General features: G+C 67.7%; 187 protein-coding genes, 1 tRNA gene, 1 pseudogene and 1 riboswitch (1 of these 190 running past the window's edge). Of the genes and pseudogenes, 103 read left to right on the forward strand and 86 right to left on the reverse strand.

Going from position 1 to position 187,749, the window contains the following annotated elements; genetic code table 11:
- The 3 genes from BIX52_RS08275 to BIX52_RS08285 form a co-directional block, all read left to right on the forward strand.
- Positions 1-212: the 3' portion of a YggT family protein gene (locus BIX52_RS08275; RefSeq protein WP_075220553.1), read on the forward strand. It extends 79 nt beyond the left edge of the window; only the last 212 of its 291 coding nucleotides appear in the window; its start codon lies beyond the left edge, outside the window; the stop codon is at positions 210-212.
- Positions 213-358: 146 nt separating this feature from the next.
- Positions 359-1,984, forward strand: a complete 1,626-nt coding sequence (locus tag BIX52_RS08280) for a GMC family oxidoreductase (protein WP_075220554.1) — start codon at positions 359-361, stop codon at positions 1,982-1,984.
- A 73-nt stretch (positions 1,985-2,057) separates the two neighbouring features.
- On the forward strand, positions 2,058-2,564 hold the full coding sequence (locus tag BIX52_RS08285) for a hypothetical protein (RefSeq protein WP_075220555.1): 507 nt from the start codon (positions 2,058-2,060) through the stop codon (positions 2,562-2,564).
- Here BIX52_RS08285 and pdxR read toward each other — a convergent pair.
- Positions 2,525-4,054 (reverse strand): MocR-like pyridoxine biosynthesis transcription factor PdxR, encoded by a 1,530-nt coding sequence (pdxR, locus tag BIX52_RS08290; protein ID WP_075220556.1) that lies wholly within the window; start codon positions 4,052-4,054, stop codon positions 2,525-2,527. The two genes, BIX52_RS08285 and pdxR, sit on opposite strands and share 40 nt — an antisense overlap.
- Before the next feature lie 102 nt (positions 4,055-4,156).
- Here pdxR and BIX52_RS08295 point away from each other — a divergent pair, with 102 nt between their 5' ends.
- The 7 genes from BIX52_RS08295 to BIX52_RS08325 all read left to right on the forward strand — a co-directional run bounded on the left by BIX52_RS08295 (position 4,157) and on the right by BIX52_RS08325 (position 12,061).
- Complete coding sequence (locus tag BIX52_RS08295) at positions 4,157-5,272, forward strand: mandelate racemase/muconate lactonizing enzyme family protein (protein WP_075220557.1); 1,116 nt, start codon at positions 4,157-4,159, stop codon at positions 5,270-5,272.
- Positions 5,269-6,756 carry an aldehyde dehydrogenase family protein gene (locus BIX52_RS08300; protein WP_075220558.1) on the forward strand — a complete coding sequence of 496 codons (1,488 nt, stop codon included), beginning with the start codon at positions 5,269-5,271 and terminating at the stop codon, positions 6,754-6,756. Before BIX52_RS08295 ends, BIX52_RS08300 begins: the two co-directional genes overlap by 4 nt.
- Positions 6,757-6,759: 3 nt before the next feature.
- Positions 6,760-8,031, forward strand: coding sequence for an NAD(P)/FAD-dependent oxidoreductase (locus BIX52_RS08305; protein WP_211098163.1), 1,272 nt, complete (start codon positions 6,760-6,762; stop codon positions 8,029-8,031).
- 112 nt (positions 8,032-8,143) lie between these two features.
- Complete coding sequence (locus tag BIX52_RS08310; RefSeq protein ID WP_075220559.1) at positions 8,144-9,214, forward strand: extracellular solute-binding protein; 1,071 nt, start codon at positions 8,144-8,146, stop codon at positions 9,212-9,214.
- Between the two features lie 58 nt (positions 9,215-9,272).
- Positions 9,273-10,340 carry an ABC transporter ATP-binding protein gene (locus tag BIX52_RS08315; RefSeq protein ID WP_075220560.1) on the forward strand — a complete coding sequence of 356 codons (1,068 nt, stop codon included), beginning with the start codon at positions 9,273-9,275 and terminating at the stop codon, positions 10,338-10,340.
- Positions 10,337-11,206 carry an ABC transporter permease gene (locus BIX52_RS08320; RefSeq protein WP_342743819.1) on the forward strand — a complete coding sequence of 290 codons (870 nt, stop codon included), beginning with the start codon at positions 10,337-10,339 and terminating at the stop codon, positions 11,204-11,206. The genes BIX52_RS08315 and BIX52_RS08320 overlap by 4 nt, the downstream gene beginning before the upstream one ends.
- Before the next feature lie 3 nt (positions 11,207-11,209).
- Complete coding sequence (locus BIX52_RS08325; protein ID WP_075220562.1) at positions 11,210-12,061, forward strand: ABC transporter permease; 852 nt, start codon at positions 11,210-11,212, stop codon at positions 12,059-12,061.
- 73 nt (positions 12,062-12,134) lie between these two features.
- Here the strand turns inward: BIX52_RS08325 and BIX52_RS08330 are convergent, their stop codons facing one another.
- The gene (locus BIX52_RS08330) at positions 12,135-13,325 is read right to left on the reverse strand and encodes a mandelate racemase/muconate lactonizing enzyme family protein (RefSeq protein ID WP_083660122.1); all 1,191 of its coding nucleotides are present in this window, start codon (positions 13,323-13,325) and stop codon (positions 12,135-12,137) included.
- Positions 13,326-13,467: 142 nt separating this feature from the next.
- Complete coding sequence (locus BIX52_RS08335) at positions 13,468-14,301, reverse strand: alpha/beta hydrolase fold domain-containing protein (RefSeq protein ID WP_075220564.1); 834 nt, start codon at positions 14,299-14,301, stop codon at positions 13,468-13,470.
- A 228-nt stretch (positions 14,302-14,529) separates the two neighbouring features.
- Here BIX52_RS08335 and BIX52_RS08340 point away from each other — a divergent pair, with 228 nt between their 5' ends.
- From BIX52_RS08340 to BIX52_RS08355, 4 genes are all read left to right on the forward strand, one after another.
- The gene (locus BIX52_RS08340) at positions 14,530-15,471 is read left to right on the forward strand and encodes a DMT family transporter (protein WP_075220781.1); all 942 of its coding nucleotides are present in this window, start codon (positions 14,530-14,532) and stop codon (positions 15,469-15,471) included.
- 31 nt (positions 15,472-15,502) lie between these two features.
- A complete protein-coding gene (locus tag BIX52_RS08345) occupies positions 15,503-16,057 on the forward strand; it encodes a 5-formyltetrahydrofolate cyclo-ligase (RefSeq protein ID WP_075220565.1) in 555 nt (184 codons plus the stop codon).
- Between the two features lie 136 nt (positions 16,058-16,193).
- Positions 16,194-17,015, forward strand: coding sequence for a TIGR00282 family metallophosphoesterase (locus tag BIX52_RS08350; RefSeq protein WP_075220566.1), 822 nt, complete (start codon positions 16,194-16,196; stop codon positions 17,013-17,015).
- Between the two features lie 439 nt (positions 17,016-17,454).
- On the forward strand, positions 17,455-18,102 hold the full coding sequence (locus BIX52_RS08355; protein ID WP_075220567.1) for an acyl-homoserine-lactone synthase: 648 nt from the start codon (positions 17,455-17,457) through the stop codon (positions 18,100-18,102).
- Positions 18,103-18,285: 183 nt separating this feature from the next.
- Here the strand turns inward: BIX52_RS08355 and BIX52_RS08360 are convergent, their stop codons facing one another.
- The 8 genes from BIX52_RS08360 to BIX52_RS08395 form a co-directional block, all read right to left on the reverse strand.
- Positions 18,286-18,825, reverse strand: a complete 540-nt coding sequence (locus BIX52_RS08360; protein ID WP_075220568.1) for a peroxiredoxin — start codon at positions 18,823-18,825, stop codon at positions 18,286-18,288.
- A gap of 221 nt (positions 18,826-19,046) precedes the next feature.
- A complete protein-coding gene (locus BIX52_RS08365; protein WP_075220569.1) occupies positions 19,047-19,229 on the reverse strand; it encodes a Trm112 family protein in 183 nt (60 codons plus the stop codon).
- Positions 19,230-19,308: 79 nt separating this feature from the next.
- The gene (locus BIX52_RS08370) at positions 19,309-19,989 is read right to left on the reverse strand and encodes an LON peptidase substrate-binding domain-containing protein (protein ID WP_075220570.1); all 681 of its coding nucleotides are present in this window, start codon (positions 19,987-19,989) and stop codon (positions 19,309-19,311) included.
- A gap of 29 nt (positions 19,990-20,018) precedes the next feature.
- Entirely contained in the window at positions 20,019-20,957 is a 939-nt protein-coding gene (gene trxA / locus BIX52_RS08375; protein WP_075220571.1) for a thioredoxin, read from the reverse strand.
- A gap of 124 nt (positions 20,958-21,081) precedes the next feature.
- Entirely contained in the window at positions 21,082-21,696 is a 615-nt protein-coding gene (locus tag BIX52_RS08380; protein WP_108676462.1) for a prolyl-tRNA synthetase associated domain-containing protein, read from the reverse strand.
- A gap of 4 nt (positions 21,697-21,700) precedes the next feature.
- Complete coding sequence (locus BIX52_RS08385) at positions 21,701-22,498, reverse strand: FAD binding domain-containing protein (protein WP_075220573.1); 798 nt, start codon at positions 22,496-22,498, stop codon at positions 21,701-21,703.
- A gap of 4 nt (positions 22,499-22,502) precedes the next feature.
- Positions 22,503-22,991 (reverse strand): (2Fe-2S)-binding protein, encoded by a 489-nt coding sequence (locus tag BIX52_RS08390; protein ID WP_075220574.1) that lies wholly within the window; start codon positions 22,989-22,991, stop codon positions 22,503-22,505.
- Between the two features lie 44 nt (positions 22,992-23,035).
- Positions 23,036-23,764, reverse strand: a complete 729-nt coding sequence (locus BIX52_RS08395; protein ID WP_075220782.1) for an SRPBCC family protein — start codon at positions 23,762-23,764, stop codon at positions 23,036-23,038.
- 185 nt (positions 23,765-23,949) lie between these two features.
- On the opposite strand from BIX52_RS08395, the gene BIX52_RS08400 reads away from it, so the two are divergent.
- Positions 23,950-24,834, forward strand: coding sequence for a class I SAM-dependent methyltransferase (locus tag BIX52_RS08400; RefSeq protein WP_108676463.1), 885 nt, complete (start codon positions 23,950-23,952; stop codon positions 24,832-24,834).
- Positions 24,831-25,643 carry a TrmH family RNA methyltransferase gene (locus BIX52_RS08405; protein WP_075220575.1) on the forward strand — a complete coding sequence of 271 codons (813 nt, stop codon included), beginning with the start codon at positions 24,831-24,833 and terminating at the stop codon, positions 25,641-25,643. Before BIX52_RS08400 ends, BIX52_RS08405 begins: the two co-directional genes overlap by 4 nt.
- A gap of 6 nt (positions 25,644-25,649) precedes the next feature.
- On the opposite strand, the gene BIX52_RS08410 is transcribed toward BIX52_RS08405, so the two are convergent.
- The 3 genes from BIX52_RS08410 to rsmI form a co-directional block, all read right to left on the reverse strand.
- Entirely contained in the window at positions 25,650-26,408 is a 759-nt protein-coding gene (locus tag BIX52_RS08410; RefSeq protein ID WP_075220576.1) for an FkbM family methyltransferase, read from the reverse strand.
- Between the two features lie 17 nt (positions 26,409-26,425).
- Entirely contained in the window at positions 26,426-27,355 is a 930-nt protein-coding gene (gshB, locus tag BIX52_RS08415) for a glutathione synthase (RefSeq protein WP_075220577.1), read from the reverse strand.
- Between the two features lie 99 nt (positions 27,356-27,454).
- Positions 27,455-28,258, reverse strand: coding sequence for a 16S rRNA (cytidine(1402)-2'-O)-methyltransferase (gene rsmI, locus BIX52_RS08420; RefSeq protein ID WP_245803153.1), 804 nt, complete (start codon positions 28,256-28,258; stop codon positions 27,455-27,457).
- A gap of 103 nt (positions 28,259-28,361) precedes the next feature.
- Here rsmI and BIX52_RS08425 point away from each other — a divergent pair, with 103 nt between their 5' ends.
- Genes BIX52_RS08425 through BIX52_RS08440 form a run of 4 tightly spaced genes read left to right on the forward strand, consistent with a single transcriptional unit; the run spans position 28,362 to position 32,042 of the window.
- Positions 28,362-29,558, forward strand: a complete 1,197-nt coding sequence (locus BIX52_RS08425; protein ID WP_075220579.1) for a penicillin-binding protein activator — start codon at positions 28,362-28,364, stop codon at positions 29,556-29,558.
- Positions 29,559-29,603: 45 nt separating this feature from the next.
- Positions 29,604-30,791, forward strand: coding sequence for a bifunctional phosphopantothenoylcysteine decarboxylase/phosphopantothenate--cysteine ligase CoaBC (gene coaBC, locus BIX52_RS08430; RefSeq protein WP_075220580.1), 1,188 nt, complete (start codon positions 29,604-29,606; stop codon positions 30,789-30,791).
- A 31-nt stretch (positions 30,792-30,822) separates the two neighbouring features.
- Positions 30,823-31,269: a dUTP diphosphatase gene (dut, locus tag BIX52_RS08435; RefSeq protein ID WP_075220581.1), complete on the forward strand. Its 447-nt coding sequence runs from the start codon at positions 30,823-30,825 to the stop codon at positions 31,267-31,269.
- Between the two features lie 2 nt (positions 31,270-31,271).
- Positions 31,272-32,042: a HesA/MoeB/ThiF family protein gene (locus BIX52_RS08440; protein ID WP_075220582.1), complete on the forward strand. Its 771-nt coding sequence runs from the start codon at positions 31,272-31,274 to the stop codon at positions 32,040-32,042.
- 6 nt (positions 32,043-32,048) lie between these two features.
- Here BIX52_RS08440 and BIX52_RS08445 read toward each other — a convergent pair whose 3' ends face one another.
- The 7 genes from BIX52_RS08445 to hemH all read right to left on the reverse strand — a co-directional run bounded on the left by BIX52_RS08445 (position 32,049) and on the right by hemH (position 39,599).
- Positions 32,049-32,987, reverse strand: a complete 939-nt coding sequence (locus BIX52_RS08445) for a bile acid:sodium symporter family protein (protein WP_075220583.1) — start codon at positions 32,985-32,987, stop codon at positions 32,049-32,051.
- Between the two features lie 270 nt (positions 32,988-33,257).
- Complete coding sequence (locus BIX52_RS08450; RefSeq protein WP_075220584.1) at positions 33,258-34,796, reverse strand: malonate--CoA ligase; 1,539 nt, start codon at positions 34,794-34,796, stop codon at positions 33,258-33,260.
- Positions 34,786-35,433, reverse strand: a complete 648-nt coding sequence (locus BIX52_RS22805) for a hypothetical protein (RefSeq protein ID WP_139312740.1) — start codon at positions 35,431-35,433, stop codon at positions 34,786-34,788. Before BIX52_RS22805 ends, BIX52_RS08450 begins: the two co-directional genes overlap by 11 nt.
- Positions 35,430-36,749 (reverse strand): TRAP transporter large permease, encoded by a 1,320-nt coding sequence (locus BIX52_RS08455; RefSeq protein ID WP_075220585.1) that lies wholly within the window; start codon positions 36,747-36,749, stop codon positions 35,430-35,432. The genes BIX52_RS22805 and BIX52_RS08455 overlap by 4 nt, the downstream gene beginning before the upstream one ends.
- Before the next feature lie 4 nt (positions 36,750-36,753).
- Entirely contained in the window at positions 36,754-37,308 is a 555-nt protein-coding gene (locus tag BIX52_RS08460; RefSeq protein ID WP_208990469.1) for a TRAP transporter small permease, read from the reverse strand.
- Positions 37,309-37,401: 93 nt separating this feature from the next.
- Entirely contained in the window at positions 37,402-38,394 is a 993-nt protein-coding gene (dctP, locus tag BIX52_RS08465; protein WP_075220587.1) for a TRAP transporter substrate-binding protein DctP, read from the reverse strand.
- 119 nt (positions 38,395-38,513) lie between these two features.
- Positions 38,514-39,599: a ferrochelatase gene (gene hemH, locus BIX52_RS08470; protein ID WP_083660123.1), complete on the reverse strand. Its 1,086-nt coding sequence runs from the start codon at positions 39,597-39,599 to the stop codon at positions 38,514-38,516.
- Between the two features lie 258 nt (positions 39,600-39,857).
- Between hemH and BIX52_RS08475 the strand changes: the two genes are divergently transcribed.
- Positions 39,858-40,226, forward strand: coding sequence for a hypothetical protein (locus BIX52_RS08475; RefSeq protein ID WP_075220588.1), 369 nt, complete (start codon positions 39,858-39,860; stop codon positions 40,224-40,226).
- Between the two features lie 106 nt (positions 40,227-40,332).
- Here BIX52_RS08475 and BIX52_RS08480 read toward each other — a convergent pair whose 3' ends face one another.
- Positions 40,333-41,022, reverse strand: a complete 690-nt coding sequence (locus BIX52_RS08480) for a YggS family pyridoxal phosphate-dependent enzyme (RefSeq protein ID WP_075220589.1) — start codon at positions 41,020-41,022, stop codon at positions 40,333-40,335.
- A gap of 69 nt (positions 41,023-41,091) precedes the next feature.
- Between BIX52_RS08480 and leuS the strand changes: the two genes are divergently transcribed.
- From leuS to holA, 3 genes are read left to right on the forward strand one after another with little or no spacing between them, the layout of a single operon-like run.
- Positions 41,092-43,905 (forward strand): leucine--tRNA ligase, encoded by a 2,814-nt coding sequence (gene leuS / locus BIX52_RS08485; RefSeq protein ID WP_075220590.1) that lies wholly within the window; start codon positions 41,092-41,094, stop codon positions 43,903-43,905.
- On the forward strand, positions 43,892-44,416 hold the full coding sequence (gene lptE / locus BIX52_RS08490) for an LPS assembly lipoprotein LptE (protein WP_075220591.1): 525 nt from the start codon (positions 43,892-43,894) through the stop codon (positions 44,414-44,416). The genes leuS and lptE overlap by 14 nt, the downstream gene beginning before the upstream one ends.
- Entirely contained in the window at positions 44,413-45,450 is a 1,038-nt protein-coding gene (gene holA / locus BIX52_RS08495) for a DNA polymerase III subunit delta (protein ID WP_075220592.1), read from the forward strand. Before lptE ends, holA begins: the two co-directional genes overlap by 4 nt.
- A 28-nt stretch (positions 45,451-45,478) precedes the next feature.
- Here holA and BIX52_RS08500 read toward each other — a convergent pair whose 3' ends face one another.
- The 6 genes from BIX52_RS08500 to BIX52_RS08525 all read right to left on the reverse strand — a co-directional run bounded on the left by BIX52_RS08500 (position 45,479) and on the right by BIX52_RS08525 (position 52,032).
- Positions 45,479-45,877, reverse strand: coding sequence for a MerR family transcriptional regulator (locus BIX52_RS08500; RefSeq protein WP_075220593.1), 399 nt, complete (start codon positions 45,875-45,877; stop codon positions 45,479-45,481).
- Between the two features lie 670 nt (positions 45,878-46,547).
- Positions 46,548-47,228: a cysteine hydrolase family protein gene (locus BIX52_RS08505; RefSeq protein ID WP_075220594.1), complete on the reverse strand. Its 681-nt coding sequence runs from the start codon at positions 47,226-47,228 to the stop codon at positions 46,548-46,550.
- 108 nt (positions 47,229-47,336) lie between these two features.
- Positions 47,337-48,224, reverse strand: coding sequence for a branched-chain amino acid ABC transporter permease (locus tag BIX52_RS08510; protein ID WP_075220595.1), 888 nt, complete (start codon positions 48,222-48,224; stop codon positions 47,337-47,339).
- A 66-nt stretch (positions 48,225-48,290) separates the two neighbouring features.
- Complete coding sequence (locus BIX52_RS08515) at positions 48,291-48,995, reverse strand: ABC transporter ATP-binding protein (protein WP_075220596.1); 705 nt, start codon at positions 48,993-48,995, stop codon at positions 48,291-48,293.
- Positions 48,995-50,158 carry an ABC transporter substrate-binding protein gene (locus tag BIX52_RS08520; RefSeq protein WP_075220597.1) on the reverse strand — a complete coding sequence of 388 codons (1,164 nt, stop codon included), beginning with the start codon at positions 50,156-50,158 and terminating at the stop codon, positions 48,995-48,997. Before BIX52_RS08520 ends, BIX52_RS08515 begins: the two co-directional genes overlap by 1 nt.
- Positions 50,155-52,032: a branched-chain amino acid ABC transporter ATP-binding protein/permease gene (locus BIX52_RS08525; protein WP_075220598.1), complete on the reverse strand. Its 1,878-nt coding sequence runs from the start codon at positions 52,030-52,032 to the stop codon at positions 50,155-50,157. The genes BIX52_RS08520 and BIX52_RS08525 overlap by 4 nt, the downstream gene beginning before the upstream one ends.
- A 151-nt stretch (positions 52,033-52,183) precedes the next feature.
- On the opposite strand from BIX52_RS08525, the gene BIX52_RS08530 reads away from it, so the two are divergent.
- Positions 52,184-53,092 (forward strand): N-formylglutamate amidohydrolase, encoded by a 909-nt coding sequence (locus BIX52_RS08530; protein ID WP_205647734.1) that lies wholly within the window; start codon positions 52,184-52,186, stop codon positions 53,090-53,092.
- Positions 53,089-54,378 (forward strand): type I glutamate--ammonia ligase, encoded by a 1,290-nt coding sequence (locus BIX52_RS08535; protein WP_075220599.1) that lies wholly within the window; start codon positions 53,089-53,091, stop codon positions 54,376-54,378. Before BIX52_RS08530 ends, BIX52_RS08535 begins: the two co-directional genes overlap by 4 nt.
- A 4-nt stretch (positions 54,379-54,382) precedes the next feature.
- Here the strand turns inward: BIX52_RS08535 and BIX52_RS08540 are convergent, their stop codons facing one another.
- A complete protein-coding gene (locus tag BIX52_RS08540; protein WP_075220786.1) occupies positions 54,383-55,615 on the reverse strand; it encodes a urate hydroxylase PuuD in 1,233 nt (410 codons plus the stop codon).
- A gap of 152 nt (positions 55,616-55,767) precedes the next feature.
- On the opposite strand from BIX52_RS08540, the gene BIX52_RS08545 reads away from it, so the two are divergent.
- On the forward strand, positions 55,768-57,180 hold the full coding sequence (locus tag BIX52_RS08545; RefSeq protein WP_075220600.1) for a uracil-xanthine permease family protein: 1,413 nt from the start codon (positions 55,768-55,770) through the stop codon (positions 57,178-57,180).
- A 42-nt stretch (positions 57,181-57,222) separates the two neighbouring features.
- Here BIX52_RS08545 and BIX52_RS08550 read toward each other — a convergent pair whose 3' ends face one another.
- Positions 57,223-57,708, reverse strand: a complete 486-nt coding sequence (locus BIX52_RS08550; protein ID WP_075220601.1) for a hypothetical protein — start codon at positions 57,706-57,708, stop codon at positions 57,223-57,225.
- 251 nt (positions 57,709-57,959) lie between these two features.
- On the opposite strand from BIX52_RS08550, the gene BIX52_RS08555 reads away from it, so the two are divergent.
- Entirely contained in the window at positions 57,960-58,784 is an 825-nt protein-coding gene (locus BIX52_RS08555; RefSeq protein ID WP_075220602.1) for a metallophosphoesterase family protein, read from the forward strand.
- 112 nt (positions 58,785-58,896) lie between these two features.
- Here BIX52_RS08555 and BIX52_RS08560 read toward each other — a convergent pair whose 3' ends face one another.
- Positions 58,897-60,147 carry a D-amino acid dehydrogenase gene (locus BIX52_RS08560; protein WP_075220603.1) on the reverse strand — a complete coding sequence of 417 codons (1,251 nt, stop codon included), beginning with the start codon at positions 60,145-60,147 and terminating at the stop codon, positions 58,897-58,899.
- A 127-nt stretch (positions 60,148-60,274) separates the two neighbouring features.
- Positions 60,275-60,362, reverse strand: a riboswitch (glycine riboswitch).
- A 484-nt stretch (positions 60,363-60,846) separates the two neighbouring features.
- Between BIX52_RS08560 and BIX52_RS22810 the strand changes: the two genes are divergently transcribed.
- From BIX52_RS22810 to BIX52_RS08580, 4 genes are all read left to right on the forward strand, one after another.
- A complete protein-coding gene (locus BIX52_RS22810) occupies positions 60,847-61,224 on the forward strand; it encodes a glucose dehydrogenase (protein ID WP_075220604.1) in 378 nt (125 codons plus the stop codon).
- Positions 61,224-63,407, forward strand: coding sequence for a pyrroloquinoline quinone-dependent dehydrogenase (locus BIX52_RS08570; RefSeq protein ID WP_075220605.1), 2,184 nt, complete (start codon positions 61,224-61,226; stop codon positions 63,405-63,407). The genes BIX52_RS22810 and BIX52_RS08570 overlap by 1 nt, the downstream gene beginning before the upstream one ends.
- Positions 63,408-63,550: 143 nt before the next feature.
- Positions 63,551-64,585: a tryptophan--tRNA ligase gene (trpS, locus tag BIX52_RS08575; protein ID WP_075220606.1), complete on the forward strand. Its 1,035-nt coding sequence runs from the start codon at positions 63,551-63,553 to the stop codon at positions 64,583-64,585.
- The gene (locus BIX52_RS08580; RefSeq protein WP_075220607.1) at positions 64,585-65,160 is read left to right on the forward strand and encodes a hemerythrin domain-containing protein; all 576 of its coding nucleotides are present in this window, start codon (positions 64,585-64,587) and stop codon (positions 65,158-65,160) included. The genes trpS and BIX52_RS08580 overlap by 1 nt, the downstream gene beginning before the upstream one ends.
- Positions 65,161-65,241: 81 nt before the next feature.
- On the opposite strand, the gene BIX52_RS08585 is transcribed toward BIX52_RS08580, so the two are convergent.
- From BIX52_RS08585 to BIX52_RS08595, 3 genes are read right to left on the reverse strand one after another with little or no spacing between them, the layout of a single operon-like run.
- Complete coding sequence (locus BIX52_RS08585; protein ID WP_075220608.1) at positions 65,242-65,805, reverse strand: Smr/MutS family protein; 564 nt, start codon at positions 65,803-65,805, stop codon at positions 65,242-65,244.
- A complete protein-coding gene (mltA, locus tag BIX52_RS08590) occupies positions 65,802-66,977 on the reverse strand; it encodes a murein transglycosylase A (protein ID WP_075220609.1) in 1,176 nt (391 codons plus the stop codon). The genes BIX52_RS08585 and mltA overlap by 4 nt, the downstream gene beginning before the upstream one ends.
- A 15-nt stretch (positions 66,978-66,992) precedes the next feature.
- On the reverse strand, positions 66,993-67,703 hold the full coding sequence (locus BIX52_RS08595; protein ID WP_075220610.1) for a Tim44/TimA family putative adaptor protein: 711 nt from the start codon (positions 67,701-67,703) through the stop codon (positions 66,993-66,995).
- A 220-nt stretch (positions 67,704-67,923) separates the two neighbouring features.
- Between BIX52_RS08595 and BIX52_RS08600 the strand changes: the two genes are divergently transcribed.
- The gene (locus BIX52_RS08600; RefSeq protein ID WP_157956219.1) at positions 67,924-68,511 is read left to right on the forward strand and encodes an FxsA family protein; all 588 of its coding nucleotides are present in this window, start codon (positions 67,924-67,926) and stop codon (positions 68,509-68,511) included.
- 136 nt (positions 68,512-68,647) lie between these two features.
- Complete coding sequence (gene secB / locus BIX52_RS08605; RefSeq protein ID WP_075220611.1) at positions 68,648-69,136, forward strand: protein-export chaperone SecB; 489 nt, start codon at positions 68,648-68,650, stop codon at positions 69,134-69,136.
- A gap of 18 nt (positions 69,137-69,154) precedes the next feature.
- On the opposite strand, the gene dnaQ is transcribed toward secB, so the two are convergent.
- The 4 genes from dnaQ to BIX52_RS08625 all read right to left on the reverse strand — a co-directional run bounded on the left by dnaQ (position 69,155) and on the right by BIX52_RS08625 (position 72,239).
- Entirely contained in the window at positions 69,155-69,874 is a 720-nt protein-coding gene (gene dnaQ / locus BIX52_RS08610; protein WP_083550572.1) for a DNA polymerase III subunit epsilon, read from the reverse strand.
- 97 nt (positions 69,875-69,971) lie between these two features.
- On the reverse strand, positions 69,972-70,565 hold the full coding sequence (gene coaE / locus BIX52_RS08615) for a dephospho-CoA kinase (protein ID WP_075220612.1): 594 nt from the start codon (positions 70,563-70,565) through the stop codon (positions 69,972-69,974).
- 13 nt (positions 70,566-70,578) lie between these two features.
- Positions 70,579-71,388 (reverse strand): shikimate dehydrogenase, encoded by an 810-nt coding sequence (locus BIX52_RS08620; RefSeq protein WP_075220613.1) that lies wholly within the window; start codon positions 71,386-71,388, stop codon positions 70,579-70,581.
- Positions 71,388-72,239, reverse strand: coding sequence for a pyruvate, water dikinase regulatory protein (locus BIX52_RS08625; RefSeq protein ID WP_075220614.1), 852 nt, complete (start codon positions 72,237-72,239; stop codon positions 71,388-71,390). Before BIX52_RS08625 ends, BIX52_RS08620 begins: the two co-directional genes overlap by 1 nt.
- A 424-nt stretch (positions 72,240-72,663) precedes the next feature.
- On the opposite strand from BIX52_RS08625, the gene hemE reads away from it, so the two are divergent.
- The 3 genes from hemE to rho all read left to right on the forward strand — a co-directional run bounded on the left by hemE (position 72,664) and on the right by rho (position 75,559).
- Entirely contained in the window at positions 72,664-73,677 is a 1,014-nt protein-coding gene (gene hemE, locus BIX52_RS08630; RefSeq protein ID WP_342743820.1) for a uroporphyrinogen decarboxylase, read from the forward strand.
- Entirely contained in the window at positions 73,674-74,105 is a 432-nt protein-coding gene (gene hemJ, locus BIX52_RS08635; protein ID WP_075220616.1) for a protoporphyrinogen oxidase HemJ, read from the forward strand. Before hemE ends, hemJ begins: the two co-directional genes overlap by 4 nt.
- A gap of 197 nt (positions 74,106-74,302) precedes the next feature.
- Complete coding sequence (gene rho / locus BIX52_RS08640; RefSeq protein ID WP_075220789.1) at positions 74,303-75,559, forward strand: transcription termination factor Rho; 1,257 nt, start codon at positions 74,303-74,305, stop codon at positions 75,557-75,559.
- A 93-nt stretch (positions 75,560-75,652) separates the two neighbouring features.
- Here the strand turns inward: rho and BIX52_RS08645 are convergent, their stop codons facing one another.
- A complete protein-coding gene (locus BIX52_RS08645) occupies positions 75,653-77,614 on the reverse strand; it encodes a thioredoxin domain-containing protein (protein ID WP_075220617.1) in 1,962 nt (653 codons plus the stop codon).
- Positions 77,615-77,625: 11 nt separating this feature from the next.
- Between BIX52_RS08645 and mnmE the strand changes: the two genes are divergently transcribed.
- The 5 genes from mnmE to BIX52_RS08670 are packed head-to-tail and all read left to right on the forward strand — an operon-like array spanning position 77,626 to position 83,080.
- A complete protein-coding gene (mnmE, locus tag BIX52_RS08650; protein WP_075220618.1) occupies positions 77,626-78,912 on the forward strand; it encodes a tRNA uridine-5-carboxymethylaminomethyl(34) synthesis GTPase MnmE in 1,287 nt (428 codons plus the stop codon).
- Between the two features lie 5 nt (positions 78,913-78,917).
- On the forward strand, positions 78,918-80,774 hold the full coding sequence (gene mnmG, locus BIX52_RS08655; protein WP_075220619.1) for a tRNA uridine-5-carboxymethylaminomethyl(34) synthesis enzyme MnmG: 1,857 nt from the start codon (positions 78,918-78,920) through the stop codon (positions 80,772-80,774).
- Positions 80,775-80,814: 40 nt separating this feature from the next.
- On the forward strand, positions 80,815-81,390 hold the full coding sequence (gene rsmG / locus BIX52_RS08660) for a 16S rRNA (guanine(527)-N(7))-methyltransferase RsmG (protein ID WP_075220620.1): 576 nt from the start codon (positions 80,815-80,817) through the stop codon (positions 81,388-81,390).
- Positions 81,387-82,193 carry a ParA family protein gene (locus tag BIX52_RS08665; RefSeq protein WP_075220621.1) on the forward strand — a complete coding sequence of 269 codons (807 nt, stop codon included), beginning with the start codon at positions 81,387-81,389 and terminating at the stop codon, positions 82,191-82,193. Before rsmG ends, BIX52_RS08665 begins: the two co-directional genes overlap by 4 nt.
- Positions 82,193-83,080 carry a ParB/RepB/Spo0J family partition protein gene (locus BIX52_RS08670; protein ID WP_075220622.1) on the forward strand — a complete coding sequence of 296 codons (888 nt, stop codon included), beginning with the start codon at positions 82,193-82,195 and terminating at the stop codon, positions 83,078-83,080. The genes BIX52_RS08665 and BIX52_RS08670 overlap by 1 nt, the downstream gene beginning before the upstream one ends.
- A gap of 30 nt (positions 83,081-83,110) precedes the next feature.
- Here BIX52_RS08670 and pyrB read toward each other — a convergent pair whose 3' ends face one another.
- The 3 genes and pseudogenes from pyrB to BIX52_RS23635 all read right to left on the reverse strand — a co-directional run.
- On the reverse strand, positions 83,111-84,124 hold the full coding sequence (gene pyrB / locus BIX52_RS08675; protein WP_075220623.1) for an aspartate carbamoyltransferase: 1,014 nt from the start codon (positions 84,122-84,124) through the stop codon (positions 83,111-83,113).
- A gap of 77 nt (positions 84,125-84,201) precedes the next feature.
- Positions 84,202-85,116, reverse strand: a complete 915-nt coding sequence (locus tag BIX52_RS08680; protein ID WP_075220624.1) for a histone deacetylase family protein — start codon at positions 85,114-85,116, stop codon at positions 84,202-84,204.
- Between the two features lie 165 nt (positions 85,117-85,281).
- Positions 85,282-85,455, reverse strand: a pseudogene (locus BIX52_RS23635) (DUF1328 domain-containing protein); the annotation flags it as partial.
- A 169-nt stretch (positions 85,456-85,624) separates the two neighbouring features.
- Here BIX52_RS23635 and BIX52_RS08690 point away from each other — a divergent pair.
- Positions 85,625-85,894 carry a hypothetical protein gene (locus BIX52_RS08690; RefSeq protein ID WP_075220625.1) on the forward strand — a complete coding sequence of 90 codons (270 nt, stop codon included), beginning with the start codon at positions 85,625-85,627 and terminating at the stop codon, positions 85,892-85,894.
- A 42-nt stretch (positions 85,895-85,936) separates the two neighbouring features.
- Here BIX52_RS08690 and BIX52_RS08695 read toward each other — a convergent pair whose 3' ends face one another.
- Positions 85,937-87,553 carry an AMP-binding protein gene (locus tag BIX52_RS08695; RefSeq protein ID WP_075220626.1) on the reverse strand — a complete coding sequence of 539 codons (1,617 nt, stop codon included), beginning with the start codon at positions 87,551-87,553 and terminating at the stop codon, positions 85,937-85,939.
- A gap of 173 nt (positions 87,554-87,726) precedes the next feature.
- Between BIX52_RS08695 and BIX52_RS08700 the strand changes: the two genes are divergently transcribed.
- Positions 87,727-89,457, forward strand: coding sequence for a methyl-accepting chemotaxis protein (locus BIX52_RS08700; protein WP_075220627.1), 1,731 nt, complete (start codon positions 87,727-87,729; stop codon positions 89,455-89,457).
- Positions 89,458-89,509: 52 nt separating this feature from the next.
- Here BIX52_RS08700 and BIX52_RS08705 read toward each other — a convergent pair whose 3' ends face one another.
- From BIX52_RS08705 to BIX52_RS08720, 4 genes are read right to left on the reverse strand one after another with little or no spacing between them, the layout of a single operon-like run.
- Positions 89,510-90,253 carry an aspartate/glutamate racemase family protein gene (locus BIX52_RS08705; protein ID WP_075220628.1) on the reverse strand — a complete coding sequence of 248 codons (744 nt, stop codon included), beginning with the start codon at positions 90,251-90,253 and terminating at the stop codon, positions 89,510-89,512.
- 7 nt (positions 90,254-90,260) lie between these two features.
- Positions 90,261-91,562, reverse strand: a complete 1,302-nt coding sequence (locus BIX52_RS08710; protein WP_075220629.1) for a TRAP transporter large permease — start codon at positions 91,560-91,562, stop codon at positions 90,261-90,263.
- On the reverse strand, positions 91,562-92,125 hold the full coding sequence (locus tag BIX52_RS08715; protein WP_075220630.1) for a TRAP transporter small permease: 564 nt from the start codon (positions 92,123-92,125) through the stop codon (positions 91,562-91,564). Before BIX52_RS08715 ends, BIX52_RS08710 begins: the two co-directional genes overlap by 1 nt.
- 27 nt (positions 92,126-92,152) lie before the next feature.
- Positions 92,153-93,151 (reverse strand): TRAP transporter substrate-binding protein, encoded by a 999-nt coding sequence (locus BIX52_RS08720; protein ID WP_075220631.1) that lies wholly within the window; start codon positions 93,149-93,151, stop codon positions 92,153-92,155.
- A gap of 703 nt (positions 93,152-93,854) precedes the next feature.
- Here BIX52_RS08720 and BIX52_RS08725 point away from each other — a divergent pair.
- The 6 genes from BIX52_RS08725 (at position 93,855) to BIX52_RS08750 (ending at position 100,592) form a co-directional block, all read left to right on the forward strand.
- Entirely contained in the window at positions 93,855-95,450 is a 1,596-nt protein-coding gene (locus tag BIX52_RS08725; protein ID WP_075220632.1) for an ABC transporter substrate-binding protein, read from the forward strand.
- Between the two features lie 82 nt (positions 95,451-95,532).
- Positions 95,533-96,510 (forward strand): ABC transporter permease, encoded by a 978-nt coding sequence (locus BIX52_RS08730; RefSeq protein WP_075220633.1) that lies wholly within the window; start codon positions 95,533-95,535, stop codon positions 96,508-96,510.
- The gene (locus tag BIX52_RS08735; RefSeq protein ID WP_083660127.1) at positions 96,510-97,385 is read left to right on the forward strand and encodes an ABC transporter permease; all 876 of its coding nucleotides are present in this window, start codon (positions 96,510-96,512) and stop codon (positions 97,383-97,385) included. Before BIX52_RS08730 ends, BIX52_RS08735 begins: the two co-directional genes overlap by 1 nt.
- The gene (locus tag BIX52_RS08740; RefSeq protein WP_075220634.1) at positions 97,385-99,007 is read left to right on the forward strand and encodes an ABC transporter ATP-binding protein; all 1,623 of its coding nucleotides are present in this window, start codon (positions 97,385-97,387) and stop codon (positions 99,005-99,007) included. Before BIX52_RS08735 ends, BIX52_RS08740 begins: the two co-directional genes overlap by 1 nt.
- Positions 99,004-99,189 carry a hypothetical protein gene (locus tag BIX52_RS08745; RefSeq protein WP_075220635.1) on the forward strand — a complete coding sequence of 62 codons (186 nt, stop codon included), beginning with the start codon at positions 99,004-99,006 and terminating at the stop codon, positions 99,187-99,189. The genes BIX52_RS08740 and BIX52_RS08745 overlap by 4 nt, the downstream gene beginning before the upstream one ends.
- Positions 99,186-100,592: an amidase gene (locus BIX52_RS08750; RefSeq protein ID WP_075220636.1), complete on the forward strand. Its 1,407-nt coding sequence runs from the start codon at positions 99,186-99,188 to the stop codon at positions 100,590-100,592. Before BIX52_RS08745 ends, BIX52_RS08750 begins: the two co-directional genes overlap by 4 nt.
- A gap of 332 nt (positions 100,593-100,924) precedes the next feature.
- Here BIX52_RS08750 and BIX52_RS08755 read toward each other — a convergent pair whose 3' ends face one another.
- The 5 genes from BIX52_RS08755 to BIX52_RS08775 all read right to left on the reverse strand — a co-directional run bounded on the left by BIX52_RS08755 (position 100,925) and on the right by BIX52_RS08775 (position 110,181).
- On the reverse strand, positions 100,925-103,084 hold the full coding sequence (locus BIX52_RS08755) for a N,N-dimethylformamidase beta subunit family domain-containing protein (RefSeq protein ID WP_075220637.1): 2,160 nt from the start codon (positions 103,082-103,084) through the stop codon (positions 100,925-100,927).
- 102 nt (positions 103,085-103,186) lie between these two features.
- On the reverse strand, positions 103,187-105,295 hold the full coding sequence (locus BIX52_RS08760; RefSeq protein ID WP_075220638.1) for a putative bifunctional diguanylate cyclase/phosphodiesterase: 2,109 nt from the start codon (positions 105,293-105,295) through the stop codon (positions 103,187-103,189).
- Positions 105,296-105,432: 137 nt separating this feature from the next.
- Positions 105,433-106,197 carry a ligase-associated DNA damage response endonuclease PdeM gene (gene pdeM / locus BIX52_RS08765; RefSeq protein WP_205647735.1) on the reverse strand — a complete coding sequence of 255 codons (765 nt, stop codon included), beginning with the start codon at positions 106,195-106,197 and terminating at the stop codon, positions 105,433-105,435.
- Positions 106,198-106,331: 134 nt separating this feature from the next.
- Entirely contained in the window at positions 106,332-108,920 is a 2,589-nt protein-coding gene (locus BIX52_RS08770) for a ligase-associated DNA damage response DEXH box helicase (protein WP_075220792.1), read from the reverse strand.
- A gap of 148 nt (positions 108,921-109,068) precedes the next feature.
- Positions 109,069-110,181: a zinc-binding metallopeptidase family protein gene (locus BIX52_RS08775; protein WP_075220639.1), complete on the reverse strand. Its 1,113-nt coding sequence runs from the start codon at positions 110,179-110,181 to the stop codon at positions 109,069-109,071.
- Between the two features lie 306 nt (positions 110,182-110,487).
- Here BIX52_RS08775 and BIX52_RS08780 point away from each other — a divergent pair, with 306 nt between their 5' ends.
- The gene (locus BIX52_RS08780; RefSeq protein WP_075220640.1) at positions 110,488-111,522 is read left to right on the forward strand and encodes an aspartate-semialdehyde dehydrogenase; all 1,035 of its coding nucleotides are present in this window, start codon (positions 110,488-110,490) and stop codon (positions 111,520-111,522) included.
- A gap of 49 nt (positions 111,523-111,571) precedes the next feature.
- Here BIX52_RS08780 and BIX52_RS23220 read toward each other — a convergent pair whose 3' ends face one another.
- Positions 111,572-111,895 carry a DUF952 domain-containing protein gene (locus BIX52_RS23220; protein WP_075220641.1) on the reverse strand — a complete coding sequence of 108 codons (324 nt, stop codon included), beginning with the start codon at positions 111,893-111,895 and terminating at the stop codon, positions 111,572-111,574.
- A gap of 198 nt (positions 111,896-112,093) precedes the next feature.
- Here BIX52_RS23220 and BIX52_RS08790 point away from each other — a divergent pair, with 198 nt between their 5' ends.
- Positions 112,094-112,726 carry a S24 family peptidase gene (locus BIX52_RS08790; RefSeq protein WP_075220642.1) on the forward strand — a complete coding sequence of 211 codons (633 nt, stop codon included), beginning with the start codon at positions 112,094-112,096 and terminating at the stop codon, positions 112,724-112,726.
- 15 nt (positions 112,727-112,741) lie between these two features.
- On the opposite strand, the gene BIX52_RS08795 is transcribed toward BIX52_RS08790, so the two are convergent.
- Positions 112,742-113,818 carry a ligase-associated DNA damage response exonuclease gene (locus BIX52_RS08795; protein WP_075220643.1) on the reverse strand — a complete coding sequence of 359 codons (1,077 nt, stop codon included), beginning with the start codon at positions 113,816-113,818 and terminating at the stop codon, positions 112,742-112,744.
- Between the two features lie 156 nt (positions 113,819-113,974).
- On the opposite strand from BIX52_RS08795, the gene BIX52_RS08800 reads away from it, so the two are divergent.
- On the forward strand, positions 113,975-115,519 hold the full coding sequence (locus tag BIX52_RS08800) for an aldolase/citrate lyase/malate synthase family protein (RefSeq protein WP_075220644.1): 1,545 nt from the start codon (positions 113,975-113,977) through the stop codon (positions 115,517-115,519).
- Positions 115,520-115,576: 57 nt separating this feature from the next.
- Here BIX52_RS08800 and BIX52_RS08805 read toward each other — a convergent pair whose 3' ends face one another.
- The 15 genes from BIX52_RS08805 to hisB form a co-directional block, all read right to left on the reverse strand.
- Complete coding sequence (locus tag BIX52_RS08805) at positions 115,577-116,491, reverse strand: DMT family transporter (protein ID WP_075220645.1); 915 nt, start codon at positions 116,489-116,491, stop codon at positions 115,577-115,579.
- A 180-nt stretch (positions 116,492-116,671) separates the two neighbouring features.
- Positions 116,672-117,772, reverse strand: coding sequence for a 3-isopropylmalate dehydrogenase (gene leuB / locus BIX52_RS08810; protein WP_075220646.1), 1,101 nt, complete (start codon positions 117,770-117,772; stop codon positions 116,672-116,674).
- Between the two features lie 63 nt (positions 117,773-117,835).
- Complete coding sequence (locus BIX52_RS08815; RefSeq protein WP_075220647.1) at positions 117,836-118,249, reverse strand: VOC family protein; 414 nt, start codon at positions 118,247-118,249, stop codon at positions 117,836-117,838.
- A 30-nt stretch (positions 118,250-118,279) separates the two neighbouring features.
- The gene (locus BIX52_RS08820) at positions 118,280-119,221 is read right to left on the reverse strand and encodes a threonine/serine dehydratase (RefSeq protein WP_075220648.1); all 942 of its coding nucleotides are present in this window, start codon (positions 119,219-119,221) and stop codon (positions 118,280-118,282) included.
- 30 nt (positions 119,222-119,251) lie between these two features.
- The gene (locus tag BIX52_RS08825; RefSeq protein ID WP_075220649.1) at positions 119,252-120,007 is read right to left on the reverse strand and encodes a sulfite exporter TauE/SafE family protein; all 756 of its coding nucleotides are present in this window, start codon (positions 120,005-120,007) and stop codon (positions 119,252-119,254) included.
- 49 nt (positions 120,008-120,056) lie between these two features.
- Positions 120,057-121,109, reverse strand: coding sequence for an aldo/keto reductase (locus BIX52_RS08830; protein WP_075220650.1), 1,053 nt, complete (start codon positions 121,107-121,109; stop codon positions 120,057-120,059).
- A gap of 85 nt (positions 121,110-121,194) precedes the next feature.
- On the reverse strand, positions 121,195-121,845 hold the full coding sequence (locus BIX52_RS08835; protein WP_075220651.1) for a Pr6Pr family membrane protein: 651 nt from the start codon (positions 121,843-121,845) through the stop codon (positions 121,195-121,197).
- A gap of 1 nt (position 121,846) precedes the next feature.
- Complete coding sequence (locus BIX52_RS08840; RefSeq protein ID WP_075220652.1) at positions 121,847-122,512, reverse strand: arylesterase; 666 nt, start codon at positions 122,510-122,512, stop codon at positions 121,847-121,849.
- Positions 122,513-122,657: 145 nt separating this feature from the next.
- Positions 122,658-123,641 carry a type I pantothenate kinase gene (gene coaA / locus BIX52_RS08845; protein ID WP_075220653.1) on the reverse strand — a complete coding sequence of 328 codons (984 nt, stop codon included), beginning with the start codon at positions 123,639-123,641 and terminating at the stop codon, positions 122,658-122,660.
- Between the two features lie 82 nt (positions 123,642-123,723).
- Positions 123,724-124,050 carry a phosphoribosyl-ATP diphosphatase gene (locus BIX52_RS08850; protein WP_075220654.1) on the reverse strand — a complete coding sequence of 109 codons (327 nt, stop codon included), beginning with the start codon at positions 124,048-124,050 and terminating at the stop codon, positions 123,724-123,726.
- Positions 124,043-124,837 carry an imidazole glycerol phosphate synthase subunit HisF gene (hisF, locus tag BIX52_RS08855; protein ID WP_075220655.1) on the reverse strand — a complete coding sequence of 265 codons (795 nt, stop codon included), beginning with the start codon at positions 124,835-124,837 and terminating at the stop codon, positions 124,043-124,045. Before hisF ends, BIX52_RS08850 begins: the two co-directional genes overlap by 8 nt.
- A gap of 1 nt (position 124,838) precedes the next feature.
- Positions 124,839-125,570 (reverse strand): 1-(5-phosphoribosyl)-5-[(5-phosphoribosylamino)methylideneamino]imidazole-4-carboxamide isomerase, encoded by a 732-nt coding sequence (gene hisA, locus BIX52_RS08860; RefSeq protein ID WP_075220656.1) that lies wholly within the window; start codon positions 125,568-125,570, stop codon positions 124,839-124,841.
- A 22-nt stretch (positions 125,571-125,592) separates the two neighbouring features.
- Positions 125,593-126,243 (reverse strand): imidazole glycerol phosphate synthase subunit HisH, encoded by a 651-nt coding sequence (gene hisH / locus BIX52_RS08865; RefSeq protein WP_075220657.1) that lies wholly within the window; start codon positions 126,241-126,243, stop codon positions 125,593-125,595.
- Positions 126,240-126,734 (reverse strand): DUF2628 domain-containing protein, encoded by a 495-nt coding sequence (locus BIX52_RS08870; RefSeq protein ID WP_075220658.1) that lies wholly within the window; start codon positions 126,732-126,734, stop codon positions 126,240-126,242. Before BIX52_RS08870 ends, hisH begins: the two co-directional genes overlap by 4 nt.
- An 11-nt stretch (positions 126,735-126,745) precedes the next feature.
- Entirely contained in the window at positions 126,746-127,348 is a 603-nt protein-coding gene (hisB, locus tag BIX52_RS08875) for an imidazoleglycerol-phosphate dehydratase HisB (protein ID WP_075220659.1), read from the reverse strand.
- Positions 127,349-127,482: 134 nt separating this feature from the next.
- On the opposite strand from hisB, the gene BIX52_RS08880 reads away from it, so the two are divergent.
- The 4 genes from BIX52_RS08880 (at position 127,483) to BIX52_RS08895 (ending at position 130,432) form a co-directional block, all read left to right on the forward strand.
- A complete protein-coding gene (locus tag BIX52_RS08880) occupies positions 127,483-128,667 on the forward strand; it encodes a hypothetical protein (protein WP_075220660.1) in 1,185 nt (394 codons plus the stop codon).
- 50 nt (positions 128,668-128,717) lie between these two features.
- Complete coding sequence (gene pyrF / locus BIX52_RS08885) at positions 128,718-129,416, forward strand: orotidine-5'-phosphate decarboxylase (protein WP_075220661.1); 699 nt, start codon at positions 128,718-128,720, stop codon at positions 129,414-129,416.
- Between the two features lie 75 nt (positions 129,417-129,491).
- The gene (locus BIX52_RS08890) at positions 129,492-129,887 is read left to right on the forward strand and encodes an ArsR/SmtB family transcription factor (protein ID WP_075220662.1); all 396 of its coding nucleotides are present in this window, start codon (positions 129,492-129,494) and stop codon (positions 129,885-129,887) included.
- A complete protein-coding gene (locus tag BIX52_RS08895) occupies positions 129,884-130,432 on the forward strand; it encodes an SRPBCC family protein (protein ID WP_075220663.1) in 549 nt (182 codons plus the stop codon). The genes BIX52_RS08890 and BIX52_RS08895 overlap by 4 nt, the downstream gene beginning before the upstream one ends.
- Before the next feature lie 10 nt (positions 130,433-130,442).
- Here the strand turns inward: BIX52_RS08895 and murJ are convergent, their stop codons facing one another.
- From murJ to rph, 5 genes are all read right to left on the reverse strand, one after another.
- On the reverse strand, positions 130,443-132,008 hold the full coding sequence (gene murJ / locus BIX52_RS08900; protein ID WP_075220664.1) for a murein biosynthesis integral membrane protein MurJ: 1,566 nt from the start codon (positions 132,006-132,008) through the stop codon (positions 130,443-130,445).
- Between the two features lie 17 nt (positions 132,009-132,025).
- The gene (locus tag BIX52_RS08905) at positions 132,026-134,779 is read right to left on the reverse strand and encodes a [protein-PII] uridylyltransferase (RefSeq protein WP_075220665.1); all 2,754 of its coding nucleotides are present in this window, start codon (positions 134,777-134,779) and stop codon (positions 132,026-132,028) included.
- A complete protein-coding gene (hemW, locus tag BIX52_RS08910; RefSeq protein ID WP_075220666.1) occupies positions 134,776-135,960 on the reverse strand; it encodes a radical SAM family heme chaperone HemW in 1,185 nt (394 codons plus the stop codon). The genes BIX52_RS08905 and hemW overlap by 4 nt, the downstream gene beginning before the upstream one ends.
- Positions 135,961-136,145: 185 nt before the next feature.
- A complete protein-coding gene (gene rdgB, locus BIX52_RS08915; protein ID WP_075220667.1) occupies positions 136,146-136,814 on the reverse strand; it encodes an RdgB/HAM1 family non-canonical purine NTP pyrophosphatase in 669 nt (222 codons plus the stop codon).
- Positions 136,811-137,524 carry a ribonuclease PH gene (gene rph, locus BIX52_RS08920; protein ID WP_075220668.1) on the reverse strand — a complete coding sequence of 238 codons (714 nt, stop codon included), beginning with the start codon at positions 137,522-137,524 and terminating at the stop codon, positions 136,811-136,813. Before rph ends, rdgB begins: the two co-directional genes overlap by 4 nt.
- An 84-nt stretch (positions 137,525-137,608) precedes the next feature.
- On the opposite strand from rph, the gene hrcA reads away from it, so the two are divergent.
- Together hrcA and BIX52_RS08930 are read left to right on the forward strand one after the other, a co-directional pair.
- Positions 137,609-138,670: a heat-inducible transcriptional repressor HrcA gene (gene hrcA, locus BIX52_RS08925; RefSeq protein WP_075220669.1), complete on the forward strand. Its 1,062-nt coding sequence runs from the start codon at positions 137,609-137,611 to the stop codon at positions 138,668-138,670.
- A gap of 170 nt (positions 138,671-138,840) precedes the next feature.
- The gene (locus tag BIX52_RS08930) at positions 138,841-139,155 is read left to right on the forward strand and encodes a hypothetical protein (protein WP_075220670.1); all 315 of its coding nucleotides are present in this window, start codon (positions 138,841-138,843) and stop codon (positions 139,153-139,155) included.
- A gap of 128 nt (positions 139,156-139,283) precedes the next feature.
- Here BIX52_RS08930 and BIX52_RS08935 read toward each other — a convergent pair whose 3' ends face one another.
- Positions 139,284-139,961 carry a formyltransferase family protein gene (locus tag BIX52_RS08935; protein WP_075220671.1) on the reverse strand — a complete coding sequence of 226 codons (678 nt, stop codon included), beginning with the start codon at positions 139,959-139,961 and terminating at the stop codon, positions 139,284-139,286.
- Between the two features lie 185 nt (positions 139,962-140,146).
- Here BIX52_RS08935 and BIX52_RS08940 point away from each other — a divergent pair, with 185 nt between their 5' ends.
- Entirely contained in the window at positions 140,147-141,349 is a 1,203-nt protein-coding gene (locus BIX52_RS08940; protein WP_075220672.1) for a pyridoxal phosphate-dependent aminotransferase, read from the forward strand.
- A 40-nt stretch (positions 141,350-141,389) separates the two neighbouring features.
- Positions 141,390-141,887 (forward strand): DUF992 domain-containing protein, encoded by a 498-nt coding sequence (locus BIX52_RS08945; protein WP_075220673.1) that lies wholly within the window; start codon positions 141,390-141,392, stop codon positions 141,885-141,887.
- Positions 141,888-141,947: 60 nt separating this feature from the next.
- Here the strand turns inward: BIX52_RS08945 and BIX52_RS08950 are convergent, their stop codons facing one another.
- From BIX52_RS08950 to BIX52_RS08960, 3 genes are all read right to left on the reverse strand, one after another.
- Positions 141,948-142,895: a WecB/TagA/CpsF family glycosyltransferase gene (locus BIX52_RS08950; protein WP_075220674.1), complete on the reverse strand. Its 948-nt coding sequence runs from the start codon at positions 142,893-142,895 to the stop codon at positions 141,948-141,950.
- 230 nt (positions 142,896-143,125) lie between these two features.
- Entirely contained in the window at positions 143,126-144,685 is a 1,560-nt protein-coding gene (locus BIX52_RS08955) for an ammonium transporter family protein (protein WP_083550674.1), read from the reverse strand.
- Positions 144,686-144,727: 42 nt separating this feature from the next.
- Positions 144,728-145,066: a P-II family nitrogen regulator gene (locus BIX52_RS08960; RefSeq protein ID WP_075220675.1), complete on the reverse strand. Its 339-nt coding sequence runs from the start codon at positions 145,064-145,066 to the stop codon at positions 144,728-144,730.
- 192 nt (positions 145,067-145,258) lie between these two features.
- On the opposite strand from BIX52_RS08960, the gene BIX52_RS08965 reads away from it, so the two are divergent.
- The 4 genes from BIX52_RS08965 (at position 145,259) to mepA (ending at position 148,589) form a co-directional block, all read left to right on the forward strand.
- Entirely contained in the window at positions 145,259-145,672 is a 414-nt protein-coding gene (locus tag BIX52_RS08965; protein ID WP_075220676.1) for an EVE domain-containing protein, read from the forward strand.
- 193 nt (positions 145,673-145,865) lie between these two features.
- Positions 145,866-146,519 carry a class I SAM-dependent methyltransferase gene (locus BIX52_RS08970; protein WP_075220794.1) on the forward strand — a complete coding sequence of 218 codons (654 nt, stop codon included), beginning with the start codon at positions 145,866-145,868 and terminating at the stop codon, positions 146,517-146,519.
- Positions 146,520-146,581: 62 nt separating this feature from the next.
- Complete coding sequence (locus tag BIX52_RS08975; protein WP_075220677.1) at positions 146,582-147,397, forward strand: CE1 family esterase; 816 nt, start codon at positions 146,582-146,584, stop codon at positions 147,395-147,397.
- Between the two features lie 124 nt (positions 147,398-147,521).
- A complete protein-coding gene (gene mepA / locus BIX52_RS08980; protein ID WP_157956221.1) occupies positions 147,522-148,589 on the forward strand; it encodes a penicillin-insensitive murein endopeptidase in 1,068 nt (355 codons plus the stop codon).
- On the opposite strand, the gene msrA is transcribed toward mepA, so the two are convergent.
- Positions 148,529-149,179 carry a peptide-methionine (S)-S-oxide reductase MsrA gene (gene msrA / locus BIX52_RS08985; RefSeq protein WP_075220795.1) on the reverse strand — a complete coding sequence of 217 codons (651 nt, stop codon included), beginning with the start codon at positions 149,177-149,179 and terminating at the stop codon, positions 148,529-148,531. The two genes, mepA and msrA, sit on opposite strands and share 61 nt — an antisense overlap.
- 20 nt (positions 149,180-149,199) lie before the next feature.
- The gene (locus BIX52_RS08990; RefSeq protein ID WP_075220679.1) at positions 149,200-149,544 is read right to left on the reverse strand and encodes a hypothetical protein; all 345 of its coding nucleotides are present in this window, start codon (positions 149,542-149,544) and stop codon (positions 149,200-149,202) included.
- A gap of 92 nt (positions 149,545-149,636) precedes the next feature.
- Here BIX52_RS08990 and BIX52_RS08995 point away from each other — a divergent pair.
- The 5 genes from BIX52_RS08995 (at position 149,637) to arfB (ending at position 155,471) form a co-directional block, all read left to right on the forward strand.
- A tRNA-Ser gene (locus BIX52_RS08995) sits at positions 149,637-149,726 on the forward strand.
- 574 nt (positions 149,727-150,300) lie between these two features.
- Complete coding sequence (locus tag BIX52_RS09000; RefSeq protein ID WP_075220680.1) at positions 150,301-151,323, forward strand: AAA family ATPase; 1,023 nt, start codon at positions 150,301-150,303, stop codon at positions 151,321-151,323.
- On the forward strand, positions 151,289-153,955 hold the full coding sequence (locus BIX52_RS09010) for a S8 family peptidase (RefSeq protein ID WP_083660131.1): 2,667 nt from the start codon (positions 151,289-151,291) through the stop codon (positions 153,953-153,955). Before BIX52_RS09000 ends, BIX52_RS09010 begins: the two co-directional genes overlap by 35 nt.
- On the forward strand, positions 153,952-154,899 hold the full coding sequence (locus BIX52_RS09015) for a hypothetical protein (RefSeq protein WP_075220683.1): 948 nt from the start codon (positions 153,952-153,954) through the stop codon (positions 154,897-154,899). The genes BIX52_RS09010 and BIX52_RS09015 overlap by 4 nt, the downstream gene beginning before the upstream one ends.
- 149 nt (positions 154,900-155,048) lie before the next feature.
- Entirely contained in the window at positions 155,049-155,471 is a 423-nt protein-coding gene (arfB, locus tag BIX52_RS09020) for an alternative ribosome rescue aminoacyl-tRNA hydrolase ArfB (RefSeq protein WP_075220796.1), read from the forward strand.
- 136 nt (positions 155,472-155,607) lie between these two features.
- Here arfB and BIX52_RS23640 read toward each other — a convergent pair whose 3' ends face one another.
- Genes BIX52_RS23640 through BIX52_RS09035 form a run of 3 tightly spaced genes read right to left on the reverse strand, consistent with a single transcriptional unit; the run spans position 155,608 to position 157,756 of the window.
- Positions 155,608-155,997, reverse strand: coding sequence for a hypothetical protein (locus tag BIX52_RS23640; protein ID WP_075220684.1), 390 nt, complete (start codon positions 155,995-155,997; stop codon positions 155,608-155,610).
- Entirely contained in the window at positions 155,994-157,301 is a 1,308-nt protein-coding gene (locus BIX52_RS09030) for a recombinase family protein (protein WP_075220685.1), read from the reverse strand. The genes BIX52_RS23640 and BIX52_RS09030 overlap by 4 nt, the downstream gene beginning before the upstream one ends.
- Positions 157,298-157,756 carry a DUF2924 domain-containing protein gene (locus BIX52_RS09035; RefSeq protein ID WP_075220686.1) on the reverse strand — a complete coding sequence of 153 codons (459 nt, stop codon included), beginning with the start codon at positions 157,754-157,756 and terminating at the stop codon, positions 157,298-157,300. The genes BIX52_RS09030 and BIX52_RS09035 overlap by 4 nt, the downstream gene beginning before the upstream one ends.
- 26 nt (positions 157,757-157,782) lie before the next feature.
- Between BIX52_RS09035 and BIX52_RS22430 the strand changes: the two genes are divergently transcribed.
- The 21 genes from BIX52_RS22430 to BIX52_RS09145 all read left to right on the forward strand — a co-directional run bounded on the left by BIX52_RS22430 (position 157,783) and on the right by BIX52_RS09145 (position 175,769).
- Complete coding sequence (locus BIX52_RS22430; protein WP_083660132.1) at positions 157,783-158,034, forward strand: hypothetical protein; 252 nt, start codon at positions 157,783-157,785, stop codon at positions 158,032-158,034.
- Between the two features lie 105 nt (positions 158,035-158,139).
- A complete protein-coding gene (locus tag BIX52_RS09045) occupies positions 158,140-160,395 on the forward strand; it encodes a hypothetical protein (RefSeq protein ID WP_075220687.1) in 2,256 nt (751 codons plus the stop codon).
- A gap of 423 nt (positions 160,396-160,818) precedes the next feature.
- Positions 160,819-161,541: an RNA polymerase sigma factor gene (locus tag BIX52_RS09055; RefSeq protein WP_075220689.1), complete on the forward strand. Its 723-nt coding sequence runs from the start codon at positions 160,819-160,821 to the stop codon at positions 161,539-161,541.
- A 117-nt stretch (positions 161,542-161,658) separates the two neighbouring features.
- A complete protein-coding gene (locus BIX52_RS09060) occupies positions 161,659-161,847 on the forward strand; it encodes a hypothetical protein (protein WP_075220690.1) in 189 nt (62 codons plus the stop codon).
- Between the two features lie 9 nt (positions 161,848-161,856).
- A complete protein-coding gene (locus BIX52_RS09065) occupies positions 161,857-162,201 on the forward strand; it encodes a hypothetical protein (RefSeq protein ID WP_075220691.1) in 345 nt (114 codons plus the stop codon).
- Positions 162,201-162,719: a hypothetical protein gene (locus tag BIX52_RS09070; protein WP_075220692.1), complete on the forward strand. Its 519-nt coding sequence runs from the start codon at positions 162,201-162,203 to the stop codon at positions 162,717-162,719. Before BIX52_RS09065 ends, BIX52_RS09070 begins: the two co-directional genes overlap by 1 nt.
- On the forward strand, positions 162,716-162,997 hold the full coding sequence (locus tag BIX52_RS09075) for a hypothetical protein (protein WP_075220693.1): 282 nt from the start codon (positions 162,716-162,718) through the stop codon (positions 162,995-162,997). Before BIX52_RS09070 ends, BIX52_RS09075 begins: the two co-directional genes overlap by 4 nt.
- Positions 162,997-163,773 carry an ATP-binding protein gene (locus BIX52_RS09080; RefSeq protein ID WP_075220694.1) on the forward strand — a complete coding sequence of 259 codons (777 nt, stop codon included), beginning with the start codon at positions 162,997-162,999 and terminating at the stop codon, positions 163,771-163,773. The genes BIX52_RS09075 and BIX52_RS09080 overlap by 1 nt, the downstream gene beginning before the upstream one ends.
- An 11-nt stretch (positions 163,774-163,784) precedes the next feature.
- Entirely contained in the window at positions 163,785-164,294 is a 510-nt protein-coding gene (locus BIX52_RS09085) for a DUF669 domain-containing protein (protein ID WP_075220695.1), read from the forward strand.
- A 56-nt stretch (positions 164,295-164,350) separates the two neighbouring features.
- The gene (locus tag BIX52_RS22435; RefSeq protein WP_083660133.1) at positions 164,351-164,728 is read left to right on the forward strand and encodes a hypothetical protein; all 378 of its coding nucleotides are present in this window, start codon (positions 164,351-164,353) and stop codon (positions 164,726-164,728) included.
- Positions 164,728-165,666 (forward strand): PD-(D/E)XK nuclease family protein, encoded by a 939-nt coding sequence (locus BIX52_RS09095; RefSeq protein ID WP_075220696.1) that lies wholly within the window; start codon positions 164,728-164,730, stop codon positions 165,664-165,666. Before BIX52_RS22435 ends, BIX52_RS09095 begins: the two co-directional genes overlap by 1 nt.
- Complete coding sequence (locus BIX52_RS09100) at positions 165,660-167,390, forward strand: DEAD/DEAH box helicase (RefSeq protein WP_083660134.1); 1,731 nt, start codon at positions 165,660-165,662, stop codon at positions 167,388-167,390. Before BIX52_RS09095 ends, BIX52_RS09100 begins: the two co-directional genes overlap by 7 nt.
- Complete coding sequence (locus tag BIX52_RS23225; RefSeq protein WP_075220697.1) at positions 167,387-167,611, forward strand: DUF6511 domain-containing protein; 225 nt, start codon at positions 167,387-167,389, stop codon at positions 167,609-167,611. The genes BIX52_RS09100 and BIX52_RS23225 overlap by 4 nt, the downstream gene beginning before the upstream one ends.
- The gene (locus BIX52_RS09110) at positions 167,611-169,872 is read left to right on the forward strand and encodes a bifunctional DNA primase/polymerase (protein ID WP_075220698.1); all 2,262 of its coding nucleotides are present in this window, start codon (positions 167,611-167,613) and stop codon (positions 169,870-169,872) included. The genes BIX52_RS23225 and BIX52_RS09110 overlap by 1 nt, the downstream gene beginning before the upstream one ends.
- 351 nt (positions 169,873-170,223) lie before the next feature.
- Complete coding sequence (locus BIX52_RS09115) at positions 170,224-170,742, forward strand: hypothetical protein (protein WP_075220699.1); 519 nt, start codon at positions 170,224-170,226, stop codon at positions 170,740-170,742.
- A 183-nt stretch (positions 170,743-170,925) separates the two neighbouring features.
- Positions 170,926-171,348, forward strand: coding sequence for a DUF6362 family protein (locus BIX52_RS09125; protein ID WP_075220701.1), 423 nt, complete (start codon positions 170,926-170,928; stop codon positions 171,346-171,348).
- Between the two features lie 102 nt (positions 171,349-171,450).
- Complete coding sequence (locus tag BIX52_RS22815; RefSeq protein ID WP_139312743.1) at positions 171,451-172,638, forward strand: putative sensor domain DACNV-containing protein; 1,188 nt, start codon at positions 171,451-171,453, stop codon at positions 172,636-172,638.
- A 502-nt stretch (positions 172,639-173,140) separates the two neighbouring features.
- Entirely contained in the window at positions 173,141-173,386 is a 246-nt protein-coding gene (locus BIX52_RS09130) for a spike base protein, RCAP_Rcc01079 family (protein ID WP_075220702.1), read from the forward strand.
- A 181-nt stretch (positions 173,387-173,567) separates the two neighbouring features.
- Positions 173,568-174,194: an HNH endonuclease gene (locus BIX52_RS23930; RefSeq protein WP_281249193.1), complete on the forward strand. Its 627-nt coding sequence runs from the start codon at positions 173,568-173,570 to the stop codon at positions 174,192-174,194.
- Entirely contained in the window at positions 174,169-175,533 is a 1,365-nt protein-coding gene (locus BIX52_RS09140; RefSeq protein WP_075220704.1) for a DNA modification methylase, read from the forward strand. The genes BIX52_RS23930 and BIX52_RS09140 overlap by 26 nt, the downstream gene beginning before the upstream one ends.
- Complete coding sequence (locus tag BIX52_RS09145; RefSeq protein WP_075220705.1) at positions 175,530-175,769, forward strand: DUF7220 family protein; 240 nt, start codon at positions 175,530-175,532, stop codon at positions 175,767-175,769. The genes BIX52_RS09140 and BIX52_RS09145 overlap by 4 nt, the downstream gene beginning before the upstream one ends.
- A gap of 33 nt (positions 175,770-175,802) precedes the next feature.
- On the opposite strand, the gene BIX52_RS09150 is transcribed toward BIX52_RS09145, so the two are convergent.
- The gene (locus tag BIX52_RS09150) at positions 175,803-176,330 is read right to left on the reverse strand and encodes a DUF3489 domain-containing protein (RefSeq protein ID WP_075220706.1); all 528 of its coding nucleotides are present in this window, start codon (positions 176,328-176,330) and stop codon (positions 175,803-175,805) included.
- A 97-nt stretch (positions 176,331-176,427) separates the two neighbouring features.
- Positions 176,428-176,805: a hypothetical protein gene (locus tag BIX52_RS09155; protein WP_075220707.1), complete on the reverse strand. Its 378-nt coding sequence runs from the start codon at positions 176,803-176,805 to the stop codon at positions 176,428-176,430.
- 99 nt (positions 176,806-176,904) lie between these two features.
- Here BIX52_RS09155 and BIX52_RS09160 point away from each other — a divergent pair, with 99 nt between their 5' ends.
- Positions 176,905-177,483: a hypothetical protein gene (locus BIX52_RS09160; protein WP_075220708.1), complete on the forward strand. Its 579-nt coding sequence runs from the start codon at positions 176,905-176,907 to the stop codon at positions 177,481-177,483.
- Entirely contained in the window at positions 177,431-179,410 is a 1,980-nt protein-coding gene (locus BIX52_RS09165) for a phage terminase large subunit family protein (protein WP_075220709.1), read from the forward strand. Before BIX52_RS09160 ends, BIX52_RS09165 begins: the two co-directional genes overlap by 53 nt.
- A 19-nt stretch (positions 179,411-179,429) precedes the next feature.
- Here BIX52_RS09165 and BIX52_RS09170 read toward each other — a convergent pair whose 3' ends face one another.
- Complete coding sequence (locus BIX52_RS09170; protein WP_075220710.1) at positions 179,430-180,035, reverse strand: plasmid pRiA4b ORF-3 family protein; 606 nt, start codon at positions 180,033-180,035, stop codon at positions 179,430-179,432.
- A gap of 50 nt (positions 180,036-180,085) precedes the next feature.
- Here BIX52_RS09170 and BIX52_RS09175 point away from each other — a divergent pair, with 50 nt between their 5' ends.
- The 10 genes from BIX52_RS09175 to BIX52_RS09220 all read left to right on the forward strand — a co-directional run.
- The gene (locus BIX52_RS09175; protein ID WP_075220711.1) at positions 180,086-180,301 is read left to right on the forward strand and encodes a phage head-tail joining protein; all 216 of its coding nucleotides are present in this window, start codon (positions 180,086-180,088) and stop codon (positions 180,299-180,301) included.
- Positions 180,302-180,303: 2 nt separating this feature from the next.
- Positions 180,304-181,770 carry a phage portal protein gene (locus tag BIX52_RS09180; protein WP_211098164.1) on the forward strand — a complete coding sequence of 489 codons (1,467 nt, stop codon included), beginning with the start codon at positions 180,304-180,306 and terminating at the stop codon, positions 181,768-181,770.
- Positions 181,771-181,774: 4 nt separating this feature from the next.
- Entirely contained in the window at positions 181,775-182,773 is a 999-nt protein-coding gene (locus BIX52_RS09185; RefSeq protein ID WP_075220712.1) for a head maturation protease, ClpP-related, read from the forward strand.
- Positions 182,774-182,777: 4 nt separating this feature from the next.
- Positions 182,778-183,143, forward strand: coding sequence for a head decoration protein (locus BIX52_RS09190; protein ID WP_075220713.1), 366 nt, complete (start codon positions 182,778-182,780; stop codon positions 183,141-183,143).
- 11 nt (positions 183,144-183,154) lie between these two features.
- A complete protein-coding gene (locus tag BIX52_RS09195; protein ID WP_075220714.1) occupies positions 183,155-184,168 on the forward strand; it encodes a major capsid protein in 1,014 nt (337 codons plus the stop codon).
- A complete protein-coding gene (locus BIX52_RS09200; protein ID WP_075220715.1) occupies positions 184,168-184,479 on the forward strand; it encodes a head-tail joining protein in 312 nt (103 codons plus the stop codon). The genes BIX52_RS09195 and BIX52_RS09200 overlap by 1 nt, the downstream gene beginning before the upstream one ends.
- Complete coding sequence (locus BIX52_RS09205; RefSeq protein ID WP_075220716.1) at positions 184,476-185,132, forward strand: DUF6441 family protein; 657 nt, start codon at positions 184,476-184,478, stop codon at positions 185,130-185,132. The genes BIX52_RS09200 and BIX52_RS09205 overlap by 4 nt, the downstream gene beginning before the upstream one ends.
- Positions 185,133-185,240: 108 nt before the next feature.
- The gene (locus tag BIX52_RS09210) at positions 185,241-186,755 is read left to right on the forward strand and encodes a protein adenylyltransferase SelO (RefSeq protein WP_075220717.1); all 1,515 of its coding nucleotides are present in this window, start codon (positions 185,241-185,243) and stop codon (positions 186,753-186,755) included.
- 40 nt (positions 186,756-186,795) lie between these two features.
- Positions 186,796-187,224, forward strand: coding sequence for an acyl-CoA transferase (locus BIX52_RS09215; RefSeq protein WP_075220718.1), 429 nt, complete (start codon positions 186,796-186,798; stop codon positions 187,222-187,224).
- Between the two features lie 26 nt (positions 187,225-187,250).
- On the forward strand, positions 187,251-187,749 hold a 499-nt coding region (locus BIX52_RS09220; RefSeq protein WP_245803156.1), incomplete at its 3' end, for a phage tail tube protein.

Raw genomic sequence — 187,749 nt, forward strand, 5'->3', positions numbered from 1 at the left:
GGCTCTACGCGTTCAACGTGGTGAACCCGCGCAATCAGATCGTCGATACCATCGGGCGCACGCTCTACAAGCTGACCGAGCCGGCCCTGGCGCCGATCCGCCGCATCCTGCCGGACCTCGGCGGCATCGACCTTTCCCCGATCGTGCTGCTGCTCGGCCTGTTCTTCCTGGAGCGCATCCTCGTCAACAACTTCGCCTCGCTGGCCTACTGAGCCTTCCCTCCCCCGCGAAGACGACCAAACCCGCCGCACCCCGGCGGGTTTTTTCATGCCCCGATTGGCCCTCTGATCGGCCGCAAATGGCAGGCGACAGGAGGCCGCTTCGTCCCTACATCGGGGCAGTGAAGCGGAGGGCCATCATGGCGGTTGCCGAAGAGTGCGACGTGGTCGTCGTCGGTGCGGGGTCGGCGGGGTGCGTCGTCGCGGCGCGCCTGTCGGAGACGCCGGGGCTATCCGTGACGCTGCTGGAGGCGGGCGGGTCGGACCGCAGCGTGTGGGTGCGCATGCCGATCGGCTATGGCGGCGCCTTCTACCACCCCACCTTGAACTGGCGCTATTATACCGAGCCTGACGAGGGGCTGGGCGGGCGCGCCGCCTACTGGCCGCGCGGTAAGGTGCTGGGCGGCTCCTCCTCCATCAACGCCATGGTCTATATTCGCGGGCAGGCCGCCGATTATGACGGCTGGGCCGCCGCGGGAAATCCCGGCTGGGCCTACCGCGACGTGCTGCCCTTCTTCCGCCGCCTGGAGAGCAACCTCGCGGGCGCCGACGAATGGCGCGGAGGCGATGGGCCGATCACCGTGCGCGACGTGGCGGCGGCGGCGCATCCGTTGACGCACGCCTTCGTGGCCGCGTCCGAGGCGGCGGGGCACAGGCGCAATGCCGACTTCAACGGCGCCGACCAGGAGGGCGTCGGCTTCTACCAGATCACCACGCGCGGCGGGCTGCGGGCGTCGGCCGCCACCGGCTACCTCTACCCGGCCCTGAAGCGGCGCAATCTCAGGCTCGTCACCCACGCGGCGGTGACGCGCATCCTGGTCGACGGCGGCCGCGCGGTCGGCGTGGAGTACCAGCGCGGCGGCGACGTCCACCGCGTCATGGCGCGGCGCGAGGTGGTGCTGTCGGCGGGGGCGATCGGCTCGCCGCAGATCCTGCAGCTCTCCGGCATCGGCGACCCGGAGCGGCTGGCGGCGCTCGGCATCGCCCCCGTGGTGGTGGCGCCCGGCGTCGGCGGCAACCTGATGGACCATGTCGGCTTCGACCTCGTCTATGAAGCCACGGTGCCGACGTTGAACCAGACGCTGGGGCCGCTTTGGGCTCGCGGCCTCGCGGGGCTGCGCTATCTCGCGACGCGGGACGGGCCGCTGTCGCTGAGCGTCAACCAGGGCGGCGGCTTCGTGCGCGGCGATCCGGGCAGGGCGCGGCCGAACCTGCAACTCTATTTCTCGCCGCTGTCCTACACCCGCGCGGTGCCGGGGAAGCGACGGCTGACGCAGCCGGACAGCTTTCCGGGCTTCATGCTCGGCATTTCCAACTGTCACCCCAAGAGCCGGGGCTGGCTGCACATCCGCTCCGCCGACCCCGCCGCGCCGCCGGAAATCCACCCACGCTATTTCTCGGCGCCGGAGGACATGGACGAGCTGATCGACTCGGTGCCGCTGATGCGGGCGATCGCGGCCGAGGCGCCGCTCGCCCGCGTGATCGCGCGCGAGCTCGCGCCGGGGCCGGACGTCACCTCGCGCGAGGCGCTGACGGAGTTCATCCGCGGGCGCACCACCTCGGTCTTCCACCCGTGCGGGACGTGCCGCATGGGGCCGGACGCGGCAGCGGGCGCGGTGGTGGATCCGGCGCTGCGGGTCCACGGCGTGGCGGGGCTGCGCGTGGCCGATGCGTCGATCATGCCGGCGATCACGGCCGGCAATCTCAACGCGCCGTCGCTGATGATCGGCGAGAAGGCGGCGGAGCTGATCCGCGCCGCGCTGTAGCGCCCGCCCGTAGCGCGAGGCGGTCGGCGCGCCTAACAATGCGCCGTCCCTCCGCGCAACGACAGGACGGTGCATGATCGCATTTCCGGAACCCGGCACGCCGCGGGAGGCCGAGCCCGGCGCGCCGCCCCAGTCCGGCCCCCGCATATCGGCCGAGAATGACGCGATCTACCGCACCCTCCGCGGCGAATTGCAGTTCGAGCTGTCGCTGCTGAATGCGCGGGTGAACTGGCTCGTCGCCTCGCAGGCCTTCCTCTTCACGCCGCTCACGATCGGCATCCGCGGCCCCTCGATGCGTGACAGCATGTTCTTCCCGCTGATCCCGCTGGTGGGCGTGGCGCTGTGCCTGTTGGTGATGGTGTCGATCGTCGCGGCGGCGTGGCGCAGCGTGCAGTGGCGGCGCAAGATGCGACAGGGCGAGTATCACGGCGTCGGCGAGGAGGCGCGCTATTCCATCATCGTGCCGCACACGCCGGTGATCCCGCTGCTCGGCCTCATCGGCAGCATCGGCGTGCCGGTGGTGATCGCCGCGACGTGGATCTATCTCCTGATCGCCCCGCCCGCCACCGGCTTGCCCTGACCCGCCCCCGTCCCCGCCCCCGCCCGGAGCGCGGCGGCGAGTCGCTCCACCCCGCGCTCGATCTCGTGCGGCGCAACCGCGCTGAAGCCGAGCGTCAGCCCCGTCTGCGGGATCGGCTGCAGGGTGAAGCGGGACAGCGGCGCGGTGGCGATGCCGGCCGCGGCGGCGGCATCGGCGGCGCCGCCCTCGTCCCGCCCGTCCGCCAACAGGCCAACGGTGTGGAAGCCCGTGTCCGTCGGCGTCACCGTGAGCGTGCCGGCGAGGTGGCGCTCGGCGGCGTCCATCAACGCATCGCGGCGTTCGCGGTAGAGGTCGCGCATGCGGCGCAGGTGAGCGGAAAAGTGCCCTTCGGTCATGAAGTCGGCGACGATGGATTGCATGGCGTGTGACACGCCGTGCGCGGCGGCCGACAGGGTGCGCTCGAACATCTCCACCAGCGCGCCCGGCACCACCGCGTAGCCGAGCCGGATCGCCGGGAAGAGCGCCTTGGAGAAGGTGCCGACGTAGACGACGCGCCCCGCCCCGTCGAGCGCCTTCAAGGGCGGCAGAGGCGAGCGGCCATAGTGGAACTCGCCGACATAGTCGTCCTCGACGATCCAGGCGCCCATCGCCTCGGCGGCGGCGAGAAGCTCGAACCGCCGGTCGCGGCTCATGGTGGTGCCGAGCGGGTGCTGATGGGCGGGGGTGACGAAGGCGAGGCGCGCGTCCGGCGCGGCGCGCTGGCCGACGGCGACGTCGATCCCCTCGCCGTCGACCGGGACCGGTATCAGCGCCGCGCCCTGCGCCAGGAAGGCGTTGCGCGCGCCGATCGCGCCGGGATTTTCCATCCACACCCGGTCGCCGGGGTCGATGAGGATCTGCGCGATCTGCAGGAAGGCATCCTGCGCCCCGGCGAAGACGAACACCTCTTCCGGCTGGCAGACGAGACCGCGATTGGCGCGCAGGTGACGGCAGATCGCGGCCCGCAGTTCCGGCAGGCCCGTCGCCTCGGGATAGGACATCAGCTGCGCCCGGTTGCCGCGCCAATAGCGGGCGGAAAGCCGCGCCCACTGCGCCATGGGGAACGCATCGAAGGCCGGCATGCCGGTCACGAAGGGGCGCGGCGAACGCGGATGACTGAGGCGCGGGAAGAACTGCTCGCTGATTTCACGGCTGAAGAATGCGAGGCGGGGAAGACGCTCGGGCGGGGCCGGGGGCTCCGGTCGCGGCGCCATCGGCCGCACCTCGTCGCTGATATAGGTCCCCGCGCCCACGCGGCTGACGAGTAGCCCCTCGGACGTCAACTGCTCGTAGGCGGCCACCGCGGTGGTGCGCGACACGCCCTGCTCGCCCGCCAGCACCCGGCTCGCCGGCAGCCGCGTTCCGGGCGGCAGATCGCCCGACAGGATGAGTTCGCGCAGGTGGGTGGCGAGCTGCATGGAGAGGTTCGCCGCATCCCCCCGCTCGACCCGAAGCGTGGGGATCAACGCGCCGCCGGCATATTTGGTCAACCGCCCTCTCCCCGGATTGGTCCGCCAGGTTTGTGGAAGTGGACCTTATCGGCAGACCGATTTGCAAGTGACATAATCGCACGGACAAGAAACGGGACTATCATGCGGCTCACACGCATCGAGACCTTCGCCACCCCCGACATCGGCTTCGTGCGGGTGACGGACGACACCGGGGCGACCGGCTGGGGCCAGGTCTCGACCTATCATTCCGACATCACCGCCACCGTGCTGCACCGGCAGATGGCCCCTTGGGTGCTGGGCGTGGAGTTCGACCCCGCGGACCAGCAGGACCTGTTCGACCGCGCCACGGAGAAGGAGCACAAGTTTCCCGGCTCCTACATCTGCCGCGCGATGGCGGGGGTGGAGACCGCGCTATGGGACCTGCGCGGCAAGGCGGCGGGCGTTCCGGTGGCGACGCTGCTCGGCGGTTCGCCGGGCAAGCTGCGCGCCTACGCCTCGTCGATGAAGCGGGACCTCACGCCCGAAGACGAGGTGGAGCGGTTTAAGCGGCTGCGCGGCGAATACGGGTTCGACGCCTTCAAGTTCCGCGTCGGCGCCGAGTGCGGGCGCGGGATGGACGAGTGGGAGGGCCGCACGGAGGCGATCATCCCGGCGGTCGGCAACGCCTTCAAGGGCGAAGGTGTTGCGCTGCTGGCGGACGCCAACTCCTGCTACGCGCCCGCCGCGGCGATCCATTATGGCCGCATGCTGGCGGATAACGGCATCAGCCATTTCGAGGAGCCGTGCCCTTACTGGGAGCTGGAGCAGACCGCCGAGGTGGCCGCCGCGCTCGATATCGACGTGACGGGAGGCGAGCAGGACTGCTGGGTGCCGACCTTCAAGCGCATGTTCGAGCTGAAGGCGGTGGACGTCGCACAGCCGGACATCCTCTACGCGGGCGGCATGGGGCGGACGATGCGCATCGCCGCGCTGGCGGCGGAGTTCGGCCTGCCGGTGACGCCGCACTGCGCCAACCTCGGCCTTGTCACGCTGTTCACGATGCACCTGTTGCGGGCGCTGCCGAACGCGGGCAAGTACCTGGAATTCTCCATCGAGGAGGCGGACTATTATCCCTGGCAATACGGCCTCTACGTGAACGATCCCTACACGATCGAAGACGGGCAGGCCGTGGTGACGGACGCGCCCGGCTGGGGCGTGGAGATCGCGCCGGAATGGCTGGCGAAATCCGCCTACACCCTCAGCGAGGCGCCGCGATGAGCGGCTCGTCGCACGCCGCCGCCTACCTTGAGACCGGCGCGCTTCCGGAGCTGCCGGACCGGCACTTCATCGCCGGTGAATGGACCACCCCCGCCGCGGGCGGGCGCATGGAGACGTTCGACGCCGGGTTCGGCCGCGCCTTCCACAGCGTCGCGGCGGGCACGGCGGAGGACGTGGACCGCGCGGTGATGGCGGCACACGCGGCGCAGAACGGCTGGGGCCGCACCAAGGCGTCGGCCCGCGGCGCGGCGCTGATGCGGGCCGCCACGCTGCTGCGCGAGGAGGCGGCGCGGTTCGCCTTCGTCGAGGCGCTGGACAGCGGCAAGCCGTTGCAGGAGGCGGAGGGCGACGTCGCCGGGGCCGCCCGCGCGTTCGAATATTATGCCGGCGCGGCCGACAAGATCGAGGGCGAGACCTTCCCCATCGGTGACGATTATCTCGGCTACTCGCGCCCCGAGCCGGTGGGGGTGACGGCGCACATCATCCCCTGGAACTACCCGCTCTCCACCGCGGCGCGCGGCCTCGCCCCGGCGCTGGCCGCCGGCTGCACCGTCGTCGCCAAACCCGCCGAGACCACGCCGCTGACGATGCTGATGCTGGCCGACCTCCTCACGCGGGCGGGGCTTCCGGCGGGCGTGGTCAACGTCGTCACCGGAACGGGGCCGGAGGCTGGCGCGCCGCTGGTCGGCCACCCGAAGGTGCGCCACGTGACCTTCACCGGCTCGGTGCCGACGGGGCAGGGTGTCATGCAGGCCGCCGCGCGCAACGTGGCGAGCGTGGTCCTGGAGCTCGGCGGCAAGTCGCCGCTCATCGTCTTGACGGACGCCGACCTCGACGCCGCCGCCGATGGTGTGGTCGGCGCCATCTACGAGAATGCCGGGCAGATCTGCTCGGCCGGGTCGCGCCTCATCGTCGAGCGTCCAGTGCACGATGCGCTGCTGGAGCGGGTTCTCGCCCGCGTCCACGCGCTGAAGATGGGCCATGGCCTCCGCCGCAGCACCTTGGGTCCGCTCAATTCCGCGCCGCACCGCGCCGGCGTCGCCCAGCGGGTCGACGAGGCGATCGCCCGTGGCCTGCCCCCACTCACCGGCGGCTCGGCCACGGTGGATCCCGAGACCGGCGAAGGCTGGTTCTTCGAGGCGACGATCTTCGACGACGTGCCCGCCGATGACCCGCTGGTGACGGACGAGATCTTCGGCCCCGTGCTTGCGGTGCAGATCGCGGACGGTGCCGACGATGCCGCAGCGCTCGCAAACGGCACGGACTATGCACTGGTCGCGGGGATCTACACCGCCGACTTCGGCCTCGCCCACCGCCTCGCGCGGGACATTGACGCGGGGCAGGTCTTCATCAACGAGTACTTCGCCGGGGGCATCGAGGTGCCCTTCGGCGGCAACCGGCAATCGGGCTTCGGCCGCGAAAAGGGGCTGGCCGCGGTGCAGAACTATCTCAGAATCAAAAGCGTAGCGGCAAAGATCGGCTAGGACATGATGGCGCCCGGCGAGTTCAAGACGACACCTTATTGGTGGGACTATGCCCCGCCGGCTCAGCTCCCGCCGGCCGACCTTCCCGCCGCGGCGGACGCTGTCGTCATCGGCTCGGGCTACACTGGGCTCCATGCGGCGCTGAAGATCGCCCGCGCCGGACGCAGCGTCGTCATTCTGGAGAAGGGCGTTCCGGGCGAGGGCTGCTCCACCCGCAACGGCGGCCAGGTGTCGACGTCGATCAAGCCGAAGCTCGCCAAGCTGACCGCCCGCCACGGGGCGGAGACGGCGGCGGGCATCATCGCCGAGGGCATCGCGTCGCGCGCCTTCGTTGAGGATTTCGTCCGCGACGAGGGGATCGCCTGCGACTTCCGCACCTGCGGCCGCTTCCACGCCGCGGCGACGCCCAAGGCCTACGCCGAGCTCGAGAAGCTGGCGGACGGCGAAACTGTGACGATGGTCCCGCGCGACCGCCAGCGCGAGGAGCTGGGCACCGACGCCTATCACGGCGGCGCGGTCTTCCACCGTCACGCCGCGCTGGACCCCGGCCTCTACCACGCCGGACTTCTGGCCCGCGTCCAGGCCGCCGGCGCAGTGGTGCTGCCGCAGACCCCGGCGACGGCGATCGACGAGGCGGCGGACGGCGTCACCGTCACCACCCCGCGCGGGACGATCCGCGCGCGCGACCTGGTCCTGGCGACGAACGGCTATACCGGTGAGGTGACGCCGTGGCACCGGCGCCGCACGATCCCCATCGGCAGCTACATCATCGCCACCGAGGAGCTGGACCCGGCGCTGGTCAAGCGGCTCTTCCCCACCGGGCGCGTGGCGTCCGATTCCCGGCGCGTCGTCTATTATTACCGCACCTCGCCGGACGGGCGGCGGATCCTGTTCGGCGGCCGCACCAGCGCGGGCGAGATGGGCGCCGAGGTCGCCGGCGCGCGGCTGAAGGCGTCGATGTGCGCGCTGTTCCCGGAGCTGAAGGACGCCGCCATCACCCATTCGTGGATGGGTTTCGTCGCCTACACCTTCGACGAGCTGGCCCACACCGGCCGCCGCGGGCGTGTGCACCACGCCATGGGTTACTGCGGCTCCGGCGTCGGCATGGCGTCCTATCTCGGCATGAAGATGGGGCTGCGCGTCCTCGGCGACCCCGCCGGAGAGACGGCGATGTCGCGGCCCGACTTCCTCACCCGGCCGCTCTACACGGGCGATCCCTGGTTCCTGCCCGCCGCGGTGAGCGCCTACCGCGTGTTGGACCGGATGGGCGTTTGACGATCGGAATGCAAAACCGCGCACAATGGACCTTTGACGGCCCCCCTCTGTGCGGTCCATTTTCATGAACGACGGTGAAATGAACATTTGCCGTCCAAGATGGGAGAAGACCATGACGTCGATACTGCGGACCCTGTTGGCCGGTACAGCTGTCGCGCTGATGGCCGGCGGTGCTCAGGCCGAGACGCTTCGGCTTTTGACCTGGGGCAGCTATGCCCCGGACGAACTCGTCCAGAAGTTCGAGGAAGAATATCCCGACATCGACGTCGAGGTGACCTTCTCCAACAATGAAGAGATGATCGCCAAACTGCGCGCGACCGGCGGCACGGGCTTTGACCTCGCCCAGCCGAGCCATGATCGCATTTATGCCGCGCAGCTCGAATACAACATCTACAAGCCGCTGGATCTGTCCAAGATCGACGTCGACAAGATGACGCCGAACCTGGTCGAAGGCGTGAAGGCCAACACCACGATCGACGGTGAAGTCTATTCCGTGCCGCATCAGTGGGGCACGTCGGGCATCATGGCCAACGTGAAGGAGGCGCCGGACGCCAAGGGCTGGGGCGATCTGTGCAGCGAGACCTACAAGGGCCGCACGTCGATGCGCCTGCGCCGCACGATCCTGCTCGGCATGGGCTTCGCCATGGGCAAGAACCCGTTCGAGCTCTACGCGGACCCCGAAGCCTACCAGGCGATGCTGGACGAGGTGACCGACAAGCTGATCGCCTGCAAGGACATCATCAAGACCTACTGGACCGGCGGTGACGACCTGTCGGCGCTGATGCTGTCGGGCGAAGTGGTGCTGTCGGAGACCTGGGACTCCACCGCCTACAAGATCTACAGCGAAAACAAAGACATCGTCTTCATTCCGCCCGAGACCGGGGCGCTCGCCTGGATCGACACCTTCACCATCCCCCGCGGTGGTCAGGCCGACGATGCCGCCTACAAGTGGATCAACTTCGTCCTGCGGCCCGAGAACGTGACCATCATGTCGGCCTCCACCGGCGCCATCGCCGCGGTGCCGAACGGCATCCAGCTTCTGCCGGACGACAAGCGCGCCGCCGTGGAAGCGGCCTTCGACCAGGCCGATCTCGACAACCTGAAGTTCTTCGCCAACATCCCGCCGGGGCTGGAGGACATGGAAGGCATCGCGCTGGAGCGCATCAAGGCCGCCTCGAACTGAGCGACTGATCGGACGGGCCGCGCTGGCCCGTCCCCCCTCTCTGCCGAAAGACCCCTTGATGTATGACCTGAGCTGTTCCGGCCTCACCAAGAGGTTCGGCCCCTTCACGGCGGTGTCGGACGTCTCGCTGGACATTCCGTCCGGCTCGTTCTTTTCGATCCTCGGCCCGTCCGGCTGCGGCAAGACCACCTTGATGCGCATGATCGCCGGCTTCGAGAGCCCCAGCGAAGGCGACATCAAGATCAAGGGCGAGAGTGTCGTCGCCACGCCCCCCAACAAGCGCAACGTGAAGATGGTGTTTCAGCACCTGGCGCTGTTCCCGATGATGAGCGTCGGCGAGAACATCGCCTACGGCCTGCGCTGCCGGGGCGAGAAACGCGGCGCGATCGGCGCCAAAGTGGCCGGGATCCTGGACCGCGTGGGTCTGCCGGGCACCGAAGACAAACGCATCGACCAACTGTCCGGCGGGCAGAAGCAGCGCATCGCCATCGCCCGGTGCATGGTGCTGGAGCCGGACGTTCTGCTCCTCGACGAACCGCTCGGCGCGCTGGACCTGAAGCTGCGCGAGCACATGAAGATCGAGCTGAAGCTGCTGCAGAACCAGTTCGAGACGACCTTCCTCTACATCACCCACGACCAGTCGGAAGCGCTGGTGATGTCGGACCAGGTGGCGGTGATGAACGCCGGCCGGTTCGAGCAGATCGGCAGCCCGAAGGAACTCTACGACGCGCCCGTGTCCGGCTTCGTCGCCGGCTTCGTGGGCGATTCCAATTGCCTCACCGGCACCATCGCCACCGTCGACGGGGCCGACGCGCGGGTGAGGCTGGACGACGGCGGCGAGCTGATCGGCCGCGTGGCGGACCGCAGCGGCCCCGGCGACGCGGTGGAGGTGTTCCTGCGCCCCGAAGCGCTGAGCCTTGGCGCAGGCGGCGCCACCACCCTTCCCGGCACCGTCGACAGCCTGCTCTTCAACGGCGCCAATTCGCGCGTTCTGGTGAAGCTCGCCACCGGGCAGATGCTGGAGGTCGCCGACCCCGCACAGTCCGGCGGCGGGGCCGTGGGCGACACCGTCACCGTGTCCTTCCAGCCGGAGCGCGCGCGGGTCTTCGCGCGGCGGGGCGCATGATGGGGCGCGACGCGGGGCGCCTCTCCCTCATCCTCCTCTTCATGCCGTTCGCGCTGTGGATCGGCCTTCTCATCGTGCTGCCGCAACTCGGCATCGGCTACGTGTCCCTGCGGGAGAAGGTGGGAATCAACCAGTACGAATTCGGCTTCAAGAACTACGCCGACTTCATCAGCGAGCCGATCTACCGCAACACGCTTCTGCGCACGGCGTGGATGTCGATCCTCGTCACCGCGCTGGCGCTGATCGCCGGTTTTCCGGTCGCCTACTACATCGCCAAGATCGCCAAGACGCGCAGCCGCGCGGCGCTGTTCCTGATGTGCCTCATCCCGCTCTGGGTGTCGGACCTGGTGCGGGCCTATGGGTGGATCGTGCTCCTGCGCGAAACCGGCGTCATCTCCACCGCGCTGGTCTCCATCGGCCTCATCAGCCAGCCGATCGAGATGCTCTACACCGACATGACCGTCATCATCGGCCTCGTCTACACGGTGATTTTGTTCATGATCGTGCCGCTCGTCTCCACCCTGCAGGGAATGGACGATGCGCTTTTGGAGGCGGGATACAACCTCGGCGGATCGCGCTTCACCGTGTTCCGGCGGATCATCGTGCCTTACGCCATGCCGGGCATCGTCGCCGGGTCGATCATCACCTTCATGCTGACGGCGGGCAGCTATCTGACCCCCGTCCTTCTGGGCGGCAAGAATTCGAGCTGGTTCACAGAGCAGATCTACAATCAGTTCATCACCCGCTACAATTGGGAGGCCGGGGCGACCTTCGGCGTCCTCCTCCTCCTGTTCACGTCGCTGGTGGTGTGGCTCGGTCTGTTGCTGACCGGCCAGAGCCTCGCGACCACGGTGGCGAAGGACTGAGCCATGCCCTCATCACCGCATTTCAAATGGATCTACCGCGCCTATGTCGTGGTGTTCTTCGTCTTCCTGATCTCGCCTCTGGTGGCGGCGGGCGCCTTCGCGTTCAACGACTCGCTGTTCCCGTCCCTCCCCTGGCGCGGCTTCACGCTGGACTGGTTCTTCGGTCCGGCGGAGCCCAAGCTCGGCCTCATCCATGACGACCGGCTGCTGCGGGGTATGGGCAACTCGCTCTATATCGGCCTCGTCGTCTCGGCGCTGGCCGTCGCCGCGGGGACGACGAACGCCTTCCTGTTCGAGCGCAAGTCCTTCCCGCTGAAGGGCGTTCTCTACATCCTCATGATCGTGCCGCTGGTCATCCCCGGCGTGATCCTCGGCATCGCCATCCTGCTCTTCGCGTCGATGGTGGCGAACTTCGCGGACCGGCAGCTCGGCCTCTTCATCACCTGGCTGAGGCCGGGGATCCCGCTCATCGTTCTCGGCCAGGTGTCGTTTCTGACGACGATCACCACGCTCGTCATCGCCGCGCGGCTGAAGAAGTTCGATATCGCGCTGGAGGAGGCGGCGCTGAACCTCGGCGCATCGCGGCTGCGGGTGCTCCTCACGGTGACGCTGCCTTACCTCTTCCCGGCGCTGTTCTCGGCCTTCATCGTCGCCTTTCTGGTGTCGTTCGAGAACTTCAACACCACGATGATCCTGGTCGGCTCCGACGCACCGCTGACGGTGACGATGTACGACCGCATGGTGAAGGTCGGCTCCACGCCCGTGCTGAACGCGGTGTCGGTGGTGCTGATGCTGGGGTCGGGGCTTCTGGCGCTGGCGTCCGTGCTGATCCAGCGGCCCAGCAAGACGGCCTGAACGTCTTTCGGGCGCCCGTCCCTGAACCGGCGCCCCTTCTCTCGATTCAGGCCAAGACGTCCGGCGGCTCGATTCAGCCGAGGACGCTCGGCGTCCATGACACCTCGCGGCGGCTGGCGGCGAAGAAGCGGCGGCCATAGCGGGCGAGCGCGGCCTCGTCGACCGTCACACCGAGGCCGGGGCCGGTCGGCATCGCAAAGGTGCCGTTCTCGTGGACCATCGGCGCGGTGAAGATCGCGTCACGCGCTTCCGGCAGCCAGCCGGGCTCGGCGATCGGGTATTCGTAAAGCTCCTCGCCCGCGAAGCCGCTGGCCGCGAACACGTGGGCGTTGACGATGAAGCCGAAGCCGGTGGACCAGCAGTGCGGCGTGAACCGCAGCCCCAAGGTGCGGCACACGTCCGCCACCTCGAGGCATTGGGCGACCCCGCCCGCCCACATCGCATCGGGCTGAAAGATCGAGTAGCAGCCCATCCGCGCCATGCGGGCAAGCTCGCGGAAGCCGGCGATGTGGAGTTCGCCGCCCGCGATCGGAACGCGGGCGTGCGCCGTCAGCTCGGCCATCTCCTCATGCCAGTCGCCGAACAGCGGCTCCTCGACCCAGGCGAGGCCCGCGTCGGCGGCCGCGTCCGCGAACCGCTTGGCGCGGTCCAGCGACCACAGCGGCGCCGGCCCGTTGGCGGTGAGGCGGAAGGCCTGGTTGCAGTCGACGGCGATCTTCATGCGGCCCTCCATGTGCCGCGCGACGCCGGTGACGTGGGCGATGTCGACCGCCTCGTCGAAATCGTGAACGCGCACCTTCATCGTGCCGAACCCCTCGGCGAGGCGCTTCTCGGCCTCCTCGCAGCGGGCCTCGACGCTCTTCAGCTCGCCGCCGGACGCGTAGAGCGTCAGCCGGTCGTGTGTGCCGCCGAGCAGCCGGAACAGCGGCACACCGGCGCGTTTGGCCTTGATGTCCCAGAAGGCCGGCTCCAGCCACCAGTTCACGTTGCCGCCAACGGCCATGATGTGCAGCCGCTCGGCCATCAGGTCGATGTCTTCGGGGTCCTGGCCGAGGAAGAGGGAGGCGAGGAGGTCGCCCATGCCCGCCCGCTCGCGCCCGGCGGCCGGGAAGGCGCTCCACCCGTCGATGCCGTCTTCCGTCACGAAACGGGCGAGGCAGATGGTGTGCGCGGTGCGAATGGTGCCGGGGATCCACGACGGTGCGAACGGTGCCGGAAGCGGCAAGGCGACATGGTAAAGCTCGACGCGGTCCAATACCGGCATGTGGCGGCCCTTTCGTGGTCCCTGCGCGCCCGTGCGGCACGCTATCTGGGGCCGAGCTTATGGGCCGATTGGATCGGGCATCAGGTCCAATCCGCAGCATCGAAAGGGCCAATCTAAGACGACCGGCGACCGCCCCGCCAGGTCAGCCGCCCGCCGTCTCGCGCACGAAGGCGCCGATGCGGGTGAGCTGCACCCGCGCCTCGGGGATCGCGTGCGGCCACAGCGCCGCCATATGAAAGAGGCCGGGCGTGACGTGTAGCGCGGCAACGGCGCCGTCAATGGCGGCCTTGCGCTCCAGCGCCAGGGCGTCGCCGAGCAGCACCTCGTCGGAGCCGACCTCGATGTGCAGAGGCGGCAGGCCGGAGAGGTCGGCGAAGGCGGGCGACACCAGCGGATCCTTGCGGTTGGCCCCGCCCAGCGCGATGTCGGCGAGCATCGTGTCGGTGGCGTCGTCGTTCATCGCGTCGCGGGTGACGGCGCAGCGGGTGGGGCCGGTGCCGGTGCGGTCCGTGTTGGGCGACAGGACGGCGAGGCCCGACACGAGGTCCGGCCGCGACAGGGCCAATGCCAAGGCCAAGTGCCCGCCCGCGCTGACGCCGCCCGCCACCACAGGCCCGGCCGCGCGCACGGCCTCGGCCGCGGCCACCGCATCGTCCAGCATCGCCGGCCACTGGACCTCGGGCGCCAGCCGGTAGCGCGGCAGGATCACCCGGATGCCGGTCGCGGCGATCGCCATGGCCATCATGGCGTGGCTTTCGGGCGAGCCGAACACCAGCCCGCCGCCGTGGAACCACAACAGCGCCGGCCCCGCTCCGATGGCCAGCCCGTCCACGCGGCCGAGGTCCACGGTCTCTGCAAGAGGTTGCGGTCCGGCGAGGCGCACGAACGCAGCGCGGCGCTCGGCCGGTGTGCCGGCGACGGGCGTCGCCTCGATCAGCCGGCGGACGTCATCGATGGTCTCAGGACGGGGCTGCATGGTTTGATCTCCTTCGCAGGAGCCAACGGAGCCACGGCCCCCGCGTTCCCGCGCCCGATCCGCACGGCGCCGGCCACCCGCGCGGCGAAGCCTCGCCGTTTCGCCTCAAGCGCGACCCATCCGGCCCGCGGATGGCACGGACAGCCTGCCATAACGGCTTCGTATGGCTTGGCGGCGAGCCCGGCCCGCGGCCTTGCCAAACCGGGCAGCGCGGACGAAGAAGGCGCCATGACCGCCGCCGCCAGCCTGAACACGAACCCCGCCTTCGGGGTGACGTTGAAAATCCTGTCCGTCATCAGCTTCACGATCATGCTCACCTTGGTGAAGATGATGGGGGATCGGATTCCGGTCGGCGAATTGTTGTTCGCACGCAATATTTTCGGCCTCATCCCGGTCGTTGCGGTGATCGCCTGGACCGGCCATCTTCACGATGCGCTGAAGACCACGTCCATCGTCGGCCATGTGCGGCGGGCCATCGCCGGGATGCTGGCCATGGGGCTGTGGTTCGCCGCGCTGCAGCACCTGCCGCTGCCTGAGGCGACGGCCATCGTCTATGCCGCACCGCTGCTGGTGGTGGTCTTCGCGGTCTTCCTGCTGGGCGAAAGGGTGCGCGTCTACCGCTGGTCGGCCGTCGGCGTCGGCCTTCTGGGCGTCATCGTCATCCTGGTGCCGCAGATCAGCTCCGGGTTCGACGTGGCGGACAATGCCCGCTCCCTCGGCGCCGTGCTGGCGCTGTCGGCGGCGGTGTTCATGGCGCTCGCCTCGGTGTTCGTGCGGCAGCTGGCGGGGAAGGATTCCACCAGCACCATCGTGCTCTACTTTCTGATGGCGGGCTCGGTGATGACGCTGCTCACCGCCCCCACCTGGGTCATGCCGACCATGCCGGAATTCCTGGCGCTGGTCGCGATCGGCGTGGCGGGCGGCATCGGCCAGCTTCTCCTCACCCAGGCCTATCAGCACGCCGAGGCCTCGCTGATCGCCCCGTTCGAATATACGTCGATGATCTGGGTGGTGCTGCTCGGCTATTTCGTGTTCGGCGAGGTGCCGAGCGTCTACGTCATCCTCGGCGGGGCGATCGTGATCGCGTCCGGCATCTTCGTCATCTTCCGCGAGCGGCAGCTGGGCCTGCAGCGGGCGGAGCGCAAGGTGGGCGCGCCGCTGCGGCCGTGACGCCCGCGGCACGAACGAACGGAGGGGCCCGATGACCGACACCGCCGCCGACGAGAAGGCGAAGCTGCGCACCACCGCGATGCTGCGCCGGGCCGAGGCCGCCCGCACGGTGCGCGGCGCCGCCGACGCCATCGCCGCGCACGCCCGCTCGCTACCCGCGGCGGCCGTCGTCTCGGGCTATCTGCCGATCCGCGACGAGATCGACCCGCGGCCGTTGATGGCGTCGCTCGCCCCCGGCACGCGCATCGCCCTCCCGCGGATCGACCCGGACGGCATGCGCTTCCTCGTCATGGGGCCCGGCGACACGATGCGGGCGGGGCGCTTCGGCCTCACCGAGCCGGCGAGCGGGGAAGAGGTGGTGCCTGACCTCCTCTTGGTTCCGCTGCTGGGCTTTACGCGCGAGGGCGCGCGGCTCGGCTACGGCAAGGGCCATTATGACCGTTATCTGGCCGCGCACCCCGGCCGCGCCACGGTGGGCCTCGCCTACGCCGCGCAGGAATTCGCCGCCCTGCCGGTGGAGCCGCACGATCAGCCGCTCGCCGCGATCCTGACCGAGGCGGAGCTGATCGAGATCCCCCCGCGCTGAGGGCGCCTGCGTCCCGCCTCGGTGCCGCAGGCGGATCGCTGCCGCCATTTTCGTGTTGACGCGGGAGAGGCCCGCGCGCACGACGCGGCACCATGAAACAGATCCATCTCGACCAGCCTCGCCGGCGGAGCCGCGCATGAGGATTCTCGTCCTGGGGGACGTCGTCGGCCGCGTCGGTCGGCAGGCCGTCACGACCCACCTGCCCCGCCTCGTCGACCGCTGGAAGCTCGACTTCGTCGTCGTCAACGGCGAGAATGCGGCCGGCGGCTTCGGCATCTCCGAGGAGATCGCCCAGTCGTTGATCGACGCGGGGGCCGACGCCATCACCACCGGCAACCACGTGTGGGACCAGCGCGAGGCGCTCGTCTTCATCGAGCGACAGCCGCGCATGTTGCGGCCGCTGAACTTCCCCCCCGGCACGCCGGGCCACGGGGCGGCGATGTTCACCGCACGCAGCGGCCAGCGCGTGCTCGTCGCCAACATCATGGGCCGCACCTTCATGGACCCGCTGGACGATCCTGTGCGCCCGCTGGAGGCCGCGCTCGACGTCCACACGCTGGGCTCGGAGGTGGACGCGGCGATCGTCGACATCCACGCCGAGGCGACGAGCGAGAAGCAGGCGCTGGGGCACCTGCTGGACGGGCGCGTGTCGCTGGTGGTGGGCACCCACACCCATTGCCCGACCGCCGACCACCGCGTGCTGCCGGGCGGCACCGGCTACATCACCGACCTCGGCATGTGCGGCGCCTATGACGGCGTAATCGGCATGGACAAGGACGAGCCGATGCGCCGGTTCGTCGAGCGCACGCCCGGCCAGCGCATCACCCCGGCGACGGGTCCGGCCACCCTGTGCGGCGTCGCGATCGAGACGGACGACCGCACCGGACTGGCGCTGTGGATCTCGGCGGTGCGTCTCGGCGGCGATCTCCACGAGGCCACCCCTTCGGCGTGGGCGTAAGCACCCTCGTCTGACTGCGCGCAAGGCGGCTCGCCCGGCGCCTTCGCACCGGCCGACCGGGCCGGACGCACCTTCCGGCGGGACCGATGCGCCTGCCGCGTCCCTGGGTCGCGCCCCCGCCGGGGCGTCGACCGGGGCGGCACCGATCCGCGCGGCGCCACGGATGGATGACGGGCGTCGCCGCGGGACTTTTTCTTCCCCTTCACCTCCCTAATTTCTTGGCAGACGGCGCAGTTTTGGCGGCGGCGACGGGCCCCGTCTACTGAACGCGAAACTCGCGCATTAGGCGGCACGCCTGCCATCACTACATGCGCACTGCACGGCTGCTTTGAGAACTGCCACCCTTCGCGTGTATTGGATATACTTTTAGGCGTTTACCTTAACAAACCCCTTCAATAACTGTTGATCTTATCAGCACTCCCGCTGATGGAGATCAAACATGTACTTCACCCTTGAATCCCACCAATTTGGCGCCTTTTCTCATCTGGTTGAGCAGATGTATGCGCTGCGTCATCGCGTGTTCTGCGAGCAGCTTCAGTGGGTTGATGCCGAAGGCAACCGCGAGCGGGACCAGTATGACGACTACAACCCCGTCTATCTCCTTCATACGGACGAGAATGCAGAGTTTCTGTACGCTTCTGCCCGATTGATGCCGACTTCTGGTCCGACGCTGCTCACAGATGTTTTCGCGCAGAGCATTCCCGACGCGGGAATGATTCAATCTCCATTTGTATGGGAGATCACCCGGTTGTGCCTGGATGACACGCTGTTACGCCAGCATCAGCCGGGCCAACGCGCGATCAACGTGCTGCGGATGATGCTTTTGGCAGGGATGGAATTCGGTGCCCGGAACGGCGTCGAAACCTTCTTGTCGAACTTCGACGATGTCCGGTTGCGCATCTGGCGGCGCGCCGGGGCCCGGATCGACATCGTCGGCCAGGCCGAGGGCTTCAGCGTTCCGGTGATGCTGGGCCTCACCGAGGCCGGGCGCGATGCGCTCGAGGCCGTCCGCACCCAGCTCGGCCACCACGAGCGCGTCCTCAGCCGCGCCCCGCAGGCGCGCTTCCGGCCCGCCCGCGCGGCCTGACCCGCCTTGTGCCGGGGACGCCGATCATCCGCGCCCCCGGCACGGTGCGCACCTCGATGCGCCGTGTGACATGGCGGTCATCCGCCCAAGAAACAAAAAGCGCCCTGCCGGAGAGATCCGACGGGGCGCCACAAACCGCGAGGGGCGGTCGCCGGCGAAAACCGGCGGTAGAGGGTGGAGCGATCAGGCCGCCTGCGCCTGCGACAGATGGGTCATCAGGTTTTCCGGGCTGGAGACGCCGTAGGGATCCTCGGGGCAATCGTCCATAAGGCCCGGCTCCTCGAACCAGGCTTCCACCACACCGTCGTTGACGATGGCGGCATAACGCCATGAGCGATCGCCGAAGCCGAGATTCTTCTTCGAGACCAGCATGCCCATGCGGCGGGTGAACTCGCCCGATCCGTCCGGAATCATGGTGATGTTCTTGACGCCCTGCGACTCGGCCCACTTGTTCATGGTGAAGGCGTCGTTGACCGACAGGCAGTAGATCGCGTCGATGCCCTGCGCCTTGAAATCCTCGAACCCGTCGTCGAACCCCGGAAGCTGGAACGTCGAGCAGGTGGGCGTGAAGGCCCCCGGCAGCGCGAACAGGATCACGCGCTTGCCCGCGAAATAGTCCGCGGTCGTCATGTCCTGCCAGCGAAACGGGTTCGGCCCGCCGACCTCTTCGTCCCGAACGCGGGTCCGGAAGGTGACGTTCGGCAGCTTGAAATTCGTCCTCATGATGGGGGCTCCACTCGCGGTGATGGTCGGTGACGGTCGAAAGGCGCGCCAGTGCCGCCCGTTCTAGCAACCGAGAGGCCAAGTCCAATCAGGGACTTGCGGGCATCAGCCCCGCAGAAATCATGGAGCTTGGATCGCGTGCGGGCGCCGCGCCGGCTGCGTCGCCGTGGACGGCGACGCTCGACCGCCTCGCGAGGCGAAGCGTTTGACGGGGCAGGCCGTCAGGAGAGCTTGCGCGCCTCGTCCGGGATCATGATCGGAATGCCGTCGCGGATCGGGTAGGCGAGCTTGGCCTGGTCCGAAATCAGCTCGTTGGTTGCCGCGTCGAAGCGCAGGGTGGATTTCGTGACGGGGCAAACCAGAAGCTCGAGCAGCTTCGGGTCGACCTTGTGTTCTTCAACCATCGTTGAACCTCAAACAGCGGGACCGGCGCCGACCTTCCGCAAATCGCGCCGGACCGCAAGACATTTCAGGCCGGCCGCGTCAGTTGAGGACGGTTTCCTCGCCCGATTGGCGGGCGATCTCCATCTCGGTGATGGCGACCAGGGTGGCGGCGCGGGCGGCGAGGTCGGGCGCCTCCAACAGCGCCTGTTTCTCGGCCGGGCCGTAGGGGCTCATCATGGCGAGCGTGTTCACCAGCGCCTCGTTGGACGCGGCGCGCACGCTCTTCCAGTCGGCCTCGAGGTCGTTGGCGTCGAGATAGCCTTGGAAGGCCTTGATCAGCGCTTCGCGGTCGACCTCGGACCCGTTCGCCTCGCCCTCCAGATCGGTGGTGAAGCGAGCGGCGGAGATCCTGCACTTGCGATAGGGCTGCGCCGTCGGCAGCTCCTCCACCACGGAGATGCGACATATCCCGGCGAGCTGGATCAGATAGCGCCCGTCGCCGGACTCCTGCACCGAGACGATGCGGCCGAGCGAGCCGACCTCGCACAAGGTCGGCGCGTCCTCGTCTTCGTCCTCGCCCGGCTCGTCGAAGCGGGGCTGGACCATGGCGATCACACGATCCGTCGCCAGCGCGTCGTCGATCATCTTCAGGTAGCGCGGCTCGAAGATGTTCAGCGGCAAATGCGAGCGCGGCAGGAGCAGCGCGCCGGATAAGGGAAAGACCGGCACGATGGACGGGATGTCGTCAACGGACTCGTAGAGCGCATTGCCGATGCGCATGGTGCTGCTCCTCGCGGTTCGCGTGGGCTTTAGGCGAACAGAATGGACGCCATCTTGCGGCGTCCGGTGACGGTCGCCGGATCCTTCGGACCCCAGGTCTCGAAGAAGTTCATCAACTCGGTGCGTGCCGCGCCCTCGTTCCACTCGCGCTCGCGGCGCAGGATCTCGAGAAGCTCGGCCACGGCCTCCGCCTTGGCGCCGTTTCCGGCCAGGGCGACGGCATAGTCGAAGCGGGCCTGGAGGTCGGCGGGGTCGGCGTCCACCTTCGCCTTCAGGTCGGCGGTTCCGCCGAGTGCGGCGGCCTGCTCGGCCAGCGCGATGGCCTTCGCCAGCGCGTCGATCGGCGGTTCGGCCCGCATCTCCTCGGGGATCTGGTCGAAGATGCCCTTGGCCTGGTCGACGTTGCCGGCCGACAGGCTGACCATGCCGAGCCCGGCGATGGCTTCCGCGTTCTGCGGGTCCACCTGCTGCAGGATCTGGCTGTAGATCATCATCGCCTGGTCGAAGTCGCCGGCGTCGTGGGCGGCCTTCGCCTCGGCCAGGAGGTCGGCGGCGGGATCTTCGGCCGGGCCGGCGATCCGCTCGATGAAGGTCTTGATCTGCCCTTCCGTCTGCGCGCCGACGAAGCCGTCCATCGGCTGCCCGTTGCGGAAGGCGATGACCGCCGGGATCGACTTGATGCCGAGCTGGCCGGCGATCTCCGGATAGTCGTCGATGTTCATTTTGACGAGCTTGACCGCGCCCTTGGTGGAGGCGACCGCCTTTTCCAGGACCGGGGCAAGCTGCTTGCACGGGCCGCACCAGGGCGCCCAGAAGTCCACCAGAACGGGAACGTCGCGCGAGGCTTCCACCACGTCCTGCATGAAGGTCTGCGTGGTGGTGTCGACAACGCCGCCGCTGCCGGAGCCCTTCGGGGCAGCCGGTTTGGATGAAATCTCAAGTCCGCTCGGACCAAGCAGGGAGCTCATTCGCTGTCTCGTTCGCCGTGTCGTTTGAGGAAACATGGGTTTGGCCGGTGCGAAGACAATCGCCCCGGCCCAAACTCTTGTGCCGTCTTACCGTACGCCGCCCCGCAGGGACGCGCGAGCGGCCTTATTCCGGCGCCGGAAGCGCCGTAACCGTGGGAGTGTGGCCCGCCCGCGACAGAATGGCAAAGAGTTCTTCACGCGCCAGAGTGACCGTGGCCGTGTTGCGCAGAGGGTGGACGTTGATGAGGTCCGCCGCGCCCAGCGCCTCGTGGAAGATGCAGGTCACGAGGCCCGCATCGTCGTTGACGAGGGCGAGCGGGGTGACAGAGCCGGGCGTCACGCCGAGCATCTGCACCATCGCCTCGGCCGAGCCGAAGGAGACCCGGCCCTTGGCGCCGATGACGGTGTGGATGCGCTTCAGGTCGATCGCCGCATCCTCCGGTGCCGTCACCAGGAAATAGGCCCCCTTCTTGTCCTTCAGGAAGAGGTTCTTGGTGTGGAGGCCGGGGATGGTTCCGCGCAGGTCCACCGCCTGATCGACGGTGAAGGCCGCCTCGTGCTCGACCGTCGGCGGGTCGATGCCGAGCGCGGCGAAGGCTTCGGCCAACCGGTCGAAGCCGCGCGGGGCGGACGCCTCATCCAGTCCAGCGGGCGGCTCATCCGGGGCAGCGGGCGCTGGGGCGCCCGCCTGGTCGGTGGCGCCGGGCGCCGCAGCGCCCGACGTGTCGTCCGTCGCCAACGGGTCAGCCGGCCTTGGCGACTGCACGGGCGGCCAGCACCGTGACGAGGTGGGCCCGATACTCGGCCGAGCCGTGGATGTCGGACAGCATCGTGTCGGGGTCGATGGTGATGCCGGACACCGCGTCCGCCGACCAGTTGGAGGCGAGCGCGGCCTCCATCTCGGCCACACGGAACACGCCGTCGTTGCCGGACCCGGTGACGGCGACGCGCGGACCGTCCGCCGTCATCGCCACGAAGACCGAGCACAGCGAGTAGCGCGACGCCGGGTTGCGGAACTTCTCGTAGGCCGCCTTCTGCGGGATCGGGAAGGCGATCTTGACGATGATCTCGTCCTCGTCCAGCGCCGTCTCGAAAATCCCGGTGAAGAACTCTTCCGCCGCGTAGGAGCCCTTCGACGTCGTCACCGTGGCGTTGAGGCCGAGGAGCGCCGCCGGGTAGTCCGCCGCGGGGTCGTTGTTGGCGACGGAGCCGCCCATCGTCCCCATGTTGCGTACGGCCGGGTCGCCGATCGTCGCCGCGAGGCCCGAAAGCACCGGCAGAAGCCGCTGGATGTCGGCCGACTGCGCCACCTCGGAGTGCGTGGACGCGGCGCCGACGACGATGGTGTCGCCCTCCACCGTGATGCCCTTCAGCTCGGGGATCTTGGTGACGTCGATCAGGTCGGACGGGGCGGCGAGGCGCTGCTTCATGGTGGCGAGCAGGGTCTGCCCGCCGCCGAGGAACTTGCCGTCGTCCGCCGCGGCGAGTTTCGCCACCGCGTCCTGCAACGACGTCGCCTTGGCATATTTCGTGGCGTACATGGGCTTACTCCGCCGCCATCTTGGCGCCGCCCATGTCGGCGGCTCCGGCTTCGATCGACTTCACGATATTATGGTAGCCGGTGCAGCGGCAGATGTTGCCCTCCAGCTCCTTGCGGATCGTCTCTTCGTCGAGCCCTTCGGGGTGACGCTTCACGATGTCGACGGCCATCATGATCATGCCCGGCGTGCAGAAGCCGCACTGCAGGCCGTGATGGGTGCGGAAGGCGGACTGCATCGGGTGCAGGGTGTCGCCGTCGGCCAAGCCTTCGATGGTGGTGACAGACGCGCCGTCGACCTGGGTGGCGAGCACGGTGCAGGACTTCACCGCCTTGCCGTCGATGTGGACGGTGCAGGCGCCGCACTGCGACGTGTCACAGCCGACATGGGTGCCGGTGAGGCCGAGATGCTCGCGAATGAAATCGACCAGAAGAGTCCGGTCCTCCACGTCGCGCGAGACCGCCCGGCCATTCACCGTCAGTTTGACTTCGCTCATCGCTCCCCCGCTCCAGGCCAAATGCCCTTTAGCGTTATTACAAGTTAGCTTAGTGCTACCAGAACAAGCATGACGGCGGCAAACGCGATCACGCCCCAAAACCAGGCACCGCCGAAGACGCGGCGGGCCGAGGCCGCCTCGATCCGCTGTTCGATGATGTCTTCCGGCCGCGGCGCCGCGAAGGGTCCGCCCTGCTCCTCCTGAAGCTCGACCAGCCCTTCTTCCACGCGGGTCGGCTCGATCCGGCCTTTCGTGGCATGGATGGTCGCCGGGTCCATCGGCGGCTCGGTCAGCGCCTCGGACCGGGGGATGGCGTAGGGCTGCGGCGCCTCGATCTTCTGGCACAGCACCTCGAAGAAGTCGGCGGCGTACTTTTTGGCGGTATTGTCGACCAGGCGCGAGCCGAGCTGGGCGAGCTTGCCGCCGACCTTGGCGTCCACCACGTAGGCGAGGATCGTCTCGTCCGAGTTGTCAGCGGCCTCGGTCAGGGTTACATCGGCCTTGCCCTTGGCAAAGCCCGCGACGCCGCCCTTGCCTTCGCCCTGGATGGTGTATCGCTCCGGCTCTACGGCGTTCACGATCTCCACGTCGGCATCGAAGGTCGCCTTGACGGGTCCCACCTTGGCCTGAACTTTGGCGACCATCTCGTGGTCGTTCTTCATTTCGAGGCGCTGACAGCCTTTGATGCAGTCCTTCAGGATATCGGGGTCGTGCAGCGCGTCCCACACCACCTTGCGCGGGGCCGGGATGCGGTGTTCGCCGGTCAGTTGCATGTCTTGCTCTCCCATGACCGCCTCACCGGGGGCGGCTGTGCGGCGCCGCGATCCCTGCGGCGGGCGCAGGCGGGCATCGGGCGCGACATTGCCCTGTTCGCGCGCGCCCCTCAACCGCTTCCCCTTCGCCCCTCGCTTCCCCGTCACCCTCCAGCCGGCAAGCCTACAGCCATGAACTTCGCCACATGACGATGCCCGTTCTGATCGCCGACCCCTGGGACGGCTACGCGCTGATCGATTCCGGCGGCGGGCGCAAGCTCGAGCAATATGGCGACGTGCGGCTGGTGCGGCCCGAACCGCAAGCGATGTGGCAACCGGCCGCCCCCGCCGAATGGGACCGCGCCGACACCCGCTTCGAAAGCGCCCGCGACGACGGCGACGACGACGGCCCCGGCCGCTGGAGCGATCCGGTGGGCGACTTCACGGTTCCGGTCGGCCCGGCGCGGATGATCTGCCGCCTCGGCAACAACCACCATCCGGGCCTGTTCCCCGAGCAGAAGCCGCACTGGGACAATGCCGTCGCCGCGCTGAAGGGCTTCGAGGGCGCCGAGGTGCTGAACCTTTTCGGCTATACGGGTGCGGCCTCGCTGATCCTCGCGGCGGCGGGGGCGAAGGTGACGCACATCGACGCCTCCAAGAAGGCGATCGCCTGGGCGCGGGAGAATCAAGAGGCGTCGGGACTGGAGGGCGCGCAGGTGCGCTGGATCTGCGAAGACGCGGCCAAGTTCGTCGCGCGCGAGGTCAGGCGCGGGCGGACCTATCAGGGCATCCTGCTCGACCCGCCGAAGTTCGGGCGCGGGCCGAAGAACGAGGTCTGGAACCTGTTCGACGATCTGCCGCCTCTGATGCGCGATGTCGCCGCCATCACCGCGCCGGACGCGCGCTTCGTCGTCCTCACCGCCTACGCGATCCGCGCCTCCGCGCTTGCGGTCGGGCGCCTGATGGAGGAGGTGATGGCACCGCGCGGCGGCACGGTGGAAGCGGGCGAGCTCGCCTTGCGCGAATCAGCGTCCGGCCGCCTGCTTCCGACATCCATGTTCGCCGTCTGGCGCCCGGAGAATGCACGATGAGCCAGCCCCGCTCAGGCTCGGTCAAACAGGTCTCGTCCACCGCCAACCCGCTGATCAAGGCGGTCAGGGCGCTGCACCAGAGGAAGGCGCGGGCCGAGACGGGCCTGTTCCTCGCCGAAGGGCACAAGCTCATCGTCGACGCGCTGGAGGCCGGGTGGATCCCGACCATGATCGTCGCGCTGGACCCGCCCACCGAGGCCGTCTCCGCGCTCGCCGCCAAGGTGCGCGCGCTGGGGGCCGACGTCGTCTTCGCCACCGCCGCGGTGATGGAGAAGGTGGCGCGGCGGGAGAACCCGCAGACCGTCATCGGCGTGTTCGAGCAGCAGCTCGCCGACCCGAAGGCGATGGGGCCGGGCACCATCGTCGCGCTGGAGGAGCCACGCGACCCCGGCAACGTCGGTACCATCATCCGCACCGCCGACGCGCTGGGCGCCGCGGGCGTGATCCTCATCGGCTCCAGCGCGGACCCGTTCGGCGTGGAGGCCGTGCGCGCCACGATGGGCTCGATCTTCCACATGAAGCTCGCCCGCATGGAGGCGGACGCCTTCCGCGCCTTCGCCGCCTCCCGCAAAGGACCGCTGATCGGCACCCACCTCGCGGGCAGCGTCGACATCCGCACCGTCACGCCGGGCGCCTCCCGCATCCTCCTGATGGGCACCGAGCAGTCGGGCCTGACGGAGCGGATGGCGGCGGCGTGCGACACGCTAGTCCGCATCCCGATGGCGGGAAAGGCCGATTCCTTCAACCTCGCCATCGCCACCGCGATCGGCCTTTACGAGCTGAGGCGCGGCGAGCTGACGGCCGGCTGAGCCGCGTCACGCACCCGCGAAGGCGTAGACGTCGCCCGAATTGGCGTCGTCCGGCAGGTCCGCGACGGCGGCGGCGATGGTTGCGCCATCCACCGGCGCATCAAAGACGAAGGCGTGGCTTTCGCCCAGCGACAGGTTGAAGGCGCCGTAGCCGAGGGCGGCGGCGCGGTCGATCGCGGCGAGGCCGACCTCGCGCTGCACGGTGGTGAACTCGAAGGACAGCGTCGGGATCATGTAGCTGAGCCCGGCGAGAACCTGATCCTCCAGCCCCTCCACGTCGATCTTCACGAAATCCGGCAGACCGTGGCGCGCGATCAGAAGGTCGAGCGTGGTCAGCGGCACGCGGCTCACCTCCTCCCAGCGCTGGCCGGTCCAATCGGCGCTCCCCGCGGCGGCGGCGATCAGCGCGCCGGAGCCGGTCGAGACTGTCGGGTTCTCGGTGTTGATGAGGAGGTCCAGCGTCCCCTCCGCGGCGCCCACCGCGGCGGTGACCACGGTCACGCGCCGGTTGGCGAGGAACATCGTCTTCAAGAATCGGGCGAGCCGGGGCTGCGGCTCCACGGCGACGACGCGCGCGCCGAGCCCGGCGAACACGCGGGTGCGGTCACCCACATGGGCGCCGATGTCGAAGGCGAGGCTGCCCGGGCGCACGAAAGGGCGCACCAGCTCGGTCAGGCCGGCGATGTGGTCCTTGTCGAGGTGGTAGATCCTGACGCTGCGGACGACACCGCGCCAGCCTCGCCAGGCCGTATCCAATCCCGCCATCGTCCCGGCACCAACGTTCAGAGTTTCGCTTCCACAGCATCCCAGTACATTGCTGCAACATTGGGGCCGCCGAGCTTTTCCACCGCGCGAATGCCCGTCGGCGAGGTCACGTTGATTTCGGTCAGCATGCCGTCGATCACGTCGATGCCGGTGAAGAGCAGCCCACGCTCGCGCAAGGCGGGGCCGACGCGCTCGCAGATCTCACGCTCGCGCGGGGAGAGATCGGTGGCCGCCGCCGCACCGCCGCGCACCATGTTGGACCGGATCTGCCCCGCCTGCGGCACACGGTTGACCGCCCCGGCGAACTCGCCGTCGATGAGGATGATGCGCTTGTCGCCCTCGCTCACCCGCGGCAGGAAGCGCTGCACCACGAACGGCTCGCGGTAGGTGAGAGAGAACATCTCGTGCAGCGAGGACAGGTTGGGGTCGTTCGGACCGACCTTGAACACCGCACCGCCGCCATGGCCGTAGAGCGGCTTGATGACGATTTCGCCGAACTCCTTCAGGAAGGCGTCGATCTCCTCGCGCGAACGGGTGATCAGCGTTTCTGGCATCAGGTCGGTGAATTCCAGCACCATGATCTTTTCCGGCGCGTTGCGCACACCGGCGGGGTCGTTGACCACCAGAGCGTCGACGCTCTCCAGAAAATGGGTGGAGGTGATGTAGGCGAGGTCGAAGGGCGGATCCTGGCGCAGCAGGATGACGTCCATCTCGTCGAGGGGCGTGGCGACCTTTTCGCCCAGCGTGGCGTGGTTGCCGCGCTCGTCCCGCACGGTCAGCGTTTCGACGCCCGCGGTGACCTTGCCGCCGCGGAAGGACAGGCGGTCCGGCGTGGTGTGGAACAGCTCATGGCCGCGGCGGGAGGCTTCGAGCAGAAGCGCAAACGTGGAATCCCCGGCGATGTTGATGCCGGCGATAGGGTCCATCTGGACCAGAACCTTGGCCATAGTCGCGCCTCCTCGAGTCTGAACGTCAAATGAGCCGGCGCGGCAAGAAACGCAATGGTTCAGCGCGCACGGCAGATCCGGCGCGCCGACAGGTCGGCGTCAGGACTTCAGCGTGAGGGCGCGCTTGTAGAGGTCCCGCCGGTTGAGGCCGGTGGCCTTGGCGACGTCGGCGGCGGCCGCGCTGACGGGCTGCGTCTGCAGTGCGGCGGCAAGGAGCGCGTCCACCTCCGCTTCGCCGAGCGGCTCGGCCTCGCCCGGCGGGCCGACGAGGATGACGATCTCGCCCTTGGTCTCCGTGGCGCCGTGACGTGCGGCGAGGTCCGGCAGCGGGGCGCGGTCCACGGTCTCGAACCGCTTCGTCAGCTCGCGGCAGACGGCGGCCTCACGCGGGCCGAGGATGGCGGAAAGGTCGGCCAGCGCCTCGCCCAGCCGGTGCGGCGCCTCGAAGAATGCGAGCGTGGCGGGAACGGCCATCACCTCGCGGATGCGGGCCTGCCGCGCCGCCTCCTTGGCGGGGAGGAACCCGGCGAACATCAGGCTGTCGGTCGGCAGGCCCGCGACAGAGGCGGCGGCCATGGGCGCCGCCGGTCCAGGCACCGCATGGACCGGAATACCGGCCTCGCGCGCCTCGACCACCAGCCGGTAGCCGGGGTCGGAGATGAGCGGCGTTCCGGCATCGCTGACCAGCGCCACGGAGCGGCCCTCGGAAAGGTCGGCGATCAGGCGCGGGCGCTGCCGTTCGGCGCCGTGCTCGTCGTAGCGGACGAGGTGAGCCTCGATGCCGAAATGTTGCAGCATGCGGCCGGTGTGGCGGGTGTCCTCGGCGGCGACCATGTCGGCCCCGGCCAGCGTCTTCAGCGCACGCAGGGTAATATCGCCCAGGTTTCCGATCGGTGTCGCCACGATGGAAAGACCTGGGGGTGCGGCCTCAGCGTATAAGGAAACGCCGTCGACCATAAAGGTTCTGCGTGCCACGGTACATCTCAGCTTGAAAGGTCGACGATCAATGGTCAAGGTTGGCGCCGTGCGCAAGACGACGATAAAACACGCCGCGCGGGTCCTGACACTCGCCTCCCTCACCCTGCTGGGCGGCTGCTTCGGCTTCGGCGGGGGTGACGAGCCGACGCCGGACGTCCTCGTGACCCGCCAGGATCTTCCCCCGCAGCAGAATTTCACCACGATCGGCGACGGCAACGTTCCGGTGGCGATGCTGCTGCCCTTGTCCGCCGGGGGCAGCGCGTCGAGCCTCGCCCAATCGTTCAAGAACGCCGCCGACCTCGCTTTGCGGGACGTCGCGACCGACAACATCCGTGTTGAGATCCGTGACACGGCGGGCGAGACGGACGTCGCCAAGCTCGCCGCCGAGCAGGCGATCGGCTCCGGCGCGCAGCTCATCCTCGGCCCGGTCTTCGCCGAGGCGGTGCGCGGCGCGTCCGAGGCGGCGCGCGGTGCGGGCGTCCCGATGATCGCCTTCTCGACCGATGCCGGGGTGGCCGGGCGTGGCACCTATCTCCTGTCCTTCCTGCCCAAGCAGGATGCCGCCCGCATCGTCTCCTATGCGGCGACACAAGGCATGCGCACCTTCGCCGCGCTGGTGCCGAACACCAACTACGGGCTCGTGATGGAGGCCGCCTTCCGCGAGGCGGTGTCCGCGTCCGGCGGACGTGTGACCACCGTGGAGCGCTACGCACCGGGCGAAATCCGCGCCGCTGCCGAGGCGGTGTCCGCACGCGGCGCGGTGCAGGCCGTGTTCGTGCCGAACGGGGGTGACGATCCGTCCATTGCCGCGTCCGCCTTCAGCACGGCCGGGCAGACGCCGAAGCTCCTCGGCAGCGGGCAGTGGGCCAACCGCGCGGTGCTGGCCGCGCCCGGCCTCGTCGGCGCCTGGTATCCGGGACCGGCGCCGGGCGGTTTCGCCGAGTTCTCGCAGAAATATAGCGCCGCCTTCGGGGCCGCCCCGCCGCGCACCGCCTCGCTGGTCTACGACGCGACGCTTCTCGCCAACGGCCTCGTCGGCGCGCGTGGTGCCCAGGCCTTCCGCCCCGCCTCGCTGCAGGCGAGCGACGGCTTCCTCGGCGTCGACGGTATCTTCCGCCTCGACAGGGACGGGCTGTCCGAGCGCGGCCTTGCGGTTTATGAGGTGGCGCCGGGGGGCGAGTCGAACGTGGTGTCCGGCGCGCCGACCCAGTTTTCGCGCTCCTGAGCGGGCGCGTAAACGGGACACACGCGCTGAAGGGCGGACGGGCCGATGGCACGCATTCTCATCGTCATCTCCGGCGGGATCGCGGCCTATAAGGTGCTGGACCTCATCCGCCGCCTGCGCGAGCGCGGCCACGAGACTCCGGTGATCCTCACCGAGGCGGCGACGCGCTTCGTCACCCCGCTGGCGGTGGGCGCACTCTCCAACGCGCCCGTGCTGACCGACCTCTTCGACCTCGACCGCGAGCGCGAGATCGGCCACATCCGCCTCGCCAGAGCGGCCGACCTTGTGCTGGTGGCGCCCGCTTCGGCCGACATCCTGTCGCGCATGGCGGCGGGCCGGGCGGACGATCTCGCCACCGCGGCGCTGCTGGCCACCGGCGCGCCCGTCCTCGCCGCGCCGGCGATGAACCCCTTCATGTGGGCGCATCCGGCGACGCGGCGCAACGCGGCGCAACTGGCGGCGGACGGCGTCCACTTCGTCGGCCCCGAGGCGGGGGAGATGGCCGAGCGCGGTGAGGCGGGCGTCGGACGTCTCGCCTCCAGCGAAGCGCTGCTCGCCGCCGTCGACACGCTGCTGGCACCCGCCGCGCCCGGCCCGCTCACCGGACGCCACGTCATCGTCACCTCCGGGCCGACGCATGAGCCGATCGACCCGGTGCGCTACATCGCCAACCGCTCGTCCGGCAAGCAGGGCCATGCGATCGCCGCAGCGCTCGCCGCCGCCGGGGCGCGGGTGACTTTGGTGTCCGGCCCGGTGACGATCCCGCCGCCGAAGGGGGTCGACCTCGTCGCGGTGGAATCGGCGCGCGACATGCTGGCCGCCGTCACCGCCGCCCTCCCCGCCGACGCCGCGGTGATGGCCGCCGCCGTGGCCGACTTCCGCGTCGACGCCGCACCGCAGAAGATGAAGAAGACCGGCACCGCGCCCGTCCTCACGCTGACCGAGAACCCCGACATCCTCGCCACCGTCGCCAAAAGGGCGGAGCGGCCGGCCCTCGTCGTCGGCTTCGCAGCGGAGACCCAGAACGTCATCGCCTATGCGCGGGACAAGCTGGCGCGCAAAGGCTGCGACTGGATCGTCGCCAACGACGTGTCGGAGGGCGTCTTCGGTGCGGGTGAGAACACCGTGCATCTCGTGACGGCGGACAGCGTGGAAGACTGGCCGCGCCTCAGCAAGGAAGAGGTCGGCACCCGTCTCGTGGCGCGGATCGCCGATGCGCTGAAGGCCCGCTGACGCCGCCCGACTTATGGTGCTAAGTGGCGCCATGATCGACGTTTCATTCATCCGCCTGCCGCACGGCGAAGGTCTGTCGCTCGGCTACCAGAGCGCCGGCGCGGCCGGGATCGACCTCCCCGCCGCCGTCCCCGCGGACGCGCCCTTGGTGCTCGCCCCCTGGACGCGCGCCATGGTGCCGACCGGGTTCGCCATCGCCCTGCCGCAGGGCACCGAGGGACAGGTGCGCCCCCGCTCCGGCCTCGCCGCCAAGCACGGTGTGACGGTGCTCAACACCCCCGGCACCATCGACGCGGACTATCGCGGCGAGATGAAGGTGATCCTCGTCAACCTGTCGGACGCACCGTTCACCGTGGAGCGGGGCGAGCGCATCGCCCAGCTCGTCGTCGCCCCGGTCCTCGCGGTGACGCTGGCCGAGGCGGACGCGCTGGACGAGACCGCCCGCGGCGCCGGCGGCTTCGGCTCCACGGGCCGCTGACGATGGCTTTCTCCCCCGCCGAGATCGAGCGATATGCCCGCCACCTGGTGCTGTCCGACGTCGGCGGGCCGGGGCAACAGAAGCTCAAAGAGGCGACGGTGGCGGTGATCGGCGCGGGCGGTCTCGGCTCGCCGCTGATCGCCTATCTGGCGGCGGCGGGCGTCGGCACCCTGCGCGTGATCGACGACGACGCCGTGTCGCTCTCCAACCTGCAGCGGCAGATCCTGCACGGCACGCCCGACATCGGCCGCCCGAAGGCGGACAGCGCGGCGGACGCCGTCGCGCGGCTGAACCCCGAGGTGCGGGTGGAAACCCACGCCGTGCGCTTCACTGAAGAGACCGCGGCGCTGCTGGAGGGCTGCACCGTGGTCGCCGACGGGTCGGACAACGCCGCCACCCGCTACGCCGTGTCGGACGCGGCCTTCCATGCCCGCGTGCCGCTGGTGACCGCCGCGGTGAACGGGTTCGACGGGCACGTGACCACGCTGACCCCGCACGAGAGCGCGCCGGACGGGACGCCCTGGCCGACCTATCGCTGTCTCTTCCCGGACCCGCCGCCCGATGCCTTGGTGGACACCTGCTCGGCCACCGGCATCCTCGGCGTCGTCACCGGCGTGGTGGGCACGCTGCAGGCGACCGAGGTGCTGAAGCTGATCCTCTCCGTCGGCGAGCCGCTGCGCGGGCGGCTCCTGCTGTTCGACGCGCGCGACATGCGCTTCGACATGATCGGCTACCGCTGGGACCCCGCCAATCCGCTGAACGGGCGCGGCTGACCCGCCTCAGGCGAGGCGGCGCGCGCCGAGCTTCAGCGCCAGAGGCACCAGCAGGATGGGGATCTGCCCCATCGCCACGTAGAGCCACACCGTGTCCGGCAGCGAGGCGCCGGCCACCGCCAGCATCAGCCCCATGTTGCGCTGCGAGCCGACGATGGCGAGCGACGGCGCCGCCTCCGGCCCCATCGGCCGCAACAGGATCCAGGCGGCGAAGAGCAGCCCGAAATTGGTGACGAAGGCGAGCGCGGTGAGGCCGAGGATTCGCCCCGGCTCGGCGATGGCGGTGAAGAGGATGTCGCCGAACACCGACGACACGAAGATGAACATGACGAGGACGTTGAGCCCGTCCATCGCCGAGCGGTTGCGGGCGATCCGCGCCGCGCCGACGAGCCGGCGCATCGCCAGCCCCGCCGCCGCCGACCCCGCGAGCGTCAGCGCCAGTTTCTGCGCCAGCGCCCACGGGGAGATGGCGAGCGGCAGGTCGAGCAGCGCGATGAGGGACGGCGTGAGGATCGGCATCATCGCCCCGCCGAAGACGATGGCGACGAGCGACAGCGTGCCGTCGAGGCCGACCATCATCACCATGCTGGGCGCGGCCATGATGGGCATGGTGATCGTCTGGATCATCAGCGCCAGGAAGATCGCGGGCGCCGCCGCCTGAACGCCGGTGAAGTGCAGCACGGCGTAGGTGATGAGCGGCAGGGCGATCATCGTCCAGCCGACGATGAGGATGGCGGTGCCCGGCCGGGCGAGCGTCGCCTTCAGCCGCGCCGGGTCGATCCGCATGAAGGCCATGATGAGCGACAGGAACACCGCCTCGGTGACGAAGGGGCGGAGCAGGTTGCCGACGGGCGGCAGCAGGAAGGCGATCAGGAGGACGAAGATGAGCGCCACCGGCCCCTGACGGCCGAGCCAGGACAGGGCCGCGAGGGGAAGGCTCAGCATGGCGCTGATCGGCGGGCGGCGGGGCGGACGCGTGCGGCGCGAACCGCACGGCGGAAGGGTCGAGACACGGGAACGGAGACCGGTGAACTGAGGTGGCGAGGGCTGCACAATAGCGCAGCCCAGATGGCATGCAATATCGGTGCCGCCATCGAGCCCGCCGGACGCGGATCGGCGAGGCGGCCCGTTCCGGGGGAGCGATGACGCCAGCGCCGTCTTGCGCGGTCCCCCGCGCGGCGGGCGAGTTGCACCCGCCGCAAAGCCCGTCGCGGTTCAGCCCTTGAAGGCGGCCGCGTGCTTCTCGCGCAGGACGTTCTTCTGCACCTTGCCCATGGTGTTGCGCGGCAGGGCGTCCACGAAGTCGATCAGCTTGGGCTGCTTGAAGCGGGCGAGCTTGTCGGTCAGCGCACTTTCGATCGACGCCGCATCCAGCGAGGCGCCCGCGCGCGGCACGATCACCGCCACCACGCCCTCGCCGAAGTCCGGGTGCGGCACGCCGATGACGGCCGACTCGTCCACCCCCGGCAGCTCGTCGATCACGCTTTCGATCTCCTTCGGGTAGACGTTGAAGCCGCCCGAAATGATGAGGTCCTTGCCGCGCCCGACGATGTGGACATAGCCGTCCTCGTCCACCTTGCCGAGGTCGCCGGTGGTGAACCAGCCGTCCGCCGCCAGCTCCTCGGCGGTCTTCTCCGGCATCCGCCAATAGCCCTGGAACACGTTGGGGCCGCGCACCTGGATCATGCCGATCTCGCCCTGCGGCAGGATCTTCACCTCCTTGGACTCCGGCTCGACGACGCGCAGCTCCACGCCCGGCAGCGGGAAGCCCACCGTCCCCGCACGACGGTCACCGTCATAGGGGTTGGAGGTGTTCATGTTGGTCTCGGTCATGCCGTACCGTTCCAGGATCGCCTTGCCGGTGATCTCGCGGAAGCGGTCGTGCGTCTCGGCCAGAAGGGGTGCGGAGCCGGACACGAAGAGGCGCATGGACTTTGACGCTTCGCCCAGCCCCGGCTCGGCGATCAGGCGCACGTAGAAGGTCGGCACACCCATCAGCGAGGTGGCGCGCGGCATCAGCGCGATGGCTTCCTTAGCGTCGAACTTCGGCAGGAAGATCATCGACGCGCCGGCGATGAGCGTGACGTTGGTCGCCACGAACAGGCCGTGCGTGTGGTAGATCGGCAGGGCGTGGATGAGGACGTCGTCCTTGGTGAAGCCCCAGTGGCCGACCAGCGTCTCAGAGTTCGACGCGAGGTTGGCGTGGCTGAGCATCGCCCCCTTGGACCGCCCTGTGGTGCCGGAGGTGTAGAGGATCGCGGCCAGATCGTCCGGCCCGCGCGGCACGTCCGTTTCCATGGTCAGCGCATCGGACACGCCGGCGAGGAAGGTCCCCGCGTCGTTGTCGGCCGCGTTCCAGACGCCGAGCGTCTCCAGCTTGGCGCCGACCTTCTCCGCGATCGGGCGGATGGCGGCCTCGTCCTTCGGGTCGCACACCACCAATGCCGGTTCCGCGTCGCCGACGAAGTAGGCGACTTCCGCGGCGGTGTAGGCGGTGTTGAGCGGCAGGAAGATCGCGCCCGCCCGCACCACGGCGAGGTAGAGCATCAAGGCTTCGATGGATTTGGGAACCTGCACGGCCACGCGGTCGCCGGGCTTCACGCCGAGTTCCATGAGCCGCACGGCGAAGCGGCCCGAGACGTCGCGCACGTCGCCATAGGTGTAGTGCCGGGTCGGCGTGCCGGGGATCTCGGCGAAGGGTGCAGCGTCGTCCTTGCCGGCGAGCAGCGCGTTGATGAGATAGTTAGCCGTCATTTTCGTCTTTTTTCTCAGCCGTAGTTTCATCTGGAGAAGGGAGCAGTAGGCGCTCTGCGAAATCCAGTAGGCTCGTTTCTTTTGCGCTTCGCTGAACGATGCCTAAATATTGAGCCAATTTCGAAATCTGCTTCATAATTGGTTCAAAGGCTGTCCCTAAGGCAGAAGCCGTTCCTGCTACTCTAATAAATTTTTCATTGATCCGGTCCCAACGGATATTATCGTGCATTATTTCTGCCTGCAGGGAAATTATTTTCTCAATAACCAAACTCTTTTTTTCTTCAGAAGCCGAGCTGACCTCTATCAGCCTTCTAATCTTTTCGAGCAAAGAAATAATTTTCTCTTTATCTGAAGGTGAAATGACTTTATCATCTCTGGTCATGGATTTTTGTATTTTGAGTCTCTCACAGGCAAGTATTATTCTATCAAAAGTCGCTGTGAACCCATCTCCCATATCAACATAATCAGGTAAATCTGTAATTTCTAAATTCAAAACGCTTGATGCTTGCTTTAATTTAACAAGCAATATCGTCACATTTGCTTTATTTACTGACGGTATCGCATCAATATATGCGTCAGCCAGGTACAAAAATGCCAATTCTGGATCTGATGGCAAATCATCGTACAACAAGTTCATAGGGCAGGTCCCATGAGGAGATTGGGAAGGCCGGTCGCAAGTCCCGGGAAGATCGACAGGATCACGATCGCGAGGATCATGCATAGGACATAAGGGAGCGATCCGAGAAGAATCGTCTTCAAGGGTATGTCCGGTGCGATCCCGTTGATGACGTAGAGGTTGAGGCCGACCGGGGGCGAGATGAGGCCGATCTCCATGTTGATGGTGAGGATCACGGCGAACCAGTAGGGATCGAAGCCGGAGGCGACGACGATGGGGAGGAGGATCGGCGCCGTCATCAGGATGACCGCGACCGGCGGCAGGAAGAACCCGGCCACCAGAAGGAAGACGTTGATCGCCGCCATGATGACCCAGCGGTTGGCGTCCAGCTCCTGGATCCACCCGGCGATCGCCTGGGTGACGAAGAGGTTCGACATCATGAAGGCGAAGACGCCCGCCGCGCCGATGATGAAGAGGATCATCACGCTTTCGCGGGTGGAATCGCGCAGGACCGTCCAGAGATCCGTGGGGTTCCACAGCCGGTAGATGACGACGGCGACGAGGATGCAGAGGAGCGCGCCCACCGCGGCCGTTTCGGACGGTGTCGCCACGCCGCCATAGAGCGCGTAGAGCACGCCGACGATGATGGCGAGGAACGGAAGCACGCGCGGCAGCATCTCCGCCCGCTCGGCCCAGGTGTAGCGCGTTGCCGAAAGTGCCACGCCCGCCGCGCCCTGCCGCCAGGTCGAGAAGATCGACCAGATCATGAAGAGGACGACGAGCAGCAGCCCTGGCACCACGCCGGCCAGGAACAGACGGCCGATCGAGGTCTCGGTGGAGATGCCGTAGACGATCATCGTGACCGACGGCGGGATGAGGATGCCGAGCGTTCCGCCCGCCGCGATGGAACCCGCCGCCACGGAGGAGGGGTAGCCGCGCTTTCGCATCTCGGGGATGCCCATCTTGCCGATGGCGGCGCAGGTGGCGGGCGAGGAGCCGGACATCGCCGCGAACAGCGCGCAGGCGCCGAGATTGGAGACGACGAGGCCGCCCGGAACGCGCGTCAGCCAGCGGTCGAGCGCTTCGTAGAGGTCGGCGCCGGCGCGGGTGGAGGCGATCGACGCGCCCATGATGATGAACATGGGCAGCGAGAGGAGCGCGAAATCGTCGAGGTTGGCGAAAAAGATCTCCGGCAGAAGCTCCAGCGAGCGCGGGCCGTCGAACACGAGCAGGAACAGCGCCGAGACGACGAGCAGGCCGACCGCCACGGAGATGCCGGAGAAGAGCACGACCACGGTCGCGAGCCCGATGAGGGCGCCGAGAGTGAGCGGATCCATCAGGTCACTCCGAGAGGGGGCGGGTGGCGGGGTGGAGCGCGGCCTTCTCGCCCGCGTCCGGCCGTTCGGCGAGACCGTGGCCGAGCACCGCCTCACCGGCCGGCGGCGATTGCGGGGCGACGATGTCGGCGAAGAGCTGCAGCGCGTAGAGCGCGAAGCCGACCGGCATGGCGATGTAGGGGATCCAGAGCTTGACGCCCCACACCGTGTCCGAGCGCCAATTGCGGTCCCAGGCGAAGTGGAACAGCTCGAACCCGTAATAGAGCATCAGGAGCGCGATGAAGAGCGTCACCGCCGTTGTGACGGCGATGAGGACGCGGCGCGCGCCCGGCGGCAGCATGAGAGGCACCAGCTCGACGTTCACGTGGCCGCGCAGAAGCTGCACGTAGGGAAGGCCGATGAGGGTGGCGCCGATCATCAGATAGGTGACCGCCTCGGTCTGCCAGATGGTCGAGTGGTTCAGCACGAAGCGGACGAAGATGAGGTGGCAGGTGATGGCGACCGAGGCGACGATCATGGACGCCGACAGGACGCCGCAGACCTTCGAGACGAGGCGCACGGCCCGTCCGAAGGTGTGAGCCGGCCCCCGAGGGGGCCGGGCCGTGGCGATGGAGGTCATCGGGCGAGCGGGGCGATCGCGAGGGCGGCCGGGCTATTCGACCGCGAGCGCCGCGTCGAGCAGTTCCTGCCCGTTCGGCGTCTCGGCGACGAACTCCTTGTAGGAGGACGCCTTCGCGACATCGCGCCAGGCGTTGAACTCGGCTTCCGTCATCTCGGCGATTTCGACGCCGGCTTCGCGGAACTTGGCGGTGGCCTCGTCGTCCTCCTTCTTGGCCTCCTCGAGGTAGAAGGCCTGCGCCTTCTTGCCGGCCTCCAGCAGCGCGGCCTGCTGCTCCTCGGTCAGGCTCTCGAAGGTGGATTTGTTCATCAGCAGCGGCTGATACATGAACCAGAGCGAGTAGTCCGACACCGGGGTGAAGCACTTCACCTGCTCGTAGAGGCGGTAGGAGACGAAGCTGGAGGACGAGGTGTTGGCCGCGTCGACCACGCCCGACTGCATCGCCGAATAGAGTTCGGACGAGGGGAGCGAGGTGATGGAGGCGCCGGCTTCGGCCAGCATCTGCTCGAACGCCTTGCCGGCGGCGCGCATCTGCTTGCCCTTCACCGTGTCGGGCCCGGTGACGCACTCCTCGGCCCCGGCGAATCCACCGGCGAGGTAGCCGTGGACGAGGACCATCACGTCGTCCTCGGCCATGATCTCCTCGAGCTTCTCCATGAAGGGGCTGTCGACGAGGCGGGCCGCATGGTCGTGGCTCTTCACGAGGCCGGGCATCAGGGTGAGGTTGTAGGCGGGGCGCTGGCCGCCGGCGTAGGACAGCGGCAGCACCGTCATATCGAGCCGCCCGCGCGACAGCGGGTTATATTGCTCGTTCGCCTTGAACAGCGAGGCGGAGGGATAGATCGTGATGTTGATGTCGTCGTCCGCGACCTCGTCGGCGACCATCTGCGCGACCTTGTGGCGCACGTCGCTGGTCGACCACTGGTGGCTGAGCTTCAGGTCGACGGCCAGCGCCTCGGTCGGCGCGAAGGCGAGGGTCGGGGCGAAGGCGAGCGCGGCGAGCGTCGCCGTGAGGCGGTAAGCCATGGTGTTCCTCCGGGTTCGCGGCCATCTGGCGGGCCGCTTTATCGAAGGCTAACCTGCGGCTTATCGCCCTTTCAATCAAGGCGAGTTTTACCGCTGCCCGCACCCGCTCCGATGGCGCCTCAGACCCAGCCCATCAGCTCCCGCCGCACGACGCTTTCGATGACCCGCATCCCCTCCGCACTGTCGTTGAGGCAGGGCACCACGGAATAGTGCGTGCCGCCCGCGTGCTCGAAATATTCGCGGTTCTCGCCGCCGATCTCCTCGATCGTCTCCAGGCAGTCGGTGACGAAGCCGGGGGTCATCACCACGAGCTTCTTCATGCCCTTGCCGGGAAGGGATTTGATGGTCTCGTCGGTATAGGGCTTGATCCACTCGGCCTTGCCGAAACGCGACTGGAAGGTGACCTTCAATCGCCCGTCCGGCCAGCCGAGCCGCTTCTGCAGGAGCCGCGTCGTCTTGTGGCACTGGCAGTGATAGGGGTCGCCCTTGTCGAGATACTCCTGCGGCACGCCGTGGTAGGAGGTGAGGATGAGGTCGGGCGTGAAGTCGAGCCCGGCCAGATGCGCCTCCAGCGAGCGGGCCAAAGCGTCGATATAGATCGGATCGTCGCAATATTGGGGCACGGTGCGAAGGGCCGGTTGCCAGCGCAGTGCCTTCAGCGCGTCGAACGCCTTGTCGTTGACGGTGGCGGTCGTCGCGGCGGCATATTGCGGGTAGAGCGGGAAGAGGAGGATGCGCTCGCAGCCCTTCTTCTGCAGCGCCTCCAGCTTCTCCTTGATCGGCGGCAGGCCGTAGCGCATCGCCCACTCGACCTCGATGCGCGGCTCATGGGCCAGCGCGGCGGCGAGCTTTTCGGACTGGCTGCGCGTGACGGTCTTCAGCGGGCTCTCGTCGAGCTCGCGGTTCCACACCTCGTCATAGGCCTTGCCGGACGCCTGCGGGCGCTTGGAGAGGATGATGAGGTTGAGGATCGGCCACCAGACGAAGGGGTTCACCTCGATGACGCGGCGGTCGGACAGGAATTCCTTGAGGTAGCGGCGCATCGGCCAATAGCTCGTCCCCTCGGGCGTGCCGAGGTTGACGATGAGGACGCCGATGCGGCCGGAGAGGACCGGCGGATGGCCTTCGGGCAGGCGCTGCGGGGTTCCCGCGAAGGGGGCGACGCCCTCTTTGAGGTTCGCGTTGCCGGCCTGGGCGCTGTCCATCAATCCATCCCTCCTTCCGGCCCGCCCCCGCGCGGGGCGAGCGACTGTCTCGACACGGTTTGCTCGACACGGTTTGGAAGTGTTCTGCCGTGGCCGGTTCGTCAACTGCGGCAATGGTGCGGCAGGCCGCATTTTCCGCGGTGCCGCGCGCGATTGCTCTCGCCGCCTGCCGCAATTTCTGATAGAAAATGAGCATATCAGGGTGCGCCCTGTCCAGTTCCCGCACCCTGCCCCAAATCATAGATACGGAAATGCAAGATGCCTTTGGTCGACAGGCGATGCATCTTCGCCATTCTTTTCGTCACCGGGTGGATGATGGTCCCGATGATGGTCCCAGAGGGCCGCGCGATCGCCCAAACCGTCGTCCAGGTGCCGACGATGGCGTCGATCGGCGCCATCGTCGGCACCTGGCGCTGCCCCTTGGGGACGATGCAGATCTCGCCGTCCACCTACGTCTTCTCCGGCGAACCGGCCACACGGATCCGCAGCATCGTCCGCCGCGGGCAGGACTACCGCGTCATCTTCAGCCGCGAGATGTCGGTCACACTCCTCGGCGTGAACCTGCGGTCGCTGACCTGGCACTCGCCGAAGACCGGCGACACGTTCGACTGCACCCGCACCCGCTGACCCGCGCAGGGTCGCCGGGGGGCTAGGCGGACCGGCGCTTCCGGTGAAGCCGCCGCGGCCTCACCGGGTCCTCATGCACCCGGCGCGGGATCGGGCCCCGCGCCGCTCATCCCGCCGCGAGCGGAGGCCGCGCGCCGAAGATGGCCGAGCCGACGCGGACCCAGCGCGCCCCCTGCGCCACCGCCGTCTCGTAGTCGCCGGACATGCCCATCGACGTCGCGAGGCCCAGCCCGTCCGCCATCGCCTTCAGCGCGGCGAAATGCGGGGCGGGATCCTCGTCCACCGGCGGGATCGCCATCAGCGCGATGACGTCCAGACCCAGCGCCCGCACGCGCTCCACCAGCGCTGCGGCGTCCTCCGGCGCCACGCCCGCCTTCTGCGGCTCGTTGCCGATGTTGACCTGAACCATCACCTTGGGCATCCGCCCCGCCGCCTCGCCCGCCTTGGCGATGGCCTCGGCGATCTTCTCCCGGTCCACGCTCTCGATCACGTCGAACAGCGCCACCGCGTCCTTCGCCTTGTTGGACTGCAGCGGGCCGAGGAGATGCAGTTCCACATCCGGGAACTCGGCCTTCAGCTCCGGCCACTTCGCCTTCGCCTCCTGAACCCGGTTCTCGCCGACGATGCGTTGGCCCGCCTCCAAGGCTGGGCGGATGTGCTCGGCCTCGAACGTCTTCGTCACCGCGACGAGGTCGCACACGTCGCCGCGCCCGGCCGCCTTCATGGCGTCCGCGATCGACCTTTGGACCACAGTCAATCGCTCCGCGACCCCGCTTTGCGCACTCTCAACTGTCATGGCGGTTGACCCCTTGCCTCCGCTCACCCATGGTCCCGCGACACCTCCCGACGCCGGTTCGACACACGAATGAGTACCCACGAGCGTTACAACGCGCCCGCCACCGAAGCCAAGTGGCGTGCCGCCTGGGAACAGGCGGACATCTACCGCACGGACAACGACGATCCGCGCCCCAAGTATTATGTCTTGGAGATGTTCCCCTATCCCTCCGGCCGCATCCACATGGGCCACGTGCGCAACTACACGATGGGGGACGTCGTCGCGCGTTACCGCCGCGCCAAGGGCTTCAACGTCCTGCACCCGATGGGGTGGGACGCCTTCGGCATGCCCGCCGAAAACGCGGCGATGCAGAACAACACCCACCCCGCCAAGTGGACCTACGCCAACATCGACGCGATGAAGGCGCAGCTGAAGTCCATGGGCCTCTCGCTGGACTGGTCACGCGAGTTCGCCACCTGCGACGTGGCCTATTATCACCAGCAGCAGCGCCTGTTCCTGGCGTTCCTGAAGGAAGGGCTGGTCAAGCGCCAGACCCGCAAGGTCAACTGGGACCCGGTCGACCAGACCGTGCTCGCCAACGAGCAGGTGATCGACGGCAAGGGCTGGCGCTCCGGCGCCACGGTGGAACAGCGCGACATGCCGGAATGGTGCTTCGCCATCACCGACTATGCGCAGGACCTGCTCGACGCGATCGACACCCTGGACCGCTGGCCCGACAAGGTGCGCCTGATGCAGCGCAACTGGATCGGCCGGTCCGAAGGGCTGATGATGCGCTTTCCGCTGACGGTGCACGAACCGTCGGGACTCTCCGAGATCGAGGTCTTCACCACCCGGCCGGACACCATCTTCGGTGCGTCCTTCGTGGCGCTGGCGCCGGGCCATCCTCTCGCCAAGGCGGTGGCCGAGCATAATCCGGACGTGGCGGCCTTCATCGCCGAGACGCAGAAGATGGGCACCAGCGCCGAGGTCATCGAAAAGGCCGAGAAGCGCGGCGTCTTCACCAATCTGCGCGTCGCCCACCCGTTCGATCCCGACATCACGCTGCCGGTCTACGTCGCCAACTTCATTTTGATGGACTACGGCACGGGCGCCATCTTCGGCTGCCCCGCCCACGATCAGCGCGACCTCGACTTCGCCCGCAAGTACTCGCTGCCCGTCCACCCGGTGGTGCGGCCGAAGGATGCCGACGACACCTTCCACGTCGGCGCCGACGCCTTCACCGACGACGGCGTGATCTTCAACTCCCGCTTCCTCGACGGCATGTCCATCCCGGACGCGAAGAACGAGATCGCCACGCGGCTGGAGAACACCGAGCTGGACGGTCGCCCCCAGGGGACCCGCAAGGTCAACTTCCGCCTGCGCGACTGGGGCATTTCCCGGCAGCGCTACTGGGGCTGCCCCATCCCGGTCATCAAGTGCGACGCCTGCGGCCTCGTCCCCGTGCCGGACGATCAGTTGCCGGTGAAGCTGCCGGAGGACGTCACCTTCGACGTTCCGGGTAACCCGCTCGACCGTCACCCGACCTGGAAGCATGTCGACTGCCCGTCCTGCGGCGCCCCCGCGCAGCGCGAGACGGACACGATGGACACCTTCGTCGACTCGTCGTGGTACTTCGCCCGGTTCACCGCGCCGGACGCCGCCGCGCCGATCGACAAGGCGGTGATGGAAGACTGGCTGCCGGTCGACCAATATATCGGCGGCGTCGAGCACGCGATCCTGCACCTTCTCTACTCGCGCTTCTTCATGCGCGCGGTGGCGAAGGCGGGGTATGGCGACCGGCCGGAGCCCTTCAAGGGCCTCTTCACCCAAGGCATGGTCACGCACGAGACCTACGGCAGCCTGACCCGCGAATGGCTGACGCCTGAGGAGACGCGCCCCGTCACCGCCGCCGAGGCTGCCGACCTCGCCGCCAAATATGCCCGCCACATCGAGGTGTCCAAGCGCCTCGACGCGGACCCGCGCATCGACAAGACGCTGCTTCACGTCGTGCTGGACCCGGCGGTCGAAACCAGCGCGTGCGAGGCCTATGACGCCTACTTCGCCGAGGCGAAGTGCGAGCCGCTCACCGCCGGGCGCATCTGGTTCTCCCCCGCCCACCCCTTGCGCGCCGCAGCGCCCGAGGCGTGGCTGATGAACCTCAAGGCGGCGACGCTCACCCCCGCCTTCAACTACGGCGTCGAGAAGATGTCGAAGTCGAAGAAGAACGTGGTGGATCCGGACTCCGTCCTCTCCACCTACGGCGCCGACACCGCCCGCTGGTTCATGCTGTCCGACACCCCGCCGGAACGCGACATCGAGTGGACGGACGCCGGCTTCGACGCTTCGCACCGCTTCGTGCAGCGCATCTGGCGCCTGGTGGGCGAGGCGATCGCCGCCATGGACCGCCCCGGCTCCGGAGACGGCGCGGCGCTGCGCAAGGCCACCCACGCCTCGGTCCGCGCCATCGAAGAGGCGATCGAAGGGCTCGGCTTCAACCGCGCCGTCGCCCGCCTCTACGAATGGACCAACGCGCTGCAGAAGGCGATCCCCGACACCGCCGTCCCCGGCTCCGTGCTGCGCGAGAGCGTGGAGGCCATGGTGGTCTGCTTCGGGCCGATGATGCCGCACCTTGCCGAAGAGTGCTGGACCGCGCTCGGCAAGGACGGCTTCGTCGCCAACGCGGCCTGGCCTGCGGTGGACGAGAGCCTTCTGGTGGAGGACACCATCACCCTCCCCGTCCAGGTCAACGGCAAGAGGCGCGCCGAAATCACCGTCGCGAAGGACACACCGAAGGACCAGATCGAAGCCGCTGTGCTTGAAATGGAAGATGTGAAACGCTTCCTCAATGGTCCACCAAAGAAGCTGATCGTCGTGCCGGGACGAATCGTCAATGTGGTTGCGTAACGCCATCATCGCCATCGCGGTGGCCGCCCTCGCCGGCGGCTGCCAGGTGCGCCCGCTCTACATGGACACGGCGACCGGCGGCCCCCTGTCGCCGACTCCGGACCTGATGGCGATCGCCGTCGACCCGCCGCGCGACCGCACCGAGCAGGTGCTCACCAACGAGCTCAGCTTCATCTTCCGCGGCGACGGCTCGCGCCCCACCGAGCCGCTCTATCGCCTGCGCTTCGTCCTCGACTCCAGCGACGACAACCTCGCCGTGGAGTTGGAGCAGGACCTTCCGGCGGCGGTGCTGATCACGCTGAACGCCACCTTCATCCTGTCCGAGATCGCCACGGAGCGCACGCTTCTGACCGGCGCCTCCACCACCACCGCGTCCTACGACTATTCGTCCCAGCGTTACGCCAACGTGCGGGCCGAGAAGGATGCGCGCGAGCGGGCGGCGCGGTCGATGGCGGAGAACATTGCCGGGCGCCTGGCCGCCTACTTCGCGGCGCGGCGCAGCGACACGTGACCGCAGCAAAGGCCGCCGACGTCGCACGGCGGTTCACCGCGCAGGACAAGCTGCCGCCCGTCATCCTCGTCTTCGGGCCGGACCGCGGCCTCGTCACCGAGGTGTCGGACCACATCCTCACCCTGTTCGACGGGGGCGACGACCCGTTCGCCATCGTCAAGCTGGATGCCGCCACCGTCGCCGCCGACCCCGCCCGGCTGATCGACGAGGCGGGCACCATCTCCATGTTCGGCGGCAAGCGGCTCATCCTGGTGCGCGACGCGGCGGGCCGCAACATGTCGCCCGCCGTGCTGCCGCTCCTGACCCACGCGCCGACGGACGCGGTCGTGGTCGTGGAGGCGGGCGACCTGAAACGCGGCACGGGCCTGCGCAAGGATGTCGAGGCGCACAAGAGCGCCGTCGCCGTCTACTGCCCGCCCGACGGCGAGCGCGACCTCGACCGCATGATCGACGATGAGACGGCCAAGTTCGGCCTGATGATCGACCCCGACGCGCGCGCCGTCCTGCGCGAGAGGCTGGGCGCAGACCGCGCCGCCTCGCGCAACGAGGTGCTTAAGGCGTGCCTGCACGCTGCCGGCAACGAGGCGCTGACGGTGGAGGACATCGACGCCGTGGTGGGTGACGTCGCCGCGAGCCAGGTGAGCGAGGCGGTGGACGCGGCCTTCCTCGGCAACCGCCATGCGCTGGACGCCGTGCTCGGCCGGGTGCTGCGCCAGGACAGCGCGGCGGTGCAGATCCTCATGGTGGCGCAGCGTGTCTGCCACGCGATGGAGCAGGCCGCGGCGCTGGTCGCCTCAGGTACGGTTCCGTCTCGCGCCGTGGAGGACGTGCGCCCGCCGCTCTTCGGCTCGGCCAAGGCGATGGCGGCGCGCGCGCTGGACCATTGGACCCCGGTCAAGCTGCGCGCCGCGTCCGAGGCGATCGCCGAAGCGACCTTTCGCACGCGGATCATGCCGCATCTGGCCGCGGCGGTGACGCGGGACGTCCTGTTCCGCATCGCCTCGCAGGCGTCCGCGCGGCGGCCGTCACGCTGACGCGCTCGCCCCGCGCGGCCGATCCCCGTCAGCTGTCCTTGCCGTTGCGGTCGATCTTCTCCAGCGACTCTGTGGCCTGACGCTCGATATCGCGGAGCTCTTCCAAGGTCAGCGCCAGAGCCGCACTCTGGTCCTCCAACCGCTTGATGCGCTTGCGCACGCCGCGGAGCAACGCGCACAACTGCTCGGCCCCCGTGCGGTCGGCCTCGTAGAGGTCGAGATATTCTTTGATGTCCTGGATGGAAAAACCCAGCCTCTTGCCGCGCTGGACCAGGATCAGGCGCGCCCGCTCGCGCTCGGTATAGACGCGTGTGCTCCCCGCGCGTTGAGGCTGAATGAGCCCTTTCTGCTCGTAGAACCGCACGGCCCGGGCGGTCATGCCCAATTCGTCGGCCAGTTGGGTCACGGTGTAGAAGGTATCTTTCATCGTACTACGGCCCCACCCCGCGCGGGGCTGCTCGTGGCCGTGGTCCGTCCTCAGCATGCATTCCTCCCGTTAGGACGATCCATGGTCCGTCAAGAGACTTAATCCAGCGGCTGACTATTCGTTTCGAGCCGTGGTGGTGGACCTGAGAGAGCTGTCGCAAAATTCTGTCACGAACATTGGAAAAAGCTTCGAATCGCAAGCCGGTAAACTTGATCCATCTTTCGCTTGAATTCACGCGGACATCTTCCGTATGCGTCGAGACCGGCGCCGAAGCGCCGTGAATGACGCACCGCATACAACCTGCTTGCTCATTCCGTGTATTTATAGCGCGATTGATTTATGTTATGCAAGCTAAGGGACGGTCACGATTCATGCCGATTCGGCACCAATCGCAGGTGTTCGTGATATCCTGCTCTTTCCAAATGCAATTCTACCCAATCGAATACACGTATCGCGCGTACCGCTTTGCGTGATTCGGGTGTGTTTGACCACTATTGCAATATATTTCGCCCATTCAGAGCCTGAAGCAAATGGCATCCCATGATCCGGCCGCTTCCGGCGAGGACAACCGGCGATCGGGCCACGGCCTGCGGCACGGCGCCGCAGGACCATCGTTTGTGTAAAAACCATGCCGCCACGGCCGCCAGCCGGTGCCGCGGCGGCATTTCACCTACGCCGCCGCACTCTCGAGCGCGGCGAATTCGGCGACCATCTCCTCCGTCGTGCGCACGCGGGCATAGTGGCCATCCATCATCTTGATGGAGTTCAGGTGCCGCTCCTCCTCGTGTGTGGCACAGCAATCGGGCAGAAGCGTCACGAGGAAGCCGCGGTCGCAGGCATCGCGCACCGTGGTTTCGACGCACTGATCCGTGCACACGCCATAGATGACGAGGTATTCAACGCCGAGATTTCGCAGCACATACTCGATGTTCGTGGAGTTGAAGATACCGGATGCGGTTTTTGGGATGATGATCTCGTCCCCCACCGGCGCGACCTCGGGGATCACTTTGGCCTCCCACGCCCCTTTGGGGATGAAGAGACCGGAAATCATATGGTCGAGGCTGATGTCGCGACCGTCCTGGGTCAGCGCCTCGATGACGGTGTAGATCACCTCGACACCCGCCGCCCGCGCCGCGTCCTGCAACCGCTGCTGGTTCGGGATGACCGTATCCGTCAGCCGGGTGAGGAAGAATTTCTGGCCCGGCTCCGCGCCTTCGCTGCGCGCCGCCTCCGCCCGCGCGGGCGTCCATTCCATATTCTGCATGTCCACCGACAAGAGCGCGGTCTTGCCCTTCTCGATGGGGCGTTCGCGATCGTCCTTCTTGGCGGTTGCAACGGTCAACTTGGGCAAGGGGCGTCCTCTGATCAAACGGCGGCAGGGCGGCAGGCCCGGCGCCACGGGTTGTCTTGCGGCGATGGTAAAGCGCACGGCCCTCGCGCCGCCAGAGGGCCCGGCGCATCAGGACCGGTCCACCTTCACCGCCGGCACCAGCCCGTCCGGGCGCACCAAAAGCACCGCGATCACCGTCGAGAGGACGATGGCGTCCCGGTAGGGCGACAGGGAATCGGGCAGGAAGGCTTGGCTGAACACCTCGACGGCGCCGACGAAGAAGCCGCCCAGAATGGCGCCCGAGAGACTGCCGAGACCGCCCAGAACCGTGGCGATGAAGGCCTTCAGCACCGGGAAGAACCCCATCAGCGGGTCGACCGAGCCGCGCTGCGCCGTCCACATCACCGCCGCGATGCCGGCCAGGAGGCCCGACAGCGCGAAGGCGGCCGCCACCACCCGGTCCGCCCGCACGCCGAGGAGCCGCAGCATCTCGAAGTCCTCGGCAGCGGCGCGCATCGCCATGCCCGTCTCGGTGCGGCGCAGGAACAGGGTGAGTCCGAGGAGCGCGAGAAGCGTGGTGACGATCGAGATGGTGGGGATGACCCCCACCGTGATCGCCCCCACCTCGTAGCTCCCCGACAGCGCGGCGGGAAGCTGGATCGGCTTGGGCCGCGCCGAAATGCCGTTCTGGAACAGAACCTTCAGGATCTCGGAGATGGCGAAGCTGGTAATCAGAAGCGACACCACGCTGGCGCCGCGCATCGCCCGGAAGGCAACCCGCTCCATCGCCACCGCGGCGAACACCGCCGCGAACACGCCCGACGCCACCGCGAGGGGGATCGGCAACCCGAACACCGTCGCCGCGAAGACGCCGTAGCCGCCGACCGTCATGATCTCGCCGTGGGCGAAGTTGATCAGCCGCACGATGGAAAAGACGATGGCGAGGCCCAGCGCCAGCATCGCATAGATGCCGCCGAGGGAAAGGGCGTTGACGGTCTGCTGAATCACATAGTCCATCGTCGCCTCTTCATGCCGGCCACGTCATCCGGCTCACGTCATCCGGCCCATGTCATGCGACCCATTTCATGCCGCCATGTAGGCGCCGCGGATGGCCTCGCTCTCGCCGAGCTCGGCCGCCGTTCCCGCCACCGAAACGCGCCCGTTGGCGAGCACCGCCACGCGGTCGGCGATCTCCAGCGACAGCGGAACGTTCTGCTCCACCAGGAGCATCGCGAGTCCCTCCGCCTTCAATTCGGCGATGAGGTCGAACACGCGGTCGACCATCAACGGGGCGAGGCCGAGCGACGGCTCATCCAGCAGCAGCAGCCGAGGGGCCGCCATCAGCGCGCGGGCGATCGCCAGCATCTGCTGCTCGCCGCCCGACAAAAGCCCCGCCCGCTGGGTGCGCCGCTCGGCCAGGATCGGGAAGCGCTCCATCATCGCCGCGCGCCGGGCGGCGGACACGGCCTTGTCGGCGGCGAGGCTTCCCGCCACCGCGAGGTTTTCCTCCACCGTCAGCGAGGCGAAGACCCGCCGCCCCTCCGGCACCACGCCGATGCCGAGGCGGATGATGTCCTCCGCCCGCATGCCGGTGATGTCCCGCCCGTCGAACCGGATGGCGCCGCGGGTGACGGGCCGGGCGCCAGCGATCGCCATCAGCGCCGTGGTCTTGCCCGCCCCGTTGGCGCCGAGCAGCGCCGTCACCGAACCCGGCGCCACCGCGATGTCCACGCCCTTCAGCGCGTGGACGGGGCCATAGTGCACGTCGAGGCCGGTGACGCTCAGCATCAGGGCGCGGGCAGCTTTTCGGGGTCGGCGGTGCCGCGCATGACGAAATCCTTCGACCCGTCGGCGTTGATCTTGGCGATCACCACCGGGCGCAGCGGCATCCGGTCCGTCCCGGCAAAGGTGAAGTTGGACATGATACCCTCGCCGTCCTCGATCGCGGCCAGAGCGTCGCGCACCGCCGCGGGGTCGGTGGATCCCGCCGCCTCCACCGCGTCCTCGATCATGTGGGCGATGTCGCAGCCGTTCACATAGTAGTTGTTGTCGGGCTCCGCGCCGGTCGCCTCGGTGTACTCCTTCACCCAGTCGCCATAGGCGCTGCCCTCCTCGGGAAAGCCGCCGGAGGTGTGGTAGGTGCCGTCCACCACGTCGCCGAGGCCGCGCACGGTGGGAGTGTCGAGCACGTCCCCGCCCATCACCTGCGTCGTCAGCCCCGCCCCGCGCAGCGCCTTGATGAAGGCGGGGAAGTCCGGCTCCCACGCCCAGGTGACGATGAGGTCGGGGGCGGGCTCCGTCGCCTTGATGTTGGTGACGATGGCCGAGAAGTCCGGCTGGTTGAGCGAATAGAGCGACTCGCCCACGACCTCGCCCCCGTTCGCCTGGAACACGGTGGCAAAATATTCCGGCCCGCCCATGGTGTAGGCGCTGTCGGGGGATTTGACGATGTAGACCTTCTCGAACCCCTGTTCGGTGGCGAAATCGGCGAGCACCGTCGCCTGCTGATTGTCGGCCGGGTAGGAGCCGAAGATGTAGTCGCCCACCTGGGTCAGCACCGGGGCGGTGCCGGCGAAGGTCATCGTCGGGATCCCCTCCGGCTGTGTGATCTGCCCGGCGGCGATGGTCGGGTCGGCGTCGGCGGACGAGACGATGAACTGGGCGCCGTTGTCGACCATCTCCTGCGCCACCTTCACGGTCTCGGCCATGTCGGACCGCGTGTCGCGCACGTCGAGCTCGACCTGATATTGGCCTGCGAGCCCGCCCGCGGCGTTCATCTTGTCGATGCAGTATTTAAAGCCGGCATAGCTCGGCTGGTCGTAGGGGGTGAGGTAGCCGGACTGGGCGCTCATCACGCCGATCTTGTAGGTGTCCTGCGCCGCGGCGGGGGTGGCGAGGGGCGTGAACGCGGTCCCGGCCATCAGGGCGAGGGACGTCAAAACGGGTCTCATGTCGATGCTCCTTCCTTGGCGTAATCGGTCGTCTTCGCGTCGTCGTCGACTCTCCGGGCGCGGCCGCGGCCGATGTAGGCCTCGATCACCGCCGGATCCTGGCGGATCGCCTCGGGTGTGCCGGATGCAATCACCTTGCCGCGGTTCATCACCACGATGGATGAGGACAGCCGGTTCACGAACTCGAGGTCATGGTCGATGAGGAGAAGGCCGATGCCGCGCTCGGCGGTGAGGCGCTTCAGGCGCTCGCCGAGGTCGGCGGTCTCGTCGGGGTTCATGCCGGCGGCCGGCTCGTCGAGCAGGATGAGGCTCGGCCCGGAGGCGAGGCAGCGGGCGATCTCCAGCCGCTTGCGGGCGCCGTAGGGGAGCGCGGCGGCCGTGGTCGTTGCGGCGTCCGAAAGCTCCAGCGCCGCGATCTCGCGCAGCGCCAATGCGCTCGCCGCCCGTCCTGCATGCCCCGCCGCCAGCGCCGCGACGAGGACGTTCTCGTAGACGGTGAGCGTGCCGAAGAGACGAAGGTTCTGGAAGGTGCGCGCGAGGCCGAGGGGCGCGATCGCATGGGCGGCACGTCCGCGCAGCTCGTCAGTGCCGAAACGAATCGATCCTTCGTCGGCTAAGAACTGCGCGGTGATGAGGTTTACGACGGTCGACTTGCCGGCACCGTTCGGGCCGATGAGACCGGTGACCTGGCCCGGTGGCACCTGGAAATCCGCGCAATCCACTGCTGTTAAGCCGGCAAAGTGTTTTGTGAGCCGGCTTATGGTGAGCTCCTTCGCGGCGTGCATCGGCGCCGCTGGCGCCTGCTCTCGCCGCGGAAGAAGAAGGGCGATGAGGCGGGCGTGGCCGGGCAGGCGGACCTCGCGAGTGCCGATCAGCCCGTCCGGCCGGAGCCAGATGACGAGGAGGATCGCGGCCGACAGCGCTACCGTCGTAAGCCCGAAGACGGCCGGAAGTTCCACGCCCGCCACCGTGCCCCCACCCTCGAGCTGGCGCACACCGTCCTGCAGCAGCGTCACCAGCACCACGCCAGTGACCGCGCCCGACACGGTGGCCATGCCGCCGATGATCAGCATCGCGACCAGCGAGAACATCAGCCCGAAATAGAAGGTTGTGGGCGAGAAGGCGCCGAGCATGAAGCCGTAGAGCGCGCCGGCCACCGCCGCCATCGCCCCCGACAGCACCCACGCCCCGTACTTCACCGCCCGCGCGTTGATGCCGAGCGCCGTCGCCGCCGCCTCGTCGTCCCGCACCGCGCGCAGCATCAGCCCCCACCGGCTCTCGCGGTAGAGCCGCGCCGCCAGGATGAAGAGGACCGCCGCCCCCAAGGCGATCTCGAACGTCGTCACCCGCGGCACGCCGAAGAAGGTCTGACTGCCGCGGGTGATCTCGCGCGCGCCGATCAGCACCGAATGGACGATGATGAGGAGACCCAAAGTGGAAATGGTGGCCGAAGCCCCCCTCAGCCGCGCGATGGCAAGGCCCGACAGCCCCGCCGCGACGAGGCCGATGCCCGCCGCCGGGACGAGCGCCACCCAGGGGGACAGCTCCCACCCCTTGAGCGCGTCCGGCAATTGGGCGAGGGCGGTGCGCTGCATCATCGCCGGCATGGAGAGGATGCCCGCCGTGTAGGCACCCAGCGCCATGAAGGCGGAATGGCCGAAGGAGACGATGCCCGAATTGCCGGTGAACAGCCCCAGCGCCACCACCGCCGACACGAACACGCACATCTGCACGGCGATCCGCTCGCCCATGCGGCCGAGGCCGAACACCAGCGCATAGGACACCGCGGCCAGCGCCACGACGATGACGAGCGTCTGGCCGATCGCCCCGGCGCGCCGCAGCCGCGGCAGGTCAGCAAGCGCGGTAGAAGCCATGATCCCCCGTCAACGGTTCAGTAAGGAGTGAAGAACGGGCATCGTTTGATGTCAAACGGAATACTGGGATGGTGCCGGCACCTGTCCGCCGCCGACGGCCGCAGGTGCGCGGGGGTTTGCCAGCCGTGCGGCCCTGTGCGACCGATATGCGATGAGCGAGAGCGCCCCCTCCCCCGCTGCCGACGCCGCCGCAGCCGCCGCCGACCGCGGCGCAGTCGGCCGCGCGTCGATCGAGCCCGCCCCCCTGATGGGCGCGGCCGGACCGCGCTGGGCGGGCGGCTGTCTGGCGCCGGACGATCCGCCGCCCGTCATCCACCGCAACCCCGGCGCCACCTCGCCGATCCTTCTGACGTGCGACCATGCCGGCCATCGCGTCCCCCGAACTCTGCCTCTGGGCGTCGGGGAGCAAGATCTTTGCCGCCACATCGGCTACGACATCGGCGCGCTGGCGGTGGCGGAGCGCTTGGCGGACCTCCTCGGCGCCGAGCTGATCGCCCAGCGCTACAGCCGCCTCGTGATCGACTGCAACCGACCGCCCCACGCGCCGGACGCGATGCCACCGCGGGTCGACGGCACCGACATCCCCGGCAACAGCGCGCCGACGCCGGCCGACGCCGCCGCCCGCGTGGCCGAGATTTTCATGCCCTATCACGCCGCCATCGCCGCCAGCCTGGACGCGCGGGCCGCCCGCGGCGAAGCCACCATCTACGTCGCCGTGCACTCCTTCACGCCGCACCATGGCGACTATCCGGCCGCGCGCCCCTGGCCAATCACCTTCCTGTTCAACCGCGAACCGGCTCTGTCCCACGCCCTCGCCCACCTCTTGCAGGCTGACGGGATCAACGCCGGGCTGAACGTGCCTTACGAGGTGGATGACGAGGGCGACTACGGCATCCCCGTCCACGCCGAGCGGCGCGGCCTGGTCTCCACCCTCGTGGAAATTCGCCAGGACACGATCGCCGACCAGGCAGGGATCAATGCCGCCGCGCAGCGCCTCGCCGATACTCTGTCCCAAGCCCTCGCGTCCTTTCCACCCTCGCCACCGGACCCCGCCTCATGAGCTCGCCCCGCTTCGCCTTCCTCGGTAACGTCGAACTGTCGGCCATCTTCCGCGGCCGCTCCGTGCCGATCGAGCTTCTCGACAAGGCGATGAAGAGCGGCATGCCCTGGGTGCCGACGAACGTGTGCCTGTCCGCCTCCAACACCATCCCGCCCGACAACCCGTTCGGACCGATGGGTGAGACGCGCATCGTCCCCGACCCGAAGCGATCCGTCGTGCTGCCGAAGCGCGACGGGCGGCCGGAAATGCTGGTGCACCTCGCCGACATCACTCAGCATGACGGGGCCTTCTGGGAGGCGTGCGGGCGCAGTCAGCTGAAGCGCGCCCTCGCCGACCTCGAGGCCACGGGCTACAAGCTGAAGGTCGGGTTCGAGCACGAGCTCTACATCTACGGCCTCACCGAGATCTCGTCCTCCGCCTACGCGCTGCCGGGGAGCCGCGCGGTGTCGGAGCTCGCCGCCGCGGTGTTCGACACCTTGGAGACCGCGGGCACCCGGCTCGATCAGTTCATGTCCGAGTTCGGCCAGCACCAGTTCGAGATTTCGAGCCCCGTGCGCGGGGCCCTGCGCGCGGCCGACGAGGCGGTGATCGCCCGCGAGGTGATCCGCGACGCCGCGTCCGGCCGCGGTCTGCGCGCCACGTTCGCGCCGAAGCCGGACCTCGGCCAGGCCGGCAGCGGCGTTCACATCCACCTCAGCCTGTGGGATCTCGACGGGAACCCGGTGACCGGGGCGGGCGACCTGCCGACCGGGCCCGCGGGCAGTTTCATCGCCGGCATTCTCGCGCAGATCGACGCCGTCCTGGCCTTCACCGCGCCGACGCCGAACTCCTACGACCGCATCGGCCCATCGTCCTGGGTCGGCGCCTACAACTGTATGGGCGTGAAGAACCGCGAGGCAGCGGTTCGCTTCGTGCCGCGCCCGGCCGCGGAGGACGGCTCAAATCCCGGCGCGTCGATGGAGTTCCGCGTGTCGGACGGGTCGGCTAACCCCTACATCGCGCTCGCCGCGCTCGTCCGCGCCGGGCTGGAGGGCCTCGCGGACGGCCTGCCGACACCGCAGAGCATCGAGCGCGACCCCGCGACCTTCTACGTCGACGAGATCGACGCTCTCGGCATCCGCCAGGTGGCGCGCAGTCTGCCGGCGGCGCTGGCGGCGGCGGAGACGGTCGCCCCCGCCTGGTTCGGCGATCTCTTCTGGAGCGCCTACGGTTCGGTGCGCCGCAACGAGATGAACGACGCCGCCAACTCGCCCCACTATGGGGCACAGCTCGCGCGGGTCATCTGAGGGTTCAGCCGTCGCGCAGCCAGCGGCCGAGGGCGGCGCGCTCCTCGTCGGTCATGCCGGTGACGTTGCCGGGGGGCATCGCATGGGACAGCACCGCCTGACGGGCGATGCGCGACGCCTCCTTGGCGATGTCATACTCCGTCTCCAGCACGACGCCGAGCGGCGGATGCACCATCCCCTCCCAGATCGGCTGACGCGCATGGCACATCGAGCAGCGCGACAGGATGACGTTCTGCGCGTCGGGGAAGCTCTCCGCCGCCACGAGGGTGCGCATCGCCGGCGTCGTCGGATCGAACCGCACCCCCGCCGCCTCCTGTTCGGGCATCTGCCGCACCAGGGGGTAGGTCGACAAGCCGACGATGACGAGGAAAAGCGCCGCCGTCACCACCCAGGTCCACACCAGGTTCCGGTGGTGCGCGTGCTTGGTGTTGAAGAAGTGCCGGATCACCGCGCCCATCACCAGCACCAGCGCGATGATCACCCACGACCACCGCGTCGACGTCGCCAGCGGATAGTGGTTGGCGAGGAAGAAGAAGATCACCGGCAGCGTCAGGTAGTTGTTGTGGAGCGACCGCTGCTTGGCGATCTTGCCGTACTTCGGATCCGGCTTGCGCCCGGCGATCAGGTCCGCCACCACAACGCGCTGGTTGGGGATGATCACCATGGCGACGTTGGCGGCCATCATCGTCGCCGTCATCGCGCCGACGTGGATGAAGGCACCGCGCCCCGAAAACACGTGGGTGAGGATGAAGCCGACCACCGAGAGGAACACGAAGAGGACGACGAAGACCGCCGTATCGCCCAGCCCGATGAGCCGCTTGCAGAGCTGGTCATAGACGACCCAGCCGGCCGACAGCACGGTGAGCGAGATAACCACCGCTTGCCAGGTCGCCAGCGGCATCACCGTGGGGTCGATGAGGTAGAGGTGCGCGCCAGCATAGTACATGAGGGCGAGAAGCGCGAAGCCGGACAGCCACGTCGTGTACGCCTCCCATTTGAACCACACGAGGTCGTCCGGCATGTGCTCCGGCGCAACGCCATATTTCTGGATGTGGTAGAAGCCGCCGCCGTGGACCTGCCACTCTTCGCCCAGCACACCGGCGGGCGCCGTCTTGGCCTTCTTCAGGCCGAGGTCCAGGGCGATGAAGTAGAAGGACGAGCCGATCCAGGCGATCGCCGTGACGATGTGCAGCCAGCGGACCGCGAACATCGACCATTCCCATAGATAGTCCAGGATCATCCGCCGCTCCTCGCCCTGTCGTCCCGCCTATATCGGCGCGCTATGCGAGAACGATGCCGTCCATCCGGCGCGGCGGCAAGCAATCCGCCTTGGCACCCGACGTGCAAGACCACCCCTTATTGAGATGTCAACATAAGAGGGTCGGGCCGATGGCGATCAACGGGCTGGGAACGGCGGAGCAACTGCGCGATCCGAATTATATGCCACCCGTCGCCAAGGCGATTCCGCTGGGGATCCAGCACATCCTGGCCATGTTCATCTCCAACGTCACGCCGGCCATCATCATCGCCGGGGCGGCGGGCTTCGGCTTCGGCACGCCCGGCGTCGGCGATCTCGTCTACATGATCCAGATGTCGATGACCTTCGCCGGCATCGCCACGCTGTTCCAGACGGTCGGCGCGGGGCCGGTCGGGGCGCGGCTCCCCATCGTCCAGGGCACCAGCTTCGCGTTCATCCCGGTGATGATCCCGCTCGTCGCCGGACAGGGGGTGGAGGCGATGGCGACGGTGACGGGCGGCGTCATCTGCGGCGGCCTCTTCCACGCCTGCCTGGCACCCTTCATCGGCAAGATGCGCTTTGCCCTGCCGCCGCTGGTCACCGGTCTCGTGGTGCTCCTCATCGGCCTCGCTCTAGTCAAGGTCGGCATCCAATACGCCGCCGGGGGTGTCCCCGCGATCGGCACGCCCGAATATGGCTCGGCGCTCAACTGGTTCGTCGCCTCGGTCGTCATCGTGGTGACGCTTGGGCTGAAATTCTTCACCCGCGGCCTGATGTCGATCTCGGCGATCCTCATCGGCCTCATCGCCGGCTACGTGGTGGCGCTCATCTTCGGCATGGTGTCGTTCGGTGCCGTCGCCCGCGCGTCGTGGATCCTGGTGCCGGACCCGTTCCACTTCGGCGTCGACTTCACCTTCGCGGCGGTCATCGGCTTCTGCCTGATGGGCGTCATCTCGGCGATCGAGACTGTGGGCGACGTGTCGGGCATCACCAAGGGCGGCGCCGGGCGGGAGGCGACGGACGCGGAGATCCGCGGCGCCACCTTCGCGGACGGTTTCGGCTCGGCGGTCGCGGGCGTCTTCGGCGCGCTCCCCAACACGTCGTTTTCGCAGAATGTCGGCCTCATCGCGATCACCGGGGTGATGAGCCGCCACGTGGTCACGATCGGCGCGATCTTCCTCATCGTCTGCGGCTTCGTGCCGAAGATCGGCGCGATCATCTCCACCATCCCGATCGAGGTGCTGGGCGGCGGCGTCATCGTCATGTTCGGCATGATCGCCTCCGCGGGCGTGAGCATGCTGGCCGAGGTGGAGTGGGACCGGCGCAACATGGTCATCTTCGGCGTGGCGCTGTCGGTGGGGCTGGGGCTTCAGCTGGAGCCCGGCGCGCTGCAACATGCGCATCCGACGGTGCAGGTGCTGCTCACCTCCGGGCTCCTGCCCGCGGCGACCATCGCGATCGTCCTCAACCTCTTCCTGCCCACGACCCTGGCGGACGATCGCGCGCCGGAGGAGCCGGAGGGCGTGCGGCATGACGCCTATCTGCGGTCGACGCCCTCTCACTGACCCTCGGATCAGGTGTCGCTTCTCCCACGTCCGCGGACGGGGTCAGCCCCCCGCGCCGACGATGCCGCCGGTCTGCAGCCGCGTCAGCGCCTCGGCCGTATCCGGCGCGGTCTCATAGAGCGTGGCCAGGGCCTGGCTCTCGTAGAGCTGCGCCAATTTGAGGTCATGGAGGATTGCAGTGCGGGTGCTGTCGCCGGTCTCGTCCTCGGGAACGCCTTCGAGCTCCATTCCGGCCAGCACGAGGCGCTGGATGGCGGCGCGCGCGGTGTTCGGGGCGAGGGCGCGCGACCGGGCGAGGGCGGTGCGCGCGAAGTCGTCGAACCCGCCGGACGCCGCCGCGATCGCCGCCGCATTCCAGGCGAAGACATTCCCCGGCGTCGCCTCGATTGCCTCGATTGCGAGCTCCAAGGCCAGGCGCTCGTCCTGCCAGCGCAGGGACGCCGTTTCGGAGCGGTCGATGTTGTAGAGGGACCGGTCGAACAGGGCGGTGCGGTTCTCGGGGAACCAGCTGTCCAGCCCAACATTCACCCTTTCATCCGGGCTGAACCCCGGAGAATCGTCCATCACCGCGGCAAATGATGCCAGCCCGATCAGCAAAAGCGTAATACTACTTATGCGTACGATTGTCTTGCCGAACGCGGGGTTAGATGCCTTCTGGTCGGACGTGGACGAGCGCCGCATAAGTTTCTGCCACTTCTTGTTTCTGCGGGGCACTCGCCCCAATTCATCTACAAGGCCGGGCCACGTTGCCCGATTCTTCGAACGTTGAGGAGGCCAAAGTGCTGCGCTTTCTGCGCCGCCCTCGCCCAGAGGCCGGCACCCCCGCCCCCACACCGCGGGTCGCACCGGACACCCGCATCTACGCGATCGGCGACATTCATGGTCAAGCGCATTGCCTCGATATTCTGCTCGAGCGCATTGACGCCGATCAACAGACATATACGGACGGCCGCAATTCGCGGATTGTCCTGTTGGGCGATTATGTCGACCGCGGGGCGGACAGCCGCGCCGCGCTGGAGCGCGTGAAGGCCCTCGTCGCGGACGGCGCGGTGGCCCTTCGCGGCAACCACGAAGAGGCGCTGCTGAACTTCATCGACGAGCCGTTGGCGGGCGCGCGCTGGTTCGGCTTCGGCGGGAAGCAGACCGTCGCCTCCTACGGCATCACCCCGCCCCAGCGGATGGACAAGGACAGCCTCACCACCCTCGCCTCCGAGCTGGCCCAGGCGATGGGCGATCACATCGCCTTCCTGCGCTCCTCCCTCGTCCCGTACCATGAAAGCGGCGATGTGGTCTTCGTTCACGCCGATCTCGCACCCGGCGTGCCGCTGGCCGAGCAGGACCCGCATATCCTCACCTGGGGCCATCCCGACCAGCCGTGCGCGGCGTGGATGGAGGGCAAGCTCGTCGTGCACGGCCATTATCCGGATGTCGACCCCATGGAGAGCGAGGGGCGCATCTGCATCGACACCGGCGCCTTCTACACCAACAAGCTCACTTGCCTGCGGCTGGACGAGGGCACCGGGTTCCTCAACAGCGTCGGCGGCAGCCCCCGCATCGGCCCGGTGCCGCCATCTTCCGCGCGCGAGGATACCGAGCCCGCGTGACGGCCCGCAGCAGGCAAGCGACCGGCCGCCGCCGTCCAAACATGAAAAAAGGCGCCCCTCGGGGCGCCTTTTCGCGTTGCCGGTTCGGATCGCCGGGCCGCCACGCAGGCCGTCAGGCGGCGCGCGCCACCACAGGCTGATGCACCGGACGGGAGGGGGCGATCTCCATCGCCACCTGGTCCGCGACCATCTCGGCCGTCGCGGCGGAGAGCGTCCAGCCGAGGTGACCGTGGCCGGTGTTGTAGAACACGCCCTGGCGCGAGCCACGGCCGACGCGGGGCATCATGTTCGGCATCATCGGGCGCAGGCCGGCCCACGGCACCGCATGCTCGGTCGACACCGCCGGGAAGTGCTTCTCGCACCAATCCACCAGCGGGCGCACCCGGTCGGAGCGGATGTCGAGGTTGGCGCCGTTGAACTCGGCCGTTCCGGCGATGCGCAGACGGTCCTCGCCGAGGCGCGACGAGACGATCTTCGCCTTGTCGTCCAGGAGCGAGATCCACGGCGCGGCCTTGCGGCTGAGCTCGTCCTTCAGCTCCACGGTGATGGAGTAGCCCTTCACCGGGTAGATATCGACCGTGTCGCCCAGCGTCTTGGCGATGGCGCGGCTCTTGATGCCGGCCGACACCACCACGCCGTCGAACGCCTGGTCGTGGCCGTCGGCGGTCACGCGCACGCCGCCGTCGACGGTTTGCACCGCGCCGACGTCGACACCGAAGCGCAGCGTGGCGCCGCGGCGGACCAGGGCACGGGCGAGACCCATGGAAAACTTATGGATGTCGCCGGAGGCGTCGCTCTCGGTCAGGAAGCCGCCGAGATAGTCGCCCTTCAGCGCGGGCTCCACGTCCTTCACCTCGGCACCGGACAGCTCGCGCCGGGTGAGGCCGCCTTCGGCCAGCAGCGTGTTCACCGCGCGTGCGTGGGCCATGTCCTTCTGCGACGTATAGAAGTGCAGGATACCGCGGTTTTCGAGGTCGAAGTCGATGCCTTCGCGCTCGGCCATCTCGAACAGCACGGCGCGGGCGGCGATCGCCATGCGCACGGTCTCGACCGTGTTGGCCTTGTAGTGCGGGATGTTGGCGAGGAACTTCGCCATCCAGCCGATCTTATGCAGCGTCGGGCGCGGGTTCACGAGGAGCGGGGCGTCCGCCTGGAGCATCCACTTGAGGCCCTTGAGGACGGTGCCCCACTGGGTCCAGGTCTCGGCATTGGAGGCGGAGAGCTGGCCGCCATTGGCGAAGCTCGTCTCCATCGCTGCATAGCGGTTCTTGTCGAAGACGGTGACTTCGAAGCCGCGGTCCATGAGGGCGTAGGCGGTGGTCAGGCCGGTGATGCCAGCGCCGATGACGGCAATGTGAGACATGAATGGGCTCCCGTGCGGTCGCGCATTGCGCCGCGGGTGCCCCCTCCGTGCTTGAACCTGAGAGCTTCACCCTGCCGAAGCGGGGCTTTCTCCTACGGTGGGCCTTGCGGCCACTTTCCGGAGTGTTGAGGCGACGCCGGTCCTGGGACCTGAGAGTTTCCGGGGCGGTTGCTCCTTCGGCGGCGGGTTGCCCCGCCTTCTCCCGGCGTCGTCTTGTATGGCCGCGATATAGCCGCGGCCCCCGCACCGCGCAAGATCCAACCTCCTGCTCCGACGATAATATTTACTTCGGCCAGCGATCTCGCGCCGATAGGACAAAATGAACCTCCGCATCGCAATTCGCGGAAACGTCGGTGAACATTTCCCTATGAGCACAGGGGCGCCGAACGGGGGTCGTCAGGCTGTACGCTGCACAAATCCAAAATCCTTTCAGATTGAATGGATTAGGCGCGAACTTTCCGTGCGACATTTAATGATCATCTGACGAACCAACGCAGTCGCGATGCGTTTGCCCCTTATGTCGGTGATTGAATTCCTTGCTGGCCTGCCGGTGTCGTTCCGCAGCGCGCCCTCCGGGGCATGGCGCGGAGCGACCGGACCGGACGCCGCGGGAACGGCTCGGCCTCCCCTGGCACCGTTCCCCCGGCCATGCCCCAGCCTTTCGATGCCGTCTCGCTCAAACTTCAAAGTGAGGGAATTATGGTGGCGCCTTCCACATCGCCGCACGCGCGGCCGCGCACCCACTGGGCAACGACGCTGATCGCCATCGTCGTCGCGCTGCTCGGTCTTCCGCTTCTCGGCCTCGGGGCCTGGCTCATCGTCCTCGGCGGCAGTTGGTACTATGCGCTTGCCGGACTCGGCCTCGTCATCGTTGCCGCCCTCCTCGCCCGCCGCTCCATGGCCGCGATCTGGCTCTATCTCCTCGTCTGGCTGGCCACGCTCGGCTGGGCCTATTGGGAGGTCGGCCTCGACTATTGGGCCCAGGTGCCGCGCGTCGTCGCCCCCACCATCCTCCTGGTGATCCTGCTCCTCTTCACGCCGCTCCTGTCCGGCCGCAAAACCGAGGGTGCACGCTGATGCCCGTTTCGCCCAAACCCCTCCTCGCAGCGCTGCTCGTCTCCAGCGCTTTGACCGCGCCGGCGCTGGCCCAGGCCCCCGCAGAGACCACGCCCGACCCCCTGCCCGCCGCCACCGGCACGACCACGCCCGAAGCGACCCCGGCGGTCGACGCCGACACGGACGATGCGGCAGGTGCGCCGGAGGACGAAATCGCGGCGCCGACCGCCGCCGAACCGGACCCCGGCACCCAACCGCAGCAGAGCGCCAGAGCGCCGCAGCCACAGCCCGCCGTCGGCACCGACTGGCCCTTCTGGGGCGGGGACGCCAACGCCCAGCGCTATTCGCCGCTGGACCAGATCACGCCGCAAAATGTCGGCCGGCTCGAAAAGGCCTGGACCTTCCACACCGGCGACCTTCCCACCGGCTCGGCGGCCGGCAAATATTCGCCGGAGGTCACGCCGCTGAAGATCGGCGACAATCTCGTCATGTGCACGGCGATGAACAATCTCATCTCCGTCAACGCCGCGACGGGCGAGAAGAACTGGGAATTCGACGCCGAGGTCTCCAACGACGCCATCCCCTACGGCGCCACCTGCCGCGGCGTCTCCACCTATACGGCGCCCGATCTGCCGGACGACGCGCCGTGCAAGGTGCGCATCATCGAAGGCACCCTCGACGCGCGGCTGATCGCCGTCGACGAGGCGACGGGCGCGCTCTGCCAGGACTTCGGCGAGAACGGCCAGGTGGACCTGTGGCAGGGCATCGGCGAGAAGGTCCCCGGCTGGTACTCGGTCACCGCGCCGCCCGCCATCGTCCGCGGCATCGCCGTCACCGGCGCGCAGGTGAAGGACGGCCAGGCCGAGGACGCCCCGTCCGGCGTCATCCGCGGCTACGACGCGGTAACGGGCGAACTCGTCTGGGCCTGGGACATGGGCGCACCGGAGGCCAACCGGAACGGCCCGCCCGAGGGCGAAACCTACACCCGCGGCACGCCCAACATGTGGACCACCGCCACCGCCGACGAGGAACTCGGCCTCGTCTACCTGCCGATGGGCAACTCCTCGGTCGACTATTGGGCGTCCAACCGAGCCGACTACGAGCACGACTGGTCGACGAGCCTCGTCGCCATCGACGTGACCACGGGCGAGCCGGCCTGGAGCTTCCAGACCGTCCACCGCGACGTGTGGGACTACGACCTCGGGTCCCAGGTGACGCTGATCGACTATCCGAACGGCGACGGCTCGACGACGCCGGCGATCATCCTGCCGTCCAAGCAGGGCGACATCTACATTCTCGACCGCGCCACAGGCGAGGCACTGACCCCGGTGGGTGAGATCGCGGTGCCGTCCCGCGGCGACCTGGAGCCGGAGGCCCTCTCCGCGACGCAGCCGGTGTCCGAATGGCACACGCTGAGGAAGCCGGACCTCGAAGAGAAGGACATGTGGGGCTTCTCCCCCATCGACCAGCTGTGGTGCCGCATCCAGTTCGCCCGCGCGCGCTATGAAGGCTTCTACACCCCGCCGACCACCGAGACGCGGTGGATCCAGTACCCCGGCTACAACGGCGGCAGCGACTGGGGATCCATCGCCTACGACCCCGAGCGCGGCCTCATCATCGCCAACTACAACGACATTCCGAACTACAACCGCCTCATCCCGCGCGACGAGCCGCTGGCCCCGCCCATCTACGAACAGACGGACGGCGGCGATGCCGGCGGCAAGGCGGAAGGTGCCGGCGATCCGCAGGTGGGCGCGCCCTACGGCATCTCGGTCAACGCCGGCTGGCGCAACTTCACGGGCATTCCCTGCACCTCGCCCCCCTATGGCGGCATCCGCGCGATCGACATCAACACCGGCGAGACGGTGTGGGACACGCCCATCGGCACCGCGCGCCGCAACGGACCGTGGGGGATAAAGTCCTACCTGCCGTTCAAGATCGGCACGCCGAACAACGGCGGCTCGGTCATCACCAAGAGCGGCCTGATCTTCATCGGTGCGGCCACGGACAATCTCTTCCGCGCGATCGACACGGCGACGGGCGAGACGCTGTGGTCTGACGTCCTGAACGGCGGCGGTCAGGCCAACCCGATCACCTACGAGGTGGACGGTGAGCAATATGTCCTCATCGCACCGGGTGGGCATCACTTCATGGAAACCGAGGTCACCGACGAGGTGGTCGCCTACAAGCTGCCGCGCGACTGATCCTCGGCGGGCCCTTCCGTCCGGCCGCCTGCCGGGCGGTCGGCCCCCGTCACCGCGACGCGCGGACCGGTCCCAGCCGGTCCGCGCTTGCTGTTTGGGCCCGTGGGCGATAAACGGCCCCATCACCAAACAGCGCCGTCGATATGCCTTTCACACCCCGCGTCTTCTCGGGCGTCCAGCCCACCGGCCAGCTGCACCTTGGCAACTACCTCGGTGCCGTGCGCCGTTTCGTGGCCATGCAGGACGACTATCCGTGCATCTATTGCGTGGTGGACCTCCACGCGATCACGATGTGGCAGGACCCCAAAGAGCTGATCGACGCCACCTATAGCGTCACCGCCGCCTACCTGGCGGCCGGCATCGACCCGAAAAAGTCCATCGTCTTCAACCAGAGCCGGGTGACGGCCCACGCCGAACTCGCCTGGATCTTCAACTGCGTCGCCCGCATGGGCTGGCTCAACCGCATGACGCAGTTCAAGGAGAAGGCCGGCAAGGACAAGGAGAACGCCTCCACGGGCCTCTTCGTCTACCCGAACCTGATGGCGGCCGACATTCTGGCCTACCAGGCGACCCACGTCCCCGTGGGCGACGACCAGAAGCAGCACCTGGAACTGACGCGCGATATCGCCCAGAAGTTCAACCACGACTATGCCGAGCGGCTGGCCGAACTCGGCTACGGCGAGGACGGGCTCTTTCCGATGACCGAGCCCATCATCCAGGGCCCGGCAACGCGCGTCATGAGCCTGCGCGACGGGTCGAAGAAGATGTCGAAGTCCGAGGCCTCTGACGCGAGCCGCATCAACCTGACGGACGATGCCGACGCCATCGCCCAGAAGATCCGCAAGGCGAAGACGGATCCGGAGCCTCTGCCGTCGGACGTGAAGGGCTTGGAAGGCCGGCCGGAGGCGGACAACCTCGTCGGCATCTATGCCGCGCTCGCCTCCACCACCAAGGAGGCCGTGCTGACCGACCATGGCGGCCAGGGCTTCTCGGCCTTCAAGCCCGCCTTGGCGGAGCTCGCGGTGGAGGTGCTGGCGCCGATGAACGCCGAGATGCGCCGCCTTCTGGACGATCGCGCCCACCTCGACGCCGTGCTGACCGACGGTGCCGAGCGCGCCCACGCCATTGCCGCGCCGATCCTGCGCGACGTGAAACGCGTCGTCGGCTTCGTCTCCTGATGAGCGGCGCCGACGGCCTGTTCGAGCGTGTGCCCTTCACGGACGAGATCGCGGTCCTGCGCGATCTCTACCCGCGCTCGGTCTGGCCGGGCCACAAGAACCTCGGCCAGACGGCGAAATTCTGGCTGCAGCGGCACGACATGTTCCGCGAGCTGGGCGAGATGATGACCACTGGCGCCGGCGCCTTCCTGGAGAACCAGGACGATCCGCGCGCCTTCATGGGGTGGCTTGCCCCGCGCCTGAACCTCTTCCTGCGCGAGCTCCACTCGCACCACCATGTCGAGGACGTGCACTATTTCCCGATCTTCCGCGCGGCGGATGAGCGGCTGGGGCGCGGGTTCGACATTCTGGACGCGGACCATCACACGATCGACGCGCTGATCCACGATATCGCCGGCACCGCGATGACCCTCCAGACCGCGATCCAGACGCGCGGCGAGGTGCGCCGGGCGGCCGACGCCTTCGCACAGCAGCTCGGCCACACCACCACCGGCCTCATCCGCCATCTCGACGACGAGGAGGACATCGTCGTGCCGCTGATCCTCGACCGCACCGAGGTGAAGCTCGGCGTCTGACGTCGCCCCCGACCTCTGAGGAACGGAGTCTCGTCGGCCTATCGTCGCCGCGCGCCTCGCACGCCGCCACCTGCCGGCCGATCACCGTTTGGGCGTACGCAGCCGGACATAGAGCGCGCCGTCGCCGCCGTGAGCGGCGTGGGCCGGACCGAAGGTGACGACGTGGGGCGCAAGCTCGCGGCTCGTGAGCCAGTGGGGCACGCTGCGGCGAAGAACGCCCCTGCCTTCACCGAAGCCGCGCGCCGGCCCCATCCCCTTCCCGGTGATGACCAGCACCACGCGCCGCCGCATCCCCGCTGACGAGACGATGAACCGCACCAGGGCGCCGTGCGCCTCCTCCTGCGTCATGCCGTGCAGGTCGATCCGCCCGTCGATGGTCACCACCCCGCGTGCCAGCTTGCGCCGCGTCTTGCGGTCGAGGTCGGCGGGCGCGCGGGAGGGACCGGGCGCGGTCTTGGGCGCCGGATCGGGCGTACGCGGCGCCGGCTCGGGCGGCGAGCCCGCCTGTTGCGGGACGGGCGGTTCCGTCTCGACAGGCGGTGGCTCCGGTGCGGGGGGCTGCGGCTTCAGCGGCGTGACCGAGCGCGACACGCGGGTCCACAGCTCCTTCTCACCGCTCGTCAGATCCCGGCGGCGGCGCGTCATGATGCTGTCCCGTCATCCGCTCCGGCGGCATCCGAAGGGGCCTCGCTCGCCTCGCCCCCGGCGCTCTGGCCTCCACGGGGGGCGCCGTGGCCGGCCGACCGGTGCGCAGGTGCCCGCTCGGCCAGCGGCCCTGTGCCGCCGCGCGCGCCCGGAATGATGCCCTTCGGCAGAAACAGCGTCATCACCGCCGGAGCCTTCACCCGTCCCGCGATCTCGCCCGCCTCGGCGCCTGTGCCGATGAAGAGGTCACCCCGCGCCGGGCCGATGATCGCCGACCCCGCATCCTCGGCCATGACCACGCCGGCGAAATCGCCCGTCGGGAGCCTCGTCTGAAGATGGATCGGCGTGCCGAGGCCGATGAAGGCCCGATCGACCGCCAGACTGCGCATCGGCACCAGCGGCACGCCTCCGGCCGCCGCCGGTCCGAGGGCGGGATCGCCCATCGGCCGCTCGCGGAAGAAGACGTAGGAGCGGTTGGCGTTCAGAATCTCGGGCACGATCCCTGGCCGCGCGGCGAGCACCGCGCGGATCGACTGCATCGTCGCGCCGCCCTCCGGCAAGAGCCCGCGGTCGATCATCACGCGCCCGATCGCCGTATAGGAATGGCCCGTCTTGCCGTGATAGCCGATGCGCATCGCGCCGCCGTCGGTGAACCTCAGCCGCGCCGAGCCCTGCACCTGGGCAAAGAATGCGTCCACCGGGTCGGCGACGAGGGCGAGCTCCAGCCCCATCGCGTCCAGCGCTCCGCCGCCGATCGCCTCACGGTCCGGATAAGGCTCGACGCCCCCCGCCACCGCCCTCCCCCATGTGCCGTCGCCCGGCAGGTCGGCCTGCGGAGGCACCCGAACGAGGTCCGGCGGCCGGCGAAGAAGCGGGGTTTGAAACGGCCCGGTGCGGGTGCGCGATGCGTCGATCACCGGCTCATAATAGGCCGTGACGAAACCGGGTTCAGCAACCCGCCAGGCATCGAAGGTGTCCACCACGATGGCGTTGGCGCTGCGGCCGCGCGGGACCAGCGCTTCGGCGATCGCACACAGCCACGCGGCCTGTGCGGGCCGCGCGGCGATGGCCGGATCGAGATGGCGGGCAACCCCGGTGAGAAGGGCCTCTGCCTCGCGCTCACACCAGCCGGGAAGGCCGGCGATCGGGGTTTGAACCGCCGGGCCGTTCATTCGCTGTGCCGTCCGTCAGGCGGATTCGGTGGCGACCAGGGTCCAGTTCGGGTTGGGCGAGTCCACCTGGCGCTCGAACGTCCACACGTCCACAACGTCGGTCACCTTGTTGGGGTCACCGTCGATCAGAGTGCCGTCGCGGTCGTAGGTGGCGGTGATCATCTGGCTGTCGATCCGCGCGGTGACGCGGGCGATCTTGCCCTTCAGCGACGCATCGGTGATGGCCATCTTGTCGATCCCGATGAGGGTGGTCGACATCGTCTGCCCCTTCGCCTCGCGATCGGCGATCGCCGCGGAGAAGCCTTCCATCACCTCTTCGGACAGGAGCGGGCGCAGATTGTCGCGCTCGCCGGCGGCGAAGGCGGTAACGATCATCTCGTACGCCATCTGCGCGCCGTTGAGGAACGGCTTCGGCTCGAACGAGGGGTCGGCGACGATGATGTCGCGCAGCGCATTGTAGACCGGGGTGTCCTTGGTCGCGATCGTCTTCAGCCGCTCTTCGACGACGCTGGGCTCGGGCGACGCGGTGTCCTGACCGGACGGCTGGCGCGGAAGGGCGACCACATTATCGTTGCCGCGGGATTCTCCGCTGCTGCGGGCGGTGTAGCGGTCCATCGGCGGACGCTCGTTCCCTGTCCTGCGGCCCAGCACGCTACGGAGCCGCAGAAAAATCGCCACAGCCAGCGCGAGGATCATCAAATTGTAGATGTCGAAGAATTCACTCATCCACTGGTAACCTGTCAGCCCGTGTCCTGAGCCCTGCCGCGGCGCGCACCGCGTTTCGCCCTCAACACCACACATAAGACGCCGCGAAGCGTCGTACAGGTGTCGAATGCAGCACGGCGTGCGGCGGACCGTATCGGACTGCGCGGGGCGGGTCTACGCCCAACGGTCGAAAAGGCCGGCGGCGCTTCCCATATTGCGCCGAGTGCAAAGGGAAAATGTCGTGATCCGCTCCATCCTCTTCGTCTTGCTCCTGATCGTGCCGATCGCCGAAATCGCCGTGTGTCTCACGGTCGGCAGCGCGATCGGCGTGCTGCCGACGCTTCTCATCATCATCGCGACGGCGGTCCTCGGCGCGGCCTTGTTGAAGCGGCAGGGAGTCGCCGCGTTCGCCCGCCTTCAGTCGGACATGAAGGAGGGGCGCGTGCCGGCTGCGGCAATCGGTCAGGCCATCACGGTGGGCATCGCCGGGGTGCTGCTCCTCACGCCGGGCTTCATCACCGATGCGGTCGGCTTTCTCCTCTTCATTCCCAAGGTGCGCGCGTGGCTGTGGCAGCAGATTTCCGGCTCCGTAAAGGTCTACGACGCCAGCGGCCGCACCGGGTCCAGCCCGTTCGGTGGCGGGTCCGGCAGCTTCGGGGGCTCCCCGTTCGGCGGATCGCAGGGGGCGCGGCCGCGCCCCGGCAATCCGCGCGTGATCGACCTGGAGGCCGAAGAGGTGCGACAGGGGCCCGGCAGCGGCTCGTCCGGCACCGATCCCTCGTCCGACCCCGATCCCTCGACACCGTGGCGGCAGGGTCCGCGCGACTGAACGGCGGCGGTCTGACCGCCCTGCCGGGCATGGGCCGACGGTTGGGGCTGCCCCCGTGGGACGAAAGGCCCTAGGATTGTGGGCGCCAAAGTGTTAGCCCCGCGCCCAATCCTTTTTGTTCACCAACGGACTCACCATGACCGACGCCACGATGGGCGCCCCCGAAGGCCAGGCTCAGCCCTCGGTTCGCGTTCTCGCCCAGTACGTTAAAGATCTCTCTTTCGAAAATCCGCGGGCTCCGCTGTCGCTTCAGACGAACAACACGACCCCCGCCATCAATATTGGCGTCAACGTCGGCGCGCGGAACCTGTCGGAAACCGACTTCGAGGTGACGCTGTCGCTGGAATGCACCGCGGGCAAGGATGACGAGATCGCCTTCCAGGCCGAGCTCGCCTATGCGGGCGTGATCCGCGTCGGCGGTATGAAGCCGGAGCATGTGCAGCCGTTCCTGCTGATCGAAGGGCCGCGCCTTCTCTTCCCGTTTGCGCGTCAGATCATCGCCGACGCGGTGCGCAACGGCGGCTTCCCGCCGCTGATGATCGACCCGATCGACTTCGTGGCGCTCTACCGCAAGAACCTCGAGCGTGCGCAGTCCGCGCAGCAGCAGGCCCCGAAGGCCAACTGATCCGCTCCGGCGGTCGCCTTATTCGGCGGCGATCGCCGGGCGTTCCTCCGCGGGCTGCGGCATCACCTTGGCCCAGACGGAGTCCTTGAACGTCGCCATGAAGGCGGCGTGGGCGGCGCGCTCCGCCTCCGTCAGCCGCGGCGCCAGCGGCACGGGGCGCGGCTTGTGGCGCAGCGGGCCGGCCGCTCTGTCGCCCCCCGAACCGGCACCGCCCAGCACCAGCGTCGCCTGGCGCCCGCCGGTCAACTCCAGATAGACTTCCGCCAGAAGCTCAGCGTCGAGCAGGGCGCCGTGCTTGGTGCGGCGCGAGGAATCGACGCCGTAACGCGCGCACAAGGCGTCCAGCGAGTTGGCGCCGCCGTGCTTGCGGCGGGCAATGGACAAGGTGTCCACCACCTGATGCGGCGGGATCGCCTCCTTGCCGCAGCGCTTCAGCTCGTGATTCAGAAAGTTGACGTCGAATGAGGCGTTGTGGGCGACGAGGTTGGCGTCCCCCAGGAAGGCCACGAAATCGTCCACCACCTGCGCGAAGACCGGCTTGTCGGCCAGGAAGTCGGCCGAGATGCCGTGGACGCGGAAGGCTTCCTCCGGCATGTCCCGCTCGGGATTGATGTAGACGTGGAAGACGTTGCCGGTCGGAATCGCGTTCAGCACCTCGACGGCGCCGATCTCGACCACGCGGTCGCCGGTTGCCGGGTCGAGGCCGGTGGTTTCGGTGTCGAGCACGATTTCGCGCAAGGCTGGCCTCCCTGCCAAGGCGGCGATCAGAAACTTCGCCGCCTGGAACCCGCCGACAGTGCCACAGGGCGGGGCCGATTTCACCCGCAGCGGGCGGTTAAGCGAGAGCCATCAACGCTTTGCGAACCGCGCCGACCTGCCGCGCCGCATCCTCGACGCTCGTCCCGGTGTCGATGACGAAGTGGGCTCCCGCGCGTTTCTCCGCGTCCGGCAACTGCTTGGCGAGGATGGCGGCAAAGGTCTCCTCCGTCATATCCGGCCGCGCCAGCACGCGCGCGCGCTGCACGTCGGCCGGCGCGCTGACGACGACCACCGCGCCGACATCGCGGTTGCGCCCTGTCTCGAACAGCAGTGGCACGTCGAGGATGGCGAGGCGCGCCCTCGCCTCCCGCGCGGCGGCGAGGAAGGCCTCCTGGTCGGCGCGCACCAGCGGGTGAACGATCGCCTCCAGCCGCGCCATCGCCTCGGGTTTGCCGAGAACATGGCCGCGCAGCCGCATGCGGTCGACGGCGCCATCCACGACGACGCCGGGAAAGGCGGCACCGACAGGCTCCACCGCCGCGCCGCCCGCCGCATAGAGCCGGTGGACCGCCGCGTCGGAATCGTAGACCGGGTCGCCCGCCGCCTTGAACAGGGCCGCCGTGGTGGACTTGCCCATGCCGATGGAGCCGGTCAGGCCGACGATGATCATCGCCGCGCTCCCGTCATAATGTGGCGACCACCTTGGCGCGCAGGGCGGCATCCACCTCCGGACGGAAGCCGAACCACTTCTCGAACCCCACCGTCGCCTGGTGGATCAGCATGCCGAGCCCGTCGACCGTGGTGAGGCCCCGCGCGGCGGCCGCCTCCAGAAGCGGCGTTCGCAGCGGGTTGTAGACGATGTCCGCCACCACCGCACCCGCAGGCAGCGGGGCGAGGTCGACCTTGAGCGGCTCGTGCCCGTCCATCCCGAGCGAGGTGGTGTTGACGAGGAGGTCCGCCTCGCCCAGCAGCGCCGGGATGTCGTCCCACGCCATCGCCCGCGCGCCGACCTTCGCGGCCAGAAGCTCCGCCCGCTGCTGGCGCCGGTTGACGATGACGAGGTCCAGCCCCGCGTCGATCAACGCATCGCACACCGCGACCGAGGCGCCGCCCGCGCCGAGCACCAGGCCGCGCTTGGCGCTGCGCCAGTCCGGCGCCTGCTCGTCGAGGCTGGCGATGAACCCGGCACCGTCGCTGGACGTGCCGGCCAACGCGCCATCCTCCATCCACACCGTGTTGATGGAGTTGAGCCGCGCCCCGACGGGGTCCAGCCGCACATGCCCCGCCGCCGCGATCTTGTGCGGCACGGTGACGTTGACGCCGGTCAGCCCCATCGTCCCGAATTCGGCGAAGAAACGGTCCAGCTCCGCAGGGTGGACGGGCAGAAGCTCGTACCGGGCCTTTATGTCATACCGCTCGAACCAATGACCGAAGATCATCGGCGAGCGCGAGTGGGCCACGGGAAATCCCACGAGTCCGACGCGCGTGACCATCAGAAGTCTTCCGCCAGGCCGCCCGAACCGTAGCGCCGGTCCGACAGCAGCGCGACGATCGCCGCCGCGGTTTCCTCGATCGACCGGCGCGTGACGTCGATCAGCGGCCAGCCGTTCTCCGCGCAGAGCTTGCGCGCATAGGTCACCTCCTTCGCCACCGCCTGACGATTGACGTAGGTGGAGCCCTTGCGCTCGGCGTTCATGGAAATGAGCCGGTTTTCGCGCAAGGCGACGATTCGCTCAGGGCTCGCCGTCAGCCCGACCACCAGCGCCCGGCGCGCATCGAACAGGTTCGGCGGCAACGGCAAGTCCGTCACGATGGGAAGGTTGGTCGCCCTCACCCCGCGGTGCGCCAGATAGATGGACGTCGGCGTCTTCGACGTGCGCGACACGCCGATCAGCACCACGTCCGCCTCGTCGATATCGTCCGGCAGCGCACCGTCATCGTGGCGCATGGCGAAGTTCAGCGCCTCGATCCGGCGGAAATAGCTCGCGTCCAGCTCGTGCTGCGCGCCGATGCGCGACGCCTTCTGCACGTTGAGGTAGGTCTGAAACACCGCGACCAGCGGGTCGAGAACGTCGATGCAGGGAAGGCCGAGCTCGTTACAGGTCGCCTGCAGCCGGGTCAAAATGTCCGGGTCCACCAGCGTGAACATGACGATGCCGGGGGCGTCCTCGATCTCGGCCAGAACGCGGTCGAGCTGCCGATCGGAGCGCACCAGCGGGTAGACGTGCTCGATCGCCTCCACATCCTCATAACGCGCGACGGCCGCCCGCGAGGCCGTCATCAGGGTCTCGCCGGTGGAGTCCGACACGAGATGTACGTGGACAAACGTGCGTTTTCGGTTCACGGACGCCTTCGCAACTTGAGGATCACTGTGGAGAACGTCGTGACCGGAGAGGCGCGCCAGCGCAAGCCTGTGGATTCACCTCTTGTTAATCCACTGCTGCATCCCCGGCACTCGATCGGTGGACAGGCGTGTGAGCGAAAGAGAGCGGCGCGTCCGGCGATTGCGCCTTTGCCTCGGCCTTCCACAACCCCTCGCCCTGAAATTACCGCATCGCCGATGAGGCGCCGTGCGGTGTCCAGCACGAAATCGAAGGCGTTGATCCAATGTGTGAACAGTGGCTTTGCGGCAACGCGGCGCGTCGCCCCCAGGCTCTCAATAGCGTGAATGAACCGGTGATCCCCGCGATTCGGCGGCCATCAGAATCATCAGATCTTCTTAAATAAAGATTGATAGATTGATGAACGGTAAACGAGACGGCATACAGATGCTCGTGCAAGCCTTGCGTGGCGAAAGGGTCACGCCGGCTCCGGTGTGGTTCATGCGCCAAGCCGGGCGCTACCTCCCCGAATATCGCGAGCTTCGCACCAAAGCCGCGTCCTTCCTCGAATTCTGCTACACGCCGGACCTCGCCGTCGAAGCCACGCTGCAGCCGATGCGCCGTTACGCCTTCGACGCCTCCATCGTGTTCTCGGACATCCTCGTCGTGCCCGACGCGCTCGGTCAGAAGACATGGTTTGTCACCGGCGAGGGTCCAAGGCTGGAGCCGATCACGAACGCGAGCGCGCTTTCGCTGAAGGGCTTCGACGCGCACCTTTCGCCGGTCTACGAGACCATTGCGCGGCTACGCGCAGAATTGCCGGCGGAGAAAGCGCTGCTGGGCTTCTGCGGCGCGCCGTGGACGCTGGCGACCTACATGATCGCCGGCAAAGGCGGCGGCGACCAGTTCGCGGCCCGCAAGGCGATGGCGGCCGACCCTGAAGCCTTCCGCGGCATCATCGACATGCTGGTCGAGGCCTGCTCGCGCCATCTGGTCGCCCAGGTCCGCGCCGGTGCCGACGCGCTGCAGATCTTCGACTCCTGGGCGAGCGCGCTCGACGAGGAGGGTTTCCACGAATGGTCCATCCGGCCCATCGGGGATATCGTGAAGAAGGTCCGCGCGGAGGTGGATGTGCCGATCATCGGCTTCCCCCGCGGCGCCGGGGCGGGCTACCAATCCTTCGTCGATGAAACGGGGGTGGATGGCGTGTCGATCGACTGGTCGGTGCCGATGGACTTTGCGCGCAACCTGCAGGGCCGCGGCGTCTGCGTTCAGGGCAATCTCGACCCCGCCCGGCTGGTGGCGGGCGGTCCGCAGCTCGACGCCGCCGTCGACCGGATCTGCGACGCGCTGAAGGACGGGCCATTCATCTTCAACCTCGGCCACGGCATCTCGCTCGAGACGCCGCCGGAGCACGTCGCGCAGGTGATCGCCCGCGTCAAAGAAAGGACTGCCGCATGACCGAGTATTATCATTGGATCAAGGCGGCGCACATCATCGCGGTCATCTGCTGGATGGCGGCGCTTCTCTACCTGCCGCGGCTGATGGTCTATCACGTGTCCGCCGAAACGGGGTCGGTGCAGTCCGAAACCTTCAAGGTCATGGAACGGCGCTTGATGCGCGGGATCGCCAACCCGTCGATGATCGCGACCTGGGTGTTCGGCCTGATGCTGGCCTACGTGCTCGACGCTTGGTCCATGGGCTGGTTCCACGCCAAGGTCGCGCTGGTGATCGCGATGACCGTGATCCACCACATGGCGGTGCGTTGGATGAAAGCCTTCCAGAAGGACGAGAACCGCCACTCGGCAAAATACTACCGGATCGCCAACGAAGTGCCGGCCGTGTTGATGCTCGGCATCGTGATTTTGGTGGTCGTCAAGCCGTTCTGAGGGCGCAAACAGCATTTTTGTGGGGTGGCGCCCTTGCGAACGGGCCTGAGGGCCTGTAGATAGGACGCCATCCATCGGTCGTTGCACCAAGGGCGCGCGTTCCCACCTTCCGCGCCGCGCACGTCCGGAGGACACCCCTCCTCCCTTATCCGCCCACCTCCGCGGCGATGTCCGTCATCCAGGACAACCAAATGCAAATGAAACTACAGGAGCTCAAGGCGAAGAGCCCCGGCGATCTCATCGCATTCGCCGAGGAGCACGAGGTCGAGAATGCCTCTACCCTGCGCAAGCAGGAACTGATGTTCGGCATTCTTAAGCAGCTCGCTAATAAAGATGTCGAAATTATCGGCGAGGGCGTCGTCGAAGTCCTGCAAGACGGCTTCGGCTTCCTCCGCTCCCCGGACGCCAATTACCTCCCCGGCCCTGACGATATTTACGTCTCCCCGTCGCAGATCCGCCGCTTCTCGCTGCGCACCGGCGACACGGTGGAGGGCCAGATCCGCAGCCCCAAAGAGGGCGAACGCTACTTCGCCCTCCTCAAGGTCAACACGATCAACTTCGAAGAGCCCGAAGCGGCACGGCACAAGATCCACTTCGACAATCTGACCCCGCTCTACCCCGACGAGCGGTTCAACATGGAGATCGACAACCCGACCTCCAAGGACTTCTCCGGCCGCGTCATCGACCTGGTCGTTCCGCTCGGCAAGGGCCAGCGCGGGCTGATCGTCGCCCCTCCCCGCACGGGTAAGACGGTCCTTCTGCAGAACATCGCGAAGTCCATCACCGCGAACCATCCGGACTGCTATCTCATCGTCCTCCTGATCGACGAGCGGCCGGAAGAAGTGACCGACATGCAGCGCTCGGTGCGCGGCGAGGTCGTCTCCTCCACGTTCGACGAGCCGGCCCAGCGCCACGTCGCGGTCGCCGAAATGGTGATCGAGAAGGCGAAGCGCCTGGTCGAGCATGGGCGCGACGTCGTCATCCTGCTGGACTCCATCACCCGCCTCGGCCGTGCGTACAACACGACCGTGCCGTCGTCCGGCAAGGTGCTGACCGGCGGTGTGGACGCCAACGCTCTGCAGCGCCCCAAGCGCTTCTTCGGTGCGGCCCGCAACATCGAGGAAGGCGGCTCGCTGACGATCATCGCGACCGCCCTGATCGACACCGGCAGCCGCATGGACGAAGTCATCTTCGAAGAGTTCAAGGGCACCGGTAACTCGGAAATCATCCTTGACCGCAAGGTGTCCGACCGCCGCGTGTGGCCGGCGATCGACATCCAGCGCTCCGGCACCCGCAAGGAAGAGCTGCTGGTCAAGAAGGAAGACCTCAAGAAGGTCTACGTCCTGCGTCGCATCCTCAACCCGATGGGCAGCGTGGACGCGATCGAGTTCCTCCTCGACAAGCTGCGTCAGACGAAGAACAACGGCGAATTCTTCGACTCCATGAACACCTGACACGCGGGGATTGCGCGCATCTTGAGGGCTGCGGCACTCGGATCCGGCAGAAGGCGGCGCTCCTCGAGCGTCGCCTTTTTTCGTGCCCTCCCCTCAATCCGGCTGCCACAGTGCGCTGGTGAGGTCGTCGGCGCCCGTCAACGGCAGCGAGCACACGCCGCGGCGGCAGATGATGGCGCTGCCCGCCGGGAGCGCTGCGGCGTTGGCGGGGTGGCCCTCGGGCGGCTGCGGCAGCGTCAGTGCGGTTGGATGGCCAGAGCGCATCGCCGCGGTGGCGAGCGCGGCATCGGCCGTCGTCACCGTCGCCGCCCTGTCGAGCTGATCGAGCCCGTTCACCATGCTGGCGCAACCGAAGACGTTGGCGGCCAACGCGCGGGCGTGGACCCGCAAGGTGGCCCGGGCCGCTTGCTCGAACCGCTCCGCCCCGGTCAGGGCCCACAGCGTTGCGAGGTTGTTAACCATAAGGCCGTTGGCATTCGGGACGGCCTCGTCGAGCGGGCTGGACGGGCGCATGATCAGCGCGTCGGCATCGTCGGCGGTCCAATAATATCCGCCGCCGGGTGCGCCGTAGTGGCGGGAGAGCGTATCGGTCCACAGGATGGCGTCGGCCAGCGCATCGCCCGGGCGCCCCGCTGCGACAAGGCTGAGCGCGGCCTTGATCATCGCCGCATAATCGAGCGCGAAACCCTGCCCGAGGCGGACCTTGCCCCTCACCGCGTGAATGAGGCGCCCGCCCTCCCCGAACGTCGCCTTGGCGTTGGCGTAGGTGGTCTCGGCGAGATCCAGCCAGTCCTCGCGGCCCAGCACGGCCCCGGCGCGCGCGAGTGCGGCGATGGTGAGGCCATTCCAGTCGGCCAGTGCCTTGTCGTCACGCGCAGGACGCGGTCGTCGCTCACGTGCGTCAAGGAGCTGCGCACGGCAGGCCGATAGAAATGCCTCCTCCTCCGGCTCGGCAAGTCCGTCCCGGTCGAGCCGGTGAAGCACGTTCGTGCGTTCCCAGTTGCCGTGCTCCGTCACGTTGTAGGCGGCGGCGAACCGGGCAGCGTGGGCGCCGAGCACGTCCTGAAGCTCGGCGAGGGTCCAGACGTAGAAGCGCCCCTCCTCGCCTTCGGAGTCCGCGTCGAGGCTGGCGGCGAAGAGACCGTCGACGCTCATCTCCCGCGTCAGCCAGGTGACGATTTCGTCGCAGCGCGTGGCGAGCAGCTCCGAACCCGTCGCTGCACTCACCTCCGCCATCAACGTGAGGATCTGCGCATTGTCGTAGAGCATCTTCTCGAAATGAGGCACATGCCATTGACCGTCGACGGAGTAGCGGGCGAGGCCGCCGCCGACATGGTCCCATATCCCGCCCATCCCGATGCGGCCGAGGGCGAGCGCAACGGCGTCGCGATAGGCCACGTCGCCGGTGCGGGCGAAGGCGCGCCACAGCACCTCGAACAGGCTGGCGTTGGGAAATTTGGGAGCGCCGCGCGTTCCGCCATTCACCGGGTCCATGATGCTGAGAAGCTGCCGCGCCGCCTTGTCGACCGTGTCCGCCGGCAACTCGCCCGGCTCGTTCTCGGTGGCGAGACGCTGGCGCAGTGCGGTGACGTTGTCGGTCACGATCGGCTGGCCCGCTGCGAACGCATCGGCCACGGCTGAGAGGACGTTCACGAATTTCGGCCTCCCGAAGCGCGCGTCCTTCGGAAAATAGGTGCCGCCGAAGAAAGGCTCGCCGTCCGGCGTCAGGAACATGGTCAGCGGCCACCCGCCTTGTTCGCCCGTGGCGTGGAGCGCGGCCATATAGATCTGGTCGATGTCGGGCCGTTCTTCCCGGTCGACCTTGATGTTGACGTAGCGGTCGTTCATCACCGCCGCCGTGGCCTCGTCTTCGAAGCTCTCGTGTGCCATCACATGGCACCAGTGGCAGGCGGCATAACCGACCGACAGAAGGATGGGTTTTCCCGTCCGCTGGGCTTCGGCGAGTGCCTCGGCGGACCATGGCCACCAATCGACGGGATTGTCCGCGTGTTGCAGCAGGTAGGGGCTGGCTTCCTGCGCCAGTCTATTGGCCATCGAGAACTCCCATGCAGTTAGACGGAACAATTGTGGCACTGTCGTCCGGTCGGCCACCCAGCGCGATCGCAATTGTGCGTGTGAGCGGTGCTGAAGCCGTGGCGCTGGCCGCATCCTTTGGTGTGACCGGGCTCGCGCCGCGCCGCGCTAGCCTGCGCCGGCTGGTATCGCCGTTGGACGGCGCCCTTCTGGACCGCGCGGTGTGCGTCCACTTTCCCGGCCCCGAGACGTCGACGGGCGAAGACATCGTCGAATTTCATTGCCACGGGAGCCCCGCCATCGTCGAGCGGGTGTTGGCCGATGCGGTGACGTTGAGCGGCGTGCGGATGGCCGAGCCCGGCGAATACACGCTGCGGGCCGTGCTGAACGGGCGGATGGGAATGGCCGATGCGGAGGCGTTGGCCGACCTGATCGAAGCGCGGACGGAAGGGGAGAGGCGGCGGGCGCTGCGACTGTCCGAAGGCGCGCTGTCGATGCGGGTGGCGGAGTGGCGCGCGCGGTTGATCGGCCTCCTCGCCGACGCTGAGTCCCGTCTCGACTTCGCTGACGAGGGCGACGTGCCGGACGACCTGACCGACCTGGCGTGCCGCTGCGACGCCCTGGCACGGGAGATCGCCACCGTGCTCTCCGACAGCTCCGACGCGGACAAGCTGACGGACGGCTTCCACATCGTCCTGACCGGTTCGCCGAACGCGGGCAAGTCCAGCCTCATCAACGCGCTGACAGCGCGTGAGGCGGCCATCGTCACGCCGGAGGCGGGCACCACGCGCGATGTTGTGGCGGTGACGATCGACCTCGGCGGCTACAAGGTGACGCTCGAAGACACCGCCGGGCTTCGCGATGGCGCCACGGGTGTCGAGGCGATCGGCATCGCGCGGACCAGAGAGAGGATCGCGCGGGCCGACCTCGTCATCGCCGTGATCAGCCCTGACACTGCGGCCACCGACGTTCCCGCCGATCTCGTCGTCCACCACAAGGCGGACCTCGGCGGGCCGGCCGGTGCGCTCGCCACCTCGATCACCGATCCTGCCTCCATCGACCTGCTGCGCGATCTTCTGCGCGAGCGCGTTTCGGAGGCGATGCGTCCGGCTGAAGCGGCGCTTGTCACGCGGGCCCGTCAGCGTTCCGCGCTGGGGGCCTGCATCGCACGGCTTTCGGATGCGGCAGGGGAGGGGCAGTTGGAGCTTCAAGCCGAGGCATTGCGCTTGGCGTGTTATGAAATGGCGCGTATGACAGGGGAGATCGGCATCGAGGACGTCTTGGACGACGTGTTCGGCCGCTTCTGCATCGGTAAGTAGGGTCAATGTTTCACGTGAAACACGATGTGGTCGTCGTCGGCGCGGGGCACGCTGGCTGCGAGGCTGCTGCTGCGGCCGCGCGGGCGGGCGCCAAAACCGCGCTGGTGACGCTGAACCAGGATGCCATAGGCCGCCTGTCTTGTAACCCCGCGATGGGTGGGATTGGTAAAGGCCATCTGATCCGTGAGGTGGATGCGCTCGACGGCATCATCGGCCGGATCTCAGACTTGGCTGGAATTCAGTATCGACTTCTTAACCGTAGCCGCGGCCCTGCGGTGCGTGGACCGCGCGCGCAGATCGACCGTGCGGCCTATGCCGCAGCGATGCAGGCCGAGATTGCAGCCACCGATGGGCTGACCGTGGTCGAAGGCGAGGTCGCCGACCTCACCGTAGACGGCGGCGTCGTCACGGGTGTGCGTCTGGCGGATGGGCGCACCCTGACGGCGGCTGCGGTGATCCTGACCACCGGCACCTTCCTTGGCGGCGTGATCCACCTGGGCGAGAAGACGTGGACTGCGGGACGGATGGGGGAGGCGGCCGCGACGGACCTGTCGCACCGCCTGCGCGCCCTCGGGCTACCGATGAAGCGGCTGAAGACGGGAACGCCGCCGCGCCTCGCCGCCTCCAGCATCGACTGGGACGCGCTGCCCGAGCAGCCCGGCGATGCGGATCCGGTGTTCCTCTCCACCATGACGACGGCGCCCGCGCTGGAGCAGCGGCCCTGCCACGTCACCGGCACCAACGTCGAAACGCATGCGGTCATTCGCGTGAACCTCACGCGGTCGGCGATGTATGGCGGCGGGATCACGGGGGTGGGGCCGCGCTATTGCCCCTCCATCGAGGACAAGGTCGTGCGTTTTGCCGACCGGGAGGGGCATCAGGTCTTCCTCGAGCCGGAGGGGCTGACGAGCGATCTCATCTACCCCAACGGGATCTCCACCTCGCTGCCGGAGGACGTGCAGATCGCCATGGTCCGCTCCATGGCCGGGTGTGGCCGCGCCGAAATCGTCCAGCCCGGATACGCCATCGAGTACGACGCGATCGATGCGCGCGCCCTTGCGCCGACGCTGGAGCTACGCGCACTGCCGGGGCTGTTCCTCGCGGGACAGATCAACGGGACCACGGGCTACGAGGAGGCCGCCGCGCAGGGGCTTCTCGCTGGCCTCAACGCGGCGCGGTTGGCGGGTGGCGCGCAGGCCGTCACCATGAGCCGCGACGTCAGTTACATCGGTGTGATGGTGGACGATCTCGTCACCAACGGCGCCGACGAGCCCTACCGCATGTTCACCTCCCGCGCCGAGAACCGCCTGTCCCTCCGCGCGGACAATGCCGGTGAGCGGCTCACCGCTTGGGGTGAGACGCACGGCCTCATCGGTGCCGCGCGCAAGGCGCATCATGCCGCCTCCATGGCGGCGAAGCAGGCGGCGGTGGAGCGGCTGCGTGGCCTTGCCATCACACCGAACGAGGCGGCAGGGGAGGGCGTCGGCATCAACCGCGACGGGCGGCGGCGCGACGGGTTCGAGCTGCTTTCGCATCCCGAGGGCGGCTGGCGCGTGGTGGACAGGTTCTGCCCCGACCTCGAGACCCTGCCGCGCGAGGTGCGCGACAGTCTCGAAGCCGATGCGCTCTACCGCACCTACACGGACCGGCAGATGACGGTGGCAGCCGAAACCCGCGCCGCCGACGCGCTGGCGATACCGCAGGACCTCGCGGAGCAGCCGATCCCGGGCCTCTCCAACGAGCTGCGACAGAAACTCATCGCCCGGCGCCCGGCCACCATCGGCGAGGCGCGGCGCATCTCTGGGATGACCCCGGCGGGGCTCGCGCTCATCGCCGCACACGCAAGGCGCGCCGTTGCCTGAACTAAGTGAGGAAAAGGCACGCGAGGACGTACGTTCGCGCGTGACGCCGGCCGCGTTTGACGCGATTGAAAGGTTTGTCGGCGCTTGTACCCGTTGGGGGCGTGTGTCGAACCTCGTCAGCGCGTCGGACCGGGCAAGGCTGTGGGAGCGGCACGTTCTCGACAGCCTCCAGCTCGTACCGCTCGCGGAAGGCCAAGGGCCGGTGTGGGTCGACCTCGGATCGGGGGGCGGCTTCCCCGGCATCGTCGTCGCGATCGCCCGCGAAGGAACCCGGATGACACTGGTCGAGGCCAACAAGAAAAAGTCCGCCTTCTTGCTCCAGGCCGCCGCGGAGGCTGGGGTGAAGGTCACCGTCGTGCCCAAACGCATCGAGGACGTCGCCCCCTTCGCCGCCGATGTCGTCTCCGCGCGGGCGCTGACGGCGCTGGACGGGCTGATCGACCTTGCGCGGCCCTTCTTCGCCGCCCACACCATCGGCCTCTTCCCCAAGGGGCGGGAGGCGCAGACGGAGCTGGCCGCGGCGAAAGCCGCACACGATTTCACCGCGAGCCTCGTGCCGAGTCTCACGATCGATTCATCCATCGTAAAGGTTACCGATCTGAGGATGGTGACATGACGCTTCCTGCCCGTCCGCGCGTGATCGCGGTCGCCAACCAGAAGGGCGGTGTGGGCAAGACCACCACCGCCATCAACCTCGCCACCGCTCTGGCCGCCACCGGCCAGACGGCGCTTCTCGTCGACCTCGACCCCCAGGGCAACGCATCCACAGGCCTCGGGATCGACCCCGACAAGCGTGACGTGACGACCTACGACGTCCTCACCCGCGTGAGCGCGCTGAAGGACGCCATCCACGATACCGGCATCCCCGGCCTCACCATCGCCCCGGCGACGATGGACCTGCTCTCGATCGACATCGAGCTGTCCACCCAGTCCGACCGCGCGCGCCGGCTGGCGGACGCCATCGCCACCCTGTCGCGCACCGAGCAGTCGCCGGACTACATCGTCATCGACTGCCCGCCCTCGCTCACCATGCTGACGGTGAACGCGCTGACGGCCGCGCACGCCGTGCTGGCGCCGCTGCAGTGCGAGTTCTTCGCCATGGAGGGTCTCTCCCAGCTTCTGCGGACAATCTCGGAGGTGCGCGAGAGCGTGAACCCGCAACTCGCCATCCACGGCATCGTGCTGACGATGGTGGACGGGCGGAACAACTTGTCCAATCAAGTGGAGCAGGACGTGCGCTCGACCATGGGCGATCTCGTCTATACGACGACGATCCCGCGCAATGTCCGCCTGTCCGAAGCGCCGTCCTACGGCAAGCCGGCGCTTCTTTATGACATCAAGTGTGCGGGCAGCCAGGCCTATCTGCGCCTGGTGTCCGAACTGATGGATCGTGAGCAACGTATGATGGGAGCGGCCTGATGGAGCAGGACTCCAAGAAGCGCCTCGGCCGCGGCCTCTCGGCGCTGCTGGGCGACACCAACCTTCCGGCCGCCACGGTGCCGATGGGCGGCAGCGGGGGAGGGCCGGGCGGCCCGAACCGCGTCGCCATCGACCGGCTGGTGAGGAGCGACAAGAATCCGCGCTTCACCTTCTCGGACGAGTCGCTCGACGAACTCGCCGATTCCATCAAGGAGCGCGGCGTGATGCAGCCGCTTCTGGTCCGGCCGCTGGAGGACGGGCGCTACATGATCATCGCCGGTGAGCGGCGGTGGCGCGCGGCCCAGAAGGCCGGGCTGCACGAGGTGCCGGTCGTCGTGCGCGAGGCGACCGAAGGCGAGGCGCTCGAACTCGCGATCATCGAGAACGTTCAGCGTAGCGACCTCAACCCGATCGAAGAGGCGATGGGCTATCAGCGCCTCGTCGACGAGTTCGCGCACCGGCAGGAAGACCTCGCCAAGCTGATCGGCAAGAGCCGCAGCCATGTCGCCAACACGCTGCGGCTCTTGAACCTGCCGCCGTCCATCCGCGCCAGCGTTGCGGATGGGTCGCTGACGGCGGGGCATGCGCGCGCGCTCATCGGCACTGCGAACCCGGACGCCATCGCGGACGAGATCATCCGCAACGGCCTCTCGGTGCGCGCGACCGAGGCGCTGGTGGCACGTCTCAACAAGGAGGCGAACGCGCCGAAGCCCGAGCGCAAGAAGCGGGACGATCCGGACACGCGGGCCCTCGTCAACCGCCTCTCGACGCGGCTGGGGCTGGCGGTCAGCCTCAACCACAAAGAGGACGAGAGCGGCCAATTGACGATCAAATATTCGTCGCTGGAACAGCTCGAGGAAGTCTGCCGGATGCTCGGCGAAAGCTGAGCAGCCGGCCAGACCAGACGCGGAAACGCGTTACAACTCGGGAAGCTGAATCCGGTCGTCGATCCCGAACAGCATCGTCAGCAGCGCGGCACGGACCCACATGCCGTTGCGCTCCTGCCGCCAATATTTGGCGCGCGGGTCGTGGTCGATGGCGGGGTCCAGCTCGTCGCGCCGCGGCAGCGGGTGCATGATCACCGCGTCGCTCTTCAGCGCGCCCAGGTGCTCGGCCTTCAGGTGGTAGTTGGAGTAGTCCTTTGCGCCATCCTCGGGGCCGATGTCGTACTCGTCCTGAATGCGCGTCATGTAGATCGCGTCCGCCTCGGCGATGGCGGTGAGGAAGGCGTCCGTCTCCTCGAAGGCGATGCCGGTGGCGGCGAGATCGGCCCGCAGATCCTCGGCGATGCGGAAGGCAGGCGGCGAGGAGAAGATGATCCGCACGTCCTTGTAGTTCGCCAGAAGCCGGGCCAGCGAGCGCACGGTTCGCCCGCGCCTCAGGTCGCCCACCATGCAGATGGTCTTGCCGTCGATCCCGCCGCGCATCCGCAGGGAGCGGGTGAGGGTGTAGATGTCGAGGAGCGCCTGGGTCGGATGCTCGTCCGGCCCGGAGCCCGCGTTGACGATCGGCACCGGGCGCGGCGTCGCGTCGAGCAGGCGGGCGGTGCGCTCGCACAGGCCGGCGATCGGCGAGCGCATGATGATGAGGTCCACATAGGACGAGAAGGTGCGCAGCGAGTCCTCCACGCTCTCGCCCTTGCGTTCGGACGAGGTGGCGGAGTCGCGGATCTCCGACGCGGTGATGCCGAGGATGTGGCACGCCGAGTGGAAGGACAGGAAGGTGCGCGTCGACGGCTGGGTGAAGTAGAGCATCGCTCGCTTGTGCGACAGCAGCGAGCCGAGATAGGCGAGGCCTTCGCGGCTCTTGTCGAAGCGGCGGACGGTATTCGTCAGTTGGCAGAGATAGTCCAGGAAGGCCCGGTCGAATTGGCTGGATGAAAGGACGTGCCGCAGCGGCTCTTTGGGTGGCTGGGCAAGGCTGAAGTCCATGGCGTCCCCCGGTTCGCTCCCGCCGTCTTTATCCCCTCCCGCGTGGCCGCACTAGGTCTTTTGATCCGATCTTGCCGTCAGCTCATGCGGGCCAGCGCATCGCGGGCGGTCAGGTGCAAGATCGCGTGGCGCCGCGCCAACGCCTCCACGTCGTCCATGTAGCCGCCGCCGAGGACGCCCGCGACGGGGATGCCGCGCCGGGTGAAGGTGTCGATCACGCGCCGGTCGCGCGCGGCGAGCCCCGCGTCGGTGAGGGCGAGGCGGCCGAGGCGGTCGTCGCGGTGAGGGTCCACCCCGGCGTTGTAGAAGACGATGTCGGCGGGCATCGCGGCGGCGGCCTCGAGTGCGCCGTCCAGCGCGGCGAGGTAGGCCTCGTCCTCCATACCGTCCGGCAATGGCACGTCGAGCGTGGAGACCGCCTTGCGCGCCGGGTAGTTCTTCTCGCCATGCAGGGAGACGGTGGCGACGGTGGGGTCGTCGGCGAAGATGAACGCGGTGCCGTCGCCCTGATGAACGTCGCAGTCGAACACCAGCGCGCGGCCGATCGCGCCGTCCGCTTGGAGCACGCGAATGGCGACGGCGACGTCGTTGAACACACAGAAGCCCGCGCCCTGCTCGCGCCGCGCATGGTGGCTGCCGCCGGCCGTGTTGCAGGCGATGCCGTGCTCCAGCGCCAGCCGCGCCGTCAGCGTGGTGCCCGACGAAGCTGTGCGGGCGCGCAGGGCGACGCTGTCGGTCATGGGAAAGCCGATCTCGCGTGCGACCTTGGCGGGCACGTCGGCGGACAGCACCTGATCGACATAGGCGCGGTCGTGGGCAAGCGCGATCCACTCGGCCGGGGCCGGGGCGGGCTGGTGGAAGGGGCCGAAGCCCAGATCGGTCAGCACCCGCGCGATGGCGCCGAACTTCCCCATCGGGAAGCGGTGCCCCGGCGGAAAGACGGCCTGGTAGCGCGGGTTGTGGACGATGGGGAGGGCGGCATCGCTTGGCATGGCAACAACTTAAGCCGCCGCCGCGCAAGCGAAAGGGGGCGCGGCCGCATGGCCACGCCCCCCGACGTCGTTGGCAAGTCGCGCTTACGCCCTGTCGGACGACCGTTCGCGCTTCAGGCGGGCCGCCGGGACGACGGCCAGCGAGGCGGCGGCGACGGGTGCCGCCATGGCACCGACGCCGAGCACCATCAGGATCAGGAAGATCACCGCGATGACGACGAAGATGAAGAAGAGAATGCGCGCGATGCTGGCGGCCCCGGCCGCGACGCCGGAGAAGCCGAAGAAGCCCGCGATGACGGCGATGACGGCGAACACGATCGCCCAGGTCAGAAAGTCCATGATAGCCCCAGATGTCTCGGTCTAATGATATCTGGGTGAACAACGGGCCGACCGGGTGCGCGGTTCCGCGCAGCGTGCACGCGCGAAACCGGGCCTCGCTGATGCGGCGATAATCAAGTAATCTTCGGCTAAATGCGCTGTCCACGCGCCTCGAACCTGGAAGACGACCATGATGAAGACTGTCCTCGCCGCAGGCGCTGCGGTTTTGTTCTCTCTGACCGCTGCGGCGGCTCAGGAGGTGACGCTGGAAGGGCGCCTCGAAGCCGGGCAGGAGTGCGCCCTGATCCACACGACCGACGGCAAGATCTACGGCGTCGAAGGAAACGTGGATTCGACCGACTACGAGGCGAAGGTGCGGGTCACCGGCACCGTAGAGAAGGCCGACTATTGCACGGAGACGAAGGAGAAAATCATCATCTCCACGCTCACCAAGCTCTGATGCGAGGCGGCGCCGCCCGCTCGCGGGAGGCGCCGCACATCGTCAGCCGTTGGCGATTTCCTTCGCGCGCTGGCGCAGGGCGAACTTCTGGATCTTGCCGGTCGACGTCTTCGGCATCGGCTCGAACACCACCGTGCGCGGCGCCTTGTAGTGGGCGATGCGCTCGCGCACCCAGGCGATGAGCTCCTCCTCCGTCACCGTCTGCCCGTCCACCAGCTCGACGAAGGCGCACGGCGTCTCGCCCCACTTCTCGTTCGGCATGGCGACGACGGCGGCCGAGGCGACGGCCGGGTGGGTGTAGAGCGCGTCCTCCACCTCGATCGACGAAATGTTCTCGCCGCCCGAGATGATGATGTCCTTGGCGCGGTCCTTGATCTCGACGTAGCCGTCGGGATGGCGCACGGCGAGATCACCTGAGTGGAACATGCCGCCGGCGAAAGCCTTCTCCGTCGCGTCCTCGTCCTTCAGGTAGCCCTTCATCACGATGTTCCCGTACATCATGATCTCGCCGACAGCCTCGCCGTTGGCGGGGACCTCCTGCATCGTTTCCGGGTCGCGCACCGAGATGCCGTCCTGCAGCGTGTAGTTCACGCCCTGGCGCGCTTTGAGGCGGGCCCGCTCCTCCACCGGCTTGGCATCCCAATCAGGGTCCCAAGCCGAGACGACGCACGGGCCATAGACTTCGGTGAGACCATAGACGTGCGTCACCTCGATGCCGACCTCCTCCATGCGCTGGATGACGACGGCAGGGGGCGGCGCGGCGGCGGTCATCATCTTCACCGGATGGGGCGAGGTGAAGCCGCGCTTGGTGCAGCCCTCCACCACCATCTGCATGATGATCGGCGCGCCGCAGAAATGGGTGACGCCGTGCTTCTCGAACATGTCGACGATGAAGTCGGCGGACACCTGGCGGCAGCAGACGTTGACGCCGGCCTTCATGGCGATGGTGAAGGGGAAGCACCAGCCGTGGCAGTGGAACATCGGCAGGGTCCACAGGTAGACCGGGAAATGCGGCATCGCCCAGTCCAGCGCGTTGGAGATCGCGCCCATGGCGACGCCGCGGTGGGAGTAGACGACGCCCTTCGGCTTGCCCGTGGTGCCCGAGGTGTAGGACAGCGTGAACGAGGCCCACTCGTCGGCGGGCGGCACGTAGGTCATCGGCGTGTCGGCGAAGACCTCGTCGTAAGTGTACTCGAACGGGCCTTCGGTGGGTTTCGCCAGCGGGTCCTCGATCCGCACGATGACCGGCGGGGCGGACATCTCCTCGACCGCCTCGCCCAGACGCGCGGCGAGTTCTGAATCGACCAGCACCATCTTCGCCTCGGAGTGTTCCAGGCAGTAGCGCAGCGTTCCGGCATCGAGCCGGGTGTTCAGCGTCAGGATGACCGCGCCGGCGATCGGCACCGCGAAGCTCGCCTCCACGAAGGCGGGCGTGTTGGGGGCGAGGATCGCGACGACGTCGCCCGGCTTGATGCCCTTGTCGCGCAGGCCGGCGGCGAGGCGGCGGGCGCGCACGTCGGTCTCGGCCCAGGTCTGCACCAGGTCGCCGTGCACGATCGCGGTCTTGTTCGGATAGACGGCCGCCGTCCGCGCGAGGAAGTTGAGAGGCGTGAGAGCGCGGAAATTGGCGTCGCGCTGGTGAAGGCCGCGTTCATCCATCGGGTGTCTCGTCTCCTCTTCGGTCGGTCGCCCGTTTGCGAGATCCATCATCGCCGGGTCGCCGGAACGTCTGCCGTTGTTGCCCTTCGCATGGGGTGGCGCAAGCCTCGCCCCACCATGGTGGTTGACCTTACCCGAACGCCGAAAACTGACCATCAGATCTGGATCAAACGATGTTCCTCAACCGTCTCTCGATCGCGGCGAAGCTCTGGCTGCTGACGGGGATCAGCGTCCTGTCGCTCGCAGGTCTCGCGCTCGCCATCATTCCGCAGGCGCACACCTATGCCATCGAGCTCGAGGCGGACAAAGCGCGGGCGGTGGCTGAGGTGGCGCGCAACATGGCCCTCGAACTCGCCAGAGAGGCGGACGAGGGCATCATGACCGAGGAGCAGGCGAAGACGCAGTTCCGCGCCGCGATCAAGGCGATGTGGTACGACGACCACAAGGAATATCTCTTCGTCTTCGATATGGAGGGCAACACCATCGTCCATCCGGCCAAGCCGGAATTGGACGGCCGCAATCTGTGGGGGCTGACGGACCCGAACGGCAACAAGGTGGTGCAGCGCCTCGCCGAAGCGGCGCGGGCGGGTGGCGGCCGCGCCGACTATTGGTGGGAGCCCGCAGGATCGAAGACGCCGGAATACAAGCTGTCGTTCGCCTACCCGATCGAGCCGTGGGGCTATTTCGTCGGCACCGGCGTCTATACGGTCCGCGTCGATGCCAAGTTCGCACAGTTGAAGTGGATGGCGACCGCGATCACGGGCGTCGCCATGCTGATCGTCGCCATCGCGTGCTGGTTGGTGGCGCGGGACATCTCCCGTCCCGCCTCGGCGATGGCGGCGCTGGTCGAACGTATCGCGCGGAACGAGATCGTCGAAGAGGCGCCTTTCCAGCATCGCGCCGATGCCATCGGGAAGATCGCGCGGGCGGTGAGCGGGCTGCGGGACGGCGTGATCGAGCGGATGGAGCTTCAGAAAGCGCGCGAGCGGGAGGATCACGAGCGTCAGCGCGAACGGGCCGAGGCCATGCGGCGGATGGCCGACCAGCTCGACGCCAAAGTCTCCACGGAAGTCGGCGGTATGGATTCGGAGGTCGGCTCCATGGTGAACCGGGCCGAGACTCTGCGCGAGCTGTCGGAGCGGATGCGCACCATGGCCAACGAGACCTTCTCTGCGTGCGAGGAGGGGCAGACCAGCGTGCAGACCGTGGCGACGGCGGCCGAAGAGCTCAGCTCCAGTGCGCAGGAGATCAGCCGCCAGGTCGAAGGCACCGCGCAGACGACGCGCAAGGCGGTCACCGCGGCGGAGGGTGCGACCAGCTCGGTCAACGCCCTGGTCGAGAAGAGCCGGTCCATCGGCGAGGTGACGCAGCTCATCAACTCCATCGCCGAGCAGACCAACCTGTTGGCGCTGAATGCGACCATCGAGGCGGCGCGCGCCGGGGAGGCGGGCAAGGGCTTCACCATCGTCGCCCAGGAGGTGAAGGGCCTCGCCGAGCAGACCGGCAAGGCGACGGCGGAGATCGAGGCGCAGATCCGCGCGATCCAGGCCGAGACGGACCACAGCGTCGGCGCCATCCGCGGCATCGTCGACATCATCAGCCAGGTGTCGACGAACACGGACGCGATGGCGAGCGCGCTGGATCAGCAGGTGGAGGCGATCCAGGAGATCGCGCGCAGCATCGCCAACGCATCGGAATCCTCGAAGCTGATCGGCAAGAATATGAGCCAGCTGCGGACCAACGCGGAGGAGACGGGCGAGGCGATCGAGGTGCTCTATTCGGCCTCATCGTCGCTGCGCGGGCGGTCGACCGGGGTGCGCGGCGCGGTGGACGGGTTCCTCTCCAGCCTTCGCCACGCCAATGACGACGAGAATGGGCGGGGCCGGGCGGCGGCGGTCCGCTGACGCTACCCGCCCCACGAAGCAGAAAGGCCGGTCTCGGGGACCGGCCTTTGTCTCATCCGCCGATGCGCGCGGCCAGAGCGGCGGGAAGGCCGATCGACGGTTTGCCCGGCGGTCGCGCATAGGCGCCGCGGCGGGGGACGGTCAGGTCCATGCGCACCAGCATTTCGGCGTAGAGGGTGGCGGCGACGACGGGGTCGATCATCGGCACCGACGCGCGGTCGCGCACCTTGGCGGCGAACCCGGCCAGCGGGGCGCCGCCAATGATCACGGCGTCCGCCCTGTCGCGCTCCACCGCGTGCTCGACCAGGTCGACGAGGCGGGTGCCCAGCGTGTCCTGCACCTCGTCGATGCCGCCCTGCATCGGCTCGTCCGGCACGCGCACGCCGGTGAAGCGGCCCGTCAGCCCGGCGCGGGTGACGGTGTCGAGGTACCAGGTGGACATCACCGGCGAGAAGGTGACGATGCCGAAGCGGTCACCCACCGCGCAGGCGGTGAGGATCGACGCCTCGGCGACGCCGACGACCGGAATGTCGAACAGTTCGCGCGCGGCGAGCAGACCGGGATCGCCGAACGCGGCGACGATCACCGCGTCCACCCGGCCTTCGTGGGCGGCGATCATCTCCAGCACGATGGAGGCGGAGATGTCCGCCTCGGCCCGCGAGGAGATGTAGGGGAAGCCGCGGTCCGCCGTGGCGAGGACCAGCTCCGTGCCGGGCGCCAGGACAGGGCGCGCCGCGTCGGCCATGCGCTCGGTGAGGCTGACCGAGGTGTTGGGATTCAGGAAGAGAAGGCGCACGGCTGTCCTAGCGGAGCATCATCTGCGGCAGGAAGGTGACGATCTGCGGGAAGATCGTGATGATGACCAGCCCCAGCATCATCAGGAAGAAGAACGGCATCGCCGCGCGGGTGACCTGCAAGATGTCCCGTCCACTCATGCCTTGGAGCACGAACAGGTTGAACCCCACCGGCGGGGTGATCTGCGCCATCTCGACGACGATCACGCAGAAGATGCCGAACCACAGAAGGTCGATCCCGGCCGCCTGCACCATCGGCAGCACCACCGTGGCGGTGAGAACCAGCATGGACACGCCGTCCAGGAAGCAGCCGAGGAGGATGTAGAAGATGCCGAGCACGAAGAGCAGCATGTAGGGCGACAGCTCGAGGCTGTTGACCCAGGCTGCGAGGTGACGCGGCACGCCGGTGAAGCCCATCGCCATCGACAGGAAGGCGGCGGTGACGAGGATGAAGGCGATCATGCACGAGGTGCGCACGGCGCCGAGCAGCGTCTCCATGAAGGTGGCCGGCGTGAGGCTGCGCGACACGGCGGCGAGCACCAGCGCACCGATGACGCCGATGGTGGCCGCCTCGGTCGGCGTCGCGAACCCGCCATAGATCGAGCCGAGCACCGCCAGGATGAGCAGCATCACCGGAATGAGGAAGCGCGAGCGCCAGAGCTTCTGCTTGAACGAGAGCTTGTCGGTGTCGGCGGGCGTCAGCTCGGGGCGGATGAAGGACCAGATCATCACGTAGGCCATGAACAGGCCGACGATCATGAGGCCCGGAATGATGCCCGCCATGAAGAGCCGCGAAATCGACTGCTGCGAGATGATGCCGTAGACGATGAGCATGATCGACGGCGGAATGAGAAGGCCCAGCGTGCCGGATCCCGCCAGTGTGCCGATGATCATCCGCTCGTCGTAGCCGCGCTTCTTCAGCTCCGGCAGCGAGATGCGGCCGATCGTGGCGCAGGTGACCGCCGACGAGCCCGCCACCGCCGCCATGATGCCGCAGCCGACGATGTTGACGTGGACGAGGCGGCCCGGAAGCCACGAGAGCCAGGCGGACAGGCCCATGAACATGTCCTGGCTGAGCCGCGTGCGGAAGAGGATCTCGCCCATCCAGATGAACAGGGGCAGCGCGGTGAGCGCCCAGTTCCACGAGGAGTCCCAGACGGTGGAGGCGAGCAGCGAGCCGGCCGGGGCGGGGGTGAAGAATTCGAGCGCCACCCAGCCGACGATGCCGAGCGAGACGGCGATCCACACGCCGCCCGCCAGGAGAATGATCATGACCGTGAAGAGAACGGTCGCAAGTGCGCCGGCAGCCATCAGATGGAACGCTCCGCCTGGGCGGGCACGCCGCCGTCGTTGGACATGTCGACCGGGTGGTCGGAGAGGACGCCCTCTTCGGCCTGGTAGCCGGGGGTTTCGCCTTTGAGGACGAGGATCAGCTCGTCGACGAGGGCGAGCACGAGAAGCGCGCCGCCGATCGCCATGCCGGTCTGGGGGATCCAGAAGGGCATCTTCACGAGGCCGGGCGAGATGTCGCCGAAGTCGTAGGATTGGATCGCGAGCTTCACCGAGAAGTAGGTGAAGTAGGCGGCGGCGGCGATGCCCACGGCGCAGCACATCACCTCGACCGCGAGCTTCAATGTCGGCGGCAGCCCGCGGATGGCGAGATTGACGCGCACATGGGTGCCGCTCTTCAGCGTGTAGGCGAGACCGAGGAAGGTGGAGGCGGCCATGCAAAAGCCCGCCGCCTCCGTTCCGTCGATGGTCACGCCGACGAAGCGGCCAATGATCTGGGCGATGATGCTGATGGCGATACCCATCAGAAAAAGCCCGGCGAGGACGCCGCTTGCGAGGTAGACCCCGTCAAGCGCCTTGCGCACTGGTCCGATCCGGCCGCTCGTCATGGTTTATTCGAGGCCCTTCGCCTGGAAGTAGGGGGTCACGGCCGCGAGGGCGTCCTCGGAGGCGGTTTCCTTCCACGCTTTGAGCATCTCACCGCCGACTTCGGTCATCTTGGTGACGATCGACTCGGGCGCGTCGGTGACGGTCATGCCGTTCTCGGCGAGGATGCCCTTCTGCTCTTCGTGGACGGCCTCGGACATTTCCCAGCCGCGCTTCTCGGCGGTTTCGGCGGCGGCGAGAACGGCCTCCTGCACCTCGGCGGGCAGCGCCTCGAAGGCGGCCTTGGAGACGATGACGGCGTTCTTGGAGTAGAGCGCGCCGACGTCCATGTAGTTGCTGGTGTTGTCCCAAGCCTGCACGTCGATGCCGGTCTGGGGCGAGGTGAAGAGCGCTTCGATCAGCCCGGTCGAGAAGGCCTGCGGCACTTCGGCGAACGGCAGGATGGTGGCCTGGAAGCCGAGGCGCTCGGCCATCTCCTGCGTGGAGGTCGAGTAGATGCGGATCTTCACGCCCTCGAAGTCGGCCGGGCTTTCGACCGGGAACTTGGTGTAGAAGCCCTGACCCGGCCACGGGCTGTAGAACAGCACCTTCATGCCGGCTTCGTCGAAGATCTTGTCGAAATAGGGCTTCTGGGCGTCCTTCAGCTCCCACGCCGCCTCGTAGGTGGAGGCGATGAAGGGCACGCCGGCCAGAATATACATCGGGTCTTCGTTGCCGTAGACGCCGAGGCGGATCTCGCCGATCGGGATCTGGCCGGACTGCACGGCGCGCTTGATCGAGTCGAGCTTGATCAGCGAGTCGTTGGGCTGCAGGTCGATCGTGAGTTCACCGCCGGACGCTTCGGCCACCTCGTCGATGAACATGCGGATGTTCTTGGTGTGGAAGTTTTCTTCCGGGTAGCCGGAGGCCATCAGCCACGTCGTCTCCGCGCTGGCGGGGACGGCCACCGTGAGGGCCGCCGCCCCCAAGGCTGCGGCGAACGCGAAGGTTCCGCTCAGTTTCATCGTGCTCTCCTCAAAAATTCGTCGTCGGCCCGAAGGCGGATCGTAGGGCAGAGTGCATTTGGCATGCCACTTTGTCACCGCCTTGGACGCAGCAGAGGCATGGGTGATGCCGCTATGCTGCCACACCAGAGGCTGGCTGCCGAGAAGGAGAGCAGGAATCGGGCCGCGTATTCGTGACCCCGCGAAAAATTCGTCGCACCGCCGAAAAAGCATCGACTGTCGAAGAGACCGCCGCCGATAAGTTTCGGTGCGATTTTCATTTGCAGACCTATGATCTCCGAACCGTGCGGGAGACCTCCGCGGCTTCTCCACCCCTGCGGTGGCGCTCTTGTGGGCCGCGACGGTGGCGCGCGGGCGTCCCCCGGCCGTCACACGCGCGTGCGGAGCGTTCTTCGCGGCGGTGCAAGCGGCGGTGCAGCCCTTGGATTTAGGTGCCGCGTCAGACGCTTAGGGCCGCGCCTATCCCGTAATGGCGGCGCATCCGGCGCCCGGCGCAGCGGGCGTCCGTGACAGATCAGCAGCCGGGATGTTCAATGTTTGAACGAGTTGCCTAGCGAATCTGATAAAATTTGTGCAGGCGCACCCGTTTTAGCCAATGGTGCTGAAAAAGAAAGCGGATAAGAATCGGGTGATCCGGCGCTGATGTCTCACCACCATTGGGCGGCATCGCGATGGCATTCGATTTATAGACAATGGGGAGCCTATGTCGTCTTTGAAGACTATGCTGGCCGCTGCCGGCATTGCCGCCAGCTTGGTGGCGCTGCCAGCCTCCGCCCAGGAGAGTGGCGGCACCTTGGTGATGGTGACGCAGCCCGAGCCGCCGAACCTCGCACCCTATATTTCGACCTCGGGCCCGATCGGCCAGGTGGCCAGCAAGGTCTACGAAGGGCTCGTCAACATCGGCCCGGATTTCGAGATCCTGCCGAGCCTCGCCAAGTCGTGGGAGATCTCCGACGACGGCCTCACCTACACCTTCTCCCTCCAGGAAGGTGTGACGTGGCACGACGGTGAGCCCTTCACCTCCGCCGACGTCCAGTTCGGCATCATGGACGTTCTGCGCGAAGTCCACCCGCGCGGCGGGTCGCTGCTCCAGGTCATCGAGTCGGTCGACACCCCCGACGATCTGACCGCAGTGCTCAACCTGTCCGAGCCCGCGCCCTACCTCCTCGTCGCCCTCAACGGCTACGAGAGCCCGATCGTCGCCAAGCACATCTTCGACGGCACGGACATCCGCGGCAACGAGACGGCCAACGCGCCGATCGGCACCGGCCCCTTCAAGTTCGTCGAATGGCAGAAGGGCCAATATGTCCGCATGGACAAGAACGAGGACTATTGGCAGGACGGCAAGCCGTACCTCGACCGCGTCGTCGTTCGCTTCATCGCCGATGCGGCCACCCGCACCGCGGCCATGGAGTCCGAGGAAGTGCTGCTCGGCGGCTTCGGGGCGATCCCGAACATCGACGTGCCGGCGCTGGAGGAGCTTCCCTATCTGGAGGCGACAACCGAGGGCTACGGCTACTTCGCGCCGATGATGCAGCTCCAGTTCAACACCTCGAAGGCGCCTTACGACAACGAGAAGGTGCGCCAGGCCATCGCCTATGCGGTGGACCGTGACTTCGTCGTCGAGAACATCTGGTTCGGCTTCGGCAAAGTTGCCACCGGCCCGATCTCCTCGCTGTTCGAGCCGACCGGCCTCTACACCACCGACGGCGTGATCGACTACACGGTCGACGACCGCATCGAGAAGGCCAACGCCCTGCTCGACGAGGCGGGCTATCCGCGCGGCGACAACGGCATCCGCTTCTCGATGGTCCACGACATGACGCCCTACGGCGAAGAGTGGCGCCGTTTCGGTGAATACGTGAAGCAGGCGCTGGGCGAAGTCGGCATCGCGGTCGACCTGCGCTACGAGGACGTCGCCACCTGGCTGAAGCGCGTCTACACCGACTACGACTACGAGATGTCGTCCAACTGGCTGTTCGGCCTGCCCGATCCGGTGATCGGCGTGCATCGCCAGTTCCACTCCGACCAGATCCGCCAGGGCACCGTGTTCGTGAACGGTATGCTGTGGTCGACCCCGGAGATGGATGCGCTGATGGACAAGGCGAAGACCGAGAACGACCCGGCCGCCCGCGCCGAACTCTACAAGGAGTTCCAGCAGGTCGTGACCGAGGCCGCCCCGGTGATCTTCATGCACGAAATGGAGTTCGTCACCGTCTACAATACGAAGTTGCATGACGTGGTGACGGGTCCGCTCGGCATCTACAACAACTTCGCCGACATGTGGATGGAACAGTAAGAACTCGGCCCGGCCGCTCCCACGCGGAGCGGCCGGTTCTCCGACGCCTCTTTCGCGCGTTTACCAATCATTCGGAGGGCTGATGCCCAACGCCCGACTGCGTTATGTCGCCAGGCGGATCGTCCAAGCGATCCCCATCCTGCTGGCGATTGTCGTCCTGAACTTCTGCCTGCTGAAGCTGGCCCCCGGCGATGCCGTCGATGTGCTGGCCGGCGAAGCAGGCTCCGCCACGCCCGAATACATGGCCGAGCTCCGTGCCAAATTCGGCCTCGACCAGCCGCTCCCCGTGCAGCTCGTGCGCTATGTGGGCCAGATCGCCACGGGCGATTTCGGCTATTCCTTCCGCCACGAAATGCCGGTCTGGGATCTCATCGTCGACCGCCTCGGCCCGACCGCCATCTTGATGGTCACCACCATCGTTCTCGCCGTCGGTGTCGGTGTGCTGCTGGGCCTGCTCGCGGCGGTGAACCTCAACACCTGGAAGGATTCCGTCATCTCGATCCTGGCGCTTGTGTCCTATGCGACGCCGCTCTTCTGGGTCGGGCTGATGCTCATCGTCGTCTTCTCCATCAATCTCGGATGGTTCCCGACATCCGGCATGGAGAACGTCGCCGCCTTTTATGAAGGGTGGGACCGCGTGTGGGACATCGCCCACCATCTCGTGCTGCCGGCGATCACCCTCTCCCTCTTCTACCTCGCCCTCTACACGCGCCTGATGCGTGCCTCCATGCTGGAGCAGGCGGGGATGGACTATGTGACCACCGCCCGCGCCAAGGGCGTGAAAGAGGGCCGCATTACCTTCAAGCACATCCTGCGCAACGCCCTCCTGCCGGTGCTGACGATGGCCGGCGTGCAGGTGTCGGCGATGATCGGCGGGTCGGTGATCGTGGAGACCGTGTTCGGCTGGCCGGGCCTCGGTCAGCTCGCCTTCGAGTCCCTCTTCGCGCGCGACCTCAACCTCTTGCTGGGCATCTTCTTCCTGTCTGCCGTTCTCGTTCTGGTGGTGAACCTTTTGGTCGACATCCTCTACACGTTCCTCGATCCCAGGATTGAGCTGTGATGACGGACGCCGCCGCAGCCACCGTCCCCGCACCGCCCAAACGCTTCATGTTCTGGCGGCGCTTCGCCCGGAACCGCTCGGCCCTCGTCGGCCTGGCCTTCCTCTTCCTCGTCATCCTGCTCGCCGCCATCGCTCCGGTGATCTATCCGGCGGACCCGTTCGCCCTGGTCGGCCGGCCGATGCTGCCGCCCTTGTCCGGTGACTTCCTCTTCGGCACCGACACCTTGGGGCGCGACGTCGCCGCCGGCATCGCCCACGGGGCGCGTACCTCGCTCTTCATCGGCGTGGTGGCGACGCTGGTCGCGGTCGCCTTCGGCACCCTGATGGGCGGTCTCGCCGGCTATTATGGCGGCTGGATCGACGATCTTCTGATGCGCGTGACGGAGGTCTTCCAGACCATCCCGTCCTTCATCTTCGCCATCCTTCTGGTGGCGATCATGACGCCGTCGATGGAAAGCGTCGTCATCGCCATCGCGGTGGTGTCGTGGCCGCCGCTCGCCCGGCTGGTGCGCGCCGAGTTCATCTCGCTGAGGAACCGCGAGTTCGTGCAGGCGCAGGTGCTGATGGGGATGCCCGACTGGAAGGTCATCCTCATTCAGATCCTGCCCAACGCGATCTCGCCGATCATCGTCGCCGGCTCGCTCCTCATCGCCACCGCGATCCTGACCGAGAGCGCGCTCGCCTTCCTCGGTCTCGGCGATCCCAACATCATGTCCTGGGGCTTTCAGGTCGGTGCGGGGCGCACGGTGCTGAGGCGCGCGTGGTGGATCTGCACCTATCCGGGTGTTGCGATCCTCCTCACGGTGCTCGCCATCAACCTCGTGGGCGAAGGCCTCAACGATGCGCTCAATCCGCGCCTGAGGGAGCGTTCGTGATGGAAAATCCTGTGCTTGACGTGCGCGGTCTGTCGATCGCGCTGCCCAAGGGCGCCGACCGTACGTTCGCCGTGGAGGGGCTGGATCTCCAGGTCTTCCCCGGCAAGATCACCTGTGTCGTCGGCGAATCCGGGTCCGGCAAGTCGCTGACCGCGCGGGCCGCCATGGGCCTCCTCCCGCCCAAGGTGGCGCCGACGTCCGGTCAGATCATGTTCGAGGGCCGGGACCTGTTGACGCTGAAGCCGGATGAGATGCGGCAGATGCGCGGCCAGAAGATCTCGATGATCTTCCAGGAGCCGATGACGGCGCTGAACCCGCTCATGACGGTCGGCAAGCAGATCGACGAGATCCTGACCGTCCACACCAGCCTCGGCGGCAAGGCGCGGCGGGAGAAGATCCTGGCGCTGTTCGACGAGGTGAAGCTGCCGAACCCGAAGCGCATCGCGGCGGCCTATCCGCACGAACTCTCCGGCGGGCAGCGCCAGCGCGCGATGATCGCCATGGCGCTGATCCTGGACCCGAAGATCCTGGTGGCGGACGAGCCCACCACCGCGCTCGACGTGACCACTCAGGCGCAGATCCTGAAGCTGATTGCCGAGCTGCAGGAGAAGCATAAGACCGGCGTCCTCTTCATCACCCACGATTTCGGCGTGGTGGCGGAGATCGCCGACCAGATCGCGGTGATGCAGTATGGCAAGCTGGTCGAGGTCGGGACGGCGGACCAGATCCTGAACGCGCCCAAGGCGGAGTATACCAAGGCGCTGATCGGCGCGGTACCGAGCCTGACGCCGCGCGCGGCCCGCAGCGGCTTCGGCCGGCGGATGCTGACGGTGGACGGTCTCAACAAGTACTATAAGTCCGGCGGCGGCCTCTTCGGTAAGCCCACCGCCTTCCACGCGGCGAAGGACGTGTCCTTCACGCTCGACCGGGGCGAGACGCTCGGCGTGGTGGGCGAATCGGGGTCCGGCAAGACCACCGTGGCGCGCTGCCTCGTTCGGCTGCTGCAGCCGGAGGAAGGCAAGATCGACCTCGACGGCATCGACCTCGCCGGCATGACGAAGCGCGAGCTGAAGCCCTACCGCAACCGGGTGCAGATGGTGTTTCAGGACCCCTATGCGTCGCTGAACCCGCGCCGCAAGGTGGCGGACATCCTGGTGGAGGGGCCGATCAACCTCGGCAAGCCCGCCAAGGAGGCGCATGCGCGGGCGCGCGAGCTTCTCTCGCTGGTCGGCCTCGACCCCAAGGTGGCGGAACGTTACCCGCACGAGTTCTCCGGCGGGCAACGTCAGCGCATCGGCCTCGCCCGTGCGCTGGCGCTGGAGCCGGAGGTTCTCGTGGCCGACGAGCCGGTGTCCGCGCTCGACGTGTCGGTCCAGGCGCAGGTGCTGAAGCTGATGGACGAGATCCGCGAGAAGTTCGGCCTGTCGGTGGTGTTCATCACCCACGACCTCCGCGTCGCGGCGCAGGTGTGTGACAAGATCATCGTCATGCAGCGCGGCGTCGTGGTGGAGGCGGGCAAGACGGCGGACGTGTTCGCCGCGCCCAGCCACGACTATACGCGCGAGCTGTTCGCCTCCATTCCGGGGCGCGAATGGTCGAGCGCGCCGGAGGTGACCGCATGAGTGCTCCCGACTGGCGGGCCATTTTGACGGCGCAGGGGATCGACCCCGCCGTCATCGACCAGGCCGAGGCGACCGCGGCGGGGATGGCGGAACTCGCCGCCTCCATGCCGCACGACCCGACGACTCCCGTCGTGACGGCTGACCTCGTCACCCTCCTGATGCAACGGCGAGACGACACGTGAGCGAGACCATCGGCGCCTCCCTGGAGGCCATTCTGGACGCCGTCGCGACGCGCAGTGTGTCTGCCGCCGAGCTGGTGGAGACCCACCTTGCGGCACTGGCGCGGATCTCGGCGCTGAACGCGGTGGCGCGGCTGGAGCCCGGTTTCGCACGCGAAACGGCGGCGGCGCTGGACGCGCGCATCGCCGCCGGTGAGCCGGTGGGCATGCTGGCGGGTGCGCCGCTCGCCCACAAGGACCTCTACGACCGTGCGGGCTGGCTCTCCGAGGCCGGCTCGAAGATCGCCAAGGGCCGCATCGCTCCGGCGACGGCGCACACCGTCGCCAAGCTCGACGCGGCGGATGCGCTGGACCTCGGCCGCCTCAACACGGTGGAGTTCGCGCTGGGGGCGGAGGGCCGCAACATCCACACCGGCCCGCCGCGCAATCCGTGGAACCCGGGGTATGCGACCGGCGGCTCGTCCAGCGGCTCCGGTGTGGCGGTGGCGACAGGTGCGGTGCCCGCGGCGCTGGGGTCCGATACGGGCGGCTCCATCCGTCTGCCGGCGGCCGCGTGCGGTCTCGTGGGGCTGAAGGCGACGGCGGGGCGTATCGGCCGCTCCGGCGTGTTCCCGCTGTCGGGCACGCTCGACACGGCGGGCGCGCTGTGCCGCACGGTGCGCGACTCGGCGCTGATGCTGTCGGCGCTGGCGGGTCCGGACCCGGCCGACCCGCAGTCGGTCGACATGCCCTACCCCGACCCGCTCCGCGGCATCGAGGACGGCTACGCGGGGCTGAAATTCGGCATCGCGCGGCCCTATTTCTTCGACCCGGTGACGGCGCCCGTGGGCGATGCCTTGGAGGCGACCTTCGCGGCGATGGCGGCGGACGGTGCGTCACTCGCCGAGGTGGCGATCCCCGGCATCGAGCTCGCCAACCGTCTCAACATGATCATCATCGGCTCGGAGGCGGCCGGCCAGCACCGCGACTGGCTGCGGGAGCGTGCGGCGGACTACGGCCCCGAGACCTTCCAGCGGCTGACGGCGGGTCTCCTGGTGCCGGCTAACGCCTATCTGAAGGCGCTGACGCACCGGCGCGCGCTGCTGACGGCGGCGCTGGACGGCCCCTTCGCCGAGGTGGATGTGATCATGACGCCGGCGTGGCCGATGGAGGTTCCCGAGATCGTGCCGGACGGCGATCCCAACTTCGCGGCCAAGACGCTGGACACGGGCCACAGCTCGCGTCCGTTCAACTATCTCGGCCTGCCGGCGATCGTGGTTCCTGTGGGTCTCGACACGCACGGCGTCCCTGTCGCGGTGCAGCTCGTCGGCCGCCCCTACGCCGAGCGCACGTTGCTGCGCGCCGCCCGCGCCGTGGAGCGCACGCTGGCCTTCAACGAAAGCCACAGCCCGCCGCACACGGCCTGACCGCGTTCGGGTCCCGCGAAAGCCTCACGCATCGCGGGCCCCCTCTGCCTGATCGCTGGAGCCGCCGTCACGCAAATTCTGGGGCCGGGCCGTGGTGCGCCGTCAAGGAGCCGGAGGCCGGCTTTAGCCGCTTGTCCTTGACGGTGTGCCGCGGCTCGGCCACGGGATGCAGCGTGATGGCGGCTCCAGTGATCAGGCGGCGCCCCTGATCGCTAGAACTGCGCTGTTGCGCAGTTCTGTTCCTCGCGGCCAAAGTCCGCAACAGCGGACTTTGGTGAGCCCGAGCCCGCCGGAGGCAAAACGGCGCCCCCTGTCGAGGGCGCCGCGCAGTCTCACGCAGGCATCGCGAACGGCGCCGGGTCGATGAACCGGCGGATGACGTTGGCGATCATGCGGGTGGTCGCAGGGTCGCCGCCGGTTTGGGGCAGGCTGCCGCAGAAGGTGATGGACCCGGTGGCGAAGACGGCGCCACCCTTGGGCGTCTCGAAGAAGACGATTTCGGCGCGAACGAGGTCGGGCGCGGGTTCGCGCGGCACGGTGGTGAGGTGGGTCAGCATCTCCTCGTGCACCACGATGAACTTTTCCGAATGGCCGAAGGACCGCGCCAGGATCAACGTATGGGCGGGCGTGCCGAGGCGGATGTCGGCCCGGTCGAGCTCGAAGCCCGCGGCGCCACCGCCGGAGAGGCCGGCATCGCCGATCACCTCGTCCTCGATCCCCTCGAAGATCCAGGCGGCGCGGGGATCTTTCGCGGCGGGCAGGATGCGGTAGGGCGCACCGTCCAGCGGCCCCTGGGACGAGAAGCCGACACCGGCGAGCGCCTGGGGCGGACGGCCTGAGCGGCGCCAGAGCCCGCCATAGGCACCGTCGAAGGCGTTGAAGTACTCGCCGGGCTGGGCGTCCCACGCGCGGATGCCGCCTTCGCCGCGGCGGATCTCGATCGCCTCGGGCACCTCGGGATGACGCGCGACGCGCCAGTAGAATCCGTTTCCGCCGAGATACATGAACCGGCCGCCCTGGTTGCGGTAGGCGAGCAGCGCGTCCAGCGTGGCTTCGGTATGGTACTCGGGATGGCTGGTGGTGGTGACGCAGGGATAGTCCGCGATGAGGTCCAGCCCCTCGGCGTCTAGGTCGTGGTCGGTGATGATGTCGAAGGCGATCCCCTCCTTCTGCAGGAAGTAGAGGAGGTGGCTATCGGCCGTATAGTGCCGGGCGCCGGAGCCGCGATAGTCGAGATAAGAGAGGTGGCCGGGCCGCATCGTCAGGAAGGGGCGCAGGTGGCTGGCGTGGCAAACGCCGGACCCGTCCGAATGCAGGTTGTAGGTGGAGACGGAATATTCCGGGTGGTCGCCCGGAAAGTGAGGTGATCCGCCGAGTTCGGCGACGCGCTCGCGGAAGGCGGGGCCGAAATCGGGCCGGGCGAAGTTCTGATAGACGACGTAGGTGAGCGTCGGGATGAGGACGGCGAGGTCCGCGGTGCGGGTCCCCTTGGGCGGCAGGATGTAGAAGGGGATCGTGTCCTCTTCCGCGCCGCAGGTGAGGCGCATGGCGTAGTTGCCGGTGGCGAGCTCGTCCGGGACGGTGAAGACGAAGTCCGTCTCCCAGCCGCAATCGGACAGGTCGGTGTCGTGGAAGTGGATGGCGCCATATTGCTCCGGGGCGCTGACCCAGTGCATCTCGGTGGCATCCCAGCTCGCGCCGGTCATGGCGCGCGCGGGCAGGTTGACGATGGTGCCGTGGCAACCGTGCGGTCCGGTGTCCTCCAGTGTGGTGGACGAGGTCTGCCGGGCGAAGTCCCACGCCGCGATGGGTGACGCGCCTTCGGGCGGACGGTCGAACGCGCCGGGGAGGATCGCGGGGGCCTCGATCTTACCGTTATAGTGCAGCGTTTGGGCAGGCGTTGCGGCAAAGCCGATGCTCTGCGGCCATGTGACGGCGCCGGCGGGTCCGTTCGCGCGCACCACCACGGGAGGCTCGGCACCGAAGGGCGGGTGAAGGGCGTGATGACCGGCGGTGAGCGTTCCGCTGGCCGGGTCGAGGCTCGCCCACACGCGGTACCAGGCATGCGGCGACAGGGGCGCCCCGGTGGACACGCTGGCGCCGGCGGTGACGGCATTCACCGCGCCGTCCGCGCCGATGGTCAAGGCGAGGCCGCCGTCGCCGAGGGCGCACAGGACCATCTGCTCGCCCTTCTTCGGCGAGGTGGGCCAGATGAGAGCGGTGAGGGTGACCGCGCCGTCCGGCATCGGCGGCATCGGCGCGCTGCCGGAGGAGCCGACGATGTGGGTTTGAACGCGCGAGGGCACGGAGGTGGTGAAGGTGGCGGAAAGGTCGTCCTCGATCAGGCCGGGCCCTGCGGGGTTCGGGTCGGCGCTGATGACGCGCACCAGGCGCACCTCGACCGGCTCGGTGCCCGTGCTGGAGAGCTTGAATTCGATGGGTTCGCCGGGGCGCGCGGACAGACGGTCGACATAGCCGGTGAGGGCAAGCATTGAGAGACTCCTTCAGGTCGTGCTGAAGGCTAACACGTGGCATGCCAACTGCCAGGGCGGCGGCTGCGCGTGAGTGTCATTCGCCGCCGATGAGCGCGCGGGTCAGTTGCCGCCGTAGAGCATCGCCGCGAACTCGTCGAACGGCAGCGGGAAGGCGTAGAGGTAGCCTTGTACGTAGCGGCAGCCGATGTCGCGCAGGGCCTCCTGCTGCTCGACCGTCTCGACCCCCTCGGCGATGACGTGCAGTCCCATGGAGCGGGCGATCTGGATGATGCCTTTGACGATGGCCCGCTTGCGCCGGTCGGACTCGATGCCGAACACGAACTGCTTGTCGATCTTGATCTCTTTGATCGGGAAGCTGGTGATGTGGATCAGCGAGGCGTAGCCGGTGCCGAAATCGTCCAGCGAGAATTCGACGCCGGAGGAGGCGAGGTAGCTGATCTTGTCGTGCAGGGTCTGATCGTCGACGCCGATGATGACGTCCTCGGTGATCTCGATGATGAAATCGTTGGGCTGCAGGTTTTCGTTGCGGGTCTTCTCGAGGAAGGAGTCCAGGAAGTCGTTGCGCAGCACCTCGGTGCGGGAGGCGTTGACGGAGACGCGGAAGGGCCGCTGGGTGATCTCGCGCAGCTTGCCGATGTCGCTGATGACGGAATTGAGCACGGCGCGGCCGACCTCGCCGCCGACCTCGTGGTCGTCCAGCACGTAGGCGAAGTCTTTGGCGTCCAGGAGGACATCCACGGTGTGCCAGCGCACGAGTGCTTCGGCGCCGACGATCTGGTTGGTCTCGATGTCGATCTGCGGCTGATAGTACGGGACGAACTCGCCTTTTTTCAGGCTTTCGCGGGCGCGGGCGAGGATGGTCTGGCGGCGCTTGGCGACGTCGTTGGCGATCTGATCGTCGAACACGCGCACGGGCTCGGACGGAGTGCGGCGAGACTGGGCGAGCGCCATCTCGGCGGCGCGGGTCAGCTCCTCGGCTCCGGTCGCGTGCTCGGGGAAGAAGGCGACGCCGACATTGACGACGATGTCGGTGCCGGGATCCTCACGCCGCATCGCGCTGACCTGGGCCTGCAGGCGCGAGAGGGCGGGCTTCAGCGTCTCGCGGTCGTGAACGTCGGTCAGGATGATCGCGAACTCGTTCAGCGAGAGGCGGGCGATGGTGTCGGACCCGCGGGTGACGGCGGAGAGGCGGGCGGAGACGTCGAGCATCAGCTTGTCCGGCAGGGTGTAGCCGGACATGGTGGTGCGGTGGTTGCGGTTGGCGAGCTCGAGGATGATGAGGGCGAACTGCCGCCCGTCACGCCGGGCGCGCTGCACGGCGGTTTCCAGCCGGTCCTCGAACAGGAGGCGGTTGGGGAGCTTGGTCACCGTGTCGTGGTTGGCGGCCCACCATTGGCGGCGCTCGGCCGACATCTGCGAGGTGACGTCCTGGGTGATGCCGTAGAGGATCGGCCCCTGCGGTCCCATCTCGGCGCGGCCGACGGTGCGCACGATGCGCTGGTCGCCGGATGCGGTGCGGATCGGCGTCGTGACGTCGAAGCTGGAGCGTTCGGCGGCGGCGCGTTCCAGCTCCATGGTCAGCCGCTCGCGCGCGGGCGAGGGGTAGAGGGCCAGCATGCGGTCGAGCGTCAGCATGCCGTCTTTCTCGAGGCCGTGCATGCGGTAGACTTCGTCCGACCAGAGCATGCGGCCGGAGGCGAGCGTCTGCTCCCAGCCGCCGACCTTGGCGAGTTCCTCAACGTGGGTGAGGAGGCTCGCCTGCTGCAGCAGGCGCAGGCGTTCCATCCTGAGGTCTTCCAGCCGGTAGAGGATGGGCAGAGCCGAGACGGCGGCGCGCCGGAAGCGCGTGGCGTCGATCTCCCGCCCGGCGGGGGTGACGGCGAACACGGTGACTTCGGTTTCGGGGAAGAACAGCGCGCCGAGGGTGCCGCCGAGGTTCGGCTCGTCCAGCGTGATGAGCTGGCTGGAGAGGGTGATGTAGGCGTCGTATTCCGCGGTGAGGACCGCGTCGGACAGGCCGGTGACGATGCGGCGTTTCACGTCGTCGGGCAGATACCAGAACTCGGACGACGAGGCACGCAGGGTGGCTTCGTCGGCATTGACGATCCCGCAGTAACGCACGCCCAGACTGTCGGCGAGAAGGTTGCAGGCGGCGGAGGCCAGCTCCTCAAAGGGATCGTCGTCGCTAGGGTTCGATCTGTCGAGCATTCTGACGAGCCGTGACGCCTCCTGCGGTCATCAGGACGATATCTGATTCAGCCGCGGATTGGGTAACGGCCGGACAGCTGGTCCAGTTGCTTCAGAGAACGAATTTAGCATGGGCGAATGTCCGGCGCGACGGGCTTTCACGTCGCTCCGAGGGAGAAGACGCGCTCGCGGCCGATGAGGTGGACGGCGGGGCGCGGGTCCGGGCCGGCGGGCCACAGGGCGGTGAAGGCGGGGTCGGTGACGGGAAGGCCGCCGGTGAGGCAGCCCATGGCCGGCATGACGAGGCGCCTGTCGCAGCCGATGAAGCACCGCCGCTTGAGGCTGCGGCCTTTGACGGCGATGCGTGCGGCCGGGTGAAGGTGCCCCGCGACTTCGGGCGTGTCCGGCACGACGGCGGACGGGATGTGGCGGAAGGTGGTGCCGCCGATGGTGACCGCGTCCGCCACCCGGCCGCCGAGCGCGGCGGCGCCGTCCTTCTCGTGATTGCCGGTGACGAAGATGAAGGCGGCGCGCCGCATCATCGCGCCGATGAGGTCGCGCGCCTCGGGCGTCAGCCGTTCGGCGCCGAAGGGGTCGTGGAAGGTGTCGCCGAGGGAGAGGATGCGGGCGGGCCGGTGACGCTCCACCGCGGCGGCGAGGGCGGCGAGGGTGAGGCTGGTGTCGTAGGGCGGCAGCATCTGCCCGGTGCGGGCGTAGGACGAGCCGGTTTCGAGGTGCAGGTCGGAGACGACGAGGAGGCTTTCGGCGGGCCAGAAGAGGGCGCCGGTGGGGTCGAGCACGGCGTCCATCCCGGCGAGGCGGGCGCGGGTGGTGACGGCGGCGGGGCGGCGCACCGTGCGCGGCAGGCGCGGGCCGGGGATGGAGAAGGCGGACATGGCGGCCATCCCGAAAGGTGTATCCATTCTGTTCCCCTTCGCAAGCCCCGTCACCTCTGCGCGGGTGTGGTTGCCAAAGGGTTAAGGGGGCTGTCCAGGGCAGGCGGGTGCGGCGCCGCGGCGCGCCCCCGCTGTTCACATGCGCGGCGGATGCGGAGGCGCTATTCCATCGCCTCGCGGATGAGCTCGTCGGCGGCTTCGGCGAGCAGCATCTCGCTGCCCTCGCCCTGCACGCTCTCGCGGCCGATCTCCAGCATGATCGGCACCGCGAGGGGGGAGATGCGGGGGAGGCGCACGTGGACGATGTGGGCGCGCACGCGGGCCAGCATCTCGCCCAGGCGGCGGATGTCGAGGAGGCCGGTGGCCGCGTCCGCCCAGGTCGCGCGCATCAGGATGTGGTCCGGCTCGTGGCTGCGCAGGACGTCGTAGACGAGGTCGGTTGAGATGGTGATCTGCCGCCCGGTCTTCTCCTGGCCGGGGTGGCGCCGCTCGACCAGGTGGGCGATCTGCGCGACGGCGCGGAAGGTGCGCTTCATCAGCATCGAGTCGGCCAGCCACTCGTCGAGATCGTCGCCCAGCATGTCCTCGGCGAAGAGGTCGGCCATGGTGTTCGGCGCATCGTCGTAGAAGACGGAGAGGTCCTCCAGAGCCCAGATGGCCAGCGCATAGTCGGACGCGACGAAGCCCATGGGTTTCGCCCCGGCGCGCTCCAGACGGCGGGTGAGGAGCATGCCCAGCGTCTGATGCGCCAGGCGGCCCTCGAACGGGTAGGCGACGAGATAGTGGCGCTTGCCGCGCGGGAAGGTCTCCACCAGCAGCTCGTCGGTGCGCGGCAGGCGCGAGCGGACGGCCTGCAGGTCCAGCCATTCGCGCACCTGCTCGGGCAGCGCTTCGCGGTGGGCGGGGTCGGCCAGCATTTGCCGCACCCCTGCGGCGAGGTAGGTGGTGAGCGGGAATTTCGAGCCGCCATAGTAGGGGATCTTCGGCTCGGTCTGCGCGGTCTTGGTGACGAGGACCTCGTTCTGAAGCACCTGTTCCAGCTTCAGCACCTGTCCTGCGAAGAGGAAGGTGTCGCCGGGCGCCAGCGTGGCGAGGAAATATTCCTCCAGCTGGCCGAGCACGGGGCCGCGCCGGGTGAGCGTTCCGCCGCGACGCGAGACGAGGCGCACCGGCAGCGAGGCGAGTTCGACGATGGTGCTGACGTTCAGCCTGTATTGCTTGGCGACGTTGGGGTGCGTGATGCTCCAGAGGCCGTCCTTCTTGCGGCGGCGGATCTTGGCGTAGCGGTCGTAGGCCCGGAGCGCGTAGCCGCCGGTGGCCCCATAGTCCACGACGCGCTCGAAGGTCTCCCAGTCGAGCGTGCGGTAGGGGTAGGCGGAGCGGATCTCCTCGAAGAGGTCCAGCGCGTCGAACGGGTCCGCGACGGCCATGCCGAGGACGTGCTGGGCGAGCACGTCGAGCGCGCCGTCCTTGATGGCGGGGGTGTCCTGACGGCCGTGATAGTTGGCGTCGAGCGCGGCCTGACACTCCATCACCTCGAACCTGTTGGAGGGGACGAGCACGGCCTTGGACGGTTCGTCCATGCGGTGGTTGGCGCGGCCGATGCGCTGGGCGAGGCGCGAGGCGCCCTTGGGCGCGCCGACGTGGACGACGAGGTCGACGTCCCCCCAGTCGATGCCGAGGTCGAGCGTGGAGGTGCAGACGACGGCGCGCAGCGCGTTGCGGCCCATGGCAGCCTCCACCTTGCGGCGCTGCTCGCGCTCCAGCGAGCCGTGGTGGAGGGCGATGGGCAGCGTCTCGTCGTTGATGCGCCACAGCTCGTAGAACAGGGTTTCGGCCTGGGAGCGGGTGTTGACGAAGACGAGCGTCGTGCGGTGGGCCTTGATGAGGGCGTAGACGTCCGGCACGGCCCAGCGCGTCATGTGGCCGGACCAGGGAACGCGGGCCTCGGTCTTGAGGATCGAGAGGTCCGGCTTGGCGCCGCCTTCCACGACGATCAGCTCCGACAGGCCCGAGGGCGGAGCTTCGGCGCGGCGCCGCGGGACGCCGCGATGATCGTCCACGCGGACGGGTGCGCCCAGATCGGGCAGCGCGTCGGGGTCGAGAAGAGCTTGGGGAACGAGCCAACCGCGCAGGTCGTCCGGGTCGGCGACGGTGGCGGAGAGGCCGACGGTACGCAGCCCCGGCGCATGGCGGCGCAGGCGCGCGAGGCCGAGCGACAGGAGGTCGCCGCGCTTCGACGTCACCAGCGCGTGCAGCTCGTCGACGATGACGACCTTCAGCTCGGAGAAGTAGCGCGCCGCGTCCGGCTGGCAGACGAGGAGGGCGATCTGCTCGGCGGTGGTGAGGAGGATGTCCGGCGGCACCTCCTTCTGGCGGCGGCGGCGGTTCTGCGGCGTGTCGCCGGTGCGCGTCTCGTGGGTGATCGAGAGGCCCATCTCGGCGATCGGGCGCTCGAGGTTGCGGGCGATGTCGACGGCGAGCGCCTTGAGGGGCGAGATGTAGAGGGTGTGCGGCCCCTCGCGGACCGGCGCGTTGCGGCGGCGGTTTTCGTGCGCGATCTCGATCAGGCTGGGCAGGAAGCCGGCGAGCGTCTTGCCCGCGCCGGTGGGGGCGATGAGGAGCGACGACAGGCCCGCCTCGGCCTTCTCCACCAGGGCGAGCTGGTGCGGACGCGGCGCCCATCCCTGGCCCGCGAACCAGCCGGCGAAGGGTTCGGGAAGGACGGCCGCCGGGTTCGCCGACGCCATGTCTGCGGCGGCCGTGTCTGCGGCGCCCACGTCTGCGGCGGCCCTGTCTGTTGCCGCCGTGTCTGCGGCGACCCTGCGCGCGGTGGCGTTACCCGTCATGCCCATCGTCATGATCGTTAGATAACGCCTTCGCCGCTGTGCGGAAGGGTCAGCCCGCGAGGCGGCGCCACCAGCCGCGGTGCGCGCGGTCGGCGTCGGAGTTGGCCGCCTCGACCGCCTTGGCGTGGGTGCGGATGAGGTTGTGCACGAAGGCGAGCTTCTCCTCGACCGGCTTCGACAGCACGAAGGGATAAAGGTCCGGCTGCCCCATCGATCGGTTGATCGCGTTGAGGGCGACGGTGACCGGCACCCAGGCCTTCAGGATCTCGTCGATGGTGCCTTCCGTATAGGGGTCGAAGTCCACCGCATGGGTGCGGTGCCCGGTTACGGGGCCGATGCGGATGCCGAACTCGGACGCCGTCTCCAGCGCGTCGATGATGTGGAGGTAGTGGGCGAAGGTTTCGGCCCAGTCCTCCCACGGGTGCGCCGTGGCGTAGGACGAGATGAAGCTGTTCGCCCAGTCGGTCGGCGGACCCTGATTGTAGTGGACCTGAAGCGCCTCGCCATAGTCGGCGCGCTCGTCGCCGAAGATGGCGCGATAGTCGTCCTGCTTGCCCGCGTCCGCGACGAGACGGTCCCAATAATAATGCCCCACCTCGTGGCGCATGTGGCCGACGAGGGTGCGGTAGGGTTCGCCCATCTGGGTGCGGCGCTTCTCGCGCTCGGCGTCGTCCCCTTCGGCGATGTTGATGGTGATGAGGCCGGCGTCGTGCCCGGTCAGCACCGGGGTCACGGTGCCGTCGGCGTTCACCTGGTCGGCGATGAAATCGAAGGCGAGGCCGCGCTCGGGCTCGTCGGCCTTGGTCGGCTGCGGCAGGTTCCAGCGCTCGATCGAGTAGAAGAGGTGGCGCTTGGCGAGCTCCAGTGCGCGCCACAGCTCGACCGTGTGCGGATCGGAGAGGTCCGGGATGGTGCGATTGTGCTGGCAGGCCTGGCAGAAGGTGTTGCCGCTGTCGGCGGGCACGAGCCAGTTGCAGGCGAGATGCTCGCCGTTGGCGCACGCCTTGTAGCTCGACTTGCCGAACGCCCACGGCGTCCCGGCGGTGGTCGACAGCATGGCCTCGCGGTCAGGCGCGAAGCCGATCGCATTGCCGCAGCGCACGCACTGTGTGGAGTCGAAATAGACTTCGTTGCCGCAGTTCTGGCACGAAAACCGCTTCATATTTTGGTGTCCGGTTATGGCGCCTAAGTTGGGCCTGTGATTACGGATAAACGCCGGCGGCAGACAATAGTTTCCGGCGCCTTCATCAGCCGGTGGGGCCGTGTGCTCTGCGGCGGCGTCCCATCGGCGGGCGCAGGTGCGCGCATTAGCGGTGGACACACGGGGTCACATCCGCCATGACACGCGCCATTCTCTCAAGTGTTTCGGCCGCCTGACCTCGCCAGACATGCTTGAGGGGCTTCAATCGCATTGTGCGAGGCGCTGTCCGATGCCGGGCAGCGCGGAAATGCCCTAGGAGTAAGGCACATGGGCTACAAGGTAGCAGTCGTCGGCGCGACGGGGAATGTCGGCCGCGAAATTCTCGACATCATGGCCGAGCGCGGCTTCCCGGCGGACAGCGTTCTGGCTCTCGCATCGCGTCGCAGCCAGGGGACCGAGATTTCCTACGGCGACAAAACCTTGAAGTGCGAGAACCTGGAGACCGCCGACTTCTCCGACGTCGACATCTGCATGATGTCGGCCGGTGGTGACATCTCCAAGGAGTGGGCGCCGAAGATCGGCCGCGCGGGTGCGGTGGTGATCGACAACTCGTCCGCCTTCCGCATGGACCCGGACGTGCCGCTCATCGTTCCGGAGGTGAATGCCGACGCGGTGGTGGGCTTCACGAAGAAGAACATCATCGCCAACCCGAACTGCTCGACCGCGCAGCTGGTGGTGGCGCTGAAGCCGCTGCACGATCACGCCAAGATCAAGCGGGTGGTGGTGGCGACCTACCAGTCCGTTTCGGGCGCCGGCAAGGAGGCGATGGACGATCTCTTCGCCCAGACCCGCGCGGTGTTCGTGTCGGACGAGGTGAAGTCCAAGGCGTTCCCGAAGCGGATGGCCTTCAACGTCATTCCCCACATCGACGTGTTCATGGACGACGGGTCGACGAAGGAAGAGTGGAAGATGGTGGCCGAGACGAAGAAGATTCTCGACCCCAAGATCAAGCTTCATGCAACGGCGGTGCGTGTTCCGGTCTTCATCTCCCACTCCGAGGCGGTGAACATCGAGTTCGAGGAGCCGATCTCGGCCGACGAGGCGCGCGACATCCTGCGCGAGGCGCCGGGCTGCCTGGTGATCGATAAGCGCGAGCCGGGCGGCTACATCACGCCGTACGAGGCGGCGGGCGAGGATGCGACCTACATCAGCCGAATCCGCGAGGATCCGACCGTCGACAACGGATTGGCCATGTGGGTGGTGAGCGATAACCTGCGCAAGGGCGCGGCGCTGAACACCGTTCAGATTGCTGAACTGTTGGTGAACAGGAAGCTGCTCAACGGCCGCGCGAAGGCCGCGTGACAGTGTGAAGGGTGCGGCAGGTTGTCGCGCCCTTTGCTTCGGAACGACGTCATGGCTGCTTCGGCGGGCATTTTTTTTCATGCAGCGGAAGGATGGCGGAGACGTCCGCCATCAGAAGCGGTCGATAGAGGTGGGGGAACAGCTTTCCGCCGCGGGACGGCTCCCAGAGGAGCTTCACATCCCCCTCTAGTCCCCCGCAATTCAACGCAAAAATGTATGATTCTCGGGAAAAATGTTTGTCGATCGTATCGCTGAGCTGATCGTCCGACGAAAGGTGAATGAAGCCGTCTCGCTGATCGTCGGACGACCCTTCAAACCGCTGTGACATAATGAAGTCGGACAACTCCTTCGGGCGGAGTAACTTATAAATCATATTTTTAGGGTCCGGCGCGGTTGGATTCGAAGGGTTCCGAAGTGGCGCGGCATGGGGCCGGCGTGGAGCCCTGTTCCAGGGGGGCGTAACATATGCTACGTCAATCCAGAACAAACTGAATTTCAGCAGAGTGACTTTACGTGAGGCTACATCTGAACCGTTTGTCCTCACACCGCTGCTGCGAGCAGGAGGGAGCCGATGCTCGCTCATAATGATGTCTGGAATGCGATCGACGAGCTGGCAGCCCGCAACGGCATGTCGCCGTCGGGTCTCGCTCGCCGCGCCGGCCTCGATCCGACGACGTTCAACAAGAGCAAGCGCTTCGCGGCCGATGGCCGGCCGCGCTGGCCGTCGACCGAATCCATTGCCAAAATCCTCAAGGCGACGAACACGACCGTCGCCGAATTGTTCGCGGGTGAACCGGAGCCGAGCCACCCGCACATGGCGATCCCGCTGATCGGCGAGGCCCACGCCGGGTTCGAGTCGCCCGCGAGCGCGCCGCGCAATACGGTGGCCGCGCCGACCCCGCCGCGCATCGTCTCCTTCCCCGACCGCCGCCACGAGCCGCTCTATGCGCTCACCGTCGTCGGCGATTCCATGCAGCCCCTCTACCGCGACGGTGACGTCCTCTTCATCTCCCCCGGTGCCGAGCCGGAGGCGGGGGACCGCGTGGTCGTGAAGCTGTCGAACAACGAGGTGGCGGTGAAGGTGCTGAAGTCGATCGGCGCCGCGGGGTACGAGTTCCACGCCGTCAATCCCGACCATGGCGACGCCTCGGTCCCCGCGTCCGACGTCGATTGGGTCGCCCGCATCGTCTACGCGACCCAGTAAGCGCCGCTCCGGCACTCAGCCGGCGCTTACGATCTCCTGGCCGCTTTCCTGGCCGCCCTCCGCAGCCGTCTCCTCCTCCGGCCCGTCATCCCCATCGCCATAGCCGAGAAGGTGCAGCGGCCGGCAGTCGATCCCCTTGGTTCGGCCCCAGTGGCACAGCGCATCCTCCTGGCCGTGCGTGACCCATACCTGCGCCGCGCCCGTCTCCACGATGGTGGTGCACAGGTCTTCCCAATCGGCATGGTCCGAGATGACCATGGGCAGCTCGACACCGCGTTGACGCGCGCGGGCGCGCACCCGCATCCATCCCGAAGCGAAGGCGGTGACCTGATCGCCGAAACGTTGCGCCCAGCGGTCGGAGAGTGAACCGGGCGGGCAAAGCACCACCGCGCCCGCCAACTCCTTGCGGTCCACCCCCTTCACCGGCAGCAGCGGGCCGAAATCCTGTCCCGCCGCGACATAGTGGGCGGTCAGCCGCTCCAATGCGCCGTGCAGATAAATCGGCCGGTCGTAGCCGGCGCGGCGGATGTGGGCGAGAACCCGCTGCGCCTTGCCCAGCGCATAGGCGCCGACGAGGTGCGGCCGGTCCGGGAAGAGCGCCAGCGAGGCGAGGAGCTTGGCCACTTCGTCGGCGGCTTCGGGATGGCGGAAGACGGGAAGGCCGAAGGTCGCCTCGGTCACGAAGAGGTCGCACGGCACCAGCTCGAACGGGGCGCAGGTGGGGTCCGCCTGGCGCTTGTAGTCGCCGGAAATGACGGCGCGCTGACCGCCCGATTCGATGAGGATCTGCGCCGAGCCGAGGACGTGGCCGGCCGGGTGGAAGCTCACCGTCACTTCCCCCACCGTGGTGCGCGCACCGTAGGGTGCCGCCTGACGCGTCTCGCAGAACGCCTCGCCATAGCGCACGGCCATGATGCCGAGGGTCTCGGGCGTGGCGAGCACGGCGCTGTGCCCCGGCCGGGCGTGATCGGCGTGGCCATGGGTGATCGCGGCGCGCGGCACGGGGCGCACCGGGTCGATGTGGAATCCGCCGCGCGGGCAATAGAGGCCCTCGGGCGTGAGGGTGAGGATGGGGTCGGCCATGGGCTTCATATAGGGCGTGGGTCGGGCTCTGTGAGCGGTCTTCGCTCGCCCCGCCCGGCTTCAGCCGACGCGGGTGCGGCATTGATCACCAGCCCGGCTGCCACAGATCATCCGATGCGCCCGCCGCAAGGCCGGGCGCCGATGCGATGTGTGAGGGAGAGGAGCGTGATCGAAGCGGCTCAGCGGGTGGAGGTGACGGGCGAACGTCATGCCCGGTATGATGAGATCTTGTCCGCCCCGGCGCTGGACCTCGTGGCATCGGTCCACCGGCTCGGCCAGGGCCGCCGCGCGGCGGTGCTGGCGGCCCGGCACCAGCGCGCTCTGGCCGCGGCGGCCGGCGCTCCGCCCCCGCGCGTGGTCGTCGATCCGGCGGCGTGGCAGGTGGAGGAGATCCCCGCCGGGTTGGCCCGCAGGAAGGTCGAGCTGGCCGTGCCGGCGGATCCGTCCTCCCTCAACTCCGCGCTGAAGACGGGCGCTGCCACGGTCGTCGCGGACCTCGAGGAGCTGACGGCGCCGGACTGGACACGCGCCATCGACGCGCAGATCGCCCTTCTGGATCACGTGGCCCACTCCGCGATGGGGTTCGACGGCGGTCCGTCGGCACGCACGCGCCCGCATGTGATGATGCGCCCGCGCGGCCTGCACCTCACCGAGCCGTCGATCACCGTCGACGGTGAGCCGGTGGCCGCGGCCTTCGCGGACGTGACGCTGAACATGGTTCACACGTTGGCGCTGCGGCGCGAGGCGGACCGCGTGGTCAGCCTGTCCCTGCCGCGCATCGACGCTGCGGCGGAGGCGGCATTGTGGGACGACGTTCTCGCCCATATCGAGTCGCGTCTCGGCGCGCCGGAGGGGACGGTGAAGGTGAGCGTTCCCATCGGCTCCATCAATGCGGCGGCGGAGGCGGACGGCATCATCGCCGCGCTGCGCGGACGCATCGTGGCGCTGACGTGCGGCCGTTGGGACTATGCGGCGTCGGTGGCGAACAACGCGGCCGGGGCGCATGACGCCGCGGCGGTCTTGCCGGACCGGCGCTTCATCCAGTTGGGGCGAGGCTTCCTCCGCGGAATGAGCCGCCGCGTGGTCGAGGCGGCGCACCGGCGCGGCGTGCTGGCCCTTGCGCCGATGACTGCCGCCGTGCCCGACGCGCTCGACACCGATGCGGTCTCCGAGACGCTGGAGCGCCTGCGGGCCGACTGCGAACGCGCGGCGACGGACGGGCACGACGGCCGCGTGGTCGCCCATCCCTGGCTTGTGGCGCACGTCGGTCAGGTGTTCGACGTCACCATCCCCGACGACAATCAGGTGAGTGCGATGCCTGCCCCGCTTCTGACGGGCGAGCCGGAGCCGGGATTGGCGGATCCTTACGAAGGGGAACGCACGGTGGAGGGTCTCAGCCGCAACATCCGCATCGCGCTGGGCCACGCCGAGGCGCGTTTGAGGGGGTTCGGCGCAGTCAATGTCGGCGGTGTCGTCCACGGCGCGTCGTCGGCGGAGTTGGCCGTCCTGCACATGTCCTCCTGGCTGCGCGAGCGGACCCGCCTGGCGACGGGTGAGGTGGTGGACACCGCGCTGTTCGAGGCTTGCCTGGCGGACGAGCTGGCGCGTCTGCGCGGCGAATTCAGCGAGGGTGCGTGGGCGGACCGCCGCTTCGTCGACGCGGCGGCGGCGGTTCGGAGGGGGGCTATCGGGACGGCGGAAGCCGCATGAGGCGCGGCTTCACGTGAAAGAAAGTGCCGGCGCGACGTGCGGGACCGCGCGGGTTCCTCACTCCGCGCGGAAGGGGCGCGAGTCCGCCTCCGCCGCCACCGTCGCGCGGGAGACGCGGGTTTCGCGCCACAGCGTGTAGAGGCCGGCGGCGACGACGAGGAGCGCCCCGGCGATGGTGGACGCCGTCGGCACCTCGCCGAACACCAGGTAGCCGAGCGACATGGACCAGATGAGGATCGTGTAGCGGAACGGCGAGACGGCCGAGATGTCACCGATGCGGATGCCCGACACGCTCATGATGTAGCCGGCGATGATGAAGACCCCGGCGATGAGGCAGGCGACCGTCGCCGTTTGGTCCGGCACGACGATGCCCTGATAGCTCATCCAAAGCCCGGCGAAGATGGTGACCGTGACCATCGTCAGAAGGCTGGCGAAGACGGTGGGCACGCGCGGGCTCATGCTGCGGGTGGTGATGTCGCGCAGGATGACGAAGCCGGCGGTGGCGAGCGGGTAGAGAAGGTTGGCGTCGAACTCTTGAGTGCCGGGCTGGATCATGATGAGCACCCCGCACAAGCCGACGGCGATCGCGGTCCAACGTCGCCAACCGACGTGTTCGCCCAGCAGCAGCGCGGCCGCCATGGTGACCCCCAGCGGAACGAACTGCAGGACGCTCGACGCGGTGGCGATCGGCATCACGCTGAGCGCGTGCAGATAGGTGACGGTGGAGCCGAGCTCGGCGAAGGTGCGGATGGCGAGGAAGCGCGCTTCCCTCCGTGTGGGCCGGAACGTGAGCGCCCCGAGGCGCCAGGCGAGGAGGGCGATGAAGAGCGTGCCGAAGATGCCGCGTGCGAAGATGCCTTCCGCCACGGGAATCGACAGGAAGGCGGCCTTCATTGCGATGTCGTTGCAGGTGAAACTGAACGAGGAGAAGGTGATGAGCGCGGCGCCGCGGGCGTTGTTCGACTGGGCCATGGGAGCCTGAGTTGGTGTCCGGCCCCGATTACACCTGATCGTGGAAGTCCGCACGCGCCGAACGGAAGGCCTGCGGCGGTTCGCGCCGGGCTAGAGGATTTTCCGCTGACTGAAGCCGCGGGTCGACTGAAGCCGCCGGTCGAAGGGGAGCGGCCGCGCGCAGGGCGCGGCCGCGTTCGATCAGAGGCGCAGGTCGAGCTGCTTCAGGATCGCATCGGTCATGCCGACGGTGTCGACGGTCGGGCCGCCGGCGGCGATGTCGGCGGTGCGGGCGCCCTCATCCAGCGCGCCGGCGATGGCGGCGTCGAGCGCGTCGGCCTCCTTGTTCATGCCGAACGAGTACTTCAGCGCCATGCCGAGGGAGGCGATCATCGCGATCGGGTTGGCGATGCCCTTGCCGGCGATGTCGGGCGCGGAGCCGTGGACCGGCTCATAGAGCGCGCGGCGGCGGCCGGTCTTGGGGTCGACCGCGCCGAGCGAGGCGGACGGAAGCATGCCGAGCGAGCCGGTCAGCTGCGCGGCGATGTCGGACAGCATGTCGCCGAACAGGTTGTCGGTGACTACAACGTCGAACTGCTTGGGATCGCGCACGAGCTGCATGGCGCCGGCGTCGGCCAGCATGTGGTCGAGCGTGACGTCCTCGTAGCCCTGCTTGTGGGTCTGCTCGACCACCTCGCGCCAGAGGAGGCCGGACTTCATCACGTTGCGCTTTTCCATGGACGTGACCTTGCCGCGGCGGGCGCGGGCGAGCTCGAACGCGGCCTTGGCGATGCGCTCGATCTCGTAGGTGTCGTAGACCTGCGTGTCGATCGCGCGCTTCTGGCCGTTGCCGATGTCGGTGATGGTCTTCGGCTCACCGAAATAGACGCCGCCGGTCAGCTCGCGCAGGATGACGATGTCGAGGCCCTCGACCACCTCGCGCTTCAGCGACGAGGCGTCGGCGAGCGCGGGATAGCTGATCGCCGGGCGGATGTTGGCGAAGAGCTCGAAATGCTTGCGCAGGCCGAGGAGGCCGGCTTCGGGGCGCATCTCGTACTCTTTGATCTCGTCCCACTTCGGGCCGCCGACGCAGGCGAAGAGAACCGCGTCCGCCGCCTCCGCCTTGTCCACGGTGTCCTGCGGATAGGGCGTGCCGACCGCGTCGAACGCGGCGCCGCCGACGAGGCCCTCGGTCGTCTCGAAGCCGGCGCCCTTGGTGTTGAGGTAGTCGATCACGCGCTTGGTGGCGGACATGATCTCAGGGCCGATTCCGTCGCCGGCAAGAAGAAGAAGGGAGGGCATGGGCGTCCTTTCGTGTTTTGACGCTTTGCTAAACCCTTTCCGAGCGGCGGGGAAGAAGCGCAATCATGAGGGGTCGGCGGGCATGACCATGATCATCCAATGGGTGCCGAAGCGATCCTTCAGCATGCCGAAGCCGGGTGAGAAGAACGTCTCGCCGAAGGGCATGATGATGTCCGCGCCGTCCGCGAGGCGGTCATAGATCGCCTGCCCGCGGGGAACGTCCGGCGCGGCGTGCGAGACCGACACCGCCTTTTGCGGATCCCCGTCCATGCCGGCGGGGAAGTCCGAGGCGAAGAGCGGGCCGGCGGGGGTCATCACGCAGGAGTGCATGATGCGGTCGGCCGAGTGGGGCGGGCACATGTCGGGCGGCCCGTCGGCGTAGGTCGTCAGCTCGAGCGCGCCGCCGAAGACGTCGGCGTAGAAGGTCATCGCCTCGCGGCATTGGCCTTGGAAATGGATGTAGGGCGTGAAGCTCATCAGGTCCTCCCGTGACGATGAGCGAGGGTATCACGCCTCGTCGTGCAGTGCGTTATTAAAAATAACTGGATCGGTGTTGGCGCCGCAGACGAGGACGCCGACGCGCTCGCCGCGTTCGGGCACGTAGGCGCCCGACAGAAGCGCGCCGTAGGCCGCGGCGCCGCCGGGCTCGGTGACGATGCGGGCGGTCTGCCAGAGCGCGCGCTGGGCGGCGCGGATGGCGTCGTCGGCGACGAGCGCCACGTGGTCGACATAGCGTTCGGCGATGGCGAGGTTGATGGAGCCGGTGCGCCGTGCGCCCAGCGAGTCGGCGGCGATGGACTCGACGGTGACGTCGACAGGGTGCCCGGCGTCCATCGCGGCCTTGAGCGCGCACGACCCTTCCGGCTCCACGGCGACGACCTTGACGCGCCCGGCGAACCACGCGGCCATGCCGCTGACGAGGCCGCCGCCGCCGCAGGCGACGAGGACGGTGTCCAGCCCGGCGGTCTGCGTCTCCCACTCGGCGGCGACGGTGCCTTGACCGGCGATGGTGCTGGCGGCCGCATAGGCGTGAACGCCGATGGCGCCGGTATCGGCCATATAGGCGTCGCAGGCTTCCAGCGCCTCGGCGTAGCGTTCGCCGATGAGGGTGACCTCGGCCCCGGCGGCGCGGATGAGGTCCACCTTGGCGGGGCTGGCGATGGTGGGCACGAAGATCGCCGCCTTGTGGCCGAGGCGGTGGGCGGCGTAGGCGACGGCGGCGCCATGATTGCCGCCGGACGCCGCGGCGACGCCCGCCGCGGGCACCACCGAGGACAGGAGCGTGTTGAACGCCCCGCGCACCTTGAAGGAGCCGGTGGCCTGGAGGAATTCGAGCTTCACCTCGCACAAGGCCGGGCCGTCCAGCGCCATGACGGGGGTGCGGCGGACATGCGGGCCGATGCGCTCGGCGGCGGCAAGGATATCGTCCTGCGAGACGGGATCGGACATGGCGAGCCTTCCTTCGGTCGTGCCGCGGCCTTAGAGAAGGTCGGCCAGGGCGCGCACGATGAGCTGCACGGAAATCAGCGTCAGCACGATGTTGAGCGCCTTTTTGAGCGTCTTCTCCGGCAGCGTGTTGAGCAGTTTGGCCCCGGCGAGGGTGCCGAGGAAGCCGGCGCCGATCATCGCCGCCATCATGGGCGCCCATTCGGAGAAGGCAAATCCCAGCGTCGTGAAGGCGGCGACCTTGAGGCCGTGCTGGATCACCATCGCCATCGCGTGGGTGGCGACGAGGCGCACGTGGGGCAGGCCCGCCTGGCGCAGCACCATCATGACGAAGGGGCCGGTGGCGCCGACGAACATCGTCAAGAAGGTGCCGATGAGGCCGCCCCCGGCCAGAACACCGCGCTCGCCCTTGCCGAGCGGGGGCAGCTTCATCCACGTGGTGGTGAGGATGGTGACGCCGATGGCGAGCAGGATGACCTCACCCGGCAGCTCCACCACCAGAAGGCCGCCGAGGACGGCGCCGACCACCGAGCCCAGCGCATAGGGCACGATGAGCCGCATCGACACGTTCTTGGCCATGATGATGGCGCGGCCGGTGTTGGACCCGAGCTGCACCACGCCGTGCACCGGAACGAGGGCGATGGGCGGGATGACGAAGGTCAGCGCCGCCAGGAGCACCACGCCGCCGCCGATGCCGACCGCCGCCGTCAACGCGCTCGTGAAGAAGGAGAGCACGATGAGGAAGAGGGCGCCCAGAGGCGCGACGGCATCGGGTAGCAGCGCGGACATGGGCGTCTCCGGGAGGTTGGCGGCGGCGGCGAGCGGCGGGGCGAGCCCGTCAGGGGGCGACGTTGCCGCGCGCGCGGTGCAGCGTGTCGATGCGGGTGAGAAGCTCCTCCGGCAGCGTCACGTCAAGCGATCCGAGCACGGTGTCGAGCTGCTCCACCGAGGTCTGGCCGATGATGACGCTGGTCATGAACGGGCGCGAGGCGGCGAAGGCGATGGCCATCTGCGCCGGGTCGAGACCGAACTCGGCAGCGAGGTCGAGGTAGGTGTCGTTCAGCTCGGTGGCGCCGGGCCCCTCGTAGCGCTGAAGGCGGTTGAACAGCGTCTTGCGGGCGCCTTCGGGCAGCGCGCCGTTGCGGTATTTGCCGGTGAGGTAGCCCTGGGCGAGCGCCGAGTAGCACAGGAGCGAGACGTCCTCGCGGGTGCAGGCTTCGGCCAGGTTCACCTCGAACGTGCGGTTCAGCAGGCTGTAGGCGTTCTGGATGGACGCGACACGCGGCAGGCCGTGCATCTCGGCCGCGTGAAGGTACTTCATCACGCCCCAGGTGGACTCGTTGGAGAGGCCGATGTGGCGCACCTTGCCGGCCTTCACCAGCGCGCCGAGCGCCTCCAGCGTCTCGGCGATAGGGGTCTCGTCGGCGGCCTTGTCCGGCTCGGAATAGACGGTGGGGTTGGACCCGAATTGGCTGACGTTCCGGTCCGGCCAGTGGACCTGATAAAGGTCGATATAGTCGGTCTTGAGGCGGCGCAGCGAACCGTCCACGGCCTCGTTGATGTCGCGGGCGACGAGCTTGGGGGCGTGCCCGTCCTCGCGCAGCCACGTCATCTGGGAGCGGCCGGCGACCTTGGTGGCGATCATCACCTTGTCGCGCGCTTTGCGGGAGGCGAACCAGTCGCCCATGATCTCCTCGCAGCGGAAGCGCGTCTCGGCCGCGGGCGGGACGGGGTACATCTCCGCGTTGTCGAACATGTTGATGCCGGCGTCGACGGCGCGGTCCATCTGGGCGAAGGCTTCGTCAGGGGTGTTCTGGCGGCCCCAGGTCATGGTGCCGAGGGTCAGCACCGACACGGCGAGGTCCGTGCGGCCGAGCTTGCGATAGTCCATTAAAATCTCGTCTGGAGGCGAAGTGCCGGAAGGCGGGAAGGGGCGGGGGAGGCGCGGCGGATCTGCCGCACCCTTTTAAGATGGTTTACGACGAGGATGAGTGCCGTGCCAAGCGTCTGATGGCGCTGGCGATCGCCATGTCGACCGCGACGGCGACGAGGCCGACGGCCGCGAAGGCGGCGGCGAGGCCGGCGACGTTGCGCGCATAAAGGGCCGGGCCGAGAGCGGGGAGGTCGAGGAACCAGTAGGGCGCGAAACCATCCACCTGGGAGCGGAGGAGCACGAAGGCGAGGTAGACGGCGGGCAGCAGGACGCACCAGGACGCATGACGCCATCTGAGGTCGCCGTGCGGCGCAGCGAGCCAGGCGAGAACGAAGAGCGGCGGGACCGCGTCGTGCAGCAGGTGACTGGCAACGAGCTGCAGCCCCGCATAGCCCGCCAGAAGATGGCGCAGCAGCACCGCGAAGACGACGCCGACGATGATGATCGCCGCGAGGACGGCGGTTCGCACCGCGGGCGCGGCGAGGCGGCTTTGCGGGGCGAGGGCCATGGCGGCGGCGACGACCGTGACCGACGCATTGCCCCAGATGGTGAAATATCCGGCGAGGCGCCACAGCCCGTCCGCGACCGGCCGCCCGGCGGCGAGCTGGCCGCTGACGGTCACGCCGACCTGGAGGATCAGCGCGCTTGCGGCCACGAGGGCGGCGACGCCGGCGAGGGCGCGGGCGGGGGTCATCTCAGCCTCCGGCGCGGGCGATCAGCTCTTCGACCGAGGGCAGGATGCGCTCGACGATGACCTCCACGCCCGCGGCGGTGGGGTGAAGCCCGTCGGGCTGGTTCAACTCCGGATTGGCGGCCACCCCGTCGAGGAAGAAGGGGTAGTAGACGACGTCGCGCGCGGCGAGGTCCTCGTAGACGGCGCTGAATTCGGCGCCATAGTCCTCGCCGAGATTGGGCGGGGCGAGCATGCCTGCGAGGAGAACCGGGAGGTCGCGCTCGGCCAGCCGGTCGAGAATGGCGGTGAGGTTGTCGCGCGGTACACTGGGGTCGATCCCGCGCAGCGCGTCGTTGGCGCCGAGTTCGACGATGACGGCGTCCGCATCCGGCCCCACGGACCAGTTGAGCCGGGCGAGGCCGCCGGTGGTGGTATCGCCGGAGACGCCCGCATCGACCACGGTGACGTTGTAGCCCTTGGCGGTGAGGGCGGCCTGGAGCTGCGGGACGAAGCCTTCACCGGGCGCGAGCTGGTAGCCTGCGGTGAGGCTGTCGCCGAGGGCGACGAGGGTCATCGGCTCGCCGCCGCCGTTCTCGGTTCCGCTCGGCTGGGCGGCGGCCGCGAGGGCGGCGGCGACCATCGAGGCGGCGGCCAAAGCGGCGATCAGTCGTGTGGGGGATGGGCGCATCGGGGTCGGGTCTCCGCAATCCTGGCCTTCATGTGGCGCGTTGCGAAGGTGCGGGCAACCGCGTGGGCGCGCGGGTCGCAAGGGCGGCCGGTGCCGGTGGAACGCACCGGGTCGGTCATGCGGCGGAGAGGGCCGAGGCTCGGCGTCACACGCGGCGCAGCGCCACCTCGGTGATGCGGTGATCGGCCCCCTTCACCAGGATGAGGTCCGCCCGCAGCTTCGTCGGCCCAACATTCTCGCGCAGGTTCTTGAGGTTGATCCTCTCCCACAGGCTTTTGGCGAAGGCTTCCGTCTCCTCCTTGCTGGCGGAGGCATAGCGGTGGAAGTAGGACAGGGGATCGGTAAAGCGCGTTTCCTTCAGACGGTTGAAGCGCGTCATGTACCACTCCTCGAGCAGCCGCTCCTCCGCGTCAAGGTAGATCGAGAAGTCGAAGAAGTCGGACACGAAGGGGACGCGCGGCCGGTCGCCGGACAGGCGCTGCGTCTGCAGCACGTTCAGCCCCTCGACGATCAGGATGTCCGGCCGGTCGACGGTGATCGCCTCGCCCACGACGCGGTCATAGGTGAGGTGGGAATAGACCGGCGCCTCGACGTTGCGTTCGCCCGCCTTCACGTCGGTGAGGAAGGAGATGAGCATCCCGACATCGTAGCTTTCAGGGAAGCCCTTGCGCTCCATCAGCCCGTTCTCGATGAGGTGGGCGTTGGGATAGAGGAAGCCGTCCGTGGTCACGAGGTCGACCTTCGGCCGGCCGGCCCAGCGCGAGATCAACGTCTGCAGGAGCTGCGCGGTGGTCGTCTTGCCCACGGCGACGGATCCGGCGATGCCGATGATGTAGGGGGTGCGCTCGCCGGTCTGGCCCAGGAAGGCCTGTGTGGCGCGGTAGAGCCCCTCGGTCGCTTCGACATAGAGCGAGAGGAGACGCGAGATCGGCAGGTAGATGGTTTCCACCTGTCCGGGTTCCACACGGTCGTTGAAGCCTTGGAGGCTGATGATTTCTTCGGCCGACAAAGTCATGGGCATGCCGGCACGCAGCTTTGCCCAGTCGCGTTCATGGAACACGTGGAAGCGGGCATAGTCGTCGCGCGGCCGATGCCCCGACTTATCGGTCAGCTCGGGCACTGCATCCATCACGGGCACTGTTGCAGATCATCGCATAAGGAGACAAGGATTTATTTTGCGCTGCACCATTGGCGGGCAGGGGCGAGCGGCGTCAGGTCGGCGCCGTGCGGCGCGCCTTCTCTTCGAGGCCCGATTGGCCGGTGCGCCGGTCGAGCTCGGCCATCACGTCGTTCCAGGAGATGCCCTGCACGGCGAGAAGAACGGTGAGGTGGAAGACGACGTCGGCGGCCTCGGCGATCATCTCGTCCGGCGCGCGGCGCACGGCGGCGATGACCGCTTCCACCGCCTCCTCGCCGAACTTTTCGGCCACCTTGTCGATCCCCTTGGCGGCGAGCGTGTTGGTGTAGGAGGCGGCGCCACCCTCGGCCAGACGGGCGCGAACGATGGCTTCGAGGTCGTCGATGGAGAAGCTAGCCATTGACGTCTCCGAGGGCGTGGTGGGTGGGCGGCACGATGCGCATCGGCAGACCCGCGGCGGCCATGTGCGCCTTCGCCTCGCCGATGGTGAAGGTGCCGAAGTGGAAGATCGACGCGGCCAGCACCGCCTCGGCGTGCCCCTCGGTGACCGCCTCGACGAGGTGGTCGAGCGTGCCCGCCCCGCCGGACGCGATGACGGGGACCGGTACGGCGTCGGCGACGGCGCGGTTCAGGGCGTTGTCGAAGCCGGCCTTCGTGCCGTCCGAATCCATCGAGGTGAGGAGGATCTCGCCGGCGCCGAGGTCGACCATCTTCACGGCGAACTCCACCGCGTCGACCCCGGTGGCGCGGCGGCCGCCGTGGGTGAAGATCTCCCAATGGCCGTCGACCCGCTTGGCGTCGATGGCGACGACGATGCACTGGGCGCCGAACTTCTCCGCCGCGCGGCCGACGAAGGAGGGTTCGCGCACGGCGGCGGTGTTGATCGACACCTTGTCGGCGCCCGCCAGCAGCAGGGCGCGGATGTCCGAGATCGTGCGCACGCCGCCGCCGACGGTGAGCGGCATGAAGCATTGCTCGGCGGTGCGGCTGACGACGTCGAACAGGATGGAGCGTTCGTCCGACGAGGCGGTGATGTCGAGGAAGGTCAGCTCGTCGGCGCCTGCGGCGTCATAGGCCTTGGCGGCCTCGACGGGGTCGCCCGCGTCGACGAGGTCCTGGAACTTCACGCCTTTGACGACGCGGCCGCCGTGCACGTCGAGGCAGGGGATGATGCGTTTCTTCAGCATCTCAGGCGGCCTGCGGCAGGACGGCGAGGGCGGCGGCGGGGTCGAGTCGCCCATCATAAAGGGCGCGGCCCATGATGGCGCCGTCGAGCTTCGCGGCGGCGGGCTCGGCGAGGCGGTTGATGTCCTCCATGCCGTTGAACCCGCCGGACGCGATGACGGGGGTGGAGACGGCTTCGGCGATCGACAGCGTTTCGGGGAGGTTGAGGCCGGTCAGCATGCCGTCGCGTCCGATGTCGGTGTGGACGATGGCGGCGACGCCCGCGTCCTCGTAGGCGAGCGCCAGGTCGCGCGCGGTGACGGTGGTGGCGTCGGCCCATCCGGCGACGGCGACCATACCGTCGCGCGCGTCGATCCCGACGACGATCCGGCCGGGGAAGAGGCGGCAGGCCTCCTTCACGAGTTCCGGCTCCTTGGCGGCGACGGTGCCGAGGATGACGCGGGAGACGCCGCGCTCCAGCCACGCCGCGATGGCGGCCAGCGAGCGGATGCCGCCGCCGAGCTGCACCGGAACGTCGGTCGCGGCGAGGATGGCGTCGACCGCCTCGGAATTGCGGCTGACCCCGGCGAAGGCGCCGTTGAGGTCGACCACGTGCAGGCGGGTGAAGCCGAGCATTTGGAACCGCGCGGCCATGTCGCCGGGATCGTCGGAGAAGACGGTGGCGCGGTCCATCTCGCCTTGCTGGAGGCGGACGCATTGGCCGTCTTTGAGGTCGATGGCTGGATAAAGGATCATAGGTCTGCCGCCGGCCCGCCGCTCACGGGCGCCATTTGAGGAAATTGGCGATCAAGGCGAGGCCGAATTCCTGACTCTTCTCGGGGTGGAACTGGGTGCCGACGATGTTGTCGCGCCCGACGATGGCGGCGATCGACCCGCCGTGTTCGCTGGTGGCGATGAGGTGGTCGGGGTCGGCCGGCGCCAGCGCGTAGGAGTGCACGAAATAGGCGTGGGCGCCGTCCGTGCCGGTGGGGATCCCCTCCAGCACAGGGTGCGGGCGGGCGACGTCGAGCGTGTTCCAGCCCATGTGCGGCACCTTCAGCGCCGGGTCCGTGGGCTCGATCACCTTCACGTCGCCGGGGATGAGGTTCAGCCCGGCGGTGACGGTATATTCCAGGCCGCGCGTCGCCATGAGCTGCATGCCGACGCACACGCCGAGGAGCGGTACGCCGCGGTCGGTTACGGCGTCGAGGATGGCTTCGACCATGCCGTGGGTGGCGGAGAGGCCCATCATGCAGTCGGCGAAGGCGCCGACGCCGGGCAGGATGATGTGGTCCGCCTTGGCGACGCGGGAGGGGTCGGCGGTGACGGTGACGGCGCTGCTCAGCCCGGCTTCGTGCGCGGCTCTGGCGACCGCCTTCTCGGCCGAGCGCAGATTGCCCGACCCATAATCGACGATGACGACGCTCATTGGTCCTTCTCCGGCATGACGCCGATGACGGGGGCGCCCCACGGTCCGGCGCCGGATGCGCTGGCGGGGGCAGGGGGTGTGGCGAGCGGTGCGGGGGCCGCTTCGCCGATGGGGTCGATGACGGCGCCCTCACGCTCGGCGAAGTAGCGGCGTTCGGCTTCGGCGCGGGCGGAGGCGTGGACGATGGCGGTCATGTGCCAGCGGCGGCGCGACAGGCTCCAGCGTTTCAGCGCCCGCGCCTCGAACGCGAACCAGAGGGAGAGGAGGGCGTAGAAGACCACGGCGCCGGGGCTGCCGAGGAATGTCGCCGCGGCGCCGACCACGGCCGCCCAGACCGCGACGGCGAGGAGGGCGACCACCGGCATGCCGCGCAGCACCGCCCACAGCGGGCCGATGAGGAGCGCCCACCACGCAAAGCGGTCCTCGACGAACACCGCGCGCACGGCGGGATCGTCAAATTCGGCGTTTTCCCAGACGGTCCAGACTGCCATCGGCGACCCCGTTACAATGCGCCCTTGGTGGACGGGATGGCCCCGCCCGGTGCCGTCACCGCGACCGCCGAGCCCAGCGCCCGCGCCACGCCCTTGAAGCAGGATTCGGCGATGTGGTGGTCGTTGTCGCCGTAGAGTGTCTCGATGTGCAGCGTCAGGCGCGCATTCATGGCGAGCGCGGTGAAGAATTCGCGCACGAGCTGCGTGTCGAATGTGCCGATCTTCGGCGTCTCGAACGCCGTGCGGAAGACGAGGAAGGGGCGGCCGGAAATGTCCAGCGCGACGCGCGTCAGCGTCCCGTCCATCGGCAGCAGGCAATCGGCATAGCGGGTGATGCCGGCCTTGGTGCCGAGCGCCTCCAACAGCGCCTGGCCGAGCGCGATGCCGACATCCTCGACGGTGTGGTGATCGTCGATGTGGAGGTCGCCCTTGGCCTCGATGTCCATGGAAATACCCGAATGGCGGGCGAGCTGGTCCAGCATATGGTCGAAGAAGCCGATCCCGGTCGCAATCGTGCGCGCCCCGCCACCGTCGAGATCGACGCTGACGGAGATGGACGTTTCATTCGTGGTTCGCACCACACGGGCGTTTCGCGGCGGCAGCGGCTGTGTCATGGGACTGACTTCTAGAGCAAGGGCGCGACGAAAGTACAGCGACAGTGCAATGGCGCCTAAATTGGATGCCGTGTCGGCCTCAAAAGGGTGCGTGGTGACGCTGCGACGGCCGAGCCTGATCGAAGTGATGGACTATGACACCGGATGATATTCTTGATCGCGTTCGCCAGGACACGCCGCGGAGTGTCCGTCTGTCGATCTTCGACGGCGCGCCATTCGAAGCGGACGAAGACCGGCTGACGATCAACGCGGCGCATCTGATCGATCCGTCCTTCCGCTCCCGCGCGATCGAGAGGATGAGCGCAAAGATCGGCGAGATGTGTGAGATCGACGTGTCCCCGTCGGGGCTCCTGCAGGACTTCAACGCCCGGCCGCTTCGTGGCGATCTCCACCTTGCCGTTCCGCTCCCCTTGATGATGCAGCAATTCGCCAACGGCGTTCCCTTTCCGCCGGGCCGGAATCTCACGCGCATCGACATGAAGGCCAGCCTTTCGGTGCGGACGGGCAATGTCGAAGACAAGGCGCTGCTGGGGTGGCTGCGGGACCCCGAAGCGGCGGTCGATGCGGCCCTCGCCCTGCCGCGGGACGACACCGTGCTCGAGGTCAAGTCGCCTTGGTATGCCAGCCACCGCGTGGCGGACAATGCGTGTGAGATGAACCGGAATGCCGGTTTCTATAGTGCCGATCGGGATGTTCTCACGCCCTGGGCCACCCGTTATTTTCGCGCTGTGGGGACGGGTGCGGTCATCTCGCAGCGTCGTCGCGATGGGTGGCTGCCCGAAATCCTCGCCTACCATCAGGGGCAGATGCCGCCGGTTCGCCGCGCACCCGGCCGACGTGAATTCTATACGCTGGTCAACGAGGAGCGGCTCCTGTTCGTGACGCCGCTCGCGTCGATCGTCGACGACGCCTACCGGACCGGCGACATCTTCGACATTTGGAACGACGTCGTGCCGTATCGGTATGAGCTGGACACCGTTCAAGCGCACGTCAGCACCTATCCCAACCGGCCACATTCGGATTGGCTCGACACGTTCGAGCGGTTATGCGCGGATGTCGACGCGGCGATTTCCCGCCGCCGGCCAACCATGTTCTTTGCGGCGTGTGGCTGTTACGGCCTGCCGATCTGCCTGCATGTCTGGGAGACGCACGGCATCGGCGCCACTTATCTCGGCAACAACATTCACATGTACTTCGGCGTCGTTCAGGGCGCGACGGAGAACGATTTCGTGCAGGCGCGGAAGCCGCAGCGGTGGCGCCGCGCCCGTTATGACGATGTGGCTGACATGGCTCGGATCGACAAGGGTCGGTACGTCTGACCGGCAGCGCGTGTACTGACGAGTCAACCAAGGTGAAGCTGAGGGATGCCATGAAGTTCAACACCGCTGAAGACCGCCTCATCCTGGCGCTGGACGTGACCAACCGGGCCGATGCCGAGCGGTTGGTGGAGGCGACGGACGGGATCGTCGGCGTCTACAAGGTCGGGCTGGAGTTCGCGATGGCGGGCGGGCTCGACTTCGCGGGGGAGCTGGCGCGGGCGGGCCGCAAGGTCTTCCTGGACATGAAGCTGCTCGACATTCCGAACACCGTGGCCGGGGCGACGCGCACGGCCGGCGCGCTCGGCGTCACCTTCCTCACCGTCCACTCCTATCCGCAGGCGCTGCGGGCGGCGGTGTCGGCACGGCCGGAGGGCCTGTCGGTGGTCGCCGTCACTGTGCTGACCTCTCTTGGCGACACGGACGTGGCCGAGGCGGGCTACGGCATGGGCGTGACCGAGCTGGTGGAGAGCCGGATCGCGGCGGCGGCGGCCTCGGGCGCGGACGCGATCGTGTGCTCCCCCGGCGAAGCGGCGGCGGCGAGGCGCTCGGGCCTTCAGGTGATCACGCCGGGCGTGCGGCTGGCGTCGGACCCGGCGGGCGACCAGAAGCGGGTTGCGACGCCGCAGCAGGCGATCCTCTCCGGCGCGGACGCGATCGTCGTCGGCCGGCCGATCAACGCCGCGCCGGACCCGGCCGAGGCCGCGGCGCGCTACGTGGCGGCGATCCGCGAGGCGCTGGGGGCGCTCTAAGGCGCCATGCGGGCCTGAGAGAAACATTCAACCGAATGGTTGACAGTTGGCGGCGGCGTGTCGATATTCAACCTTATGGTTGAACAAGACGCGCCCCTCGATGCCGTGTTCCATGCGCTGGGTGACGCCACCCGGCGGCGGATGCTGCGCGAGCTGACCGAGGGCGAACGCACGGTGGGGGAGCTGGCCAAGCCCTTCGCCATCTCGCTGGCCGCCGCCTCCAAGCACATCAAGGCGTTGGAGCGGGCCGGGCTGGTGTCGCGGGAGGTGAGGGGGCGCACCCATGTGTGCCGCCTCGCCCCGGCGCCACTGCGCGACGCCCACGACTGGCTCGGCTTCTACGCGCGCTTCTGGTCAAGCCATCTCGATGTCCTCGAACGCATCCTGCGCGAGGAGGACGCCCGCAATGCCGACAGAACGGGCCGGGATGCGTCCGACGACGATCCGCCCGCATCAGGAGACGCACCATGAGCGAGAGAGACTCCTACGGCCGCCTCACCGCCGTCAACGAATTGACGATCGAGCACCTGCTGCCCGGCCCGATCGATAGGGTGTGGGCCTATCTGACGACGAGCGAGTTGCGGCGCCAGTGGCTGGCGCGGGGCGAGATGGAGCTGAAGGAGGGCGCGCCCTTTACGCTCACCTGGCGCAACGACGAGATCACCGCCGACCCCGGCACCCGGCCCGAGGGCGTGTCCGAGGAGCACAGCCTGGACAGCACCATCGTCGCCGTGGAGGCGCCGCACAGGCTGGTGTTCACCTGGGGCGATGGGGACGTGACCTTCCGCCTGGAGGAGCAGGGGCAGGACGTGCTTTTGACCGTGATCCACCGCAAGGTGACGACGCGCGGCATGCTCACCAGCGTCAGCGCCGGGTGGCATTCCCATCTCGACATCCTGGCCGAGAAGCTGCGGGGCGAAGAGCCCGGCTCCTTCTGGGACAAGTGGACTGCGCTGAAGGCCGAGTACGAGGCGCGCCTTCCCGCCGAAGCGCCGGCCGCGGACGCCGCGGAGTAGGCGCGGCGCTTCAGCTTCGGCGCAGCGCTTTCAGAACGTCGCGCACGCCCATGGCGCCGGACGCTTCGCAGACGATGGCGAAGATCGCCGCCGACGCGCCCACCACGATGAGGAGGGCGAGGGCGGCGGTCATCGTGTCGGAGGCGAAGAACCAGGCGTCGAGCCCCTGGGCGACGAGGGTCGCGACGATCATCAAGGCGAGGGCCGCGGCGAGGAAACCGAGGGCGCGCCAGGCGAGCGTGGCATCGGCCCGGAAGTCGCCCCGCCGCACCAGGCCGACGAAGAGGCAGATGGCGTTGATCCACCCGGCCAGGCTGGTGGCGGCGGCGATGCCCACATGGGCGAGACCCTGCGGCGCGAGGAGCATCGCAAAGCCGATCGCCCCGCCGACATTCACAACCATGGAGACGCCGGCGAAAATCATCGGCGTCACCGTGTCCTCGCGGGCGAAATAGCTGGGCGAGAACACCTTGATGAGCACGAAGGCGGGAAGGCCGAAGCCGTAGGCCGAGAGGGCGGCTGCGGTCATCGCCGCGTCGTCGCGCTCATAGGCGCCGCGCTCGAACAGGGTGACGATGATTTCGAGCGGCACGACGATGAGCGCGGCGGCGGCGGGCAGCGTCAGCATCAGTGCGAATTCGAGCGCGCGGTTCTGCGTCCACAGCGCGCCGCCGACGTCGCCCTTGGCGAGACGGCGCGACAGGTCCGGCAGCAGCGCCACGCCGATGGCGATGCCGACGATGCCGAGCGGGAGCTGATAGAGCCGGTCGGCGTAGTAGAGGTGGGACACGGCGCCGGTCCAGAAGGAGGCGACGATGGTGCCGGCGACGATGTTGATCTGCGTGATGCCGCCGGCCGCGACGCCGGGAATGCCCAGCAGCAGCAGCCGCTTCAGCCGCGGCGAGGGGCGCGGGCGGGAGAGTGTCAGCTTGACCCCCGCGCGCTTCACCGCCGCGTAGAGGGTGACGGCCTGGGCGATGCCGGCGATGAAGACGCCGACCGACAGCGCGAAGGCGGCGTCGGGCGGATCGAGGCCGAGGAACAGCGCCAGGGTCAACGTGCCGATGAGGACGACGTTGAGGAGGACCGGCGCGAAGGCCGCCATGGCGAACTTGTTCAGCGTGTTGAGGATGCCGGAGAAGAAGGCCACGAGCGACATCGCCGCCAGATAAGGCAGGCAGATGCGGGTGTAGAAGGTGGTGATGTCGATCGTCTCTTCGCCCGAGAAGCCCGGCGCCAGACCCCAGATGAGGAACGGCGTGAAGATCTCGGCGAGGATGGTGAAGGCGAGCAGCGTGACGATGAGCCACGAGAGGACGGAGGAGGCGAAGATGTTGCCGCCCTCCTCGCCCTCTTCGTTCCGGGTGCGCGCGAAGAGCGGCACGAAGGCGGAGTTGAAGGCGCCTTCCGCGAACAGGCGGCGGAAGAGGTTGGGCAGCTTGAAGGCGACGAAGAAGGCGTCGGCCACCGGCCCCGCGCCCAAAGCCGCGGCGATGAGGATGTCCCGCCCGAACCCCAGAACGCGCGAGGCCATGGTGTAGCCGCCCACGGTCGCGAAATTTCTGAGGAGCTGCATGCGCGCGAAATCCGGGCTCAGGCGGCCGAGAGGGCCGAGTGCGGGGGCGTGTTGTCGTAGGCCTGACGCACGCCTTCGACGATGGCGGCACGCAGCTCGGGATCGGTGATCTGCTCGCCGTCGGGGCCGGTGACGTAGAACACGTCGACCACGCGCTCGCCGAAGGTGGCGAGCTGGGCGGAGCGCACGTTGAGGTCCAGCGCCAGGAGCGCGTCGGCGAGGTCGCGGAAAAGTCCCGGCCGGTCGAGCCCCGAGACCTCGATGGCGGTGTAGCCCTGCGACCAGTCGTTGGCGACGATGACGTCGGTCGGGTGGGTGAAGGCCTTCTGCTTCACCGCGCGCAACTGGCGGTCGTTGGTCCGCGGCACCGGGGCGCGGCCGGACAGAGCGTCGCGCACCATGCTGCTGATGCGGGCGATGCGCTGCTCCTCGTCGGCCGGATCGTCGGAGGTCGGGCGGATGTGGAAGACGTCCACCGCCATCTCGTCCTGGGTGGTGAAGATCTCGGCCGAGCGGACGGAGGCTTGAACCGCGGCGCATGCGGACGCGACGGTGGTGAGGAGATGGTGCTGGTCGGGGGCGATCAGCGTGACCTCGGTGGTGGTCGTGTCGATGACGCGGCAGCCGATGGAGATGTCGCCCGGCGCACCGCGCGCCCAGAGCGAGGCGTGATAGACCGCATCCTCGGCGCTGACGCGGATCCAGTAGGGCGCGGAGTGCATGTTGGCCCAGGCCTCGCGCGTGACCTCGGGCAGCGACTGCGCCGCCTTTTCGAGGAAGGCGACCTTCGCGGCGGCGATCCGGGCCTCGCGCGGGCGGCGGGTGTGGCGCGCGGCGATGACCGCCTCGGTCTCGTCGAACAGGGTGGCGAGGAGGGTGGACTTCCAGCCGTTCCACACGTTGGGGCCGACGGCGGTGATGTCGGCCTCGGTCAGGATCTCGAGCAGCTTGAGGCGCTCGAAGCTCTGCACCTTCTGGGCGAAGTCGTCGATCGTCTTGGGGTCGCTGAGGTCGCGCGACTGGGCGGTGATCGACATCGTCAGATGCTCTTCGATGAGCCAGGCGACGAGGTCGGTCTCGGCCGCGGACAGGCCGAAGCGGGGGCACAGGCGCCGGGCGATGCGCGCGCCTTCGACGGAGTGGTCCTTCGGCCGGCCCTTGGCGACGTCGTGCAGGAACACCGCGACATAGAGCGCGCGGCGATTGTGGATGGTGCCGATGAGGTGCGAGGCGAGGCGGTGCTGCTGTTCGAGGCCGCCGCGCTCGATCCGCGACAGCAGGCCGACCGAGCGGATGAGGTGCTCGTCCACCGTGTACGAATGGTACATGTTGAACTGCATCATCGCGACGACCTTGCCGAAGTCGGGCACGAAGGCGCCGAGCACGCCGGTCTCGTTCATCAGCCGCAGCAGCGTTTCGGGATCGTGGGAATCGCTGAGCAGCCGCAGGAAGATGGCGTTGGCCTCGGCGTCGTTGCGGACCTCGGCGTTGATCAGCTTCAGCGAGCGGCGCATGTGGAACAGAAGGTCCGGGTGCAGGCGCAGATTGTGCTGATCGGCGATGTCGAACACGCGCAGCATGTTCACCGGATCGTCGGCGAAGGCGGTGGGGTTGGCGAGGACGAGGCGGTCGTGCTCGGCGCCGAAATCGTCGTTGATCGTGCGCGTCGCGTGGCCGGTGAGGGAGCGGACCATGCGGGTCAGGCCGACCGGCTGCACGGCGTGCTGCGCCTCCAGGCCCGCGCACAGGATGCGCGTCAGGTCGCCGACGTCCTTCGCGACGAGGAAGTAGTGCTTCATGAAGCGTTCGACGTCGCTGAGGCCGGGGCGCGGCGAGTAGCCGAGACGCTGGGCGATCTCGCGCTGCAGGTCGAAGGTCAGGCGCTCTTCGGCGCGGCCGGTCAGAAGGTGCAGGTGGCAGCGGACCGACCACAGGAAGTCGTCGCACTTGCGGAAGAGGCGGTAGTCCTTGGCCGAGAACACGCCCTTGCCGACGAGTTCGGCCTCCGAGCGCACGCGGTAGAAGTACTTGGCGATCCAGAACAGGGTCTGGAGATCGCGCAATCCGCCTTTGCCTTCCTTCACGTTGGGCTCGACGAGGTAGCGCGTCTGCCCCTGGCGCTTGTGCCGCTCGTCCCGCTCTTCCAGCTTGGCGGCGATGAACTTCTTGCCGGTGCCGCGCACCACGGCCTGGTCGTAGCGGGTGTAGAGCTGCTCGGCGAGTTCGGCATTGCCTTCGACGAGGCGGCATTCCAGGAGCGCGGTGCGGATCGTCACGTCGCCGCGGGCGAGCTTCACGCACTCGTCGATGGAGCGGGCGGCGTGGCCGACTTTGAGGCCGAGGTCCCACATCATGTAGAGGATGACTTCGACCATGGACTCCGTCCACGGCGTCGGCCGGTAGGGGTAAAGGAAGAGAAGGTCGATGTCCGACCCCGGCGCGAGCAGGCCGCGCCCGTAGCCGCCGGTGGCGATGACGGAGAGCTTTTCGGCCACCGACGGATTGGCGGTCGGATAAACGTATTCGTGGATGAAGCGGTAGAAGGCCTGGATGATCGCGTCCTGCCCGGCGGCGAGAACGCGCGCGGCCTTCACGCCGGACTTGGTGGTTTCGAGCGAGTCCGAGCAGGCGCGCAGGCTTTCCGCACGCGCGGCCTTCAGCCGTTTCAGGACCGCGGGGCGGGCCCGCGTGAAGCTGTCGTCGTGCTCCTGGAAGATGCGTTCCAGGTCGGCGTAGATGGCGTCGGCGGTGGGTGGGCTGGAGGCGATCACGCGGCAAGCTCCCGGACGACGGCGTTGGTGAGAAGGCGGGCGGTGTCGGGCACGGCGATGCGGCGCCCGTCACGGCGCAGGAACCCGCCGGCGGCCAGCGCGTCGATGCGCGCCTCGTCGAGCGGGGCGCCGGCCCGCGCGGCGTAGGCGTCAAGGTCCATGCCTTCGGTGAGGCGCAGCGCCATGAGGAGATATTCGTCAGCGCGCGCGCCCGCGCCGAGCGGTTCGTGCTCGGTCAGGCCGTGGCCGTCCGCCTCCACCTTGGCGAGCCAGGTTTCCGGGTGGCGCTCGGTGGAGGTGGCAGTGCGGGTGCCGTTCTCGTTCAGCCGCCCGTGCGCGCCGGGGCCGATGCCGATATAGCTGCCGCCGCGCCAGTAGACGAGGTTGTGCCGGGCCTCGCCGCCGGGGCGGGCGTGGTTGGACACCTCGTAGCGGGAGAAGCCTGCGGCGCGTGTCATCTCGCCGGTCAGCTCGTAGAGGTCGGCGGCGGCGTCGTCCTCGGGCACGACGAGCTTGCCCATCTCGGCGAGGTCGAAGAAGCGCGTGCCGGGCTCGATGGTGAGCTGATAGAGCGACAGGTGATCGCCCGCGAGGTCCAGCATGTCGCTCAGTTCGGCGGCCCAGGCGGTGGTGGTCTGGCGCGGCCGGGCGTAGATGAGGTCGGCCGACACGTGCGGGAAGATGCGCCGGGCCAGCGCCAGGGCGGCGCGCGCGGTGGCCGCGTCATGCAGGCGGCCGAGGGCGGCGAGCTCGGTGTCGTTCAGCGACTGCACGCCGAGGGAGACGCGGTTGACCCCTGCGGCGCGGTAGCCCTCGAACCGGGCTGCCTCGACGGAGGTGGGGTTGGCCTCCAGCGTGATCTCGGCGTCGGCGGGAAGGCCCAGCGTGTCGTCGATCGCGGTCAGGATCGCCGCGACGGTGGACGGCTCCATCAAGGACGGTGTGCCGCCGCCGAAGAAGACGGAGAGCGGGCGGCGCTCGGCGGTCCACGACGCGAAGGTGGCGAGTTCGCGCGCCATGGCGGCGGCGAAGCGCGTCTGGTCCACGGCCTTGTGGCGCACGTGGCTGTTGAAGTCGCAATAGGGGCATTTGGCCTGGCAGAAGGGCCAATGGACGTAAACCGCGAAGCCGCCATCCGCACGCACCCGAGACTCAACCTGTGCGACATTCAACGTGGACATGCTCCCTCTCCTACGGCGGTTCGCGCCTCGACTGAAGCACGGTGCGCTGGACCGAGGCGAGGCCGGGCGCACGAGAGCGTGCCACTGTGGCCGGAACGCCGCTGTTCCTGACATATGTGTCAGCGGCCCCGTCCGCGTGGGGGCGGGGCCGCTGTGCGGCGATATGGGTCAGGCGGCGGCGGTTTTCACGCCGCAGGGGCGTCGTTTGCGCCGGCCTCGCCCGTCAACCCGAGCGCTTCCATGAAGATGGAGACGGCGCGGGCGCGATGCGAGAGGGGGTCCGGCCCGCCGGCCTTCTCCTCGCCCGTCATCTCGCCGAAGGTGCGCCCGTCGGCGTCGGCGGGGATGAAGAGCGGGTCGTAGCCGAAGCCGTTGGTGCCGCGGGGCGAAGCGGCGATGGTGCCGCTGCACACGCCCTCGAACACGTGCGCCTCGTCCTCCTGCGGCAAGGTGAGGGCGAGGACGGCGACGAACCGGGCCTCGCGCTGTTCGGGCGTGATGGCGCCTTCGCCGCGCAAGCCGGAGAGGACGCGCTCCATCGCGGCGCCGAAGTCCTTGCCCGGCCCGGCCCAGCGGGCGGAGTAGATGCCGGGATCGTCGTTCAGCGCGGAGACGCAGAGCCCCGAATCGTCGGCGAGGGCGGGCTTGCCGGTGGCTCTGCTGGCGGCGGCCGCCTTCAGGATCGCGTTTTCGGCGAAGGTGCGGCCGGTCTCCTCCGGCTCCGGCAGGCCGAGGTCGCCCGCCGACACCACGGTGATGCCGAGCGGGGCGAGCAGGGTGGCGAACTCCGCCACCTTGCCCTTGTTGTGGGTGGCGAGCACCAATTCGGGACCGATCGCGTCCAGAAGGCTCACGAGAGGGTGAGCTTCTGAAGGTCGACGAGGCGGGTGATCCCGTCCGACGCGAGGTCCATGAGGGCCGTCAGCTCATCGCGGGTGAAGGGCGCGCCCTCGGCCGTCCCCTGCACCTCGACGATGCCGCCCTTGCCGGTCATCACGAAGTTGGCGTCGGTCTCGGCGGAGGAGTCCTCCACATAGTCGAGGTCGATCACCGGGGTGCCCTTGACGATGCCGCAGGAGATCGCCGCGACGTGGTCGGTCAAGGGGTTGGTTGTGATCATGCCGGCGTTCATCATGTAGCTGACGCAATCCGACAGGGCGACGAAGGCGCCTGTGATGGCGGCCGTGCGGGTGCCGCCGTCGGCCTGGATGACGTCGCAGTCCACCGAGATCTGGCGCTCGCCCAGCGCGGCGCGGTCGACCACGGCGCGCAGCGAGCGGCCGATCAGGCGCTGAATCTCCTGGGTGCGGCCGGACTGCTTGCCGGACGAGGCCTCGCGGCGCATCCGCTCCTTGGTGGCGCGGGGCAGCATGCCGTATTCGGCGGTCACCCAGCCCTCGCCGCCGCCCCTCAGCCACGGCGGCACGCGCTCCTCCAGCGAGGCGGTGCACAGCACATGGGTGTGGCCGAACTTGACGAGGCACGAGCCTTCCGCGTGTCTTGAGACCGCGCGCTCCATGGAAACGGCGCGCATCTCGTCACTTCGGCGGCCATCGTGTCGCATAGAATTTCCCTTCTCCCATCGGGCGGCGAGCGTTGCCATATTAAGGGAGGAAGCGATAGTCCCGGAAAAGGAGCGGCTGGCGCGATGAGTCTGGTGGACGTGACCCGAGATCCGATCGAGCTCGACGAACGCTCGCGCGATATCTTCCGGCAGATCGTCGACGCTTATCTGACGACCGGCGAGCCGATCGGTTCGCGCTCCATCTCGCGCGCGCTGCCCAACAAGCTGTCGCCGGCCTCCGTGCGCAACGTGATGAGCGACCTCGAGCAGCTCGGCCTGATCTTCGCGCCGCACACCTCGGCCGGGCGGCTGCCGACCGACAGGGGACTGCGCCTGTTCGTGGACGCGCTGCTGTCGGTGGGCGAGTTGTCGGACGAGGAACGCAGCGGCATCGAGGCGGTGGCCGAGGGGACCGACGCGGTGGACGCGGCGCTGATGCGTGCCTCTCAGGTGCTGTCGGGCATGTCGTCGGGCGCAGGCGTGGTGCTGACGGCGACGCACGATCTGAGGCTCAAGCACATCGAGTTCGTGGCGCTGGACCCCGGCAAGGCGCTGGTGGTGCTCGTGTCGGACGACGGCTCGGTCGAGAACCGGCTGGTCGACCTGCCGCCGGGGCTGCCGCCGTCCGCATTGCAAGAGGCGTCGAACTATCTCAACGCGCACATCCGCGGGGCGACGGTGGGCGAGGCGCGTTCGATCATCGCCCGCCGCGCCGACGAGCAGCGCGCCCAGCTCGACGAGTTGACGGCACGGCTGATCGACCAGGGCATCGCCTCATGGTCGGACGCATCGGCGAAGGATACGGGGTCGCTGATCGTCCACGGCCGGGCCAACCTGTTGCAGAACGTCGGTGTACGTGAAGATCTCGATCGTGTTCGTCAGCTCTTGGATGACCTGGAGACGAAGCGGGAGCTGATGCAGTTGCTGTCGCTGACCGAAGGCGGCGAAGGTGTTCGCATTTTCATCGGGTCCGAGAACAAGCTGTTTTCGCTCTCGGGTTCGAGCCTCATCATGTCGCCCTATCGCGATACGGCGAGGCGCACGGTGGGAGTGCTTGGAATCATTGGGCCGACACGCCTCAATTATGCCAAGATCATTCCCGCGGTGGATTATACGGCGCAGGTTGTTTCGCGATTAATCAAATGACGCGCAACCCCAGGGCTAGCTTCAGAGTTTAATCGCATATGTGCGCCATCTGGGTTATGGGTATTGCGTGTCAGGTTGGCGTCGGAGGCCCGGCGGGGCATCGCGCTAGGTATGCGCCGGTGGGCGGCCATGGATGAAAGCAGGCGAATGAATCGCCGGAGGACTGAACAATGAGAGCCATTCTCGCACTGATCCTGCTTGTCGGTGTCGCAGGCACGGCATCGGCCCAGACGTCGGTCACGGTCCGCCCTTATGGGGACGGGGCCGGAGGCGACGGTGCCTATGTCGGCCCCTACCGGGATCTGCCGGGAGTTGGTATGTTCAGCGGCCGGGCGGTCCCCGTCTCGCCCGTGTACGCCGATGGTGGCGTCAAGACGCCGAGCTACATGAAGATCGAGAACGGCAATTCCGGCCGCTTCTCCCAGTCCGAGCTGCCGTATCTGGACGGTTGGCACGGCACCCTGTCGGAAGGCTGGGCGTTCTGACGCCAGCCGCCTGACCGGCTCCTGCGCCCTGGCGGGGCGCTCATGACGACAGCCAAGGGTGCGTTCGCGCACCCTTTTCATCGTTTCGGCGCCGCGGTGGCGACGGGCCTGCGCTCCGCGCGGTATCGTCAGCCGCGCGCGGCCTTGCGCGACACGCGCGCTCCCTCTGGCAGCGTGCCGATGAGGTCGAGCTCGGGCCGCAAGGCGGGCGCCCGCTCCCACGACGGCTCCCACGTCGCATAGGCTTCGTCCTGCGGCTCGCGGCGGATGATACCGGCGGCGATGTCCTTCACCGCCCGCTCCAGCAGTGTCAGCCCCAGCGGAAACAGCTTTTCGCGCCACAGACTGTCCACCGTCTCGCCCGGCGAGACGAAGACGTAGTCCTGGGCGGCGATGTCGCCCCCGTCCATCCGCTCCGACAGCCAGTAGACAGAGCCGCCGGCGACGGGGTCCTTCATGTGGATCGTCCAGCGCACGGCGTCTCGCCCGCGGTGGCGCGGCAGCAGCGACGGGTGATAGCCGATCGCCCCGAAGGTCGTGGCCATGCGCGTGCGGCGGCCCACGAAATCGTGACTGTGGGCGGCGACGATGAGGTCCGTCCCGGCGGGCAGCGTCTCGGCCCGCAGAGTGCCGGCGAGGATCCACGGCACGCCCGCCCGCTCGGCCGCGGCGCGCAGGCGATCCTCGCGGACGCCGTCCTCGCGCAGCGCCGGGGCCGAGACGGCATTCACGCGAAAACCGCCGCGCCGCAGCATCTCGAACACGGCGGCGCCGAACGCCTTCTGACCGGTCAAAAGGACGTTCATGGCCCCCTCGTCACTCCCTCGTCACCGGCCCGCTTTAGCACCACATGGCCCGAAGTGGCACCATGGGGCCCGGCGGTTCTCGTCATTCTGCAATATTCGTGAAATGCTTCGTGTTCCCAGAACACTTGCGAGCCTGTGCCGATGGGCAGATAAGGGCCGCGAAATACACCCGACGGACGTTAATTATGGCCTTCCTGTCCGACACGCTCGCGCGCGTCAAACCCTCACCCACCATCGCGGTCACGCAGAAGGCGGCCGAGCTGAAACGTGCGGGGCAAGACGTGATCGGCCTCGGCGCGGGCGAGCCCGACTTCGACACGCCGGAGAACGTCAAAGACGCGGCGATCAAGGCGATCCGCGACGGTAAGACGAAGTATACCGCGGTCGACGGCATCCCCGAGCTGAAGGAGGCGATCGTCGCCAAGTTCGCGCGGGAGAACAACCTCGCCTACACCCCCGCGGAGATCTCGGTCGGCACCGGCGGCAAGCAGGTCCTCTACAACGCGCTGATCGCGACGCTGAACCCCGGCGACGAGGTGATCATCCCGGCGCCCTATTGGGTCAGCTATCCCGACATGGTGCTCCTCGGCGGCGGCACCCCGGTGATGGCCGACGCGGACGCCTCCACCGGCTTCAAGCTGCAGCCGGCGGAGCTGGAAGCGCGGATCACGCCGAAGACGAAGTGGCTGATCCTCAACTCGCCCTCCAACCCGTCCGGCGCGGCCTATTCGCGCGACGAGCTGAAAGGGCTGACCGACGTCCTCATGAAGCACCCGCACGTGTGGGTGATGACGGACGACATGTACGAGCACCTCGTCTACGACGATTTCGTGTTCCACTCGGTCGCCGAGGTGGAGCCGGCGCTTAAGTCGCGCACGCTCACCGTCAACGGCGTGTCGAAGGCCTATGCGATGACGGGCTGGCGGATCGGCTATGCCGGCGGCCCGGTCGAGCTCATCAAGGCGATGGCGAAGGTGCAGTCGCAGTCGACGTCGAACCCTTCGTCGATCTCGCAGTGGGCGGCGGTCGAGGCGCTGAACGGCACGCAGCAGTACATCGCCGACAGCAACGTCGTCTTCAAGGAGCGGCGCGACCTCGTGGTGTCGATGCTGAACCAGGCGCGCGGCATCGAGTGCATGACGCCGGAGGGGGCCTTTTACGTCTACCCGTCTTGCGCCGGGTTGATCGGAAAGACGGCGCCGTCCGGAACAATCATCAAGGACGACGAAACCTTCGTAACGGAACTCTTAACGAGTGAAGGCGTTGCCGTTGTTCAGGGTTCGGCGTTCGGTCTCGCCCCACATTTTCGGATTTCTTACGCCACGGCGACGGACGCTCTCGAAGAGGCCTGCCGGCGTATTCAGCGGTTCTGTGGCAACCTGACCTGAGATCGACACCCGTTCCCGGTCGTCTGATTGGAGAATACTCATGCGGAAATCCCTGGTTGGCGTTCTCGCGATGCTCGGTGTTGCAACGGCCGCCCCCGCGGCCCATGCCGATTTCGGCGTGAAGGTCGGTGTTCTGACCTGTGACGTTGCGGGCGGGGCGGGTCTCATCGTCGGCTCTCACAAGCCGCTCGCGTGCTATTTCAACGCCCTCGGCAGCCAGGATGCGGCCTATGAGGGGTCGATCACCAAGATCGGCCTCGACGCGGGGATCACCACCGGCTCGAAGATCGCGTGGGCGGTGTTCGCGCCGACCACGCAGCTGGAACCCGGCGCGCTCGAGGGCCGCTACTACGGCATCTCGGCCGAGGCGACATGGGCGCTCGGTCTCGGCGCCAACGTCCTCGTCGGCGGGTTCGACCGGTCGATCAACCTGCAGCCGATCTCGATCCAGGGGCAGGCCGGGGCGAACATCGCGGGCGGCATCGGCTACATGCGGCTGAAGAGCCCGCCGCCGGTGGAAGTCTACTACAAGAAGTAAGAGCGAAGGCCCGCGGGGGAGAGACCGCGGGCCTTTCTCGCTCGGGCAGGACGCGGGGCCTCAGCGGTCGCCGCCGGGGCGGCCGGCCTTGTCGCGCTTGTGCATGCGATAGAGTTGCGGGGCCGCCAGCAGGATCTTCGCGTAGCGCGGGCCGAGCCGTGAGGGCTCCGAGAGGGCGCGCCACAGCCATTCGGTTCCGGTACGCCGCATGACGGTCGGCGCCCGGCGGATCTCGCCGGACAGGAAATCGAGCCCGCCGCCGATGGACAGGAAGACGCCGTGGCGCACGCGCCGCGCCATCCCTTCCGCCCACACCTCCTGCTTGGGTGCGCCGAGGGCGACGAGGACGAGGTCCGGCCGCGTGGTGCGGAGCATCACCAGAAGCTCCTCCTGGAGGGCGGGATTGCGCTCGAAGCCGAAGGGCGGGGCGTAGGCGCCGCGGAACTCCAGCGCGGGGAAACGCTGCTTCAGCAGCGTCGCGGCGCCGTGCAGCCGGTCCATGGTCGACCCGAAGAGGAAGACCGAGCAGCCCTCGCGTGCGGCCGCCTCCATCAAGGGCAGGATGAGATCGGAGCCGGTGACGCGCGCCTTCAGCGGCGTTCCTTCGGCCTTGGCGAGCCAGAGGAAGGGCATGCCGTCGGCCGTCACCATGTCAGCATGGTCGTAGCAGCGGCGGAAGAGCGGGTCGCTCCTCAGCTTCATCACATGGTCGAGGTTGGTGGTGATGACGGTGCGGCCCGGCGTCGTGCGCGACCAGGCGATGATGCGGTCCACCGCCTCGTCGAAGGTGAGATTGCAGACGTCGATCCCGAAGAGGCGGACTGCTTCCAGCGGCGGCAGCGGGGACGTGTCGGCGCACGGTGCAGCCGGACCCGCGGCGGCGTCTCGATCAGCGGTGGCGTTTCGATCAGCGGCGGCAGAGGGGCGCGGGCCGGGCGCTGCGAGGCCGGAGAGGGTTCGCGCGACGACGTAGCCGCCGAACAGACGCCTGAAGAACGGATGGGACATGGATCGGGGCCGCTCCTCGCTCGCTCGTGCCGAAGCCGATCATGACATAGGTCAGGCATGAAAAAAGGTCCGGGACAATGTCCCGGACCCTCATCGCGGACCGCATTTGGCAAGTGAGCGCGCCGGGGGCCACACCCTGGCCCGTCTCACCCTCCACCGGACGGTGCCCGGCGAACCGGGGCCGGCCGGGCCGGAGGCGGATCGAACGACGCCGATCCGCCCGGACCAGATCAGCGGTTGGAGCCGAACTCGGGGTAGGCGAGCACGCCCACTTCGGCCGAGTCGAGGCCCATCGCTTCCTCTTCCGGCGTCGCGCGCAGGCCGACGACGGCCGCGAGGATCAGCCAGACGATCAGCGAGGCGAAGAAGGCCAGGCCGCCGATCGACACCACGCCGATGAACTGGACGTAGTAGGTCGGGGCGTCGGCCGCACCGAAGTAGGAGTAAGGCACGATCATGGTGCCCCAGATGCCGGCGCACAGGTGCACCGGGATCGCGCCGACGACGTCGTCGATGCGGATCTTGTCCAGCAGCGGAACGAAGATCACGACGATGAGGCCACCGATACCACCGATGACGCAGGCGATGGCGACGGACGGCATCAGCGGCTCGGCGGTGATGGACACGAGACCGGCGAGGGCGCCGTTCATGACCATGGTGACGTCGACCTTGCGGTAGAAGATCTGCGTCAGGAAGATCGTGACGAGAGCGCCGGCGCAGGCCGCCGCGTTCGTGTTGACGAAGATCTTGGCGACGGAGGAGGCGTCTTCGATGGTGCCGAGGGCGAGCTGCGAACCGCCGTTGAAGCCGAACCAGCCGAGCCACAGGATGAAGGTGCCGAGCGTGGCGAGCGGGATCGAGGAGCCCGGCATCGGGTGGATCACGCCGTTGGCGCCGAACTTACCGGCACGCGCGCCGACCACGAGGGCACCGGCGAGAGCGGCCCAGCCACCGACCGAGTGGACGAGGGTGGAACCGGCGAAGTCGGAGAAGCCCATCTGGTCGAGCCAGCCCGCGCCCCACTCCCAGGAGCCGGTGACCGGGTAGAGAACGCCCGTCAGGAAGACGCAGAAGATGAGGAAGGGCCAGAGGCGCATGCGTTCGGCGACCGTGCCCGACACGATCGAGCAGGTGGTGGCGCAGAAGACCATCTGGAAGAACCAGTCGGAATAGGCCGAATAGTCGCCGGTGTCTTCAGCCGGCAGCGGGAACGCCTTCACGGAGAACGTGCCCATGTAGTTGGCGAGCGCCTGGATGTTGTTCGCCGTATCGACGCCCTCGTACATCACGTTGTAGCCGATCAGCCAGAACATGATGCCGGCGATGGCGTAGAGCGAGATGTTCTTCAGGCACTGCATCGCCACGTTCTTGGAGCGGACGAGGCCGGCCTCCAGCATGGCGAAACCTGCAGCCATGAACATGACCAGGAAGCCGGCCATGAGGAAGAGCAGGGTGTTGAAGATATAGGCGGTGTCGGCGGCGCTGGCCGGAGCGACGGTCGGCTCGGCGGGCGCGTCCAGGCTGGCGGCGGTCGGCTCGCGCGGGCTGCCTTCCTCGCCGTCGGTCGGGATCGCCTCGCTGACGGCCTCGACGGCGTCACTGACGGCGTCTTGAGCCTGTTCGACGACGGTCGGCTCGGTGGTCGTCTCGGTCGACGGCGTCGTCTCGGCTTGGGCGAGCAGGATGGGCGCCCGCTCATCGACCGAAGCCGGCGCCGTGTCGGCAAAGGCCCACACGGTCGTGGCCGAGAGCGCCAGCGCAAGGCCCGCCCCGGCGAGTTTCAGGAGCATTGAATTCTTCATGTGGCTGTGCTGTCCGCGATGATTGGAACGTTAAAGGGCTTCGGTGTCCACTTCGCCCGTCCGCACGCGAACCGCGCTGTCGAGCGTGTAGACGAAGATCTTGCCGTCGCCGATCTGGCCGGTCTTGGCGCTCGACTGGATCGCCTCAATGACGCGAGGCGTCATCTCGGACGGAACGGCCACCTCGATCTTGAGCTTCGGCAGGAAGCTCACGGCATACTCGGTACCACGGTAGACCTCGGTGTGACCCTTCTGCCTCCCGTAGCCCTTCACCTCGGTCACCGTCAGTCCGGCGACGCCGATGGACGAGAGCGCGTCACGCACTTCATCCAGCTTGAACGGCTTGATGATCGCCATCACAATTTTCATTGGCATTCCCTATATCTCCCCCGTGGGCTGATGGGTGCCCGACGGCGGTCAACACCGGAGCCCTTCAAAAGCCGTGCCAACCGCGTAGGCGCCCTTCTGCCCGCATGGTGTACATCGGGCCTGCCTAAAGAGAAAGCAGTTGCATTCAAGTGCAGCTGCGCTAACCGCGGACGTGACGCGAAAGGACCCTTGATGCGCTATTGGCTGTTCAAGTCTGAACCGAACACCTGGAGTTGGGAGGATCAGGTGAAGGCCGGAGAATCCGGGCAGGAATGGGACGGCGTGCGCAACTACATGGCGCGCAATCAGATGCGCGAAATGGCCGTCGGCGATAAGGGATTTTTTTACCACAGCGTCAATGCGAAGGAGATCGTCGGCATCGTGACCGTCGTCGCGACGGCCCATCCCGATTCGACCGACGATTCGGGCACGTGGGAATGCGTGGATATCGCCGCCGAGGCGCCGCTCGCCAAGCCGGTGACGCTGGCCGATGTGAAGGCCGAGCCGTCGCTGGCGCAGATGGCGTTGATCAAGAATTCCCGCCTTTCGGTGCAGCCGGTGACCGAGGACGAGTGGAAGACCGTGATCGCGATGTCGAAGAGGTGAGCGTTGCGACCGCCCGCGCTCACGAACCAGCGAGACGGCGCGCGGGGTGACGCGGTAGAAGGCGCTGTGCCGGAGCGTCCGGCGGGTCCGGCTGCGGCCGGTTGGGTGGAGGTGTGTCGTGACGGCAGGTCTCGGAGTGGACGCGAGCGCTGAGGAAGGCGCGGCGGGCGAGACCGGCGCCGCCCCTCTTGCGGTGCCGGTGAAGGTGCATGACCGTCCGGCCTTCATTCGCGCCAACAGCGTGCTGACGGCGCCGTCCCATGTGCCCGAACTCGTGCTGCATCTGGCGGACGAGGCGCTTCCTTTGTGGCACAAGACCGAGGAGGAGCTCGGCGAGGCCGGATTGCCGCCGCCCTTTTGGGCCTTCGCATGGGCCGGCGGGCAGGCGCTCGCGCGGCACGTGTTCGACAATCCGGATCTCGTCGCGGGCAAGCGCGTGCTCGATGTCGGAGCGGGTGGCGGCATTGCGGGCATTGCCGCGGCGATGTGCGGCGCTGCCCATGTTCGCGCCAACGAAATCGACGCCTTCGCCCTCGCCGCCATCGCCCTCAATGCCGAGGCGAACGGCGTGGCGGTGGAGGTCATTGGCGGCGACCGGCTGGGCGGACCGGCCGAGGCGGACGTGGTGCTGGCCGGCGACATCTTCTACGAGCGGCCGTTGGCGGAACGCGCGCTCGCCTTCCTGCAGCGGGCGAAGGCGGACGGGGCTCTCGTCCTCATCGGCGATCCGAAGCGGACCTATCTGCCGACCGACGTGCTCGAGATCGCCGCCACCTACGAGGTGCCGGTGCCGCGCACGCTGGAGGATTCGGACGTGAAGAAGACCAGGGTGTGGCGCCTCGTCTGAGGCATACCGGCCGCTCAACGGCGCGCGGCGGCCGTGCTAGGAAGAGGCGGGGAGGAACGCCGATGCTGATCCGTCTTGTGGCAAGGTTCGCGCTCGCGGCCTTCGTGGTTGCTGCGCCCTTCGTGGCGGGTGGCGCCTCCGCGTGCGGGGCCGAGACCGACTGCGAGGTCGGCGGGCGCACCTACCGGATCGCGCTGCCGCAGGGGGAAGGGCCATTCGGCGCGATCCTCTACAGCCACGGCTACGGGGCGAGCGCGGACGGCGTGATGACCTTCGCCGCTCTGCGGGAGGCGGCGGAACGGCTGGGCGTGGCGCTGATCGCCATCAAGAGCGCCGGCAAGGGGTGGATGATCGCCAACGCCCCCCGCAGCGGCCTCACCGACGACGAGATCGAGCTCTCCGCCGTCGATGCGGTGATCGCCGACGCCGTGACGCGGTTCGACGTGGACCCGGCGCGGATCCTCGCGGCGGGCTTCTCCGGCGGCGGGATGATGACGTGGACGCTTGCGTGCCGGCGGGGCGACCGCTTCCTCGGCTTCGTGCCGGTGGCGGGCACCTTCTGGGAGCCGCTGCCGCAGGACTGCCCGAACCCTCCGGTCGACATTCTGCACGTTCATGGCACGGCCGACCCGGTGGTGCCGCTGGCCGGCCGTCCGATCGCCGAGACGCGCCAGTGCAATGTCGAGGAGGCGCTGTCCATGTTCCGTGCGGCGGCGCATCACGGCGCGCCGGAGCCCATGGCGGCGCCGGACGGGCTGACCTGCAGCGGCACCACAGGCGACGGCAACACGCGCATCATCCTGTGCCTCCACGATGGCGGGCACGAGGTCCGCGCCGCCTGGTTGGAATGGGGCTGGCGCCTCTTCGCCGAAGACTGAGGTGCCGATGCGTATGTGGTTCCGCCCCGCCGTGCCGTCGTCCCGCGCTGCTGGGGGAGGGATTGCCCGCGCTGCCGTTGTCGCACCCCGCAGGCGCGCCGTGCGGGGCCGGGCAGCGGCGACGATGTGGGCGATCATCTTGGGGGCGGCGATCGGCGCGAGCCCCGCCGCGGCCCAGGAGGCAAGGACGGGCGCACCCCTTGCGGGGGCGCCGCCGGTGCCGCAGCTCCGCCCGGCGCCGTCCGCAGGTCCGCGCGGCATTTCGCGTGAGGAGGCGGCCCGGCGTGCCGCCCTCGGCACGGTGGCCGGGGAGGTGGCGCCGCCCGTTGATCCGCGGCTGGCCAAATCCCGGTTTGCGGCGGTGACCGGTCCGACCGCGGCGCCGGCCCGCGCGCTCGGGCGCTACGGCCTCGGCTGTCTGGCAGGGGCGGTCGAGCTTCCGGCCGAGGGGCCGAACCACAGCTCCATGCGCCTGTCGCGCGGGCGGCGCTGGGGGCATCCGGTGACGCTCGCCTTCATTACCGATCTCGCCGCCGCGGCCGCGGCGAGCGGCCTCAACGGCATCCTCGTCGGCGACATGTCGCAGGCGCGCGGCGGGCCGATGCTCTTCGGCCATTCGAGCCACCAGGTCGGTCTCGACGTCGATATCTGGTTCGCGCCCCGCCCGGCCACGGTGCTGACTTCCGAAGCGCGCGAAACGATGCCGTTCCAGTCGGTGCTGAACGGGGACGGGTCGGACGTCGACCCCGCGCGGTTCACGCCGGTGGTGGCGGCGCTGGTGCGCCAGGCGGCGGCCGACCGGCGTGTCGCGCGCGTCTTCGTGCACCCGCACATCAAGCGGGCCATGTGCGCGATGACATGGCCCGACCGCAGCTTCCTGTCGCGCGTGCGCCCCTGGTACGGCCACGACGAGCATTTTCATGTGCGCCTGGCGTGCCCGGCCGACTCGCCGGACTGCGTACCGCAGGCGCCGCCACCGCCGGACGACGGGTGTGGCGACGCTCTCGCCTATTGGTACACGCCCGCTCCCTATACGCCCGACCCGAGCGCCAAGCCGAAGCCACCCTTGACGGTGGACCGGATGCCGCTCGTCTGCCGGCAGCTTCTGGCGATGCCCGACCGGGCCGAGGCTTACGCGGTCGCGCCCGTGCCGACGGGGCAGGAGACGCCCGTGCCGCCGAGCCCGCAATAGCCGTTCGGCACCTTGTGGAGATATTGCTGGTGCTCGGCCTCGGCATAATAGAACGGGGCCGCGGGCTCGATGGTCGTGGTGATCGGCCCATAACCCTTGGCCTTCAGCTTCGGCTCGAACGCGGCCTTGATCGCCTCGGCCGCCTGCCGCTCCTCTTCGGTTTCGGCGAAGATGGCCGAGCGGTACTGGGTGCCGACGTCGTTGCCCTGGCGCATGCCCTGGGTCGGGTCGTGCCCCTCGAAGAAGGTCTTCACCAGCGTCTCGAACGAAACCTTGGCGGGGTCGTAGACGACGAGAACGCCTTCGGTATGGCCGGTGCGGCCGCTGCAGACCTCACGATAGGTGGGGTTGGGCGTGTGCCCGCCGACGTAACCGACCGCGGTGACCTCCACGCCGTCCATTTTCCAGAACATGCGTTCGGCACCCCAGAAGCAGCCGAGCGCGAAGACGACGGATTTGCGGCCCGGCCACGGCCCCTTCAGCGGGGCGCCGTTGACGGCGTGTCTGTCCGCGGTGAGGAGCGGATCCGGCCGGCCGGGCAGCGCCTCGTCGGCGGTCGGCAGGTCGAGCGGCTTGCCGAAGAGCTGCATGATATTCATCGCGCGCCTCCCTAATGTGCTCGTCCATAAATGAGCCTGGCGAGGAGGAGGCTCAAGAGGGCTGTGGCAAGGAGGACGAACCAGGCCGGCAGCAGGAGGATGTTGAGGATGACGGGATCCCACAGCGCCGGGTGGACGTAGCGCTGGATCGCCGGCTGGGCGAGCTGCAGCGTTTCGGGCGAGAGGCTGTGCCAGAGTTCGCCGGTGCGAACGGCGGTGTAGGCTTCCTCGTCCTGGATGGTGTTCCAGATGTCGTAGAGGCCGACGCCGGCGCCGCCGAGGAGGGTGAGGACACCGACGACCTGGAAGGGGAGGGCGATGAGCCAGCGGATGGTGCGTGAGAGGGCGCGGAACATAAAATGATGGTCTCCGATGGCGCTTGGGGCTTGCTTCGTGTCGCCAACCCTCTTAACGCGACGGGAGACATCTGCTAAGCGGGTGTCCTTCCGGAGGGGTGGCCGAGTGGTCGAAGGCGCACGCCTGGAAAGTGTGTAGGCGGGAAACCGTCTCGAGGGTTCGAATCCCTCTCCCTCCGCCATCACATGCGTTCGAACTGTTCTTCACTTTCGTCGTGGTCGCTAAGAAGACCACGGACCGCGCTGCGGTGCCGCGGAGCTGTTGACTGCGGCGGCGCCGGACAGGCGCGATTTCGCTCTCTCTACGGTTCCGTTCTCTTAAGCTGTTGACTACGTCGGTTTAGTCAACAGCTTCGATGGCCTCGATTGCTTGCCTTTTTAGGGCGGCAAGGGAGCGACTCTTTGCATTCTCGCTCGGTGGGCATGGGACGCACGTATCGAACGTGCGATCCGTTCGCGGGCCGACAATGATCGGAGCGCCCTTCACGTCTGAGTTCACCATTGGCGAAAATCGGACTTTCGTTCAGCCCGTTGAGCGGCCAATGGACGGGTCGGATTGGGAGCCTATCCGGCCGCTCTTTGCGGATTTGCGGTCGGTAGTCCCGTAACCCGCCGTTGAGAGGTTATGTGATACCGTGCCCGCCGAATAGTCAATGCGCGTTGGACCGGCGCGGGTTCACCCTTGATGAGCCTAGCTGACGCGGCATAGGCTCAGAGTGGGCTGAAACGCTAATGTGGACGCCATGCGGTGGTGCAATGAGCAGAGCGGATCTTGTCATCCAGCTGGCGGAGGCCGGTGCGCAGAACGATCACGTCAAGTTGGAGCGGACTGTTGCCGCGCTAGTTGCTGAGGCGCGTGCCAAACAACACCATACGCTAGCCGATCGGCTATCCAAGGCGCTGGGAGCAGTAGCCCCTCCGTCGCGCCAGGCTCCACGTTCGGTCGGAGGTACGTTCCTTCCTGACAAGGTCAGAGATTTGCTGATTGAGCGTCCTGCTCGGCGCGGCATTGATGACCTCGTGCTGCCGGCTGAAGTTGACAGCCAGGTGCGCGAATTGATCGAGGAGCAGCACGAGGCCGACCTACTGCGTGCGAATTCACTTGACCCGCGTCATCGCGTTATGCTTGCGGGCCCACCCGGCAACGGTAAGACGACTTTGGCCGAAGCGATCGCATTTGCGCTGGGTGTACCGTTTCTGACGATTCGCTACGATGCAGTCATTGACAGCTATCTGGGTGAGACCTCGGCGCGACTGAAGCGCGTGTTCGAGTTCGCGCGCTCGACCCCCTGCGTCCTATTCCTTGATGAGTTCGATGCGCTCGGGAAGGAGCGCGGAGACGTTCACGAAACCGGCGAGATCAAACGCGTCGTGTCGTCCCTGCTGCTCCAGATGGACGACCTGCCCTCCTACACAGTGATCGTCTGCGCCTCGAACCACCCAGAGTTGCTCGATCGTGCAGTTTGGCGGAGGTTCCAGCTGCGCCTCGAGCTGCCGATGCCGACACGCGCTGATTTTCGGCGCTGGCTTGAGCATGTTGGAGCAGATCGTAAGGCGCTGGGCATGGATCCGGCCGCGCTCGCACGTGAGCTTGAGGGCGGTAGCTACGCGGAGGCGGAGGAGTTTCTGCTAGACGTGAAGCGTAAGATTGTGCTCGCCAAAGGAGTTCCGAAATCGATCGTCTCGCATCAGCTCAAGGCGTGGAAAAAAAGGTTCGGCCCCAAGGCCGGCGTGACGGGTGGAAATGGCGACCGAGATCCTGCCGCTCAGTCGGAATAGAGACCAAAAGCTCAAGCGATTGAAGGGGTCTCCGGACCGTCGCCCACGTCCGGTTATACCGCGAGAGACTCAGGTTCAGCGGCTCGGCCCTGTCATCGACCGCAGGCTGTCGAACGTTCTCGACCGCGACGACATTGAGCTTTCGAGCGACCCTTCAGCACTCGCGCCTGAGCGGGCGCTAGTGCTTGAGGTAATAGGGCCGCCAAGTGTCTTCGTGAACGCCGCCGCAAAGATCGGCCTCGAATGGCTGGCAGAGGACGCGACCACGCTCCACGGCGTTCGGTCCTACTTCGACCCATCGGACGGCAACGACGATGACGAAGCGGAAGACGAGGTCGATCCGCCAGGCGCCGACGACCAACTCACAGAAGGCGATTTCGAACTTCTGCTGGGCGACGATGAAGGTGCGTCTGTCGACGAGACGATAGGTGCGCTTTACCTCGGCATGCCGACGAAAGCCACGTTTGAGCATCTGCGCAAGCTGTGGGACAGCTACAAGGCTGAGGAGCCTGCGCCGAAAGGCTTCGGCGACTGGTGGAAGCTCTTCGGTTTGCTCCACGAGCTCAGGCCCTGGGGACCCCGGGACCGGCTCGGCGAAGCCACTCTACGCCGGCTCAGAGACGAGCGGGCGCGCCAGGCAGGCGATGACCTACGGGTCGAAGTCGACCTTTGGTATCGAGGTGACGCCGCCGATCGCGATCGGGCAGTGTCCGAGTTTCACAAAGTTGTCGAGGAGGTAGGCGGCGAGATTCTTGACGAGCTTCGTCTGGATGAAATTCGGTACCATTCAGCGCTTGTGCATCTGCCGGGCGCGGCCGTGGACGCCATCGTAGAGCGGACGGGCCCGCTGGCGTTGGATGACGACGTTATGACGATCAGGCCCCAGAGCGGGTTCCGCTTCTCCGTCGATGAGCTCGTGACGGCGGCGACGGATGACGAGGGCGATGCAGGCGACCCCCCGAGTCGCGCGTCGATCGGAGCATTGCTTGATGGGTGGCCGATCGAGAACCATGCGAAGCTTCGAAATCGTCTCGACGTGATTGAGCTGGACGTAGCCGACTCGAAGGCTCCAGCGAACAAGCGCTTTCACGGCACCGCCATGGCTTCGCTGATCCTGCGCGGCGACCTTCACGAGCAGAATCCACCGCTCGACAGGCTGTTGAAGGTGGTCCCGGTCCTCATGCCCGAGGGCGCGTACGAAACGCCCCCTAAGAATAAGCTGGCGCTCGGCTTAATTTACCGCGCTGTCAGAGAGCTGAAGGAGGGTACCGGAGATCAGAAGCCAAGTGGGCCTGATGTTGTAATCATCAATCATTCCATCTGCGATGAGGCTGCCGGCTTCGCAGGCGTCGTGAGCCACTGGGCGCGCCTACTGGACTACCTTTCTTGGAAGTACCGGGTCCTGTTCGTGGTGAGCGCGGGCAATATCCCCGACACCTTCGAAGTGCCGGGCTATCCAACTGGGGCGGCAATGCGAGCGGCTGAGCCGGAGCATCGTCGCGCGGAGCTGCTCCGCGCAATAGACGCTGCGAAAGCGCAGCGGACGATTTTTTCTCCGGCGGAGGCGGTGAACGCGCTTACGGTCGGCGCAGCACACTCCGACGGGTCGACCCTCACCCTGCCAAACAGCATAACCGATCCGTATGGCGACAGGGCAGTGCCTGTTCTCGGTTCTGGTCTCGGGCACGGATTCAACCGTTCAGTGAAGCCCGACGTCATACTGCCTGGTGGTCGACAGATTGCGCTCGCCACTGAAGGACCGGTGCTGCGTGTCCACGGCCGTGAGCACGCGAACCGGCACGGACAGCTGGTGGCTACCCCCGATCCCAATACAGGGCATCTAGACCTCACACGGATGTCGGCAGGCACCAGCAACGCAGCTGCGCTCGCCACTCGCATGGGGCTGATGATCGGGAACGTCCTCGACGACTCGCCGGTCAATGCTGAAGTGCCGTGGTATCAACGGGTTACTGCCCCCTGCGTGCTCAAGGCGCTGATCGCGCATGGAGCAGGTTGGGGTGAGCTTGGGCAGGAGATGACCGACATTCACATTGGAGCGGGAAGTCACCCGCGACGCAAGGAGGCGGTGTCGCGAGCGATGGGCTATGGCCCTGTCGGCCGGCGTCTCGTGGAAGGCGGCGGCCATCGTGTGACGCTGCTAGGCGAGGACAAGATCCGCAAGGAGCAGCGGCACGAGTGGCGGATCCCGCTGCCAGACGATCTGCGGTCCAGCACCGAGTTCCGCAGGATTGTGGTGACGCTTGCCTGGCTATCGCCAGTTCTCGCCAACAGTTCACAGTATCGGGCGATCGGCCTGAATATCGTTGGCGTCGACGGTAACACACGCATCTGGGAAGGTGTGAACCGGTTCGGCGGCCAACCGGCCGCCAGCTTCGCCCGGCGCGGCACGCTGATCCACGCGATTTATGAGGGCAACCGAAAGGCCATTCCATTCGGGGCGGACGGCGACTTCGTTATTAACGTTCAGGCCACGGCCAACGCGGCAGGCTTGTCGAAGGTCGACGTCCCCTATGCGCTTGCCGTCTCAATCGAGGTGGCGGACACAATTAATGCGGATATTGCAGCTTCCATCAGAAGCCGCGTGATGCCGCGGACAAGGGCGCGACGATGAGCGACTTCGACGAGCAACCGAGCCTCGGCGATCGAACCGACGATGAGATTGCGGACTTTTTGGAAATCTTAGGCGATTATGGCGGCGCGCAGGAGCTGCGCGACGCGGGCGTCCGACCTCAAGGTTTGGCTAGGCTTCTCGGCAAGCCTTGGATCCACACGGCGCACGTTTTCGGCTTCATTGACGGCGCCAAGGCGGATGAGGCCCGAGTGCCGATTGTGCCTGCCTCTGAAGCAGAGTGCGATCCTTCGTTGATCGGCAGCCAAATCAAAGTGACATTGGATGCGTTCCAAATCGCTGAATATCCAGGTTCCGGTCAGCATACGGTTCTGTTTGACTTCAAGGGGCGGGATCAGGCAGGCGACGAGGCTCAGGACTTGCAGTATGCGAGCGTGCTGACAATCAACGATCACGATCGTGCAGCGGTAAACGGCGTCCCGATCTTCACTGGCCTCACGGTGCCGCCAGATGGCCTTTCGTTCAAAGCGAAAACCATCCTCGTTGCGAGTAAAGGCGATCAGGCTCTCATCGACGCTCTTCAGAGTGCTGTCTTCCAGGATGGGCTGAAGCTAATGGGGAAATTGCAGCCAGCCCTTCCGCAGTTGGTCAGCTTGGTAGGGGGAATTACGCAGAATCTTCTCAAGCGTAGGAAGAACGAACAGATCCAGATATTTGACCTTGGTCTCGACTTCAGTGGGAGTCGAACGTCGGCTCGCCTGCGACGTGGGTCATATGTCGTTGTGCAGGTGCCGGGCGCAAGCATGTGGCGGTGGGACTCGTGGTCCTTTGATCAGCACACGATGAGTGTTGTGGATGCTAACGGCGAGCCGGCCCCGTACAACACTATAGTTTTCGGAGTAACCCACAGCGGATCGAGTGAGACGCGCTCAGCAGTACGCGAGGAAGGGAGGGTTGCGCTCGAGGCTGCAAGTCCCGCCACATAGCATCTGCGCATCCCCCTTTCGCAAAATCGGCTATCTGCTTACGAGATGTTTGTGGTCGGTGAGGAGCGCTCCTCTTTGAACCCTCATGGATCTCAGGTCGATGGCGACGGCGCGACACGTTTCTTAAGTCCCCCCGTAGATATATGACGATGATCCGAATTACTCCCACGATCGCTATCGACGAGAGCGAGATCGACGAGAGTTTCATTCGCGCCTCAGGACCCGGCGGCCAGCACGTGAACAAGACGTCGTCCGCCGTCCAGCTCCGTTTCGATGCGCGCCGTTCACGATCGCTGCCGAACGATGTTGCCGTCCGCCTCATGCAGCTGGCGGGTAGCCGTTTGACCCGGGACGGCGTGATCGTAATCACCGCCCAAGCCCACCGCAGTCAGCAGAGGAATCGGGACGACGCACTTGGGCGACTGGTCGACCTCATCCGGGAAGCGACGACACAAAAAGCTGTCCGCCAGGCCACCAAGCCGTCGCTCGCGTCGAAGCAGCGCCGTCTGGAGGCGAAAGGCCGTCGCTCGGCGATCAAGAACCTCAGGCAGGTCAAGCCCGGCCCGGAATAGAAAATGCTGCGAAGGCCGGTCGCGCGGGATCTCGGGCTTCTGATCGTCGTCTATTGCCGGCACGCTGCATCAGGAGGCGCGGGAGATCCACGGCCGGGATTGTTCAGAAGCGGACAGTCGTCAATCGGCGCCGCCATCAGCGGCCGAGCGCCTCCCACTCCATTGGCACCCGACCAATCAGCCCTTTCAGAGTTATTTCGGCCGATTGCCGCCCCTCGACAACCGCCTCCACAAATGGCGGTGGCAGCAGCGCGAGCCGCAGTACCCGGCTGACGTACGCCGGATCAAGCCGCTCCGCCTTCGCCAACTCCCGCAGCGTCGCATACTCGCCGCTCTCCAGCATACGCTGCCAGCGGTACGCCCGGGCGATCGCCTTCACCAGGGCGCCGTCGATCTCGCCTGTCGGCGGCGACGATAGGGGAGCCACTTCCGTCCCGTCCGGCGCCACGATGCGCTTCCGTCCGCGCCGGCGCTTGAACGCGATGGGTACGTTGACCGTGATCGTATCTGCGAAGACGCTCCTCATGCCGCCAGCTCCTCCCGCGTCGGCATCTCGTGCGCGACGCCTGAGAGACCGTCGATCCGTAACCGGAGAGCGATGCCATCCACACCGATCTCGACCCGCTCGACAAGCAGCTGCACCAGCCGGGCCTGCTCGGCGGGAAACAGCTCGCCCCACAGCTGATCAAGTGAGTGCAGCGAGTTGCGGACCTCGGCCTCGGTCACGTCCTCGTCGTCCTTCCGAGCCTCACGCCAAGTCCCGACGATGATCTCGGGCTGTCGGAAGATCGCCCGGAGCTGATCAACAACGGCGCGCTCAACTTCACCCGCCGGCACCCGGCCAATCGGGCATGCGTCCGCCCCACGCTTCAGCACGGACTGACTGACGTAGTACCGGTAGAGCTTTGGGCCACGTCGGGTGTGGGTTGGGGAGAATGCCGAGCCGTCGGGTCCGAATAGCAGGCCCCTAAGCAGGGCAGGCGTTAGCGCCCGCGTGTTCGCCGCTCGCTGCCGCGGGCTGGCTTTCAGCACCTCGTGGGCCTTGTCCCATAGCTTACGATCGACGATCGCCTTGTGCTCGCCGGGAAAGCTCACGCCCTTGTGGACCGCCTCACCGATATAGATCCGGTTGTTCAGCGTCTTGTATATGAACCCCTTGTCGATCGGGCTTCCGCGCTTGGTGAGCACGCCGTCGGCGCGTAGGGTCTTCGCCAGCACGGTCGCCGAGCCGATCTCAACGAACCTCTCGAAGATCATGCGAACCGTCTTGGCCTCAGCCGGATTCGCCACCAGTTTGCGCTCCTTCACGTCGTATCCGAGCGGCGCCCAGCCGCCCATCCACATGCCCTTCGCCCGCGACGCCGCGAACTTGTCGCGGATCCGCTCGGCGGTAACCTCACGCTCGAATTGGGCGAACGACAGCAGGATGTTCAGCGTCAGTCGGCCCATGGACGTCGTCGTGTTGAACGACTGCGTGACGGAAACGAATGTGACGCCGTTACGATCGAACACCTCCACCAGCTTGGCGAAGTCGGCTAGAGAGCGGGAGAGGCGATCGATCTTGTAGACGATCACGACGTCGACGAGGCCGTCCTCGATGTCGGCGATGAGCGCCTGCAGCCCCGGCCGCTCCAGCGTCCCACCGGAGAAGCCGCCGTCGTCGTACTGGCCGCGGAGCAGCACCCAGCCCTCCGGTTTCTGGCTCGCGACGTAGGCCTCGCATGCCTCGCGCTGGGCGTGGAGCGAGTTGAACTCCTGTTCGAGGCCCTCCTCGGAAGACTTGCGGGTGTAGACGGCGCAACGGCGCTTCGGCTTCGTCGCGTCCTTCATGCCGACCTCCTCTGGTTTTTGAGGCCGAAGAAGACGCGGCCATTCCACCTCGTGCCGGTGATCGCGCGAGCGATTGCGGAAAGCGATTTGTATGGCCGGCCCTGCCACTCGTAACCGTCAGCGAGGACCGTCACGACATGCTCAACGCCCTTCCACTCCCGCAGTAGGCGCGTCCCGGTGATCGGCTTGTCGCTGTGGTCGGCCCGCTTGCGGCTTTTCGCCCGGTCACCGCCGTCGAGCTCCTCGCCGAGACGTTCCAGCCTGCGGACCGTCTCAGGTTTCAGGCCGCCGTAGGCCAGCTCCTGGATGCGGTACGCGAGCCGGCTTTCGAGGTAACGACGGTTGAAGGCGGGTGGCTCGCTGTCGAAGAGGTCGCGCCACTGCTTCTTCAGCTCGGAAGTGGGCGTCGTCTTCAGCGCGGCGAGCCGCGCCGGAATGCTGTCGGTCTGGTTCATGCGTTTCTCCGGTCGGGACGGTTCGCATGCACGCTCTCGACGGGCGACAAGTGAAGGCCAACTTCTCCTTGTTCTGCATGTGCTTGGGCGTCACGCTGACGGAGGCGGATGACGCCGCGCGCGAGGATCGCGCAGACTTCAGCGCGGCGCTCTCGCGGCGAGAGGTAGTCCGGATGGGGTGGATTGGGCATTCGCACGGCGAGGGATCTCAACAGCGGCTTCATCTCAACCTGAAAAGCCACCCGAAGACCCGCTTCGAGACACGTCTGAAAGGGTGATTGGAAAATTGTGTCGGAACCGGCTCGCGCCCTTGTAGGGCGAGGGCGCAGACCCGATTATCGGAGGTTGAATTTAAGCGAACGCATTACCGTAAAGAGTGCCAAATGCCGCGTAGAACTCTTCCTTTCGGGCCGCATCTGCTGGGACTTGTCGAAGACGCGCGCGCCGACCTGCTCGTATCCGTCCTGCAGATCCGCGAGGACGATCACGAGCCGAACTTCGACCTCCCGACCGAAGCGCCGGACCTTGCCGAGGAGGAGGCTGTCCATGGGTTTCGACAGCTGGTCGTTGAAGCGCTTTCGCATTTCGATCGGGACGAACTCGGACCGACGGAACGACGGTGCGGCCGCATCCGCTCCCTGGCGACTGGCAAGGGAATCGTCTCGCTCAACACGATCATCGCTCAGAAGCTCGATCCCGATCGGGCGCAGGAGTTCGACCGGCAGCCCGATCCGCTCTGCCGGAGCATATGGGCCTTCATACATGTTCGCGAGACATTCGAAGATGCCGAGAGCTTCCAGTTCGCCCGGCAATTTCGCGATCACGGGAAGCTGTATGACGCCTTCGAGGTGGAGCTCGACAACGCCGTCGCCGTCGATGCCGGATCGATCGACGAGGTCGCGCTGGCTGAGCGGACGAGACAGGTGCTCGGGCTGAAGCCGGACGTCTCCTGCACTGTGAAAGCGCTCGACCTTCCCGCGACCGACGCGCACCCGGCATCGATCATGGTGATCGTCCGGCACGGCGGGCCTCTGTCCAGTGTCTACGATCACAGGAACGACGGGCGGCGCGGCACCATCTACTATCGTCCGCCAAACGAGGCGACTCTGATCTACACGCCGCAGCAGCGACAGATTGAGGTTTGCGGCGACAGTCCGGTCTTTCGACAGAAGGTCACCGACGCGTTCGCGGAGGTCGCGCTCGAGCAGGACGTGTCGGAGAAGCCGCTGACGTGGAAACGGTACAACCTCACGCGCTTCCGCGAGTCGTTCCGGCTCGAGCTTCCCACGGTCGAGGGCTACGAGATCAAGTTCGCGAAGGTGCTCGAGGCGCAGGTGAGACTCGGCACGTGGAGCCGCAAGCTGCAGCTGAAGGTCACGGTCGACGACGACATCCAGGACGTCGCACGCCGCTATCTCGGCGCGAACAACGTCTTCCGGCGAGCGGAGGCGTTCAGCAGGATCGGGATTGCGGTCGGGTACAGTCGCGTCGGCGACGCCGCGGAGCGGTCGCTGAACATTACGGTCGCGGGGACGAAGAGCTGCAACCTTCAGAGCAACAAGGATCCCGACGAGCGTGCCCTTGGATTTGCCCTGCTGCGGGCGTGGGGCATTCTGAACGCGTTTCGTCAGATCCCTCACGACGACTTGCGAGCGATGTTCCCGCAGCTCGTGCGGCTCTACGATCGCATCGAGAACGAGGTGAGCGGGACCCACCTGGTGGAACTGGGGCTGGACCCGCTGCGAATGATCGAAGGTGGGCTGCTGGAACGCAGAGATCGGCAGGATGTCGTATTGACTGAGGACGATGATGAAGACGTCTTCGTCGAAGGCAGCATTAAACCGTCAGGCCAGAAGGGGATGGTCGCCACGGTCGATGAGTACGGAAAGGACGTGGGGATGCGCCCGGCCGCCGATGTCGACATGTTCTCGATCAACGAGCAATGGCTTCACGAGACGCTGCTGCGCCTGATCAAACCGATTCTGCGCCGGCGGTCTGCGCAGATCATCGATCCTGATCTGACCGTCCTCGGCGCGATGCAGATCCGGGGCGCCGAGGTGCCCGTATATGTCGCCCGCCGCCTTCACGATGCGAAGATCGCGCAGAAGCTGGATTTGCACTTGCGCGCGCGAAACACCGCTGGTGTCGGAATCGTCCTCGCGGCCGGTGATGACAACCCCGACCACCTCGGCGCGAACGTCGTGGTTCCCCTCGTGTCCCATCTCGCTCCCGCGTCAGAAGAGCTTCTGTTCGATGGGGACAGCCTGGAGTTCGCGTATCGCAACAACCTTTCACTCGCGCGCGGAGGCGTGCTGCCGCGCGTTGTGCGGTCAGGCACCCAAGTCGGCACGTTGTATGTGCCTGGGCGAGATCCGCTCCATCTCGGAGGCAACGATCAGCTGACGATCTTCGAGCGGCTCGTCAACGCCTTCGTGAGGGGGAGCCCCGACGTGCCGGTGAAGACCCTGATGGACGGCCTCGGTACTCGGAGTCCGCAGCCTGCATTTCGCCGTGAGATGTGGGACAGCATCCGCGGCGTCTACATCGAGATGGGTGCCAAGAAGGGGTTCTGGCGGCTGATCGTTCCCGCTCAGTCTGCGGACGCCGCCACCGAGGCTCGGGTCATGGAGCCCGTCTAACGTCCGTCAAACATCCGATGCGAGACGGTCTAACAAGCCGCTGACTACTGGAAGGGCTCCGCTTCAGAGGAGCTCCTCCATGCCGACTCCCTCTTCCGCGCAACGCGTGGCCCAGAGCCGAGCGAGCGTCGCCGCGCCCCAACCCACGATCCCGCACAACGAGTGGCGCTGCACGCGCTGTTACAAGCTGCTCGGCGTCTGCCGGGACGGCCGCATGCACCTGCGCTTCACGCGGGGGCACGAGTACCTCGTGGGCTTCCCGGTCCAGGCTACTTGCCGCGGCTGCGGCTCGCTGAATCAGGCGACCGCTCCCGCGCGCTGACGCGCGCACTTCTCCCTGTCCCTCCCGAATTGCAGAGACGCGCGACGTCCTGACCTGGCCACGAGAAGGCGCCGGACGCCTGGCCGCAAGGCAGGCGTCCGATGTCCTCCGCGTGGCACGAGATCCGTGACCAGCTCATGCGCTCAACTTCCACTTTCAGCTTCCAGCGGCGCTTCGATGCTTTTCGATGCTCCGATACCACTCTCTCGAAGTTTCGCGATCCGGCCGCAGTGCTGGACGCGCTGCACAGGGAGACCGGCTGCGCGGATCAGAAGAACCTGATCCTCGCGCAGCTCGTCGGGAGGGCTCAGGCCGACGGCGAGTGCTCCGACTGCGCGCTCACGATGATGCTGCTGGCTCTCTGGCCCGGTCTCGACGCGATCCGCCGGCGGTCCCTCTCGCGCCGGCTTGGCGCTCCCGACGAAGTCGCCTCGGATCTCCTCGCCCGGACGACGGAGGCGATCCGCAGCCTCGATCTGCGCCGCGTGAACCGGATCGCGGCAACGATCCTCCGGAACGTCGAGCGCGACATGATCCGCGACCGGCAGCGCGAGGCGGCTCGGCAAAGCGTTGCGAGCGACGTTGATCCCGACGAGGTCGCGCAAGAGCACGGGATGCTGGATCCGCTGCTTGGGCGTGTTCAGGTGCAACGTGAAGTCCGTCGGCTGATCGGTTCCGATGCGACGCTCGTCGTCCGCGTCGCGGTCGACGGCTTCTCGCAGACCGAGGTCGCCATCGAGCTTGGGCTCTCCGAGGCGGCGACGCGCAAGCGCTACCAGCGCGCCACGGACAAGCTCCGCAATGCCCTGCGCGAATTCGCGTGAGCCATGTCCCGATCCGCGCGCCGCGGTGGCTTTCCCTCGATGACCGGCCCCGAGGGCCGGAGACCCCGAGCAGGGACTTACATGCAGGAACATCATTCATCTCCCGGAGCCGAGCTTGTGCGGCTGCCCGGTCTCTTCCGCCGCTGGGAGCTCCCCGAGGTGGTCAAGGACCATCACGCCTTCCGCATCGAGGATGCCGGCACGCACGAGGACGGAACGCCGCTCCTCGCAATCTACGTCGATGGCGAGCCCTCCGCCGACGTTCGCGACGCCCCCGGTGGGACGCTTCCCGAGCCGCGTGAGTAGAGGCTCATCATGCCCTATTCGAACATCATCAACTTCACCCGGCCGGCGGCGCCGCTCAGCGAGATCGAGCTGTGCGGCTGGATCGGCCAGGCCGCGCCCGGTGCGGCGCTCGAATACCACCGCGGATTTCTCGCGCTGGACACGGTGGCGGTCGCCTCGCGGCTGCCGAACGATCAGCGCGAAGAGCTTCTGCGCATGTCCCGCCGCGCGATGTGGGCGGCCGAGCAGGGCCTCGTCCATCTCGTGCAGCGCCGGCTTGCGCCGGACTGCTTCGCCTACCTCGCGATCGCGCGCCCGAAGCTCCGCCAGGAGCGCGTGTCGCTGTCCGCACTCATGACCCAAGAGGCTGCCTGATGTTCGCACCTGCTGCGACCACGCGCGACAACGCGCGCCCAAACCATGTCCGGCTCGCGGATCTGGATCGGATGCAGATCGGCGATCTTGCCGCGCTGCCCGCTGAGGATCTCGCGCTCCTCCAGGACGAGGCGACGGCCGCCTTCGACGCCACCAAGCGCACAAAGGAGTGGGTCGAGAGCGCGATCGCAATGCGCTTCGCCGACCGCGCCCACGCCGCCCGCCTCGATGACGGCAAGGACACCGGCACCGTCCGATTCGATGACGGCGCGGTGACCGTCGTCGCGGACCTGTCGAAGCGGGTCGATTGGGACCAGGACGCGCTCGCGGAGATCGTCGAGAGCATCCGCGAGGCCGGCGACGACCCCGCCGACTACGTCGAGACGACCTTCAAGGTCCCAGAACGCCGCTACGGCGCGTGGCCGCCCGCGATCGCCAAGACCTTCGAGCCCGCCCGCACCGTGCGCACGGGCAAGCAGACCTTCCGCCTTTCCCTGAACACCGAGGTGTCCCGATGACCGATCTCGCCAAGCTGCGCGCGTCGAACCACGCGCTCCAGTCGCTCCCCGAGACCATCCGTGTGCCGGTGCAGCCGCCGGCGCGCGCCGAGCCGATCGCCAAGCCGCTGGCCGATGCCACGGTCGACGAGCTCGCCTTCAGCCTGACCATCGCCGAGGACGAGCTCAGCGCCGCCAGCGATCGCCTTCACGCGTTGCGCCGTCTCCTGCGTCTCGCCCGCGAGGCCGGCGCGATCGGCACCGACCGTCCCGCCGACATCGTGACGGGTGGCCGCTGATGGCGATCTCACTCGCATCGCTCAAGCGCAGCGCGGCCTTTGCAGCGCCGCGCATCCTCATCCACGGCGTAGCAGGCGTCGGCAAGACGACCTTTGCGACCGGCGCCGAAGACCCCGTCGTCATCGCGACCGAGGATGGCCTCGGTACGATCGACGTCCCGCACTTCCCGCTGGCGGCAAGCTTCGATGACGTGATGGGCGCGATCGGCGCGCTCTACTCGGAGGACCACGACTTCCGCACCGTCGTCGTCGACAGCGTCGACTGGCTCGAACCGCTCGTCTGGAAGCGGGCGTGTGCTGACAACCGCTGGGGCTCCATCGAGGAGCCCGGCTACGGCAAGGGATACGTCGCCGCGCTCGACCTCTGGCGGCAGTATCTCGACGGCCTGAACGCGCTCCGCGACGAGCGCGGTATGACGGTCGTCCAGATTGCGCACACCGACATCAAGCGCTTCGACAGCCCCGAGCACGAGCCCTACGACCGCTACGTCATCAAGCTCCACGCCCGCGCCGCGGCGCTCCTCCAGGAGCACTCCGATGTCGTGCTGTTCGCGAACTACCGCATCAGCACGGTGAAGTCCGACGTCGGCTTCAACAAGAAGGTGACGCGGGCGCTCGGGAGCGGCGAGCGCGTCCTCTACACCGCCGAGCGCCCCGCCTTCCTGGCGAAGAACCGCTACGGGCTGCCCGACGTCCTGCCGCTCGAGTGGCAGGCCTTCGCCGACGCGATGCCGCGCGCCGCCGCTGCCACTACGCCCGCCCCCGAACAAGACTGAGGATCTGAACGATGGCCAATCTCGGCACGACCTTCGACGCCAGCACCGTCGACCCGGCCTCCACCTACGAGGTGCTGCCGCCGGGCAAGTACACCGTCCAGATCGTCAATAGCGAGATGCGTCCGACCAGCAACGGGCTCGGGCAATACCTCTGGCTGGAACTCGACGTGCTCGACGGCGAGCACGCCGGCAGAAAACTGTTCGACCGGCTGAACCTCGTCAACGCGAACACCCAGACGGTGGAGATCGCCCAGCGCACGCTGTCCGCGATCTGCCACGCCACGGGGAAGATGCAGGTGACCGACAGCGAGCAGCTGCATCTGATCCCGCTGCAGGCGGACGTGACCGTCCAGCCCCCGAAGAACGGCTACGGCGAGAGCAACAAGATCCGCTTTCGGCCGCTCGATCAGGCGCCTTCGGCTCCCAAGGCAGCGGCGCCCCCGCGCCAGCAGCAGAGCGCCCCGGCAAAGCCTGCGCAGTCCGGTGGCTTCGCCAACGCGCCCTGGAAGCGCTCGTCCTGATCAGCATGGCGCCCGCGCGTGCGGGCGCCCCTCCTCCGCCTTTCGAAGGAGCCCCCATGCTCGACTTCAACGACCCCATCGCGATCTCACAGACGAAGAACACGCCCGATGAGTTGCGGGCGGCGGTTCGCACGAAGATCGCCGAACTCGATGACGCCATCGCGAAGATCAAGACTCAGCTCGCTGCCGCGGACATGCGGCGCCAGGAGCGCCGCGGCCGGCTCGACGCCGACTGGTACCACAAGGCCCGGACCGCGATGCGCCACCTCCAGCGGGAGCGCGGCGAGCTCATCGCCGTCGCCGCCAGCCTTCCGGATCCGCGCGCGGAGCTGAAGGACCGCATCATCGCTGTCGCGCGGACATACTTTGATCCGGCCGACTGGGAGTCGATCGTCGAGCGGGCGCACACGTTCGGCAAGGAGGAGCGCAACTGATGGCGCCGCTCCCCGAACCGCGGTCGCCGACGCGCGAGGCGATCTTCGCCGCCTACGAGGCCGACCGCGACGACGGCTTCCGGCCGCATCTCGGCGCGTCGCTGATCGGCAAGTCGTGCGAACGCGCCCTGTGGTACGACTTCCGCTGGGTGACGCCCGCCCGCTTCCCCGGCCGCATCCTTCGCCTGTTCGAGACCGGCCAGCTGGAGGAGGCGCGGCTCGTCCGCAACCTGCGGCGCACCGGCGCGACCGTCCTCGATGTTGATCCGTCAACGGGCCGCCAGTGGCGCGTCGAGGCACATGGCGGGCACTTCGGCGGCTCGCTCGATGCCGTGGCGGTCGGCCTCATCGAGGCGCCGCGCACCTGGCACGTCGTCGAGTTCAAGACCCACTCCGCGAAGAGCTTCCGAGAGCTGGCCGCGAAGGGCGTTGGCGAGGCGAAGCCGCAGCACGCGGCGCAGATGCAGGTTTATATGCACCTGACCGGACTGACGCGGGCCCTCTACGTCGCGGTCTGCAAGGACACCGACGACCTTCACGTCGAGCGGGTGTCCGCCGTTCGCGAAGCCGGTGAGCGGCTGCTCGCGAAGGCGAAGCGCGTCATCGATGCGACTCGTCCGCCTTCACGGATCTCGGACGATCCCGCGTGGTGGGAGTGCCGGCTCTGCTCGCATCATGCTGTCTGCCACGACAGCGCATCCGTCTCGGTGACGTGCCGTTCCTGCCTCCACGCGAGCCCGGTCGAAGGCGGCTGGCACTGCGCGCGCTGGGACGCCGCGCTCGACACCGACGCGCAGCGCGCGGCCTGCGCAAAACACCTCTTCATTCCTGATCTCGTGCCGGGCGATGTCGCCGACGCCGGCGATGACCACGTCGTCTACCAGCTTCCCGACGGCACCATCTGGATCAACGACGCACGGGAGGCGATCGCATGCTGACGCTGCGCCCGTATCAGCAGGCCGCCATCGACGCGATCTATGGCTACTTCGAGGACCGCAACGGCAACCCACTGATCGTCATTCCGACTGCAGGCGGCAAGAGCCTCGTGATGGCCGCCTTCATCGAGGGCGTCCTGAAGGCCTGGCCCGACCAGCGCATCCTTGTCGTCACGCACGTGCGTGAGCTGATCGCGCAGAACCATGCCGAGCTCATCGGGCTGTGGCCGGACGCACCCGCCGGGATCTACTCCGCCGGCCTCGGCCGCCGCGATCTCGGCGCGCGCGTGCTTTTCGCCGGCATCCAGTCGATCCACAAGCGGGCCTACGACGTCCAGAAGTGCGATCTCGTCCTCATCGACGAGGCGCACCTCATCCCGGCGACGTCGAACACGATGTATCGGCGCTTCCTCGACGACCTCACGCGCATCAATCCGAAGCTGAAGGTGATCGGGTTCACCGCGACGCCGTACCGGCTAGACAGCGGCATGCTCCACGAGGGTAAGGGTGCGCTGTTCACCGACGTCGCGTTCGACGTGTCGGTGCGTGAGCTGATCGACGCCGGGTATCTCGCGCCGCTAACCAGCAAAGCTGCCGAGACGAAGCTCAGCGTGGCCGGCGTCGCCACCCGTGGCGGCGAGTTCGTCGCCAAGGACCTGCAGGCGGCGGTCGATCTGCCGGAGATCACCGACGCGGCGATCGACGAGGTGGTCGAACTCGGGCGCGACCGGCGGTCCTGGCTCGCGTTCTGTGCCGGCGTCGAGCACGCGACGCACGTCGCCGAGGCGATCCGCAAGCGAGGCTTCTCGGCCGCCACGATCTTCGGTGACACACCGAAGGCGGAGCGGGATCGCATCATCGCATCGTTCAAGCGCGGGGAGATTCGTGCACTCGCCTCGATGGGCGTGCTGACCACGGGCTTCAATGCGCCGGCCGTCGATCTCATCGCGATGCTTCGGCCGACGAAGTCCACCGGACTCTACGTCCAGATGGCCGGCCGCGGCACGCGTCTCGCGCCGGGCAAGACCGACTGCCTCGTCCTCGACTTCGCCGGCAACGTCGCCCGGCACGGCCCCATCGATGCCGTGAAGCCGAAGCGCCCTGGCGAGGGCGACGGCGACGCCCCAGTAAAGGAGTGCCCCGACTGCCAGAGCCTTCTGCCGACCGCCGTGCGGGTCTGCCCCGACTGCGGGCACGCGTTCCCGCCTCCGAAGGTCGAGATCGAGACTCAGGCCTCGACGCTGGAGATCCTGACCACGGGCAAGCCGCAGTGGCTCGAGGTCGACCGCGTCTCATACCGGCCGCATCAGAAGCCGAACGGGCTGCCGTCACTGCGGGTCGACTACCAGTGCGGGATGATCCGCCACAGCGAGTGGGTCTGCTTCGAGCACACCGGCTACGCCAGGCAAAAGGCCATCGCGTGGTGGCAGCGCCGGGCGGCAGGTGCGCCTGTTCCCACATCCGTCGCCGATGCCTTCGAGCGCAGCTGGCAGCTTATCGTCCCATCCGAGATTGCAGTCCGCCCCAAGGGCCGGTTCACCGAGATCGTCCGCTACAGGTTCAACCGATGCCAGAGCACATCCTCTGCGCCGTCTGCCGGCGCGAGCCGCGCGGGTTCGGCTGGTTCTATCCGCACTACAGCGTCTCCGACCCGCGGCGGGACGCGTCCCGTCGGCGGCTCTGCAGCCGTCTCTGTCAGCAACTCATCCAAGGGAGAAGCGGCATGATCGATCTGACCCCGAACGAGAAGGCCGCAATGGAGGCGGGTGGACACGCCGGCGGAGCGTACCTGGAAGACCTCGGCAAGAGCGACCTCGCGGTTCTGTCGCTCGACGAGTGGCAGGCGCTGATCGAGACGATCGTCACCGGGTATTGCGACACGCTGCGCGAGCTCGCCGCGACGGACCGCAACACGCTCGACGGAATGGCCGAGAAGGTGCCGTACTAATGGTGGCGAGCTTCATGGCGCAGTTCGGCGGCGCTCTGGTCGCGAATAGGTGGCCGATCCTCCCGATCCAGCCCGGCACGAAGAAGCCCGGCCGCTACCGCTGCGGCGCGTGGTCCGACTATCCCGACTGGTCGCGCCACGCCTCGCGCGCGACGACGGAGCACGAGCTGGCGCTCTGGCGCGAGTGGCCGGACGCCGGCGTCGGGATCGTCTGCGGGACAGTGGTCGCGGTCGACATCGACCTTGAGGTGCCAGAGCTTGCGAGCGCGATCGAGGAGCTGGCACGGGAGCGGCTGGGCGACACGCCGCTCCGCCGCATCGGACGCGCCCCGAAGCGGCTGCTCGTCTACCGCGCCAGGGAGCCCTTCCGGGGCATTCGCCGCGCGCCACTCGAGATCCTCGGCGAGGGCCAGCAGTTCGTCGCGCATGCGATCCATCCGGACACTGGCCGGCCCTACGACTGGCCGGACGGTCCACCGGCCGACCGCGACCTCAGCGATCTGCCGGTGGTCCACCGCGCGGCAATTGAGGCCTTCCTGGACGAGGCGCTCGCCATGCTGCCGGATGACGTCAAGCCGGCGCGCCTATCGGTGCGACGGTCCGATGGTGGCGGCGGCGCAAGCACGTCGCGCGAGGGCACCCGTGAGGCCATCGCCGCTGCGCTGGCGTACGTTCCCAACGCAGATCTTGCCTACGACGACTGGATCCGGGTTGGACTCGCGCTGAAGGGCGCGCTTGGCGACGATGGAGCGGCCCTCTTCGCCGCGTGGTCGGTGCAGTCGGGAAAGGACCAGCCCGAGTTCACCACGAAGACTTGGGCGGGCCTCCGGCCCGAGCGGATCGGAGCGGGCACGATCTATCGCCTTGCGCTCGACGCCGGCTGGAAGCCCGAGCCGGCGCTCGTGCTCGATGGCGCGGCGCCGCGGTGCGTGACGCATCCGGCAGCTGCAATGCTGGCGAAGGTGCAGGCAGCGCCGCGGAGCGATGCGAAGGCCGAGCCGCGCTTCGAGCTGACAATGCCGGACGGGCTCGTGGGCCAGCTGACCGAGTACATGGTGTCGACGGCGAGGCGCCCGCAGCCGCTGCTGTCACTCGGCGCAAGCCTGTGCGCCGTCGGCGCGCTGATGGGGCGACGTTATCGCACCGAGAGCAACCTGCGGAGCAACCTCTACGTCGTCGCGATCGCCGACAGCGGGTCCGGCAAAAACCACAGCCGGGAGATCATCAACGAGCTGTTCCTCGAGGCGGGGCTCGTCGAGTATCTCGGCGGCAACAAGATCGCCTCGGGCGCCGGGCTGCTCTCGGCGCTCTACCGGCAGCCGGCGTTGCTCCTGCAGCTCGACGAGTTCGGCATGTTCCTTTCGGCGGCCGCGGATCGCCGCCGCAGCCCGCGGCACATCACCGAGATTCTCGACAATATGACAGAGCTCTACACCGCTGCAGGGGGTGTCTACTTTGGCGCCGAGTACGCGAACCGCGACGGCAAGAACGAGCGTCGTGACATCAACCAGCCGTGCCTCTGCGTCTACGGGACGACCACGCCCGTCCATTTTTGGTCGGCGCTGAAGGAGGCGAACGTCGTCGACGGGTCCCTGGCGCGCTTCCTGATCATGGAGACCGAGGAGGACTATCCGGAGGAGATCGTCGATCGAGGCATCCGGTCGGCACCTTTGGGTTTGCTCGATCAGATGCGGCGCGTCGCAACGGGCGGCGCGTCAACGGCGGGCAATCTCGCAGGTCTCGGCAGCGGCCTCTCCACGGGCGTCGAGCCGGTCACAGTGCCGATGGCGAACGCGGCGAAGGACGTCTTCCGATCGCTGGGGGCGGACGTGACGAGGCAGCTGCGGGAGGCTCGAGGCACCACGCGAACGGCCGTCCTCGCCCGCATAGCGGAGAACGCAGCGAAGCTCGCCCTCATCGTGGCCGTGGGGCGGAACCCGGAGCAGCCGCAGATCGACGCTACGGACGCAGAATGGGGTGTCCAGCTGACCGAGCATTGCGCAAAGCGGACCATGCTTGCGGTCGATCGGCACGTGGCAGACAACGACAACGAGCGGTACCGCAAGCGGGTGCTGGAGATCATCCGCAGCGCTGGGGGTCAAGGCCTGAGCAAGTCCGAGCTCGTCCGGAAGACGCAGTTCCTTTCGCGGCGAGACCGTGATGACGTGCTGGGGGATCTCGCCGAAACGGGGTGCGTTGCCATCCGCATGGTCCAGTCGGCGACGCGCCCGGCCGCGGTCTTCGTGGCGACAGAGCCCTGAGATCATTCAACGCCTGCCGATCATTCAATCTACCGTCGGCTTGCTAAGCAATTGACAGAACGACCAAATCGAGAAGGTTCAATGATTCAATCTTTCAAGAGGGAACGTATGTCCCTCACGCGTGCGATGTAAGTAGATTCTATAGGGGTATGAAGAATTGAATTATTTGAATGATCTAGAGAAGGAGAGCGCCTTCAACGGCTTAGCGGATCAATAGCCCTTTGAAGGTATCTTGAAGGCGCTGAATAATCTCCGCGCCGCTGACCTGACCTCATTCCGGGTTCGGGCGCACGCAGCGATCCTCACCAGATGCTGCCTGCGCCCCGACCACCAGAACCCTGGGAGGTCCGTGTGACCCATCAAAGTTCAGCCGCGCCCGCAGCCGGGACGGCCACGTCCGCAGAGGCAGTCTGGCTCGCCCTCGACCTTGGCACCACCACCGGCTGGGCGCTTCGCACCCGCGAGCGCACCATCGTGAGCGGGACGTTGTCGTTCCGTCCAAGCCGCTACGACGGTGGCGGCATGCGCTACCTGCGCTTCCGCAGCTGGCTCGAGGAGATCGCCGCCAACGCTGGCGGGCTCGGCGCGGTGTGGTTCGAGGAAGTCAGATCCCACGCAGGAACCGACTCGGCTCACGCGTACGGCGGCTTCCTCGCCATTCTGTCGGCGTGGTGCGAGCAGCGAGCGATCCCGTACCAGGGCGTTCCGGTCGGAACGCTGAAGCGCCACGCCACGGGCAAGGGCAATGCTGGCAAGCCCGCGGTCATGCGGGCGGTCCGGGAGCGCGGCTTCGAGCCCGCGGACTACAACGAAGCGGATGCGCTGGCGCTGCTGCTCTGGGCCATCGAGACCCGCGGAGGCGCCCGATGAGATACTCGCCGCGAGGGTTTGGGGGAACCCGCAGGAGCCCCGAGCAGGTCAAGCGAGAGGGGTGGCGCGAGCAGGGCGTGCTAGCGGTTGCAGTCAACGATGAGCGGCTGACGTGGCCGGAGCGCGAGCTTGTCCGCCAGATCGGAGAGAAGCTCTACGGCAAGCGGACGACGGAGGTGCGCCATGGCTGAGTGGACGAGGGCCGATGTCGAGGCGCGTCTGGAGAGCGCCGCGCGCGTGATGCGATCCCAGCCGGGCGACGGTCCCAGAGGCACGTTCAACGCGTGGCCGACATACCTCCACGACTTCGCCGACAAGGTCGGTCAGAAGCCCGAGACGCGGCGCCCGACGCCGTCCCCCCGAGCGATCAGCGAGGCCGAGGATGCGATGCTGTGGCTGCGCTGGCTCGAGGTGGACGATGCACGGATCGTGTGGGCGCGGGCCGACCGGACGGCTTGGAAGCCGATCTGCTGGCAGCACGGGATCAGCCGGGCGACGGCGCACCGGCGCTGGGAGTACGCGCTCAGTGTGATCGTGTGGCGGCTGAACGGACGGCGGGTGCCGGCGAAGCGGTCGATGCGGTATGTGATTGATCGGACATCATAACGGCTGATGCGGCTCCCCGAATTTCCAGGCTGCGCGGATATCTCTGTAGGAGATTTGCACCCGATTACAGCAGGAGATTCAGGCTCGAAGAGGAGATTGAGATTGTTCGACAATACAGTGATCAAGGTGATTCAAGACGCATGGATTAGCGATCAAGAACACCCGCACCGTTCTCGCACTAGAAGATCCGCTCCGGATCTCGACTCAACGAAGGCTCTCATCGAAATAGCCTTCAACCTTAGCCTTTCGCAAGAGGAAGGCACATTTCAGAGAGCTTCGATCGCGCTTGCGACTGAAAGTGAATTGTTCGATAGCGGTCACAGTTATTCCAAGGACATACGAAAGTTCAAAAATAATTTTATCGCGACGCCTGAGTCTCTTGCGAAGGCGAGCCCCGCCTTCGACTGTGATTCATCAATATTTTTGGTCGAGTGTGGTTCTGATACACAACTTGTATGCTGGGGAGTGGCTTTCGCCGAGCCGCGTTCGACGCGCTTCAATGAGATCCCCGTCGGCATAGAGGGTGGCCAGCTCTTCCGTCCTGATAACCTGACCGCGACAATCGCCGGCGTCGGCAATCTGAGAATCTCTCGGGGCGACTTCCTTCTCGGACGTTTGATTCGCGGCGTGTTCAGCCGGTCGGAGCCAACGCCGTTCGTCAGTAGAGCTCTCGGCAAGATCCTTAAGCCGTTCGCCGAAGCAGACCCCCTTTGGCAGACACACAAGATGGCGCTGTGGCACGCATATCGGGACACCGTTGTGTCGCTGCTTCTGGAAGCCGCTAAGCGAGGAAGCGGAGGTGCAATCGCCCTACTAGCCGACGACGACATCAGCGTTTCCGTGCTGGAACACGGCAATGCGCTCTGCCCGAGCATCGAACTGCTGCCGCTGCTAGGTGAAATGGAGCGCTGTGAGCCGCTCACTCGGTTGGCATATGCCCGGCGCGCATCGAAGCGGATCGGGGACATGGCGCAACTCGCAAATGTGGACGGAGCGCTGATCCTCAGCTCAAGGCTGCGTCTCATGTCGTACGGCTCGAAATTTCGCGCTCCGCCATGGAGCGGCCCCGTCGATTTCGGCGTCGACGGATGGGGTTCAGTTCCTGAAGGAAGATTTGCAAGAGAGCGTTTCGGGACGCGGCATAACTCTGCAATCGATTTCGTTGGTTCATGCTCAAAGAGCGTGGTTTTCGTGATCTCTGAGGATGGCCCAATTAGGGCCTTTGCAAAGGACGACCAAGGCCGCATCCTTTGTTGGCCGGACTGTTCGCAGTCGGTATTTACCGATTAAATCTCTAATTCGATCGAAAGAGTCGATTGATTTTGGATCGACCTTTCATCGCTTGAGCCAAACAAGCCTAGGCTGAAGTCAAGCTCTTATGTCGCAACGAGACACTTTTCGGTGAGACATCGCGAACCGAGACAGTCGCCCGCTCAGGAGCTATGTTCTGGCTGTGCTCGCGAGAGGCGGGCGCTGACGCCGCTGGACTAGATTTGTACGGGTCCCTTCTGGCCGTAACCGTATACGGGAGGGCTTGGCGCGACGGTCCGCTAGCGACAGCCGCGATTTTTTGGGAAGCCACCCGGAAGCCTGGATCCACCTTTCGCCTCGAAACGCCAGAGTTTCCGCCCGGTTCTAGCGCCTTACGGGTGGATCCCGACGGTGGATCCGTAGTCCACCTGGATCCGGCAGGGATCCACCCTTGTGGGGTCCAGCCGGATCCACCTCGGCGGAGTCCACCCGACCCCGCATCCACCACGCACCATCCGCGCCTCTCGAAATTGAGTAAGCCATGTCCGTGTTCGCCGAAGCGACCGCGCCAGCTATCCGCTGGAGCGCGGTGACGCCCGACGATGTGGCTACGCTCGATCCAATGCCGCGTGCGCTGTTCGTCGGCGGCACCGGGAACGTCGCTCTTGAGGACCGCACTGGATCGATCGCGATCTGGTCTGTCGTAGGCGGGCAGATTCTCCCGGTCTCGCCGCTACGGGTCCGGGCGACGGACACGACAGCGACAAACATCATCGCGCTCTGGTAGCCGCCCGGCGCTGCCCGCCCACAACAGGATGCCCCGCATGACCCTCGGCTTCGCGCCGGAGACGATCGAGCTGTGGCCGCTCGAACGGCTGCAGCCGTACGCGAAGAAGCGGACGATGCGTGTTCGGACCTGCGTCTGCTGTGGGAAGCTCGAGGATGTCCGGTCGGACAATCCCGCCGAGATGTGCCGCCCCTGTGCGAGCCGGCTATCCGCGGCGGCGCGAAGCGGAAGGCCATCGGCCAAGCCGAACTACGAATTGTGCCTGCATTGTCGGCGAGTCTTCGTTTCATCTCCCAGCAACCACCAGCGGTACTGCAACCGCGATTGTCTGAGATCGGCGAAATCCGTGGAGCGAACCTGCGTCACATGCGGCGCAGGCTTTCGCATTCCGAGGTCCATTCTGTCGGGTCGCACGAATTCGAGCGGCCGATTCTGCTCGCGCCCCTGCTATGAGCGTCATCTCTGCCGCACGACACGCACGAAGGGATATGGCTCTCGCTGGACGGCAATCCGACGTGAGGCCCTTCGACGAACCCCGTTCTGCGCCTCCTGCGGAACGACCCGGCACCTTCAGGTGCACCACATCATCCCGTTCCGTCTCACGCGGGACAACTCGCAGACCAACCTGATCCCGCTCTGCCGCGCCTGCCACAAGCGCGTGGAAGTCGTGTTTCAGGATGTCGAGGCGATCGATCCGCCGCTCCCTGTCACGAAGCTCGTCCTGTTCTGCAGCATGCATGCCCGCCGGACAGTGACCTTGCACATGCTCAAGAGTTCCGCCCATGCAGGCCAACGCGCTGCAGCTTGAAAATTGGCCGATCGGCCGCCTGGTCGAATACGATCGGAATCCGCGGAAAAACGACGACGTGGTCGACCGCATGGCGCAGGCCATCGTGGAGTTCGGTTTCCGTATCCCGATTGTCGCGCGGAGCGACGGGCTGGTGGTCGACGGGCATCTGCGGCTGAAGGCAGCGCGATTGCTCGGTCTCAGCACCGTGCCCGTGGTTCTCGCGGATGAGCTATCAGAAACGCAGATCAAGGCGTTCCGGCTCCTGGCGAATCAGTCGACGAACTGGGCAGAGTGGGATGACTTGCTTCTTTCCGGCGAGCTACACGATCTGCTCGCGGAGGACTTCGACCTCTCGCTCATCGGCTTCTCCGACGGCGAGCTCGACAAGCTGCTGGCCGTGGTCCCGGACGAGGACGGTGCGGCGGGTGGGGGCTCGGACGGCTCGACCCCGCCGGTGACTGTCCCGGAGCCGCCGCGGAACCCGGCGTCGCGCGCCGGAGATCTCTGGATCCTGGGCGACCACCGGCTGATGTGCGGTGACAGTACGAGCGCGGCGGACGTCCGCCGGCTGATGAACGGCGAGCGGGCGGTGCTCTTTGCGACCGATCCGCCGTATTTGGTCGACTATGACGGCTCGAACCACCCGACGCGAAACAAGGACTGGTCCGCCTCCTACGGCACCACGTGGGACGACAGCTCACAGGGCGCCGAGCTCTACGATGGGTTCATCGGCGCGGCGGTCGCAGAGGCGATCACCGAGGACGCCGCCTGGTACTGCTGGCACGCGTCGCGCCGCCAGGCGATGCTGGAGGCGTGCTGGGAGAAGGCGGGCGCGTTCGTCCACCAGCAGATCATCTGGGTGAAGGACCGCGGCGTCCTCACCCGATCGCACTACCTGTGGAAGCACGAGCCCTGCTTCATGGGCTGGCGCCGCCCGAACCGCCCGCCGAAGGTGGCGGAGGAGACGCTGCCGTCGACGTGGGTGATGCCGAGCTTTGCGAAGGACGAGCGGCCGGACCATCCGACGCCGAAGCCGCTCGACGCGTTCGGGATCCCGATGCGCCAGCACGTCGCCCGCGGCGGCCTCTGCTACGAGCCGTTCTCTGGTTCGGGCTCGCAGATCATGGCGGGTGAGGCGAACGGGCGGCGGGTGTTCGCGATGGAGGTCAGCCCCGCCTACGTCGACGTGGCCGTGCAGCGCTGGCAGGCCGAGACGGGCAACGCGGCGGTCCTCGACGGTGACGGACGGAGGTTCGGGCAGGTTCAGAAGGAGCGCCTCGGCGAAGCGGATGATGCGCCTGTCGACGACGCTAATGAGGAGCCGCGCATCGGGCGCCGGCGAAGGAATGCGGCTTGAAACAGTCTCGCCTGATGTCGCTGGTCGAGGCGATCACGAACGTCGTCGTTGGCTACGGCATCGCTGTCGCGACGCAGCTCGTCGTGTTCCCGTGGTTCGGGTTGGCCGCGCGGCTGTCCGACGCGGTAGCGATCGGAGGGATCTTCACCGTCGTAAGCATCGCGCGCAGCTTCGCGCTGCGTCGCCTCTTCGAGGCCATTCGGGTCCGCCGAACAAGCAACGCCGCCGGAGGCTGACCCCAGCGGCGTCTAGTGACGGTGGACGTCCGCTCAGCGGGCGAGGCGGTAAACGCGACCCCGGTCGTCGACCTTCTCGGACGTGACGTCCAGCCCGAGCCGCTTCTTGAGCGCGCCAGCGATGGCGCCGCGGACGGTGTGATGCTGCCAGCCGGTGGCGTCGGCGATCTCCTCGATGGAGGCGCCCTCCGGCGCCTCAAGCATGGCGATCAGCGTCGCCTGCTTGGTGCCGGACCGGATCTTCGGCGAGGCCTTATGGGCGGCCGGGTCGGACGCGCTCGGCTCGCTATCGAACCACGACTCCTCCTGGTTCACGGCGCCGCCGTCGTTCGGCTTCGCCGCCTGCGTCGGGGCGATGCCGACCGCGCGGAGTCCCGCGTCCGTCGCGACGAGTGTTCCGCCTACTCCGTCTTCGCGGATAAGGCCCCGCGCAAGGAGCGCGGTCGTGACCTTCTTCGCCGCGCCGCCCTTGATGTGCTCCGGCAGCGGCAGGATCTGCAGGCCGGGACGCTCAGCGGCGGCAGTGAGGACGGCGCGTTGGGTATTGGTGAGTTCGGTCATGGTCGGGTCTCCTTCCGCGCCCGGACGATCGGGCGCTCCTACGACCGCGAGCCGCGCGTCCCGGGCGGGAGCGCGGCCGGCAGCGGACGGGGCGCTGTCAGTAGGGAAGCTCGGCCATGATGGCGTAGTCGGCCACGAGGCCCGTCAAATACGGCAGCCCATGCGGGATCCCGGTCTCGCGGCTCATGCGGCGGCCGATGCGCCAGCCCATCCAGCGCTGGGTGGCGGCGTCGATCGCTTCGCGGAGCGGGAGCCCTCGGGCCAGCTCGTTGACGACGTCGTCGGCGAAGTGGCGGCCGTGGCGGCTGTCGAGGAAATCGCGCACGCCCACGGGAGAGCCCGTGGTGGCGTCGGCGATCGCTTCTGACGCGCCCGCCCATGCGGCGGCGGTGTCGGTCGCGTGCTCACAGCGTTCGATCGTGCCCCAGAAGCCCCAGGCTTCGTTGTTGGTCGAAAGGGTCGTTTCGATGGTCATCGGCGTCGGCTCCAGCGCGGTTCGTGAGCGCCACACACGCTCTGATTGCCGCCAAAGCCAAGCGTATAACCCGATAAGATCATTGCTGTTTCTGATCCGATGAAAGGATTGAGCGAGCGCCAGTACGCGGCCCGGATCGGGCTCTCGCGCGGAGCCGTCCAGAAGGCGAAGACGGCCGGCCGGCTCATCCTGCACGACGACGGCTCCATCGATCCGGATCGGTCGGACGCGCTCCGCGCTAACACCACAGACGTGTCGAAGAGCCGGCCGGCGGAGCGAACAACAAGGAAGCGCTCAACCGGCATGCGACCGGTACCGGAGGCGGCCCTGTCAGGCGTGAGCGAGACGCTGAAGGAGAACGGTCTCGTCGCGCCGCCGTCCACGGGCGGCACGACGTTCCTCCAGGCGAAGACCGCGCACGAGGTGCTGAAGGCGCAGGAGCGCCGGATCCGGCTGTCGAAGCTGAAGGGCGAGCTGGTCGACCGGGACCGGGCGAAGGCGATGGTGTTCAAGCTGGCGCGGGAGGAACGCGATGCCTGGGTGACGTGGCCGGCGCGCGTGGCGGCGCTGATGGCGGCCGAGCTCGGCACAGACGTCGGCGCCACGCAGAGGGTTCTGGAGAGCCATGTCCGCGCCCACCTCGAGGAGCTCGCGGAGCTTCGCGTCGCCTTCCGTTGAGATCGAAACCTTCGACGGCGCGGAAGATCTCGCGAAGGCGTGGCGCCAAGGGCTGACGCCCGATCCGGCGTTCACGGTCTCCGAATGGGCGGACCGTCATCGTTGGCTCTCATCGCGAGCCTCGGCGGAGCCGGGCCGCTACCGAACGGATCGGACGCCCTACATGCGCGCCATCATGGAAGCGCTGAGCCCAAGCCACCCGGCGCAGCGGGTCGTGTTCATGAAGGCGGCGCAGGTGGGCGCGACCGAAGCGGGCAACTGCTTCATCGGGTTCGTGATGCACCACGCGCCCGGCCCGATGCTGGCCGTCCAGCCGACGGTGGAACTGGCGAAACGCAACTCGCGTCAGCGGATCGATCCTCTGATCGAGGAGAGCCCGGCGCTGCGAGAGCGCGTGCAGCCGGCGCGATCGCGGGATGCCGGCAACACGCAGCTGTCGAAGGACTTTCCGGGTGGCGTCCTCGTGATGACCGGCGCGAACTCGGCGGTCGGTCTCCGATCGATGCCAGCGCGGTACGTCTTCCTCGACGAGGTCGATGCGTATCCGGCGTCGGCCGACGAGGAAGGCGATCCCGTCGCCCTTGCCGAAGCGCGATCGCTGACGTTCGCGCACCGTCGCAAGGTGTTCCTGGTCTCGACGCCGACGATCCGCGGCGTCAGCCGGATCGAGCGGGAATACGAAGCGACCGACCAGCGCCGCTACTTCGTCCCGTGTCCATTGTGCAGCCACATGCAGTGGCTGCGGTTCGAGCGTCTGCGATGGGAGAAGGGCCGGCCGGAGACGGCCGCCTACCACTGCGAGGATTGCGAGCGGCCGTTCGGCGAGCATCACAAGGCGGCGATGCTCGGCGCCGGCGAATGGCGGGCAACGGGCACGAGCCAGGATCCGCGCACGATCGGCTTCCACCTGTCGGCGCTTTATTCGCCACCAGGCTGGAAGTCGTGGGCCGACATCGCGCGGGACAAGGAGCTGGTGGCCGGGTCGGACGAGGCGGAGCGCGTGTTCCGGAACACCGTGCTCGGCGAGACGTGGGTCGAGACCGGGGACGCGCCGGATTGGCAGCGCCTAGCCGACCGGCGGGAGGACTGGACTGCGGGGATCGTGCCCGCCGGCGGCCTGTTTCTAACGGCCGGCGCGGACGTCCAGAAGGACCGCATCGAGGTCGACGTCTGGGCGTGGGGACGCGGTCTTGAGAGCTGGCTTGTCGAGCACATCGTCATCGATGGCGGGCCTGGGTCGGAAGCGTGCTGGGCGGGCCTCACCGAGCTGCTCGGCCGGACATGGACGCACGCGAACGGACCGTCGCTGACGATCACACGGCTCGCCATCGACACGGGCTACGAGACCCCGGCGGTGTACGCATGGGCGCGGCAAGTCGGGTTCGCGCAGGTGGCGCCGGTGAAGGGCGTCGAGGGGTTCAACCGCGCGAGCCCAGTGACCGGACCGACGTTCGTGGACGCGACGGTTGGCGGCAAGCGGCTGCGCCGTGGGGCGCGGCTCTGGACCGTGGCGGCATCGACCTTCAAGGCGGAGACCTACCGCTTCCTCCGGTTGGACCGTCCGGCTGCGGAAGAGGTCGGGGACGGGGCTTCCTTCGCCCCGGGCACCGTCCACCTGCCGCGCTGGGCCAACAGCGAGTGGCTGAAGCAGCTCGTCGCCGAGCAGCTCGTCACGGTGAGGAACAAGCGCGGCTTCGCCCGGCTGGAATGGCAGAAGCTGCGCGAGCGCAACGAGGCGCTGGACTGCCGCGTCTACGCCCGCGCCGCCGCATGGATCGCCGGCGCGGACCGCTGGTCGGAGGCGCATTGGCGCGAACTGGAACGGCAGATGGCAGCGCCGGACCACGAAGAGCAGACCGCGCCCGCGAACACGATGCCGCGACCCGTCGCACGACGGCGGACGGTGCAGTCGAGTTACATGAGGTAAGGCCGCACGAGACCGTCGGCTATCGGGAGGTTCGGGTGCGATGTCCGAGGAGCGCCCGGCGTCGGAACTCGGCAACGGCTGCAAGGTCGACGCGGATCCTTTGCTCATTGAGCCTATCGGGATCGAAACCGCCTCCGCACCACCGAAGCAGCTGATCCCGGTCCGCGTGCGAAGGGTCCGCGATGACGTCGAGAAACTCCAGGAAGCCGAACGGACCACCGACATCCTCGGGCGGTGCGGCGCGGGCCCCATCGACAAAGGCAGGATAGTCGACGTCGGCGCTGCCGTCGCGGACGCCTTCGACGATGATGTCGTGCCGCCAGTCGTCGCCGAAGTCGTAGACGTAGAGGAACCGGTCGACGCCGCGGTCCAGGAGCTGCTTCAGACGAGCATTCTTGGCGGCGAAAACCTTCCGGCCGAATGCCGCACCGTCCGGGTCCGGCTCGCCGGAGATGCGCTCGCCGATCCGGAACTCATAGAGGTGGGCGTGCTCCCAGCACATCACCGCCTGGATGACGTCGTGGAGCGCGCGCAGGGACGCGGTGACCGGCATGTCCACACGCCGCCAGATCACAGGCTTGATGTCCTGCAGCTCAATCCGAAGGCGGGCGACAGGTTCGATCATGACGGAATGCTCCGCGCGGTTCTCACCGGCAACCTATCGAGCGAAAGACGATGGCGACAGCTGAAGAACTCAAGACCCGGCGCGAGGCTCTGGTGGCCTCGCGTGCGAGCGGCGTCGCGCGCGTCAGCTACGATGGCAAGACCGTCGACTACCGCAGCCTCGCGGAGATCGATCGCGCCATCGAGGCGCTGGACCGCGAGATCGCGTCGGCCGAGGGGCGGGCGATCGTGCGCCACCTCCGCGTCGTCAGCGATAAGGGGCTCTGAGCTTGCCGCTGCTGGATGGATTGCGACGCCGGCTCGGCGGGCCGACGACGGCGCGATCACGCCTTGAAGGCGCCATGGCGCGGCGACGGCTCCGCGGGTGGCAGCCGCCGCTGGAGAACATCAACTCGCTGGTTGCCTCCGGCGGCCCGCGGTTGCTGGCCCGGGCCCGCGAGCTGGTTGTCACGAACGGCTATGCGGCGAACGCGTGCGAAGCGTTCGCGTCGAACCTCGTCGGTGATGGCATCAAGCCGTCGTCGCTGATCAGCGATCCGGCATTTCGCGATCATGTCCAGCGGCTCTGGCTGGCTTGGACCGACGAGGCGGATGCCGACGGACTGACCGACTTCTACGGGCTGCAGGCGATGGTCGCTCGCGAGATGTTCGTTGCGGGCGAGTGCTTCGTGCGAATGCGACCGCGGCGGCTGGAGGACGGGCTCACCGTCCCATTGCAGCTGCAGCTCCTCCAGTCGGAGATGCTGCCGTTCGAGATGACCGAGGCGCTGGAGGGCGGCCGGCGGATCCGCTGCGGGATCGAGTTCGACGCCATCGGGCGGCGCATCGCCTACCACTTCCGGCGCAGCCATCCCGGCGACAGCACCGATCACCGGGTCGCTGCGTACGAGACTGTCCGCGTGCCGGCATCCGAGGTCCTGCACATCTACCGGCCCATCGACGCTGGCCAACTGCGCGGCCTGCCGCACGTCGCACCGGCGATGGTGCGGCTGTTCCTGCTCGACCAGTACGACGACGCCGAACTCGACCGGAAGAAGACCGCAGCGATGTTCGCGGGCTTCATCACGAAGACCGCGCCGGAGGAAGCGCTGCTCAGTGGTGTAGAGGCCGCGGAGGACGGAACGGGCACGGTCAGCCTGGAGCCCGGGACGCTGCAGGTGCTCCTGCCCGGCGAAGACGTGAAGTTCTCCTCACCGGCAGACGTCGGCGGCGGGTTCGAGGCGTTCCAGTACCGCACGTTGCTGGCGGTCTCGGCGTCGCTTGGTCTGCCGTACCACCTCGTCACCGGCGACGTCCGGCAGGCGAACTACTCAAGCCTCCGCGCTGAGCTCGTCGAGTTCCGCAGGCGGGTCGAGCAGCTACAGCACGGCGTCATTGCCTCCCAGCTGTGCCGCCCCGTCTGGCAGAGATGGATCGATGCCGCCGTACTTGCTGGCGCTCTCGAAGCCTCATCACCTTCGGGCGCGCTGCGCCCGGTGCAGTGGATCCCGCCCCGCTGGGACTGGGTCGATCCACTGAAGGACATTCAGGCGCAGGTGCTCGCCATCGAGTCCGGCCTGCTCTCGCGCCGCAAGGCGGTCGAGGCGACCGGCTACGACATCGAAGAGATCGATCGGGAGAACGCGGCCGACGCCACGCGTGCCGCGGACCTCGGTCTCGCCTACCGCACGAGCCCCGGCGAGACGCAGGGGACGCGCGCTACGCCGCAGCAGACCCCCGACCCCAACGAGGAGTGACCGCATGCGGTCTTGGTACACGATCCGCGCCCTCGCCGAGAGCGCGGAGGTGACGATCTATGACGAGATCGGCGCCTACGGCATCTCGGCGAAGTCGTTCCTGGACGAGTTCGCCGCGCTGCCGGATGGCCAGCGGATCACGCTACGTATCAACAGCCCCGGAGGCTCGGTCTTTGACGCCGTGGCGATTCACAACGCGCTCAAGCGGCATCCCGCTGGCGTGACGGTGTGGATCGACGGCATTGCCGCGTCCGCGGCGTCGTACATCGCGATGGCCGGCGACGAGGTTGTCATGCCGGCGAACGCGTTCCTGATGATCCACGATCCGAGCGGCATGGTGCTCGGTACCGCCGACGACATGCGGGCGATGGCGGAGGCTCTGGACAAGATCAAGACGAACCTCGTGGCAGGCTACGCGGCCAAGTCCGGTGGCTCCGATGCCGACATCGCCGAGCTGATGCGGAAGGAGACCTGGCTCGACGCCGAGGAGGCGGTCGCGCTCGGCTTCGTCGACCGCGTGACCGACCCGGTCCGGATCGCCGCGCGGTTTGACATCGGTCGCTTCCGCAATGCGCCGCCGGAGTTGGTCGAGGAGGTCGAGCAAGTGGAGGCCACCGAAGCCTCCGACGATGATGGCGCGGCGGCGTCAGACGAGGACGACGGCGATACCGCCAGCGCGAAGGCCGAGACCGAGCCGGAGCCGGCAACGACGCCGACCGAACCCGATCCGCCGCCTTCTCACCCGTCAGCTTCGGCGATCCGCTCCGAAGCGATGGCGCAAGCCCGCGCCGTCGTTGACCTCTGCACGCTTGCCGGCCTGCCGCAGATGGCGAGCCGCTTCCTCGCCGACGGCACGCCCATCGACGAGGTTCGCGCCGCGCTGCTCGCCGCCCGCTCCGAGGCCGGAGCGGACATCGATGCTCACCACACCCAGCCCGGCCGGACAGTCGGCGCGCGACCTTGGGGCGAGGTGATCGCCTCCACCTTCAAGCCCAGAGGATGAACCGATGACCGTACTGACCGAAGGCCGCCACCCGGGCGGCTTTCTCGTCTGGGAGACCTTTCGCGACTACTGCCACGAGGTGATCACGGTCGCCTCTGGCACACTCGAGCCCGGCACCGTGCTCGGCAAGATCACCGCCTCGGGCAAATACGCCGCCCACGATCCAGACGCCTCCGACGGCACCGAGACCGCCGTCGCCGTCCTGTGGGGGCACGCCGACGCCAGCGGCGGCGACACGATCGCCGTGGCGCTCGTCCGCGGACCCGCCATCGTCAACCAGCACGACCTTGTCTTTGCCGGCACCCCGTCGGCCGGCGAGATCACCGCCGCGCACACCGCCCTCGCCGCGGCCGGCATCATCGTGCGCTGAAGGAGAGCCTGATGGCCGCTATGGACATCTTCGAAGGCGACGCCTTCTCCATCGTCGAGCTCACCCGCGCGCTCGACAACATTCCGTTCAAGCCGGCGACGCTGTCCGGATCGGGTCTCTTCGCCGACCGCGGCGTCCGCTCCCGCACGGTCGTGGTCGAGAGCCGCGACGGGACGCTCTCGCTGATCCCGTTCTCGGAGCGCGGCTCCGCCTACGAGCAGCAGGTTCCCGAGCGCCGCGACGTGCGCGCGTTTGTCTGCCGGCAGTTCAAGAAGCAGGACGTCATCTGGGCGTCCGAGATCCAAGGCATCCGCGCCTTCGGCACCGATAGCGAGACCCAGCAGGTTCAGGGCGAGGTCGCACGCCGCCTCCGTCGCCTCCGGTCCGACGCGGAAGCGACGTTCGAGTACCACCTCCTGAACGGCATCCAGGGTCTCGTGAAGGACCCGAAGGACGGCTCGACGGTCGTCAACTACTTCACCGAGTTCGCGATCACGCCGTCCGCAGAGGTCGACTTCGACCTCGACAATGCGACGCCCGCGTCCGGCGCGCTCCGCAAGAAGTGCCAGACCCTGATCGAGAGCGTCGAGGAGGGTCTCGGCGGGCTCGCCACCGGCTCGGTGATGCTCCGCGCCGAATGCGGCTCGTCCTTCTTCGCCGACCTCGTGGCACACAAGGAGGTTCGCGAGACTTACCTCAACACCGCGGCAGCAGCCGATTTGCGAAGCCGCGTCGCCGACGAGGTCAGCTTCGGCGGCATCACCTTCCGGCGCTACCGCGGCAACGCCGCGTTCGGCGTCCCGGCCGACAAGGCGTACTTCTATCCAGAGGGCGTCGAGGGGCTGTTCGAGATCTACTACGCGCCGGCCGACACGTTTGAGACCGTCAACACCCTCGGCCTTCCGCTCTACGCGCGTGCGATCCCGGACCGCGACCGCGATGAGTGGGTCCGGCTGGAAATCGAGAGCAACCCGCTCCCGATCTGCACCCGGCCCCAGGCGCTCCGGACCGGCAAGCGGACCTGATGAGCGCACTCGCCGCCGCGCTCGACGCGCTGTTCGCCGACTCGAACGTCGGACGGCACGCGGTCTACACGCCGGCGGGCGGCGAGCCAGTCACCGTGCGGATCGTGCCCCGCCGCGCCGACACGATCAGCGAGTTCGGCGATGCTCGGGTGTGGTCGGAGACCATCCGGCTGGATGTTTGCGTCAGGGAGGTCGCGGACCCGCGGCCCGGAGACGGCTTTGAGATCGATGGTGAGGCGTTCGTCATTCAGGGCGAGCCAGTTCGCGATCGCGAGAGGCTTGTCTGGACGATTGAGCTGAGGCCGGCATGAAACTCGACCTGAAGGTGGTCCCTGATCTGGCGACGCTGGTGGCGGAGGAGATCGAAGCGGCGGAGCGCGCGGTCACCACTGGCGTCGGCGAGGTCGGCGTTCGGTTGAAGGGCAACTGGCGGGCGCAGGTGGTCGGCGCGGGCCTTGGCCCGAGCCTTGGCAATACGATCCGCAGCGAGCGGTATCCGAAGCAGGGGAGCAGCATCGGCGCCGCGGCGCTCGTCTGGTCGAAGGCGCCGGTGATCGTCGGCGCCCACGACCGGGGCGAGACGATCAGACCGAAGTCTGGGCTGTGGCTCGCCATACCGTTGCCAGTCGCGCGGGAACGCATCCGGCGCGGTCCGCTGACGCCGGCGATCTGGGAGCGTAAGACAGGCACCAGCCTGCGCATGGTGTGGCGTCGCTATGGCCCGAGCCTGCTCGTTGCGGACAATGTCCGGGTAACGAAGTCGGGACGGGTCCGGTCGAATGTCACCCATCGGAAGGACGGCACAACGTACAGCCGCCTGGCTGGCCGCTCGTCAGCGCCGATCTTCCTACTGGTCCCGCAGGTTCGCCTGCGAAAGCGGCTGGATCTGGATCGCGACGCGCGAGCGGCGGAGGCGGCGCTGCCGGGTGCGATCGTATCGAACTGGGTCGAGGTCCGTATTTGACCCCAGTTCTGGGCCCGCGGCATGATCAAGCAGCACCTTGAGCAGCGTGGTCGACGGGAGAGTTAAGCGCTAGCTTTGCATTCCAGCCGCAGACAACCCAAGCGAGGAATGGTGGACGCAGTCACCCTGAGCGACGACATCTTTGCCTTCGACAACAGCTACGCTCGGTTGCCCGAGCGCCTCTTCGCAAGGGTCTCGCCTTCGCCAGCCCCGGCTCCGCAACTCCTTGCGCTCAATCGGCGGCTCGCTGAGGAGCTGAAGCTCGATCTTGATCGCCTGACGAGCCGAGAGGGCGTCGAGATCCTCACCGGCGGCCGCATCGCCGAGGGCTCCGAGCCGATCGCCATGGCCTATGCGGGGCATCAGTTCGGCAACTGGGTGCCGCAGCTGGGCGACGGACGGGCGCTCCTCCTCGGCGAGGTGATCGACCGGAACGGACGGCGGCGCGACATCCAACTTAAGGGTTCCGGACGCACCCCGTTCTCGCGTTCCGGCGACGGCAAGGCCGCGGTCGGCCCGGTCCTGCGGGAATTCATCATCAGCGAGGCGATGGCGGCGTTGGGGATCCCGACCACACGCTCCCTTGCGGCGGTTGCCACCGGCGAGCGGGTTTATCGCGAAGAGGTGCTTCGAGGCGCGGTCCTCACCCGTGTCGCGGCGAGTCACGTTCGCGTTGGGACCTTTCAGTACGTGTACGCCCGCCAGGACGGCGAGGGGCTTCGAGCCCTCGCCGACTTCGTGATCGCGCGCCACTACCCTGAGCTGACGGAGGCCGAGGTGCCTGCGCTCGCCCTCTTCGAGGCGGTCAAGGCACGACAGGCCGATCTTGTCGCGCGCTGGATGGGGGTGGGTTTCATTCACGGCGTCATGAACACCGACAACATGACGATCTCCGGCGAAACCATCGATTACGGCCCCTGCGCCTTCATGGACACCTACCGCGAGGGCCAGGTCTTCAGCTCGATCGATGTCGGCGGGCGCTATGCCTACGGCAACCAGCCGGGCATCGCGCACTGGAACCTGGTTCAGCTCGCGCAGGCCCTGCTGCCGCTGATGCCGGGCCCGCAGGAAAAGGCGGTGGAGACGATGCAGGCCGCGGTCGATGCCTTCCCCGAGCAGCTCCAGGCCGCATGGCTCGGCGTGATACGCCGCAAGCTGGGGCTCTCCCCGGCGACCGGCGTGAAGGCCGCGGAAGAGGACGCGGTTCTGGCGAATGATCTCCTGTCGAGGATGGAGGCGAACGGAGCAGACTTCACCCTGACCTTCCGCGGCCTCGCCGCACTCACCGACCCGGAAGCGCCGGAAAGAGAGGCGGTGCCTGGCTTCTTCGCGGACCCCGATGCGTTCAATGCTTGGGCTGCGAAGTGGAGGGCTCGTCTTGCTGAAGACCCGATGGTTCCCGCCGAGCGTCGGGCAGTCATGAACGGGGCGAACCCGCTGTTCATTCCGCGCAATCACAGAGTGGAAGAGGCACTGGCGGCGGCAGAGGACGGCGATCTCGGTCCGTTCAAAACCTTGTGCGCCGTACTGGAACGCCCGTTCGAGGACCAGCCCGAGCATGCCGAACTCAGCCAGCCTCCACTCTCGGAGGATGCCGCCTACCGCACCTTCTGCGGGACCTGAGGAGCGACGCGGACGATCCTGACGTCCCGCCGATCGTTGTATGCCGACCCAACGCGAAACCATCCTAGCCGCGCTGCACGCGCGGCTCTCGACGCTGCCGGCCACGGTACTCCGCGGGGAAATCCTCCCCGAGCGTGTGCCCGCCGACGGCCTACTGATCCTCCGCGATGGCGATCCGGGCGACCCCGAGGTGACGCTGTCGCCACGGACCTACCACTACGAGCACCGAGCTGAGGTCGAGGCGATCGTCGCGCCGCGCCAACCGGCCGAACGCGACGAGGCGCTCGACACCCTCCTCGCCGCCATCGGCACCGTTATTGCCGCGGACCGCACGCTCGGCAGCCTCTGCGACTGGATCGAGGCGAGTGCCCCTCAGCCGGTCGACCTTCCTGTTGAGGGCGCGGTGACGATGAAGGCCGCGACCGTCCCGATCTCGCTGACCTACTCCACGGCCGACCCGCTCGGCTGATCCCTTCCGCACAAGGACGAATCTCTATGGCACGCGCGATTGGAGCGCGGGCGCAGATGGCGCTCGCGTTCGAGAGCGTTTACGGCACCGCGCCCGTGAGCGGCTTCCACCGGATGCCGTTCGCGAGTTCGACGATCGGCTCGGAGCAGCCGCTGCTCAACTCGGAGCTGCTGGGCTACGGCCGCGATCCGCTCCCGCCGGTGAAGGACGCTGTCACTGCCGATGGCGACGTGGTCGTGCCGATCGATGCGGAGGCGTGGGGCGTCTGGCTGAAGGGCGCGTTCGGCAGCCCGACCACGACCGGCAGCGGACCCTACACCCACGAGTTCCGCTCCGGCTCATGGACGCTTCCGTCGATGGCGATCGAGACCGCGATGCCGGACGTGCCGCACTTCGCAATGGCGACCGGCTGCGTCGTCGATCGCGTCAGCTGGCAGATGCAGCGGTCCGGACTCCTCACGGCGACCGTCGGCCTGATCGCGCAGGGCGAGACGGTCGCATCGAGCACCGGCGCGGGTACGCCGT

The sequence above is a fragment of the Acuticoccus yangtzensis genome (assembly GCF_001927245.1).
In the GTDB taxonomy this organism is placed as follows: domain Bacteria; phylum Pseudomonadota; class Alphaproteobacteria; order Rhizobiales; family Amorphaceae; genus Acuticoccus; species Acuticoccus yangtzensis.

What these genes read in the sequence shown, in the direction of transcription:
- BIX52_RS08300 (WP_075220558.1), top strand. Translation starts at nt 5,269, where the DNA reads ATGAGCGGCTCGTCGCACGCCGCCGCCTACCTTGAGACCGGCGCGCTT.
- hisA (WP_075220656.1), bottom strand. Translation starts at nt 125,570, where the DNA reads ATGATCCTTTATCCAGCCATCGACCTCAAAGACGGCCAATGCGTCCGC.
- BIX52_RS08545 (WP_075220600.1), top strand. Translation starts at nt 55,768, where the DNA reads ATGGCGATCAACGGGCTGGGAACGGCGGAGCAACTGCGCGATCCGAAT.
- BIX52_RS08285 (WP_075220555.1), top strand. Translation starts at nt 2,058, where the DNA reads ATGATCGCATTTCCGGAACCCGGCACGCCGCGGGAGGCCGAGCCCGGC.
- BIX52_RS08515 (WP_075220596.1), bottom strand. Translation starts at nt 48,995, where the DNA reads ATGCTGAGCGTCACCGGCCTCGACGTGCACTATGGCCCCGTCCACGCG.
- BIX52_RS08670 (WP_075220622.1), top strand. Translation starts at nt 82,193, where the DNA reads ATGGAGCAGGACTCCAAGAAGCGCCTCGGCCGCGGCCTCTCGGCGCTG.
- BIX52_RS08400 (WP_108676463.1), top strand. Translation starts at nt 23,950, where the DNA reads ATGACGATGCCCGTTCTGATCGCCGACCCCTGGGACGGCTACGCGCTG.
- BIX52_RS08480 (WP_075220589.1), bottom strand. Translation starts at nt 41,022, where the DNA reads ATGACAGTTGAGAGTGCGCAAAGCGGGGTCGCGGAGCGATTGACTGTG.
- BIX52_RS08690 (WP_075220625.1), top strand. Translation starts at nt 85,625, where the DNA reads ATGATGAAGACTGTCCTCGCCGCAGGCGCTGCGGTTTTGTTCTCTCTG.
- BIX52_RS08710 (WP_075220629.1), bottom strand. Translation starts at nt 91,562, where the DNA reads ATGGCTGCCGGCGCACTTGCGACCGTTCTCTTCACGGTCATGATCATT.
- BIX52_RS08730 (WP_075220633.1), top strand. Translation starts at nt 95,533, where the DNA reads ATGCCCAACGCCCGACTGCGTTATGTCGCCAGGCGGATCGTCCAAGCG.
- BIX52_RS08310 (WP_075220559.1), top strand. Translation starts at nt 8,144, where the DNA reads ATGACGTCGATACTGCGGACCCTGTTGGCCGGTACAGCTGTCGCGCTG.
- secB (WP_075220611.1), top strand. Translation starts at nt 68,648, where the DNA reads ATGACCGACGCCACGATGGGCGCCCCCGAAGGCCAGGCTCAGCCCTCG.
- BIX52_RS08695 (WP_075220626.1), bottom strand. Translation starts at nt 87,553, where the DNA reads ATGGATGAACGCGGCCTTCACCAGCGCGACGCCAATTTCCGCGCTCTC.
- BIX52_RS08305 (WP_211098163.1), top strand. Translation starts at nt 6,760, where the DNA reads ATGATGGCGCCCGGCGAGTTCAAGACGACACCTTATTGGTGGGACTAT.
- BIX52_RS08585 (WP_075220608.1), bottom strand. Translation starts at nt 65,805, where the DNA reads ATGACGCGCCGCCGCCGGGATCTGACGAGCGGTGAGAAGGAGCTGTGG.
- BIX52_RS08790 (WP_075220642.1), top strand. Translation starts at nt 112,094, where the DNA reads ATGCTCGCTCATAATGATGTCTGGAATGCGATCGACGAGCTGGCAGCC.
- BIX52_RS23225 (WP_075220697.1), top strand. Translation starts at nt 167,387, where the DNA reads ATGATCGATCTGACCCCGAACGAGAAGGCCGCAATGGAGGCGGGTGGA.
- BIX52_RS09045 (WP_075220687.1), top strand. Translation starts at nt 158,140, where the DNA reads ATGCCGCGTAGAACTCTTCCTTTCGGGCCGCATCTGCTGGGACTTGTC.
- leuS (WP_075220590.1), top strand. Translation starts at nt 41,092, where the DNA reads ATGAGTACCCACGAGCGTTACAACGCGCCCGCCACCGAAGCCAAGTGG.
- BIX52_RS08355 (WP_075220567.1), top strand. Translation starts at nt 17,455, where the DNA reads ATGTACTTCACCCTTGAATCCCACCAATTTGGCGCCTTTTCTCATCTG.
- BIX52_RS08580 (WP_075220607.1), top strand. Translation starts at nt 64,585, where the DNA reads ATGAGCGGCGCCGACGGCCTGTTCGAGCGTGTGCCCTTCACGGACGAG.
- hrcA (WP_075220669.1), top strand. Translation starts at nt 137,609, where the DNA reads ATGAGTCTGGTGGACGTGACCCGAGATCCGATCGAGCTCGACGAACGC.
- BIX52_RS08500 (WP_075220593.1), bottom strand. Translation starts at nt 45,877, where the DNA reads ATGAAAGATACCTTCTACACCGTGACCCAACTGGCCGACGAATTGGGC.
- BIX52_RS09170 (WP_075220710.1), bottom strand. Translation starts at nt 180,035, where the DNA reads ATGATCGAACCTGTCGCCCGCCTTCGGATTGAGCTGCAGGACATCAAG.
- BIX52_RS08740 (WP_075220634.1), top strand. Translation starts at nt 97,385, where the DNA reads ATGGAAAATCCTGTGCTTGACGTGCGCGGTCTGTCGATCGCGCTGCCC.
- BIX52_RS08950 (WP_075220674.1), bottom strand. Translation starts at nt 142,895, where the DNA reads ATGTCCCATCCGTTCTTCAGGCGTCTGTTCGGCGGCTACGTCGTCGCG.
- coaE (WP_075220612.1), bottom strand. Translation starts at nt 70,565, where the DNA reads ATGATCATCGTCGGCCTGACCGGCTCCATCGGCATGGGCAAGTCCACC.
- BIX52_RS09195 (WP_075220714.1), top strand. Translation starts at nt 183,155, where the DNA reads ATGGCCGCTATGGACATCTTCGAAGGCGACGCCTTCTCCATCGTCGAG.
- trxA (WP_075220571.1), bottom strand. Translation starts at nt 20,957, where the DNA reads ATGAGCTCCCTGCTTGGTCCGAGCGGACTTGAGATTTCATCCAAACCG.
- BIX52_RS08425 (WP_075220579.1), top strand. Translation starts at nt 28,362, where the DNA reads ATGGTCAAGGTTGGCGCCGTGCGCAAGACGACGATAAAACACGCCGCG.
- BIX52_RS08595 (WP_075220610.1), bottom strand. Translation starts at nt 67,703, where the DNA reads ATGAGTGAATTCTTCGACATCTACAATTTGATGATCCTCGCGCTGGCT.
- BIX52_RS08390 (WP_075220574.1), bottom strand. Translation starts at nt 22,991, where the DNA reads ATGAGCGAAGTCAAACTGACGGTGAATGGCCGGGCGGTCTCGCGCGAC.
- BIX52_RS08455 (WP_075220585.1), bottom strand. Translation starts at nt 36,749, where the DNA reads ATGGATCCGCTCACTCTCGGCGCCCTCATCGGGCTCGCGACCGTGGTC.
- dut (WP_075220581.1), top strand. Translation starts at nt 30,823, where the DNA reads ATGATCGACGTTTCATTCATCCGCCTGCCGCACGGCGAAGGTCTGTCG.
- BIX52_RS08960 (WP_075220675.1), bottom strand. Translation starts at nt 145,066, where the DNA reads ATGAAAATTGTGATGGCGATCATCAAGCCGTTCAAGCTGGATGAAGTG.
- BIX52_RS08775 (WP_075220639.1), bottom strand. Translation starts at nt 110,181, where the DNA reads ATGAAGCGGTTTTCGTGCCAGAACTGCGGCAACGAAGTCTATTTCGAC.
- msrA (WP_075220795.1), bottom strand. Translation starts at nt 149,179, where the DNA reads ATGCAGCTCTTCGGCAAGCCGCTCGACCTGCCGACCGCCGACGAGGCG.
- BIX52_RS08815 (WP_075220647.1), bottom strand. Translation starts at nt 118,249, where the DNA reads ATGAGCTTCACGCCCTACATCCATTTCCAAGGCCAATGCCGCGAGGCG.
- BIX52_RS08360 (WP_075220568.1), bottom strand. Translation starts at nt 18,825, where the DNA reads ATGAGGACGAATTTCAAGCTGCCGAACGTCACCTTCCGGACCCGCGTT.
- BIX52_RS08965 (WP_075220676.1), top strand. Translation starts at nt 145,259, where the DNA reads ATGCGCTATTGGCTGTTCAAGTCTGAACCGAACACCTGGAGTTGGGAG.
- BIX52_RS08475 (WP_075220588.1), top strand. Translation starts at nt 39,858, where the DNA reads ATGCCTTTGGTCGACAGGCGATGCATCTTCGCCATTCTTTTCGTCACC.
- BIX52_RS08895 (WP_075220663.1), top strand. Translation starts at nt 129,884, where the DNA reads ATGAGCGAGAGAGACTCCTACGGCCGCCTCACCGCCGTCAACGAATTG.
- BIX52_RS08825 (WP_075220649.1), bottom strand. Translation starts at nt 120,007, where the DNA reads ATGTCCGCGCTGCTACCCGATGCCGTCGCGCCTCTGGGCGCCCTCTTC.
- BIX52_RS09205 (WP_075220716.1), top strand. Translation starts at nt 184,476, where the DNA reads ATGAAACTCGACCTGAAGGTGGTCCCTGATCTGGCGACGCTGGTGGCG.
- BIX52_RS09160 (WP_075220708.1), top strand. Translation starts at nt 176,905, where the DNA reads ATGAAAGGATTGAGCGAGCGCCAGTACGCGGCCCGGATCGGGCTCTCG.
- BIX52_RS08330 (WP_083660122.1), bottom strand. Translation starts at nt 13,325, where the DNA reads ATGCCGGTATTGGACCGCGTCGAGCTTTACCATGTCGCCTTGCCGCTT.
- BIX52_RS08940 (WP_075220672.1), top strand. Translation starts at nt 140,147, where the DNA reads ATGGCCTTCCTGTCCGACACGCTCGCGCGCGTCAAACCCTCACCCACC.
- BIX52_RS08975 (WP_075220677.1), top strand. Translation starts at nt 146,582, where the DNA reads ATGCTGATCCGTCTTGTGGCAAGGTTCGCGCTCGCGGCCTTCGTGGTT.
- BIX52_RS08850 (WP_075220654.1), bottom strand. Translation starts at nt 124,050, where the DNA reads ATGGCTAGCTTCTCCATCGACGACCTCGAAGCCATCGTTCGCGCCCGT.
- BIX52_RS09200 (WP_075220715.1), top strand. Translation starts at nt 184,168, where the DNA reads ATGAGCGCACTCGCCGCCGCGCTCGACGCGCTGTTCGCCGACTCGAAC.
- BIX52_RS08320 (WP_342743819.1), top strand. Translation starts at nt 10,337, where the DNA reads ATGATGGGGCGCGACGCGGGGCGCCTCTCCCTCATCCTCCTCTTCATG.
- rho (WP_075220789.1), top strand. Translation starts at nt 74,303, where the DNA reads ATGAAACTACAGGAGCTCAAGGCGAAGAGCCCCGGCGATCTCATCGCA.
- BIX52_RS23220 (WP_075220641.1), bottom strand. Translation starts at nt 111,895, where the DNA reads ATGATTTATAAGTTACTCCGCCCGAAGGAGTTGTCCGACTTCATTATG.
- BIX52_RS08680 (WP_075220624.1), bottom strand. Translation starts at nt 85,116, where the DNA reads ATGCCAAGCGATGCCGCCCTCCCCATCGTCCACAACCCGCGCTACCAG.
- BIX52_RS08280 (WP_075220554.1), top strand. Translation starts at nt 359, where the DNA reads ATGGCGGTTGCCGAAGAGTGCGACGTGGTCGTCGTCGGTGCGGGGTCG.
- hemE (WP_342743820.1), top strand. Translation starts at nt 72,664, where the DNA reads ATGCTCGTGCAAGCCTTGCGTGGCGAAAGGGTCACGCCGGCTCCGGTG.
- BIX52_RS08945 (WP_075220673.1), top strand. Translation starts at nt 141,390, where the DNA reads ATGCGGAAATCCCTGGTTGGCGTTCTCGCGATGCTCGGTGTTGCAACG.
- BIX52_RS08450 (WP_075220584.1), bottom strand. Translation starts at nt 34,796, where the DNA reads ATGACGGCTAACTATCTCATCAACGCGCTGCTCGCCGGCAAGGACGAC.
- arfB (WP_075220796.1), top strand. Translation starts at nt 155,049, where the DNA reads ATGATCCGAATTACTCCCACGATCGCTATCGACGAGAGCGAGATCGAC.
- BIX52_RS09165 (WP_075220709.1), top strand. Translation starts at nt 177,431, where the DNA reads ATGTCCGCGCCCACCTCGAGGAGCTCGCGGAGCTTCGCGTCGCCTTCC.
- BIX52_RS08955 (WP_083550674.1), bottom strand. Translation starts at nt 144,685, where the DNA reads ATGCTCCTGAAACTCGCCGGGGCGGGCCTTGCGCTGGCGCTCTCGGCC.
- BIX52_RS08365 (WP_075220569.1), bottom strand. Translation starts at nt 19,229, where the DNA reads ATGGTTGAAGAACACAAGGTCGACCCGAAGCTGCTCGAGCTTCTGGTT.
- BIX52_RS08990 (WP_075220679.1), bottom strand. Translation starts at nt 149,544, where the DNA reads ATGTTCCGCGCCCTCTCACGCACCATCCGCTGGCTCATCGCCCTCCCC.
- BIX52_RS08795 (WP_075220643.1), bottom strand. Translation starts at nt 113,818, where the DNA reads ATGAAGCCCATGGCCGACCCCATCCTCACCCTCACGCCCGAGGGCCTC.
- BIX52_RS08620 (WP_075220613.1), bottom strand. Translation starts at nt 71,388, where the DNA reads ATGGTCACGCGCGTCGGACTCGTGGGATTTCCCGTGGCCCACTCGCGC.
- BIX52_RS09080 (WP_075220694.1), top strand. Translation starts at nt 162,997, where the DNA reads ATGGCGATCTCACTCGCATCGCTCAAGCGCAGCGCGGCCTTTGCAGCG.
- BIX52_RS09210 (WP_075220717.1), top strand. Translation starts at nt 185,241, where the DNA reads ATGGTGGACGCAGTCACCCTGAGCGACGACATCTTTGCCTTCGACAAC.
- BIX52_RS08835 (WP_075220651.1), bottom strand. Translation starts at nt 121,845, where the DNA reads ATGACCCCCGCCCGCGCCCTCGCCGGCGTCGCCGCCCTCGTGGCCGCA.
- BIX52_RS08295 (WP_075220557.1), top strand. Translation starts at nt 4,157, where the DNA reads ATGCGGCTCACACGCATCGAGACCTTCGCCACCCCCGACATCGGCTTC.
- mnmE (WP_075220618.1), top strand. Translation starts at nt 77,626, where the DNA reads ATGCAGTTAGACGGAACAATTGTGGCACTGTCGTCCGGTCGGCCACCC.
- trpS (WP_075220606.1), top strand. Translation starts at nt 63,551, where the DNA reads ATGCCTTTCACACCCCGCGTCTTCTCGGGCGTCCAGCCCACCGGCCAG.
- hisB (WP_075220659.1), bottom strand. Translation starts at nt 127,348, where the DNA reads ATGACACAGCCGCTGCCGCCGCGAAACGCCCGTGTGGTGCGAACCACG.
- BIX52_RS09065 (WP_075220691.1), top strand. Translation starts at nt 161,857, where the DNA reads ATGCCCTATTCGAACATCATCAACTTCACCCGGCCGGCGGCGCCGCTC.
- BIX52_RS09035 (WP_075220686.1), bottom strand. Translation starts at nt 157,756, where the DNA reads ATGAACCAGACCGACAGCATTCCGGCGCGGCTCGCCGCGCTGAAGACG.
- murJ (WP_075220664.1), bottom strand. Translation starts at nt 132,008, where the DNA reads ATGCAGCTCCTCAGAAATTTCGCGACCGTGGGCGGCTACACCATGGCC.
- BIX52_RS09215 (WP_075220718.1), top strand. Translation starts at nt 186,796, where the DNA reads ATGCCGACCCAACGCGAAACCATCCTAGCCGCGCTGCACGCGCGGCTC.
- mnmG (WP_075220619.1), top strand. Translation starts at nt 78,918, where the DNA reads ATGTTTCACGTGAAACACGATGTGGTCGTCGTCGGCGCGGGGCACGCT.
- BIX52_RS09175 (WP_075220711.1), top strand. Translation starts at nt 180,086, where the DNA reads ATGGCGACAGCTGAAGAACTCAAGACCCGGCGCGAGGCTCTGGTGGCC.
- BIX52_RS08830 (WP_075220650.1), bottom strand. Translation starts at nt 121,109, where the DNA reads ATGGACTATCGCAAGCTCGGCCGCACGGACCTCGCCGTGTCGGTGCTG.
- BIX52_RS08525 (WP_075220598.1), bottom strand. Translation starts at nt 52,032, where the DNA reads ATGGCTTCTACCGCGCTTGCTGACCTGCCGCGGCTGCGGCGCGCCGGG.
- BIX52_RS09190 (WP_075220713.1), top strand. Translation starts at nt 182,778, where the DNA reads ATGACCGTACTGACCGAAGGCCGCCACCCGGGCGGCTTTCTCGTCTGG.
- mepA (WP_157956221.1), top strand. Translation starts at nt 147,522, where the DNA reads ATGTGGGCGATCATCTTGGGGGCGGCGATCGGCGCGAGCCCCGCCGCG.
- BIX52_RS09125 (WP_075220701.1), top strand. Translation starts at nt 170,926, where the DNA reads ATGGCTGAGTGGACGAGGGCCGATGTCGAGGCGCGTCTGGAGAGCGCC.
- BIX52_RS08930 (WP_075220670.1), top strand. Translation starts at nt 138,841, where the DNA reads ATGAGAGCCATTCTCGCACTGATCCTGCTTGTCGGTGTCGCAGGCACG.
- BIX52_RS08440 (WP_075220582.1), top strand. Translation starts at nt 31,272, where the DNA reads ATGGCTTTCTCCCCCGCCGAGATCGAGCGATATGCCCGCCACCTGGTG.
- BIX52_RS08780 (WP_075220640.1), top strand. Translation starts at nt 110,488, where the DNA reads ATGGGCTACAAGGTAGCAGTCGTCGGCGCGACGGGGAATGTCGGCCGC.
- BIX52_RS08530 (WP_205647734.1), top strand. Translation starts at nt 52,184, where the DNA reads ATGAGCGAGAGCGCCCCCTCCCCCGCTGCCGACGCCGCCGCAGCCGCC.
- BIX52_RS08570 (WP_075220605.1), top strand. Translation starts at nt 61,224, where the DNA reads ATGCCCGTTTCGCCCAAACCCCTCCTCGCAGCGCTGCTCGTCTCCAGC.
- BIX52_RS08520 (WP_075220597.1), bottom strand. Translation starts at nt 50,158, where the DNA reads ATGAGACCCGTTTTGACGTCCCTCGCCCTGATGGCCGGGACCGCGTTC.
- BIX52_RS09155 (WP_075220707.1), bottom strand. Translation starts at nt 176,805, where the DNA reads ATGACCATCGAAACGACCCTTTCGACCAACAACGAAGCCTGGGGCTTC.
- BIX52_RS08410 (WP_075220576.1), bottom strand. Translation starts at nt 26,408, where the DNA reads ATGGCGGGATTGGATACGGCCTGGCGAGGCTGGCGCGGTGTCGTCCGC.
- BIX52_RS08935 (WP_075220671.1), bottom strand. Translation starts at nt 139,961, where the DNA reads ATGAACGTCCTTTTGACCGGTCAGAAGGCGTTCGGCGCCGCCGTGTTC.
- BIX52_RS08735 (WP_083660127.1), top strand. Translation starts at nt 96,510, where the DNA reads ATGACGGACGCCGCCGCAGCCACCGTCCCCGCACCGCCCAAACGCTTC.
- BIX52_RS09055 (WP_075220689.1), top strand. Translation starts at nt 160,819, where the DNA reads ATGTCCTCCGCGTGGCACGAGATCCGTGACCAGCTCATGCGCTCAACT.
- dctP (WP_075220587.1), bottom strand. Translation starts at nt 38,394, where the DNA reads ATGGCTTACCGCCTCACGGCGACGCTCGCCGCGCTCGCCTTCGCCCCG.
- BIX52_RS08720 (WP_075220631.1), bottom strand. Translation starts at nt 93,151, where the DNA reads ATGAAACTGAGCGGAACCTTCGCGTTCGCCGCAGCCTTGGGGGCGGCG.
- BIX52_RS08880 (WP_075220660.1), top strand. Translation starts at nt 127,483, where the DNA reads ATGACACCGGATGATATTCTTGATCGCGTTCGCCAGGACACGCCGCGG.
- BIX52_RS08820 (WP_075220648.1), bottom strand. Translation starts at nt 119,221, where the DNA reads ATGTCCGATCCCGTCTCGCAGGACGATATCCTTGCCGCCGCCGAGCGC.
- BIX52_RS08350 (WP_075220566.1), top strand. Translation starts at nt 16,194, where the DNA reads ATGAGGATTCTCGTCCTGGGGGACGTCGTCGGCCGCGTCGGTCGGCAG.
- hemH (WP_083660123.1), bottom strand. Translation starts at nt 39,599, where the DNA reads ATGGACAGCGCCCAGGCCGGCAACGCGAACCTCAAAGAGGGCGTCGCC.
- BIX52_RS09150 (WP_075220706.1), bottom strand. Translation starts at nt 176,330, where the DNA reads ATGACCGAACTCACCAATACCCAACGCGCCGTCCTCACTGCCGCCGCT.
- gshB (WP_075220577.1), bottom strand. Translation starts at nt 27,355, where the DNA reads ATGGCCAAGGTTCTGGTCCAGATGGACCCTATCGCCGGCATCAACATC.
- hisF (WP_075220655.1), bottom strand. Translation starts at nt 124,837, where the DNA reads ATGCTGAAGAAACGCATCATCCCCTGCCTCGACGTGCACGGCGGCCGC.
- pyrF (WP_075220661.1), top strand. Translation starts at nt 128,718, where the DNA reads ATGAAGTTCAACACCGCTGAAGACCGCCTCATCCTGGCGCTGGACGTG.
- BIX52_RS08755 (WP_075220637.1), bottom strand. Translation starts at nt 103,084, where the DNA reads ATGCTTGCCCTCACCGGCTATGTCGACCGTCTGTCCGCGCGCCCCGGC.
- BIX52_RS23930 (WP_281249193.1), top strand. Translation starts at nt 173,568, where the DNA reads ATGTGCCGCCCCTGTGCGAGCCGGCTATCCGCGGCGGCGCGAAGCGGA.
- BIX52_RS08760 (WP_075220638.1), bottom strand. Translation starts at nt 105,295, where the DNA reads ATGCTCGACAGATCGAACCCTAGCGACGACGATCCCTTTGAGGAGCTG.
- BIX52_RS09010 (WP_083660131.1), top strand. Translation starts at nt 151,289, where the DNA reads ATGGCGACCGAGATCCTGCCGCTCAGTCGGAATAGAGACCAAAAGCTC.
- BIX52_RS22805 (WP_139312740.1), bottom strand. Translation starts at nt 35,433, where the DNA reads ATGAACTTGTTGTACGATGATTTGCCATCAGATCCAGAATTGGCATTT.
- BIX52_RS09070 (WP_075220692.1), top strand. Translation starts at nt 162,201, where the DNA reads ATGTTCGCACCTGCTGCGACCACGCGCGACAACGCGCGCCCAAACCAT.
- BIX52_RS08770 (WP_075220792.1), bottom strand. Translation starts at nt 108,920, where the DNA reads ATGGCGTCGGCGAACCCGGCGGCCGTCCTTCCCGAACCCTTCGCCGGC.
- BIX52_RS08345 (WP_075220565.1), top strand. Translation starts at nt 15,503, where the DNA reads ATGACCGACACCGCCGCCGACGAGAAGGCGAAGCTGCGCACCACCGCG.
- BIX52_RS08890 (WP_075220662.1), top strand. Translation starts at nt 129,492, where the DNA reads ATGGTTGAACAAGACGCGCCCCTCGATGCCGTGTTCCATGCGCTGGGT.
- coaBC (WP_075220580.1), top strand. Translation starts at nt 29,604, where the DNA reads ATGGCACGCATTCTCATCGTCATCTCCGGCGGGATCGCGGCCTATAAG.
- BIX52_RS08700 (WP_075220627.1), top strand. Translation starts at nt 87,727, where the DNA reads ATGTTCCTCAACCGTCTCTCGATCGCGGCGAAGCTCTGGCTGCTGACG.
- hemW (WP_075220666.1), bottom strand. Translation starts at nt 135,960, where the DNA reads ATGTCCACGTTGAATGTCGCACAGGTTGAGTCTCGGGTGCGTGCGGAT.
- pyrB (WP_075220623.1), bottom strand. Translation starts at nt 84,124, where the DNA reads ATGGACTTCAGCCTTGCCCAGCCACCCAAAGAGCCGCTGCGGCACGTC.
- BIX52_RS08340 (WP_075220781.1), top strand. Translation starts at nt 14,530, where the DNA reads ATGACCGCCGCCGCCAGCCTGAACACGAACCCCGCCTTCGGGGTGACG.
- BIX52_RS09075 (WP_075220693.1), top strand. Translation starts at nt 162,716, where the DNA reads ATGACCGATCTCGCCAAGCTGCGCGCGTCGAACCACGCGCTCCAGTCG.
- BIX52_RS09100 (WP_083660134.1), top strand. Translation starts at nt 165,660, where the DNA reads ATGCTGACGCTGCGCCCGTATCAGCAGGCCGCCATCGACGCGATCTAT.
- BIX52_RS09085 (WP_075220695.1), top strand. Translation starts at nt 163,785, where the DNA reads ATGGCCAATCTCGGCACGACCTTCGACGCCAGCACCGTCGACCCGGCC.
- BIX52_RS22435 (WP_083660133.1), top strand. Translation starts at nt 164,351, where the DNA reads ATGCTCGACTTCAACGACCCCATCGCGATCTCACAGACGAAGAACACG.
- BIX52_RS09015 (WP_075220683.1), top strand. Translation starts at nt 153,952, where the DNA reads ATGAGCGACTTCGACGAGCAACCGAGCCTCGGCGATCGAACCGACGAT.
- BIX52_RS08335 (WP_075220564.1), bottom strand. Translation starts at nt 14,301, where the DNA reads ATGCAGCCCCGTCCTGAGACCATCGATGACGTCCGCCGGCTGATCGAG.
- BIX52_RS08395 (WP_075220782.1), bottom strand. Translation starts at nt 23,764, where the DNA reads ATGCAACTGACCGGCGAACACCGCATCCCGGCCCCGCGCAAGGTGGTG.
- BIX52_RS08805 (WP_075220645.1), bottom strand. Translation starts at nt 116,491, where the DNA reads ATGGCCCAGTCGAACAACGCCCGCGGCGCCGCGCTCATCACCTTCTCC.
- BIX52_RS08385 (WP_075220573.1), bottom strand. Translation starts at nt 22,498, where the DNA reads ATGTACGCCACGAAATATGCCAAGGCGACGTCGTTGCAGGACGCGGTG.
- hisH (WP_075220657.1), bottom strand. Translation starts at nt 126,243, where the DNA reads ATGAGCGTCGTCATCGTCGATTATGGGTCGGGCAATCTGCGCTCGGCC.
- lptE (WP_075220591.1), top strand. Translation starts at nt 43,892, where the DNA reads ATGTGGTTGCGTAACGCCATCATCGCCATCGCGGTGGCCGCCCTCGCC.
- BIX52_RS08405 (WP_075220575.1), top strand. Translation starts at nt 24,831, where the DNA reads ATGAGCCAGCCCCGCTCAGGCTCGGTCAAACAGGTCTCGTCCACCGCC.
- BIX52_RS08535 (WP_075220599.1), top strand. Translation starts at nt 53,089, where the DNA reads ATGAGCTCGCCCCGCTTCGCCTTCCTCGGTAACGTCGAACTGTCGGCC.
- BIX52_RS08745 (WP_075220635.1), top strand. Translation starts at nt 99,004, where the DNA reads ATGAGTGCTCCCGACTGGCGGGCCATTTTGACGGCGCAGGGGATCGAC.
- rph (WP_075220668.1), bottom strand. Translation starts at nt 137,524, where the DNA reads ATGCGACACGATGGCCGCCGAAGTGACGAGATGCGCGCCGTTTCCATG.
- BIX52_RS08445 (WP_075220583.1), bottom strand. Translation starts at nt 32,987, where the DNA reads ATGCTGAGCCTTCCCCTCGCGGCCCTGTCCTGGCTCGGCCGTCAGGGG.
- BIX52_RS08510 (WP_075220595.1), bottom strand. Translation starts at nt 48,224, where the DNA reads ATGGACTATGTGATTCAGCAGACCGTCAACGCCCTTTCCCTCGGCGGC.
- hemJ (WP_075220616.1), top strand. Translation starts at nt 73,674, where the DNA reads ATGACCGAGTATTATCATTGGATCAAGGCGGCGCACATCATCGCGGTC.
- BIX52_RS08870 (WP_075220658.1), bottom strand. Translation starts at nt 126,734, where the DNA reads ATGGCAGTCTGGACCGTCTGGGAAAACGCCGAATTTGACGATCCCGCC.
- BIX52_RS09110 (WP_075220698.1), top strand. Translation starts at nt 167,611, where the DNA reads ATGGTGGCGAGCTTCATGGCGCAGTTCGGCGGCGCTCTGGTCGCGAAT.
- BIX52_RS08370 (WP_075220570.1), bottom strand. Translation starts at nt 19,989, where the DNA reads ATGCGCATCGGCAATGCGCTCTACGAGTCCGTTGACGACATCCCGTCC.
- BIX52_RS22430 (WP_083660132.1), top strand. Translation starts at nt 157,783, where the DNA reads ATGCACGCTCTCGACGGGCGACAAGTGAAGGCCAACTTCTCCTTGTTC.
- BIX52_RS09140 (WP_075220704.1), top strand. Translation starts at nt 174,169, where the DNA reads ATGCAGGCCAACGCGCTGCAGCTTGAAAATTGGCCGATCGGCCGCCTG.
- BIX52_RS08560 (WP_075220603.1), bottom strand. Translation starts at nt 60,147, where the DNA reads ATGTCTCACATTGCCGTCATCGGCGCTGGCATCACCGGCCTGACCACC.
- BIX52_RS08325 (WP_075220562.1), top strand. Translation starts at nt 11,210, where the DNA reads ATGCCCTCATCACCGCATTTCAAATGGATCTACCGCGCCTATGTCGTG.
- BIX52_RS08645 (WP_075220617.1), bottom strand. Translation starts at nt 77,614, where the DNA reads ATGGCCAATAGACTGGCGCAGGAAGCCAGCCCCTACCTGCTGCAACAC.
- BIX52_RS09095 (WP_075220696.1), top strand. Translation starts at nt 164,728, where the DNA reads ATGGCGCCGCTCCCCGAACCGCGGTCGCCGACGCGCGAGGCGATCTTC.
- leuB (WP_075220646.1), bottom strand. Translation starts at nt 117,772, where the DNA reads ATGCCCTCCCTTCTTCTTCTTGCCGGCGACGGAATCGGCCCTGAGATC.
- BIX52_RS08665 (WP_075220621.1), top strand. Translation starts at nt 81,387, where the DNA reads ATGACGCTTCCTGCCCGTCCGCGCGTGATCGCGGTCGCCAACCAGAAG.
- mltA (WP_075220609.1), bottom strand. Translation starts at nt 66,977, where the DNA reads ATGAACGGCCCGGCGGTTCAAACCCCGATCGCCGGCCTTCCCGGCTGG.
- BIX52_RS09030 (WP_075220685.1), bottom strand. Translation starts at nt 157,301, where the DNA reads ATGAAGGACGCGACGAAGCCGAAGCGCCGTTGCGCCGTCTACACCCGC.
- pdeM (WP_205647735.1), bottom strand. Translation starts at nt 106,197, where the DNA reads ATGGATACACCTTTCGGGATGGCCGCCATGTCCGCCTTCTCCATCCCC.
- BIX52_RS09185 (WP_075220712.1), top strand. Translation starts at nt 181,775, where the DNA reads ATGCGGTCTTGGTACACGATCCGCGCCCTCGCCGAGAGCGCGGAGGTG.
- BIX52_RS08840 (WP_075220652.1), bottom strand. Translation starts at nt 122,512, where the DNA reads ATGCGCCCATCCCCCACACGACTGATCGCCGCTTTGGCCGCCGCCTCG.
- BIX52_RS08315 (WP_075220560.1), top strand. Translation starts at nt 9,273, where the DNA reads ATGTATGACCTGAGCTGTTCCGGCCTCACCAAGAGGTTCGGCCCCTTC.
- BIX52_RS22810 (WP_075220604.1), top strand. Translation starts at nt 60,847, where the DNA reads ATGGTGGCGCCTTCCACATCGCCGCACGCGCGGCCGCGCACCCACTGG.
- BIX52_RS23640 (WP_075220684.1), bottom strand. Translation starts at nt 155,997, where the DNA reads ATGAGGAGCGTCTTCGCAGATACGATCACGGTCAACGTACCCATCGCG.
- BIX52_RS08725 (WP_075220632.1), top strand. Translation starts at nt 93,855, where the DNA reads ATGTCGTCTTTGAAGACTATGCTGGCCGCTGCCGGCATTGCCGCCAGC.
- BIX52_RS09130 (WP_075220702.1), top strand. Translation starts at nt 173,141, where the DNA reads ATGTCCGTGTTCGCCGAAGCGACCGCGCCAGCTATCCGCTGGAGCGCG.
- BIX52_RS09000 (WP_075220680.1), top strand. Translation starts at nt 150,301, where the DNA reads ATGAGCAGAGCGGATCTTGTCATCCAGCTGGCGGAGGCCGGTGCGCAG.
- coaA (WP_075220653.1), bottom strand. Translation starts at nt 123,641, where the DNA reads ATGGATGCAGTGCCCGAGCTGACCGATAAGTCGGGGCATCGGCCGCGC.